A 230,686-nucleotide genomic window follows, 5' to 3' on the forward strand; every position below is an offset into this window, starting at 1 on the left:
AAAATGGACAATGCCTGTCACCAACTGGGGACAGACTATCACTCAATTATCTATTTACTTCGAGGGGCGTTTAGACGATATAATTAAAATCTAGTAATTTGGCTGACACAGATTTTTGAACGCCCCCTCCAAGAACATGGTGTTGCACTTCAAATGCTAATCTAAGAATAATTCTACTGACTTTCCCCTAGTCTATTGCTGAATAAAACAATTTAACTCCTTAACAAATTACCTCTTAATTAAGCCGGTTAAGCACGCTAGGTTAATGCTTTGCCCTAAAGCATTCATCGAAAATTCGCAGGGTAACCTGCACCTGCATTTTTGTGATACTGATTCATGAGTAAAAACTAGCATGGCAATCTTCGAGCATGCCCATAGCGAACGAACAGCAAAATTAGGAGCTAACGATGTCAATTTCTGATACTGACCAGTATGCCAACCTTAAACAGCCCGGCACCGTGATGCCTACGCAGGGTTATCAGCATGGTACAGCACAAATACCGCGCAATAATACAAGCAAGAACAGCACTGCAAATAGCTCAGCCAGTACACGCTGTCGCCCTATTACCCGTTTGGGCTTAGGCGGTGTGGCGATTGGCAATGGCTTTACCCCAACCTCTGATGAAGCAGCCCAGCACACCTTGCAGGCCGCCATTGATGCCGGCATCCGCTATTTTGACACATCACCGTGGTATGGACTGGGCTTAAGCGAGCGGCGCTTTGGCCATGCTCTGCATACCTTAAAGGCTGAGCATTACACGCTATCGACCAAGGTTGGGCGCGTCCTGACCGCAACCCATCAGATTCCGGACACCATGTGGACTGACCCAGCGCCATTTGACTATCGCTATGATTATTCGGCAAATGGGGTCAGGCGTTCCATTGAGGACAGCTTGCAGCGTTTGGGGGTTTCGCAAATTGATATTGTGTATATCCATGATCTGTCGCCAGATAATGAAAAAGACTTAGGCATGCCTTGGGAGCAACGTTTTGAAGAAGCCGTGAAAGGGGCCATGCCTGAGCTAAGCCGCATGCGTGAGGAGGGCATTATCAAGGCATGGGGCTTTGGCGTGAATAGTCCTGAACCCGTACTAAAAGCGCTGGAAGTGGCAGACCCGGACATCTTCTTGCTGGCCTGCCAGTATTCCTTACTGGATCACAGTCGGGCACTGCATGAAACCCTGCCAAAAATTGCTGAGAAAGGCGCTTCTGCGGTGATTGGTTCACCGTTGCTGGCAGGCTATCTGGGCGGGCGTGAGCGCTATTTGTATGACGGCACCATTCCTGAGTGGGCACCGGGCAAACGCGCACGGGTACAGCGCGTGCTGGATGAATACGGCATTGATTTACGCACAGCGTCATTGCAATTTGCTGAAGCCCATCCTGCAGTGGCTGCCATTATTCCAGGTGCACGTACTGCCGCGCAGGTGGAAGCCAATGTACAGTCACTGGGCGTTGAAATTCCGCAAAGCTTTTGGGATGAACTGAAGTCTGAAAAGCTGATTGAGATTGATGCGCCTGTACCACGATCCCGTCAAGGCAATTGATCGGCACCTAATTTGCGATCAACTGGCATTGAGTTAAAGAGGGGCAATATTGTCCCTCTTTATTTTTTGGTTGATTTATAGCTTAAGCCGCTTTAGCCATCTGATCCTGCTGGCAAGCCTGCCAAAAATAGCGGGCAATGCCTTTATGCCGCCTGCCATGTAAATCAGGGGCAATTTCTGCCACGCTAATGATTGAATAGCCCTCGTTACGCAAGGTCTTAATCCGTGCAGCAAGGTGGCAGACATTAAGTAACGCATCTGCTTCAAAACGATTTAAGCCTGTAGCTGGATTTTGTTGCAAGTACTTTAGGACATGCTGTTTTTGCGCATCTTGAGTTAGGTTAGATACATCAACAGTTTTTGGAAATTTAAGAAGTGGTTGCATTGCTATAGCTCCAGTTGGGTATGGAGCTAGTTTAGATTTAGATTTAGATTTTTTATTAGAAAAATACGGAATGATTTAAAAAGCTGGTATTTGTCGTTTATTCTTCAGCAATTTTCAAGTTTAGTTTGGCTTCTTTAAAATCTCTTGTAAAGGTATTAACTTCTATTTTTAAAATCTCGTATATAGTGGCAATAGCATCAACAAAAACCCCTGCATTGGCATCTTTAAATGGTGCGTTACAGTTCTTAGCTATATACATAAGAGTGGATAGCATTTTCAAACGAGCTTGCCTTTCCCTGCTTTTATTTCTACCCCCTTGCGGCTGTATTTTTTGTAATTTAGTTAAAGCTAGAGATTCTATAATCCCCAATGAATCTAAATGATCAATTGTTCTCTTTCGCTCGCGTGTTAACTGCATTAAAATAGATTCACAAGCTTCAGTTGTATGTAGTAATTTTTGAATTTCCTGAACAAATTTTATTAGTTTTTCTAGGTCTTTTTTTTGTTGTCCTACAGCTCGGCTTTTATTAGTTATCATTCCGCTAGAGAATAAATCATCTATTTGTTCAGTTTCAAATTTTGCCTTAGAAGCTTCTAATCCATAAAAAATAAATGTTCTATGTAAATGCGCTTGCATTAATTTTAGTTGACCTATTCCTTCAATGTTTCCGTATTCTTTTAGATAATCAGCAAAAACTTTTACTGCTTCGTCATACACCATTAAACCTTGTGAGTTTACATAAGCCTCGTCAATTGGTTCATCATTTTCTGATATTACATGTTCTAAAATATAATTAAGTACAAAAAGCTGTTTACTATTCATAATGCCCCTACAGCCTCTCCCCTAAAAATAAATATCAGGTAAATAATATTTTAGGGGTTGCTTACTTGTCGGCTGGCCTGCCTATACCTAATAAGTAAATATAACCTAGTTGTTTTATCATCAGCCATAAAAAAAGGCCTAAACCGTGAAGTTTAAGCCTTTAATCACCATATCATACCTTGCGGCACATATGGTTTTGGGTATATGGTGGGTCGTCCGCGACTCGAACGCGGGACCAACGGATTAAAAGTCCGCTGCTCTACCGACTGAGCTAACGACCCATAACACAACGCTTCGTTGTGGCGCACATTCTATCAGCTTATTGAAATATGGCAAGCGCCAATGTGGCTTTATTTCATTGTTTGGTCATAAAAAAACCGCCGAATGCATTACACACGGCGGTTTGCTGGGTTTTTAGGCAATTTGGGCTTAAAAACGATACTTGGATGCCTGAATATTGGCATGAATATCAGGTGTTACGACACAGTACTGCTTTTCACCCGGCAACCACGCTAGGATGGTTTCATCCGTTTTGCTTGGATCAAACGCCTGAGTTTTTAAAGTATTTTTCTGGTATTTAAAGGTTCCCGTGGTTTCCATTTGCTTCTGGATACGCAGAAACACGGGTACTGCGTAAGCAGGCATATTTTGCTGGAAGAAACTGAGCAGTTCGGCATAATCACTTTCTGTGATGCTATCACCTTCATGCGGGGTAATGGCACACATACCAGCGCGGCCATTGGTGTTTGGAATTTCCACGCCATACACCACGGCTTCACTGATTTTTGGATGCTCTGCCACCAGATTTTCAACTTCAGTGGTAGACACGTTTTCACCTTTCCAGCGGAAGGTATCGCCCAGGCGGTCAACAAACTGGGCATGACGGTAGCCAATATCCCGTACCAGATCACCCGTATTAAAATAGCGATCGCCTTTTTTAAAGACATTTTCAAACACCACGGATTTGTTTTTTTCTGGGTCAGTGTAGCCATCAAACGGTGCACGTTTGGTAATCTTGCCAATCAGCAGACCGGTTTCGCCAGTTTTAACCTTGATAAACCGGCCTTTGCTGTCCTTAATGGGTTGGTTCTTTTCCTTGTCAAATTGAACAATGGCATAAGGGGTAGGAGAGAAGCCAACCGTATTGTCAAAGTTGAAAATATTGCTAAAGCCCACGTTGCCTTCACTGGAGGCATACAGCTCCATCACTTCCTCTACACCAAAGCGCTGCTTGAATTTGTTCCAAATGGTGGGACGCATACCGTTGCCAATCATTTTGGTCACACGGTGGTCTTTATCCATAGAGGTGGCTGGGGTTTCCAGCAGATAACGACACAGCTCACCCACATAACCAATGGCTGAAGCATCAAAGCGCTGCACATCTGCCCAGAATTCACGGGCAGAAAACTTGCGTCGAATGGCCAGCGCCGAACCACCGGCCAGTACCGCTGCCCAGCACACCACCATGGCCGTTGCATGATAAAACGGCAGGGTCACATACATGACGTCGTGCTGGTTTAAATCCATGATATGGCCATACGTCCCGTAAGCACGCATCCAGCGACCGTGGGTGAAAATCACTGCTTTTGGCAGGCCAGTCGTGCCTGAGGTATAAATATAGAACAGGCCGTCGGCAAAATACACGCTATTGGTGGTTGGCGGGTTAAAGCTGGGGTATTGCTGGATAATACTGGCCAGATTCTGGTAGCCTGCGGGTGCAGTGCCAGCGTCTTTTAAGGTATCCTGATCTGCAAACCAGTACACTTCCTGCTTGTTCACATCCAGATTTTCCAGCACTTCATGCAGGGAAGACTGCACTTCTGCACCGACCACAATCGCGCGGGGCTGTACCAGATTAATACTGTGGCACAGTACTTTGCCTGTTTGCGCCGTGTTGACCAGCGCGGCAGTCACACCAATTTTGGCCAGTGCAACCACTGTGGCCAGCAGTTCGGGGCGGTTTTCAACGAACACGGCAACCACATCGCCTTTTTGCAGACCCTTGGACAAAAAGAAATGCGAAATCTGGTTAATCCATTCATTGAACTGCACATAATTCAGCTCAGTTTCTTTATATAAAATGGCTTTGCCATACGGGTTTTGCCGAACGGTTTTTTCAAATGCCCAGCCCAGACCCATTGGTTTGCTGGCCCGGGTATCATTGGCCAGGATCAGGCCATTCAGCACATGAGGCAGTTTTTTGAGTAAACGCGGGACCCGCTTTGCCACTTCGCTTAAGGTAATAACATCTTTCTGATTAGACTGGCTCATGGATAGCGATCCTTTATTTTAAGTCGGTACAGGGTTTTAAATTGGCAGCGCTTGTTGCCGGGTTGCCACAACAGGCCAGCAAATCGTACATGGGTAACAAAAATATGCCCGATTATCCGTTAAATCTGGCGCGGGTCAAGAGCCCATTACGACGAATTATCAGACTGTTTTAGCACATGGCTCACCATGTACTGGGTCATTTGCTGTTTTAGGGCACGTGACAGGGCATTATTCAGTTCAATGGCCACTGTGGCTGCAAAGAGTGGGCGCAGCTGATCAACCAGCGTAGTGGCCTGATTCAGCTCAAGCGGTGGCGCAGAAGGTACTTGGGGGAAAACAATAGACAGGCCAATTTCTGCAACAGAAATGGCGGCAGTGTCCAGATTCTTGCGCAGGTTTACCACAATATCTAAAAGCTGGCGAAAGCTGAATTGATAGTCAATCAGGGTGGTGGCCAGTTGCAGCAGACCCGCATGGCTGATTTTAACCAAACCATCTGGCGCTGGCTCAAGCACACCCACTTCAAATGCATACTGGATGTCCTGCGAGGTGGGTGCCGTACTAAAACGGCTGGACAGCGCATCAAGGGTTAAATACACTGGTTGTTCTTCAGTCCAGATGTTGGCAACGGCGGTATTCAGGCCAATTAGCTGGTTTAAATTATGGCCCTGTTCATGGGCATGCAGGATTTCGCTGATATTGGCAATCGAATAGCCACGGTTCAGGAGTTGCTGGATCATGCGCAGGCGAATCAGATGATCTTCGCCGTAGATGGCAATGCGTCCGCGCTTAACTGGCGCAGGCAAGATGCCTTTTTCCTGATAGGCGCGGATATTGCGGATGCTGGCAAGGGTTAGCTCAGCCAGTTGAGTAATGGTGTACTCAGAACTGGCTGGCGTATCACTGTCCGGGAAGTGTTTGCCCATGACGGTGCATGCTTACGAAGAAGCACCCTGCTTTTTCGGTGGACGCCCCCGTGGACGACGTGGTCGGGCTGGTTTTTCCTTGTCAGCCTTGGAGTCAGCGTCAGCACTGTCCGACTGTTCATCAGCTGCCAATTGGTGAGACGGGTCAGTTGATGTGTCATCGGATGGCGTGGCAGTTTCAGCATTGGCTGCAACCACGGCTTGCAGATTGGCTTCGGATTCACCCACAGGTAGTACAGCCTGCTGGTCTTGCTCAGCCGATGCATTCACCTCGGTGGTCACCACCGGATTGGCCTGGATTACTTCAACTGACGGGTTATCGTGAGTTACCTGCTCAGGCTGGGTTTCAGCAGTGCTGCCATCAACAGGCTCAACTACTGGTGTTTCAGTCGCTCCTGATTGTTCAGCGGCAGCTTGCTCATCAGCGGTAGCCTGTGACTCGTTTATCGAGCTGGTTTCAGGCACTACAGTACCAGCCTGTGCTGCTTCAGCCGCCATTCTGCGCCGCATGCGCGGGTCATTGGCTGCACGCTGCTTGGGTGCAGGAGGCGTTGTCGGTAACAACTCTACTGGCTCCTGTGGTTCTACAGGTGCAGTAGGCTGCTGGACTGGCGCTGGCTGTTCTACCGGGCTAGCCACTTGATGACGCTGTTGCAGGGCTTGCAGGAATGCAGCAATCACATTGCCATCTTCCAGCAAAGCCTGAGCGGCATCACCCAGCACAGCACGGATAAATTCACCCGTAGTGCCCTGTACCGGCAGTGACTGAAGCTGCTGTGCACTGCTACTGGCCACTTCGTCTACCTGAGCGGTGATTAAGGCTGGGTCAACTGCAAATTGCAGCGCTGGCTCTTCCAGGCCCAATTCACGACGACGACGACGCTCACGCGGGTCATTTAACGCGCGCTGAGGTTCGGCTGTGGTGACAGCATCTGCGCCTGGCAGGTTACTGGCAGGATCTTCACCAACATCAACGGCATGATTGGGCGCGGCTTCATTCACTACCGGCTCAGGCTGATCGAGACTAATCAGGCTGGACTGGTGAGAATCCACATTGATGACCAGTGCTTCTACCATCTGTACCTGAGTTTCATGCTCAACTGCCAGCAAACGTGGCGCTTGGTCAGCATGATTTGCCTCAGTTGCAGGCTGCGTTACAGTTTCAGTGTGTGCAGCATGCACGCTACGGGTTTCAACCACACTGGTTACAGGCTGCTCAACAGCGTCGGTCAGTACGCTTTGATCACGGTGACGCGGGCCACGGCCAGGACGGTTGCTGGCCTGACGGTCACGACGTGGAACAGCCGCTTCTTGGCTATCGGTTCTTTCCGGACGGTCCTGACGCTCTGTGCGCTCCTGTCTGTCCTGATTGGGCTGCTGGCGACGACCACGGCCACGTGCTTGTGGAGCTGCGTTGTTGTCTTCAGCGATTTGAGCAACGTCTACGCTTTCAACTACCTCGCGTTCACGAGGACTATGCTCACGTTCACGCTGCTGATCGCGCTTGCGGTTATTGTTGCGCTGGCGACCATTGCCTGTGTTACCACGACCATTATTGTCATTACTGACCGCATGGCTTGCCGCTGTACTGGTGTCCTGTCCTACAGCACCCTTGCTGTATACATTTACTACTTCGGGTTTTTCTTCTTTAGCCGGTGCCACCTTGTTCAGGCTGCCATAAACACCCTTGCTGACTGCACCTTCATTGACCAGTTGTTCAATGGCCGAGGCTGCATCTTTGGCACTTACCGCATCCTGAGTTTTGGCCTGCTTGGTAACAAACAGGTTTTCCAGCCAGGCACAGGCACGGTTGTCTGCCTTGGCGGCTGGAGCAGGCTGACTGGTTGGTGCTTTTGCGGTAGGCTCTGCATGGCGGGGTTTTTCAGTAACCACGGCAGGTTCAATGGCCGCAGGTTGCTGTTGCCAGTCTGTGGCTTCATAGCCCAGTTCTGATTCGCTGGCGCGGGTGGCTTCGGTGCGCTCATAGCTGGCCGGGCCAAAACCATCACGGTTGTACTGGATATGGTAGTGCGGCGTTTCCAGATGCGGGTGTGGCAATACGGTAATGCGTACCTGACTGTTTTGTTCCAGATACACAATGGCATTGCGTTTTTCATTGAGCAGGAACGCTGCAATTTCAACCGGTACTTCAATTTGCACTTCACCCTGACGTTCACGCAGGGCAATTTCCTCAATCGAGCGCATAATTGACAAGGACAGCGAACGCAAGTCACGCACCATGCCTGTGCCATGACAGCGCGGGCACACATAACCTGTGGCTTCTTCCAGCGACGGACGCAAGCGCTGGCGGCTCATTTCCATCAGGCCAAACCGTGATAACTGGCCAAACTGAATGCGCGCGCGGTCGCTTTGAGTGGCTTCACGCAGCTTGTTTTCTACCAGACGCTGGTTGCGGTCTTTGGTCATGTCAATGAAGTCAATGACAATCAGGCCACCAATATCACGCAGGCGTAACTGGCGGGCAATTTCTTCAGCGGCTTCAATATTGGTATTAAGGGCAGTGTCTTCAACATCATGGCCGCGGGTGGCTTTGGCCGAGTTGATGTCAATGGATACCAGCGCTTCGGTCTGGTCAATCACAATCGAACCACCGGAAGGCAGTTTAACTTCACGCTGATAAGCCGTTTCAATCTGGCTTTCAATGCCAAAACGGGCAAACAATGGTTCGCTGGCGGTATATTTTTTCAGCTTGTCGATCTGGTGCGGCATCACCTGCTGTACAAAATGATAGGCTTCATTGAAGGCCTGTTCATTGTCAATCAGGATTTCGCTGATATCATCACGCAGGTAATCACGCACGGCACGGGTGACCACACCAGCTTCCTGATGCACCAGAACAGGTGATGGACTATTGCTGGCAGTATTCTGGATTTGTTGCCACAGGGTGAGCAGGTGTTGCAGGTCAAGCTGTAGCTCTTCCGGTGTGCGGCCAATTCCGGCAGTGCGTACAATCACACTCATGCCACGCGGAATATTCAGGGTAGCCAGAATTTCCTTCATTTCTTCACGCACAGAACCGGCGATCTGGCGGCTGATACCACCCCCTTTGGGGTTATTGGGCATTAATACCAGATAGCGGCCAGCCAGTGAAATAAAGGTAGACAGGGCAGCACCCTTGTTGCCGCGTTCTTCTTTTTCAACCTGAACCAGTAACTCAGTGCCCTCACTAATCAGGTCACGAATATTGTGGGTAGAGCGGGCATCGGCCTGCAGATAGCTGTTGGCAATCTCGCGCATGGACAAAAAGCCCTGACGGTTTGCGCCATATTCAACAAACACGGCTTCCAGGGAAGGCTCTACGCGGGTGACATGACCCTTATAGATGTTGGATTTCTTTTGTTCGCGGGTGCGGTTTTCAAGGTCAAAATCGTATAGACGATTACCAGTGATGAGTGCAACGCGAATTTCTTCAGCATGCGTTGCATTGATCAGCATACGTTTCATGGGTGTGACACCTAATAGTGACACACACACACAGATCGGTTCGCCATATAATCGCGCGAACGGCGAGCTTTTTAGTACCTATCGGCTATTGGGTGTCAACGGGACAAACCGCATTGACCAATAGGGACTAATTCCTTTTAATTAAAGGTCAAAGTCTTGCTTTAACACCGGATAGCGGTGCCTCGTCCAATCAAATGGATTGGCGCTACCTGTAGTTTGGCTAAAATCGCAAAGCGCTTACCGTAACCAAATCAAGTCATTCCTTAAGACTGCATCACCATGTTCACTATGGTGTCTGCCGCAACTACGGATCACGTAATATGGCGCAAGGCAGTTTGCATGACACGGTAAACTGTTTTGTCTTCTGATTTTAAAACACCAAAAACAGCGGATTGCGACCTGTTATGTGTGCATCAGTTTTCATTTAAACCTGCATAAAGGCAGGGTTCATTTAAACTTGTCAGCCAGATTGGTTTGTATTTGATAAAACCCATACAGGCTGACAAGATTTGCCGATATACTTAACCCTCGGCGAGGATGTATTCCTTAAGGTCGTGCTGCGCATTATCTAGGGATAACCATTTGGCATTTACAATCAGGGTGCAATTGGCACAACTGAACCGGTAAAGCAATGGGCAAACACCACCGTGCGCTGACTATATCAGACCTTTTCGTTTAAGCATACGGGAAGTCAGGATTTTTTCAGGCTTGTTTGTTATTTTTTCTCACAGGCCCGCATGGCTAAATATGTGCCTTGCAGCAGCAAGCAGGTTGAGCTTTTTTTAAAGGCAATCCAACTGTTGCAAGACAGGCCGTGAATTCACATTTTTTTTATAAATACAGGTTAGGTATGGCTGAACAAAGCTGGCAGCAGGTAAGTTGGTTTGAGGTTGATGAGCACCAGGATGGCCAGCGCATTGATAATTATTTGTTTAGCCGTTTAAAGGGTGTGCCCAAAAGCCGTATTTATCGCTTGATTCGTGAGGGTGAAGTGCGGGTGAATAAGGGTCGTGTAAAGGCTGAAACCCGCCTGAAAACCGGAGACCAGATCCGGGTGGCGCCCATTCGCCGGGTAACTGCTGATGAGCAGGTTCAGGTCAAGGTGGGCGATGAGCTGGCGCAAAGTCTGGCAAACCGGATTATATTTGAGGATGAAGGACTGATTGTACTGGACAAGCCGGCCGGAATTGCGGTGCATGGCGGCAGTGGCGTGGCCTTTGGGGTGATTGAGGCGTTGCGGCAGGCACTGGGCAAACCGTATCTGGAACTGGTACACCGCATTGACCGGGATACTTCCGGCCTGCTGATGATCAGTAAAAAACGCAGTACCTTAAAGCTATTACAGGATTACCTGCGCACTGGAAAAATTCGCAAAACTTATCAGGCACTGGTGAAGGGTAATGTGTTGCTGGACAGTCAGATGATTGATGCACCATTGCTACGCTATGAGCTGGCCAATGGTGAGCGCCGGGTACGGGTGTCTAAAGAAGGTAAGCCCAGCCAAACCCTGTGGCAGGTGGCAGAACGCTTTAAGCAGGCCACGCTGGTGAATGCCAGTCCATTAACCGGACGCACCCATCAAATCCGGGTGCATGGGCTGTTTATTGGCCATCCGCTGGTGGGCGATGACAAATATGGCCATGATGTCTTATGGCAGGGTACACCGGTGCGCCGCCTGTGTCTGCATGCTGCCCAGCTTGAAATTCCAGGTTATTCAATTATTAAGGCAGAGTTACCAGCAGATATAAAAAATTTGATCCAGCAGTTGCGTTTTTAGGTTTAGGTCGGCATAGTCGGGAAGAATTAGACTTTAGTCAAAATGGAGCTACAGAAAATTTGATTACTTCATTTGGTTCATTTGACTTAATTATTTTTGACTGGGATGGCACGCTGTTTGATTCGGTCTCGCCCATTATCGACCTGTTTCTGGATGCTAAAAAAGAACAGCCGGAAAGTACACAGGGCGAAGCCTTAAAGGAAAGTGGCATGGTGCCGGTACTGGATCAGATCATTACCGCTGACCATGCCGTGCAAGTCAATGACTTAAAAATGCTACTGAATCTTGAAGGCTTTACTACTTTTCGCAAGCCGGCCACGCTCTATGCAGGCATTGCAGAATTACTGGAACAGTTGTGGTCCTCAGGCCAGAAAATGGCAGTGGTTGCGGGCCGAGCCCAGGCTGAAGTGCTGGCAGAAATGCGTACACTAAACATTGACCATTATTTTTTTTCTGTTGTGGGTTCTGATCAGGGGCCGGTCAAGCCCAATCCAGCCATAATTCATGCCATTTTGGCGCTGGCAGAATGTGTACCCAACCGCGCACTGATGATAGGCGATTCTGCCATGGACATGGAAATGGCCACACTGGCACGGATTTCCATGCTGGGCACAGCGTATGTGACCCGTGATCATGAAGAATACTGCCTCAAGCGGCTGGAACCCTGGCAACCACTGGCCATTGCAGAATCAGTGGATGAGCTTAGCCAGTTTCTGCTGGGCCACTAATCACAAGTAGTCCTTTAAATATTGTTCTGGAACATTAATGACGGCTTTATCCCAATTACCTTTTGAACTGGTTATTTTCGACTGGGATGGCACGCTGTTCGATTCGGTCTCGCAAATTGTGCAAAGCCTGCAATGGGCGGCGCAGCAATACCAGATTGACCTGACTGCCGATGCAGCCCGGAATATTATTGGTTTGGGGCTTCCGGAAGTCATGCAAACCCTGTTCCCGGAACATGAAGCATTACACCCGCATATTCAGGCTGAATATTCACGGCATTATGTAGCCAACTCCAGCACGCAACGCTGGTTTGGTGGTGTAGATGAGCTATTAACCCAGCTCGAGCAACATGGGATTTTGCTGGCAGTGGCCACCGGAAAAAATCGCATTGGGCTGGATCGGGTCTTGGCACAAACCCAAAGCCACCACCGTTTTATTGCCACGCGGTGCGCCAATGAAGCCCGTTCCAAGCCGCATCCGCTGATGCTGGAGCAATTGCTGCAAGAAACAGGCATTCCGCTTGAGCGAGCAGTGATGGTGGGGGATACCACCTACGATATGCAAATGGCACAAAGTATTGGTATGCCACGCATTGGCGTCAGCTACGGCGTGCATTCCGAAGCTGAGCTGGCTACCTATCAGCCACTGGCAATTGTGCATTCAGTGGCTGAGCTGGCGCAGGTATTAATGCCTTAAGGTTTGGGTTTCATTTAACTTTTTATCAAAGCATCTTAATTAAAAACGCATTAGCCATTCGGTAAGGCCAGATTGGATTTCACCATGTCGCCCAGACCCTGTTTAATCAGGTAATGCTCCAGCCAGCTTTTAATCACGGGCGCGCTATCCATCTTAAGCACTTCGTGCAATAAACTCTTGGCATCGGCAAGCGGCACATGGCTTAAGGTCTTGCGAATCCGCAAAATATTGCTTGAGCTCATCGATAGCACATTAAAGCCCATGGCCATCATCAAAATGGCAGTCGTGGGTTCACCGGCCATTTCACCACAAATACTAATTGGCTTGTTTAAGTGATGGGCTTCACGTACCAGAAAATTCAGTGCCCGTAACACGGCCGGATGATAGCTGGAGTACAGCCCGGCCACGCGTGGATTATTGCGGTCAACCGCCAGTAAATACTGGGTGAGATCGTTAGAACCTACCGAGAAAAAGTCCACCAGTTCTGCCAGATCACGCATTTGCAGCAGGATACTCGGCACTTCAATCATCACACCCACCTTGGGCATGGCAATTTTAACCTGTTCTTCTTCCTGTACTTCAGCCAGCGAGCGGTATAGCAGGTACAGCGCTTCTTCCACTTCAGTCACACTGGTGACCATGGGCAGCAAAATATGCAGATTATTCAGGCCAATACTGGCTTTTAGCATGGCCCGAATCTGTGAGGAAAAAATCTCCGGGTGATCCAGGGTAAAGCGAATGCCACGCCAGCCCAGCGCCGAGTTTTCTTCTTTAATACTAAAATAGGGCAGGTCTTTGTCCGCACCAATATCCAGCGTGCGCATCACCACCGGTTTATTGGCAAAATGGCTGAGCTGCTGGCGATAAATAATGCGCTGTTCTTCTTCACCGGGAAAACGCTCGCGCAGCATAAACGGAATTTCACTGCGGTACAGGCCAACACCTTGCGCCCCACGCTGCACGCCGCGCACCACATCAATCATCAGGCCGGTATTGACATATAGGGTTACCGGATGGCCATCGGGTGTAATGGTTTCGCGGTTTTCATAGCTTTTTAAATCTTTGGCGGCCTGTTGTTCTTCTTTTTGAATTTCCTTGTAACGCTGGCGCAGGCGACGGATCGGATGCACAAAAATGCGGCCCTGATGTGCATCGACAATCATCTCGGCATCATCCAGTGCAGTAACGGGTAACTCGGTTACGCCCACCACCGTCGGAATACCCAGCGCACGGGCGACAATCACCATATGTGAGTTGGCAGCCCCTTCTGTGGTTACAATGGCAGCAATATGATTAAGCGGCATTTCCACCAGTGCTGCCGTGGTAATTTCCTCGCCAATCAAAATGCTGTCTTCGTTAAATTCGCGGTGCTGATCATCGGCAGTTTGCAGGCGTGCCAGAATGCGGCGGCCCAGATCGCGAATGTCAGACACCCGTTCACGCAGGTATTCATCTTCCATTTGGGCAAAATGTGCGGTATGGCTTTCAATCACCTTGCGCACTGCACCTTGCGCCCAGTTACCGCCACGAATCAGCGCATTGATTTCTGCGGGCAGGGCATTGTCATCCAGCATGCGCAAATACACGCTGAACAAGGCCCGCTCTTCTGCCATCAGCGATTCCTGCATTTTGGCATCCAGCTCGCGAATATCCTGCCGTACAGCAATAATTGCCTGTTTTACCAGCTCCAGTTCTTCGGTAATGTCCTCAGCCTGACGATCTGGCACAGCATCAAGATCCGCAGGAGGATAAAATACCACGGCACGACCAATGGCAACGCCGCCCGCACCGGGCACGCCCTGAAACATTTTTGAGGACTTGGCCAGACTGGGCTTACGGAAAACATCAACCTGACCCACGGCATGCGCATGCGCAATGGCACCAGATAACTGGGCGCATAGTGTCACCAAAAACGACTCGGCAGCTTCGCTATAAGCACGGCGCTCACGGTTTTGCACCACCATCACACCCATCACCTTGCGGCGATACATGATAGGCACGCCCAAAAATGACTTGTACAGGTCTTCGCCGGTTTCCGGTAAGTAATAAAAGCGGGGATGGCTGGCAGCATCTTCAAGGTTGACAATTTCTTCGCGCTGGCCGACCAGACCCACCAGGCCCTCACCGGTTGCCAGTGACACCACGCCTACCGATTCAATATTCAGGCCCTTGGACGCCATCAGCACGTAACGCTGATTGCGCTCATCCAGCAGGTACACCGAGCAGACTTCCGAACCCATGGCCTCAGCAACCTGTTCCACCATCACTTCCAGTGCTTCATGCAGGCTGGCAGCCGCATCGACCTCCTGGACGATACGTCTTAATGTTTCCAGCTGCATTGCCGACATGCTTATTCTCCATATTTGTGCACTGGCTTGTTAGTACTATATCTTAATGATAAACAATGTGAATGATTAAACAGATTTAAAGGTTGCCTGTTTTAACAAGCAGGAGCTAATTTAAAGCTCCTTGCTTCTCAATGGATTAAGCGCTTTTCCCGGCAGGCGACGGCACAGTTCAATCATGGCCTTGCGATAGACATCACGCTTGAAAGCCACCACCTGTGTGAGCGGATACCAGTAACTCACCCATGTCCACTGGTCAAATTCTGCCGGGGCGCAGGCATCCAGCCGGATCAGTTGCTGCGGGGCCTTAAGCTGCAACAAAAACCACTTTTGTTTTTGGCCAATACAGACAGGATTACTATCCTGCCGGACATAGCGATGTGGCAAACGATAGCGCAACCAACCCCGGGTTTGCGCCAGTATTTGGACATGATCGGGAAGTAGTCCGACTTCTTCCCAAAGCTCACGATAAACGGCCTGTTCGGGGGTTTCACCAAACTGAATGCCACCCTGAGGGAACTGCCATGCATTGTGGCCAATTCGCTTGGCCCACAACACCTGTCCATCTTCGTTTGCCAATATGATCCCGACATTGGGTCGGAAACCTTCGGAGTCGATCATTTGGCGTACCTTAATTTTGTTAAATGCATTTCCTTGATTGTTGGGATTTGGCCTTCACACAAATCATCACATGAGAAATCAAAGAATAAGCAATGAAATTTGCTATGATCTTACCGAATTTCTGGCCTATAGCGGTGAGAGATTTACATTTTTTTGTGAGCAAATTATCAAAAGTAGGGGTTGGGGGATGAAGCTGGCGTTATTTGATCTGGATCATACATTGCTGAACATTGATTCGGATCATGCATGGGGCGAATTTCTGATTCATAAGCAACTGGTGGATGAAGCCCAGCACCGTGCCCGTAATGATCAGTTTTATCAGGATTATCAGGCTGGTACGCTGGATGCAGTGGCTTATAATGAGTTTGTCTTTGAATTCTTAAGCCGCCATGACATGGACTATTTAAAAACCATTCATGCTGAATTTATGCAGCAGGTGATTTTGCCTGCCATGCGGCCCAAGGGAATGGAAGCCATTTCACGACATCAGCAGGCTGGCCATCAGATTGTAATCATTACTGCCACCAATAGCTTTGTGACCCGTCCCATTGCAGATGCTTTTGGCGTGATTGACCTGATTGCAAGCCAGCCTGAAATCTGTGATAACCGCTATACAGGACGTTTGCAGGGTGAGCCGTGTTTTCAGGCGGGCAAACTGCATCACCTTAAGCAATGGCTGGCTGAGCGTGGTGCAGACATTGAAGAAAGCTGGGGCTATTCTGATTCGTTTAATGACCGATTTTTGCTGGAGTTTGTGGATCATCCAGTGGCTGTCAATCCGGATGCCCGTTTGCACGCACACGCGCTGGCGCATGCGTGGCCAGTGGAAGACTGGTCGATTGCACTAACTGCCTGAACGGATATTGGTAAGCTACCTTTATTTTAAAGCTTTATGCACTTGTCACAAAATGGTCATCTTTAGCCATTAAAATGAGTGCATAAAATAAAAATACTGGTTAATAACAACCTGCAACAGCGCCAATAATAATAAGAGCCGTTAAGCAATAACTGAAAATAATAAGCTAAAACAACAATCAGGGAGTGAAGCATTTTTTATGCTGGAACAACAACGAGAAATTAACTTATTAAAACTAAAACGTGAAGTCCCCGTCATGCCATTTTACTGGGTACTCATTCCTTTAGTCTGCATGCTGCTGGCTTATCTGGTGTGCGATGCTTTCTGGACTGGCTGGTTTTTAATTCCATTTATGTTTTTTATGGCCAGTGCTAACCTGTACGCAGAATCAATTCGCCGCCAGCGCTGCCTTGCCCGGATTGCTACCATACGACTAGATCCCCTATTCTGGCAGCGCTTTGGCCAGCTTTATCCGGATGTGGGCTTGCGTGAGCGACGCTTGATTGAACAAGGCTTTAAAGATTACCTGAGTTTGCATGGCATGAGCCGTAATCCCTATGCCATGCCTTCCCATGCCGTGGATGCGCTATGGCATGTCATGCTGGAGTTTCCGGTGCCGTACCAGCAGTTATGCCGTCAAGCGATAGGACGTGTGTTGAACCATCGGCCTTATGATAGCAACAGTCAAAATAACCAGAATGAGCAGCTACAGCAATTGTGCGAAGCATGGCGCTATAGCTGTATGTTAAATGGGTTAGATCCACGCACAACCACCATGCTGCCCCGGCTGTTTGCCATCGATAGTGCGCTCAACTGGCCGGATGGACAGATTTATACGGTAGAAAGCATGCAGCAGCAGTATCGGCAGTATCTCAAAAACCAGTCTGATTCATCCAGTAGTGATGGTTGCAGCTCATGCAGTAGCTGCGGTGGTGATTAAGTATAGAATAAGATCACAGTGCTGAGGTTAAATTGCTTGAGCACAATGCAATCAAGGCGGCGGCGGCTCGCGACTGGGTGCGTGCTGGATGCGTCACCATTCCGAGTTCACGGCGTAAAACCAGCGGGACAGGTAATGCCACCAGCTCATGATTAATCAGGGTGCTGGGTAATACCGACCAGCCAAGGCCAATCGACACCAGCATGCGGATGGATTCCAGCGGATTGGTGCTCATGTTGGCCTGTGGCTTTAAGCCAAGCTGTTCAAATGCTTGCAGGGTAATCTGACTGGTATAGGTGTGAGCAGCAGGAAGTAGACAAGGATAACTCACCAGATCTTCCAGCTTTAAATCTTGCTGTTGGGCCAGTGTATGAAATGGCGCCACCACAAATTGCAGTGCATCCTGCCAGAGTGGCTGGTAATTCAGCCGGGCATCAAATTGCGGCGGCAGGGTTAAAAATGCCAGTTCCAGCTCGCCACTCAGCACCGCCTGATGGGCTTGTTCCGAATCAACAAAATGTACATCCAGTTGCACGTCGGGATATTGCTGCACATACTGCTTTAACATGGACGGTAAATGATGCAGGCCAATATGATGGCTGGTGCCAAGCCGCAAAATGCCGCCAATCTGGCTTTGTGCATGGCTTAATGCATGCTTGATATCCTCATATTCCAGCAGCCAGTGCTTTACGCGCGGCAGCAATTCATGGGCGGCTTGTGTGGGCTGAATACCCCGGCCAGCCGGTTCAAACAGCCGCACGTTCAATTCTTCTTCCAGACTTTTTAAGCGCTTGGTGATGGCAGGCTGGGTTAGAAACAGCTTCTCGGCGGCTAAGGATACCGAGCCGGTTTGCATCACGGCTAGAAAAGCATCAAAGTTGGAAAGGTTCATGATGATTTATATTGTTTTTTTTAGACGAACATATAGGTTCTTGTGGTCATTAGTTGCTGATTTTCTCTCCTCTACTTCGAAAAAATCATCGTATTTTTTTACTAAGTCACTTAATTTTTTATAACCATAGTTTCTGGGGTCAAAATCGGTTTGCAGTAATTTCCATTGGGAACCAAATGCTGCCACTGTGATCCAATCTGAGTCCTGATTATCAAAAATCTGTTTAATTTTATCTAAGGGTAAGTTTTGCTCTGTCACTTTTGACGAGAGTACAGAAGTAGTTGGAGGAGTTGCTATTGTTTGTTCAGATTTTACTGTTTGATTAACAGGTTGTTCAACAATCTCCTCATCTCTTAAATTTTCAACATAAATGAATTGGCTACAAGCATTTCTAAATGAAGCAGGAGTTTGTTTTTTGCCAAAACCGTAAACTGTTGCGCCTTGTTCTTTAATACGGATTGCCAAAGCGGTAAAGTCGCTATCACTGGATACAATGCAAAAACCATCAAAACGGTCTGTATAAAGTAAATCCATTGCATCAATAAACATAAAACCATCAGTCGCATTTTTACCAGTTGTATAAGTAAATTGCTGCATGGGTTTGATAGCAAGTTCATTAATACACTGTTTCCAAGCACTGCCTACTTGGTCAGTAAAATTACCATAAATGCGTTTTACGGTAGCTTCACCAAACTTGGTAATTTCATCAAGAATATTTTTAATGTCCTTAGCTGAGGCATTATCCGCATCAATGAGTACAGCAAGTTTAGAAATTTTTTCTTCAGAAATATTAAATACAGTTTTTTTCATAATTATCTCAATGGGCAAATTTATGGATACTATAATAAGATTAAGTAAATAAAAATATATTCCAAAAAGTTTGTTAAATGATAAAAATGATAAATTAGTGTTATTTAAAAAACATCTTATAATGATCCTATAGCAATTCTTACCCAGCATTGGCGAGGCAAATAACATGGCCGGAAAAACACTTTACGACAAATTGTGGGATGACCATTTGGTCAAGCAGCGCGACGATGGTTCATGCCTCATTTACATTGACCGCCAGCTATTGCACGAAGTCACCAGTCCGCAGGCATTTGAAGGCCTGCAATTGGCTGGCCGCAAGCCATGGCGTCTGGATGCCAACATTGCTACACCCGATCACAACGTGCCGACTGATAAGGCCGAACGTTCTGAAGGTATTGCCGGCATCAAGGATGACACCTCGCGCATTCAGGTGAAAACGCTGGATGAAAATTGCAAGGCTTTCGATATTGTTGAATTTGACATCAATGATGTACGTCAGGGCATTGTGCATGTGGTTGGCCCGGAGCAGGGTTTAACCTTACCGGGCATGACGGTGGTGTGTGGTGATTCGCATACCGCCACGCACGGTGCATTTGGCTGTCTGGCGCATGGTATTGGCACCTCTGAAGTGGAACACGTACTGGCCACCCAGTGCCTGATCCAGAAGAAATCCAAAAACATGCTGATCCGTGTTGATGGCGTGCTGGGCGCTGGCGTGACCCCTAAAGATGTGGTATTGGCCATTATTGCCAAGATTGGCACGGCGGGTGGCACAGGTTATGCGATTGAGTTTGGCGGTCAGGTTTTCCGTGATATGTCCATCGAAGGCCGCATGACCGTCTGTAATATGGCCATTGAAGCCGGCGCGCGCGTGGGCATGGTGGCTGTAGATGACAAAACCATCGCCTATGTGAAAGACAAGCCGCATGCACCCAAGGCCGAGCAGTGGGATCAGGCGGTTGATTACTGGAGCACCCTGCATTCTGATGATGATGCGGTGTTTGATGCCGTGGTTGAAATTGACGGCGCCAGCATTGAGCCACAAGTATCGTGGGGCACGTCACCTGAAATGGTAATTCCTGTGACCCAGCCAGTGCCGACATTGGCGCAGGCCAAGGATGAGGTTCAGCGTAATGACTGGACGCGTGCTTACCAGTACATGGGTTTAACCGCAGGTCAGGCCTTGAGTGATATTCCGCTGGATCGGGTATTTATTGGTTCTTGCACCAATTCACGCATTGAAGATTTGCGTGCTGCGGCTGAAGTTATTAAGGGCCGCAAAGTAGCTTCAAGCATTAAACAGGCGATGGTCGTTCCCGGTTCGGGTTTGGTGAAGCAACAAGCCGAAGCCGAAGGGCTGGATAAGGTATTTGTGGAAGCGGGCTTTCAGTGGCGCGAGCCGGGTTGCTCGATGTGTCTGGCCATGAATGCCGACAAGCTGCAACCAGGTGAGCATTGTGCATCTACCTCAAACCGTAATTTTGAGGGCCGTCAGGGCAATGGCGGGCGTACCCATCTGGTCAGCCCAGCAATGGCAGCCGCAGCCGCACTGGCTGGTCATTTTGTTGATGTCCGTCATTTCTAAAGGCACTTTATTTCTAAAAACCCCTAAATCCCCTTGTTTAAGGGGACTTAAAATTCTGAAGATTTTTTAGGAAACAGACATGAAACCCTATACCGTTGAACAAGGTCTGGTTGCGCCATTGGATCGTGCCAATGTCGATACCGACCTGATTATTCCCAAGCAGTTTTTGAAATCCATCAAGCGCACTGGCTTTGGGGCCAACCTGTTTGATGAATTGCGTTATCTGGATGAAGGCTATCTGGGTCAGGACAACAGCAAGCGTCCCAAAAACCCTGATTTTGTGCTTAATCAGCCACGCTATCAGGGGGCTAGCATTTTGTTGACCCGTGCCAATTTTGGCTGTGGTTCCAGCCGTGAACATGCCCCGTGGGCGCTGGAAGAATATGGCTTTAGAACCGTTATTGCGCCAAGCTTTGCTGATATTTTCTTTAATAACTGCTTTAAAAACGGCATGCTGCCGGTTATTTTGCCGGAAGACATCGTTGACCAGCTGTTTAATGAATGTCAGGCACAAGAAGGCTACCAGCTCACCGTAGATCTGCCTGCTCAGGTAGTCCGCACGTCTAATGGTCAGGAATTTGCCTTTAGCATTGATGAATTCCGCAAGCATTGCCTGATTAATGGTCTGGATGACATTGGTTTGACATTACAGGACAGTGCGGTGATTTCCGAGTTTGAGAGCAAGGCACAGCAATCGCGTCCCTGGGTTTTTAATAGCCTGCGCCCTTAAGACCGGTAGATTGGAAGTGCGCAATAAGGCAATCTAAGGTATAGTTGGCCGGTTTATAGTTTTGGTATTAAGTATTCACCAGACACTATTTTGGTTCGTGTACATTGGGGTACACCCATTGATGGAGCACTTGGTTGCCATGTACAAAGCGGGTTTAACAGGTTTTGCAGTAGGGCTATTGTGTGCCAGTCTGGCCGGATGCCAGCTGGCGCCAAAATCAACAAAAACATCAGGTATGGCACCGCAGCCGCGCCTTTCCACGGCCAAGGTTAAGGTGCTGGAAAGTCCGCTACTCAAAGGGCTGGTGAGCTTGCACTGTTCTGGTGTAGCTGGCTGTGAATTTGCCAAGCTCAACAATATTGTGGTGATCAATGAAGTCACCCGGCAGCCAACTGATGATGCAATTCATGCCTCGATTGTGCGGTTTGAAGACAACAGCCTGAATACCGGGCATCCCAACCGCTACTTTATTGCCATGCGTCCGGGACGTAATGAAATCAAGGTGCGGTTTTATCCGGTCACGCCCGACCGTGCTGAAAACTTTGTCCTGATTCATAATTTTCGCGCAGACCGCAATTATCGCCTGAACATGTTCCGGCAGCGTAGCGCAGATGCCGCTTCCAGCTTGCTGAGTGCTGCAACGCCAGATCCGCTATGTGTTGACTTGCTTGAAAATGACAAGGTATTGCGCCGCTTTTGCCGCCCGTTTGATCCGGCAACCGGAATGGGTGAATTTCTGGAGCAACGGGTAGGCAATTAAGGGCAATTTATATGCGTGCATGGCTAAACCTGAATCCGTTAAAAGGAATGAGGCAAAGGCCTGATTCCTGATTTTTACATAGATTTTTATACAGGCGTTTTATATCAATCCGTGGTTCTGACACATTGGCAGGCTGCTGGATATATCGCTAATAAATTGATGAGTGGAATAAGACAATGTCAAAACAGATTTTAATTTTGGCGGGTGATGGAATTGGCCCGGAAATCATGTCAGCAGCGGAACGTGTGCTCGGTGTGGTGAATGAAAAGTTCAATCTGGGCTTAAGCTGGGAGCATGGCCTGCTGGGTGGCTGTGCCATTGATGCGCATGGCGTACCGCTACCCGATGTTACCCTGAAAGCTGCAAAAAAAGCCGATGCAGTATTATTAGGCGCAGTGGGCGGGCCAAAGTGGGACACCATTGAACGCTCGATTCGTCCAGAACGTGGCTTGCTCAAAATTCGTAGTGAGCTGAACCTGTTTGCCAACTTGCGTCCGGCCATCCTGTATCCGCAACTGGCCGATGCATCCAGCCTAAAGCCCGAAATTGTGGCAGGTCTGGATATCCTGATTGTCCGTGAACTGACTGGTGGTATTTACTTTGGCCAGCCGCGTGGCATTCGTACACTGGAAAACGGTGAAAAGCAGGGCTACAACACCGATGTATATTCAGAATCTGAAATCAAACGCATTGCCAAAGTTGCTTTTGACATGGCTGGTCTGCGTGGTGGCAAGGTCTGTTCGGTAGACAAAGCCAACGTGCTGGAAGTCACTGAGTTGTGGAAGCAAACCGTGACTGAACTCGCGGCCAGCGAGTATCCCAATATCCAGTTATCGCACATGTATGTGGATAACGCCGCCATGCAACTGGTACGTGCGCCCAAGCAGTTTGATGTGATTGTAACTGGTAACCTGTTTGGCGATATTTTGTCAGATGAAGCCGCCATGCTCACTGGTTCAATTGGTATGCTGCCGTCTGCTTCGCTGGATGAAAATGGCAAGGGCATGTATGAGCCATGTCATGGTTCAGCGCCGGATATTGCAGGCAAGAATATCGCCAATCCACTGGCCACCATTTTGTCTGTGGCCATGATGCTGCGCTATACCTTCCGTGAAGAAACCGCAGCCAAAGCCATTGAAGATGCAGTAGGCAAGGTACTGGATCAGGGTTTGCGTACTGGTGACATCATGAGTGATGGCATGACGCAGGTGGGTACGCAAGCCATGGGTGAAGCCGTAGTAAACGCACTGGCCTAATCTTAGTTGGTACATGAAAAAGCTGATAGAAATATCAGCTTTTTTTATGCCTGCGTTTTGGTAGGAGTTTTTGAATATGATGTCAACGCTTTAAAGGAATTTGCTTTACCTAAAAATACATTTTGAAAATAAATCGGCATGTCATTCTCTGGACTGGCTTGCTAGGGTAATAACAACATTAAATGAGCAAACCCCTCACGGAGAATATCATGGCAAAGATTGCATTTCTGGTGCATAACTATTTTGAACAGGTGGAACTGACTGGCCCGCGTGAAATTCTGGAAGACCGTGGTCATAGCACAGTGCTGATTGCTGCGGAAGACCAGACCCTGCAAGGCATGGAAAGTGACGTGAATAAAAAGGATGAGTTTCAGGCCGATTTATTGCTCAAAGATGCCAACTATATGGATTATGATGCGCTGGTACTGCCAGGCGGTACAGTCAATGCGGACAAGATACGGGTAAATCCAATGGCACAAAAAATGGTTAAGGATTTTTTAGATGCCGACCGTCTGGTGGCAGCCATTTGCCATGCACCATGGTTGCTGGTTTCCAGTGACGTGGTAGCAGGCAAGGATATTACCGCTTACGAATCACTGAAAGATGACCTGACCAATGCAGGAGCCAACTATCAGGATGAACCCGTGGTGCGTGATGGCGATATTATCACCAGCCGCAAGCCGGATGATATTCCCGCGTTTGCACAGGCCATTGATGAGTTTTTTATCAAGCATGACTCCAAGTAACCAAAGCAGCTACAATCTGCTAAGGCCACTTAAAGCGTTGCTGATAATTTAAAACGGCTGGGTTATCGTTACCAGCCTGAATTGATGGCTTAAACCTGATCCGTTTCGCTATTGTCGCTACCAAACAGCGACCGGCGCTGTTCACGGGGAATCGCTGGGCACTGGCTGGAAATCTGGTACAGCACGTTACCAAGGCTTGGCAAATGCGTGCCCACTACCGATTTACCAGACGTCAGCAATGACACACTAATGTCACGTGCCGGGTCAGCCCAGCACAAAATATTGGAAAAGCCAATATGCCCAAAGGCCTGTCCGGTCATGGGGCCAAACAAGCCAACCGGATTACTGCCCAGCATTGGGCCAAGGGCATAACGCATTGGTGCCAGCAGCGTACGATCCAGACTGGTGCCGGAAGTGGGTAGGGTAGCCCGGAACACCGTACGCGGCGATAAAATCTGCTTACCATTATAGCTACCGCCACTGAGCAGCATTTCAAAGAAACGGCCAGCCTGTTCCGCGCTAGTGTAAATATTGCCAGCCGGGCAAATGGTTTCCATAAAGCGCGGGTCATTGGTCACGTCCACCGCCAGTTGCAAGCCACTACCCAGCACGCGATTCAGGTATTTATCTGTACCAAGGCCCGGATGCAGGCCAGTGGCGTAATTCATGGCGACCTGATCGCGCATTTCGGGTTTTAAGCCGTAGTTAAAATAATGCAGGCCCATGGGCTGTTCAATTTGCTCATGCAGGAAAGTGCGCAAATCCTGTCCAGTCACCCGTTCAATAATTTCGCCCAGAATATAGCCAGCCGTAACCGCATGATAGGCTAGCCGTGAACCCGCAGCCGATACGGGCGCTGCCTTGTATAGCCGCTGCATGATTTCATCATGGTTAAACAACAGCTCTGGCGTCACATCGCCTTCGATCTTGGGAATGCCGCCACGGTGCGCCAGCAAATGAAAAATTGTGGCACGGCGTTTACCATTCATGCCGTATTCGGGAATGTAATAACTGACCGGATCAAGCAGGTTAATGGCGCCCTGTTCATCCAGCAAATGAATCAGCATGGCCGTGACAATCTTGGAAGCCGAAAACAGGCACACGGGTGTGTCCGGATTGGCAACTTTTGCATCAACAGCCAGTCCTTCGGCAGAGTTGCCGTGCACATGACCCAGTGAGCGGTTCAGGATAATTTGCCCCTGTCGGCGCAGACAAAATGTGATGAGCGGATAGTTGCCGGTTTTATACAGTGACTCAATACTGTGCCAGATTTTATTTACCTGTTTTGTGGTCATGCCACCTGCTTCAGCGGGCTGTTCATCCTGCTGGCGGATAATGGCCGATAGGTTTTTTGGAACATGGCAGGTATTGGTAGACAGTAGTTTCACGTTCAACTCATCGCGTGCTGGCAATATTGCCGTTGAGTGTGCCAATGACCGGGCAAAAAGTCAGTGTCCAAAATGACAGGGTTTTGAAAACAATTTTGCAATCATGCAGCATTTACTTTAAAATATGCGACTGCTGTAGTGATGCACGGCATTCATTGAAGGTGATTGCGCAAGTAAGGCGCCTTTTGTGAAATTTTCGCATCTTTTATTGAAGCATCTCGGAGAGTTCTCATGGCTTTAAACAACGCAGACCGCGCTGATATCATAGAAAAATTTGCCCGCGCAGAAAATGACACAGGTTCACCAGAAGTTCAGGTTGCCCTGCTGACTGCACAAATCAATGACCTGCAAGGTCACTTTAAAGCGCACAAGCATGACCATCACAGCCGTCGTGGTTTGATCCGCAAAGTAAACCAGCGCCGTAAATTGCTGGACTACTTAAAAGGCAAAGACAGCGACCGTTATCAATCGCTGATTGGTGCACTGGGTCTACGTCGCTAAGACGAGCCAGATGATCAACTGTTCAAGCCGCTATAATTTAATGGTTATGGGCAATCGGTCGTATCTAATGAATAACTTTCATTAGAATTGGGGAAGGGGCGATTATTCGCTCCTTCTTTGTATGTTCACTGTACGGCGTAAAGCGGCTTCTAACGCCTGTTATTCAAACGATAAATAAAAAATCATTATAGATAACAGTCGTTAGGGGCCTTGCGCCACCAAAAAATGTATTAAGGAAAAATTATAGATGTCGATGTTTAATATTGTTCGTAAAGAATTTCAATATGGCCAGCATACCGTAGTGCTGGAAACAGGCCGCATTGCGCGTCAGGCCAATACTGTATTCATCACCATGGGTGGTGTAAGTGTACTGGTTGCCGTGGTTGCACAGCCAACTGCCAAAGCAGGTCAGGATTTCTTCCCACTGACTGTAAACTACCAAGAGAAGCAATATGCGGCTGGCCGCATTCCGGGTGGTTATGGCAAGCGCGAAGGCCGTGCGTCTGAAGCTGAAACCCTGATTTCCCGCCTGATTGACCGTCCGATTCGTCCACTGTTTCCGGAAGGTTACTACAACGAAATTCAGGTCACTGCATCAGTAGTTTCTTCTGACAAAACCATGCATGCTGATATTGCTGCCATGCTGGGAACTTCTGCGGCACTGGCCATTGCCGGTACACCGTTTAAAGGCCCGATTGGTGCAGCCCGTGTGGGTTTCATCAATGGCGAATACATCCTGAACCCATCCATTGCGCAGCTTGATGCCAGTGAGCTGGATCTGGTGGTTGCTGGTACTGACAAGGCGGTACTGATGGTGGAATCAGAAGCCAAAGAGCTGTCTGAAGACCAGATGCTGGGCGCCGTATTGTTTGGCCATGATGAAATGCAGGTTGCTATTGCTGCCATTAATGATTTCGCAGCGCAAGTGGGTGCTCAGCCAAGTAACTGGACTGCGCCAGCGGTTAATACTGAACTGAAAGACCAGTTAAAAGCCCGTTTTGAAGCGCAGGTTTCTGAAGCCTATACCTTAACCGTTAAGCATGAACGCTACACTGCACTGGATGCCCTCAAGGCAGCAGCACTGGCTGAGTTTGCGCCAGAAGGTTCTCAAGATAGCTTAAGTGATGAAGTGGCTAACCTGTTTGAAGACCTGAAATACCGTACCGTGCGTGACAATATCCTGTCTGGCAAGCCACGTATTGATGGCCGTGATACCAAAACCGTGCGCGCGCTGGATGTACAGGTAGGCGTACTGCCGCGTACCCATGGTTCTGCATTGTTTACCCGTGGTGAAACACAGGCACTGGTAACGGCTACTTTAGGTAATACCCGTGATGCGCTGATGGTTGATACCCTGGCTGGTACCAAAACCGACAACTTCATGCTGCATTACAACTTCCCGGCGTATTCCGTGGGTGAAACTGGCCGTGAATCCGGCCCGAAACGCCGCGAAATTGGCCATGGTCGTTTGGCGCGCCGTGGTGTGCAGGCCGTGTTGCCAGCGCCTGACCGTTTCCCGTATGTATTGCGTATTGTGTCTGACATTACCGAGTCCAATGGTTCATCTTCCATGGCTTCTGTATGTGGTGCCAGCCTTGCGTTAATGGATGCCGGTGTACCTTTAAAAGCTCCGGTTGCTGGTATTGCCATGGGCCTGGTGAAGGAAGGCGAGCGCTTTGCTGTATTGTCCGATATTCTGGGTGATGAAGATCACCTGGGCGACATGGACTTTAAAGTAGCCGGTTCTGCCAATGGCATTACCGCACTGCAAATGGACATCAAGATTGAAGGCATCACTGAAGAAATCATGGAAGTGGCACTGAATCAGGCCTATTCCGGACGTATTCATATCCTGAATGCCATGAATCAGGTACTCAACCGTGCCCGTCCAGAAATCAACATGCATGCCCCAACCTATGCTGTTATCCAGATTAATCCAGATAAAATCCGTGATGTGATTGGTAAGGGTGGCGCAACCATTCGTGCCCTGACCGAAGAAACCGGTGCATCTGTTGATATCGAAGACAACGGTACCGTGCGTGTATTTGGTGAAAGCAAGGCTGCGACTCAGGCCGCTATTGCCAAGATTCAGGCGCTGACTGCCGAAGTTGAGCCAGGTACGGTTTACACAGGTACCGTGGTGCGCATCGTGGAATTTGGTGCATTTGTGAACATTCTGCCGGGTACTGATGGCCTGCTGCATATTTCACAAATTTCCAATGAGCGTATTGCCAATGTGGCTGATGTACTGACCGAAGGCCAGAAAGTTCAGGTTCAGGTTCAGGACGTTGACCAGCGTGGCCGCATCAAGCTGTCCATGAAAGACATTCCACAGGCATAACAACAGGTCGTCTGATCTGTCATTGCTGGAATTGCTTTAAAAAGTCCGCTTCGGTGGGCTTTTTTATTGGTCGGTCACTCAACAATATAATTGTACCTTGATTAATCTTCGTGCTATCTTTTGCAGGTTATTAGGACAAAAACAAGATTGAGGACCGCATAAATGTCTACTGCCCGTAGAATTCGCCAAGGCATGGTGACAGCTGCAACCGCTGCTTTTTTACTTTCAGGTTGCTCTCAGATTATCAAAGGCGGGGCCAATATTGCCCTTGGCTTTGCCGAAAGACATATTGTTCCACCGATTATTGCCATGGATGACGCCGATATGGCTTGCGCCAGCGGCAATGCCACCACACCGCTGATCATGTCAACCAAGGCCATGGGTGCTGATCCTGCCAAGATTGGGGTTTTACTCTATACTTCAGCCGGGGTATGTGCCGAAAACAATGCATTGAATGCTGAGCTGCGCTACATGCGTGCTGCCAAGGCCAACCAGATTGAAGAAGCCAAGGATGCACGGATTGAGCAAAAACGCTGGGCCGAAACCGCAGCGCGCCGCCAATATGCCTCTTACTTGTTATTTGCCGAACACTACGAAGCCAAATATAAAATCAAGCTGGGTGATCAATGCCCCAGCATGAAAACCGATCTGGACAAAACCGTCTATCTGATGGGCATGGTCAGTGGCCTGCAGGCAGTGACCAACGACATTAACGCCGGTGGTGCGGTTAACGTCCCGAAAGATATTGCGGCCATTGTTGAACGTGGCATGAACTGCATTAACAATGAACAGTTCTGGGGCGCCCCCAATGCCATCCGTGCAACCATCTGGACACTGTTACCGGGTGCTGGCGATGGCAAGCCTGATCCGTGGCAAGTGATGAAAGAATCGTCTGCCATTGGTGAGCGTGGTGGTGTTCGCCTGCCACATGCCTTGTATGTCATTGCAGCACAGGCAACCGGTGATAAGGACAAAATTCGTGACGCCCTGCGCACCTATGGTCGTTCTATTGAGGAAGGTAAACCCGTTAATGAAAATTATCGTCTGGTTGATGCGATTGCCCGGCAGATGATCCAGAACGCTTCTGACCGTTACTGGACTGAAAATACTGGCATGCGTACACCGGAAGATGGCTATAACCATTTCTGGGATGAAAGTGCAGCCGATGATTCTGGCCTGTCACTGGATAATCTGCTGGATGATTCAGCAGATACCAGCACTGCACCAGCTGCTGATACAACTGCGCCATCAGCCGATACCTCATCAACTGACAACACGACAGACAGTGCTGTACCGGCTACTGATGACGGCATGCCAGCCAGTGACACAGTGCCTGACACCAGTAATAATGCTGACCTGGCGCCAGATGCTACTCAAGCACCAGCCAATTAAAACGCGATAGCAAAAACCGCCCGAATTCAATCCGGGCGGTTTTTTTATGGCAGGAGCACTGATCTATAATGTGGCCCAAACAACTGCCTTCGCTGCTACCCATCATCTTGGGCATTGGTCTGGTCTGTGGCTTGCTACAACTGGACATGAACACGTTTATTTATCAGCGTGACGTGATGACGGGTGAACCGTGGCGCTGGTGGACTGCGCACTGGGTACATGTGGGCTGGCGGCATTATGCACTGAACATGCTGGCATTTTTAAGCCTGCCGTTTATCTTTCCGCAGCTTCAGCGCCAGACATTATTACTTGGTCTTCTGGTATTACCGCCTCTTCTGAGTGCAGGGCTATATGAGCTGCTACCAGCAGTACAAGCCTATGCCGGTTTATCTGGCATTTTGCATGGCATCTTTGTAGTGGCTGCAATTGAAAGCCTGTTTATACAGCGCGAACGCAAGTTTGCCATACTGGTATTGGTGTGTATTGCTCTAAAAATTGGTGTTGAAAAATGGATGGGCTACAGCGAAACTGCCCAGTTCATTCAGGCACCTGTACTGATTGAATCGCACCAGATTGGGGTGTTAACAGGTATTATTTTTATTTTGCTTAAAACAGTAATTTGTTATTTAAAACATAAAAATAGTTTAACTAAACTGTAGATGGGCTTAATTTTCTGGCAAAAAAAGTGATGAATTTGGCTTTTTGTATCGAATTCCGATCAAATTGATCAAATTTAATTAAAAAAATGTTCGTAATGTCATAGTCGAGTACAAGTTAAATGGTGCATCATACTGACAAAATGCGTTTCAGGAACGATTTTCTGTCATACAAAACGACAAAAAATGTATCGTGATTTCGCCGTGAGGGTGAGAGGACTAACTCTCGTAAGATTTATCGTACAATAAGGGCAGAATGCCTATGCAATCCAATCCTACGCCAGGAGCCAAATCTGGCTTTTTAAACCGTACATGGTCGGAATGGTTTTCAACCCTTCCGATTTTTCTCATATTGGTATTAACACTCATTATTGGCACTGGCGAGATGATTCACGGCCAGCTCCTGCGTGTGGGTGAGCATCTATATGGGGATCCTGCCACTGGAGTTCAGTACTCATTCTTACGTGCAGATCCTGTAGCACCAAAATGTGAACGTCATCCTGACATTGAAGCGCAGGTTCAACAGCAGATGGCTGGTGGCGGTGCGGCCAGTGATGATGAATTTGCCGACCTGTTTGGGCCACAAGACCCGGCGCAGGTACGCCAGTCATTACTGGCAGCGCAACAGGTCTGTGAAGAAAAATATCAGTTTTATGAAAATACCCAGAAATACATTGATGCGCATCCTGGCGTAAAAGTATTCCGTGCCATTGAAACCGGTTTTTTTGCCATTTTCCATTTTGGTACTGAAAACCGCAATTTGTTCCTGGTCATTATGGTAGTGATTGCAGCGCTCACTGCGACCTTGAACAAGCACCATATTGGCTTGCGTCCTGCCGTAACCCGGATGGACTATCTGGTGCATGATGCAGCAATGCTGCTGGCCAACGGCTTTCTGTCCTATTCTGTGATTAGCTACATCCAGTCTCTGGCTAATTCCGGGGTTGCGGTTGATCCCAATGCACTGATCATTAATTACCTGTGGGCTACATTATTTATTGCAACCACCTTGATCAGTCTGTTCCGCCTGATTAAGCCACAAACACCCAAGCAGCAAGGTGGCAGTTTTGGTCTGGCCCTGATGGCTGTACCGTTATATGCCTGGATGGCAATCATTACCGGCATTGCCTTTATTTTCTTTATGGATTATTCGGTTGGGCAGGCCATTTACTTAGGCTTCTTAACCGATTACGTAGCAATTTTCCTGGCATTGGGTTTATTCATCTGGGTAGGTATGCTGTTAACCCAGACCCGGGTTATGGATCTGTTCCTGAATATTTTACGTCCATGGAATTTCTCGCCTGAAACCTTAACCTGGTTAATTCTGATTGGGGCTTCTATCCCTACCGCTTATACCGGTGCATCAGGTATTTTTGTGGTGGCAGCCGGTGCGCTGATCTATAAGGAAGTCTGGAACTCTGGAGCGCGTCGCCAGTATGCGCTGGCCGTTTCTGCCATGTCTGGTACACTAGGTATGGTGATCCGTCCATGTTTGCTGGTGGTGTTAATTGCCATGCTGGACAGTAAGCATGTCACGTCGGATGAACTGTTTGATCATGGCATTTACGTGTTCTGGTTTATTTCACTGTTCTTCCTGACCGTTTCACTGTTTTTTGCCGAGTCAAAATTCCGTATCAACTCCCCAACCGTTGCAATTCCAGGCATGGTTCGCGCGCTTGGTCCTGTGATTCCTTATGTCATCATTACTGCGGCTGTGGTGCTGTTCTATCGGTATGTACTCAATACCGAGATGAATGAGTTTACCGCGCCAATGATTCTGCCGCTGATTTTGCTGGCCATCGTCCTGTTTGACAAAATACGCCGTGAGCCAAGTTCGGCTGCCATGGCTTATGGCCAAACTGCTGATGACCATGAAAAAATGGTTCAGGAGCATCAGAAAACGTCACCATTCCTGCGTACGCATGACGCGCATGGGATTGAGCGCCGTTCTGGCTTTGAGGCTGCCATTCGTTTTGCAACTTCCGAAACGGTCGGTCACATTGGAGCCTTGATTATTCTGATGGCACTCTCTGCCAGTGTGGGTGGTCTGGTCGAAAAAACCGAGATTGTTCACCTGCTGCCAACCCATCTGAATAATATTTACATTTCCCTGCTGTTTATTGCCCTGTTGCTGGCGGGCATTGGTATGACGACCGATCCGTTTGGTGCAGTCATTCTGGTGGCAGCATCCATTGCACCAGTAGCGTATGCCAATGGCATTAATCCAATTCACTTCTGGATGATCTGTCTGGTAGCGTTTGAGCTGGGTTATGTTACACCGCCTGTGGCGCTTAACCACTTGCTCACGCGGCTCTCGGTGGGGGATGAAGAGGTCATGGCGGCTGATGCAGAAGCCAGGGCCAAGTACACGAAGTTCTACTATCGCTATGAGCGCTGGCTGCTACCGATTATGGTACTGTTCCCAGCCCTGATGATGGTGACCTTCGCGCCTTATATCTTCAAGATGTTTGGCTGGTACTAATTCATCCTCTATGTAATAAGTTTAAAAAAACGGCATCTTTAAGATGCCGTTTTTTTATGGCGTGATTTTATCGTGTGGCTTTATGCTGCCGTTTTGGTATCAGGACAGGTTAGCGTTAAAGTTTTTAGACTTAACATTTTCAGCTTTAGGGCAAGCGAATCAACTGGGAAAAACGTGGCATACATAAAATCAGCGCCAGTAAAATAATGCTCATGCCAATAATGCTTAATGAATCTGGGTATTCCTGCCATAAAACAGCAGCCCAGATGCCCGCAAAAATAATTGCCAGATAATTGGCTGGCCCAATTTGGCCGGCAGGCGCATAACTATAGGCTTTGGATAGGCAAATCTGGCTAAGCGTGGCTAGTATGCCAGCACCGCATAGCAACAGGATTTCATGCACGCTATACGTGCGCCATAGCCAGAACATTGGAATCGCAGACAGCAGCGTTCCAAACAGGCAAAAATAAAACACAATCCGGGTGGCAGGTTCAGTATCGGTTAGGGCACGTACCGTCACAAAGGCCATGGCAGCCAGAAAGCTGGACACCAGCCCAATGCCAGATAAGACATTAAACATGCCTGTATCAGGTTTGGCCACCAGCACAACGCCCACCAATCCCAAGCTGGCTGCTATTGCCATCATGGCTGTAATTTTTTCCTTTAAGAACAACCAGGCTACCAGTGGAATAAACACAGGGGATGAATAGGTAAACACCATGGCATTACTCAGCTTTAAATGAGCAATGGCGTAGAAAAAGCCATACATGGCAATTAAGCCAACAATGGCACGCCAGGCATGCATCCAAAAGCGCTCTGTTTTTAAGGAGTATTGACTGCGTGTTAACAGAATGGGCGTAAGGACTAAAAGCCCGGTTGCATTGCGGAAAAACACAATAGTTGGGTTGTCAACGGTGTGCGAGGCGAGACGAATCAGCACGCCCATGCTGGCAAATAAAAACGCGGACACCGACAGCAGTAACAAGCCTGTCATCACTGAACGCGACAAGGCAGGAGAAATAGAAATGGGAGAGGAAGTCAAAACCAATGCCTGTAGCCTGTATACGCAGCAGTATAAGAGCAAAGCATCTGGGGTTTAACACTACAAAGCCGATAAACTAAAAAATCGGCAAAATAAAAATCCTGCCTGACCAAGCCCTGGAATGCAAGGCTTGGTCAGGCAGGAATCAGAAATGCCTTAAAGGAAAATTATAAAACACAACCTTAAGCGTTTGATTTATCCAGCTGGGCCTGTAGGTCAGCCAGATATTTCTCTTTTAGTTCAACCAGCTTGTCAGAATCTTTAAGCTGTTGTTCCTGTAATGCCTTACGCTCAGTTAACTGGGCTTGCTGATCCTGTAAACGGCTAATTTCTTCACGCGCTAATGTTGCATCCTGTGGTACAGGCGCAGTCAGCAGATTAGTGTCAATGATAGAGTTGCCGGCAGGTTGCTGATTCTGGCTGGTTTCATTAGTAGAAGGCGCCAGTGGTGCTTCATTATTACGGTCAATATCAGTGGTACTTTTTTGGGTATCCTGATTAATGGAAGAACCAGGCTGCGGGTCTTTCTGGTCTCTGTCCAGGCTTTTACCATTGATCGCGTAAGAGGCAATGTAATACAAAATAAACAGTAAAATGACAACGCCCAGCATAATCATCCAACGCTTACTTTTTGGTGTTTGTTCTGGATCTTGCATGTGTGTTCTCCAATGTTCTGTTCTCTAATCACTTGAATCTTTAATGATTTGAGTCTAGCGAAGCGGTTTGAACTGCACTACACCCACTTCATCAGCTTTTGATGGTGAATTTGTAACTGTGTTTTCCAGCTGATCAATACTGGTGGGACGACGCTCGCTGGCACCACATTCCACACATTCAATCCATTCATCATCAGGCGTGGTCAGCAGCACCACACGATCCAGAGCATTGCATTTTGTACATTTTGCCCCGGCAATGAAACGTTTTTTGGGTGTCATACCGATTCTCAAAAATAGGTTGTCAACAAAACGGGTCTATTACAATGCAGGTCACGATGCAGAAACAGAATCTGGCTGATGGCTTTCAGCAGATTGCGCATCCCAGCCATTATGCCGTAATAAGGCATCCAGTTGGGGTTCGCGACCACGAAAGTTTTTAAACGCCGTTAGTGCATCTACACTGCCGCCCACTGCAAGGATAGCATTACGGAAGGCTTTGCCTGTTTCCGCATTAAACAGCCCTTCCTTTTCAAAGCGGTCAAAGGCATCACTGGCCAGTACTTCAGCCCATTTATAGGAATAATAGCCTGCAGCATAGCCACCTGCAAAAATATGGCTAAAGCTATGCTGGAAACGGTTATAAGGCACAGTTGGCAAAACGGCCACCTGCTGGCGCACTTCATCCAGAATATGCTGAATCTGCGTAGTATCCGGTGCAGGGACTGTGCTATGAATATTCAAATCAAACAGGGCAAATTCCACTTGCCGCAAGGTTTGCATACCAGTCTGGAAATAGCGTGCAGCCAGCAAGGCATTCAGTAGTTCGCTGGGCAGGGTTTCATCACGTTCAAAATGACGGCTAATCAGGCTTAAGGCTTCTTCATCCCACGTCCAGAATTCCATAAACTGGCTGGGTAGCTCTACCGCATCCCACGCCACGCCATGGGTTCCTGCTACGTGGATGACCTCAGCCTCAGTTAGCAAGTGGTGCATGCCATGACCAAACTCATGGAACAGGGTGACCAGTTCATCGTGGGTAAGCAGGGCGGGCTTGTTACCCACGGGCGGGGTAAAATTTCCCACCATAAAGGCAATGGGAAGCTGAATGGCATTACGGATCTTCATGCGTGAACGGAAACCACTCATCCAGGCACCGCCGCGTTTGCCACTGCGAGCAAACAGGTCAAAGTAAAACCCGGCAATTACTTGACCATGTTCACTCACTTCATAGTAATGCACATTGGAGTGCCATACAGGCGCCTGCTTTTCCTCAATCTGAATACCGTACAGGCGCTCAACAATTTTAAACAGCCCGGCAATGACCACAGGTGCGGGAAAGTAAGGCTTAAGTTCTTCCTGTGACAGCTTATATTCACGCAGCTTGATTTTTTCAGCCAGATACGCCATATCCCACGGTGCAACCTGATCAATACCATGGGCACTGGCTTCCTGCTGAAGTTGTGCAAGCTCGGTTTGTGCGGGTGCACGGGCTTTATCAGCCAGATCCAGCAAGAACTGTTTTACTTCATCGACTGAGGGTGCCATTTTGCTGGCCAGCGAATATTCAGCATAGTCCTTAAAACCCAGAAGCGCTGCCATTTCCTGCCGCAATTGCAGGATTTCCTGCATCAGTTCACTATTATCAAAGTGAGGATCACCCAGCTCTGAAGCACGGGTTACATAGGCACGGTAAACGGTTTCACGCAGATCGCGGTCGTCGGCGTAGGTCATAATGGCGAGATATACTGGAAAATCCAGCGTAGCCAGTGCGCCGGTTTGTTCACGCTGCTCGGCCAGTTGTTTGAGTAACCCAATACTGCTTTCGGGCAGGCCTTGTAATTGTGCATCACTAAGCGGCATGCTCCAGGCCTGCGTGGCATCCAGCACATGATTGGAAAAGGTAGAAGACAGGTCAGACAACCGCGCTGAAATTTTGCCATAACGGATTTTGGCTTCGCCTTCCAGTGCAACACCAGTCAGCTTGAAATCACGGATAGCCAGATTAATGGCAGCTTGCTGGGCAGGATTTAAGCTGGAAAAAGCAGGTGATGCCTGTACCATTTGATAGGCCTGATAAAGACCCTGATGCTGGCCAAGCTGGGTATAGTAATCACTTAAAGTCGGCAAAATATCCTGATAAACCTGCCGAATCTCAGCATTATTTTTAACTGCATTTAAATGGGACAACACGCCCCAGTGCTGCTGAAGCGCATTCTCAGCATGATCCAGTTCAAAAATCAGTTCAAGCGCGTGTTGGGCGTCTTGGAGCTGTTCCGGAAATTGCTCAATTTGTTGTTGCGCTTGTTGTAGCGCACTTTCAACATTTTGTTTTAGTTCATCCACCCCGAGCTGGCTAAAGTCCGGTAAGCCAATGCTGGCCAAAGGCAGGCTGGAAACAGCAGTATTCATCATCAATCATCTTGTTATCTAAAAACATAGACTAGATGTAAGGGCAATTGATAATTTATGCAAGCCACAATTGTTAATGAATCATCTGCAAAACCTGTCTTGTACAGCAATCGCTGTGATCCCCTTGGCAAGGGAAACGACAAGGATTTTACAAAACACCGAATTAACGGACTGGTCATTCAGCATTAGCGTTCAGGATTTGGCGTCAGCAGTGCTTCAATCAGTTTCTGATGGCGCTTGGACTGCTGGCTAATGGTCAGGCGGCAGGAATGAATAATGCTTTCAATATCATGCAGCGCACGATCAAACACATCATTAATCACCAGATAATCAAAATTGATATATTGCTGCATGTCAGTAATCGCACCGGCCAGACGTTGCTCAATCACTTCCAAGCTATCCTGCGCACGGGCAGACAGGCGTTCACGTAAATCATACTGTGAGGGCGGCATAATAAAAATCTGCTTGCTGTCCGGAAACAGGCGACGCACCTGTTCAGCCCCTTGCCAGTCAATTTCAAGCAGCACATCATGACCAGCTTCCAGTTGTTTTTTCACCTCGGCCTGACTGGTGCCATAGTAGTTGCCGAACACCTCGGCATACTCAATAAAACCCCCTTCATTCACCAGCCCTAAAAAGCTGTCTACCGTGGTAAAATGATAATGAATTCCGTTTAGCTCACCGGGACGCTGCTGGCGTGTGGTGTGTGACACCGACACATGAATATCACTCACCCGGTCCAGCAGCGCCTTAACCAGAGACGTTTTGCCTGTGCCGGATGCCGCAGCAACCACAAACAATAAACCAGACATAAGCGCTTTCCTGTATGATGAGCAATATGGGCTAGTTTAGCGAAAATCTGGCGGCCAATATAGTATGGCAACCCAGATGACGCTGGAAACCAGCGCCAAACCAATATTTTTGGATAAAAACAGTCAGTCGCCCATAATCTGGCTTAAACTTGCAGTCTGGCCAATCCGCCTTATTTAGAACGGTTATAGTGCATCAGTAAAGGTATAACATGGACATTTTATTAGCCAATCCCCGTGGTTTTTGCGCTGGCGTTGATCGTGCCATTGCCATTGTTAACCGTGCACTGGAACTGTTCGAGCCACCCATTTATGTACGCCATGAAGTCGTGCATAACAAGTTTGTGGTCGATGATCTGCGCAACCGGGGTGCAGTTTTTGTTGAGGAACTGGATCAGGTGCCGGATGATGCCATTGTGATTTTTAGTGCGCATGGTGTGTCCAAGGCAGTCCAGGCAGAAGCCAGCCGCCGTGGCCTGAAAGTGTTTGATGCGACCTGTCCGCTGGTAACCAAAGTGCATATTGAAGTCACTCGCTATGCCCGGGACGGTATCGACGCCATTTTAATTGGGCATCAGGGCCATCCTGAAGTGGAAGGCACCATGGGGCAATATGATAAAAGTGCTGGTGGCACTATTTATCTGGTTGAAGATGAACAGGATGTTGCCCGCCTTGAAGTCCGTGATCCTGAGCGCATTGCTTTTGTGACCCAGACCACATTGTCGCTGGATGATACCGCGCGTGTAATTGATGCCTTGCGTGCCCGCTTTCCCAATATTCAAGGGCCGCGCAAAGACGATATTTGCTATGCCACCCAGAACCGTCAGGATGCAGTCCGTGATCTTGCTAATCGCTGTGATGTGGTGCTGGTGGTAGGTTCACCCAACTCATCCAATTCAAATCGCCTGCGTGAACTGGCAGAACGCATGGGCAAGAAGGCTTACCTGATTGATAATGCAGATCAGCTCAATCCAGAATGGTTTTTCAATGACTGTAAAATTGGTGTCACAGCTGGCGCATCAGCACCTGAAGTATTGATTGGCCAAGTGATTCAACGTTTGCAATCCTGGGGCGCTACATTGCCACAGGAGCTGGCAGGCCGTGAGGAAAATATTGTATTCACCTTACCCCGTGAATTAAGGATAACCACCCATCAAGTTGACTGATTTCACATTTTTAAAAATATAAAAGATAAAAATAGCTAGAACTTGTAACTCATCATGCTTTTGGAGGCGTCAGTCGCCTGCTGCTTGTGTTATGACCTTGACCTGCATAATCTAGATGATAGAGAAGTGTTTGGGACGAACCTGAACAAGCTAGGGTGATGGGTATGCAAAGTCGTCGGGGCTTTACGCTGGTTGAGTTGATGGTCACGATTGCAGTAGTTGCCATCTTGGCCATGATTGCTGCGCCTTCTTTTACAGTAATAATAGCCAGACAACAATTGAATAAGGCAGTTAGAGATTTAGGCACCACACTGTCAGAAGCTAGAAGCCAAGCGATTTTGCTTAGGAAGGATGTCACTTTAACTTTAAATAGTGCTGCCATGAATACAAAAGATAACTTTTATTGGCAGCCTTACTCAGATTATTCAACTGATGATGTAAATATGAGAGCTAAAAATAATAAATTGACTAGTACGACGACAACTTTAACTTTTACTTACACAGGTGCAGTGAAAAATACGACTACTGATACTGATTTCGTTGTTTGTAATCCAATAGCTAGAGTTAGCAAAACACTAAGTGTAAGTCGCTCAGGTATTCAAATTTATAAAGCAGACGGAACCTGTTCATGATGAATAAATTTCAGAAGGGTGTTGGCTTAATAGAGGTATTAGTAGCTATGTTGATACTTTCTATTGGTATTTTAGGGTTTGTAGCATTACAGGCGCGAGCCACAGCAGCCACTACTGAAGCATTAAAACGTTCAGAGGCTTTATTAGTACTACAGGGTTTAGCAGAAAGAATACGTTTAAACTCTCAAGGTAATTATTTAGCGAGTGCGGCTAACAAAAATTGTATTACTAACATTTGCAATGCTAATGATCAGGCTCAAGATGATCTGTACTTTTTTAATAAAGAAGCAACCACTAAAAATATGAAGGTTTCCACTATTGAATGCCCTCAGACATCCACTGAACAACCAAGAACCTGTCTAATCGCGGCTTGGGATAAAACAGAACCGAATAAAGGCGCTATGCCAACCGATACTACTCAAAATATACCTTGTTTAGTTGCCGACGGTAGCAAATATCAAGATGGGGCCACTTGTTTGCTTATGGAGGTATATTGATGAGTTATTTCAATACTACCCATACTAAAGCTAAGCAGACAGGATTTACGCTAGTTGAGTTGATGGTATCTATCGTTTTAGGATTGCTTTTGGTTGCAGCTGCAGTGCAATTGTTTATAAATGGACAAATTGCATATAAAGTGCAGCAGGCCGGTGCAGCAGTACAGGATAGTGGAATTTTTGGGTTCTCTTATATTAGCCAAAGTATACGTCTTGCTAATTATGGCAACATTGGAGCAATGAATGATGAGACATTATTTGGTGGTATCGTTTTAAGCGGTGCAGTTGCAAGTACAACTCCAGCACGGGATGGTAATTTAAAAGGTTTGAAAGTAAATAGCGCAGTAATTAGTGGTGACAATTACTTAACTACCAATGCCCTGCAGGATAGTGCTTATGGAGATAAAAGCGACCAGTTAGTTATTATGTATCAAGCACCCCGTGATATGCAAAACTGCAAAGGAGAAAATGTTACTGGCCCAGTTAGAACTGTCACCACCTATACACCCGGTCAATATGTGATTGAAAGATATTACATTAAAACTACTGGAACACTCACTGCACCAGATGCTGCACTATATTGTGATTCAGCCATATTTACAGATAACGAAACCACTAGGAAAAGCACTGGGATAGCCATAAGTGATTATGGTAGTGGGGGAGTAATGATAATTAATCATGTGGATATGATGCGTATTCAGCTTATAACTAGAACTACAAGTGGTACTCAAACAATGCCTATAAACACATATCGAAGTCTTTCCATACAAGATAAGGACGACACCACTACGCCTAAAAAACTTAAGACATCCCGGCCAGCTATAGTAGGAATTAATTTAGGTTTATTAATTCGTTCAACTGATAAAGCAGGTAATGCTGATGGGGCCAAAACCTATACAATTCTAGATAAGTCAGTCACAGCCCCTGACGATGGTTATTTGCGTAAGGCTTACATTACTACGATTGCGCTTCGTAATGGGGGTATCAACGGTGAGGTAATCGTCAATGACTAGCACCCGAGTTTCACAAACTGGAGCAACGCTTATTACCGTGCTAGTGATGCTCCTCCTAATTACCATTGTAGGGACTTACGCTATGAGTCAGGGTTTGATGAATTTAAAGATTGCTACCAATAGTCAAATACAGAAAATTTTAATGCAAAGTTCTGATGTTGCTTTAAACAGTCTTGAGAAAAATTTTGCTTTGAACCAAAACGTGCGGCTCGATGCGACTCCTATAGGTCAGATTCTGCTACCAGGAAATGAAGACTGGGAGTTACAGTTTTGCTTTAAACCTTCAGAACTAAATGCCACTAAAACACTAACCAATGCCAGTTTTTTTGATTTAACTGATTATCGAATTATACAGCGTAAAGATAATACAGCAACTGGAGTTAGTGATGCTCAATCAGGTGATAAGACCAAAGGATATTGTGATATTGATACAATGTTTGCTATTGGACGTAAGGCTGTAGTAACACAAATAGCATTATCACAACCTGACGACTTGGCTGGAACTACTAAGAAATATCAATTATCTGCCAAAAAAATTGATTTAAAGCAAGGTAATACTGAAGTAAAACGCGTTAAAGTGACTGTGACATCACTATCTCCCAGTTTGGCCGCAGGTGTAAATGATGATCAAATCAAGACTTGCTTAAGTGACCGAATGATGGATGCCACGGCGATTAATAATCTAAAAGATGCTACTACAAAAGTGGCAGTAGAAACGGTAGATCAGTGTTTACGTAATCTTGGGGTGCCTGTTAATAGCCAGGTGAGTGAGTATGTAGTGAATGTGGATGACTCCAGTAGTAATCTCTAAATCATGGTTAGGAACGTAGTTAAGGACAAAGATCATGAAAACATTTAAGTTAAATATGATAACACGGACAATATGGTTACCATTCTTACTAATTCCTACAGCTACAACTTTGCATGCTAGCGATTTAGAAATTTATAAGGCCAGTACCGGTGGAACAGCAACTATCATGTTGATGCTGGATACATCAGGGAGTATGGGCTATGGAGATGGTTATCAAACTAGATCCTATAGTGGTTCTATGAGTATTGAAACTGACTATGGAGTTTGTACGGATTCTACAGGTTATAATACTGTTGCCAATAACCCGGTAGACAGTGGTACTTCACCTTCTTATAAAAGATATTTCTGTCCAGTCACTGTCTCTGCGGCAAGTGCCAAGGTTAAAGATCCCACTACAGGATGCGAACCACAAAAAAATTCAACTGGCACTGTGACAGGGTATCGCTGTTATGATCGCCTGACACGCCTTAAGGATGCCTTATTTAAATTAATGGATGATTCAACCATCAAAACTGATACAGCAATAGGATTGGGTAACTTTTCAGCTCAGGGAGATGGTAGAAGAGGTCAGATTCTGGTTCCTGCAAAACCACTTAACACTCTAGGTCAGCGTACAGCTATCAAAACCCAAGCTGCTCTTTTATCTGCTAATAATGGTACTCCTTCAGCACATGCTTATGCAGAGGCAGCTGCCTATTTACTAGGTAATGCCACAGCAACATTTACCAGATCTACTAACGCGCCCAGAATTGTATATCGTACTTATACTTCTGGACGTCTTAATACTCGATATTATAATGCCTGTAGTACTCCAGCTGCTTCGGTAACTTATGCTTCCAATGGTTCTGCTTATCAGGATTGTGCTTCTTATGGTGGCGATACGACCACTAATCCAAATAGCAGTGCTACTAAATATGGTAATGACAATAATTATGATTACTATACTGTTTCTGGAAGTTTACCTTATGCTTCTAATATCAGTGATGTAAATAGTGGGATGCCTTATGCTTACACTGACTCAACGATTGTTAATAGTTCAAATAAATATATTTCTCCGTTATCACAAACAGATAAGAGTTGTAATGGACAAGGAATTTATTTTTTAACGGACGGTTTTCCTAATTCATCTTCTCCTAGCGCAGCTTCTACAATTATGAAAAGCTCATTAGGAAGTGCGGGAAGTGGTTTTAGTTGTACAGTAACTACTTCACAATTTCCTAACCCTAAAAATAGTGACGGTACGGATGATACAACAGGCGCTTGGCAATGTATTGCAAGTTTTGCCAAAACGTTAAATGATACTGCCAATAACTCCTTTGGTCAGCCTATTAAAACAGCAGTGGTCGGATTTGGTTCTGATCTAGCTGGTGTACCTAAAAATGCTGACGGAACTTATAATTGTAATGCTGCATCTAATAATGATGCTAGAAATGCATGTAATTGGGGTAATAAAGGTAGCGGTTATGGTGAAGGCGGTTTTTATCTGGGCAGTAATTCCGAAGATGTAGTTAGTAGTATTAAGCAGTTTGTATCGGAGGTAACCCCACCATTTAAAGCGTCCAGTATTGGAACAATTTCTATCCCACGTGATCCATTGGATGCGACAAAATCCATGAATACGGGTTTCTTTCCAATGATCCAACCTACCACAGATACCAGTCGCCGTACATGGCTGGGTAATCTAAAAAAATACTATGTATTAAATGGTGCCCTTAAGGATAGCGTATCCACCACTGGAGGAAATAGTTTATATAACAGCGACCAAAGCATTAATTCTGCCGCTAAAGATATTTGGTCTATTCAGTCAGGTGGAGACCATAGTTTAATCACCAGTGGTGGGGCTTTAAACAAAATTCCTGTGCCATCTAGCTTAAGCGTGACAGGTGAGCCCAGTAATTCTACCAGTGAGCGGCGTGTATTCATTATTGATAATAGTGTCCTTAAGCGTGTAAGCAGAGAAAGCTTGGCAGTAGATTATCCCTCTACAAGTACCAATCCAGCGCCACTAACCAGTACAACTACGACTAGTATTGCACAGCGTTATGCCTTATTAAATTATCTGGGATACAAAACTACATATCCACCAGCAGCAGATGCTACTTTAAATACAGCAGACCTCGCTACATTGGCGCCCGTACCGGCTAATCCTTACCGCTTTTTGGGCGGAGTTGTGCATTCATCACCATTAGTGGTGACCAAGCAAGCTAAAGTATATTCGACAGTATCAGGCGGCCAAATTACTGAAAGTGCCACCAGAGATAAAACAGAGTATGTGGTATATGGTTCTATGGATGGCGGCTTGCATATTGTTGATGCTGCTAGTGGCCTTGAGCAATCGGTTTTTGTACCAAGGGAAATACTTGATAATCAACCTGAAACGCTAGCAAGTACTGAAGCAACAGGTACTATTCCGACTGGTTTGAATTCGGCATTAGCTTATGGGGTCGATGCGCCTTGGGTAGCTGATAACACATTTAAAGCCACTAGTACTAAATCCAGTGGTACCACTACAACCACATACACAGCATTAACTATGAATGTGTATGGCGGTTTACGGATGGGCGGTAGTGCTCTGTACGGCTTAAATATTTCAACACCTACTAGTCCTACATTGCTGTTTAGAATTACACCTTCGACTAGTGGCTTTAGTCGTATGGGCCAAATCTGGAATAAACCAGTTGTCGCTTATGTGCGTTACAATAAGGTTAGAACTAAGGTACTGATTTTTGGTGGGGGATATGATGAAGCTTATGAAACTACTTATAAGACTTCTAATCCTACAGGTAGTACAACCACCAAAGGCAATGCTGTATATATAGTAAAAGCTGATGATGGAACCCTGCTTTGGTCTGGAAGTTCTGATTCAACAGCAGGTAAGAATTTGCAAAATAGCAATATGAAGTACAGTATTGTAGGTCAACCTGCAGTACGTGATTATAATGCAGATGGTTTAGTCGATGCGATCTGGGTAGCGGATTTGGGTGGTCAGGTTTTCCGGATTGATTTAAATAATGCGATTCAGAATACATCTACCTTTTCCGCAGTACGAATAGCTACTCTGGCACAACTTAACAGTAATCTGCGTTTTTATGAGCGGCCTGCTACTGCTGTCTTTGAAGAAGGCCAGAATCGCTTTATTTTGGTAAGCGTAGGTTCTGGTAACCGTAGTTTTCCTCTGCAAAAAGACGCTACTATTAATAAGGTTTATGGCTTGATTGATATGGATGCTACAGCAGATAATCTTGAATCTTCTGACAAAAGTGCTAGTAACACCAACGGTTTTACACAATCCGCTATTATTACAGAGAGTGATTTAGTTACTACAGGCGTACTAGGAAAGTCTAACACTAAGCAAAACTCTACAACTGATGTTGAGTCATTAAAGAACTATGTGAAAGGTTCAGGGACACAGAAAAAAGGCTGGGCATTTAGCTTAAAAGGTGTTAACACCTCAACTGAAACGGGTACAGCAACAGATGGTTATGCAAAAGCTTTCGAAGAGCCACAACTGCTCAGTGCTAACTTATATTTTAGTATTTTTGATCCAAATGCAACTTTAAGTGGTGCTGCAACTAATAGCTGTACAGGTGGGGTAAGAGGGCTGAGTACTATTTATCGGATGTGCATGCCTTATGGGGATTGTGCTGCCTATTCTGCTAAAGACAGCATCGGTATCATTGGTATACCTATTGGCCCTGTAGGAGACGATCCAAGAATCACTCGAATTGTTACCCCTGATCCTACAGATAGTGAGTCTTGTATTGGTAACTGTAGTACAGGCCCTAATACTCAGTTAACCGGAGGAACCGGGTTTAAATATACACAAGGTCGCTCTATCCGCCCTATACGCTGGTATGAGTGGTAAATATGAGTAACACTGATAAAAGAGGCTTTACTCTAATCGAAGTTATGGTTGTAGTAGTTATTGTTGCAATTTTAGCTGCGATTGCCATACCTAGTTATGAGCGCTACGCCATTCGTGCTGCACAGTCGCAGGCAAAAGCAGACATGCTTGCCATCGCTGGACAACTAGAGAATTATCGAGGCAAACAACTAAGCTTTACTAAATTTGTACTTAGTAGTAAGTATAATGCAAGTAATGGTGTTTTTTATCTGCCTTATGATGCAAATTCCGATACATATAAATATCAAATCACTTTAGTTGATAGCAAGCTTCCTGTAGGCGGGACTAGAGTCGCATTAGATAATGATAACGCAGCAGGTCGAGGATGGGTGATGATAGCAGCACCTAATCAAAGCTCTAGTGCTTTACTTAAGCGTGCTAACTACTTTATGTTAACTTCTACGGGTATACGTTGTATGACACCTGAATCAACTCCCACAAAGACTTATAGCCTAAATAAAAACTCTACAGGTTGTGAAGATGGCAAAGGATGGTAAAATGAACAGAGTAGCATTTGGTTTCACACTTATAGAAGTGATGATAGTCGTTGCTATTATAGGAGTAATATCAGCTATTGCTTATCCTAGCTATAAACAACATGTAATTCGTGGTAAGCGGTTAGACGCTCAAAGTGAAATGCTCCAGATTGCACAAATGATGGAAAGTTATAAACTGCGTAAAGGTACATTTGCTAACGCAACAGTAAATGATATATACGGTAGTACAGAAACTCCAAAACAGGGTACTGCTTTATATGGTTTGGCTTTTACTCCTAGTCCAACCACAGCTAATTCATGGACTTTAGTAGCCACTCCAAAAAATGGTCAGACAAATGATGGTGCTCTGATTTTGACGGATACGGGTGCTCAATGTTGGTATAAAGGCGCAGACGTACCCCGGTTGACCACTACTACAAATCCTGATGGTAGCCCTAGATTACCAGACACATGTTATAAATGGACCGACCGATAAATATTTTCCTTTGATTGATTAAAAATCTTTCTATTTAAGCGTTAATCAAGTAAAATACCGCCCTCTTGAAAGGGGTCCAAGGGTTGTCCGGTGGTCGGGCAAAATGAAGATCCGTAAGAATCATAAAGGTGTATCATGGTTGTAATTCGTTTAGCCCGTGGCGGTGCAAAAAAGCGTCCATTCTATCAGATCGTTGTCACTGATAGCCGCAATGCCCGTGATGGTCGTTTCATTGAGCGTATTGGTTTTTATAACCCGACTGCGCAAGGTAATGCTGAAAAAATTCGTTTGAATACTGAGCGTTATAATCACTGGGTTGGTACTGGTGCACAACCTTCTGACCGCGTTGCTGCAATTGCTGCGCAAAGCGCCAAAGCGCAACCTGCTGTCTAATTGATTGTAGACTGTTAACCCGTGAATACCCTGATGCAACCGCCTGCTGATCGCATTCAGATTGGACAGCTGCGCGCTGCCTATGGTATTCAGGGCTGGCTGTGGGTGTATTCCAATACAGATCCCATGGCCAACCTGTTTAATTATTTGCCCTGGTGGATTGAAACGCCCACAGGGTGGAAAACAGTTGACGTCAAGCGCTGGCGTACTCAGGGCAAAGGCCTGGTGGTGTTATTAAAAGACATTGCAGACCGTAATGCGGCTGAGCAGCTGTCAGGCGTTAATATCTGGATTTCCAAATCGCAATTGCCAAAAGCTGGTCTGGATGAATACTACTGGGCTGATCTGGTAGGTCTTACCGTACTTGGCGTTAATGACGCAGGCGAGCCGGTTAATCTGGGTCAGATTGCTGAATTGTTTGAAACTGGCGCCAATGATGTGATGGTAGTACGCGCCACCGCAGACAGTATTGATGCTGATGAGCGCATGATTCCGTGGCATGCGGATGTGGTACAGGATATTGATCTGGACGCACGGCAAATGCGGGTAAACTGGGGTGCCGATTACTAGGCATTACTGACCTGATTCAGCTGTTCAGATAATGTTTTTAATCGCTCAAAGGTAATGTTGCGATGTGGCTTGCAGTCATTACGTTGTTTCCTGATATGTTTCATGCCATTACTGAATCTGGTATTACCGGGCGTGCCATTAAGCGAAATCAGGTTCAGTTTTGCTGCATTAATCCACGGGATTTTACGACAGATAACTATCATCGTGTGGATGATCGTCCTTTTGGTGGCGGGCCGGGCATGGTGATGCTGGCTGAGCCTTTGGAAAAAGCGATACTACATGCCAAGGCATTGGCTGTAAGCGCAGGTTATTCCAAAGTTCCAGTGGTGTATATGTCGCCACAGGGAACCACGCTGAATGAAGCAGGGGTTAAGCAGCTGGTTGAACATGATGGCCTGATTGTATTGTGTGGCCGTTATGAAGGCATTGATGAGCGCATTATTGAGCAGTATGTCGATCAGGAATGGTCAATTGGCGATTATGTGCTGACCGGGGGCGAGCTACCGGCCATGGTAATGCTGGACAGTATGATCCGGCGGTTGCCTGATGTGATGTCGGATCAGCAGTCGGCGGAACAGGACTCTTTTGTGGACGGCTTGCTGGATTGCCCGCATTATACCAAGCCTGATGTATTTAATGGTGTTGCTGTGCCGGCCGTGTTAAAAACGGGTCATCATTTAAATATTGAAAAATGGCGGTTTTTGCAGCGCTATCAGCGTACCAAAACACGTCGGCCGGAATTGCTTGCCAGTGTTCAACTCACACGGCAGCAGAAGAAATGGCTAAAAGATGATGTGGACACTGCTTTATCTGATAGTGTTAAAAAGTCGTAAGATTTTGTCTTGTAACGAGATGAAGTCCTTGCGCAGCAATACTGCTCGCACTTTATCGCTTTAGAAAAACCTGATTTTTCTCTTGTGGCGCTGCATCAGCAATGCTTGACTAATGTAGTGTTAGGCTTAATCCACAAGAAAATCCTAGATTTTCTTCTTGCAACGAGATGAAGCGATGCTTCACTTTATCTCGTTTCATCCCCAGCCGAGGATTAATCGGTTATTTGTAAAGCGCCTTTGATCCATAGTGATATGGTTTTAAAGGTAAACCATAACGGGAGATATGCGCTTTAGCCTCTGTCCCCAGTGCGTCAGACCTGCTTTTTTAATTCAGGTTGACCACATTGTTAGGAGTATCCACCATGAGTGGCAAGCATCCTTTAGTTCAAGCTGTTGAAAATGCTCAGTTGAAATCCGATATCCCTGCTTTTGCACCCGGTGACACTGTTGTTGTTCAGGTTAAGGTAAAAGAAGGTGACCGTGAGCGTTTACAGGCGTTTGAAGGCGTAGTTATTGCGATTAAAAACCGCGGTTTAAACTCTGCATTCACTGTGCGTAAAATTTCTAGCGGTGTTGGTGTTGAGCGTGTATTCCAGACTCATTCTCCAATTGTTGCCAACATTGAAGTGAAACGTCGTGGTGATGTACGCCGTGCCAAGCTGTACTACCTGCGTGACCGTTCAGGTAAATCTGCACGTATCCGTGAGAAGTTACCAGCGCGCAAAGCAACTGCTTAATCTGCATTTGTTTCGCATAAAAAACGCACCCATCTATTTGGTGCGTTTTTTTATGCCTTAAAAACTTTATTTATGGGTTTAACCCGGCTGCTGTTAATGGTTTGGTTTATTGCAATAGCTCGTTAATATTAGTGCCTTGATCCCTAAAATGCTCATAGGTCACGGCGCGCTGGCGCTCGGCGTCATCACTGAACTGGCGTTCACGCAGGGCAGTAATGGCTCGCTGTTTGTCTTCTGGGGCTTGATTGCTGGCTAAAATGGTCTGGCGCTGATTGAGATAATCCTGTACCCGGCTTTGCCAGTTGGCACGTGATTGATCAAGCTGTTCCAGCCGTTCCGCTGCTTCGTGTCCAACCAGTTGTTCACGCATTTGCTGCAATTCAGCCTTGCTACCATTTTTTTGCCTGATTTGCTGGGTTAATGCCCGTAAGTCTTGCAGCTTGCTCATGTCTTCCAGATTCTTTTGCAGCGTTGGTGGCAATTGTGCAAAGCGCTGCTTGAGCTGCTGGGCTTTTTGTGCTGCGTTCAGTGATTTATTATCCAGAATGCTTAGACGATCAATGGTGTACTGGTTGTAAGTCATCTCATCGCCAAACAGGGCATTGAGTTCTGCTGGATTAAAATACTGCTGACGCAGTTGAGTGAGTTGATCCAGTACCCGCTGTAAATGATCAGGGTCTGTATTGGCACCGCTGTTTTGCAGTTTACCTTCAGCTTCACGGTATTTAAGGTAGCGCTGCCACAGGTCAGTGGCTTGTGCTGCGGCGCTGGCTGGCAAATTGTGCTGGATATGTTGCTTGACCTGCTGATCAATGCTGCCAAGCGATTTTTCACCAATCTGGGTGAGGAAATATTCAAAACAGCGCCGGATGTTGACATTCAGTATCAATTGGCCTGCCGGGTTTGCTTCTAGCGCACAGTCAATTTCCGTATCCTGTAATGAAGCAGATAAGCCTTCTGCGGCTTCAGTCGGATTACTGCTGGCCTCATTCGCTATCGGATCAGACCCGGCCTTAGCCTGAAGCATGCTATTGGACAAATTTGTGGCAGAGTTAGCTGAAGTCACAGTGGATGAATTGTCCGGTTTTAGCCACAGGATCAGGCAGATAACCGCAATTGCCAGCACAACCACCAGCAAAGAAGCAAGAAAGTATTTTTTTTTCATTTGCAGATTTTAATAAACAGGAAATTTAATCAGTAAACCTGATGCAGGTTTGCAAATCCATTAAGGCTAGACGAACAGACCATGAGCCAACCGGATAGGTAATAAATGAAACACGCCATGACATGCTGAAACAACAGGATGAAAGCATGTCATGGGTGCAGGGCAGGTTATAGGCCTGCCAGTTTCAGACGGTTGGCGTGCTGGCGATACAGTTCAACCGGATCAGGACTGAACAGGCCACGTAAACCGAGAATCTGGTTTACTTCATCCAGATGGTTGTGTGCATAGTCATCACGGATGACCTTGCCAAAGTGCGCACTACAGGTGCCAACCAGGCCATCGTTATCTGTAAAGCCAAAAGCCAGTCCTGCAAGGCCAACAACGATGGTATCCGGGTCCAGCACATTGGTCACGGTCTTGTTACCTGTCCACGAATAGTTATAAATGCCATTGGTGACTGCTGTGCCCTGACCACATTCGGTGCTGGGAATGCCATTCGGGAAGCGCTTGTTAAAGGCCAGTGAACCTTCGGTGCTCAGGCTTTTGAGCGAAGCATTCATGTCGGTGGGCAGGTTTGGCTTGCCCTGTGCCCAGTTCATGACTGGCATCAGCGTGGCTTCAACAAAGGCCGAAACCACTTGTGCGCCAACGCCTGTGGAGAGCAGTAAATCAGCAACCTTGGAGCCTTTATTCACCCCGGCAACCGTGGTTACTGAAGCAATCTTCGATGGCATAACCCCTGCTGCATACCGGGTGGTTGGGCCGCCATGACTATGGCCAATCAGGTTGACTTTTTTAGCACCAGTAATTGCCAGTACTTCTTCAACCTGTTTGACCAGTTGTTCGCCGCGAACTTCAGTGCTATTGAGTGGGGAAACCTGCGTGGCATAGACTGTTGCACCGTTACTGGCCAGATCAGGCAGTACCTGATAGAAATAATCCAGGCCAAACTCAGGCACACCCAGCCGGGTAAAGCCAAACATACCGTGGTTGAATACAATGGGATATTTGGTTTTAGCGTAGGTGGCCTTGGAGTTGGTAGGCGTGGTCTGTATCGCGGCAAAGGCAGAGCTGCTACCCAGCAGGGTTAGGCCCACCAGACCGGTGATTAGTTTACTTTTCAGCATCATTGCCGTTCCTCATTATTAAAATTGTCCTGAGAACCTTACTAGTTTTACTTAAGGTTGGTTAAATAATATGCTTTTTAAAAATGAGGACGAACTGTGGAGGATGACTGGCACGACATAATGGGAACGTTGTCGCATTTTTGATCAGTTTGTTTAATTATTAGGCAGTATGAAATTTAATCTTCTGTTTCACGCGGACGCTGCCACGGGAGTGGACGGTCAATGGCTTCGGGAACATCGCCACTTTGTGAGCGTAAATTAAGATGAATGGCGGCTTGTGCCATCAGGTTGGCAGAAACCGGTGCTGTGATAAAGGCCAGCAGGCTAATCAGGATTTCAGCCATACCAAAACGGCCAAAGGTAATGGACAGCAACATTGAGGCAATCAATACACCACCCAAGCCTAATGTAGATGATTTGGTGGGTGCATGCAGGCGCATAAACAGGTCGGGCAGCCGAAACAGGCCAACAGCCCCAATCACCAGAAAAAGCGAGGCAGTCAATACACAAATAATGGCAAGAATTTCCAATAGGCTATTCATGGAGCACTCCTGATTTGTCCGGTTTTAATCAATGGCAGGCTAGGCACTAAAAAGCCATTCCTTAAAAACCTAATCAATAATATGGCCTGTGGTGAAATAGCGTGCCAGTGCCGCAGTGGAAACAAAGCCCAGCATGGCAACCAGCAGTGCTGCCTCAAAATAAATAAAGCTGTGCCAGTACATGCCCAGAATCACAATCAGTGCCGTGGCATTTAAAAACAGGGTATCCAGTGCCAGCAGGCGATCTACCACTGAAGGGCCAATCAGCAGGCGCCAGGTGCAGAGGGCAATCGCAAAGCTGACAGCACCCATACTGATTTGCAGGGCAAGGTTTAGCCAGTCAATCATCATGCGCGGTGTCCTTGCTTTGGGGTTGATCGAGTTTTGGTGCTGGTTCATTGTTGAAATGATCGGGCCAATCACTGGGCTGGGCATAAAATAGCTTGATTAGGGGCTGCTCGTAACGTTGCTTGATTTCTTCAATGACTGCATTGGGATCATCGGTGCTTAAGGCATGCACCAGAATGTTATTTTCCCCATCTTCCAGTCCTGCTGAGACGGTTCCCGGCGTGGTGGTAATGATCAGCGCCAGCAGGGTATTAACCTTGGGGTGATTGGTATCAAGCGGCACCCGAATCCATTTGGGATGCAGCTTGTGTAAAGGCCCAAGTACTTGTCCGGCCACCCGGATATTGGCCACCAGAATATCCCACAGCACTACAAAAAATAGCCGGATGGCCGTGGGCCAGTGTACAGATTGGGCAGGCTGGATAAAGTACTGGCTAAGTTTGGGGAAAATAATGGCCACCAGCACAGCCAGCAACACATGCGCTGCTTCCACACTATGCATGAGCATTAGCCAGCTTACGCCCAGAATCAAGGATAAAAACGGATGCGGAAACAGGCGCTGAAAGCGGTCAATCCAGATGGACTCAGGGTGCATGTGCAGACCTCGCTGGTTTGAGTTCAGCGCTAACCTGCTTGGGCAGTTCAGGTACAGTAGACGGCGTTGCTGGTTCAGCCCCGGCAGTTGGTTCAGCAGGCAATGGTGTAGCCGGATTGTCCGTAACCGTGGGAGGTGGATTTTCAATCACTTTAGCCTGATCCACAAGTGCCGGGTCTTCAATCATGTCTTCCTGCTCCAGATTATCGGTCACTGCCGTGGACTGGGTATTTTTAATATAGGGCAGGTAGGATGAATCAAAGGGACGGCGGCTAATGGGCTGGTTGCTGGCATCATATTGCAGCACTGCTTTTTGGTAGGCAGACGCATTTCGGAGTTGTATGGCGCTGGCGCTGGTGTACTGGCGCACAGGTGAAGCAAACACCATCAGCAATAACAACATGGCCAGCAGGCTAAAAAAAGCCAGTGGCAGGCGATGCGGAATCACCCGTTCGGGTTGCAGGTATTGTGACTGAATGAGTTCATTGGGGGGTTCTACCCGCCAGAAAACAGTAATACCCATGCGAACCAGCGTTATCAGGCTAATAAAACTAACCAGCAGTACTGTTAAAAAGATCCAGAACGTGCCGGGCAACTCGGCTGCACTGCGCAGTAGCATAACCTTGCCCAAAAAACCGCTAAAAGGCGGCAGGCCAGCAATCATCATCATGATCACCATACTGCAAATCCCCAGCAAGACCGGTTGCTGCACGGCAATGGCCGGATGCAGCGTATCTTCTACGGCGCTACGCTGGTAGCTGATCCATTCCACCAGCAAGTAAAACGCCGCTACCACTAGCGTGCTATGAATCAAATAAAACAGGGCGGCTGACCACGCGGCCACACTGGGCAGGGCAATGCCAATGAGAATGGTGCCCACCGAGGATAGCAGCATATAGCTCACCAGCCGGCGCATGCTATGGGCAGCCAGTGCGCCAATAACACCAATCAGGCTGGACAGCAAGGCAATGGGTAATAGCCAGCTCATCAGTTGTTGATTGGCATTGACCGTTGCTGCCGCAAAGATGGTGCCATTAACCCGCAGGATACTGTACACCCCAACCTTGGTCATAATGGCAAACAGTGCCATAACCGGCGGTGAAGCAGCGGCATAGGTATTGGGTAACCAGAATGATAACGGCACAATGGCTGCCTTGATGGCAAATACCACCAGTAAAATCATGCCAGCAGCTTGTGCCAGAGCAAACTGGTCACTTTCCAGTGTGGGAAGCAAACGTGCCACATCAGCCATGTTCAGGCTACCCACATTGCCATACACCATGGCAAGGCCAATCAGGAAAATGGCAGAGGCTGTCAGGTTAAGCACCACATAATGCACGCCCATGCGAAAACGGATGCGGCCCTGTCCATGCAGCAGCAACACATAGGATGCCAGCAGCAGGATTTCAAAAAATACAAACAGGTTGAACAGATCACCCGTTAAAAAGGCACCACACAGACCCATGAGCTGAAACTGGAACATGGCATGAAAGTAGCGGCCTTTCTGATCCCAGCCCCCAGTGGCATACCACAACACTGGCAAGGCCAGGGCATAGGTCAGCATGATCATCAGGGCAGACAGGCGATCCAGCACCAGTGCAATGCCAAAGGGGGCAGCCCATTCGCCCAGATAGTAGCTTTTAATCACACCCTGATCAGCCTGCACCAGCAGGTTAATGGCCAGTATAAAACCCAGCAGGGTTGCTGCCAGACCCACAATGCGGCTGGTACGCAGGCGATGTTTGTGCTTGTTGGAATCAAGGCTGGGATAGCCCACCAGAATCAGGCTAAACGCTGCAAACGCCGGCAGTAAAATGGAAAAAATCGGCGTATGCAACTGCCAGAAATCCAGTAGGGCCGCAAACATCAGGACACATCCTTCACTTGGCGTTGAATGGTATGCGGTGCCTGTTCCGGAATGGCAGCATCCACATGGTCACTGCCACTTTCATGGCGGCTGCGCAAGGCCAGTTGCACCACAAAGGCAGTGGTGGCAAATCCAATCACAATGGCTGTGAGCACTAGCGCCTGAGGCAACGGATCGGTACTTTGCGTGGTATTCACCAAAATAGGTGCGGCGTTGGTCTTGAGGCGGCCCATGCTAAAAATGAATACATTTACCGCATAGCCCAGCAGCGACAGTCCCAGAATTACTGGAAAGGTGCGACCACGCAATAACAGATAAATGCCTGAGGCGGTAACCACCCCAATGCCGGTTGCCAGCAGGAATTCCATACTAATCATGATGATTTTTCCTCTGCCATAGGCTTTGCAGGATTATTTTTGTCAGGCGTATTTTTTCATACTGATTTTCTAGCGGCGGATTTTGCATGGCTGCTCCTTATCGCTGTTTTTCGGGCAAAACAGGCCCAGACATGCTGGAGTGACGCGAATCACCCAGCACCGAAATCAGCAGCAGGGTTGCACCAACCACAGTAAAAAATACGCCGATATCAAACAGCATGGCCGAGGCTATTGGCAATTTGCCCAGAATGGGAACGTCGATATAAAAATAGGCACTGGTTAAAAACGGTTTGTTCCAAAACAAGGCACCCACACCAGTGAAGCCAGCCAGCGTCAGACCACCACCAATCCAGCATTCATACAAACGGCCATCCCGCGCATGAATTAATTTTTCGGCCTGTTCCTGCCCAATGGCAATGTACTGGATTACCAGTGCAATGGCAGTAATCAGGCCAGAAATAAAGCCGCCACCCGGCAGGTTATGGCCGCGCAGTAAAATATAAAGACTATAGACCAGTGCAATGGGCAGCACCCATGAAGCCGCCATACGTAGCATCAGCGGCGAAGGGTTAAAGCGCAAGGTTAAGCCGGGCGTAGCAATCGCACCGTGCGCACGCATGCCATCCATCATGACCAGCGCACCGATTGCAGCAATGGCCAGTACGCAAATTTCACCAAAGGTATCAAAGCCGCGAAAATCCACCAGAATCACATTCACCACATTGCTGCCGCCCCCTTTGGGCAAGGCTTCCTGCATAAAAAACCACGAAATGGACTGATGATCACGGGTCATAATCAGCCACGCCAGCCATGCAATTCCAGCGCCACCCAGCAAGGCTATGACCACATCGCGCCAGTGCCGGGTACGGCTTGATTCATACGGCGAGAGCTGTGGCAACAGGGATAGCCCCATCAGCAGCAGCACGGTTGTCACCACATCCACCGACAACTGGGTGAGCGCCAGATCAGGTGCCGATAAGGCAATAAAACAAACACTCACCACCAGGCCAACCGCACCCACCAGCAGCACCGCCTTGATGCGTTCATGATGAAAATACAGCAGCATCAGGCAGGCAATAATCAGCAGCACCCACAGGATAATGGCAGGCCATGCGGCATGATTCAGCAGGCGGCCGCCCGTAGCCAGATTCTGGCCCCATAAGGGCACCAGCGCCATTGTCATTGTTGCAATAATAACCAGCATCAGGTAACGCTGTAACGAGCCATTTTCCAGATAACTGGTAAAGCGGCGCGCTATCTGCACGCTATTTTCCAGCAATTGATCCAGCAGGTTTTCACCAGTAAAACGGCCAAACCACTGATCGGTGCTGATTTTCAAAATTTGCTGGTTTCGTGCCAGCAGCAAATACAGCCCAGTACCCCCAATCAGGGCAATCAGGCTCATAATCAGCGGCAAATTAACACCATGCCATAGTTTCAGATGGACGGGCTGGCTGGGCACATAACCCAGTATGGCATTGCTGCCCAGTTGCACAATATTTTGCACCAGCAAGGCAGGCAAAATCCCGACCAGCACGCAAATACAGCACAAGAGGATGATCGGCGCACGCATACCCAGCGGCGGTTCATGTGCCTGCTGGTTGGCAATTTTCTGATTTAAGGCGCCCCCAAAAAAAGTATTGTGTACAAAACGTACCGAATAGGCCACGGCAAACAGGCTGGCCAGCGTCGCCAGCATGGGCACCAGTAACAGCCAGGTACTGCCTGTTAAGGCCACAGTTTCGGTCAGGAACATTTCTTTGGACAAAAAACCATTGGTGAGTGGCACACCGGCCATCGCTGCTGCTGCAATCATGGATAATGTGGCGGTAAATGGCATCAAGACCCACAGCCCGCCCAGCTTGCGCAAATTGCGGGTACCAGCTTCATGGTCAATCACCCCGGCAATCATAAACAGCGCTGCTTTAAACGAGGCATGATTGAGTACATGAAAAATAGCCGCCGCAATGGCCAGCGGTGAACCCAGGCCCAGCAGGCAAACAATTAAACCCAAGTGACTAATGGTGGAATAGGCCAGCAGACCTTTTAAGTCATGCTGAAAAATGGCCAGAAATGCGGCAAAACAAAATGTCAGCAAGCCAACCGTGGTAACAATTCCGTGAAACCATAATGACCCGGCAAAAATGGGGAACAGCCGCATGAGCAGGAAAATACCCGCCTTGACCATGGTGGCAGAATGCAAATAACCTGACACGGGCGTGGGTGCAGCCATGGCATTGGGCAGCCAGCTATGAAAGGGAAACTGCGCACTTTTAGTAAAGGCACCCAGTAAAATCAGCAGCAGGGCAGGCATAAAATAGGGACTGGCCTGTAATTGCTGACGCATGCCAAGCAGCGCATCCAGTTCATACGTGCCGCCAATATAACCCAGCAGCATGAATCCACCCAGAATGGCCAAGCCGCCAAGTCCGGTAATGGTGAGCGCCATGAGTGCGCCTTTTTGCGCAGCTTCATAGTTTTGCCAGTAACCCACCAGCAGGAACGAAGAAATACTGGTAAGTTCCCAGAAAATTAGCAAAATCAGTAAATTATTGGATAACACAATACCCAGCATGGCTGACATAAACAGCATGAGCAGGCTGTATAATTTACCTAAGGAGTTTTTACGGTTAAGGTAATACCAGGCGTAAATAAAAATTAGTGTGCCAATCCCGGAAATCAGCAGGCCAAAAATCAGTGCCAGCCCATCCAGCCGAAAGCTCAGGTTCAGCCCAATTTCCGGCAGCCATTGCCAGTGCTGTAGTAGCGGCTGTTGCAACCCATGCGTGAGGGCAAGTGTCAGCAGGCTGATAAAACACAGCAAACTAATACTACAGGCGGCAATGCAGCTATACAGTCTGTCAATGCGTGCCAGCCACCAGGTTAATGAGGTACCCAACATCAGTGGCAGCAGGACAATCAGTAGCAACACATCAAATTTCCATTTTTAGCAAAAGTGAATATTCCTTAACAGTACCGGTCAAGCAATGTCATCAAGAAGGTCATTAAAATTGCAGCCTGCTACATATAATTCATATGAATCCGTACAGATAGCAGAATGTTTAAATAAAGCTTTTATAATAAAAAGCCATTACTGCCGCTAATATAGATACAAGCAAGGCTGCTGATTGATAATGAAACAAATTTAAAAATCAGCCGTAAAACTGAACAATTTAAAGTATACGGAATAAAAGTTAATTCACACTTAAGCGTTACAGAGGCAGGACAAAAATAGCAAAAATTGCATTATTTTTCTGTGAGTTGTTGCTCAAGTGCAGCACGCAATAGATCAAGTTCCCTGATTTTTTTAATGTCATTCCAGAGCAGCGCAGCTTCAGTATAGCCTTGGGTTAGCATGCCCAGCCATTGCTTATAGCGTCCCACCAGCCCCTGTTCGGTTTTGCTGGCAGCCTCTAGAAAATACAGTTGTAATTGTACCAGTTGAGGCCAGCTAAATTGTCGAGTATCGTCCCTATGGCGCACGCGGTTAACCAGATCAGGCCGGGTGACTGCACCGCGCCCCAGCATTAAATCCGCGCAACCGGAAATCTCCAGACAGCGCTCGGCATGTTCCAGCGTCCAGATTTCACCATTGGCAATGACAGGTATTTTAATGGCCTGCTGAATGGCAGGAAGTTTTTCCCAATAAGCAGGCGGCTTATAGCCATCAGACTTGGTGCGGGCATGTACGGTGAGCCAGCTTGCCCCAGCACTCTCAATAGCCATAGCATTATCCAGTGTATGGTTTTCATCTAGATAACCCAGTCGCATTTTGGCCGACACTGGAATATGTGCAGGTACGGCATCGCGCACGGCTTTCACCAGTGAATGAATGACTTCTGGCTCATCCAGCAGCACCGCACCACCGCGATGACGATTCACAGTTTTGGCGGGGCAACCAAAATTCAGGTCTATCGCAGGTGCCCCCAGCTCAGCCACGCGTGCGGCATTTTGCGCCAGACGGTTGGCATCATTACCCAGAAACTGAACATGCACGGGCGTGCCACTTTTGGTTTTACCGCCATTGTGCAGCTCTGGGCAAAAGTTATAAAACACATGCTCGGGCAACAGGCTGTCGGTGACACGGATAAATTCGGTCACGCACCAGTCGTAATGACCCACCGAGGTGAGCAAGTCCCGCATCAACGGATCAGTTAAGCCTTCCATTGGCGCCAGAACCAGTTTCATAAATATGCTCAGATTTAGAGAAGGGAATAGGATAAAAGTCAGGCGCTTTATAGCGGATTTTTGGGGTGTTGGCGAGGATTAATATACTTTTATAATGCATAAAAATTTAAAATTACATAATATTTATAGATCGAAATCAAAAAGAAGAAGTCATGAATAAGTATTACCCTCCAGTATTTAATGAGACCCAGTTCCACTGTATACATTGCGGTGTATTTTCTAAACAGGTTTGGAGTGATATATACTTTCGAACAATACACAGTTTTGTTATTTCGCCTATTAGGACGTGTGTTTGCGTCCACTGTAATGAATATAGTTATTGGTATGAACAGAAAATGATTATTCCTGCTGAGGCACCTGTAGCACCAGCACACATAGATATGCCAGAAAGTATTTTGCGTGAATATAATGAAGCACGTTCCATTTTTGTAAAATCACCTAGAGCAACAGCAGCTTTATTACGGCTAGCAATTCAAAAGTTAATGATAGAGTTAGGAGAACAGGGAGAAAATATTAATAATGATATTAAATCTTTGGTGTCTAAAGGATTACCAGCTCAAGTTCAGCAAGCATTTGATTATTGTCGCGTAGTGGGAAATAATGCAGTTCATCCAGGAGAAATTAATTTAAATGACACACCTGAAATGGCTCAACATCTCTTTGAGATGATTAATTTTATTATTGAAGACCGGATTACGCGGCCAAAACAAATAGCAGCGCTTTATGACAAGTTACCGGAAGGAGCACGTAAGGCAATTGAAAAACGCGACAGCTAGATACTGATAAAAACCTTAAAACGCCACAATCTTTTGATCACTTGGTTTGTTTTTATCTTCTCTAAGTTGTTCCTTACGTAGCGCATTTAACAGTGGCATTAAATAATGCACATTCAGGCCTTTTTGCGCGCGGGTGCAGGCCACATACAGCAAGCGTAATTCTTCCACGCTCACCTGCGGCTCATCCTTGTGAATCTTAAAGTTATAATCATCTTCAATCTGCACATGATGCCATTCCAGTCCCTTGGCCTTATGCGCCGTAGAAATCACATAATCAGCTTCGTTAATCGGGCTGATCTTGGCCAGCGCACGCTTTAACGGTTCGGTGCCATGTTCATCCACCAGCCGTACCAGCGGCTTGATGTCACTGCCATCATTGGTTTCACAGTATTCATGCACTTCATGCCACGAGCTAAACCACGACAGTTCCGGCACATCAAACACCTTACGGCCCTGCTTGAGCGCGCTGGCTGCATCGACAAAACGGGCAATCCGGTCATGATCAGCCTGTAGTGCCACCTTATTGCCCTGTACCAGACCGGACAGTAATAATTCCATGGCGCGTGCATTGGTACGGCATAAAATGGCATCCCGCTTTTTGGGAAACGGCTGCGTGTCTACCACAGATTTCAAATCATCACGGCCATGTAGCGGCACGTCTTCGCCCAGTTTGCGCAAAAACACATTTGCCAATTCGGCAATCGATTCACCAAAGCGAAAGGATTGTGTCAGACGGGAAGACGGCAATGGCAACTGCTGCATGGCATTCACTGCACCACGCCACGCATAAATCTGCTGGTGGGCATCACCCACATAAATTACCTGTGCGTTTTGCTTGAGCAAAATACCCAGCATTAGCGGGTCGGCATCCTGTGCTTCATCAAACAAAATATAATCGCTATGAATCACCGGGCTGGACAGTGCCCAGCGTTTTAAATAAATATCGTGGCCAATCCCGGCATTGTGACGCGGGTCAATGGATTCCAGCCAGCGCCGCTCCACAAACGGATACAGGTGCTGTTGCAGGGCAGTGGCATCGTCCTCATGCATCCATTCCGGCATCATCACATGACGCGGCGCCGGATACTGGGCATTGGTGGAGCAAAACTGGCTAACCGCATTACTAATCAAATTGGCTTGCCGACTGGCCGTTAAGGTAAAGTTTTCATAGCTGCCACTCAGCAGGCGGCGAATAGTGACAGGTTCAAGCTGGTATTCACGGGCCAGAATGCTGGGGCTTAAACGTGGCAAGCGCAGTTTGTCGGTAATGCCACGATCCACATGCCGAAAGGCCAGCGAGTGAAAGGTACGGCAGTCCACACCGCGATGAAATTTTTGCCGCGCCTGATCGGCAATGCCCTTGTTAAAGGCCAGATACAGCCCGCGACGCTGTGGCATGGCATCGCTAATTAGTTTTAAGGTGGTGGTTTTCCCTGTTCCCGCGTAGGCCATAATCTTGAAGGATTCCCCCAAACGGGCATGGTCAATGGCGGTACTTTGTTCACGCGTGGCAAGCACTTCCTGACCGGCGGGGGGTTGTGATTGGGTCACAGGATTCCTTAACTTAACAAGATTCAACAGCAAGACAGAAACATACTGACAGGACAGTGCAATAGCACCACCAGCGCAATATGACGCCAGATGCCTGTCGTAAAGAAAAATGAATGATCCTTATGCTACCTGAAAACGGCTGTCATGGCAAAAAAGTAGCCGTTCTGGCTGATGGGAAAATGCCTAAGATGAGCGCATTGGCCGGGCTTTTCTTGATTTTCTGAAGCAGAATTGTTTTACTTTTCTAAAGGTTGTATTGCTTAGGCTGATTTACTTATTTTCAGGTATTTGTACTAACTATTTTTTTAAATTGTCTGGTAGGGCATTGCCTATGTTATACAGCTCATTTTAATATGGCCGAAATACCCTGTTAACATGATTTTAATGTTTAAGAGCATGTACTAAAGTAATCCTTATAACAACATGAACTTGTCGAGAGATAGCCATGGAAAATTTTGCCCAAACGCCACAGCTCAATATGCTGGAGCTGGATGCCAAAGCCCGTTATAGATATTTTATCCAGAAAATTATTGCCAAACGTGAAGTGTGGGGCCTGTATCACGATGGATGGGCCATGTCGGGCACTGTGGGTGGCAAAATGGCCTTGCCCCTGTGGCCGGACGCCAAATACGCACGGCTGTGCAATACCCGTAACTGGGCCAAACACCAGGTACAGGCCATGAGCCTGAAAACCTTTGTAGAGGAATTGATTCCCTTGCTCATTGAAAAACAGTGCATGGCTTCGGTGTTTTTAACCCCGGACTGGAACAGTGTACTGGTAGAACCTGAGCGTTTGCTGGCAGATATTAAAAGTTATGTGTATGCCTGCTTTCAGGAAGAAAAAAATCATTTGCCTGAGCAAGTATCCGCAAGTCAGGCTAAACAGGACTTGCCTGCAATGGCCAGTACGTCTATTCAGTAATTATTAATGTAAAATCCTGTAGAAAAATAAAACCCTCCGTATGGGGAGGGTTTTACCTGATCTTATGCCTGCTTCAGCGTCTTAACCTAGAATCATACCACCATCCTTACGGGTAACCACGACAGTGGCAGAGCGTGGACGACTGGTGGTATTGGCTGCATTGGTTTGTGTGGCTGGCCAATGGCTACCAAAGCTGGCCGGGTTATTGTAGTCCGGTTTGCTGTCTTCACCCGGATGCTGCACATTCAGGAAAATGGCCTTGCAGTCCGGAGTCATGGCAATTCCGGTAATTTCACATTCCTTGGGGCCAACCAGAAAACGCTTTAAGCTGTTTTCACTGGCATTTTTGCCTTTAATGGTGGTTTGCTGGCCAGAGGTATTGCTCAGGGCTTGCGCGCTGGCTGCTCCCCCATCACCCACCTGACCTGGCAGCGCAGCCAGCATCATGCAGTTGGTGACGTCAGTATACTGGCCGTCATCGGTTTGAATCCACAACACGCCACGGTTATCAAACCACATGCCATCCGGGCTGGAGAAGTCATTGGCATCAGTCAGGCCAGACAGGTTAATGTTGCTGGCTGCATCTGCCTGCGCACCAAACAGGTAAATATCCCAAGTAAAGGTAGTGCCATCATGGCGATTGTTGGCTTCCTTAAAGCGGATAATATGACCGTTATTGTTACCAGTTGAGGTTTTGCCATCTTTGGCATCATTATACTGACGCGGGTTCATGGCATCAACCGGATACTTGCTACCACGGTCACTGTTATTGGTCAGCGTGACATACACTTCGCCATTTTTCGGGTTCACGGCACACCATTCCGGGCGATCCATCTTGGTAGCACCTACCACATCGCCGGCTAAACGGGTATGGACCAATACATCTGCCTGACTGGCAAACGCATAGACGGTGTTGTTACTGGTTAGGCCATTTTTGCCATAACTTAGCTCAATCCATTGACCCTTACCATCGTCGCTAAACTTGGCAACATACAGTGTGCCTTCGTTCAGGTATTTGTCACCTGCCGCATAGCCACCGTTAATGTCTGCATTACTCCACGGTGCCTTGGATACGAACTTGTAAATGTATTCGCCTCTGGAGTCATCACCCATATAGAAGGTTAGGGGCTGTCCTTCAACGGCTGGGCTAACCCGGCAGTCTTCGTGGGCAAAACGACCAAGCGCGGTACGTTTGCGCGGTGCAGCGGTAGAAAACGGATCAATTTCTACAATCCAGCCAAAGGTATTAGGGCCATTGCGATAATCCTGCTCGGCACTGTCAGCCGTCACAGATGCATTCCAGCGGTCAAACAAATCCTGCTGGCTGCTGCCGGTAACCGTTTCCCACTGATAACGTGAACCGGAGCCTTGTTTTAAGCCGTAGCGATTGAGCGCTATAATTTCTTTAGCAGTGCGCTTGAGGTCATCGGCTGCGTTACGGGCAAAATAACCGATGTAGTTTTCTTCACAGGTTAAATAGGTGCCCCAGGGGGTATAACCGTTACCACAGTTGTTATGGGTGCCACGGGTTTTATTGCCATTACTGGAAAACCGGGTTTTAACCAGCTCAGCGCCTTTTACCGGGCCGCCAAATTCCATTTCAGTGGTAGCAGTAATACGGCGGTTAAATACCGAATCCTTAACCATACTCACCTGACTGGTTTTTTCGTCCTTCTTGACTTCAACCACAGACACGCCATGTGCGTTGAATTCCTTGATTACTTCATCTTCAACGGTGCGCTTGCCAGTCACCACAGTGGCCCCTGTGGGATGCAGGTAATTAGGGTTGATATATTCATGGTTTAGCACCAGTAAACCGCGTGCAGACTGGTTGCTATCCCACTTATTGTTGCTACCAACGCCAAAGAAATGCATACCATCATGGCAATCGCCAGAACGCATGGTATAAGACGCGCCACTTTCACGGCTACTGTCCTGCCAGGCGGAAATTTGGGAACTTAACGGATCACCCAGCGCATACAATACCGTGGCTTCATAACCTTCTGGCACGGTAATCAGGTCATTCTTGTTTTTATCAACTGCTTTAAAGCTTAATGTTTCCGGGCGTTGTGGCGTTTCCGGTTTTGGTGTCGTGGTTGGTGGCGTTGTAGCGCTATTATTGTCGTTGTCATCGCTGCCACAGCCCACCAGAGAAGCCGCCATAAACACAGCAGCAGCGCCACTGGTGGTTTTTAAAACCTGACGGCGGCTCAGCTGATTATTCATTAAACGGCTGTTTAAAATACTTTCAAAATGAGGATTGTCTGAGGTATTGCAATCAATTTCGCGTTCTTCGGTATAGGGGCTTAGCTGAGTCATTGTCAGTCCTGGCAAATCGCAAGTCAAAAAAAAGGAACGCCTGCATATTGCAGGCTGTTGATGACAGAAACTTGACAGGCAGTTGACCAGTTGATGACAGTTTAAATAAGTACTCCAAATGCATAAAAACAATCACTTAAGCAATGCATAAAGCACAAGGCCTGAGCTGGCAAAATTTAGGAATGAGTGCGCTGCTTTTCTAGAAAACGGCCAAAGAACAAACCAGTTTCAAATAAAATCCACATGGGAATTGCCAGCATGGCCATACTTAAGGCATCGGGCGGTGTAATAAACATCGACACAAAAAAACAGCCCACAATAATATAGCGTCGCTTGGCCACCAGCGTTTCTACCGACACGATTCCCGCCAGAATCAAGAGCAAGGTCGCTACCGGCACTTCAAAGGTGAGGCCAAATACCAAAAATAGCTTGAGGCAAAAACCCAGATAACTGTTGATGTCTGTCATGGGTGCCACGGTTTCAGGCGCCGCATGAATAAAAAAGGTCAGCACCGCAGGCAGGGTAATAAAGTACGCAAAAGCAATTCCCACATAAAATAGCACAATACTGGACAGCAATAGCGGAATAGCAATTCGTTTTTCCCGGCTATATAGCCCCGGTGCCACAAACTGCCAGATCTGGTGCAGGATATACGGCATGGCAATCATGAGCGCAATAAAGAAATTCAGCTTGAATGGCGCCATGAAGGTTGCAGTCACATCAGTGGCAATCATGGTGGCATTGGCAGGAAGCTGGGCACGCAAAGGCCGTGATAATCCCTCATAAAGCCGATTGGCAAACGGCAGCATGACAAAAAATAGCACCAGAACAATACCCAGAATTCGCATGAGCCGGGTACGCAGTTCCATCAAATGCGAGGTTAATGGCATTTGTGCGAACTGTTCCTGTTCGTCTTGTTGTGATCCCACTGGTTCTGGGGGCGTGCTGAGTAAATTCATAAGGCCGCCTCGGTATTATTTAATGCAGAACTGGATAGATGATCAGGCTCAGGCGCACCCGACCGGGTATCAGCATGTTGAGACATTTCTTGTGAGTGAGCATTGGATTGGGAGCTGGCCGATAACTGATGCGGTTGCAGCAAAGCCAGCCTGAGCAAGTGTCCAGTGGTATAAGGCACGCCCATTACTGTGATGAAAGACAGCGTAATGGGCAAATAAACACTGGCTATTGCTGGCACAGCAGAGGATTGAGAAGTCTGGTTAAGCTCAGCCAGTTCGTCTGACATCTGATCAAGCTGGGCCTGCATTTGTGCTTCAATATCTTTAATGCGGGCCAGTTCCTGCTGCATGTGCTCACGCAGCTCTGCCAGTTGCAGTTCTTTTTCAATATCCTGTTGCAGGTTACTCACCAGATGGCGCAAACGCGCATACCAGCGGCCGGCAGTACGTACAGCTGTGGGCAGTTTTTCCGGCCCTAAAATAACCAGCGCAATAATGCCAAACAGCAATAATTCGCTAAAACCAATATTTAGCATACATTAGATTCAGTATAAGTCAGGTTTGTTGTATCCAGCGCGTCAATTAGCAAAGAATAAACTAGCTTTTGTCCTGGGAAACAACATGCTCGGAAGCTTTGCCATTTACAACGCGTTCATCATGTAGACGAGCCGCTTCTGCTTTTCTGGCATCTTCATCCTTTACAGAATCCTTAAAGTCTTTCACTGCACCGCCTAAATCCTTGCCCAGATTTTTAAGTTTGGACGTGCCAAACAGTAAAATTACTACGATGGCAAACAGCACAATATGCCAGATTGATAAACCAGCCATTGCCAGCTCCTTGATATGTTATCGTTCATTGACTTATGACAAAATTAGCACGATTTAATGACAAGAATGTGAATATTTATTAAGGATACGCCCGCTTAAACTGACCTTGTAGCATTCTTTTGCCTAAATTTTTCTGGGTGATCCATGTTGCAGGAATAACCCATGTTTATTATCAATAGTCAGAAATTACGGCTAAAAAAGTAGGGCTAAAACGGGGTGAATTCGATAGCCCTACAGTCGGTTAGAACAGCACTGCTTTAAAACAGGTCATGGCAAATGTTGACTACGAAGAACTACGTGCTGCTTTTTCATCAAGGCCAGACAGCCCCATGCGACGCGCCAGTTCGTCCAGAACGCGTTTGGGTGCCAGGTCAAAATAGCCCAGCATCACAATGCTGTGAAACCACAAATCGGCCGTTTCATAAATCAGCTCATCCTGGTATTCCTGTGCATTCAGGTGAATAGCACAGTCCTTGGCGGCCAGAATGGTTTCTATACTTTCTTCGCCCAGTTTTTCCAGAATCTTGTTTAACCCTTTGCCATACAGGCTTGCCACATACGATTTATCCTCGCTGGCCTGCTTGCGTTGCTGCATCACGCCTGCCAGATGCGCCAGCACATCCACACTTTCGCGCTGAATTAGTTGCTGTTCGGTGGCTATAGCATGGCTGTGTGATGAATCATGCTGCGATTTACTGCCACCATAAATGGCTTGTGGATCTTTTTGCACAGCATCCACCACCTGCCAGCCTTGCGGCGTGAGTACCCGGTAAAAACAGGATTCACGGCCAGTATGACAGGCAATGCCGCCATGCTGGGTGATCTGCAATACGATCACATCGCCATCACAATCCAGGCGGATTTCATGTACTTCCTGATAATGCCCGGATTCTTCGCCCTTATGCCACAGCTTGTTGCGCGAACGGGAAAAATAAACCCCGCGATTGTTATCATGGGTGAGTTGTAGTGCTTCCCGGTTCATCCAGGCGACCATGAGAACACGGCCCGTCTGATGGTCTTGAGCAATTGCCGGAATTAAACCGTTTTGGTCAAATTTTACATCATCTAGCCAGTTATTCATGGAATACTCTTTATAAAATCAAACAGGTGGAGTGGGGATTATAGTGGAATTTACTTCGCTTGTACCTGCCCATGCAATAGGTTCTAATCACACGTAAAATCAGCATAATTTACTTCAATGAACATACGAAAATATTATCTTAAAAAGAAAAAACTGGCTGCTGAAAACAAATTCGGCAGCCAGCCTGAATATCAAATTATTGCAATATTAAGCAATTAAAAATTGGCAAAACGCACACCAAAAGAAGCATAACCATATTTACGGTCTAAGCGTGATGCAGTGACTGAGTTATACAGGAAGGGAATAGTGCCAACAAAGTTATTTTTAAATAGCTGACTGGCCACAAACAGACTGGTGTAATTGTTGAGCTTATAGGACAAGTCCAACCCCAGTGTATGATTGCTCTTAATGGCCGAATTGCCATAAGTGCTTACCCGGTCATCAATATCCTGACGCATCAGGTACTGAAACTGGTAGCCCAGCAGGCTATTGAACTTTTTATAGCTCCAGTTCCATGAGCCACCGATACTGAAAAAACCAGCGTCGTAGCTGAGGTCTTTGTCCATATCCAGCCCGTAGTTAGAGGCTTGATCTGTAAAGCTGGCTTCTTCAAGGGTTGTACCATTATTGGTACAAGGTGCTACTAGTTGGCCATTGAGCTGGTTATTTGAGTTCACCTGAATATTAAAATTGCAGTTACCGCCAATATTAAGATTAGCATTTAAGCTATCAACGTCAACTTTGCTGTACCCAAGGCTGACAAACCCATTGAGCTTATTCTGGCGATCCAGACGGCGGGCAAACAGTAAATCCACTTGCGCCTGAATGTCATTTAGGTCATTGACATTAAGTTTACTAAAACGCTGGTTATTAACAATGGTGGTAGATGTCTTGCTGAGTTCATCAGCTTGGTTGCCCCATAAAGACAGGCGAATGGCAACTTCATCACCAGGTTTAAGCGTGAGCAAAGGCGTATATTGAACTGCAGCCAACCAGCTATCAATCCGGTTTTTATCCTGACCATATTCAATGTTGCGGTTCCAGTAACCTGCCTCGGCAATCCACTGCGGATGAAAGGCATAATTTACAAGCAAATGCCCGCCATTATAGTCCCCGGCATTATCTCCCACCGCGCCTTCACTTTCCCGGATATTAAAAATATCCACGGTGTCATTCACAATATCAAAACTGGCTTCTATTGACAGCGGAGAGGCTGTATTGGCGGGCAAAGGCTGTAGAAACACATCATTGGGGGCAGCAATGACGGCTTGAGTGAACGTCAGCAGACACGCAGTGCCAACGGCATTAAGACAAAAACGTTGAATGGACATAGCAGGATCTACCCATCGTAAATAATATAAAAATAAATGGCGCATCTATAAGCATAACCCAGTGCGCATCAAGCCAAATTCAGAATAAGGCTTGGATCAAAATTTGAAAAATTGGTGCAAACCGATGACCCAAACAAATAGAGTTACCCGAAGGTAACTCTAAAAGTAAATAGTACTAGTCTTGCAGCGTATTATTTAACATTGATTACAGCGTCAACACCCTGACCATTGAGTACAATCGGATTGCTGATAGAGTTGTCAACGTTAATGCTGATACTACGGGCAGCCTTGGCAGCTTCGCCAGTCCCTGTACCTACACGTACAGTAGTGTTCAGGGTTTTACCCAGCGCCACTTTAAGGCTAACCACCTTGCCAGAAGTTGGACGATAGTTGGCAATCTGGGCAGCAGTGGCACCAGAAGCAGAAGCTACTTTGTTCAGGAAAGTATCAATCGGCAGGCTTACAGCACCATTGCTTACTGCCAATGGATCAGCTGCTTTATTGGCTACAGTGGTTCCTGTCACATTTAATGCACCACTTAAACGGAATGAATAGCTTGCATTTAATGGAACGGCTGCAGCAGTTAAAGCGCCATTATTATTAAAAGTCAGCGATACATTATTAACAATCAGGTCTAGCTGATTGGTGCCAATGGTATAGCTTAAGCCAATGCGAGCTTCTGAGAAGTTATCCTGAAATGGCGAACCAACTTTATTCAATTTAACTTGAACATTATTAAGAGGACCATTTACGGATAATTCATTGCCTGAGCTAACAGAACGTTCAATCTCACCAATATTATAAGCTGTGCCACCATTTAAGCTGATGCTATCAAGTTGCAGATAATTTCTATACAGCTCAGCTTGCTGTAGGTCTGCTACCACGGTTGCTGGGATTCTGTTTTCTTCTGGCAAAGAGTTATTGACTGCTACAAGTGCTGTTGCAATACCATTCGGGTTGTTGATGACCGCATTACCCAGAGCACGCAATGCATTAACGTCTACGCCAGGCGCTGTGAGAGCGTCAGCCAGTGGGCGAATCAGGTTGCTGGCTGCAGGTGAAGTAGCCGTTTCCTGAATAGCTGCCAGTTGAGACCCTAATGTTGCCTTGATACTGTCAGCAGTGGCATTTGGAATTGCCACATAAGTGAGTTTATTAACGTCTGCTACTTTGTCAGCAATGGTTGCCGCTGCAACAGCTGCAGTATTTGTAGCTAATTGACGTAATTCATTACCTGTAAACGGCAAGCTGGAAGGATTGGCTTCGGCAGCTTTTTGTACCGCACCAGCTACCGCGCTTTCCGCAAGGGCTGGACTGCTTAAGTCAACAGTACCGGTTGATGTGGTAATGCTGGCAGATAATGCAGCTGCCGCCGCCGCTGCAGCCTGAGCTGCAGTCATAGTACCATTGCTACTGGCGCTTAACTGCAACAGGGTTTTTTGAATCTGGTCAGCAAACTGCTGTACTACCACGGTTTGTTTAAGTAGCGCTGCATTGCCCATTGGATCAGTGGTTAATAAATTGGTGCCGGACAGGCCCAGTTTAGCTGCCAGATCAGAAGCATTACCTCCTGATGCTGCAATCAGCGTGGTCAACGGTGAAGCAATGTTTAATGCACCTGGTACTGCACGTGGCGTTTTCAACACGCCTTCAAATGGCAGTCCAGTACCAATATCGACACCGCCAGTTACGGTTAGCGCAGTTGAAATATTGTTGCAAGCTGCCGGATATGTAAAGCTACCGACCTTGTCAGTTTTAACGGAAGGAGAGTTTGGGCAATTATCAAATGTAACCGTTGCACCATCCAGATAAAAGTCAACGGCTTTACCCTGTGCGACAGGCTGGTTAGAGGGTGGCAAACTATCATTGCTGCTACCACCGCAACCTGCGAGCAAGGCAGTGGCCACTGCAATAGTGAGTGTTGTAAATGTGGTTTTAAAGATAATATTCATTTGCTTATTCTTCCTTTGGCAAAAAATGGAGGGTTATTAAACTGATAATTCAACCATTAATAAAGGTTTTTTCCAGAAAAATAACTGTTGTCGTAGACTTAAAATGAATTTCTTATAGCAAAAAACCAGTGCCTGAGCAATGAAAAAAGGATATTTCTCCTTTATTAGTTCAATCCTTCTTGTAAATATTATTAAATAAACTTAAAACTGCTTCATGCTGGCTGGTGAAAATACAACCATTTTCTCGTTAATGTTGCCTTTTTCAATTAATTCCAGAAATTCATCTCCCAGGCGCTGGCTTTCTGCCACAGGCTGCTGCCAGTACTTTTTACGTTCACTATCGTTAGTGGCAAAACGGGCAAAATCACTACGGTCCGGTAGCCTGCCCAGTGGTAGAGAGGCCAAATATTCAGGAGATGGGGAAAGCAGCACAGTACGCTGATGATTCTGGGCATTTGCCTTGCGCCAGCTTAAACTTTTATCAAACCAGCCGGGAATAATCCTGTCGGTAAAATGTGGATAAAGCACCAGACGTTTGGGTTGATAAGGCAAGTCCAGATGATAGTCCAGTAGCCCACCGTCACGGTAACTGTCTTTAGGCGCCAGTGGGATATCTGTTACCGCACTCATCACGGCAGGAATGGCCGCAGAAGCCATCAGCAAATGCATAGCATTATCGGCATTAAGGGGGAGGTGATGGGTAAAAAATTCCTGATTGTCATTGAGCGGCAGCGGATTGTGCTGTGGATGGGCATACGCAAAACCACGCTGCATGAACAGACGGTTGGCACGTCTGGACAGCATGTTGCTGCCAAATACCCCGGCTAATGCAAGTCCAAGCGGAATGACATGGTCACTGGCAAAAATATGCCGACTTTTTACCACCACAATCACCAGTTGCATCCACGGATGATTGATCAGGTTTTCCATGTTGTCATCAATCAGTTGTTGCAACATCTCGTGGCAGCGTTGGGTGACTTCCGGGACTTTATCTTTTTTGGAAAACTACATGTTGGTGTAAAGCTCGGCCAACCGTTTTGCTCCTTCCTTACCACCGTGTGCAGCAATGGCCGCAAAGCGCCAACTGCCAATAGACGCGCCAAAGCAAGTGCGCTTGCTATTGCCATAAACAGGCGCACGCAACAGAAAATCTGCAAAAATCGCCTGATCCAGTCCACATAGCCCAATACCTTTAGGGCCACCTGCCGCCCCGGGAATAATGTCAATATCCTGTGGCTGTAAACCATTCTGGCGAATATGGGTGAAGGCTTCATGTCCCGCACGAATGGTAAGTGCAGAAGTTTTATGATGGATATACGCAAAAACAGTTTCGGCTAGCAGATGAGCAAGCAGGTATTGTGCAAAAAGCATTGATTAGGCACAACCTTAATTTAAGACTGCTTCTGTTATATTAAACTATTCATTAATTTTAAAATTAACTAAATGATAAATATTAATTTTATGAAATAGAGAGTGAGCAGGTGTACCGGATAAAACCAGTAACCCCAAGTTGTTACTGGAAAAATATTAAAGCTGATTTTTTGTTGTAATAATAGGGTACCCAACGCTGGCGCGATTGCTGCACTCACCAGCAGTAATCCATCTTGCAGATTAAAGTGCGCGTCCGATAACCTGAGCAGCATATCTAGTGTGGGCAGGGACATATTGCATAGCGCACTAAGCAGCATGGCCAACATCACAAAACTCCGGCCATATATCAAACCTGCTAAACACACAGCAGGCAGCAAGGCCCCCAAGGCACCATACATGAGCCACGGGTTAAGCAGGATTGCTATACAGGAGAAGCTGATTGCTGATAACACGCCCGCCCTTGATTGATACTGTAGGCTCAAGCAAATCAGTAAACCCAGCAGCAGGGTCGGTAAAATATTGAGGGTGTCTGCATCAGGCCGCAACAACCGATAGGGCAATTCCGAGATAACCGCAAAAACGCTCAGACGTACCAGATAGGGAAAGTGGTAGAAGACAGGTGTGTTGACAGGCAGACGCCGTATATTGGCAGCCATGGCCAGACAAAATAATGGAAAAGCAAACCGGCCAATAATGATAAAGGCATCCATGCTGGGAAAAATAAAGCGCAAATGATCAATTACCATGCTGAGCATGGCAATCCATTTCACCAGATCCTGAGCCTTAGCGCGTTGTTGCATGCAAAATTCAATCTATAGAAAATCCAATAAAATCTAAACAGGGTTATTAAAGCTTTTATAGCAAAAAGCATGACCATTAAAATACTGGCTGTGATCCCGTTTATCAAAGCTGATTGGCAACTCATCAATGAGCAGCTTATTTTAAAATGGGATAAATGCTCGCAATCAGTAAAATTCCCATACTGATATTAAACCATTTTAGATAGGCTGGGCGGTTCAGGACCTGCTTTAGTAGTACCCCAAACAAAGCCCAGCAGGCAATACAGGGCAGGTTAATGAGGGCAAACACAATCGAAATCCACCACATACTGGCAACCGGATGCAGTGTGCTGCTATAGATAATCATGGCTGATAGCGCCATCATCCAGGCTTTGGGGTTAACCCACTGAAACAGGGCAGCTTGCAAAAAGGTTAGGGGGCGATGGGTTGCCACTTCATGGCTATCTACGGGTTGACTGCGGGCAATCTGAATAGCCAGATACACCAGATAGAGTGCCGAAATGATTTTAAGCACAAGATGCAAGGTTGGGTATTGTTGTAAAACGGCAGCAATGCCAAGCCCAGTGGCCATGCATAGGATAAAAAAACCGGCACAAATGCCCAGCATATGGGGAATCGTTCGCTTAAAGCCAAAATTAACGCCAGAACTCAGCAGCATAATATTATTCGGGCCGGGAGTAATAGAACTAACCAACGCAAATAAGACTAAGCCAGTTAAGGTTTCAAGCGTAAATAGGCTCAACATGATACTCAATCAACAGGGGTAAAAATGAGCCTGTTGAGATTCAGCGAAAAATAGAAATGATATGAATCAGGCAATCAAACGCCATAGCACCACAACACCCGCCAAAATCAGGAGTATCACGGCCACTGGCCAGGGTAATTGGGTAGCCGTTACCAGCAAGGTTAAAAAACCGCTGGCGGCAATCCAGTCACGGCGGCGGGTTTGCTGGATGTCCAGGCGCATTTGCTGTAGCTCACGCCACTGGCGGTCCTGCCATGCCCCTTGCTGGCGCAGGTTATGCAGACTATCAATCAGCAAGGCGGGCAAATCCGTTGCGCCCATCAGCATGTCAGGAATTTGCTGGCCCAGTTCCTTAAGGCTATTCATGGGGTTAACATTTTGCTTGACCCACTCGGTTAAAATCGGCTTGGCCAGTTTCCAGATATCCAGTTGTGGATACAGGTCGCGTCCCAGCCCTTCCACATGCACCAGTGTTTTGAGCAGTAGCATGAGTTGCGGCGGAATTTCCAGATGATGGCGACGGGCAATATCCATCACCTGCACCAAAATACCGGCAAAATCCAGTTGGTCCATGGGCTTGGAAATCATGGGACCGACAGTGCGGCGCATTTCACGTGCCAGGGTATTTTGATCCGTACCTGCCGGAATCCAGCCTGCCTGATGCACAATCTGAATGAGTTGCTCAAAGTTGTTGTTCATCACTGCCAGCAGCAGGCGTGCCACCGTCATCTGGTCGCTTTTGGACAACTCGCCCACAATGGCGCAGTCCAGCGCAATAAAGCGTGGATTTTGCGGGTTGAGCGTTTCAACAAACACGTTACCCGGATGCATGTCAGCGTGGAAAAAGTTGTCGCGAAACACCTGAGTAAAAAAGATGGTTAGGCCTTTTTCGCCCAGCTGTGCACGATCCATGCCCAGCCGTTCAAAGGTTTCAATATCGGAAACCGGCACACCGCTAATGCGCTCGGCCACCATCACATCCTTAGTGGCCGTGTAGACTTCCGGCACATACATCATGCTGGACCCCATAAAATTATGGCGCATCTGCATGGTGTTGGCGGCTTCCAGACTTAAATCCAGCTCATTTAAAATCACCTGTCGATAGTCACTGATCACCTGCACCAGATGCAGGGCACGCGCAGCTTCAAGGCGTGCTTCCAACCAGTGACCCAGCCAGTTGAGGATTTCAAAATCCTTGATAATTTGCGGACGAATGGCCGGGCGGACAATTTTAACAATCACTTCACGGCCATCATGCAAGGCTGCTGTATGCACTTGTGCAATTGAAGCAGCAGCCAGCGGCGCATCATCAAAGCGGGCAAACAGGGTTTCAATCTTGGCATTGAGCGATGTTTCGACCTGCTGCCGGGCAATATCGGTGGCAAATGGCGTGACCCGATCCTGAAGTTGTACCAGTTGAATTAATAGTTCAGGTGGAATTAGGTCGCGGCGGGTAGACAGCAATTGCCCCAGCTTGACAAACAGGGGGCCCATTTCTTCCAGCGCATGTTTCAGGCGCAACGGATCCTTGCTGGCCCGGCTGGTCCATGCCGCCGGGTGTAGCTTGATGAGCTGAACCAGTGGACGTGCCTTGGCCGGAAGTTCTTCCTCCGGGATCAGGGTATCCAGCCGATGATGCGCGGCCAGTCGCCAGAGTTCAAGCAAGCGGGAAAAATGCGGAATCATTGGCTGTCGTCCTAAAGTTTTTACTGTTGCTGCTGTTCTTGCTGTTGCCGGGTTTGCTGCGCTAAGGATAGCGATGCGGCGGATGGTGTAGTGGCCTGTTCAGGCTTTGCTGGCATATCCAGCTTAGCTTGCAATTGTTGATCAACTTTTCGTTGCAGCTGCTGAAGTTTGGCTTGGGCACGTTCAATATCCTGACGCAAATTACGAACATTGTTTTTAAACTGGTCCATTTGCCAGCGGGCTACAAACAACTGGCTGTCTTCTATAATTGCTTCACTGCCATGGCTGGCCACACTGGATGCCATGCGGCTAAACACCTGACGGGTCTGGCTGATGGCATTACCCAGCTGTCCGGCAGGAATTGCACCAATCCACGGACTTAAGCGGCTGGCCAGATCAGGCTGCGCCTGTGCCAGAATATGTTGCAACTGTTGCAACAAACTCATGTCACCTTGCAGCGGAATATTGCCGGTTGCACCTGCCTGAGCACTCATTAATTTGCCTAGTTCAACCAGATTGGCCACATGCAGTGTGGTGGAGGCCTGTTCTGGGGCCCGTAATGGACACTGTACAAGAGCATGCACCGGATCATAGGGCCGTTGTTCAAAAATACTGGTTTTACGCTCGGGCATGCCCAGTGCTGTGGGGTTTAGCCGGACCTTGTCCTGATCAAACCAGACATCTATCGACAGTTGCGGCGAATCAATCACCACGCGCAGCAGTTTACCAGCCAATCCGTTAAGTTGCTGGCGGGTGGCTGCATCAAGGTCAATCCACTGGTTAAACAGGGTTTCTACGGTGCCAAGTGCAAGTACAGCAAGCATGATGATTTCCTTAAAACAAGGTCAGCCTGGGATGCATTGAGGGCATATTAAGGCTTTAAAGAAATGAATGAGCATGATGGTGTCTTAAGGTTCTTAAGGGTTGTTAAGGAGAGGAATTAGCGTGAGCCATGGTACGGCGCAATTCTTCATCACAGGTTGTATTTTTTACCCTTGAGCACCTGCGGCATAAATGCCGCAAGATTTACACTCAGGCTATCCATAGCTATTATTTAAAGCCGCGATGCAGCGCCACAATACCACCAGTCATGTTGTGATAATCGCAGCTCTGGAAGCCTGCATTTTCCATCATTTGCTTTAAGGTGCGCTGGTCAGGGTGCATACGGATGGATTCGGCCAGATAACGATAGCTTTCAGAATCATTGGCTACCAGTTTGCCCATGACTGGCAGTGCGGTAAAAGAATATAGGTCATACAGGCGTGATAATGGCTCAAATACTGGCTTGGAAAATTCCAGAATCAGCAAGCGGCCACCCGGCTTGAGTACCCGATGCATGGCACGCAGCGCAGCGTCTTTGTCGGTCACATTGCGCAGGCCAAAACTAATGGTCACCAGATCAAAGCTTTCATCATTAAACGGTTCAAGCGTTTCGGCATTGGCCAGTACAAAATCCACATTGGTACAGCCTTTGTCAATCAGGCGGTCACGGCCCACATTGAGCATGGATTCATTGATATCAGACAACACTACATGACCCTGTGGCCCCACTTCGCGACTAAAGGCCAGCGCCAGATCGCCTGTACCACCTGCAATGTCCAGCACCTGCTGACCACGGCGTACACCGGACAGATTGATGGCAAAGCGCTTCCACAAGCGATGAATCCCGAATGACATCAAATCATTCATCAGGTCGTATTTGGCTGCAACTGAATGGAACACCTCAGCCACCTTCTGCTGCTTTTCTTCCACATCCACGGTCTTGTAGCCAAAATGGGTAGTTGATCCCAGATTGCGGTGGTCAGCACCCTTGGGCAGGCTTTGCTGCTGACCTTGTGGAGTGCCTTGCGGTAAGGGCTGGCTTAAAAAAGGAGAGTTGGCATTGGCGGCATTAGTGCTGTCTTGCGGGTTTTGCGCCGGTGTATTTTGCGCGGCAGGGTTGTTGTTATTGGGATTATTAAGGTTATTATGGGTGCTATTGTTGCTGTCAGACATGGGTGAAACTCCCTAATAAGCTGGTAAATGCGGTAAAACAAACATAAACAATGCTGCCGATCATGCCAGATTTTAGATTGTGTTGCTGGCCTAAACTGCAAAAAAATACATTAATTTAATGACTAAAGTGAACAGGTTTCATAATTTAAGCAGGGCTCGACATCATCACATTGCCCACTTTAATCATCCGGCGTTGATCATCCAGAGCGCCTGTTGCATGGTAAAGGCTGAGATGGCTACCAGTGATTGCCATGCGTTCAGGCAAATGGATAGGGGTCACCTGCATGAACCTTGGCAATAATTTCACGTTCCTTGGCAGTAAAGGTATTCACAAAATCCTGTGCTGATTGAAGTGGCTTCATGGCTTCAAAGCCTTCTTCCACAAAATCATACATGGGACCCACCTTGTATTTATAGGCCAGTCCTTTTGCCATCTTAAAGGCCGTTTTGACCATGCGCGAGCGTACGTATTTATCCAGACTGATGCCCAGCTCATCCAGCAGTGCCATTTGGCGCAAGCGGGGTTCGCGCTGATCCAGCTTAAGGTAGGCGCGGCGCATGATGTCATCATTGAGGGGCATGGTGGGCGCGTAGGTGTTGAGCAGTTCAACGGCTAGGCCCTGATCCAGCCGGATGGCCAATACAGCCAGTTCTACCCCGGAAAAACCGGTGCGGATGGCGGAGTCCGGAATAATTTTTTCAACCATGCCAGCATTATTGATTAGCCGGGCAATCTGCGAAGCCAGTACATCAAAATCGGGGCCACCATACAGGCGGTTTAAAAAATACTGGGTCATTAAATGGTGTTCTGGCACTGCAAAAAAATCATGGTGAGTTTTTTTCATGCGTTCTTTTTGCCAGGTTTGTACATCATTCAAACGCTTGGCCAGTATCGGGTCCTGATGAAAATCCATTGCATGAAAAACTTCGAGTTGCTGTTGCAGTGCATCAAACTTGGACATAAAAAATCATGACATTAAAATAACCTGGTGGCGAAGCATAACCGATTTTTATAAGCACGGAATCATCCGGACGTGCCAAAATTGTGCATCAAGCCTGTGCAAACTGACAATTTTGGCCAAAAGGCATGGGGTGTCCTTGATAAATACGCTGCAATACCTGCGTTTCACCCGTAATAAACTGCTCAAAAAAAATGTTACTGTGATCAGTACTTCGAATAGCTGCAAATGCATCGACCAGATAATCATACAAAAAGTTGAATTCACGCCGGTAAGCCGTGCGCCGCGCCAGCCGGAAAGCGCTTTGGGTGAAAAAACTATGACCATAATGTTGCAAGGCCTGACTCAATTGCCGCAACAATACCAGTTGCTTTAAGCGGGCATTATATTGTTGCAGTGCCAGCATGGCGTGATGGACGCTGTTATCATCAACGATAGTGATGCCTTGATCGAGCAGATATTGAGCAACTTGTTCATCCAGTTTTAAGGTCAGGTAAGCCAGCCGGAATGCAGAAATAGCAGCGCTAAGCACACCTTCAGGCAAAAAGCGGTCCAGCTTGATTTTTTCTTTTAGTGCTTTTTCCAGTTGCTTTGCTAACTCATTCAAGTCATGCATATTATAGAGGCGATCTAATAAAAAACTGGCAAGACGCTGATATTGAAGCTGACTGAATAAAGGCTGATGCATGCGTTGCATACGCTGCTTTTGCCACTGCTGCACAGCATCTAATTGTTGCGCCAGCACAGGCTGATTATAAAATGCAAGCTGTGTAAATTGTTCAAACTGCTTGGATAAAGTGACAATAGCTGACATAAAACCAGTAAAGAAAACGACATAATGCCAGCATACTCAACTTTTAGCATTTTAATGTAAAAAAAGGATAAAGCCATGCCAGAAAAAACGCCCATGTCGCCCGCTGGTCAAAAACAGGCTGTTCAGAGACGGACAGTACGCAAGCCAGCAATTCATAAGCCAACAGTGGATCATTACAAAGCGCCAGAAAAATTAGACCAGTCGCAATCAACCAGCAGCAAACCGGCTGTACCTGCACTCACGCACATTGAGCCGGATGCATTAAATCTGGCCTTGTTAAAAGCCCAGTTGCAGTTACGCGCCAGTAGTCAGAATGTTAAGCAACCTCAACCCGGCAAAAGCCTGCTGATTCTGGTGGGCGGTATTGAGCTGGCTGGCAAAGGCGAAGCTGTCATCCAGTTACGGGAATGGATGGACCCGCGTTATCTAAAGGTCAAGGCCAGCTTGTCCAAACCTTTGGCCAGTAACCAGCCGTTCTGGCAGGATTATGCAGATGCCATTCCCGCATGCGGGCAAATTGCCGTGCTGTTTGGTAACTGGTATGGCGACCTGCTGTACAGTGGGCTGCATGAAAGCCGTTTTAATATGCGTCAGTTTCAGCAGGCTGTGCTGCAAATGCGTGAGTTTGAGCAGGATCTGGCGGCCAATGGCGTGACTGTAATCAAGTGCTGGTTTGATATTTCATGGAATTGCCTGCAACAGCGCCTAAATAAGCTGGATGCCAGTGCCCGGCAATGGCAGCAACTGCATGGACTGGACTGGCGCGACCAAACCCAGTACCGCAAGATTCAGCGCCTGCGCAAACAGTTTACCGAGGACTGGTTCATTATTCAGGGTGAAAACGCTCAGCAGCGCGATCTGGAGTTTGGCCATTTGGTTTTGGATGGCCTAAATACGAGCCTGAATACGAACCTGCCGTTGCAACAGGCTCAGCCAAATTGGCAACAAGCCAGTATTCCCACCGTGTTATTAAAACCTGCAACCGACAAGCTGGAAAAACAGCAATATAACGTGGAGCTGGCACAACTCCAGCAGCAGGCGGCGCAATTGCTACGCCAGTATATGCGGCATTCATCCGTGGTGATTGTGTTTGAAGGGATGGATGCAGCAGGTAAGGGCGGTGCGATCAAGCGGATAGTCGCGCCCCTGGACCCGCGCGAGTATGAAATTCATAGCATTGCCGCGCCGGATTCTTTCGAAAAACGCCATCCGTACTTATGGCGCTTCTGGACACGCCTGCCTAGACCGGGCGGCATGACTATTTTTGATCGCTCCTGGTATGGCCGCGTGCTGGTTGAACGGATAGAAAGTTTTGCCAGTAACGCTGAGTGGCAGCGCGCTTATGATGAAATCAATCACTTTGAGCAACAGCTCAGTGATCGCGGAATTCTGGTGATTAAATTCTGGTTGGGCATTAGTGAAAAAGAACAGCTCAAGCGCTTTCAGGCCCGTGAGGAGAATCCGCACAAGCAATATAAAATTACTGATGAAGATTGGCGCAACCGCAAAAAATGGCAGCAATATCTGGAAGCCGCAGCCGATATGCTCAGCCGTACCCATACCGAACACGCGCCGTGGCGTATCATTGCCACCAATGATAAAAAAACCGCACGCATTGAAGTATTGCGCCATATGGCAGATCAGCTTGAGGCAAGGTTAAAAACAGTAGGCAAATCACCTCGGAAACCAAGGCCAGCTATTCAGCAGCCTGATCCGGCAAACGCTAGCCAGACATTGATAGCTCATCAGCTGGAAGAATGAAGGAGTTCCCAGCTTAAACCAAAGCGCGCCAGATACTTTTTAACCCGGTCGCTGTCGTTGGTGGTGCTGCGCTGCTCGCGTGATACCGCAAACAGCTGGCGTCCGGCTTCAGCCATGGTTTTGCTGTTTTGGCAAACCTGAATCACGCCAAGCAGTTGAATTTTATCAAATTCATCAATTTGCATAAGTTGTTCGTTGCTTAAGAATTGGGCTAAAAGGGTCGCATCTGTGGATAACTTCTGGTTTTTCCACAATGCATTGTCCCCAAGTGCAGGGTCTGTTACATCAGTTTTCCACAGTTGTTTAAGCCGCTCAATTTCCTGCGTAACATCAGGCAGGCTAATACGGGAGCTATTGGCCAGCGTTGCCATACGGGTGACACTGGCAGTTAAATCCCGGAAATTGCCTTGCCAGATGGCTTGTTCCGATTTTGCAAATTGCAAATAGGCATCCAGTGCGTCGCGGTTAAAGCGTAACTGGCGCTGGTGCAGGTTGGCAAAGCGTTGCAGTTCAAACTGCACATTGGGTGCAATATCCTCGCTACGGTCTTTAAGCGCAGGCAAAAAGAATGTCCAGGTATTTAGGCGCGCCCATAAATCTTCACGAAAACGTCCTGCTTTAACTTCTTGGCGCAAATCGCAATTGGTGCCTGCAATGAGCTGGAAATCGGCCTGAATTTCCTTGTCACTGCCGACGGGAAAAAAGATTTTATCTTCCAATGCCTTGAGCAGCATGGCCTGTTCATCGGCACCGAGTTCGCCAATTTCATCCAAAAACAAAATGCCTCCATCGGCACTTTTCAGTAATCCCTGCCGTGCGCTGGCTGCCCCGGTAAATGCGCCTTTAACATGACCAAACAACGCTGACATTGCACTATCGCCGCGCAGGGTGGCACAATTGACATCGACAAAACGGCCATTTAAATGAAATTTTTCTTTTTTTAGCTGGTAAATCTGCTTGGCCAGATGCGATTTGCCCACGCCCGTGGCACCCATAATTAAAATCGGTGCACTGGAGCGGGTGGCCACCCGTTCTACCTGTTCAATGAGCTGGTTAAAGGCGGCATTGTGTGTGGCAATATTGGCTTTGAGCTGCTGCCAGTTGGCATTTTGCTCATTTTCAAAGCGCTGGTTTAAGGCATCATATTTGGATAAATCCAGATCAATAATGCGGTACTGGCCCTGTGCAGTTTTATATTCATTGGGCGAGCTTTGAATCAGCTTGGCTGGCAAATAACCGGCTTCAATCAGTAAATACCAGCAAATTTGCGCCACATGCGTGCCTGTGGTGATATGCAGCAAATACTCATAGTTTTCAGTATCAAAGTGATAGTTTTTGACAAAGTCATACAGCGCGCCATAAACATCGGCAAAATCCCACGGATCACGCACACTCACCTTGGCGCCAGTCACCTGTGTCTGCGGTGAAAGCTGCGCCATATCCTCGCTTAAAAAATTCACCAGATTGCGGTGCTGGCGATCATGCAGCAGTACAAGTTCATCAATCACTAGGTCATCATGCATGAGCAAACTCATGGTTGGCCGCCAGCGCTGCCAGCGATCATCCTTTTTGCCCTGATCCAGCGTTGCGCCGACAAAGCCAATCACCACGGTTTTTTTGTGCGTCATTCCAGTCTGGTAATAGTGAGGTGTTGGCTGAATTCTAGCGATAAAACCAGCCAATAAACATGCGCAGCCTGCTTTTTATTCAGGCGTAACCACCACGCTGACAAGCATTGCCCCACGCCAGTGATAAACCCGCTAAAATGCCCCCAGTTTTTGCGCTATTTTGCGATGTCTATTTTGGGATGCACTGCCATGACCGATATGCTCACGTTTACCTTTTTGGGAACCTCTTCCGGCGTGCCGACCAAAACCCGCAATGTGTCTGGTCTAGCGCTACAAACGTCTTTAAGCAAAAAATGGTTTCTGATTGACGCTGGCGAAGCCACCCAGCATCGCTTGCAGCATACCGGCCTGTCACCGCACGACATGGCAGTGGTGTGTATTACCCATGCGCATGGCGACCATTGCTATGGCCTGCCGGGCTTGCTGGCCAGTGCCAGCATGGGCAAGCACACCGAGCCCTTAATTCTGATTGCCCCACAACACGTGCTGGACTGGTTTAGTGCCACCGTTAAGCTGACCGACCTGCATTTGTCTTATGAGGTAATTTTGCGTGACAGCCGTAGCCTGCTGGAACAACCAGTTGAATTGATGGACGGGATCTGGGTACAGGCTTATGCGCTGGTACATCGGGTGGAATGTTATGCCTATGCCTTTACCGTACAGCACCATCGTCGCAAGTTAAATACCACGGCGTTGCAACAACTGGGCCTACCTGCTGGACGTGACTGGAAAGCTTTGCAGCATGGGCAGGATGTAGAATTTAACGGACAAATTCTGCATAGCCATGATTTTGTGCAAAACCAGACCACGCAGGTTAAAGCAGTGATTGCTGGCGATAACGCGCAACCCGATGTGCTAACGCAGGCCTGCCAGAATGCCGATGTGCTAGTACATGAAGCCACCTATTTGCAGGCAGTGCTGGACAAGGTTGGGCCGGGGCCAATGCACAGCTCGGCAAAACTGGTGGCGGAATTTGCCGGATTGGTAAGCTTTCCCAATCTGGTGCTCACGCATTTTAGTCCGCGCCATCATGGCGAAGCGGAGCAGGCAAAAATTTTACAGGAAGTGAAAGACCATTATCGCAGCACAGTATTTTTAGCTGACGATTTTAAACGCTATCGCCTGAGTGACACGGGTGTATTGCAAGAAGTTGCCGAATCAGCAGAACAGAAAAAAGCGTAACCAATACCAAGCGCTAAAGATCCGGCGAAAAATCAATATCCAGATGCTTTAACAGTTTGCCCAGCAGGCGAAAAGGCCAGCTAATCACCTGAAATAAAAATTCAAGGGGTAGGTCAATGAGGTCTAGCCAGTCGTGATTGCGCTTCGTATTACTGTTGCGTCGCTGAGTGCGCTGTCGTCGTGAAGTAGCAGGTTTAATCCAGTAAGCCAATATAATGCAAACTGCAAAGGCCAGTAGAAAAATCCAGTTCCAGTCATCACTAAAAAACCGGATGACACAAAAGATGCCTGTAATGAATAAAATTATTGCCAGTAGATAACGGATAAAAACCATAGAAATGATCTCAAATTTATAGGAATCATTGAATTTTTCTTGTGCTTTAACTTGGCAGCTTTTAGTAGCAAAGCCAGTAAAATAAATTATAGATTAAAAGATACATTCATAGATTTAATTCTATAATTTCAAGAAATTTAAGTTAACATTTTTTAAAACCTAAATTTTTTTATAAATTATTTATTTGATTTTAAATGATTTTATTTTTAGTTTAAAAGAAAAATTAAAGCTGGCATAGGCTGTGCAATATATACATTAGAAATTGCTAGCAGCATAGAAAATTCCTGCTAGGCCATTAATAACCAGCATTTATTTTAAAATAGGGTAAGACCATGAACACAGCCATTGAGTCATCCATTAATCATTCAGCCCAGTCTTCCGTAGGGTTGTCAGCGCAACCGCACGCTGCTTCCCGGGCCTATAACGTGATCCAAACTGAAAAAACCGTTCCGGTAAAAATGTGGACGCAAGGTGTGAACGTGGATGAAAAGTCCAAGGATCAATTGCTAAAAACTGCACAAATGCCGTTTATTTATAAATGGATGGCAGTGATGCCGGATGTGCATGTGGGGATTGGAGCCACCATTGGAAGTGTCATTCCAACCAAGGGTGCCATTATTCCAGCAGCGGTGGGCGTGGATATTGGTTGCGGGATGATGGCAGTAAAAACCAGCCTGACTGCATCTGATTTGCCAGATAACCTGCATGCGCTACGGACAGAACTGGAGCGTTTGATTCCGCACGGGATGAGCCCAAAAAATCGTGGTCGTGACCGGGGATCATGGGAAAATGCACCAGACCGGGTGGATCAGGCATGGCGTGAGCTGGCGGCGGATTTTGAGCTGATTTGTGCCAAGCACCCACGCCTGAAAAACACCAATAACCGTAAGCATCTGGGAACGCTGGGAACCGGAAACCATTTTGTGGAAGTATGTCTGGATGAATATCAGGGTGTGTGGATTATGCTGCACTCCGGTTCGCGCGGTGTGGGAAATGCCATTGGTAGCCATTTCATTGAGCTGGCGCGTAAAGACATGCAAAAGCACTTTATCAACCTGCCCGATAAAGACCTAGCCTATCTGGTGGAAGGTACCGAGCATTTTGATGATTACTGGTTTGCCGTGGGCTGGGCGCAGCGTTTTGCCCTGAAAAACCGGGAACTGATGATGGAATCTGCCATTAAGGCACTGGCCACCATTATTCCAAAACCGTTTAATGCCAAGGTGGAAGCGGTGAATTGTCACCATAATTATGTGGACCGCGAAACCCACTATGGTGAAGAAGTGCTGGTAACCCGTAAGGGCGCGGTGCGTGCGCGATTGGGTGAATACGGGATTATTCCGGGTTCGATGGGCGCCAAGTCGTTTATTGTTCGCGGTCTTGGTAATCAGGAATCGTTTTGTTCCTGCTCGCATGGCGCTGGCCGACTGATGAGCCGTACTGAAGCCAAAAAACGCTTTACCGTGCAGGATCAGATTGCGCAAACCGAAGGCGTGGAGTGCCGAAAGGACACAGCAGTGATTGATGAAATTCCATCGGCTTATAAACCGATTGAGGATGTGATGAAGGCACAAAGCGATCTGGTAGAGGTGGTCTATACCTTGCGGCAGGTGGTGTGTGTGAAGGGTTGATGGTTCGACACTTCCTTAAGGCTACTGAAAGTTGGTTTCTGAGTTTGTGGTTCGGCAGGCTCACCAACCACCGAAGGACACTAACTATCGAAGGACGCCAGTCCGCTCTCTGAACTTGCCGAAGGGTAGTGCCCGGTTTGTGGTGGTCCGGTGCCTGAGCTTGTCGAAGGCCGGACAACACACTATTGTTTAACTTACTAATAAAAATGCCGAATTCAATCTATGAACGCTTATATGTACATACTGAGATGTGCTGATGATAGTTACTATGTGGGCAGTACGACAAATCTGGAAGCTCGCCTTTATCAGCATCAACTGGGTGAAGGGTCAAATCATACCAAGAAGCATTTGCCAGTAACCTTAGTGTATTGTGAGGAATTTGAGCGGATTGATGCGGCATTTGCACGAGAGAAGCAGGTGCAAAAGTGGCGACGGCAAAAGAAGGAAGCACTTATCAATCATGAATTTGAGAAGTTGCCAGAGCTTTCGGCGTCTAGGGCTTCGACAAGCTCAGCCACCGGTTCCGCATGCTTAGCCATCGGTTCCGCATGCTCAACTCCTGAATCAACACAAGTTTAAGCACTGCCTCTCAATGGTTGGTGTCCTTCGGTGGTTGGTGAGCCTGCCGAACCACAAGCTTAGGAGCCACCCTTCGACAGGGGTAGGGGACGTGTCGAACGATAAGTTCAGCCAGCGCCTAACAAGCTTAGTTAGCAACGCATTGCAGAATATTTGAGGAAAACTAAAATGAAACTCGCAGAAGCATTATTACTGCGCAGCGACCAGCAAAAAAAGCTGGCATCACTGAAACAGCGTATCAACGCCAATGTGTTAGTGCAGGAAGGTGATAGCCCAGCAGAAGACCCGAATGAGCTGATGCAGCAGGTATTTGCCTTAACGCATGAAACTCAAGGGCTGATTTTGCAGATTCACCGTACCAATGCGCAGGCAAAACTGAGCGATGGACGCCTGCTGCTGGAACTGTTGATGCAGCGTGATGAACTGGCAGAGCGGCATAAAATTATCACCGGGGCCATTGCCAGTACACACCGTGAGCCGGATCGCTATAGCGCGCGTGAAATCAAATGGCAAAAAGTGATACCAGTCGCTAGCCTGCAAAAACAGGCTGATGATATTAGCGCCAAACTGCGTGATTTAAATATTCGCATTCAGGCCGCCAACTGGCAGATTGATGTGATTTAACCCATTATTTAAAGAATTTTGCGCATTGCCATGATGATGCGCAATACCGTTTAGAACATACTGGGCGAGTGCAAGACCCCCGTAATTCCCGTCTGAGGGGTTGAACAAATATCAGAGGGCTATGGCGCGCGGTGAGCTCGTGCACAACTTTGTACATGGCAAGCTCAGCACCATGCACGACTTAAGCCTTTGCCTAACCCGCAAAGTCACTTGTTACCCGGCACTACCATGCACTGACAGTATGTTCTTTTATTTAAAAGTTATAAATCAAAGTAATTAGAGAAAACCAATGACAACAATCATCGATATTGATGGTTCACAAGGGGAAGGGGGCGGCCAGATTTTGCGTACTGCACTATCGCTGTCCATGATTACTGGTAAGCCTTTTCGGCTGGCCAATATCCGCGCTGGGCGCAAAAAGCCCGGCTTAATGCGTCAGCATCTGGTGTGTGTACAGGCGGCCCAGCGCATTAGCAATGCCAGCGTGCAGGGCGATGAACTACATAGCCAACAGCTTGAATTTTTTCCGCAAGCCATTCAGGCCGGGCATTATGACTTTAATATTGGCACGGCAGGCAGCACCATGCTGGTGTTGCAAACCCTGCTGCCTGCCCTGTTGCTTCAGGATAAGCCCAGCCGGATTAGTATTCAGGGGGGCACGCACAATCCCATGGCACCCACAGCAGATTTTATCCAGCAATGCTTTTTACCGACAATTTCCAAAATTGGCATTAACGTTGAGTTTGAAGTAGAGCAAGCCGGATTTTTTCCAATTGGTGGCGGCAAGGTCACTGCCACCATCCAGCCCTGGCAAAACCGGCAAAGCCTGGATTTAATCAAGCGTGGTGAAGTAGAGGCAATTAAGGCCTATGCCGGTGTGCTCAATTTAACCGATGATATTGCCAAACGCGAACTGGCCGTGCTGCAAGACCAGTTGTCGCTTAGTCACAGCCAGCAGGTTTATTTAAAAGGCATCAGTCAGGGCAACACGGCGTATGTTGCTGTACACACTGAGCAGCATTGCCAGCTATTTACTGCACTGGGCGAGATGCGCAAAAGTGCTGAACGGGTTGCACATGATCTCGCGCGCGGGGTGAAAAATTACCTGAAAAGTCATGCGGTCGTGGATGAGCATTTGGCGGATCAGTTGTTATTACCGCTGGCCTTGGGCAAGGGTGGCACATTTACCGCACAGTGCATCAGCGAGCATACCCGCACGCAAGCTGCCATGATTCAAAAATTTCTGGATTGTGAGATTAAATTCGCGACCACAATAGATGGCACAGACCTGATTACTGTGACTACTCGTCATTAAATCTAAAGCGCTAAAAAGATAATTCATGCTATATTTTTAGCGCAATCATAATCGATTGAATAAAGAAATTTTGTGATAAAAATCTTGCCATAAAAACTGTAGATCAAAAAAACTACAGCAAGAAAGTTTTGGGGAATACATGAACGTAAATCATCTGCTGGTGGCACTGGTGGCTGCACTGGTGTTTATTGTGGGCGGTACGTGGCTTTATACCAGCATATCCAACGAGCAGCACCGTGCCAAGCTGGCCGCAGCGCACGCTGCCATGCAGGATCATTCGCCGGTTTATAGCACTGTTCAGGTTAAGATGCAGGGCCAGGGCAGGGAAATTACCTTAAAAGGTGTGTTTGAGTCGGTTGATGCTGAACACTGCTTTAATGAGCAGCAGAAAAGTTCTTCTTTAATAGGTAACTATCAGCAACGCTGCAATAGTGAGCTAAGCTGTCAGTCCGTTAAGCTGTCATCCTGCAGCACCTTTGTAGAAGCAAACTATAAGGATATGCTGAATAAAAAACCAGCATCTACACGCTATGTGCATTTACAAAATGCTCAGAACCCGAAAGAGCGCGGTGTACTGGTATTTTGGGGCTTAAGCAGCAGTGAAGCTGATGATTTTTGTACCCATATGACCAAGCAACGTGTGCCGGAGCAGATTGAAATGGCCTGTATTTAAGAATTACTGGGATGATCAATTCAAAGCCTTGTTTTTAATTTATTTCAATAAGTTCTTTTAAACAATGAAATATTTTCTATTTGCGCTATTTGGCGTGGTGTTCTGCTTTATCTGGTTTCGGGACGATTTTTCCTCACAACCAGCTATGCAGGAAGAAAAAATTGACATGATGGTTCCTGAACTTGCTCTTAAGCCAGAGCAACCTTCAGGGCAAAAAGTCTATTTAAAGTTCTCAAAAGGCTTTACGGGTGATAATCGACATTTTAATTTTAAGGCTGTTTTTGAATATAATAATATGACCCAGTGTGATCAGGCATTAAGCAAGCAAAAAGCATTGCCTGCACCAAGCTATTTTATTTGCGGGCCGAATGATCTGTGCCCATCTGTTAAAGATACAAACTACGAGTGCAGCTATTATGTGGATGAACAGTATAAGCGCATGCTCAATAAACAGTTTAGTGGAGCACACTTTTTACATATAAAAAATACGATAGCCGCTGAAACCGGGGTATGGGTATTTTGGGGATTATCCGATGATGAGGCAAAGCAATATTGTGCGTTTTTAATCCAGCAGGAAACGCCAAAAGCGTTAATTAATCATTGTTTTTAAACATGATAAATAAAAAAATAGCAAGCTGACCAGCTTGGAGTTGGATTAAAGCTGATCAGCCATTGAGCTATCTTTAAGTTAACTCGTTACATCATCTTCCACTAAGAAACCGCCACTCTGGTGCGCCCAGAGCCGTGCATAAATCCCATTTTTGGCCAGCAGTTCCTGATGAGTGCCCTGTTCCACAATTTGACCCTGATCCATCACAATCAGCCGGTCCATGGCCGCAATAGTAGATAACCGATGGGCAATGGCAATCACGGTTTTGCCTTGCATCAGCTTGTACAGGCTATGCTGAATGGCGGCTTCCACTTCCGAATCCAGTGCGCTAGTGGCTTCATCCAGCAGCAAAATGGGTGCATCTTTCAACATAACCCGTGCAATGGCAATGCGCTGGCGTTGACCACCCGACAGTTTAACGCCGCGCTCACCCACATGCGCATCAAACCCAGTGCGGCCATTGGGGTCAGTCAGCTGGGCAATAAACTCATCCGCTTCAGCTTGCTGGGCAGCCGCAATCAGTTCGGCTTCGCTGGCATCTGGCTTGCCATACAGGATATTTTCACGCACTGAACGATGCAGTAGCGAAGTATCCTGCGTGACCATGCCAATCTGGGCGCGCAAGCTGTCTTGGGTAACCTGCGCAATATCCTGCCCATCAATGAGAATACGACCCTGTTGCGGCTCATAGAAATGCAGCAGCAGATTAATCAGGGTCGATTTACCCGCGCCGGAACGACCCACCAGTCCAATTTTTTCACCTGCCTGAATATCCAGATTCAGGTGAGATAAAATGGGTTTGTCAGGGCTGTAGGCAAAGCTGACGTTATCAAACTGCACCCGGCTGTGCGTCACTTTTAAGGTGGTAGCATGGGGTTTGTCTTCAATTAGTTGCGGTTTGGTCAGGGTGTTAATACCATCCTGTACGGTGCCAATATTTTCAAACAGGGATGAAATCTCCCACATGATCCACTGGGCAAAACCATTTAAGCGCAAGGCCATGGCTGTGGTTGCTGCCACCGCCCCAATGCCCAGCGCTGAATTTGACCACAACCACAGCGCCACACCGGAAGTTGATAAAATCAAAAATGCATTGAGGCACTGGTTGGTGAGTTGCAGCCAGGTGACCAGCCGCATTTGCGTGTGAACCGTTACCAGAAAATCATCCATGGATTCACGGGCATAATCTGCCTCACGTCCGGCATGCGAAAACAGCTTCACGGTTTGAATGTTGGTGTAGGCATCAGTCACCCGGCCCACCATATTGGAGCGGGCATTGGCCTGTGACTTGGCAATGGCACCCAGACGCGGCAAGAAATAATACATGCTCAGGCTATAGGCAGTGAGCCAGATAAAAAATGGCACCAGCATCCATAGGCTAAATGAACCCATCACCAGACTTAAGGTAACAAAATACACCAGCATAAAGGCCAGAATATCAGCAGCCAGCATCCACACGTCCCGCACCGCCAGCGAGGTTTGCATCACTTTGGTGGCAATCCGCCCGGCAAAGTCATCGCTAAAAAAACCAAGGCTTTGACTTAACACCTGGCGGTGAAAGTTCCAGCGCAGCCGCATGGGAAAGGTGCCCAGCAGGCCCTGATGCTTGATCAGCGATTGCAGGCCCACCAGCAAAATACTGCCCACAATTATGGCAGCCAGTATGCCCAGACGCATGCCTTCTTTTTGCCATAGCAGGGCAGGCTCAACATGGCTGAGCCAGTCCACCATTTTGCCCATCATGGCAAACAGCATGGCTTCAAAAATGCCAATAATCGCAGTCAGAACAGTAAGACTAATAATCAGCCCGCGTGTGCCTTTGGTGGCCTGCCAGATAAAGGCAAAAAACTGTTGCGGTAACAGCGGTGGTGGTGCATCAGGGTAAGGATGAATCCGCTTTTCAAACCAGCTAAACATGAAATGTCCTTGAAATTGTGTAACGCGATAAGCCTGAAATCAAGATAGCGAATAACGCCAGTCGGCTCATGCCGTGTTAACTGATCAATGCAGCATTAATGAATGAAAGACCTGCACAACATTCTTGTTATTACGAGAGTGCAGAGAGAGTTTAATGATAAACCCTGTTTTAAATGATTATAGTCTTTAATAACCCATCAGGTTTAACAGAAAACCTAAAATTACAATGTATGAAAACGGGCTAATCACAACCAGTCACTGCGACTGTAATTATGATTTGCCCGCTTGCGGTTAATACGCAGGCTTACTGTTTTTTTTGCTGCTGTTGCATTTGCTTGGCCAGTTTATAGCTGTCTTCCACATGGGTCAGGGCAATTTTTTTGAGGATTTGGTAACCCAGTGTGGCTGCCACAATCTGCCCACCTAATGGTACAAACTTGGTCACCTGCTTGGTCAGGATTTTCCCGGCGAAACCGCTAAGGCTCTTGCGCGCCACGGCACGGGTAGTGACCAGACCCGCAAACTGAATACCACGCTTACGCAATGCATTCCAGTGAACCTGACGGGTTTTGGGGTCATACACGGCAATTTGTTCTGGTTCCAGCCCAAACTTGGCATTGATTTGCGGCAGCAATACGCTGAGCACGCTGGTATCAATCACTACATCCAGAAAAGGCACTGGAACTACGGCAGCCCCGGCAGAAATCCAGGCGCGTTTCTTGACCAGATCAATACATTCACGGCGAATCAGTTCCAGATCCAGTGTTGGACTAATCAGGTGCTCATCGGCATTTTTGGCAGTTGTCATTTTTTCTCCACGGTGGTTAGAAAAACAGTTATTAAAAATATAAAAAGGCTGATCATCTGGTGTGCAAAGCCCGGCTTTAAGCAAAGCTCAGCTTATATAACATCCGGTATAAACCAGCCAAATAAATGGATGCACTAAACGCTTGCTCATAAAGTGCCACAAAACCAGTGGCTTGAATTAAGGATTCGTTTAGTGTTCCTGATAATCTTTGTAAATGTTCAAAGGCAATGCTAAATGCGCCTGAAAAAATGGTAATTATGAAACAGCAGCGCCAGTGTTTTTAGCGTATTCCAGAGCAACAAAACCAGCGCAAATGAGTTAAGATAAGGCGCAGCAAACAGGGAAGGTTGCAACAATGCCAAGGCCGTATTGCTGTTTGTTATTTGATCCATTTTCATTCAAGGCGGTGTCCTGATTAGCCATGCTTAACATTACCCAAAGTCAGCGCATTGATCTGCTGTTTGCAGCCATGCAGGACTTTTTTGCCGCGCATCCGGTGGGGGTGCTTGAGGCACAGCAGGTGATTGTGCCGTCGCACGGGGTTGGGGTATGGCTGCGTTATCAACTGGCCAGCCAGCAGGGCATTAGCGCGCGCTTAAATACTGACTTTTTTGGGACATATCAGTGGACGCTGTATCGGCGTGTATTGGGCAACCATATTCCGCGCAGTGCGCCGTTTGCGCGGCAAGTGATTCAATGGAAGCTGTTTGCCTATTTTCTGGCAGTGCTCAAGCAGCCTGAGCAATATGAACAGGCACAGCAGGTATTAAAGCCTTTATTTGAGCGGCTGCAACATCATTCAGCAAATCCGGCCAAGAACCAGCAGCGCCTGTTGTGGAAAATGGCTGAACACATTGCGCAGGTATTTGCCAATTATGTGCTGTATCGGCCTGACTGGCTGGTACACTGGGGCAAAGGCCAGTTACTGGATATGATTCCGGTGATTCAGAATATGGATGCCAAAACCCCGGAATGGCTACTGCAACGCTACAGCGACATGGAATTGTGGCAGCAGTTTTTATGGCAAACCCTGTTTAGTGAAGACTTTGAAAAGCACCAGAATATCCGGCGCAATTTCTGGCAGATACTGGATCAGAATCCGGCCAAGCGCAAGGTGCTGCCTAAAAGCCTGACCGTGTTTACCGTGCTGCAATTGCCGCCGTCCGAGTTTACTTTTCTCAAGGAACTGGCGCGCTATATTGATATCCAGTTTTTGCATTACAACCCCTCGCAGGAATACTGGGCAGATAGCGTTGATCCGTTATGGCTCAAGCAATTTGAACTTAAAAATCCCAAGGCAGCCGCCCTGTTTGATAGCCGTCATCCGCTCTTGACACGTATGGGCAAGCAGGCGCGTGATATTTTTGCACTGCTGGCTGAATTGTCCGGCAATGATGTCAGCCATCAGGGCGAATGGCTGGATCTGTTTCCGGCTTATTTTCCCAATACCCTGCTGGGACAAATCCAGCATGACGTGCTGCATCTGGTGCAACCGCAAAAACATGGTTTTAAATTGCAGGCACAGGATGATTCCATTCAGGTACATGCCTGCCATTCGCCATTGCGCCAGCTGGAAGTGCTGCGTGAACAACTGATGGGCTGGCTCAGTGCGGACAAGACCCGCAAGCCGGCAGACATTGTGGTATTTGTGCCCAACCTCAATGAAATTGCGCCGCTGGTACGCACGGTGTTTTCTGCGCAAAGCGGCATGTTTTTACCCGTGCATATTACCGGGGTGGCACAGGCAGATGCCGAACAGTTATGGCAAGCCATTACCGGACGTTATTATTTGCTGGATGGGCGTTTTAGTGTTGAGGATTTGCTGGACTGGCTGGGTCTGGAAGCGGTACAGGAGTTGTATGCCTTAAACCGTGAAGACGTACAGCGTCTGGGTGAGCTATTAGCAGATGCCGGTTTTCGGCGTGGTTTTGATGGCGCACACTTGCGTGAAACACTGGCAGATGGCGACCATGACACCCGCTTTACCCTGGAGTTTGCCTTAAACCGCCTGATGCTGGGTATTGCCATGCCAGTGCAGGCTGTCCATGCAGGCGTGCTGGCCTACGAGGGCGTTGGGCGACAGGATTTTGAGCTACTGGCCAAGTTATCCCGGATTTATCAGGATTTGGACATCCGGCGCCACTGGCTTAAAACCCACAATAAATCACAGCATCAAAGTCTACAGGACTGGCTCAGCCTGCTGCGTGAAGAACTCAGCAGTGACTTTGATCATACCACTGGCACAATTGGCGGCAAGGGGGTGGCCTGTGCGCTGGATGAACTGCAGCACAGTCTGGATTTAACCCAAAGCTCGCAGCTCAACCTGCCATTCCGTTTTGTGCTGGATGAGGTGGGGCAAATTCTGGAACAGGCACCACCCGGTTCGGTGCCAACCGGAAAAATTACCTTTAGCCGACTAGGCACGTTGCGTCCGCTGCCGTATAAACTGGTGGTGATGCTTAATCTGGACAGTGGCCTGTTTCCTGCACGCGACACCAAAAACACTTTTGATTTGATGAGCGTAATGCCTGCACAGCGCGGTGACCGTTCGCGCCTGATTGATGAGCAGGGCGCTTTTCTGGATGGCCTGCTGCTGGCGCAGGAAGCCTGCTGGCTATTTTACAATGGATTTGACGTGAGCGATACCCAGCCGCGCCAGCCGTCCGGCACCTTGCAGGAACTGATTGAATTTATCCGTGACATGCTGGAAACACCGGACATGCTGTATGCACACATCGTGCATTATCATACGCTGGAACCGTTTGAGCTAATGAATTTTCAGGCTCGAACAACTGATCCAGATGTTACTTCTGGTGAGGGGAAAAACCAGTTCAGTCATACCAAGCCGCGCAGTTATCAGGGCACCTGGTCAACGGTGGCCGCCAACCTGCAACAGCAATTCCCGGCGGTCAAGTGGCTGGATCAGGACTTGATTCATGAGTCGCAGGGATTACTGTCGCTAGAGCGTATTATTCGCCAGTTGTGCCGTCCGGCCAGCCATTTTTTAAGCCAGAGCCGCGTGCAGCAAATTGCCCGGCAGGACTTGCCCGCCATTTTTGAGCCCCTAAGCCTGAACAAGCTGGATGAATATCATATTCGCGCATTACATCAGCAGCAGCCGGATCAACTGGCACAGGGACACTTGCAGGCCATTTTGCCCGTCGGCAGTGCGGCCATGGCCTACTGGAAAAAAAGTCAGTTGGAAGCCGCCCGTAACCGGCAGCGCCTGCGCCGTTATGGCGAGCAGGAAACACCACTCACCGAACGGGTGTTAATGCTTGAACCATGGCAGTTGCTGGTACAGGTGCCAGCGGATGAACAATGTCAGCTCTGGTTAAGCCAGTATCCTTATAAACAAAAAGGCCAGCGCCAGTTGCGTTACTGGCTGGAACATCTGGCCTGGCATATCCAGCGCAACACGCAAGCAACCGATGTGCAACAGGGCATTGGCCAGCGCATCATTGTGCTCAGTGATAGCACGCTGATTTATCAACCTATCACCGCTATTGACGCCAGTGCGCAGTTGCTCAAATGGCTGAATGTCTGGCAACAGGCCAGTTGTGCGCCGTGGGTGTTGCCACCCAATCTGGTGCTGCATGCATCCGGGGTGCATTATGATGCCGAACAGCAGCACGCCAGCATTAAAAATCTGGATGGCCTGTGCAAGACATGGCTGGAGGGCAACAGTTTCTGGCCAGTGCAGGAACAGGAAGATTGCGCCCAGCACCGTGACTGGCAACTGATTTTGCGTGGACAGGATGCGGGGCAGCTATTTGCTGAGTTTATGCAGCAGCATGCGATTGTGCTGTATCAACCGATTAAACAGTTCAGTCAGGTGCTTAATCAATGATCGTGACCATTAGGGGATTTAATTCAGGCTGTGCATGCCATGAATAGTCAGGTTCAGCCGCAGGCAATCATTCCGCCAACCCCGGCCATTGACCTTGGTCTCAATGGGATTCACCTGATTGAAGCCTCGGCAGGCACTGGCAAAACCTGGACACTCTCCACCCTGATGGTGCGTTTTATTGTTGAAGGCGAATACCTGACCCGCCAGATTATTGCCACGACGTTTACCCGTGCTGCTGCTGCCGAGCTAAAACTGCGTATCCGCAAGCGGTTTGAGGATTTTCGCAGTCTGTTTCACCGGGCCATTGAAAATCATGCTGAAGTATTACAACACATGCAGGCTGAGCAGGACTGGCTGGCCGTGTATTTGCTACAAAAGCTGGATGTCGGGCAGCTCAACCATGCCAGAAACCGTCTGCAACTGGCACTGGACAGTTTTGATGAGCTGTTTGTGGGCACGCTGGACAGTTTTTGCCAGAAATTGCTGAATGAATTTGCCTTTGATAGCGGCCAGCATGAAATCCTGCAAATCAGTGAACAGGAAGCCGAAGCCTGCTATCAGGTGATGCACGATGCCTTGCGCCAGTGGCGTAGCCGTCAGCCTGCGCGCATCATTGAACTATTGGTGCTCACCGACCAGCTCAAAGACGTGGAAGACTATCGCGGTAGCATTACCACCGTGCTGAACTTTTTATCCGCACAATTGCAGCCGGTGGAAATGCCAGTGATCGACTGGCAATTATTTGAGCAGACCGAGCAGCAATTAAAACAATGTGACTGGTCAACCCTGACTGCATTTTTACAGCCCGATGGCGAATACCACAGTAAGCTGGTGAAGAATCGCGCTTTTAGCAATAATGCGCAGGTCTTTCCGGGAATTTTAGCGGCATTGCAGAACAACCTGCTGGATTATTTGTGCCAGCTCAATGCCGACAGTGCTGAATATCGCTGGCTGGAAGGCTTTGCCAAGATTGATGGCCAGTTTAAAAAGGCCGATGACGCCCTTAAGCAGCAATTTATCAGCCTGCCTGCCTGTCAGCTGCTGATGCAGGTTCAGCACTGTATGCTGCATTTGCAGGATAGTCTGGAACAAATTTCCCAGCATACGCATTATTTTGTCAGCCAGATGGTGCGCCAGCAACTGCCGCAGATTTTAAGCGAACGCGGCGAAACCACCTTTTCCCAGCAAATGCGCGTGCTGGCCGATGTGCTGCAACAGGATGCCAGCCAAAGTCTGGCGCAGCATATCCAGCACCGTTATCCGGTGGCACTGGTGGATGAGTTTCAGGACACCAATTTTGATCAGGATCGCGTGATTGCATATATCTGGCGGCAGCCTGTGCAATCCATGAATCAGCCTGCTAAATCTCCTGTAGTGCTTGAACAAGATTCTGGCCGTCTTGCAGCGCAGAATGCCTTAGGACCGGGCAGTGCTTTGCTTAATCCTCGCCTGCTCGAGCAAAGCTCTCGCCTTGCGAGCGGACAGGACAGTGTCCAGTTTAATCCGCGCTCATGCCTCGTGTTAGTCGGTGATCCCAAGCAGGCCATTTATGGTTTTCGTGGCGGGGACATGCTCACCTATCAGCGCGCCAAAACGCAGGTCATACAGCATGGCGGGCAGCAACATTTTTTACGCTTTAACCATCGTTCCATTGCGCCATTGGTGTCAGCGGTAGACCGCCTGTTTCAGTTTAATCCCGAGTTTGGCGAGCAGGTACAATATCAGCCCGTCGAAGCCGGTGGCCGCAATCACACTGAGCTGCGTGATGGCGATGACATCAATCATGTGCCCTTGCGCCTATTGTGTGTTGAAGACCAAAAAACCGAGTTTGAACAGGTGGCGTGGCAAATCATTCATTTGCTGCAAGCAAGCCATAGCGGGCAAGTGCAAATTAAGCATCATGACCAGTTTGAGCCCATTAGCCCCAGCCATATTGCGGTGCTATGCCGTTCCAACAGCCAACTGGATAAGGTTCAGGCCGTGTTACAACAGGCTAAAGTGCCGGTATGGCGTGGTTCACGCTTAAGTATTTTCCAGACCACGCTGGCCGAAGACATTGTGGCGCTCATGCAGGTGATGCTGGCGCCGTACCATGAAGGCCGTTTGCGACGTGCACTGGCCGGTAGCCTGATTGGTAAAACCTTAAAGGCACTGGTGCAACTCGAGCAGCAGCCCGATGAGCTGGCACGCTTGCAGGGCCTGTTTTTTAGTCTGGGTGAACGCTGGTACCGGGCTGGATTTCTGGCAGCCTGGCAGCAGCTGAGTGAAGCCTTTGACATCTGGCCGCAATTGTCGCGGCAGCCCAATGCCGAACGGCTGGTGGTAAATTTGCGCCATTTGATTGAAGTGATTCACCAGCAAAGTGAAAAAATTCAGGGCCAGCATCACTTGCTGGCGTGGCTGATGCGCCAGATGAGCCAGCCGGGTCAGCGCGAATGGGAGCTGGAGCGCAGGCTGTCCGGCGAGCAGGGCGTACAGCTGATGACCATTCATAAATCCAAGGGGCTTGAGTTTCCCATTGTGTTTGTGGCAGGGCTTGATCCGGCAAAGGGTGGACAAAAATCCAGCATTATTTTTTATGAAGAGAACCAGCAGCGCATGTTATCGTTTTCCAGCCGTAATGCTGCCCAGCTGGAAGCCCATCAGCAACGTGAACAGGCCGAACTGCGCCGCCTGATTTATGTGGCGCTCACCCGTGCCAGCATGCGCCTGTATGTGATTGCACCACCTGCACCGGGCAAGGATGGCAAAACCAAAGACGCCACAATCAAGGGCGCACTGTATCACTGGCTACCTGTCGCACGCGAGGGCTGGAGCGACCCCAATACCTTGGTACAGGATGGCCTCTTTGAATGTCCGCAATTTATTTATAAACAGCTGAGCAGCCATGTAGATATTGATGCACGGCCAGTGCCCAGCCACCGGGTGTATGCCTGGGGCCTGACCAGTTTTAGCCAGTTGTCACGCCATCAAAAAATGCTGCCCATCTTAGTGGAACAATCGGGTCATCAACCATTAAGTGACATGGTTGCTACTCCTGCGGATGACATTTTGTTGCATACCGATGAGCCATTAACTGCCCCGCAAAAGGCACAAAAAACCAATCAGCGCGCCAGCATAGTAACAGGAAAAACAACCCTGCAAGCTGAGCCTAAGCCAGACAAAGGACTTGCTGCAAAACAGCCTGAAACTAAAGAAATTGAAACAGCACTGTCTCCAATAAAAGTAACTCAACCAGAAGCACTGCCATCAATACTACTGACATCAGAAGTAATCTCAGTATCAGAAACCGAACTGGATGAACCTGTGCTGCCATTGTGTTTTAGCTTCCCGCGCGGTGCCAATGCCGGCGATTGCCTGCATCATATTCTGGAGCAGCTTAATCCCAAACATAAAGAATACTGGCCGCAGGTGTTTGAAAAACAGTTGCAGAACTTTGCCATTAATGCCCAGCTGGAGCGCTATGGACAACCTGTGGTTGACCTTGAGCACATGGCAGGCTGGTTTACCGATATCCTGCAGGCGCAATTGCCAGAAGGTGCCACGCTGGCCAGTCTGGACAGCCAGATTCATGAGTTTGAGTTTCACCTGTCGGTTGCGGACAAACTGGTGGACACCCGGGCCATTGGGCAGTTACTGGCCCAGCATCAAGTACCGGTAGCGCCACTCAATAGCGTAATGAATGCACGTTACCTGCATGGTTTTATTGACCTGGTGTATGTGCATCAGGATAAATATTACATTGCCGATTATAAGAGCAATTATCTGGGTGACCAGTATAGTGATTACCAGCCTGCAGCACTGCGTGACAACATGAGTAACTCCAGCTACTGGTTGCAGGCGGCACTATACCAGCTGGCCTTGCATCGGTTCCTGAAGCTGCGTTTGCCAGATTATCAGCCTGCACAGCATCTGGGTGGCTCTGTGTATTTGTATTTGCGTGGCATGCAGCAGGGTTCTGACCAGAACGGCATCCTGCACTGGCAGGCAAGCGAGGACTTGCTTAATCAACTGGATCATTTGCTAGGGCAGCATGATCCGTGGCAATAATTAAGCTGCCTGATGGCAAATGGGCAAATATTAAAAGGCTTGTCGTATTTTTAAAAAGCGATAAAACAGGCAGACAAAGCTGTGGATAACTCTGTTGATAACCCTGTGGGTAAGTTTGTGGATAAACCTGTTGATAACCTTGCGGATAAGTCTGTTGATAATATTCAGACAGCTGATGAGTCTGTAGAAGGCACCTGGTATGCTGCTTTGGCAACCCAGTTAACCCATCTGTATGCTGGGCTTACTAACCTTAAAAAAGATCAATTAAAACAGCTTATTATTAATGTTGGGCAGGCACTGGACAATGGCCATACCTGTTTGCTGCTAACACCAGAACACCTAAACTCTGTACAGTTACAGCATCCTTTGATTGTGGATGAAAAACAGGCCACAACTCAACCAGCACCGCTAGTCAGGGCGGAGGATTATCTATACTTTTATCGACAGTGGCAACAGGAATATCGGCTGGCTGAACAATTAACACGCATTTTAACAGCTGTTCGGCCAGTAACTGTACAGTTTGAAGCCAGTGAAACGGCTAATGCCCGCCAGCAACAAGCCATTACTCTGGCCGCCAGGCATTCCTTTAGCCTGATTACTGGCGGGCCAGGCACCGGCAAGACCTATACCCTGGTGAGGATTGTTAAGGCCCTGCAACAGGCCCAGCCGGATTTGCGTATTGCACTGGCAGCTCCCACGGGCAAAGCCGCACAGCGCATGCAAAGTGTGCTGGATATTGCTTTTGCTGAATCCGGCATTCAAAGCAGCCAGATTCAAACTGCCCAGACCGTGCATCGGCTACTGGGACTGGGCAGCAGCGGCAAGCCCCGTTATCACCAGCGCGCCCCGTTGCCGTATGACCTGATTGTACTGGACGAAGGCTCCATGCTGGATCTGGCGCTGGGCAGTTTGCTGTTTGATGCCATTGCACCCGGCACCCGGCTGATTATTTTGGGTGATGCCGACCAGCTGGCTGCGGTGGATGCCGGGGCAGTACTGGCTGACCTGCAGCAAGCCCCGGCCTTGCAGGATCACCAGATTCATTTGCTGGAAAGTAAGCGCTTTAATGCCACGCAAGGCATTGGCCAACTGGCATCAGCAATTTTGGCGCAGGATATCAAGACGTTCTGGCACACCTTTCACAAGCCTGAAAACCAGTCCATTTTAAAACACATTAATCCTGAACCTTTAAGCGACCAGCAACTGTTTGACCAGTTATGGCAGGGCTTTTTACCCTATGTTGACGCGCTGCAAAACGGACAATCGGTGCAACAATTGTTTGCGGTATTTGATCAGTACCGGATTTTAACAGCCATGCGCTCAGGCCGACTTGGGGTAAAGCGCATCAATCAGGAAATGTCACGTCGGCTGCAACTGGCACTTACCCAGACGGTTGGCTTTAGTGAATGGTTTACTGGCCGCCCGGTAATGATGAGCCGCAACGATTATGGCCTGCAACTGTCCAATGGTGATATTGGCCTATGTCTGGCGGATCATAGTGGCAAGTGGCAGGTGCATTTTGCGCATTTAAGCCAGCCTATTGCAGTTACCCGGTTGCCATTGCATGACATCAGCACTGCGTTTGCCATGACCGTGCATAAATCTCAGGGTTCAGAGTTTAACCGGGTGGCTGTCGTACTGGAAAATGCTGCACAAAATCTGTTAAGCCGCGAACTGCTGTACACTGCTGTGACCCGTGCCAAGCAACAGGTTGACTTGTGGAGTGAACCGGCTGCTGCCGAACAGGCGTTACACAACAGGCTGGTTCGTCACACAGGATTACAGCGACAAGTGCAAAAACACATAATTGCACTCAACTGTGAACAAAAGTAGACATCATTGTGAGCAAATGCTCACACTAGATACATCTTTTAACCTCTGTAGACTGATCAGTCTATTTGCGATGATGGCAGCACGATAAGTTGCTGGCAAGGAGCGCTGGTAAAGCACCATAACGATCAGAATATGGTTGGGAAACCTGCAAGCTTAAAGGAACTAAGTCAATAATAAAGAAACCGTTTTATACAGCCGCATAAGCCCGGAAGGTGAAATTAAGCCTGTGGGCTTTTCTTTTTTTCTGTATTTCAATATAAAACAATCAGGCTTTGCGCCATAACCATTCATTTCGCCGATAAAATTTACAAACCATCAAACACTGCATGCATTTTTGCAACACGCCCAGCAAGATCAATAAGTTATTTTAAGTTGAAAATTAACTCATGCATAAAAAGGTGTTAGCCATGAATATTTTTGAAGCCCTGCGCCAAAGTCACGAAGTGCAACGTCAATTGGGCGCACAATTATTACAAACTCACGGGGCCAGTGAAGAACGCGATGAAATTTTCAAGCAATACAAAATTGAGCTGGAAGCGCATGAAACTGCGGAAGAGCGCTATTTTTACGTACCTTTGCTCATGGATGATAATGGCGTAGATTTAACCCGGCATGCCTTATCCGAGCACCATAAAATTGATGAATACATTGAAGAGCTGGAGCAGGCTGACCAGACCACCTCATCGTGGATGGCCACCGCCAAAAAACTGGTTGAGCAGGTGCATCATCATTTATCAGAAGAAGAACACCGTTTTTTCCAGATGTCGGGCAAGATTCTAACTGAACAGCAAAAACAGGAACTGGCTGAACAATATTTTGCAGAATTTGAGCGCCAGAAAGAAAAATACGCGGCAGCCTAAGCCTCAGTTAGAGCTATCACAACAGGACAGTTTCCTTAAAGCCGCTAAAGTTTTGGGAAACTTGTCGTTTTTATTTGTCTATTCCAGCCAGTATTTATATCAGACCCTACCAGCGAGCCTGTCATGTCCTACTATCCCTATACGCCTGATGTTGAAGTCAAAGCCAGTGACGAAGATGAGCTGATTAATAAAATCGTAGAATCCATGGCGCGGGTTAACACCCGTGCTTTTGACCATCACCGCCATGCCACCCGTGACGCGCATGCCAAAAGCCATGGCATTGTGATTGGCCATCTGGAGGTGTATGACAATCTGCCGGAACATCTGGCACAGGGCTTGTTTGCCAAGGCTGGCCGTTATCCAGTAGTGATTCGCCTATCCAGTGCCTTTGGCCATATCAAGGATGACCGCATTCCCACAGCGTATGGTATGGCAGTCAAGGTCATTGGCGTCGAAGGCGAAAAAATTCTGCCAGAGCATCAAAACGATGTAACACAGGATTTTTTAATGGTGAATCATCCAGTGATTCCATTTGGTCATGTAAAAGCCTACTGGAAAATGCAGCACATGGCCGAAAAATATGATGAGTCACCCGACCTGGTAAAGCAAATTGGTGATTCACTGGCCAAACCAGTCAGTACGGTGGCAGGCTTGCTGGCACACACCAATTCACCATTAAAGAAACTCGGCACGCCGCCTGTGCATATTCTGGGACAAACATTTTATAGTATGGCTGCCATTCGTTATGGTCGCTATATTGCCAAGATTAGTGCTGCACCGTTGTCGCCAGAAGTTGCTGCGCTGGTTGGGCAAAGTGTGGATATTACTGACCGGCCTTCCGGCATGCGTGATCTGGTGGTAGATTTCTTTAGCCGTTCAGGCGCGGAATACGAATTGCGCGCGCAATTATGTACCAATCCGGCAGATATGCCGATTGAAGATGCTTCAATTGAATGGGATGAAAATAAGTCACCGTATCAGCCAATTGGCAAAGTTGTGATTCCCCCGCAGGATGCCTATAGTCCGGCGCGCCGTGTGTATGGTGATGATGTATTGTCATTTAATCCATGGCACTGCCTCAAAGAACATCAGCCGCTGGGTTCTATCAATCGGGTGCGTATCCCCGCTTATGCACGTTCCAGCATGTTCCGCCATGAAATGAATGTGCAGCCGCGTAAAGAGCCAAGAGATATTGGCGAAGTGCCGGATTAGTTTTTAATATTTCTTTTAAAGAATTATTTATTTCATGGTGGATAAGCTTTTTATTTATTGAAAAGAGTGAAATTATATGCATCGATATTAAACTAATAAAAGGAATATAAATGAACAGATTTAGAGTTTATATTTTTCTGGTGAGTTCATTTCCAATGTTTTGCGAAGCTGTTCCACTGGCAAGCGCCACAATACAACAACCAAGACAAGTCCAAGTTTTTGAAAATCTGGCACGCCAGGCTATTTACCAAGGCAACATTCAAAAAGCTGTTTCTTATTATCGGGATGCTCTTACTGCTCATATATTGTCTGAGAGTGATGATGAAGAGCAATTTATGAAACTTTTTAATCAATATGGAGAGACTTATGCAAGGATTGGTGTATTTAGTCTTAAAGAGCAATGGATTAATGATGAAAATTTATTGAAGCTGTTAGCAAACAAAGCTTTAAACGATAAGAATTATGCTTTAGCCCAAATGGTGCACGGATTGATGCTATTTTATGGTGAAAAAAGATTTGCAAGTGAAAAAGAAGATATTCATTATTCAATGTTACGTGTCAATCCTATAAAACCAAATTGCCATTCCACTAATAATAATTTAAATAAATCATTTACAGAGCCAACTAAAGAAAAATGTGAAACACAGAGAAATTTTTATCAAAAAATTCAAAAGCATATTACTCCAGAGCTTATAGAATATCGGAAATTTGAAATTAATTTTTATAATAAAGTGATAGGTCTATGACTATATTTATTGGCAAAATAAAAAGCCCCATCAAACTGACAGGGCCTTTTTTAGAACTAAACTAAAATAACTTAGTACAGCACACGTACGCGAATGGTGCCGTCTACAGTTTGTAGGGCTTCCAGCGCTGCTTCAGACGCGCCTGCATCGACGTCCATCACCAGATAACCCACATCACCTTTGGTCATTAGGCTTTGCGCCGCAATGTTAATGTGTTGCGCAGCAAACAACTGGTTTACTGCTGACAAAACACCGGGAACGTTTTTATGGATGTGCAGCAGGCGATGCGTACCTTCCTGTTGTGGAATCGCCACTTCAGGGAAATTCACCGCAGTAATGGTTGCACCGGCATCGGAATACCGTACAAATTTTTCAGCCACTTCCAGACCAATGTTGGCCTGTGCTTCTTGTGTAGAACCACCAATGTGCGGCGTCAGAATGACATTGTCAAAGGCACGCAGCGGCGACAGGAATTCTTCATCGTTGGCTTTGGGCTCTTTGGGGAATACATCAATGGCAGCGCCATTTAAGTGGCCAGACTGAATGGCAGCGGCCAGATCATCAATTTCCACACAGGTACCACGGGCGGCATTGATAAAAATGGCGCCTTTTTTCATTTGCGCAAACTGTTCGGCACGCATCATGTTTTTGGTTGATGGCAGCTCAGGCACATGCAGGGACACCACATCAGACTGTGCCAGCAGTTCTTCCATGCTGCCCACCTGACGCGCATTACCCAAAGGTAATTTAGTAATCACGTCAAAGTAAATGACTTTCATTCCAAGGCTTTCAGCCAGTACGGAAAGCTGGGTGCCAATCGAGCCATAGCCCACAATCCCTAAGGTTTTGCCACGTGCTTCATAGGAGCCTTCGGCAGATTTTGACCAGCCACCGCGATGCACCAGTGCATTTTTTTCTGGAATGCCACGCAATAACAGAATCAACTGGCCCAGCACAAGTTCGGCCACCGAGCGGGTATTGGAATACGGTGCATTAAATACCGGAATACCGCGTACCAGCGCTGCATCCAGATTCACCTGATTGGTGCCAATACAAAAACAGCCAATGGCAATGAGTTTATTGGCCGCTTCCAGCACTTTTTCGGTAATCTGAGTACGCGAGCGAATACCGATAAAATGCGCATCCTTGATGGCTTCAATCAAAGCATCTTCATCAAGCGCTGTTTTACGGTAATCAATGTTGCTGTAACCAGCCGCATGGAGAACATCGAGGGCGTTCTGGTGTACGCCTTCAAGCAGCAGAAAACGAATTTTATCTTTTTGCAGGGAAAGTTGTTGGCTCATGCCGGCTCCACAAAACCAAAAAAGTGTAAAGGCCAAAAATCAAGCCGTATATGATAGCATATTGCAATAAAGTCTGCTTTTTTTCTTAAGGGTCGTTTGACATGAATGCGCCGCTTGCCTTATCTGCCGAAAAACTGGAATCGTTACTGCAACAATTATCTGCCATTGTGGGCGAGCAACGGGTCAAAACCGACCACGATAGCCGCATGACCTGGGGCAAGGACTGGACCAAGCATTTTGAGCCAAACCCTGCGGTGATTGTATTTCCAGCGACAACGGAGGAAGTGCAGGCCGTGGTTAAGCTGGCCAATCAGCACCAGATTGCTATTACTCCGAGCGGCGGACGTACCGGTTTGTCAGCGGGTGCTGTGGCCACCAATGGCGAAATTGTGATTAGTCTTGACCGCATGAACAAGGTAGTGGAATTCTTGCCCGCCGATCGTATGGTGCGCGTGCAGGCTGGAATTGTCACCGAGCAGTTGCAGCAATATGCCGAAGAGCAAGGGCTGTATTATCCAGTGGATTTTGCCTCGGCTGGTTCCAGCCAGTTGGGTGGCAACATTGGCACCAATGCAGGCGGCATTAAGGTGATTCAATACGGCATGACCCGCGAATGGGTGCTGGGCTTAACGGTAGTGACGGGTAAGGGCGATATTTTGCGCCTAAATAAAGGCATGATTAAAAATGCCACCGGCTATGCCTTGCAGCACCTGTTTATTGGCGCTGAAGGTACACTTGGCATTGTCACTGAAGCAGAAATCAAGCTGACACGCCAGCCACAGGACTTAAAAGTGCTGGTATTGGGAGTGCCTGATTTTGAGTCCGTAATGCCGATTTTGCATGCATTTCAGCAACGAATTGACCTGACAGCGTTTGAGTTTTTTGGCGAAGTGGCACTGCAAAAAGTGCTGGATGCCGGTCATGTGGGCAAGCCGTTTGACACCCCCTGTCCGTTTTATGTGTTGCTGGAATTTGAAGGGCGTTTTGATGCGGTGGTTGACGATGCCATGAGCATTTTTGAGCACTGTATGGAGCAGGGCTGGGTACTGGATGGGGTAATGAGCCAGACGCAGGCACAAGCCCAAAACCTGTGGCGCTTGCGTGAAGATATTTCGGAAACTATTGCCCCATTTACCCCATACAAGAATGACATTTCTGTGCTGATTACCCATGTACCCGCGTTTATCAAAGAAATTGACGCTATTGTGGCAGCCAATTACCCGGATTTTGAAATCTGCTGGTTTGGCCATATTGGTGACGGCAACCTGCACTTAAATATTTTAAAACCCGCTAACCTGACCAAGGATGAATTCTTCGATCAGTGCAAAGTAGTGAATACTCAGGTATTTGAAACCGTGAAAAAATATAATGGTTCCATTTCTGCTGAGCATGGTGTAGGTATGACCAAAAAGGATTATCTGGAATATACCCGCGATGCCGTGGAGATTGGTTATTTGCGTGAGCTGAAAAAAGTGTTTGATCCTAATGGCATTATGAATCCGGGCAAGATTTTTGATTTATAAAGCACAGGGTGATGATTCACAAAAAGCGTGGCTTCGGCTACGCTTTTTTATTGGGTGATATTTGAGCTTTAAAATATTAATAAAAATCGAGTGAAAGAGAAATGTCTAACGCCTTAGCTTATATTCGCCCCTGAAACGTAAGACCAAGACATCAGGAAGATGGCGAAATATTTTTTTATGTTGATGCGTTGGTTAATAAAGATGATGAGATTGCGTTAGGTTTAATGTATATCTGTGATCGCAAGCTATTTGGGGCAGGTTATAGAAAATTAGTGGGTAATTATTTTGAAAGCATGGGCAACGCTAGTGGGCTCATGATTTACCCATTTGCAAAATCTTCTGGTATTGTTCCAAACTTAAATTTTCCAGGTGATATTGATTTATTAATTATTCCTTATAAAGATCATCAGCTTATTGTTTTCAAGACATGAGCAATTGAGCTAAAAATTATTAGAGCAAAATTTACCAAGCAGGAAAAGTCACCTAATGATTTTGGTTTTTCTCAGTCTATATTCAATTCAAAATCCATATTCAAAACCTTTACCACAATTTCAGATTCTGAATCCGTTGCAATGCAGCGGCCAGCAACAAGGGCTGAATCAAAGTCATCACCAGTGGCAGATATAAATAGACATCACTGTGCATATACTGCCCCTGAATCGACGACTGAAAAAAGCCCATAGCAATCAGTGTACTAATAATGACCGAATAGACCAGTACAGCAAGCGCCGTTCCCGGAAAACGTCCAATAAACACCACCAGAAGCAGCGTGGCTGAAATATAGATATAAGGATCAGGCAAATACAGAAAGCCAAACAGTGCAATAAGTAATGCCAGCAAAATGCACATCAGAAAGCTAAAAGACTGGTTAATCTGAATAAAATCATCCCAGCCATAATTAACTAAAAGCAGGCCAACCGGAATAATTGAAATCGCACCAACCACACTGCCGGTAAACAGCACCAATGCGCCCTGTGCATAGGGCATCAGACCGTATAAGCTCAGAATAAATGCACTAATTGATGTGCTGGCAGCCACAGGAACAAGGACCAGCCCAAACATTTTCAGCAGGGCTAGTGGATCTTCGATACATTGGCGCAGTGGAATAAAGCGACGCAAACAGTAGGCCACCAGACCGATTTCCAGCAGATTACCGGGAATAAAGGCCAGGCTCATGCTAATCGGATCCTGCATTACCAGATTGGCGCAAATATTGCCAAGCGCGGCCAGAATCAGAAAAATATACCAGTCACGATAGGCAAAGACTTGTAAGAACATCACCATGATGGCATTGGCATACCAGATAGCAGCAATGCTGCCCGGCTGTCTTGACATGTAAATACAGTAAAGTGCAGCAGTAAAATACAGCAGGAAAGCCAGCAATAAGATGCCAAAGCGCCGGCCTTGCAGCTGAATCATTTGATTCTCATGATGGGTTAATAGCATGATAGTGATGAGCCAGCGCCGAAGACGAATAAATTACAAATTGTATAAACAATAGAACTAAATAGGCCTTGAGCCAAAACAGGCATATTTTCAAAAACATGCTGTAGTGTAACACAAAGCCTTCTGCCGGGTATTTTAGCACCTAACCCCTAAATAGGGTTTTTATGTAGTCTTTTGTAGAGCTTTAAGGGAAAAGCTAGCCCAAACTCAATAAGAAAACATGGCTTAACTTCTTATCTTAAATATTCCACTTAAAAAATTCATAACTTTAATGAGGGACTAATTAATAGTCATCAAATTCCTGCACAAGCCCGGCTTCAATTTTCTGTAGCACATCCAGTGGGATTTCACGAATTTCAAACAACGGATTTTTTAATAGGGCATTAAAGCTATACAGGGCATCAGTATCCCAATCGTTGATCCGGATTTGCTGGCTTTTTGCGTTGTAGCTAATATTGGGGTGACTGGTAGTCAGGGCATGTAACAGGGCTGTGTACTGGACAGGTCTTCCAGAGCGCCAGTGAACTCTAGGGGCGAACCCTGTTCATCGAAAATAAATTCCAGTTGGTTCTTAAGCTGTTCAGGACTGGTTGCATAAATAAGTCCGATAAAAAACTCATCGTAAGTCTTATATCATTCCTGCTGCTTGACCGACCAGAGTACATAAAATACTGGTGCTTGCTCAAAACTAATTAATTGATAGCTTTGCATGCCTGCACGTTGAACAAACTCAAAGGTGTCATCATCACTTAATCCTATAGGTAGGTTATCTCTGCTAACCTCATAACCTGTTGCAATGTGTTTGCCGCAGCATTCAAATATAAAGGCATCCAAGGTTTTCAATTTTTCTTCACCGGCATTAAACAGGGCTTCAACTTCATACAGGGCAAAGTTGCGGGCAGCCTCAATTTCAAGCTGTTTATACATTTGCTCAGCCTGTGTCTTGTCATGAAAGACATTGGCAATCCGGTTACCGGCCACATAAAATACTTCATCCTTATAGCCAAAGCACTTGGCGCGAATCACATACGTACTCATCCCATTTTCCTTGATTGTCTTTTGCAACTTGTCATTTATAAGTTGGTTAGTTGGTAAACTAAGTGATTTTTTTATAAATAAGTAACATGAAAACAAGAGATTAGCGTCATATTTTGTCGTAAAAGGCAGATGTGCAACTGAGGCAGTAAAAACATGGCACTTAAAAGCCACCACTTGAGAATAAATCAATTAAAAAACACACAAGCAGGAACACAAAAAGCCGCAATGATGCGGCTTTGGGCGTTTTTTAAACTTAGCGGGCGCGGTACGTAATGCGTCCCTTGGTTAGGTCATAAGGGGTCATTTCAACCTTGACCTGATCACCAGTCAGAATGCGGATATAGTGTTTGCGCATTTTACCGGAAATGTGAGCAATCACTTCGTGACCATTTTCCAGACGAACACGGAACATGGTGTTTGGCAATGTCTCGGTGACAACGCCTTCAAACTCAATGAGTTCTTCTTTGTTGGCCATAGCCTACCTGATACGAAAAGATAAGGCGCAAATTATAGACAGTTTTGGCCAAGAAAACAATCCATTCTGGTGGCTGCGCGTCCACTCATTTGGCGAATAATTGCAGGGCAGTGCCTCGACAATACGTTTCATTTCTGGTTCTATGGCATTAAACTAGGCTGTCAATTCAGCCAATAACCTGACAGAATGGTTTGGTTAAATAGTGGCAACTTAAGGCAAATGAGAGCGTAGATATGGCGGGACAACTGACAGATGCTTCAATTATTTTGCGCTTGGGTTATCAGGCCATGCGCCGGGCCAATATGCCGGTGGAACAAATTCTGGGGCGTGCCGGGGTTGCCCTGAATCAGGTGGATGCCCGCAAGCGCACGCCGTTAAGTGCACAGGTGGCCTTCTGGCAGGCTGCTGAAGAAGTCACAGGCGACCCGGATGTTGGCCTGCATCTGGGCGAACATTTGCCATTGTACCGCGGGCAGGTAATTGAATACCTGTTTATGAGTAGCGGTACCTTTGGCGAGGGGCTTAAGCGGGCACTGGCCTATCAGCGCCTGATTAGTGATGCGCTCAATGCCCAGCTGGTGGTCGACAGCAAAAGCTGTTATCTGACCAATGGCCGCATTGAATACTCGGATACCAAGGTCCAGCGTCATTTTAGCGAATGCGTGGTTTCCGGGGCATTGCGCTTTTTCAATTTCGTGACCGAAGGCCGTTTTCAGGTGACTTGTCTGGATTTTAATTACAACCACGGTGCCAGTGAAGCCGAATATCGCCGGGTATTTAACTGTCCAGTACGTTTGGGACAAACCGAAACCCGCCTGTATTTTGAGCCAGCCATTCTGGATTATCCATTGTGGCAGTCTGAACCTGAGCTGTTACGTTTACATGAGCAACTGGCACTGGAAAAGCTTCAGGAGCTGGCACGTTATGACCTTGTGGGTGAGGTGCGCCGTGCCATTGGTTCTACGCTGGAAAGTGGCGAAACTACATTGGAAACTGTCGCTGCCCAATTAAATATCACACCACGCCGCCTGCGTACCCAACTGAGTGAAGCCAATACCTGTTTTCAGCAAATCCTGTCGGACTATCGCTGCCGGCTGGCCAAACGTCTGCTGTCGCAAACCAATGAAAGTGTAGAGCGGATCGTGTATTTAACCGGGTTTTCCGAGCCTAGCACCTTTTACCGGGCTTTTAAGCGCTGGACCAATGAAACGCCGGTGGAGTATCGCAAGCGTAAACAGCAATAAAGCCCAAGCATCAAGAAGGTTTTATCGTGATTAATACAATAATGTAAGCCGGGCCTAAGCTGGCAGGTTTAACCAGACTGGGCCAAGATCGACTGAGGGCAGGTTAAATTCTGTCGGATAATAAGCCTGAATAAAATACAGGCCATCAGGAGGCGCAGTAATGCCGGCCTGATTACGATCCTGTACTTCCAGCAAATAATCCATCCATTCCGGTTCATGCTCACCTGTGCCAATTTCCAGCAGCGTGCCCACGATATTTCGCACCATGTGATGCAAAAATCCATCGGCCTGGATATCCAGAATCAAAAATGCGCCATGCCGGAATAAACGGGCATGGGTGACCTGACGCACCGGCTGGTTAGACTGGCAAGCTGCTGCCCGAAAACTGGTGAAATTATGGGTGCCCACCAGCTTGTCCACAGCCTTGATCATGTTATCCACATTTAAATCCTGATAAACATGAGTTACTTGGCCATAAAGCGAAGCAGGCCGGAAACGGTGTTGATACATAATATAGCGGTAACGGCGTGCACAGGCCTTGAAGCGGGCATGAAAATCATTACCCATGGGCTGAATCCAGCGCAGGGCAATATCCTTGGGCAGCAGGGTGTTGGCACCCATAATCCAGCCACGTTCCGGGCGAATTGCACTGGTATCAAAATGGGCAATCATGTTACTGGCATGCACCCCGGCATCGGTACGCCCGGCAGCATGTACCTCTACCTTATGGTTGGCAATTTTGCTTAAGGCATTTTCAAGGGTAAGCTGCACACTGGCAACGCCGGCCTGTTGAGTTTGCCAGCCACGGTAATGCTGACCATTAAACTCAATTCCAATAGCATAGCGTTGCATAAGATCCCCGCAAAAAAATTATAATCAACTGAGGCGCTGTTGCCACTGCTGCTGGCGTTGCTCAAAACTAAGCGGCTGACACAAGAGCCACGCCAGACGGGCATAGCTGGCCGCCAGTGACAAATTGCCTGCGGATAATACACCAAATTGTGCCAGCCAATGCCCGGCAGCATAGCTAAAATTCACGCCGCCAAACGCCACTTGAGTACTGAGTACAACAAGAATCCGGTCAAGCTGTGCCTGTTGTAATACTGCTTCAATGGCTGCATGTTGTGGCAGATTACCTGCACCAAACGCCAGAATAATCAAAGCCTGTGGTTTGCTACTTAGCAGATCCTGGAGCTGCCGCGCCAGTATTTCAGGGCTTAAAGGAAGCGCGTAATACACGGCAATATTCAGGCTGGACAGGGCTTCAAGCGCCAATGGACGCTGCTCAGGCGCTGGACGTGATGGCACTGACATACCAGCAAATGCAGGAGTGCTGCTGGTATGAATTTTTTGCACGGTGTGGGCAGGCCAGATATGTCCATCAAAAGCTACCCAGCAGTTGCTATCCGCTAACGAAGAACTATGACAAAGCTGCTGATAGGCTGTGGCTAAATTGTTTAGCGCATCACTACGTGGATTGATTGCCTCACCATGAGATTCCAATAGGGGAAACTGGCTACCGGTAAGGACTAGCTGGACAGGCTGGGCAACTACAGCAGGAATAAACTCGGCTAAAAAGGCAGCGGTATAGGCCAGCGTATCGGTGCCATGCACAATCAGGATTTTGCCAAAACCCTGTTGCACCAGTTGCTGAATTTGTTGCAGTAAATCCTGCCAGTCCTGCGGTTGAAGCTGGCTGCTATCGCGGATCTGCTGGCTAGCCACAAAATATTGCAGTACCGGGTAATCCTCCTGCAAGAGCTGTTGCAGCCGGGGTAGAAAAATCTCAGCAGGCAGCGGTGCTAAGGGCTGGCCTATACAGCCAAAAGTGCCACCCATGTAGAGCAGTGCGATTGGGGAAAGCAGTGTGTTCATGAATGTCCTTAGCCTGCAAATCATTGTTTCCAGCCACATGATTTAACGGTTAAGGTTAAATCAGCAGAATAAGCCAGATTTTAATAAAAATATTTTTCTAATATTAATAACAAAAAAGGCAACTTTAGTCATTTTAACCAAAGCTGCCTTTGAAGTGCAGGAGAGCAATTAAATCATGACGCCAGTTTTTGCATTAAATGCTGTGCTTGGGCCTGTTGTTGGGGATTGCCCTGATTGATCACTTCACCCAGCAGTTCACGGGCACTGGCACGTTCACCCAGATTAATATAGCTTTCAGCCAGTTCAAGGTTGGTCTGCTGGACGTCCAGGTTAACCAGAAATGGAAATTCCTTGGCCAGAAAATCTTCTGGACTGGCAGAAGTATCGGCAGGCGTGACTGATACAGTAGCAGTGGACGTTGGCGTGGTTGAGGTGCCAATGTTGAAGTCCTGATCGTCAAAACCATCAGCCCAGTTGGTATCCGTAACTTCCAGATTTTCCAGATTCACCTGTGGCGTTATAGGTGCTTTTGCCGCTTCTTTTGGCTGATCCAGTTCAAGGTTAAAGCGGGTTGGCGCTGGTTCGGGCACCTTTACTTCTTCCAGAACAAAAGAATCATTCAGGTCAAATTCCAGATCAATCGGCGCATCTTCCGGTACGGCTTTGGCTTCAACAGGATTAAAATCAACTGACTTGGCTTGTGGCTGTACCTGAAGTTTACTGTCAAACTCATCCAGATTCAGGTCAAAAGTGGCTGGTTCAGTCTTGGCAGCAGGTTCCTGAGTAAAACCAAACTCAGCTTCCAGTTCAGCCAGTGACTGGTCGGCAGCCGAAGAAGGGACTTCCACTTCCTGCGGCATGGCAGGAGCAGAATTTGCATCAAATTCAATAACATTATTTTCAGCAGTGGCAGGTTTGCTACTTTCAAAATTAAAGCTTAAATCATCAACCGGTGTAAATTCTTCGGCAGGTTTTGGCTGCAACAGCATGCGCATTTTTTCAGCGTGCTGGGTAGTTTCTGGCTGATTAAACGCTGTAACAATACTAAATTGCTGTTCAAAACCATCAATTTCATTTTGCAAAGCATAAACTTCAAGCAGTTTTACGTGAAGATCAACACGCTCTGGGTTCTTGCCAATGGCGTCCTTAAGCAGACCAACCGCCTGAGTATAGCGGTCACGCTCGATATAACTTTGTACTTCCTGCAGCACATCAGTTTTTACCGCCTGAGCTACAGGCCGGGCAACGGGTACAGGTGCTTCGGTGGCAACCGGTGCCGCTGGGCGAGCAGCAGGCTGTTCTTTTGCAGCAGCCGGGGCAGGGCGCTTGGTGACGGGGCGCTTGGCTTTGCCACGGGCAACAGGCTTTTTGGCAGATTTGCCCATCAAGACCTTGGCTGCAATTGCACCAATGGCCACCACGGCTACAGCAATGACGATCCAGATCGGGAAACCCCCGCCACTGTCGCCTTCTGCGGCGCGTGCCATGTTGGGCGCAAACCCAAACAGGCCCATACTGGCAAAAGCAACAATAGGGAGAATGGCATTGGCTACCTTTTTGGGAGGCAGGGCTTGCAAGGGCTGTTTTTGCGCAGGCAGTTTTTTAGCCTGATTGCGCGTTTTCAGCTGATGTTCCAGTTCGGCGAGTTTAGCGTTTAGCATGGCGATCTTCTTATCGTTTAGCGCGAGTTGAGCGTCCAGCTCACTCACTTCATGTTGCATTAAAACTGTTTTACGACGTTCTTGACCAATTTTCAAGACTATTTCGCGCGGCAGCGGTTGAAAACCTACATTTTGACCAGTCGTACTGTTTCCTTGAGCACTTCCTTGCACATTTGGTGCCACAAGGGTTAGCTCGGCTTTAGGCAGGCGGCCACTACGATTGATTGGCGTACTGCTGGAGGCTGCTGGCGTTTTAGGCGCAGGCTTGAATGGCGGGGTTGTTTGCGGCGTAGCAACCAGTGCGGTGTTTTGTTCACGCTCTGGCAGGATCAGGGTTGCACCACGCTTGAGCTGGTTCGGGTTGCCGGCAATAAAAGCATCCTGATTCAGGTTGCGTATCTGCTGCATAATCTGGTCTACAGGCTGCTTGAGCTGTGGTTCCAGTTGCTTGGCAATTTTCCACAAGGATTCATTTTTCTTGACCACATGGCGCGGCTGATTTTTTCTGGACGCAGTAGACACTTCAACTTCTTTGGGCACGGACACAGATTTACTGGTAGCTGGCGGCTGGGCTTTCATGTCAGGCGGCTGGGCATTTGCCACGTTTAGCCTGCGCTCGGTACTGGGCAGCGGGCGTTCATTACGACTGGCTGGCACGTCAATGGTAGGCATGCTGGAAGTTGCCAGTGATACTGGAGGCGTGCTGCTGGCCTGAGCTTGTATCTGTACCTGATTTTGAGCTTGTGTGTTTAAGTTAATCACTTTCTTGTTTTTATCAGCCGGATCAATCATGGCACTCACCCGTTGCAGGCGTGTATTCTGGCCATTTTTAACCCGCAGTACAAAGTCAACAAACGGTTCATTCACCGGCTGGCGGCCACGAATGACAATGACACCACGGTCACTGGAAATGGCTTGAACATTAAAGCTTAATGTTCCGTTATAGGAACCTGATTTCACCCCAAGGTCAGCCAGTTCCTGAGAGGTGGCCATGCCTACGGAAAGATCCTGCACTCTCACTGCACCAAGATCCGATAATGCAACTTCGGCATAGAATGGTTCACCCAGCGCAGACTTGACCTGAACCGGTTGGATAATCAGGGCATGCGCGAGGGACGGCGCAAGCACGGAAGCAGGCACCAGTGAGAAAGAAAACAGGGGTAATAATCCGGTGCTTAAGCTGGCAAAAAGACGCTTACGCAAGACCATACTAAAATTCCATTATGCTAGTGAATGATCTTTTTCCGTAGGAAAATGAAGACAATAAATGGGTTGAATAACAAGATGATTTGTAACATAAATGGGCAAGCGACTCAATCAGAGATTGCTTGCCCTTGTATGATGCAGGCCGTATTAGATCAGGCAGACTGATGTTCAATCAACAGGCGTAACATCCGGCGCAGTGGCTCGGCAGCGCCCCATAACAACTGGTCACCCACGGTAAATGCACCCAGATACTGATTACCCATGTTCAGCTTGCGCATACGGCCAACCGGAACACTAAGTGTGCCAGTAACGGCAACCGGAGTCAGGTCAGTCATGCTGGCTTCACGGGTGTTGGGCACCACTTTAACCCAGTCATTGGATTCACGGATCATGGCTTCAATTTCATCCATGGGCACATCCTGTTTTAGCTTGATGGTGAGTGCCTGAGAGTGACAACGCATCGCGCCAATGCGCACACACAAGCCATCAATTGGAATGATGTCCTGACCTTGCAGGCCCAGAATCTTGTTGGACTCTGACTGGCCTTTCCATTCTTCCTTGGACTGGCCATTGTCCAGCTGCTTGTCAATATAAGGAATCAAGGAACCTGCCAGTGGTACACCAAAGTTGGCTTTGGGGAAACCATCGCCACGTTGCAGTTCGGCCACCTGACGGTCAATATCCAGAATGGCACTGGCCGGATTGTCCAATAAATCCTTAACGCCATCACGCAGGTAGCCCATGCCGCCAATCAGCTCACGCATGTTTTGCGCACCAGCACCAGACGCCGCCTGATAAGTCATGGCAGTCATCCACTCCACCAGATTGTTCTGGTACAGCGCACCCACAGCCATCAGCATCAGAGATACGGTGCAGTTACCGCCTACATAATTCTTGATGCCTTTGCTTAAGCCATCTTTAATGACATTGAGGTTCACCGGATCCAGCACAATAATGGCGTCATCCTGCATGCGCAGAGTACTGGCAGCGTCAATCCAGTAGCCTTTCCAGCCCTCATTGCGCAGCTTGGGGAAAACGTCACTGGTGTAATCGCCACCCTGACAGGTCACAATTACATCCATTTGCTTCAGGGCGCTAATATCAGTGGCATTCAGCAGGGCAGGCGCGGTTTTATTGCCATACGTTGGCGCATCGCCGCCTGCATTACTGGTTGAAAAATAGTATGGCTCAAAATGCGCAAAGTCATTTTCCTCAACCATACGTTGCATCAGCACAGAACCTACCATGCCGCGCCAACCAACCAAACCCACTTTCATATCATTACGCCTCAAGTCGCATGTCGTGTACAAAGTAGCCGAGTTTAACAAAACTACGACCTGCCTGCACGTTTAGCATGCAATAAACCATAAAAACTTCAAATTTTCAGGGCTACTAAATATCCTGCAAAAAATCCTAGAATTAAGGCATGATTAAGAATGAACAATATTGACTGTTAAAACATGCCGGAATTCATTTTAAATAGCCTGGAAGTGCTGGCTTTGATCGTGGTATTTGCAACAGCATGGTCGCTGATTCCCCGTGATGAGTGGTGGATTCGCGATCTTGATTTTCCACGCCTGCAAATCCTGGCACTGGGCCTGACCGATTTTCTAGTATTGCTGGTGCTGCCTACGCCATGGGATGCATGGCGCGCCGGAATCCTGTTATTACTGGCCGCTGCACTGGCTTACCAGATCAAGATGGTGATTCCTTATACCAGGGTTTGGCCCAAGCAGGTTAAACAGGTCACTATCCCGCATCCGGATCAGCAGATCTGCATGCTGGTATCCAATGTGCTAACCCCCAACCGCAAGCATTATTTGCTGATTGAACAAATCCGCAAGCATCAGCCGGATCTGGTGCTAACGCTGGAAACTGACAAGGTCTGGGAACAGGCGCTAACCAGCATTGAGCCAGATTATCCGCATGTGGTGCGTATTCCGCTGGAGAACCTGTATGGCATGCACTTGTACAGCCGTTTGCCGCTTGAGGAAACACAAGTCAAGTTTTTACTGAGCAAGGAAATTCCCTCTATTCATACCACAGTGACCTTGCGCTCTGGCAAAAAGGTCAAGCTGTATTGTCTGCATCCCAAGCCACCCAGCCCAACCGAAGCCTATGAATCAACCCTGCGTGATGCCGAGTTGCTGACAGTAGGCCGCCACATTGCCTCTGAAGACCAGACCTGCATTGTGATGGGTGATTTAAATGATGTGGCCTGGTCACGCACTACACAGTTATTTCAGCGCATTAGTGGCTTGCTTGATCCCCGGGTTGGCCGCCAGTTTGTCAATACCTTTCATGCCAGCTATCCCTTGCTGCGCTGGTCACTGGATCACGTGTTTCACAGTACCGATTTTGCCCTGATTACCATGCAACGGCTGCCCAATGTTGGCTCGGATCACTTTCCGGTCTTAACGCGCTTACAATACACGCCATCGGCTCAGGCTGAACAGCAACCCTTGGACGTTGAGGCCAGTGACCATGAAGAAGCCAGTGAAAAAATCAAGGAAGGCATCGATAAAGCCGAAAAGGTAGTGACAGATAAAATCGTTATTGGGCAATAATGTGTCAATAAGTGACATTCTGTAAGCAATTACTTACATTAAGTGCCGAGTTTAGCGTCTATGTTGCCCAGTGGAAAATTTATAAGATAGCTTCATCAGCGCAGGATATGGCACGGAACAGGCCAGCTAAGGATTAGATACTCTGAAAAGGGTAATGCTGAACGGAAAAGACAGTATCACGGAGCGGATACGGGACAGGGAAAGCAGGTTACAATAACACACGAGAGCACAGCCGCAAGCATTAACCCGAGCAGGCAGGACGCCACGCTCGGGTTTGTGTTATCTGGTTATCAAGAATTTATCATCATACAGCGCAATTAAACTTAAAAATACAATATACGCTCAGTCATCATTTACCTTAAGCCAATGACTTCCTGATATAACGCCAGAGTCTGATCAGTCATTTGGGATAACTGAAAATCCTGTACTGGTGCAGGCGGCATTGGCGTAGCCAGCAACTGGTGAATCTTTTTAAACAACGCTTCGGCATTTTCAGGTTCCACCAGCCCGGCGGGATAACAGCGATTGAGGATTTCTGCCACCCCGCCACGGTTCCAGCCCACTACTGCCGTACCCAGTGCCAGTGCTTCCAGCGTGGTGCGACCAAACGTTTCCGGCTGGGTGGAAAGCGACAGTACCAGGTCACTGGCCGCCAGCCATTCACGAATATCACTGCGGTGGCCAACAAAGGTCACATACTCTTGCAAATCCATATCCACAACACGCTGCTGTAGCTCATCCAGATAGCCTTGTTTTTTTTCATCGGCGCCACCAACCACCACCCCATGCACATTAAATTCCTGTTTTAACTCGCTAATCAGGTTGAGTAGGTATTCATGGCCTTTTAGCCGGGTAATACGGCCAGGAAGGGTGATCAGGGTTTTGTTTTCCAGTTGCGGAAAAAGCTGATACAGCGTGTTCCACCATGCGGCCGAAGGCTGGTAAGCATAGGGAAATTCTTTGAGATTGATACCGCGATAAATACGCACGATGCTGGATTTAGGACAGTGCGGATAATGCTGGTGAATATAGTCCACCACGCTGTCGGATACAGCGATGACACGTTCTGCTTTGGTCATAATGGCACTGTAAGCATTGACTGAATACATACCATGTACTGTACTAATCAAATGCGGACGGTTTTTTTGGGGAATTTTGCGCAAAGCAAAATAGGTAATCCATGCAGGCACTCGCGAGCGCACATGTACAATGTCCGGTTGCTCTTGCAAAATCAGCCGACGTAATGGCCTGACTTTAAACAGACTGCTCAAAGATTTTTTATGAATAGCCAATTGCAGATGACGGGTGCCTTCCTGCTGCAGTTGTGGTACCAGTCTACCCCCGTTGGACACCACCACAGATTCATGTCCTTTGGCAACTAATGCGCGTCCAATTTCCAGTGTGCCGCGTTCTACACCGCCACTGTTCAGTTCAGGAAGAAGTTGCATAACTTTCATGGTAGTGCTCATGGGCTGCAACCAAGGTTGGGAGCCGTTGCTAATTCAGAAGTGCTGTAGTTCAGTGTTTAAAATATTAGGCGGTTTTTTGGTACTGTCAAAAACAGTTTGGTAAATGCGTTTAAGTACCCATTGATCCCGCATTTATCGAATAAAGCAGATGCCTAGTAAATTCTGACATATCCTTCAGGACGGGTTTTAAAGCGACGGTGAAACCACATGTACTGGGTGGGGGCCAGGTTTAATTGCTGTTCCATGAGCTGGTTGCTGGTGGTGGCATCAGCCACTTCATCGCTGGTTGGATAGTTTTGCAGGGCTGGCGTAATGTTCAGGTGATAATGCGGTTTACGGTCATCCTGACGGTAAAAATGCAGGGACATTACAGCCGCATTGGTCATCTTGATCAGGCGGCGCTGTGCCGTTACCGTGGCTGCCGGAATGCCATAAAAAGGTGCCATCACACCCTGCTTGAGTCCAAAGTCCTGATCCGGTGAATACCATACGATCTTTTTGTCTTTAAGCCGACGCACCAGCAGGCGAATATTGTCGTGATCAATTTGTTGCTCATAAATGGTATGGCGCGAGCGATAAATCAGCCAGTCCAGCATGGGATTATTTTGCGGACGGTACACCACATCCGGTGTGAAATAATAGCTGCACAGCAAGCCACCGGCATCCAGCAGGGTAGAGTGCAGGCCTAGTAGTAAAATGCCACGTTGTTCTGCCTGCGCCTGTTGCAAGTGTTCAAGCCCGCTAATGCTCACCTTGCCATTAAAGCGCTTGGGGTTGTACCACGCAGTCAGGCTTTCAAAAATGCCAATGCCCATGTTTTCAAATACATCTTGGCCCATGCGCTGGTATTCAGGTTCAGACAGGCCCGGATAACAAACCCGCAGGTTGGTAAGTGTAGTTTTGCGTCTGGATTTCAGGGCTTTCCAGAGCAACTGGCCAATGGCACGGCCAAGACTGCGTTGCACCAGCCACGGTGCATAGGCCCAGGGCAACAGCAAGAAAATGCCCAGCCAGATGCCCCAGTATTTTGGGGCAAGAAACGCAGTTGAGAATTGAGGTTGTGCAGAATGGGGATGTGATGAACTCATGAACAATGGGCAGTTTTCTTCCAGTCTGCCAATTGTGCCGGGGTCGCTGTGGCTAAATCAATGGATAATGCTAGCTCGGAACCGGACTTTTTAAGCTGGCGACCCGGAATTTGCATGTTTTTGGCCAGTTGTGCCAGAGTTTGCTGCATGCTGGCTTCATCGTATTTGGTCTGGCTGTGCTGAAGCACATAGGCATAGTCACCGCGCTTATGGATAAGCAGGCCAATAAAGCGCTCATTATTTTGATTTAATACCAGATAACCCGAGGCGCCAAGCTGGGAGCGTACCAGTTTAACAGCGCCCTGTGCTTGTGCCTGGATTTGTGCATTATAGAGCTGGGCATACAGCTGGCCAATCTGGGTGCTTAAGCCGGAAATATCCTGTGCATTATTTTGTGAATTGACACCGGGCAGCTTGGGGTTGTTGTTCAGGTTGATGGCATCAATCCGGTAAAAGCGGCCAATCTGGTCAGTAATGCTTAAACTGTTGCCTTCGGGCGTGCAGCTATCCTGTAGGGTCAGCTTGCCTGCCAGTACGGCTGAATTGAGATCCAGATTGTAGGTTTGTGCTGGGGCGTAATACACCTGATTGGTCTGAGTGAGTGGCTTGTTGGGCTGAATTTTTGCCGCATGACCATGCCCAAAATGACTACAGCCACTCATGGCCATAGACAGGCCAGCCATCACCCATAAGGTTTTGATTGGTGTTTTTTTCATACCCAGCATTGTCTTACTCTCCTTGACTGGCGGCCTCAAGCTCGGTCCAGCGCTCCAGTTTGTCCATCAGTTCTTGTTCTATCCCGGCCAGCCGTGTAGCGGCCTGGGTTGCTGCCTGTGCATCGGTGGTAAACCAGCTACCATCGGCCAGCTTTGCAGACAGTTGTTGCTGTTCAGCCTCCAGCGCAGCAATTGCATCCGGCAAGGCTTCCAGTTCCCGTTGATCTTTATAACTCAATTTTACTTTTTTGGATACGACAGGCTGATGATCTGCCTTGGCTTTTTGTCCTGAGTTTTGAGTAATCTTCTGGGTTGCTTTTTGTTCTTTAAATGAATCGCGGCTAGTGGCCTGTACATTCTGGTATTTGGACTGCTGGGCTTTTTGTGTTAAGTAATCCTGATAACCGCCAATATATTCCTCAATGCCGCCCTTGCTATCAAACACCCAGGTTGAAGTCACCACCTGATCGACAAAAGCCCGGTCATGGCTAATTAACAGCAGGGTGCCAGGATAACTGCCTAGCATCTCTTCCAGCAACTCCAGCGTCACCATGTCAAGGTCATTGGTTGGCTCATCCAGCACCAGCAGGTTGGAAGGCTTTAACAGCAAGCGGGCTAACAGCAAACGATTGCGCTCACCACCGGATAAGGCCTTCACCGGTGTTCTGGCGCGTTGCGGGGAAAATAAAAAGTCCTGCAAGTAGCTGAGGATATGGCGTCTTGCCCCGTTAAGCTCGATAAAGTCACTACCGGCACTCACGTTTTCCTGTACGGTTTTTTCCAGATCCAGCTGATTGCGTAACTGGTCAAAATACGCTACATCTAGCTGTGAACCGACCTGAACTGTACCGCCGTGTTCCTGTTCACCCAGCAAGGCACGAATCAACGTGGTTTTACCTACGCCGTTATCGCCAATCAGGCCAATCCGGTCGCCGCGCATTACCAGTGCAGAGAAGTCCTTGACCAGCACATTGTCACCAAACTGCAGGGATAAATGCTCAATATCAAACACCAGCTTGCCGGATTTTTTGGCATCCTGAATGTTTAGCGTCACATTACCCTGCTGGCTGCGACGCGCCTTGAATTCTTCACGCAGGGCTTTTAATTCACGCACCCGGCCTTCATTGCGGGTGCGGCGTGCCTTGATGCCCTGACGAATCCACACTTCTTCTTCAGCCAGTTTCTTGTCAAAATTGGCGTTTTGCTTTTCTTCGGCTTCCAGTTGCTGGGCCTTAAGCTCAAGGTAGCGTGCATAGTTGCCCTCGAAACTGCGCAGGATACCGCGATCCAGCTCAACAATACGGGTGGCCACATGATCCACAAACGCGCGGTCATGCGAAATGAAGAGCAGGGTTAAATTAGGCCAGTCCAGCAGAAATTGCTCCAGCCACTCAATACTTTCAACATCCAGATGGTTGGTTGGTTCATCCAGCAGCAGCACATCCGGCTCAGTGAGTAGTGCCCGTGCCAGCAGCACCCGGCGTTTACGGCCACCGGACAGGTCAGATAAGTCTGCATGACCATCCAGATTCATTTTGGCCAGAATGGTATCGACCTGACGTTCCAGCGCCCAGCCATCCAGCGCATCCAGCTTGTGCTGCAATTCACCCATGTGATCACAGGCCTGCATGTCACCAGCTACACAGGCATCGCTGGCCGCATGATAATCAATCAATACCTGTGCCGCTTCACCCGCACCACCCGCGACAATATCAGCCACACGGCCAGTGCTCATGGGTACATCCTGTTCCAGCATGGCAATGCGCAAATTATTTTGCTTGCTGACTTCGCCGCTGTCTGCCATTAAGCTACCATTGATCAGCTTGAGCAGGGTGGATTTACCCTCACCATTGCGGCCAATCAGACACACACGCTCACCGCGCTCAAGGGCAAAGCTTGCGCCATCCAGCAGGGCAGGGCCGCCAAAGGCCAGATGAATGTCGCGTAAGCTAATAAGTGCCATAAACAAGGGTTTCCATAGATGAGGAGAGCAAGACCGTGGACGAACAGTTACGCCAGCTGGAAAGCACATTTTCCGCACGGATTGAGGATTTGCAAGTTAAAATTGCATTTCAGGATGATTTTATTGAGTCTTTAAACCAGATGGTGGCCAGTCAGCAGCAAACCATTCTGGATTTGCAAAAACAGATGCAGTTGCTGTACCAGCGGGTGGAATCTTACCAGAATGGTGAAAGTGGTGTCGCGCCATTTGACCCTTTACAGGAAATTCCACCGCATTATTAATGGTGCAGCATTTATTGGCTCCTTAGAATAGACCGGATACAAGAGTAAGTATATTCAGTGTAGAGCCTTGGAAAAATGCTCATAATGATTTTATGAAACGATTTAATTGAAGATTTTCAAAATGAACCGCTCAAAATATCTTACTCTGATAAGTATTGTTCTACTGATCTTTGTATTTTTAATTTATATAAAATTAAGTGAAACAAAGATATTTATTTATAAATCGAATGTATTAAATAGTCGAGATGTGATCTTTAACTTTAAAGAGAATACAGTATCATCAGGTGACATAGATTTTTATCTATCCACCTGTAATTATACGGCTTATTGCATTACCTTGAATGGAAAAGCTTTATTTGTTATAGATGATAAAAAGTTAGCCAAAGGACAAAAATGGAGATTTGATAATACAGAATTTTATGTTCAAGATATTTTAAATGAATATTATCTGATCCATTGCAAAAATAATGCAGAGAATTACTTTTTTTTGTTTAAAAAGCGACAAGGAGTCATAGCTTATAAGCCTTATAAAGGATCTTGGCATTTTGTCCGAGGAAAATATGGGATGTTGGCTTATTAAAGCGGAAGTTAAAATAATGATTTATTTGCTATGGTTATTCATCTTGTTCTTAATAATGAAATGTATTTGGAATGCTTTGGTTCCTATTTGGTCGAAATATTTTGATAAAAATAATACATCACAGCATGTATCAATGGGATTAGGGTTGGATTTAATGTTATTGGCTGGTATTTTAGTATTTAATATTGCTATTGTATTATTAAGTTGGCCATTAAACTTTTTTGAAAGATATAGTTTTTTCATTCTACTAATTACTTTGATTTTATCCTATGCTTTGGCGATTTTTTTTGCTTGGATAATTAGAATTATTCATAAGATTCAATAATTTTAATAGATTACATTAATTTCCACCGCATAATAAAGGATAGATAAGTGCGGTGGATGACCAGAGGGGTTTTATTACTTGTATTGAAACAAGTATACTGAACAAATTACTCGTCAAACTGCCTAAAATTTGGTTCGCGTTTTTCCTTAAATGCTGCCACTGCTTCATGCAACGCTGCAGACTGCGCGCGTTCAATAAATAGCTCTCCTTCGGCATTAATTTGTTGCAGCACCTGAGGTGTATGGCCGCGTAACAGTTGCTTGCTCATTTTCAGGCTGGCAATCGGCAACTGGGTGAGGCGGCTAGCCTTGGCAAATGCATACTCGTAGACATGGTCATCTTCAACAATATGGTTAACCAGTCCCGCTGACAAGGCACTTTGGGCATTAAAAGGCTCACACAGTAGCAGCATTTCCGCTGCTTTTAAATAGCCAGCACGCTGCGGCAGTAATAGGGTAGACGCCCCTTCTGGCACCAGCCCCAGAGTTAAAAATGGCAACTGGAAACGTGCCTTGGCGTCAGTATAGACAAGGTCTGCATGCAGCAGCAGGGTTGAACCAATGCCAATGGCCACACCTTTAATGGCAATCACCAGCGGCTTGCTAAAGTTGGCAGCAGCACGCAACACCGCAAATGCAGGTGCTTCGGTATTTTTAGGTGGATTGTCAATAAAATCCTGCAAGTCATTACCGGCACAAAAATCCTGTTCACCCCGTAACAGGACCACACGCACCGCACTGGACTGGTCAGCTTCATTGAGTGCCTGAGCCAGTGCCAGATAAAAGCCCCCAAAAAACGCATTCTTGCGTTCAGGACGATTAAGGATCAGTTCTAAAATGCCATTATCATGCAATTGGGCATTCAGGTTGGCATGCGGATTGGTTACGCAGTTCAGCATCGTTATTGTTCCTGATAAATGTACTGCCTGATCATAAAACCGGGTGGCATAAAGTACGAGTAAAAAATATGGTTGCTGCGTTGATTATTTTTGTAGAAATGACTGTCGTATTAATCATTTCCACATCAATAATTTTTGGGTAGCTATTTTATAACGCTAAACTGCAAGCTGATAAGCACTTGGCACGGTAACAAAAGTTGCCAAGGTATGATTCTGATAGTTATCCGTGATCAGCAGACAGGAAACTTGCCTTTATATCGTGGCTTAGGCACTCTACGCTAAATAACCCATATAATGGTAGTGAGACATTAGATCTCTTGCATAAGTCTGGTTTCGACAAGCTCAACCAACGCTGCCTGAGCCTGTCGAAGGCGAGTTGGTACAACTTATGAAAGAAGTCTATTAAAGCATGAGGAATAAATAAAATGAGTACAGCGGCTTACTGGATTATTGGCTTTATTGTACTGTTTATTCTGGGATCTATTATGGGCCTGCGGGTAAGCCCGCGCGAAAAGGCACTCGGTGAAATGCGTGACCGCGCACGTAAAATGGGGCTGCATCCGCGCCTGATGCCTGCACCGGCATGGATTCATCATACCGCACCTTCGGGACGTGAAGGCGGCATGGTGGCGTTTTACAGTATTTTGCTGCCGGAAGCCCGCTTGCCCCTAATGCAGGCACTGGTTAACGGCCAAAAACTGCAAGTGAAAACCGGGAACACGCAATTTGATGGACAATCCCTCGATTTAAAGGGAATATACGCGCTAGAAATGCAAGCCAACTGTGCAGGCCTGTATTGGAATGAAGAAAGCGATTTGCATGGCGAACAGCTTGAAAAAATGAAGAATACCCTTATGTCCTTTGCACAGCAGGCTTAAATGCAGCAAGCTACCCTTAATTTTTGAGAAAACCGAAGCACTATGCCAACAGCGCCACGCTCTACCACAAAAACAACTACCAGAAGCCGTAAGGCAGCCAGCAGTACTGCCCTGCCTGATGATGCTCAGGACATCAGTACGGCTAAAAAGGCACGTGCACTGGTTATTGTAGAGTCACCTGCCAAAGCCAAAACCATTAATAAATATCTGGGTAAGGATTATATTGTTAAATCCAGCGTGGGCCATGTGCGTGACCTGCCGACCAGTGGCGGCGGCAAAACCGCAACGGCGGCCAAGGGCCAGACCAAAACCAAGCTGACGGCAGCAGAAAAAGAAGCCAAAGCCCAGCAGGCACTGGTCAATCGCATGGGTGTTGATCCGGAACATGGCTGGAAGGCGCACTATGAGGTGTTGCCCGGCAAGGAAAATGTCGTTAGTGAGCTGAAAAAACTGGCATCGCAAGTCGATGAAGTGTATCTGGCAACGGACTTGGATAGAGAAGGGGAAGCCATTGCCTGGCACTTGCAGCAGGTGATTGGTGGCAAACCCGAGCGCTATCGCCGCGTGGTGTTTAATGAAATTACCAAAAATGCCATTCAGGATGCTTTTAAAACGCCGGGCCGCCTTGATGTGGACAAGGTGAATGCACAGCAGGCACGCCGCTTTTTAGACCGTGTGGTGGGCTTTATGGTGTCGCCACTGCTCTGGGAAAAAATTGCCCGTGGCCTGTCGGCTGGCCGGGTGCAGTCGGTTGCGGTAAAGCTAGTGGTAGAGCGCGAGCGTGAAATTCGCGCATTTATCCCGGAAGAATACTGGCAGATTTTTGCCGATACGCTGAGCCAGAAAGCCAAGCAAAGCGATGAAATCCGTCTGGAAGCAGTCAAGCAAAACGGTAAGACCCTGAAACTGCAAAACAAGGCACAAACTGATGCTGTGCTGGCCGTGCTCAAAGATGCGGCTTATAAAATTACCGCGCGGGAAGACAAGCCAACCAAGGTCAATCCCAGTGCGCCGTATATTACATCCACCCTGCAACAGGCTGCCAGTACCCGGCTTGGTTTTTCAGTCAAGAAAACCATGACACTGGCGCAGCGTCTGTATGAAGGTGGTTTTATTACCTACATGCGTACCGATTCGACGTTTTTAAGTACCGATGCGGTCAACATGGTGCGTCATCATATTGAACACGAATATGGTGATAAGTACCTGCCTGCCAAGCCAAACCGCTATGGCAACAAGGCTGGGGCACAGGAAGCCCATGAAGCCATTCGCCCTTCCAATGTAGGATTAAAGGGCGACCAGCTCACCACCATGGAGCGTGATGCACAGCGCCTGTATGACCTGATCTGGCGCCAGTTTGTCTCCTGCCAGATGACCCCAGCAGAATATTTGTCGTCCACCATTACGGTAGAAGCCAATGGTGTCGAGCTAAAAGCGCGTGGCCGTACACTGGTATTTGACGGATTTACCCGCGTACGTGGTGCCAACAAGCAGGATGATGACGTACTGCTGCCCAGCGTGAAAGTGGGTGAGGAGCTTAAGCTGGTTAAGCTTGATCCTAGCCAGCACTTTACCAAGCCACCAGCGCGTTTTACCGAAGCTTCACTGGTGAAAGAGCTTGAGAAAAAAGGTATTGGCCGGCCCTCGACCTATGCGGCCATTATTTCTACCATTCAGGATCGTGGCTACGTCAAGCTTGAAAACAAGCGCCTGTATGCTGAAAAAATGGGTGATATTGTCACTGACCGCTTAAATGAAAACTTTAGCAACCTGATGGATTATGCCTTTACCGCAGATCTGGAAGGCCAGCTGGATAAAGTGGCCACTGGCGAGCGTGACTGGAAAAACCTGCTGGACAGTTTTTATAGCGATTTTACCGCCAAGCTTGCGCATGCCAAGGCACAAGAAGGCATGCGGCCTAACCAGCCCGTGGAAGTGCCTGATGTGCACTGCAAGGAATGCGACCGTGCCATGCAGATTCGCACTGGCTCTACCGGGGTATTTTTAGGCTGTTCCGGCTATAACCTGCCGCCCAAGGAGCGCTGTAAAGGCACATTAAACCTGACTCCAGTGGAATCACTGGCAGCCATTACCGATGATGACAGTGCCGAAACGGCCGACCTGATGGCCAAAAGACGCTGTCCGAAATGTGATACGGCTATGGATAGCTATTTTATTGATGGCGGGCGCAAGCTGCATGTCTGTGGTAACAATCCGGATTGCGAAGGCTATCTGGTGGAAGAAGGCAGTTTTAAAATCAAGGGCTATGATGGCCCAACTATTCCCTGTGAAAAATGTAATGGTGAAATGCAGTTAAAAACCGGGCGTTTTGGGCCGTACTTTGCCTGCAATAGCTGTGACAACACCCGCAAGGTGCTGAAAAACGGCGAGGCCGCACCACCGCGTGAAGATCCCATTCAAATGCCGCATTTGCGCTCCACCAAGCATGATGATTTCTTTATCCTGCGTGATGGCGCAGCAGGCCTGTTTCTGGCGGCCAGCAAGTTTCCCAAGGTGCGTGAAACCCGCGCGCCAACCATTGCTGAGTTGCGTAGTGTCAAAGACCAGCTTGCCGCCAAGTATCAGTATCTGCTCAAAGCCCCTGATACTGACCCGGATGGCAACCCGGCGATTGTGCGCTGGAGCCGTAAAAACAGTGCCCAGTATATTTCTTCGGAAAAAGACGGCAAGCAAACCAAATGGACCATGATTTTTAAAGATGGCAAATGGGTTGAGGGTTAGCTCCCCTGAGTACAGGGCAAATGGGTTGGTAATCTAAATGACGTAATAGCGAGGAAATATGCATGCGTACTGATCAGCAAGTCTATGATCTATTCTTGAACTATGCCCAGGCAGATTCTGCTGTGCGTCTGGTTACATTAGAAGGTTCACGCGCCAATCCAGCTATTAGTAAGGATCAGTATCAGGATTTTGATATTTCCTATTTTGTGTCTGATCTCAAGTCCTATCAGACAAGTGACCAATGGCTAGAAGTATTTGGCTCGCGCTTAATCATACAAAAACCAGAAGCAATGGAATTATTTCCGGCTGAACTGGATGGCTGGTTTTCCTATTTAATGATTTTTACTGATGGCATCAAAGTCGATTTAACCCTGATTCCAATTTACGATATTGAGCAGTATTTTAGTGGCAGTGATGGGCTGGTTAAAATCCTACTGGATAAAGACCAGCGCATGAGTAAACCAATCATTCCATCTGACCAGCAATACTGGATTCAGCCACCTAGTGCGCGTGAGTTTGATGATTGCTGTAATGAGTTCTGGATGCTGGCGACTTACGTGGTCAAAGGTTTGGCGCGACAGGAAATCCTGTTTGCGAATGATCATTTATATGAAATTATGCGGCCTAATTTATTGCGGATGATGGCTTGGCGGATTGGCGCGCAACGTGGTTATCATTTTAGTCTGGGCAAAAACTATAAATTTATTGATAAATATCTGCCTGCTGAGGACTGGAAAAAATTATTGTCAACTTACACACAAAGTGAATACAAGCAACTCTGGCAATCTCTAAATACCTGTCTTGGGTTATTTAGAAAGTATTCTGATGCGGTGGCAAGGCATTTTAATTATCAATATCCTGATTATGATGTTGCAATCACAAGTTATATAAATAACTTTTTTGAAAGTTATATTAAAAACAAACTATTTGATTGAAATATTTTACCTAACCCAGCCAATTTCTTTAGCGGTCTTTGACCCAATTACGGTTTGCGCCAGATTTTTGGGAATCACTGCCTTGCTTTCATTAATGACTAATCGCCCACCCATCAACTCAGCTTTGGCTTGAGGAAATAATGGCTGCTGCTGTGGGTTACCATAGCCATCGGGAAAGGCTGGCATGTTATTGGCAACATCATATTTGTCGGTTGCGCCCAGCGTATGTAGCAGCTCATGGCTTAAAATCACCAGATTTTGCTGGCTATAGCTGGCGTCGCCAAACAGATTAACCCGACCCACACGGCCTTTTTGCAATGCCGTAGAATGGCTTAAACTGCGATGCTGTTTGGGATCAAAATACAGTAAATACAACTGGATTTGTGGGTGGACACTAAAATCCTGTTCATGCCGCCAGGCAAAATAGCGCAGCTTTAAACTCCACAGCATGATGTCAAGAATACCCCCATTCACTGGTGGGGCAGGCGGCAATTGGCTAATGGATTTACCCAGCACAATATTAATTGGGCGATATAAGGGAATGCCATAACGCTTGGCTTCGCTATTTAAAAAATCAGTAGCTTCTGCAAAGTCAGCCGCAGTGATATGTTGAATATACTGTTCAACCTGCGGATTGTTTTCCACATTGACGGGATACACTGCCACATAAAAGCTGTTTTTCCAGTTCAGGTCGGCTTTATCCTGTAGCGATTGAATCATCACCACGGCCAGAATAATCAATAAAATAAAGACCCGGATTTTTTTCCACATAAGCTGTCCTGTGGCTAAGCTTTAATCAAGCGGTTTAACGCAGCCAGCCTTTGCGCTTGATATAAATGAGTGGCAACAATGCCGCTGCAACCGTCAGAATCATGGAGTAAATAAAGCCATATTTCCACGACAGTTCCGGCATCACTGAAAAATTCATGCCATAAAATGTGCCCACCAAGGTTGGAGGGAGGAACACCGCAGTGATGATGGTAAAAATCTTGACGATCTGGTTTTGCTTAATATTCAGAATATTGGTAACTGCGTTTTGCAGGTAACGCACTTTTTCATGTTCAAAATAGGCATGTTCCTTGACCCCTGTCACGTCTGCCGCCAGTTCATTCACCAGCTCTTCAAGCTCAGGGTGGATAAGGCTATCGACTTCGCCACTTAGGTAACGCACCGCCCGTGCCAGTGAAAGCTGTGATTCCAGACAACGCGAAATCAGCTCTTCTTTTTCATTCAGGCGGCGCATGATCTTCAGTAGATCTTTGACACCCAATTCGCGGCCATCGGCACTGTAACCTTCTGAAATCTCAAAAATGTGTTCAGAGAGACACTCTAAGGCATCGGTAATATGGTCAAGGCTATTATCCGCCATGTCATTTGCTGCCCGAAGCAGCACCCTCAGCACGGCACGTGGATTTTGATGGTTACGTGATTTCTTACGAAGGCGTGCAATCACTTGATTAAACGGTTGAAAATCCGCATTGTGGCTTAAGGTCGCAACCCAGTGCTCGCCCAAAATAAAGTGTATCCGCCCAAACTGTGGTGTTCCGTCTTCGGTCAACCTGAGCAGGTCGGTACGCAAATACAGTAAATCATCCGTTTCCATCACGCTATTGCGCTGGACAGCCACCTCTATACCAAAATGCGAGCGTAAAATTGTGGCTTCATCTATTGTGGGCGCTGTAATCTCAAGCCAGATAATCTGGCCGTCATCCTGTGCGTCAGGCAAGCCCTGAATCATTTTTAATTCTTGTGCAGTCTTGATCAGGCAGTTAATCATAAAAAAACTCGGTTGCTTTGGCTTTTCACGCTATCAATAGATTGATTTATAGGGTGTATCTAGAAAATTACGTAGCAAAGTTCCAGTAATGGACAAATACCATGATGCCAACAATCAGGAGATAGAGCACCAATACGGCAAGCAGGACTTCATTTTCCATGCTGATTTTATGATTGTTTTTTTTCATGTTAAACACTGGGCAGGAAGGTTAAAGACAATAATAGCGATAAAAAAATAACTTAAGCCAGACCAGTTGCCCGGCTTAAGCCATTATCATTCAGGCCAGTTTAGCGAATGGCATCGCCCCAGGCTGGCACAATGGTTTGCATTAGCGGTTTGAGTAATTTCATGGAGGTGGCAATAATTTGCCCATTGTTCAGGCTGTCTGTGCCGCCTTTTGCATCCACAACAACGCCGCCCGCTTCTTTGACAATTAGCTCACCCGCCGCCAGATCCCATGGCTTTAAGCCCAGTTCAAAGTAAGCATCAAAACGCCCGGCAGCCACGTAGGCCAGATCCAGCGCGGCAGAACCACCACGACGGATTTGTGCACCAGCCTTGGTTACGGCCAGCAGGGTATTAAAGTGCTGTTCGGCATACGACACCACTTCGCCATTGCGCATAGTGGCATACGGATAGCCCACCGCTAGAAAGGTGTCTTGTAGGGTGTCTTTGGGGGTCATACGAATACGGCGCTGGGTACCACTGACATCACGCAGCAGGGCGCCCTGACCACGGCTGGCTGAAAACATTTCATCTTTAACGGGGTCGTAAATCACACCATGCTGGGTCACGCCCTTGTGTTGCACGGCAATTGAGACGCAAAAGTGTGGGTAACCCTGAATAAAGTTAACGGTGCCATCTAAAGGATCAATGATCCAGCACCAGTCGGCATCGTTGCCCTGACCTTCTTGCAGGCCAAATTCTTCACCCAGAAAGCTGTGCTTGGGATAGCTTTTTTTTAGGGTAGCAATGGTGAGTTCTTCAATATAGCGATCCAAACGGGTAACCGGACCATCAATACCCTTGCTTTGAATTTGCAAGTCCAGCTTATGGCGATTTTGATGCGCTTTTAAAATTTCACTGCCAACTGTTTGAGCCGCGCGCGCAGCCATCACCACCATAGGTTCCATGATTCACCCATTTGAATTAATTAAAGACGTCAAAGAATATAGAACAAGTCTAGTCGGCTATTTTAGCAAACTTATACTAACTCGTGTGGATTATTGTATTTTGCGTTGGCCAGGGACTGGTTTGTAGAGCAAGGCTGCTTTTGTAAACATAACTTGAAGCCAAACCGTTTTGCTAAAAAATGATAGGGCATGAATAGTTACAGCAACGCATAAAAAGCAGGACAGCAATTGATTCGCTAAAACGGTTAAATGAACCAACATACCTTTAATAAGAAATGGCTTATTAAGCCTATGGGATAAATCACACATGACTCAAAATGTGAATGAAAGCATGCATCAACCTATCAACCAGACCATGCAGGCTATTGAAATTAGTCATCCGGGTGGACCGGAGGTTTTACAGCGCACCACACGTGAGGTTCCTGTGCCCAAGGCGGATGAAGTGCTGATTGAAATTGCCGCTGCCGGGATTAACGGGCCTGATGTGATGCAGCGCAAGGGCTTGTATAATCCGCCAGCCGGGGTCACTGATATTCCCGGACTGGAAATTGCAGGCAGAATCGTGGTGCTGGGCAGTGACGTTGCACAAATCAGCAGTTATCAGGTGGGGGATTTGGTATGTGCCTTGATTGCTGGTGGTGGCTATGCTGAATATGCCGTTGCACCCGTGCGCAATGTGATGCCAGTGCCTACGGGGCTAAGCCTGATTGAAGCAGCTAGTGTGCCGGAAACCTTTATGACCGTATGGGCGCATCTTTTCATGCGGGCTGGGTTTAGTGCAGGCAAGTCCATTTTGATTCATGGTGGTACATCAGGCATTGGCACTACCGCCACCATGCTATGTCGTGCCTTGGGTGCCACTCAGATTTTTACCACCGTGGGCAGTGCCACGCAGCAGCAAGCCAGCCTTGAACTGGGTGCAACTGTGGCGATTAATTACCGGGATGACGATTTTGTTGAGCAGGTGAAACGGCATACAAATGACCAAGGGGTAGACTTTGTTGTGGATATTATTGCCGGAGATTATGTGCCACGTAATTATCAGGCAGCAGCCATGAATGGCATAATCGTACAAATTGGTGTGGCGCAGGGCAGGGTAAAGGAAATGGATTTATTTCCAATGCTGGCCAAACGGCTGACTCATCTAGGGGCTACCTTGCGCTCACAAACGGTGGAACAGAAATCAGAGATTTTCCGCCAATTGCAGGAGCGGGTATGGCCGCTGTTTGCCGCAGGCCAGATCAAACCTCAACTATTTAAAACCTATGCCTTGCAGGATGCACATCTGGCGCATGCGCAATTGGCCGAGGGTGGTCATATTGGCAAACTGGTGCTAATCAATGAAAACTTTAAAGCATAAGTGAAGAGGTGATTTTTTATTTGATCAATCAAAAACTTTTAAAAATTAAACTGGCTGGTCTTTCTAAGGCTTAGATAAAAAAAGCTGACAATGAAAAAGGCACTCAATTGATAAAGTGCCTTTTTTTATTGCGATACGCTTAAACGCCATGTGAGCAGTTACGCATGAGAAGCTATATAGTTCCTGCAAGTGTTTGCATAAAGCGCTGCACATCACGAGTAATGCCATCGCCATTGAGACCACATTCTGCCAGCATTTGCGGGTGCGTGGCCTGATGCAAAAATGCATCCGGCAGACCCAGGTTCAGCACAGGTTTAAGAAGATGTTGGGCTTGCAGGCTTTCATTGACCGCACTACCAGCACCACCCATGATGGCATGTTCCTCAATGGTGATAAAAGCATTCACCTGAGCAGACAAACGTGCCAGTAACTGCTGATCCAGCGGCTTGATAAAGCGCATATTGACCACAGTTACCCCAAGCTGCGGACTGGCCAGTTGTTCAGCGGCTTGCAGCGCTGGCGTTACCATGCTGCCAAAGGCCAGCAAGGCAATCTGCTGGCTGGCATCCAGATAGTGCTGTGCCACAATTTCAGCCTTGCCAATTTCCAGTGTGGTAAATTCGCTCGCAATCTGGCTGCCCGGCCCTGTGCCGCGTGGATAGCGTACGGCAGCTGGTCCCGGATACTGATAGGCCGTATGCAGCATCTGGCGGCATTCGTTTTCATCCTTGGGTGCCATCAGGATCAAGTGCGGAATGGTGCGCATGTAGGCATAGTCATAAGCGCCCGCATGAGTGGGGCCATCTTCACCCACCAGCCCGGCACGATCAATGCCAAAGGTCACATCCAGATTTTGCAGCGCCACATCATGAATCAGCTGGTCATAGCCGCGTTGCAAAAAGGTGGAATAAATAGCCACCACCGGCTTTAGGCCTTCACAGGCCATGCCTGCTGCCAGCGTGACTGCATGTTGTTCGGCAATGGCCACATCAAAAAAGCGCTCAGGATATTGGCTGGCAAACTGTACCATGCCCGAACCTTCACACATGGCTGGGGTAATGGCCAGCAAGCGGTCATCCAGCGCCGCCTGATCGCACAGGAACTGGCCAAACACGTCGGCATATTTTTGCGGTTTTGGCAGTTGTTGCGGTGCCTTGACAGGGCTTGTGGCCTGACTGGTAATTTTGGTGATGGCATGATAGCCAATTGGGTCTGCCTCAGCCGGAAGAAAGCCCTTACCCTTGGTGGTATAGACATGCAGCAGGCGCGGGCCTTTACGGTCTTTAAGCAGGGCCAGAATGCGAACCAGTTCTTTAAGGTTATGGCCATCAACCGGACCAAAGTATTCAAAGCCAATTGCGCGAAATAAATTCTCGGCAGAATTATTACTGTTCACACGCGGATTAAAAGTCCAGTTGGGATGCGGCTGAATGGACACTTCGCCATTATCGGCCAGATAAACCGACTGGCCCTGTTTCCATAAGGCACCCAGATGCTTGGCAAAACCACCCACACTGCCGGAAATCGACATGTCGTTGTCATTGAGAACCACCAGTACATCAGCATTGTGCTGCACGGCATCATTCATTGCTTCAAAGGCCATACCGGCAGTCATGGCGCCATCACCCACCACGCAGGCCACCCGACGCTCATCGTTCTGGTAGCGCAATGCCAGTGCCATGCCAAGGGCAGCTGAAATGGATGTTGAGGAATGGCCAACGCCAAAGGTATCAAAGGCGGATTCTTCACGGGTTGGAAATGCGGCCAGTCCATCCTTGCTGCGAATGGTGGGCAGGGCTTCACGGCGGCCAGTGAGTACCTTGTGCGCATAAGCCTGATGACCCACATCCCAGACCAGACGGTCCTTTGGGGTATCCAGTGCGTGGTGCAGGGCAATGGTGAGTTCCACCACGCCCAGATTGGCACCAAAATGTCCGCCACTTTGGCCAGCGGCGTATAAAAGATAAAGACGTAACTCATCAGCCAGTTGCAGCAGTTGCGCGGTATCAAGCGTCTTTAACTGGCTTGGCTGGTCAATGCGATCCAGAAGCGGTGTAGCGGGACGAGCGGTTGGGATTGTGTCATACATCATGTGGCGATATACCTGCTAGCCTGGCATTCCTCAGCTGGGTTTAAGTGTCGATTGACTAAAATCGGCGTCTTGCGTCTAAGCCTGATGAGCAAAGCGAATAGGCCACATTAGGCGCAAATCGTATCATTTGCTGCATCGATGTCCTAGTATTGTTGTCAGAAATTAGCATTAATTGCCTGTTAATTTAGCAGATTTTGTCATTTAACCCGAACAATATTTTGTAGTGTTCCACTGAACTGGGCAAGTCAATCAACAATACGATGGCTGGTTTATCCGGCGCTTATTTTCGTTATACTAGTTCACTTCAATGTTTGTGGATGAAAATGTAGTGCCCATACAATTTGTTGCCACCTCTAAACTCCCGACGGTGCATGGTGAATTTGATATTTCGGTGTTTGAAGACCCGGAAACCGGCGAGGAGCATGTGGCACTATCCAAAGGCCTGCTGCACCACCAGATTGGGGTACAGGCTGATGCAGTGTTGGTGCGTTTACATTCTGAATGCCTGACCGGCGATGCCTTTGCCTCACTGCGCTGTGATTGCGGGCCGCAGTTAAATGCCACCTTAAAAATGATTGAGGATGAGGGTCGTGGGGCCTTGCTGTATTTGCGTCAGGAAGGGCGCGGTATTGGCCTGCCCAACAAGATTCGCGCCTATGCCTTGCAGGATCAGGGCCACGATACGGTAGATGCCAACCTGTTGCTTAACCTGCCCGCCGATGCCCGCACCTATGAAATGTGCAAGGTGATGCTGGATCATCTGGGGATTAGCAAAGTTAAACTGGTGACCAATAATCCGGCCAAGGTTGAAGCCTTGCAGCAACTGGGCATTAATGTCGTGCAGCGGGTGCCGCTTCAGGTGGGGAAAAATCCGTTTAATGAAGGCTATCTGGCAACCAAGCAGCAGCGGATGCGCCATTTGTTTTAACGCTTGATCAAGCCAAAGCAGCATACTGTTTGCCCATCTTTATTTAATGCAACAGGTAAATAAATAAGCGTAAAAATCCCATAATTTTTTTATGGGATTGCGGTATGATAATCAGCTCGGCTCATTACTCTTTCTTATTGACCTGGATGCTGCCATGACCCCATCGCCTCTTCAATCATCACCATTAGCCAGTGAGTCATCTTTAGCTGGTCATCCAGATATTCAGCGTGTACGTGATTTTTTGCTGGATTTACAAGCACGTATTTGTGCCGCACTGGAACAACAGGAAAGCGCTGGTGGTGGCAATGCCCGGTTTGTGCCAGATGACTGGACACGGGCAGAAGGTGGTGGCGGTCGTTCCTGTGTGTTGCAAGGTGGCACAGTGATTGAAAAGGGCGGGGTGATGTTTTCCCATATTAATATTAAAAACCTGCCTGCATCGGCCACCGCGCGCCATCCCCAGATTGCCGGGGCCAAGGCACAGGCACTGGGTGTGTCACTGGTGATCCATCCGAATAATCCATATGTGCCCACCTCGCATGCCAATGTACGGCTGTTTGTGGCCGAAAAAGAAGGGCAGGCTCCGATCTGGTGGTTTGGTGGTGGTTTTGACCTGACCCCATTTTACCCTGCCGAGGCCGATTGTGTGGCATGGCATCAGGTGGCGCATGATTTGTGCCAGCCATTTGGTGAAGACGTTTATCCGCGCTTTAAGACCTGGTGTGATGAGTATTTTTATTTAAAGCATCGGGATGAGCAGCGCGGTATAGGTGGCCTGTTTTATGATGATCTCAATACAGAATCCATGGGCTGGGATTTTGAAAAATGCTTTGCATTTATGCAGGCAGTGGGTAATGGTTATTTGCAAGCCATTGTTCCGTTGTTCCAGAAATATCAGGACAAACCCTTTGGTGAACGCGAGCGCGAATTTCAGTTGTACCGCCGGGGTCGCTATGTGGAATACAATCTGGTGTATGACCGGGGCACGCTGTTTGGTTTGCAAACGGGCGGGCGCATTGAGTCGATTCTGGTGAGTTTGCCGAATTTGGCTGGCTGGTCGTACCGACAGGAATGGGATGAAGGGACGCCCGAAGCGCGGCTAACTGAATATTTTTTAAAGCCACGAGATTGGTTAAATTAGTAGGATAAAACGGTTAGAAACGCTCCACTATCCAATTTGGATAGTGGAGCGTTTATTGTAACTAAAACTTCATTGTACCATTTAATATTAGATTTTTTGCCACGTTAAGTTGTCCTAAATTATCGGATGCCTCAAAATTAATATTAACGTTGTTGAAAGTAGCGGTGCGTGCGTTGGCATCAATGGTTAAACCATTACAAAGATTATTAGCCTGTGCACTGGGCTTAGCACCACAGGTATATTGCACATATTTTTCTGAAGTACTGGACGTAGTTTCATGAATGCTAAAAATGACGAGTGAGCTATCAAATGGCTTGCCATTATACTCATGATGGTAGGAATAAACGCTCAATGCTGAAAAATGAGTGGTGTCAATAACATGACTATACTTTGCACCTGCTATGGCATAGTAACCACCTTTTGCAATATCAATACCTTCTGTAGGGTTAAGATCAATAGTAGCTACTGGAGCCTTGTTATTCAGTGGCTTATGCACAAAATGTTGAATTGGATTTAAAGGCACTTGTCCCGTAATACTTATGCAACCTCAAGGACTGGTATTGCCAACACATGAGCCTGTGACAGGCGGCGTTGTAGTACTATTACTGTGAATCAACAGGCCATTTTTAATGGTAATAGGCTGCTGGGTACCGTAAACCGGGGTCAACACAACATTGTTGAATGGGAATTGCACAAAACTGGCATTGCGCTGGTCAAATGTTATTCCGCTACAGGCAGCATACGAGCCAACACCACACGCCCACGCATAGGTGTTGTCTTCCAGTTGAACACTTTTAACTGCTTTATTTTCGACGGTAATTTTGATGTTCTGGGTTTTGTCGGCATTAAAGAAGGTATAGATATCAGGTGACGAAATGGCCACTGAACTGGCTTTACTAAAGCTGCAAAAATCTTGCGGTGCATTTTTAAAGCCCAGTTTGTCATCGGCTCCATTTGACTCACAGGGTGTACTATTTGCAGCCGCCTTTTCGCCATAAAATCCGCCAAAATCTGAAGTTTCAGCACTGTATTTGCCGTTATTGTCTTTAAACAGGGTGACGTAGCCCTTGTCTGTGACCAGCACATGGTTCGTTCCGTTGTTTAGTACATTCGGGCCACACACTTCTGTCACCATGGCCGTATTGCCACTTGCGATAATCTGGGCAGTTGCAGTATCCAGATTGAATACGGTAGTGCCTTTGTTCTTGTATACACCGCTATAGTCAGTAATGCTGTTTAGCGTGGTTACAGGAAGTTTTCGGCTGGCGCAAGACCGGGTATTATTGGGAGGCGTAGGCATGGCTGCTGGAATACTGGCGGTGCTTCCGGTGGCAACTACCTGATTCAGTAAGGCATTATAATTTTTAAGACTGCTGCTAGTAATAGCCGCCATTAGGGCATCCAGCATTTTGTCAAAAGCATCGCCTATCGCGAAAGTGCTGTTAAATAAATTGAATTCTTCTGGCAGCACATAATTTTTGCTAGCCAGTTGTTTGGCAATCTCATCGGTTGCCGCTTTAAGCTGGCTTTCTAGCAATACCTGATACTGTTTAAACCAGTCTGCCGGATTCTTCCTGCTAATCATGGCAATGCTAAGATCAGTCAATGGAGTAATGTTGACGTTACCCGCAGCCGTTGCATAGCTGTGCAATGCCAGATCAGCAGTTTTGGCCTGTAGCGCACACGGTAGATTGGTAGCAAGCACTTGCCCAGTCCATTGTCCCTTGTCGTTAGTACTCACCGGTGTACTAAAACCGCTATTGTTTTTACAACTTGCCGTCACGCTGGCGTTTTTAAGGGCTGCACCGGTAGCGGCTGTACCTGATAAAGTCACCATGCCGTTGGTGTTAGTGGTCGTTGGTACGCTGTCGTGATCATTGTGGCAGGCGGTGAGGCCAACAGTGCTAATTGCCGTACAAATAGCCAGTGTTTTGAGCGCTCTGCTATAGGCAGACTGGGTTTTCAGAGTTTCCATGGATTTGTCCTCGACATAATATCCACAGCATCTTTTTTAGTACCCTAAAACTCAACCCCCCATATGGGGGGTGAGTCTGTAAATAAGGCCTATTTGGCACAAAATATTACATGTTTTATTTCATGCTGTAGTGCTTGGCATTTCTAACACAGACAGCTTAACGGCTTGCCTGCTCAGCCGTGGTGGTAACCGCAGTCGTTTCATCCACTTGTTCGGTGTTGCCGGTCTGGGTGTTGACGACTTTAAACTCAATCCGGCGGTTATGGAATTTACCCTGTTCGGTTACGTTATCTGCTACTGGATTTTCCTGACCATAACCCATGGCACTGAGCTGGTTGGCAGCTACTCCCTGACTCACCAAATAATCAACGACTGCATGTGCTCGCTGCTCGGACAGGCGTTTGTTATACACTGCGTCACCTGTAGAATCGGTATAGCCTTCAATCATCAGAACAATCTCTGGTGACTGTTTCATAAGGGTTGCTGCAATATCCAAAATCGCCTTGTTGGCATCAGGAATCACGGCAGAGTCGCTGGCAAAGTTAATGATTTGCAAGTTTAAGGCACGTGCAACATCTTCGGCAGATGCTGGACTGGAAAGATTGGTCAGGGCAGACCGCGAGGCTTCAATACTACTATTTACTGACTGATCAACATCCAACGGTGAAATCGCGGCTACGCCCAGCTCAGGCGCAATACCCTTGATCTGATCGACCAGGCGGTTGATGGTAGCGGTATCTGGTGCATTGATCACCAGTTGGTTGCCGCTCCAGCTCAGGCTTGCATTGGGATAAGGTTTGACCAGATTCAGGATGGTCACCATTTTGTCCTGACCCGGCAATGTCGCGCTATAGGCAGGATTGACCAGGCTATTACAACTATACTGCGTGCCAAATACCTGATTGATGGCTGTACCAATCAGACTGTTAAGTGCTCCATCACCGACACTGGCATTACAGGCCAGCAGGTTATTACTGCTGCCTACTGTCAGGTTAATGCTCGCAGGATAACCACTACTGCTGGTTGTACTGGTTGTCGTCGTCGTTGTGGTAGTAACAGGTGGTGGTACTTCATCACGCTGGCAGGCACGCAGCAGGAGCAATGCCAGCAGCAATAAGGCCGCCAGACCTAGCCACCATGGCAACTGGTCGCGAAAGGTTTTGGCGCCAGTTTCAACTGGCATGTGATGTGCCGTTTCAATATCAGACACAGGTGCGACTGCCGGAATATCGGCTTCTGGCTTAAACAGGCCAGCCAGACCCAGGCTGCCCAGAACGGCAATCGACCAGGCTGGAATGCTACTGACAATGATGGGCAGGTAAGTTTGCAGGTAGTCCACCACATTGGCTGGTGCAATATCAGCCTGTAATGCCTGTGCACTTAAGGGGGTTGCCTGATCCAGCAGCGGGGCAATGGTTTCTACGGGCAAATTATGATGTCTTGAAAACTCTTCCAGCAACTGATGAAAGGATGCACTGGTGGCTTGCTGCGGGAATATATCAGCAAATAGCGCATTGGGATGTTCCAGCGCAAAGTCAAAGGCATGGGGCTGATAGGCAAATATTCCCAGCAGGATAGGATAAAACTGGTCCAGCAGCGCAGACTTGCTATTAAACTGATGCTGGCTGGCATCTGTAATCGGGTCAGGCTGAATGATTTGCGGGGTTACCCGTTCCCTCAGCAGGTCAATTGGATTAATCGCCATTTGTTTATTCTCCAGTAGTAGCCGGCCAGATTACAGTTGGGTTTATGGCCAGCCCTATTCTTGTCAGGTTTTTGTCAGGCGCTACAGCATTAGCGTGTATGCCAGCACTCACACAGGCAAGCGGACTAGGTTGCCAGCCAGCTTGCGCTCATGTTTTAATCATGCAATATTTTGATAAATTTATAGTTATGTGTTTTTGTTTAAATTGTGAGCTTTTCTAATCTACAGGTAAAAAGTGTAACAATAATAGTTAATTTTAATTGATACACATGGCATCAATCATTAAAGCGCTAGGATCGACTACACGGCATCCGGCAGTTTTCAAATGAATGCTGGATGCCAAAAGGCTTTAATTTTTTAAATGGCTTTATAATTTTTCAAAAATGTTTACTTGGCAGCTAATTCATCAGCGCCTGATTCACGTGGTGGCTTTGCTGATGGGCTTCTTCAATAATGCGCTGAATCAATACCTGTGCTGTTGGAATATCATGGATCAGGCCTTGCGATTGTCCAATAAACTGCATGCCGGTTTTTAAATCACCCTGTTCGGTAGCAGCCTTGAGCCGTGGCGTTGCAGCACCAAAACAGGCCAGCAAGCGCACTTTGGTTGGTTCCACCAGCAGACCTGCCATAATTTTCCATAGGGAAATATTCAGCTGTCGTGCAGCCAGCATTGCCTGCCAGGCCGCCACAAAAAAATTCATGGGCTTACGAGTCAGGCGCTGTGCGGTTGATGTTTGCATATAGCGGGCGGGCAGGCCATCAAAATTGGAGGAGTAAATGGTGGCATGCTGATCCTTGTCCAGCACTGCCTGTTTGGTGTGCTGGTGTACTGGGCTTTCAAAGCAAGTGGCAAAGCGCGAACCCATTGCAATGCCAGACGCACCCAGTGCCAGTGCTGCCAATAGCCCGCGTCCATCGGCAAAGCCGCCACAGGCAATCACCGGAACTTTTACTGCATCCACCAGCGCTGGCACCAACACCAGCGAAGTCACATCACCACCATGTGCCGCAGCTTCATGCCCGGTTGCCATAATGGCATCTGCACCCTGCGCTTCGGCAGCCAGTGCGTGTTTGGCTGTAGTGACTGTTGCAATGACCTTGCCGCCGTAGGCATGGCAGCGTTCAATCAGCCAGTCGCCTTTGCCCAGTGAAAAGTTAATGACTGGCACTTGCAACTCCAGCGCCACTTCCGCATTTTCCTTGGCACCGGGCATCAGCAAGGTACAGCCCACGCCAAATGGCTTGTCGGTCAGGCTGCGAATTTTCAGGATAGCCGCGCGGGTTTCCTCAGGGCTTAAAGGCCCCAGTGCCAGCACGCCCAAACCCCCGGCATTGCTCACAGCAGCCACCAGTTCTGGGGTGGAAATCCAGCTCATGCCTGATAAAACAAGCGGATAGTCGATACCCAATAAGGTGGTCAAACGGGTTTGCATGCTAAATTTCCTAAAATACCAACAACCTAAATTATCAACAATTGCTACCGGCCAAAAATAAAAAGCACTACAGTCACGGTATAATTAAAACTATTATAGCCAATTTAGCCTAGAGAAAAATCATGTCACGTGTTGCCCGTTACCATGCTGACCGTACCAACCAGAAACTGTATTTTGCACGACTGGCCTGCCAGCAAGCGGAGCAAACCGATAAAGTACAACAGGCACAGGGTGCACGCGAGTCAGCCGTGTTCCATTTGCAGGGGGCGGTGCTGGCCTTTTTGCAGGAACTGGCGCGCTATTACCGGTTGGACGACCCACGCCCAAGCTTAAAAAGCATTAAGGAAAAAATGGCTGCGCGTGAGCAGGTATCCCCAGAAATCAGTATTCTGGAGCAATTATCGCAGCAGGGCTTTCTGGCCGAACTCAACCGTGCTTATGCCTTTTGCCAGTATGCCCCGGAACCCCCGGCACCTGCTCCCGAAGAAGAAAGCTCGTCCATGCTGATCATCAAGGTGACACAAAGCCCGCAGGCCTGGTTACCGGATGTGCAAATCCTGCGGGAATGGCATCGTGAGTTATTGCAACTCATTGAAGGTTTTCGTGATGAAATGGTAGAGTTTTAGGCAGTTTTTTATAAAAAAGCTGCTTTAGCCCTTGAAAAAAGCTGTCATTGGTCGCATTTTAAATACCGTAAAAGATGTCAAATTTGTTTTCAGGGTTGTCATTATTTAACATCAAACTGATTGCCTAAAGCCAATTTGATAGCGTTTCGCACCAGCGCGATAGATGATCGCGACTGTAGTATTGGTGGAGAAGACAATGGCTTCAATTGAAAAAATTAAAGAATTACTGAAATCAACCGAAACCGTGCTGGAACTGGTGCAACAGGCCAACGGTGAACTGGTGCTGCGTCCTTCCGGTAGCGACAGTGAACCACTGGTAAGCATCAAGTTTTCTGATCAGGTTCAGGCGGTGCTGGGCGACAATGCACAGGCCTTGGGTCAGCATATGATTCAGTCGGCCATCTACATGATGATGGAGCAGCAGTCTGCACGCTGGCATGCCGAAGTGTTTGATGTTGAACCTGCCCATTATAGTTAAGGTGGTGGAGCTAATGTGCTAATGCTATGGTCTATTGGTTTGGCGAATTTTTGCAAGCCATCCAGTATTAGCTAGCGTTTGATTCAGTGGCTGTTTAACCAGCTTATGTATAGTTAAACCAAAAAGAGCGCAACAATTAAAGTTGCGCTCTTTTTATGTGCATTTAAGCAAGTTTTTGATTAATGGGCAGTTTTGGGCGCGGTTTCCCGTTCATCAAAACCCATTTGCACCAGAATATGATGGGTCATATTGCTGGCCATTTCAGACTTGGCATAATACACGCGGCCAATATTTTCCTGCTCCAGTACCCGCGCTTCCTCAATACTTTCAGCACACAGCATGATTTCAATGCCGGGATTAAGCTGGCGCGCAATTTCGGCCATACGCCGCACGTATAAGATATCCATGGGGGATACCACCAGCATTCGTGCATGCATGATGTGCGCCTGAATCAGTACGGCAGGCTCGGTGGCATTCCCTGATACGGCAGCAATGCCCTTATTACGCAGATTTTCAACAATTTCACGGTTTTCCTCAGCAATCACCACGCGGATATTTTGTTCCTGTAATGACTTGGCAATGCGGCGGCCTACTTCGCCATAACCGACCATCACCACCTGATTTTTCAGGTAGGACTGATCCACTTCATCCGGCAGCATGGCCAGCGGGTCGGCACTGCGCTCCAGCAGCCGAGCCAGATGCGAACGTTCCCGAATCCAGCGCTGTACCGGTTCAATGGCAGTAAACATGAATGAGTTTAAGGTAATGGAAATGAGCGCCCCGGCCAGAATCAGGTTTTGCGCTTCCGGCGTAATCAGCTTTAAGGATAAGCCCAGCGTCGCCAGAATAAAGGAAAACTCGCCAATTTGCGCCAGACTGGCACCTACAGTGAGTGCCGTATTGAGCGGATAGCGGAAAAACAGCACCAGTGCCATGGCAGCCAGCGTTTTACCCAGCATGATAATGGCAACCACGCCCAGAATTTGTAAGGGCTGCTCCACAATAATGCTGGGATTAAACAGCATGCCCACCGATACAAAAAACAGGATGGAAAAAATTTCACGCAGTGGCAGGGTTTCTTCTTCTGCACGATGGCTAAAGTCGGATTCCTTGACCACCATTCCGGCAAAGAAAGCGCCCAGTGCCATCGACACGCCAAACAGCACATACGAGCCATAGGCAATGGTTACGGCTGATGCCACGACCGTTAGGGTAAATAGCTCACGCGAGCCAATCCGTGCCACCAGCAGCATGATTTTGGGAATTAGCCGCTTGCCAACAATCAGCATAAAGGCAATAAATGCCGATACTTTTAGCAGGGTTAAAAATAGCGTGAACCAGATATTCTGGTCGGTAGCTGCATGACCATCCTGTACGGGCGCTTCACCACCCAGCAGGGTAGCAGTTGCAGGGAGTAAAACCAGCACCAGCACCATGACCAGATCTTCAACCAGCAGCCAGCCCACCGCAATCTTACCATTCACTGATTCCAGCAGGCCCCGGTCGCCCAGTGCACGCAGCAGCACCACCGTACTGGCACACGACAAACTCAGGCCAAACACCAGTGCCGCGCCAAGGCTCCAGCCCCACCACATGGTCAGGCCAATGCCCATCAGGGTTGCCACTGCAATTTGCAGCATGGCACCCGGCAGGGCAATCCGGCGTACCGCCAGCAAATCTGATAGGGAAAAGTGCATGCCGACGCCAAACATCAGGAACATCACGCCCAGCTCGGCAAGCTGATTGGCCAGCGCCAGATCGCCCACTACACCGGGCGTGTTGGGGCTAATGATAATTCCGGCAATCAGGTAGCCAATCAAAGGGGGCAGGCGTAAACGTGCGGCCAGATAGCCAAACACCAGCGCCGTGCCAAAACCCACGGCCAGTAAAATAATCAGATCAACTTCATGCGGCACCAGTTTCTCCCAAAAAAGACAGTCAGTAAAATGGCTTAAACCTATTATAGAAATAGCAATAAATCGAAATAACAGCGCTAACAGTCAGCGCTATTTTAGGATAGTAATCAATAGATGCAAAAATTGTGGCAAGACAGCAAAAATTACCTGAAAAAATGTAAAAAAAAACGGCTCAATATTGAACCGTTTTTTATCGCTAAAACCAGATTATTTGATTTTAGCTTCTTTGAAAATCACGTGCTGACGAATTTTCGGATCAAATTTTTTGATCTCCATTTTCTCAGGCATAGTACGTTTGTTTTTGGTGGTAGTGTAAAAGTAACCAGTACCAGCAGTAGACACGAGACGAATCTTATCGCGCATGACCAGGGCTCCTTAGATCTTTTGACCTTGAGCACGCAGGTCAGCAACAACCTTCTCAATGCCCAATTTATCGATAATACGCATACCTTTAGTGGTTAGGCGTAGGCGTACAAAACGCTTTTCGCTTTCTAACCAGAAACGGTGGTGATGCAGGTTCGGCTCGAACCGGCGTTTGGTTTTGTTGTTGGCGTGCGAGACGTTGTTGCCAACGACTGGACGCTTGCCGGTAACTTGGCAAACCTTAGACATGGTGAACTCCATTGATTAGGCCACAATGTTAACGGCCTTTCATATCAAAAAAGTGGTTGATTAAATTCAAGGGGCGTTTTATATCAAAAAAACGCCCCGAACACAAGTCAAATGCCTATAAAAAGCGCTTTTAATTGTACTTGCCTAACCAGATGCTATTTTAGCGCAACATGGTCTTGAGCAGGACTTTATGGATTGGCTTGCCAAACGGCGGCAAAATCATTTTAAACGCGTAAAAGCGTGGTTTAACCATTACTGAACGCGCATGGCTCATGTTATAAAAGCCTTCCTGTCCATGATATTTGCCCATGCCGGATGCCCCAACACCACCAAACGGCAGGTCATCCTGTGCCACGTGGGTCAGTACCTGATTGATGCCAAAATGGCCAGAGTGGGTGCGGCGCGCCATGTATTCGGCACGGTCGGCATCATAGTCAAAATAGTACAGCGCTAATGGACGCTGGCGGGCATTGATATAGCTAATGGTTTCATCAATATCATCATATTCAATAATGGGCAGCACCGGCCCAAAAATTTCCTGCTGGCACAGTTCCATATCGGTAGTGACATTGGCAACCAGCGTAGGGGCAATCTTGCGCACGCTGCTCAGGTCTTCGTTAGCCGGATTGAACTCAAAAAATTCAGCGCCCAGTTCGCGTGCATTGTCCAGATAGCCCTGAATGCGATTATACTGCTTGTCATTAATGATGCTGGTGTAATCGGGGTTATTGCGCAGGGTTGGATACATGCTGGTGGCAAAATGGCGCATGTGAGCCACAAACTCACGGGTACGGCCACGTGGCAGGAAAACATAATCCGGTGCTACGCAGGTTTGGCCTGCATTCCAGAATTTGCCGGCAGAAATGCGCTCGGCAGCATCTTTAAGCGACATGGACGGATGTACAATAGCAGGTGATTTGCCGCCCAGTTCCAAAATTACAGGCACCAGATTTTCAGCAGCAGCAGCCATCACGGTTTTGCCGACAGGAATAGAACCGGTAAACACAATCTGGTCAAACGGCAAGCGGCAGAAGGCATCGGAAATAGCACCGCCACCATTGATGACGGTGACCAGATCATTGGGGAACACTTCAGCCAGCGCGCGCTCCAGTACCTTGCCAAAGCTTTTGGAGGAGCTGGAGATTTTCAGCATGGCATGGTTACCGGCAGCCAGCGCACAAATCAGTGGGCCAACCGCCAATAGCAGCGGATAATTCCATGGTGCCATAATACCAATCACGCCCAGCGGCTGGTATTGTACCCATGCCTTGGCAGGTTGATGCAGGGCAGACACATGACGCTTGGAGGGTTTCATCCAGCTGGTCAGGTGCTTGCTGTAATAGGTACACTGCTCAAGGCAGGTCATGATTTCGCCAATTTTAGTTTCATGGATGGAGCGATTGCCAAAATCTTCGGAAATGGCGCTGGCAATTTCGTCCTGATACTTCACCAAGGTGCGGCGCAGGCGGGCAATACGCTCAATGCGCTCGTGCGCTGAAGGCACCGGATTTTGTGAGTAGGCAGTTTTCTGGGCTGCCAGTGCATCATGCATGCGTTGAATTTCAGGTGGCAATGTGCTTTGTACGCTGACAGGAGATGACAAGCTATTCATAATAGGACATGAGGCCAGATTTTATTTAAGATAAGTTGATTTTTAGAGTAATTGCTCTAAAGTGTCAATAGGTTTTTGATGAACCGTCAGGTTTAAAGGTTATTCAATTGCAATCAGGATGAGCTATTTTGAAGCCATTAAAGACACGAGACCGGATTTTACAGATCAGCTTGGCGCTGTTTAACGAACGCGGTGAACGTGTAGTAACCACCAATCATATTGCTGCTGAAATGGGCATTAGCCCCGGCAATCTGTACTATCATTTCAGGAATAAAACCGAGATTATCAAGGAGCTGATGGATACCTATCAGGCTGAAACCATTGAGCTGCTGAGTGTGCCGGATGACCGCCCACTCACTGTTGCTGACAAGATCCAGTATTTTCAGTCTTTAAGCCAGCAGTTGTGGAAGTACCGGTTTTTGCACCGCGATATTCATCACCTGATGGATTCCAATGATGATTTCAAGCAGATGTATCCAAACTTTGCTGGTCAGATCATGAAAAAGGGCAAGCAGATTTATCAGGGCTTCGTGGATGCCGGGCTGATGAAAATTGAGCCGTCTGAAATTGAGGCATTGATTATCAATATCTGGATTGTGCTCACCAACTGGACCAACTTTTTATATATGTCGGGTCATATTTCGCATGCCGGTGTGATGGATGAGCGCTGGATCTGGCAGGGTTTGCGCCAGATGGTGTTTCTGGAAGGCCCGTACCTGATTGGCGATAGCCGCCAGGCCTATGACACCCTGCTGGCCAATATTGGCAAATCCGAGCTGTTTGAAAGCCTGTCCGCACAAGGTACGCATCAGCAAGCTGCCAGTGAGTGATAAACGGGCAAGCACGGTTAAATAAAAGCCTTTGGGCATCACAGTAAAGCAATAAATGGCAGCAACGCAATAATAGGGACAACTTGCAGGGCTGAATAAAAATATTTAAGCCCTGCCTAAAAGCAGCTAGAATGCCTGCTCTTTTTGTTTGCTTGAATTGACTAAAAACACAAGATGGGATTTTTGACATGACCACGGCCAATACCGCGCGCCTTTTGATTACTTGTGCTGACCGCTCTGGGATTGTGCAGGCTGTATCCGGGTTTTTGTATCATCAGGGTGCTAATATTACGGCGCTGGATCAGTACGCCACTGAAGCACAGGGCGGCACTTACTTTATGCGGGTTGAGTTTGAAGTCAACCAGCTGGCTGCCCGCCGTGACAGTTTGAGTCAGGCTTTTGCTGACACCGTTGCTGGCCGTTATGACATGATCTGGCAACTCACGGCAGTGAGTGACATCAAGAAAGTCGGTATTCTGGTGTCCAAGTATGACCATGCCATGCTGGAACTGCTGTGGCGGCATGCGCGTGGTCTGTTGCCCTGCGAAATTACCCATGTGGTGAGCAACCATGAAGACCTGCGCGATGCGGTGGAAGGCTTTGGCATTCCGTTTACGGTGATTAAGGTGACCAAGGACACCAAGGCTGAAGCTGAAGCCCAAATCCACGAAATCATGGCAGGTAATGACCTGCTGGTGCTGGCGCGTTACATGCAGATTTTAAGCAGTGATTTTGTGGAAAAATGGCCGATGAAGGTGATTAACATTCACCATTCTTTCCTGCCGGCTTTTGTCGGTGCAGATCCATACCGGCAGGCTTATGACAAGGGCGTCAAGCTGATTGGTGCCACGGCGCATTATGTGACGGCAGAGCTGGATCAGGGGCCAATTATTGAGCAGGATGTAGAACGCGTGAGCCATCGGTATAGTGTGGCTGATTTACGCGAGCTGGGCGAAGATGTGGAGCGCAATGTGCTGGCGCGTGCAGTGCGCTGGCATCTGGAAGACCGTGTAATTGTGCATGGTAACAAGACGATTGTGTTTGATTAAGAAAGTATAGGCCTCGCCGCAATGGCGGGGCTTTTAGTAGAAGTTTTATATTAAAAATAATAAGTACTATAAGGTAAACAATATGATCAAAAAGATAGTGTGCTTTAGCGGTGCATTTACTGTTCTGTTATACAATACGGCTGTTTTTGCTTTTAATCACAATAGCCTAAAAATAGATCAGGCACATCTTGAGCAAACACTATCAGAAAAGCCATTTTCTGAAATTTATCAAGATGCAGTAGCTGGCAAAAAAGAAGCAGCCTTTCAATTGGCGCAGCATTATCGCAGTGGTGAGGGAGTACCGCAAAGTGATAAAGAAGCACTAAAGTGGCTCACCCGGGCTGCTGAGCAGAATAATCCATTAGCCCAGCTGGAGCTTGGCATTCGATTGTTTACTGGGAAAGGAGTAACCCAAAATCTAACAGAAGGCTTTAGCTGGACAAGTCAAGCAGCAGAACTGAATGAGCCTAATGCCCAGTTTATACTTGGTACTGCCTATGTTGAGGGGTTAGGGACAACCCAGGATTTATCAAAGGCTTATCAATGGCTAAATAAAGCCAGTAAACAAAATCAGCTAGATGCTCAGGTGTTACTCGCCAAACTCTACATGGCTGGCCTCGGTACTCCAAAAGATTCCAAAAAAGCTCTAGATTTATTATTAAAAGCAGCTGAACTGGAAAATGCAGAAGCTCAAGCACTATTAGGGGTGGGTTATCTGACTGGGAAGGAAATAGAGCAAAGCTATTCAAAGGCAATATACTGGCTGGAGTTAGCAGCGGAGCAGGATGATCCAATAGCCCAGTTAACGCTAGGTGGCATGTATCTGTACGGGTTGGGTGTTAATAAAAATGTAAGTCAAGGCTTGGCTCTCATAAATGCAGCAGCGCTAGAAAGTCCTGAGGCTCAATATCTCTTGGGTACTACCTATAGGGAGGGCATTGACGTAGAAAAAAATGAGCAGTTGGCCCGTAACTGGTTGCTACGAGCAGCACAGGCTGATTATGCCAAAGCCCAGCTTAAGCTGGGTTTAATGCTCATTAAGGGTGATGGCGGTTATAAAAATAATATGGAAGGTTTTTCATGGGTTTTAAAAGCTGCAGAGCAAGATGATGCCAAAGCGCAATATGCACTTGCTTATCTATATTATACCGGTAGTGGGACTAGTATAAATCTTGTGGAATCAAAACGCTGGCTATAAGAATCTGCAGAGAACGGCCACCCCAAAGCACAATTGATTATAAAAAAATATGGTGGTTTTAAAAGTTCGCTTCCAATGCTTGATGATAAAAATTTTTAGTAATACTTGGCTATTGAACCAAATGTTGGCCCTATCATTAATTCTCTAAAACCATGTATGGTTTTCTTATCCAGCCCTTGCAATATTCACGCTGCTATGCCTAATTTATAGGCAAAGGATTGCATTTAAATTCAAGTCGCACTGAATCACCAAGGAAAGGAAAATGTCAGAGATCAAACGCCTGCATGTGGGCAAATGCTACTGCGAAGTCACCATTTATAAGGATGTGGTATATCTGGCCGGACAAGTGCCGCGTCGCTGTACCAGTGAACAGTCCAGCGATATTGCCACACAGGCACAGGATGTATTTAGCCAGATTGATGCGCTGCTGGTTGAGGCTGGTTCAGATAAGCACCGGATTTTGTCCTGCCAGATTTTTCTGGCAGATATGGCGGATTATGTTGGTTTTAATCAGGCATGGCGTGAATGGGTATCACCGAGCAACCCGCCACCGCGCGCCACTGTACAGGCCCAGCTTGCCAACCCGGACTGGAAGCTGGAAATTGTCATTACCGCAGCCATTTATTAAGCCTGCTGTTTATCTAAGAATTCGCTGACTGTTTGGTCTTGGCCTGATGCAGCTCGTCTATTAGGGTGTGCATCAATTCAGTGGCATTCAGGTTGCGAATGCGTGCCACGTTGCTGCCTGCCCAGTAGGCGGCAAAATCATAATTGCCCTGCTTGCTGGCCAATGCATGAAGTTGTTTGGCCAGGTCATATATATAGGAATAACTGCTTAAGGCAGGGCGTTCCGGCTGGTCAACTTGGCTATGCCATGCACTCATCAAGCCCCTTGCAGGCCGCCCGGAAATGCTGGCAGTAATATAAGTGGTTTGATAAGCCGGGTCTTGCAGGCGCTGGCGATATACCGGATCGGCAGCAGATTCCTTACAAATCACAAAGGCTGTGCCTAACTGGGCAGCACAGGCGCCAAGCGCTAGCACCTGCTGAATATCATCACCATCCATAAGGCCGCCCGCCGCAATGATCGGCAGATGGGTATGGGTTACCAATAACCGCACCAGATCATATGTGCCAATGGCCGGGTCAATATCACGGTTGAAAATACCCCGATGGCCGCCAGCTTCCACCCCTTGTGCCACAATGCCATCTATTCCAGCGGCTTCAATGATTCTAGCTTCGGCCAGACTGGTTGCACTGGCTAGCAAAACAATCCCGGCATGTTGCAGTTGTTTGATCACATCAAGAGCAGGAATACCAAAGTGAAAGCTCACCACCGCTGGTTTTTCCTGTAGCAGCATGTCTATTACAGGCTGGTTGTCAATCAAACTGGAATTCACTGGTTTTAAGGTTCCGGGTGCTTCACCACCCAAAGCCTGAAAAAATGGCGCCATGTAATTAATCCAGGCCTGCTCAGTGGCTGGATCGCGCTGTGGCGGCTGATGGCAAAAGAAATTGCAGTTAAATGGCTTGCTGGTGAGTGCTCTGGTTTGTTGAATGGCCAGCCGGGCAGCTTCAGCTGATGCATTGGCCAAGCCCAATGAACCCAGTCCACCCGCATTACTGACTGCGGCTGCAAGTTCAGGCGTGCTGGTGCCTGCCATGGGCGCTAACAAAATGGGATGCTGAATGCCCAGTTGCTGTAGAAATTGCTGTGTCTTGATAGGGTAGGAGGGTGTGGCACGGGGATGAAAAGAATCAGGTTGATTGTTCATGGCAATTGCTCTCTAAATAAAAGGTGCCAAACAAAGCATTAACCTGTTTTAACATGGGATTTAGGGCAGCATAAGCGTAATTTAATGATATTCATTATTTATGCGGTAAATAATTGATAGGATTAAATTGGCTGGGCAATCAGCCTGAAATGTAACTTACACAGGTATTTAACCTAAGCATGAATTCAGCCTAAGCATTAGTTTAATCTGTAACAGCATGGCCCTAAAAAGTTACTGCGCCGCCTGTAATTTGGGGCGGGCGCGCTCAAGGGCGGCCAGTAAGGCAGGTTTAAATTCACCCGCTTTAAACTGTACTAGACCCGAATGTGCTGCACAAAAATTTTGGGTGTCCTGCCATTGATCAGCCAGTTGTTGCACCCACTCACAATAAATCTCGGCTGCATTCGCTTCCGGTTTTAAGGCCCAGCGTGTGGCTGGACTAATAAAAATTTCTGGCAGGAATTTTTCAAGTAATCCGCCCTGTGGCGGCGCGGCAAAGGTGTCATCAACATGCAGGCTTTTGCTGACAGGATGATAGGCCAGTAATGAACCGGCATGGACGCCGGGCTTGGCTGAAATGTAGTCAATGCCTTGTGTCAGTGAAAACTCAAGCTCGGGATAGCGCGCAGCAACGGCCTCACTTTCTACCCGATCCGGGGACCACGCTAACTGGGGCAGTTTTTGTTGATGACGCAGTGAACCATACAGGGTGGCCTGTGGAAAGTCGCGTGCCATGGCTTCACAGTGCAGGGTATGAAACGGATGCAGGTTTAAAATCGCTTCAACCGCCTGTCCCTGATGGGTGAGCGCCATGACCTGCTCGCGGACGCTGCCACTGAGTTCATAACTGTCCAGAAAAATAAAACGGTCTTTCGCCAGTTGTACCAGTGAACAGTGCGTTCCCACATCAATCAGGCCACCAATCCTGAGTGCGCCACGAATATTCCAGAAGCCTTGTCCAAGATTGATGATGGTGTGTGCCATGGTGCGTTACCTGCCTGTTTACTGAAAAATAAAAATGAAACCAAAACCGCGCTTGGTGTTTAAGGTTGATGTGCCAATAGCCAAACAGCGAATTTTATATCTAATCCCTTAATTTGCCGATAAAAACAGAATTGTTGAATAAGAGTATCAGTGACAAGTGGTGAGATTATGTAAGTAGTCCCAGACAAGCTAAGTGAAAGTTAGGCGTATTAGCTATGTCATGTTTCATCGAATAATATAACCATTGCATGTCATCAGTAATTTTCTAAAAAATACTTGTCTGCTTCATTGAACTGTATAGGTTCTTATACAAAAACAGCCCATAACTTTTTGAAGGGTCTTTAAAATCAGGACAGCACCCCGATGTTATTGATAAATGAAAATTTGAATTTTTGAGGTAGATCAATGGATAAAAACTATTATGAAATACTGGGCCTGCAACGTGGCGCCAGTACTGATGACATCAAAAAAAGCTATCGCAAGCTGGTGCGCAAGTATCACCCGGATGTCAGCAAAGAAGCTGATGCCGCCGACAAGATGCAGCAGATTAACCTAGCTTATGAAACCTTAACAGATGACAGCAAGCGTAGCGAATATGACCAGATGCTGGACAATCCCTATGGCTTTGCAGGTGGTCATACTGGTAATGCGGGTAACCCCTATCAAAATCAGTACCAGTATTATCGTGGACACGAAGGCGCTGGCCAGCAGTTTACTGAAGAAGACCTGCGTCGTGCATTTGGCGGTGGTTTTAGTGGTGGCGGTTTTGGTGCGGGTAGCGGCGGCGCAGGTTTTGGCGGCTTTGAAGACCTGTTTGGCCAGTTTGGTGCCGGTTTTGGTGGAGGGCGTGCTGGTGCTCAGGGTCACCAGCAACAAGGCAGCTATCAAAATTATCGCGGTGAAGACCAGCATGCCAGCATTGAGGTGGATGTGCGGGTGGCGTATGAAGGCGCAACCCAGCAACTAACGCTGCAAATGCCAGTGATTAATGCCAATGGTCAGCAGGAGATACAGCGTAAAACCCTACAGGTCAAAATTCCCAAAGGCATGAAACCGGGCCAGCAAATCCGCTTGTCGGGGCAGGGGCAAGCTGGCTTCAATGGTGGCGCGCAGGGCGATTTATACATTGAAATTCAGTATCGTAATACCGACCAGTTGCGTTTAGAAGGCAGTGATGTGTACCTGACCGTACCTGTTAGCCCGTGGGAAGCGGCGCTGGGTGAAACCATTCAGGTGAGCACGCCAGCAGGCGCGGTGGATGTGAAGCTGCCGGAAGGTTCGCAAAGTGGACGCCAGTTGCGCCTTAAAGGCAAGGGCATTCCGGCTAAGGAACCGGGCAACCTGTATTTGATCCTGCAAGTGGTGGTGCCGCCAGCCAATACTGAAGCGGCCAAGGCAGTTTATCGGCAAATGGCAGAAAACATGGCCTTTAATCCACGGGCATAAGTCAAAACAACATCAGGCTGAAAAGAGATAGTTTGGGAGAATAACATGCGACAGTTCATTATCCGCGATATTACGCTGGATCAGGAACAACTGGATGGCACTGTAATTGATGGAAATGTGTTTTTAAGCCTCAGTGATTTTGCCCGTGCCTGTGGCCAGCCGCACGACTGGGTGATTGCGCTGGTAGAACACAGTATTCTGGAAAAAAATGACAGTACGCCAGAACACTGGCAGTTTGTGGGCGAGGAACTGGCACGCGCGCGACGGGCATGGCGCTTGCAGCGTGACTTTGATGCCAGCCTTGCTGCCGTGGCGCTGATGCTGGATTTACTGGATGAAGTCAAACAGCTACGGGCTCAAGTGGCATTGCATATCCGCTAGCAGCCTATTATTAAGCTCTAAATTAGGATATTAAGTAGCCTTTATATCCTGTGTCATCGTAATTTGACCGAACAAACGGCATAATCAATACAAACAAACATTAGATGAATGCCGTTTTGTTAGTTCCATCCCAGCAAGCCCCTGACAAGTATTCAATAAAAACAGCGCCAGCTTACAGCATTGGCTTGTTGCTCAGCCTGTACCTCGCACAGGGTTTGCCGGTTGGTTTTTTAACGCAGGCGCTGCCAGCCATTTTACGAAAGAATAATGTATCACTGGCTGCCATTGGGGGTTTTGGCCTGCTGATGGCACCGTGGGCGCTAAAGTTTTTATGGGCGCCCGTGGTGGATCGTTACTTTTCACCGCAGTGGGGACAAAGCCGTAGCTGGATTATTCCCACCCAGTTTTTAACAATTTTGTTGCTGGTGGTGATTAGTTTTCTAGAACCCGGCGCGCTGGCCAGCCCAGTTATTTTGCTGAGTTTTTTTATTGTCCTGTTTTTAATTAACCTGATGGGTGCCACGCAAGATATTGCCACCGATGGCCTTGCCGTGCGTTTGCTGCAAACCCTGCAGCAACACTGGGGCAATGCGGTGCAGGTATTGGGTTCGCGGCTGGGTTTTATTTTTGGCGGCGGTGCGGTACTGCTGTTGCTGGATTTATGGTCATGGCAAGTGGTATTTCTGCTGCTCACTGGTTTTGTAGTGCTGAACAGTTTACCCATTTTGTTGTTTCGGGAACCTGTTTGGCCGCAGCAGATCCAGGTTGATGGCGTGCAGGCAGCAGCTAAGTCGAATTTTCAGCTTAAAAAATGGCGAAAATTCTTTGCCGTTGAATTTGCCTATTTTTGGCATAACCCACAAATGCAGGCATGGTTGCTGGTATTACTGACCTTTAAGCTTGGCGATAGCTTAAGTGGTGCAATGGTCAAACCCATGATGGTGGACATGGGCTTTAGTCTGGCCAATATTGGTTTGATGGCCAGCATGCTGGGTTCGGTGGCTTCAGTGATGGGTGCCCTGCTGGCTGCATGGTTGATGAAATACATGGCGCGCAGTACAGCACTGTGGTGGTTTAATTTATTGCAAATTTTAAGCTTCTTGTTGTATGCCATATTGGCCTGGCAGTTTGAACATGGTTACATTGTGGTAGCGTGGCAGGTGTATTGTGTGAATGCCATTGAACAGTTTGCCGGGGCTATGGCGCTGGTTGCCATGCTTACCTTGATCATGGATTATTCCCGCAAGCAGCAAGCGGGTAGTGATTTTACCTTTCAGGTATCAGTGCTGGCGGTGACTGGCGGCGGTGTGCATATTGTGAGTGGGATAGTGGCGGAATACTGGGGCTATAGCATTCATTTTGGCTTTTGTGTGCTGTTGGCAGTGCTTTGTTTATGGCCTATTTTCCGGTGGCGCAAAGTAAGTATTCATTAGATCTCTTGCATAAGTCTGGTTTCGACAAGCTCAACCAACGCTGCCTGAGCCTGTCGAAGGCGAGTTGGTACAACTTATGAAAGAAGTCTATTATAAATTTGGGAATCAGGATGAGTAAATTAATGGAAGCGTCACATTGATAAATCCATCAAAAGGAATTCAATTTATAATATATTCATTCGGTCTGTTAGCAAGCTTAAGCTGGTTTTTTATTGATTTTATCTCAAGTCATTTTTGGCAAGAAAATTTTATTTATAGTTTCATCTTTTTTCTATTGCTGATCACATTTTTTTATTTTCAGATATTCAGAATAACGGGATGGAAAACGCAACTATCACCAAACTCTAGTGGAACCTTGACCATACTATTTTTTGGGAGCATTACAGTATTGATGATCTTTTTAGCGAGTTATTCAATAGCTAAAAAGACTGTGCCTTGGATATATACTCGCTTGAATGGTCAACCAGCAGAGTTAATTTTAACTGCACAAAAAATATCTTTTACAGGGAGGAAAGGTTGCCATACGTATCTATATTTTCGGGCAGATAATGAAAATAAAATTTGCATTCGTAGCAGTCAAGACAAATATCCAGATACTGAATTTAAAGCTAAACTAATTGGAAAACAAAGCAAATTAGGCTTCTTGGTGCAATCTATTGAGGTAGCAGAACAACCTTGATTAAAAGCCAGCGCGTGCGGACACATCGGCTAAAGAAAAAGACAGGAAAGGTTTTTCTGTTAATTGCCCAGCTCACCGTAATTTCACCTGTTATTATTATCTGGCTTTGGGTCGCCTTTACCAGCACAGAACCCTTTTTAATCAGTAATTACTGGCAGCAGCATTCAAAGATTCCTGTTGCGCTCGTGGCAGTACCTTTTGCATGGATAATCTTAACATTTGATATGGGAAAGATTTCAAACTATCTAGCAGAGCATACTTTTGGTATTTTTTTAATAAAAATAATGGGCTATTTAGGCATGGGTATTTTATTTAGCCTGATTTTTATGTATTTCACTTTACCGATTGCCATCACCCAGATTACTGGTGTTGAGTATCAGGAAAAGGGTATTGCACAAAGAACCTACAGTGGTGGTGGCCGGGGATGCCATTACTATCTGCATATTCGGTTAAAAGAACTCAATGGTAGTGTTTGCATAGGTCGCGAAAGCTATAATCAGCTGTCTGATCAGCCTTTTTATATAGAGGTTACGGGTAAAAAAAGTAAGGTTGGAATGATTATTAAAAAATGGAATTTTGCTGAAAATTAATAATAGACTTCTTTCATAAGTTGCACCAACTCGCCTTCGACAGGCTCAGGCAGCGTTGGTTGAGCTTGTCGAAACCAGACTTATGCAAGAGATCTAATCTTATTTAACGTATCAAATCCCATAAGCCATTAATATGCCGATATTCTCTAATTACAAGGTTTTTCTCAGGTAATGGAAGATGAAAAGCATTGAACCAGATGGCATTTAACCCTGCCTCTAGTGCAGGAATGATGTCTTTTTCCAGTGAATCACCAATCATTGTGATGTCAAATGGCTCAACAGCCAGTTTTTCTACAATAGCCTGATAAAAACGGGCAGAACTTTTTTCAATGCCCAAATTGGCCTTGCAAAAATAACCTGAAATATATTGGGATAAATGAACGCGATCAAATGCTTGCTGAATTTCTGCTTCGGATGAATCAGCAGCGCCTGTGGCAATATAAACTTTATGGTGTGCTGACAGATAGGCCAGTGTTTCTGCTGCTCCGTCAACCGCCTGAACAGTTTCCCAATAGCACATTTTGCCAGTATATTGAGGAAAATCGACCATCAGGGTATTGCCCCAGTCGAATAAATAAATAGTGCTCATGTGAATCAGGCAAAGTTTGAATAAGATCAAATCATAAGACTAAAACACCAATAAAAAAACAGCGCCGAAACGCTGTTTTTCGTTTAGCTTAAAGCCTATTTGCCATCACGGGCGGCCACGGCGGTATCGACAAAATCGGTAAACACGCCATCAACGCCCAAGTCATAAAACTTTTTATATTCGGCTTTGGGGTCGTTTTTATAATCACTGGCCAAACGGCGTGGTTCATTGCGGAAAGTAAAGGGTACTACTTCCAGCCCAATAGCATGCGCATTTTTAACCACATTGCTGGCAGGTAATAAAACACGGTCACGCTCATCCAGCTTGCCGTCATTGTTCAGGTCATCAGCCTTGCCATCATTATTGGCATCTACCGTTTTGGAGCTAATCAGGTAAGGCTTCCACGGCCCGATAATATCAGCATAGGTTTTAATTTCTGCCAAGCCGGTGGGAGTCAGCATAGCGCCATAGGTTTTGTCAGTTTTGCCAGCCACTGTCCAGTCATACGGACGCAGCGATGGCGCTTCAAACTGCATATTACCGTTGCTGTCAATGTCGTAGCCATCGATGAGCTGCACTAATCGAACATCCGTTTTGCCGTTAAGATATTTGAGGTTGCTCACTTCAAACGACTGGATAATGGCTGGCGAATCTTTTTTGCTGTAGCCGTATTTGGCTAAAATACGCAGTAGTTCATCTTCAATTTTATATTGGCCAAAAATACTGGCATGGAAAGTAGAGTGCTTGATTTCAGGGATAATGCCGACGTTTTTGCCCAGACGCTTGTTTTCGGCCTGTACGGTTTGAATCATTTCCTCAAGGGTTGGAATTGCAAACTGGCTATCGTACTGGGTGCTGCGATCCTGCGGTAATGGCTGAATGGCACGCAGGGTTTTGAGTTCCGCCAGGGTAAAATCTGAGACAAACCAGTCGTCTTTAACGTTTACACCGTCAATCATTTTGCTGGTTTTACGGCTGGCAAATTCAGGATGAGAGGCCACATTGGTGGTGCCGCCAATATTGGGTTCATGGCGGCAAACCAGTATGCCATCTTTGGTCATCACTAGATCCGGCTCAACAAAATCTGCACCCAGTTCAATGCCTTTTTTATAGCCTTCCAGCGTGTGATCCGGCAAATAACCCGCCGCGCCGCGATGGCCGTATACCAGTGCTTTTTTAGGCGTTGGGCTAATGACGCCTGTGTTGTCACTATTATCGTTGTCATCATTACAGCCAGCTAAAGCAGTGGCCAAAATAGAGCCAATCACTGCGCCCATCAATTTTTGCTTGTTCAACATAATGTTATTTCCAGATTTTGTCTTTTATGACGCCTTTTACTAAAGATATAGTGAGTAAAAGAGTTGGCGCTAGTCTGCATGAGGCTTATGACAAGCCCATGAATCTGCCATATAGGTTTGCAGGCAGGTAAAGAGTTAAGGAGCGCGCAAAGGGCAGGCTTTGCAGATGACTTGTCTGTATAAAAGCATTTATTTCAGTGAGACAAGCACCTAGAATAGCCCTCTTTCTGCCTGTAGTTCGCCAACATCATTGTGGTGAGAGACATGCACGCATTACCCAATCCTGATGCTGGCCTGTAGTCCGGCCATTTGCAGTAAATTTCCCATGAACTCGTCTACACCCGAAAGCTTCCCACAAAGCCAGGCACAAAATCAGCCAACCAATCATCTTAAGCGCAGTATGCAAACCCGTCATCTAGTGATGCTGTCGCTGGGCGGTGCCATTGGGACGGGCCTGTTTTTAAATTCAGGCGGTGTGATTGCCCAGACTGGCCCGGTGGGTGCAATGCTGGCATATTTTATTGGCGGGATTATTGCCTATCTGGTGATGCTGTGCCTTGGCGAGCTAGCGGTGCATGTGCCGGACAGTGGCGCGTTTAGTACCTATGCCACGCGGTTTATTAATCCCGCCACAGGTTACATGATTGCATGGCTATACTGGCTTACCTGGACGGCCACGCTGGGCACCGAATTCACGGCAGCGGGGATTTTAATGCAGCACTGGTTTCCGCAGGTCTCGGTGTGGATCTGGTGTGCGCTGTTTGCAGTGGTCATTTTTTTATCCAATGTGTTTTCTACCCGGGTGTTTGCTGAAACCGAGTTTTTTCTGGCCTTCATCAAGGTGGCCACGGTTTTAATTTTTATTATTCTGGGTGGCTGTGCTGTTTTTGGGTTGATGCCTGCTTTTATGAATGGCTTTCAACCAGCGCCATTGCTGCATAACCTATATGCACAGGGCTGGTTTCCCAATGGCCTGATGCCGATTTTAGTCACCATGCTGGCGGTTAATTTTGCCTTTTCCGGTATGGAGCTCATTGGTGTGGCCGCTGGTGAAACCGATAATCCAGGCAAAACCATTCCCAAAGCCATTAATGCGGCGCTATTACGCCTATTAATCTTTTTTGTGGGTACCATTTTTATTATTGCTGCACTGATTCCCTTTGAGCAGCTTGGCCTGACAGAAAGCCCGTTTGTGCTGGTGTTTGAGCGTATGGGCATTCCCTATGCTGCTGATATCATGAATTTTGTGATTATCACTGCACTGCTGTCGACGGCCAATTCCGGCTTGTATGCCGCTTCACGCATGATGTGGTCATTGTCCCAGCAAAATATGCTGCCCAAAACCTTTGGCAAGCTGACCCGGCGCGGGATTCCACTCAATGCGCTGATGTTTAGCATGATTGGCGGCTTGGCATCTCTGCTCACCAGCGTGTTTGCTGCGGAAACCATTTACACGCATTTGCTGTCGATTGCTGCGTTTACCATGGTGGTGGTATGGATGAGCGTGGCGGTGAGTCATTATCGGTTTCGCAAGCAATTTCTAGCTCAAGGGGGCCAGCTCCATGACTTAACCTACCGTGCGCCATTTTTCCCGATTGTGCCGATTGCAGCCTTTGTGCTGTGTTTTATTACCTGTCTGGGCATGGCGTTTGATCCCAGTTTGCTGGGTGGTTTAATTGGTTGCCTGCTGTTTATTGCCGGGTGTTATGCCAGCTATTACAAATGGTATGCACCAGCCTGATTGCCATGAAATCTGCTGTATCACTGGGTTTTAATCAATAAAATCAGGCTGGAATATGCAGGATCAGTTCCAGCACCAGCTTGCTGCCAATAAAGCCCACCAGCAGCAATCCAAAGCCCCATAGGGTAAAGCTAATGGCACGCTGCCCGCGCCAGCCCAGTCGCCAGTGACCAATTAACAGCGTACCAAATACCAGCCACGACAAAATGCTAAACACGGTCTTGTGCGCCAGATGCTGGGCAAAAAAGCTGTCAATGGTAAAAATCCCAAAACTCAAGGCCAGTGTCAGCAATCCAAAACCCAGCGCAATCATGTCAAACAGTAGTTTTTCCATGGTTTGCAATGGTGGCAGCAGGGCCACCCAGATGCGTTTATCGGTTTTTTGCTTGAGTTCGCGGTTTTGCGCCCACAGCAAAATGGCCTGAATACTGGCCATCCATAGCACGCAATAAGCCGCCAGCGACAGGAAAATATGCACGTCCAGCCATAACCCGCCCTGGTTTAATGACACAAATGGCCCATGCCAGATCACACTCATGAGCAGGCCAACACAAGCCACGGGCGTTGCCAGCAGGTTTAATCCTAAAATGGGCCGATAGGTACTAAACAAAAAGCTGAATGCCAGCATTAGCCAGCAGGTGAGCGAAATCAGGTTAAAAATATTGTAATTAATCCCTGCCGGGGTGATGAGCGCCGGAAACAACACTGACGCATGTAGAATCAGGCCAATGCTCAGCAATACCAGTGTCACCAGCTTGCGGGGTGGCATTTTTTGTAATAAATGAATCAGCAAATACCAGAAGGTACTGGCATACGCAGCCGTCGCAAGCAGTGCTATAATCACAGGCAGGCTAGTCATGCCATTCAACCCTGATTCTAATGGTTTGGATTTTCATTATTAACGATTCGACCATATTCAACCGTCTGGTATGTAATATCCTATAGCATCTGGAGCGGTAATTTTCTATTCTAGGCAATATTTTTTGCAAAGTTACAAGCGGAATTCGCAATGTTTGATACTTTAACCGATCGTTTGACGCAAAGCCTGCGCAATGTCACAGGCACCGGGCAGCTTAACGAAGATAACATCAAGGATACCTTGCGGGAAGTACGCATGGCACTGCTGGAAGCAGACGTGGCATTGCCGGTAACCCGTGAGTTTATTGAAAAAGTAAAAGCCGAAGCACTGGGGCAGGAAGTCTTAAAGCAATTATCGCCCGGTCAGGCGTTCGTGAAAATTGTTTACGACCAGCTTACTGAAATGATGGGCGAGGCTAATCAAAGCCTGAACCTGTCTGCCAAGCCTCCAGTAGTGATTTTGCTGGCAGGTTTGCAGGGTGCCGGTAAAACCACCACGGCAGGTAAGCTGGCCAAGTTTTTAAAAGATCGCCAAAAGAAAAAAGTAGTGACTGTTTCTGCCGACGTGTACCGTCCCGCCGCCATTGAGCAGTTACGCAGTGTGTCCAATGATGTGGGCGTGGATTTTATTCCCTCATCAAGCGACGAAAACCCGATTGACATTGCCATGCGTGCCATTGAGCAGGCCAAAATCAAGTTTGCCGACGTGCTGATTGTGGACACTGCTGGCCGCTTGCATATTGATGAATCCATGATGGATGAAATCAAGGCGCTGACGGCTGCGATTAACCCAACCGAAACCCTGTTTGTGGTCGATTCCATGACCGGACAGGATGCGGCCAATACCGCCAAGGCGTTTAATGATGCTTTGCCGTTAACCGGTGTGATCCTCACCAAAACTGACGGTGATGCGCGTGGTGGTGCCGCGCTGTCAGTGCGTGCCATTACCGGCAAGCCGATCAAGTTTTTAGGGATGGGCGAAAAGCTGGATGCTTTGGAGCCGTTCCACCCTGAGCGGATTGCCCAGCGTATTCTGGGCATGGGTGACGTGCTGTCGCTGGTAGAAGAAGTTGAACGCAAGATTGACCGCGAAAAAGCGGAAAAGATGGCGAAGAAACTGCAAAAAGGCGGTGCATTTAACCTTGAAGACATGCTGACCCAGTTTGAACAAATGAAAAACATGGGCGGTATGGCAGGCTTTTTGGACAAATTGCCGGGCATGAGCGGCAGTGGCATTCAGCAGGCGCTGGAACAGGCCAAGCCGGAAAAGGAAGTGGGCAAAATGGAAGCGATTATTCGCTCCATGACCATTAAAGAACGCCGCAACCCAGATATTATCAACCCAAGCCGTAAGCGCCGTATTGCTGCCGGTTGTGGCATGGAAATTCAGGATGTGAACCGCTTGCTCAAGCAGCACAGCCAGATGGCCAAGATGATGCGCAAGTTTTCCAGCCCCGGCGGCATTGCCAAGATGATGCGTGGCATGAAAGAGCTGCAAGGTGGCGGCGGTGGTGGTTTAGGCCCGTTGTTTGGCGGTGGTGCCGAGGGCGCAGATGGCGGGCAGGGTAGAATGCCTGGCAATATGCCATTGCCACCGGGTTTTGGTAAAAAGCGTTAAGTTTGAAGTACTGGAATTAAAAAACGGCCTTAAGGGGTCGTTTTTTAGTTAATAGTAAAGGTTCCGTCAGGATTTCTTTTTTGCCCATATTTTTTAAGGCTTTTTAAAAGTTCAAGATTTTGTATTTTTCCTTCTAGCCATTCGGGATCATCATCCCAGATTGCACCATTAAGAAGTATGGTTTCACGGACTTTATCACTTTCCCAATATTGATCTTCATACTCATGGTCGAGAAATAAAGTGAAACGGTTAATCTTTGCACCAGTAAAAATAGTACCTTCGAAGGCTACCCCAGATAGATTGGCGTTATGCAGTTGAGAGTTTGTTAAATTTGTATTGCTCATTATAGAGTCTTCTAAATCAGCAAATTGTAGGTTGCAGGAGCGAAAACTTGTATTTGTCAAATTTGTATTTCTTAAGTCTGCGTAAGTTAGATGACTATAATTAAGCTTGGTTTGTACTAGGAGTGCATTTTGAAAGTTAGCTTTTTGAAAATTAGATTGATTAAAATTTGCATAAGAGAGATCTGCATATCGAAGCTTAGTTCCTTGTAGCTGCGTCCCGCTGAAGTAAGAAAATGATAAATCTATGTGATCTAAAGTTAAGCCAGCTAAAGTTAATTCTCCAAAAGAAAAATTCATGTTGCCTGTACCTTTAAGGTTTAAACCTATTAGTTGAGGCAAAAATAATCTTAGATGATTACCATTTGCTCCAATTAGAGCTCTATTTAAGGCTGCGATAATTGGATTCTTATGAAATTGGGGTAATGAATTTTTAAATTCTTGCTCATTATAAAAACGTGCTTGTTGCTGAGTAATAATAGATTCCCAAATGGCATGAATCAGTAAAAATGCAGGTTGCATAAATTGCTCGCCATACTTACCAAACATAAAGGCTTCTAGCTGGGCAATCGCGCTAGCTTGTAAAGCTTCTGCACCTAAACGGCGGCTAATACTGTTACTGCCTTCTGGGACAAGAAAATCCTCTTGGCTGGTTGTCGTTTCTTCGATATTTTCCTGAATGTCTTTAGTCGTTTTATTTGTGGTTTTAGTGGTAGTAGTTTGCTTGATTTCGGGCAAATGAAAGCCACTCGCCCATTCACTCAGTTTTTGAAAGTCTTTTAGATTAGTATCTTTGCGGCCATTTTCAATTTGCACGCGATTATTTTTATCCCTAAATACCCAAATAATAAAAATGACAGGTGAAGTTATCACGGTAGTAATCAGTGCTGCTAAAACTGGGCTACGCGAATCTTTGATTAAAATACTTATCGTGTCGCTATCAAATTTTAGCCACTTATATAGAATGAATAAAATAACTAATGAAATAAAAGTGGCTATAGCGACTTTCAGTATACGCTGCGCAGTTTGTGATTGATGATCAAGATTGACCCCCAAATTACGCTTTTTCCATCGTTCAAAATCAACTTTTTGATATGCAATGCTAGCTTTTATAAACGCATCAACACGCTCTTTTAAGATTATTATTTTTTTAAATTCTTCATCTTCCCAGTCTGGGCCTTTATATTCTTTATCCTCATGCTTTAGATGATAGTGATGATATATGGCGTCACGATTAGACCAAGCAATAAAAGCTTTGATGTCTTTGCAAATTTCTTTTAGTTGATCGGGTACATAAAAAGCAAAAACTAATATTTCGCAAAAAAGTGCCAAGATTATTAGTCCTAAAGAAACCCAAGGATTAATCTGTTTATCTAATAAATTAAAAGTACCGTAAGATAGAGCGAGCATTATTAGGTTAATGATAATAACCCAGCGCCGTTTAACCGGATTTCTCCAAAAATCTTGAAGCCAATTTCTCATTTAATTCTTATCTCAATCCATGACCCATTATCTTTATTCAAACAAGTGCGTATAAGCTGGCTTAATGCAAATCATCCGGCGTATAGTGGTAACTCACTCTTAAAAACTTATTCTTAAAAATTCGCCATCGGCAAACACATTATGGCCAAAACCACATTCCCCTTGTGTGGTTTCCAATATCACACTGTCTGCTTTAAAACGCATTTCCACTGTGCAGCCTTCACCAGCCGCCAGCCCTTCGGTTTCACTTTCTTTCCAGACAGCTTTGCCATTTTTAATCGGACTAAGCGTAGTAAATTCGCCCATATTCGGGCCGTAATACATACTCATCATGCCCATATACAAGCCAGAAAATGAAATCTGATATTGCGTGCCTTTTTGCTTCACGCCAACGATATTCCATGCGCCATTGCCCGCATATTGCCAGTATTCACCCACTGGGCTTTTGCTTTGACTGGATGTATCCAGTTTAGCCAGTTCGGCTTTAATCAGGTTCAGGTTGTACTGCGATTTTTTATCATCCGGGTTAATCATCAGCCATGCACGGGCTTTGAGATAATCCTTTTGCTTGATATAGGTGAGTGCCACATTGTTGTCCGCCGTAGCCACTGCACCGTCAGATATGGAAAATCTGGGCTGATTGCCCTGAAACATAACCCGGCAGGCGTGGCTCCATGCGGCCTGCGTTTCAAAAAGGGTGCGCGCTTTGTTGTAGTTGCCTGCGTGATAGGCTTTTTGCCCGGCCTGTGCATAGCCTGTTATTTTCTTGCAGTCAGCAAGCTGCTGTTTTTCCTGTGCCTCTTCCGTATCTATTGCATGCGTTGGGGTCGTAGCACTTATCCCTAAAACTACAATAAATAATCCAAAAATTTGAACAGGCTGGGTTTGGATCATGGTTCTGTTTTTTTGGATTGTTGTCATTATTAGGCTCATCTTGGTCGGTTTTACATGGTTTGACTAAGCGTAATTAGCTTGAGTTTCTGTATGTTTAGGAGGGGTAGCTAATCCCTTTAAATAGTGATCAATCTACTGTTATTCAGGCTTGGCAAAAAAACGCATCAGGCCTTTTAACAGCAAATCCGGTTCCAAAATCAGCTCGGTTTTTTGCTGTAAAAAGCTGGCAAACACCGGAGCATCACCGCCAGTGAGCACAATTTTGCGCTCAGGGTTATGCGCAATAATTTTTTCAATCGCACCCAGCAAGCCCAGCAAAATACCATGATGTACAGCATCACTGGTATTGCGGCCCGGATACAGGTCACTAAACGCCTGTTCGGGAATTTTAATACCTTTGGTACCTTGAGTCAGCGAATCGCGCTGTAAATACAGGCTAGGCAATATATAACCGCCCAAGTGCCGGTTATTGTCCAGCAAGTCAATGGTCAGTGCCGTGCCGCAGCCGACAATGCAGTACTGATTTTGCTGTCCGTCCTGCGCATTGCCAGCGAGGGCCAGCACCTGTAGCCAGCGGTCAATGCCCAGTTGTTTGGGATTATCATAGCCCGTGATCAGGCCCTGATGCTGCGCCTGCACGCTGGCAAAACGCACGGGAATATTCAGGCGTGACAAAATCTGCTGCACGCGCTGGTTAGAGGCTTTATCCAGCACTGAAGAGATACCAATTTCATGCGGGCTAAACTGGGCAAAGCGATCCACCAGCCCCAATAGCAAATCCGCTGGTGATTGCAGGTGCAGCTCGGCACCATTGGCCTGCATTTCCCCGTGTGAGGTGAGCCAGTATTTAAGCCGGGTGTTACCAATATCAAGCCAGAGCTGACGCATTGAAGCCATTCCCTTGTTAATAAGATACAGAAATGAGAGGGCAGAGTTAAGATATAAAAAACTTAGACCGCGCGGACTTGCCCGCTATAAATGACTTTTGTACCGTTTAAGGTATTGAGGAGCAGCGCGCCATCCGGCTGGATACCAATAATCGTACCGTGCAAATCAGTTTGCGCCGGACTATGTACCACCACCTGTTGTTGCAGCAGTGCATCAAAGGCAGCAAAGCGGGTGGGTAGCTCCAAACTACCATGGTCAAACTGCTGGCAGGCATGAATCAGTGCCAGCGTGGTTTGCACCGCCAGTTCGGCCACATCCAGCGCCTGTCCGGTAATGGCAGTTAGGTCAGTCACCGGCTGGTCAGTCACCTGTGCCTGCATCGGTTGCAGGTTGAGGCCCACGCCAATCACCACCTGATTGTCATGCAGCGGCTCAATCAGGATACCGCCCCATTTGGCGCCATTGAAGTACAGGTCATTGGGCCATTTGATTTGCAATCCGGCATGGTGCGCCAGAATCGGCATATTAACCAGCGCCAGAGCGACTTCCAGCGCCAAACGGCCACTCACCGGATGCTGAAGCGTCCAGCGTAGTGACAAATACAGGTTGCCTGTGGGCGATTGCCAGATACGTCCCGCCTGACCACGTCCGGCCTGTTGCTGGTTACTAATGACCAGAGCACTGCTGCCACTCATGGCTTTGGCCACGTCGTTGGTGGAGGTGGTGGATGGCAACCAGAGCACATGGTCAATCGTGCTTACGCCATGCAGCCTGAGGCCATAACGCAGGCTGTTGATGCGTGAATCCTGTTCATCAGGGATAGCGGGGATTGAATGGTCAGGTATAGTCATGGGCGTACTCATGCGGCTTATTGGGCTATATATATTGAGCGGTTTGCTACCAACCTATATGGGTGTGGTGAAAAAAACTAAATTAAACTGCGGCGAAAATAATTAAATAAAACTAAATAAAACCAAGGATAAAACGCATGGGTTATAGGGTGAATGACCTCGGCATTACTGTCAAGTCAGTGTGTTTTGATCAAAAATATAGCGTTTTTATCGGTTTAGGCCTGCCTATTCTTTAAAAATAATGTAAAAATGTCCGACAATGTGACAGAGTACACATGTAAACTCTGTTATATAAGCACTTAGGGGTAATGGCTATAACCTGACCATTTTTAAATTGATAACAACATAACAGGTATCATAATGGCATTTCAGGCGTCAATCAGTTTATCTGAACAAATTGCAAAGCACATTAGTGAACAAATTATTACCGGGGAGCTGGTCGAAGGGGAGCGCATTCAGGAGTTACGCATTGCCAAAGAGCTGGATGTAAGCCGTGGCTCAGTGCGTGAAGCCCTGCTAATTTTACAGCGAACCTATCTTATTGAAATTTATCCACGCCGCGGTGCCGTGGTGTCGGAAATGTCGGCGCAGCAGGTTCAAAGCCTGTTTGACACCAGCATGATGATTCTGGGCGCACTGGTGCAGCGAACCAGTGAGCGCTGGCGCCAGCATGACAGTGAGCAAATGAACACACTGATGCAGCAGCTGGATGAACAGGTGCGGCTGGGCGATATTGAAAAATTTTATGACCATGTGTTTTTATTCCTGCATACCTGCAACGACATTGTGGCCAACCCCTACCTGACCGATATTTTTGAAAACCTGTTGCCATCATTGCGCCGCAGTTATTTTTTAACCTTAAATACTTCACGGCGCGAGTTGCAGGAAGCCTTTGTATTGTTCCGTCCAGTAATTGATGCCATCCTGATCCGTAAAGGCGAGCAGGCAGCGTTATTTATGGAAGATTTTTGCCGCCACCTGCGCAATCTGGTGCTGGACTCACTGGCCCGCATGAAGCAGATTGAACTGGCGTGGGCACAGCGTTCACGGCGCTAGTTATGGATTCTAAGACTTATCACCAGCGCGCTATAGAAAGATGCGGTAAACAAAGTAATGCGATTTTAAGATATGCGGTTAATTAGTTTAAAGCTGGCGGGATTCAAGTCATTTGTGGATAGCACCACACTGGTGTTTCCCGACAACCGGACAGCGGTGGTTGGCCCTAATGGCTGTGGCAAGTCCAATGTGATTGATGCCATTCGCTGGGTGATGGGGGAATCCTCGGCGCGGCAGTTGCGTGGCGGTGCCATGACTGACGTGATTTTTGCCGGAACCGCACAGCGCAAACCTGTCGGGCAGGCCAGTGTCGAGCTGCGCTTTGAAAATACACTGGGCAAGCTGGGTGGTGAATACAATGCCTACAGCGAGCTGTCGGTGCGGCGTCAGGTCAACCGCGATGGCCGCTCGGATTATTTTTTAAATGGCACACGCTGCCGCCGCCGGGATATTACCGATATTTTTCTGGGCACTGGCTTAGGCCCGCGTTCCTACGCGATTATTGAACAGGGCATGATCAACCGCTTGGTCGATGCCAAGCCCGAGGAAATGCGGGTATTTATTGAGGAAGCTGCCGGGGTGTCGCGCTATCAGGCACGTCGCCGCGAAACCCTGCAACATCTGGAGCATACCCGCCAGAACCTAAGCCGTCTGGAAGATATTAATGATGAGTTGCAAAGCCAGATGCGCAGCCTCAAGCGACAAAGCCAAGCCGCGATTAAATACCACGAGCTGGAACAGCAGCAGCTGGACTTAAAAATCAAGGTATGGTCAGCGCATTATCGGCAGGCCGAACAAAACCAGCAGCGTTATACTGAACAGCTCACCCAACTGGGTGAACAATACCGCGAGTTACGCAGCCATCGCAATCAGGCCGAAGCCGACTGGGAAAGCGGCAGCCAGCAATTATCCGGGTTACTGGCGCGGGCTGAACCGATTCAGCAGGCGTGGCAGCAGGCTGAGCGTGAAGTGAGCCAGCTTGCCGCAAAAGTGCAGCAATATCAGCTGGATCAGCAGCAGCGCGAAACCCAGATTCAGCAGTGGCAGGACAACCTGAAAACCCTCACCAGCCAGATTGCACAGGATCAGGAACGACTTGTGACATTAGAGCAGCAACTGGAATCAGGTCAGCAGCAATTTCTCGATACAGAGATACAGCTTCAGCAAAAACTGGCGCATTTACAGCACATCGAACAGCAGTATCAGCAGGTGGAAGCCGACTGGCAAACTAGCCAGCAGCAGGCCCAGCAATTTACTCAGCAACAACAGCGTTTGCAGCAGCAAATTGACAGCACCGCACGCGCCCAGTTACGGCTGGAGCAACAAATCCAGCAGGCCAGTGCCCAACTGGAACAACTCAAACGCAGTGCGCAACAGACTGAACTGGATGATGTACTGGTTGAACTGGATGAGGCACAACTGGAAAAAACCCGGCTGGAGCAGCAACAGCAGCAGGTACAGGCAGCACTAAGCCAGTATCAGCAGCAACTGGATCAAGTCCGGCAGGCGCTCAAGCAGCAACAAGCTGAATTCCAGCAGCATGAAACCGAGCTACAGGCTATTCAAAAATTACAGGCCACTCAAAAGCTACAGGCTACTCAAAAGCTTCAGGCCAATAAAGCAGGCCAGTCCAAAAATGAAAAGAATGCAAAAGCTGGAAAAAATCATCAAGAAAATCACCATAAAGAACATCAGAATAAGGAAATTCAGACTGAAAATTTCAGCGCTGTTGCTACGGTACAACTGTTGCAACAATTACAGCTTCAGCCGCAAGCGCAGCCGCATTTGCCCTTAATTGAAAAATTTCTGGCCGACTGGCTGACTGCCGATTTGCAGGACAGCTTTGCGAACACCGCTACTACAGCGCGGGCTTATCTGGTAAATCCTAAATCATTGGATAATTCATCTTTAAACACTTGCCTCCAACATGAACACGTCATTCCTTTAGCGCATTGGATTATAAGTCCGCTGCTCAGTTGCTGGCAGGCTGTTGGTATAGTGCCGGATTATTCAATTGCCTTACATTTACAACCGCAGCTCAATAGTTACCAAAGCCTGCTCAGTCTGGACGGTTTCTGGCTGGGACAAAACTGGCACATCAACCTGAATATTGATGAACAGGCCGCCCGCCAGCAAGGGATTTTACAGCAGCAATTGCGCCAGCAGGAACTTCAGCAAATCCTGCATCAGTTGCAGCAACACATTGAGCCATTAGCGTGTCAACAGCAGCAACTGTTACAACAGATCACCTTGCAGCAGGACAGTCTAAAACCAGTTGAGCAAAAGCTGGCACAGGCCAACCAGGCGCAGCGCCAGCTTGAATTGCAACGGGCCCGTCTGGAAAGTAGCTTGCAAGCCGGACAGCAGCAAATGGCACAACTAGTGCGCCAACTGGAAGAATTGCAGCACAGCCAGCAGGATGATCAGGAGCAAGTGACCGAATGGCAAATGGAACTGGCCAGCCTGAATCTGCGCTTGAATCAGTTAAACCCGCGCCTGCAAGCCCAGCAGGATAGCCGCAACCAGTTGCAGCAGGCCGTGCAGGATGCGCGCATTGCCCATCAGGTCACCCAGCAGCAACATCAGCAGTTACAAGCCACACAGCACAGCTTAACGGTACAGTTGCAGGCAACCCGGCAATCCTTGCAGCGTGCCGAGCCGCAACAACAGCAAATTCAGGGACAACTGGTGCAACTGGAACAGGCAGTAGTACAGGCGCAACAATTGCATCCCACCCAACTGCAACAACTGGAACAGGCACAGGATCAAGCAGCACAGGCGCATGCCAGCTGGAGCACCTGGCAGCAGCAACTGGAATTCCGGCAGCAGGAACAGCAGCGTCTAAGCCAGTTGCGCCAGCAGGGTCAAAACCATGAAGACCAGCTACGCGATAGTCTTGAGCAAACCCGGCTGCACTGGCAGGACTGCAAAAACAGGATGGAACAGGCACTGGAACAGCTTACTGCCTTGCAGATAGCGGCTGAATCGCATCCTGACAATGAATCCATGACTCATAAACCCATCCAACCGGAACAAGTGGATATCAGCCAGCTGGCCGACTGGCAGCAGCAACTGGAAAAAGTACAGCAGCAAATCCAGAAGCTGGGCCATTTGAATCTGGCAGCGCCCGAAGCCTTGCAGGATGTCACGCAGCGCCATGAAGAACTGGCACATCAGATGCATGACCTGCAACAGGCAGTCGAGCAACTGGAACAGGCCATGAAAAGCATTGATCAGGAAACCCGCACCCTGTTTATGAGCACCTTTGATCAGGTGAATGCCGAGCTGAAAATCCTATTTCCCAAAGTATTTGGTGGCGGTGAAGCTTCCTTAAGCCTTGAGGATGACTGGCAATCCGGGGTAAAACTGATGGCACGGCCACCGGGCAAGCGTAACAGTAGTCTGGCTTTATTGTCCGGTGGTGAAAAAGCCCTGACAGCACTGGCGCTGGTGTTTGCCATTTTCAGGTTAAACCCGGCGCCCTTTTGCGTACTGGATGAAGTGGACGCCCCGCTGGATGACGCCAATGTGCAGCGGTTTTGTCATTTGGTAAAAGAGCTATCACAACAGGTGCAATTCATTTACATTACTCATAATAAACTTGCTATGACCATGGCAACGGATTTGTTGGGTGTAACCATGCCGGAACCCGGCGCGTCGCGTCTGGTGGCAGTAAATATTGAGCAAGCTGCAACATATAGTGCAACTTCGGAGTAGTACTCATGGATTTTTTAACCATTGTTGGTTATATCTTGGCTGCCCTGGCAATTGCCCTGGGCCTGTATTTAATGCTTAGAAAAAATACAACCAGTGAAAATACAACAACGGCAACTGAACAAGCGGCAACAGAACAAGTAATGCTGGATGACGCTGACAGCAACATCACCACTGCGCATGAGAACGGACGTATTCCGGTTGTTCCGCGCCATGTGCGTGACCAGATTAGGCAAGCCCCATCGCTTGCCACAGCAACTACGACTGCAAATAGCCCAGCCCAGCCCAGTACAAATCATGCTCAAGTAAATAGCAAAACGATTGCTGAAGATGATTTAGACAAAAATAATTTTGATAAAAACGACTTTAATGACACTGATTTTGATGAAAGCGATTTCGATAAAAAAGATTTTAATCAAAGCAACTTCAATAAAGACAACGACCTACTGGCTGATGCTCCGGCCATCAAGGCAGATCGTACAGCAGATTCACTGGACGACACATTAAATGATGACCATGCAGATCAGGGTCGAAATAATGAAGCAACCAGCAGCCCAATAACCACGCAACAGGCTCAGGTACAGACACAAGCTCAGGTACAGGCGCTGGCAGAAAGCAGCAAGCCTGATCAGGACCCGGTTGAAGATACCTTTGATCAGGCGCTGGCCCAGCTTGAAGCTGCCACCTCAGCCGATGATTCCATTATTGACGATGAGCTTGAGGATACAACTGCATCTTCCAAACACATCGGCAAGTCTGATACTGAACAACTCAATGCGGCGAAAGACACCTTAGCTACTGCTGATGTCGAGGAATGGCAGGGTGAAAGTGCACTGCTGGATGCGCATCTTGAAGATCAGGAGCGCCGTGACGATGAAAGTGCACTGGCACAGGCCGAGCATATTGTGGCACTGTATGTGATGCCCACTGCATCGCGTGCGCTGTCTGGCGAACGAACTATTCAGCTATTACGCCAGTTTGGCCTGCGTTATGGTGAAATGGCATTGTTCCACCGCTTTGCCGATTCTGATGGCACTGGCCCGCTGATGTTTAGCGTATTGCGTTATACCAGCGAAGGCCCATCCGGCTTTGATCTGGAAACCCTGCCAAGCGAACAGGTGGAAGGTCTGGCATTTTTCCTGGCGCTGCCCAGCAAGCATGCGGTGGCAGGCTATGACACCATGGTGAGCATTTCCACCCTGCTGGCGCGTGAAATTCATGGGCAGGTTTATGATGAACACATGAATCAGCTTAGCCCGCAGTTGCGCGAGCATTACCGGCATTTTGTACTGGAATACCGCACGCCGGCCTAAGCAGATTGGGAGAGCCAGACTGGTTTATTCAGGCTGATTTTCTAGTCATCGATCTTGCCATTGTTGCGCTGCAATGATGGCATTTTTGTTTTACCATGTCCTATTTAAACGTTAGCCCTTTTGACCACTGGTTTTTTGATATGATGCAGCCACCAACCGATTCCCAGCACCTGACTCAAGCTATGAATCAGTCCACGATTCGGCGTATGCGAGAACTGATTAGCATACTGGCCAAGCATAACCATGCCTATTATGTAATGGATGCGCCCAGTATCAGTGATGCAGAGTATGACCAGCTGTTTCACCAGTTGAAGGCACTTGAACAAGAACATCCTGAGCTGATCCAGCCGGATTCACCCACACAAAAAGTGGGCGGTGAGGCTTTGTCCAAGTTTCAAAGCGTGCAGCACACGGTGCCCATGCTGTCACTAGGCAACGTGTTTAATGAAGAAGACCTGCAAGCCTTTGACCAGCGGGTGCGTGAGCGCCTGCCCAACCAGCCTTATGAATATGAAGTTGAACTCAAGTTTGATGGATTAGCAGTATCGTTGTGGTATGAGCAGGGCCGTTTTGTGCGTGGCGTCACCCGCGGTGATGGTGAAACCGGTGAGGACATTACCCATACGGTAAGCACCATTCGCAACCTGCCGAAAGTGCTTCACATTGAGCCGGGGCAAAGTGTACCTGAGTTTCTGGAAGTGCGTGGCGAAGTGGTCATGCCCAAGAGTGGCTTTTTAAAACTCAATCGTGATGCTGAGGCACGTGGTGAAAAAACCTTTGCCAATCCGCGTAATGCCGCTGCGGGAAGTCTGCGCCAGTTAAATCCTGAGATTGCTGCTGCCCGGCCACTGGCGTTTTATGCTTATGGGATTGCCCAGTGTAGGCCGCATCATGGTTTTGCCACCCAGTCTGACAGCATGCAATGGCTAACCCGGTTGGGCTTTGAAATTGGCGAGCAGCATTTTGTGGCAGCCAGTGTGCAGGAAGTGCAGCAGGCCTATGAACAAATCCAGCAGCAGCGCGCTGACTTGTCGGTTGAAATTGATGGCATGGTGATCAAGGTGAATGCCTTAAGCCAGCAAAAGCAGCTTGGCTTTTTAAGTCGTGAACCACGCTGGGCGACTGCCTACAAGTTTCCGGCACTAGCTGCGCTGACCACCGTTGAAAACATTGAATGGCAAATTGGCCGCATCGGCACGCTCACACCGGTAGCTCGTTTAAAACCGGTGTATGTTGGCGGTGTAACGGTGAGCAATGTGACCCTGCACAATATTGGTGAAATTCATCGGCTGGATGTGCGTATTGGCGATACCGTGAGCGTGTATCGCACTGGCGATGTGATTCCCAAGGTAGAGCGGGTCTGGCCAGAGTTTCGCCCAGTTGATGCTGTACCCGTAGAATTACCAGCCTGTTGTCCGGTGTGTGATTCTCCGGTGGTAATGCCGGAAGGGGAGGCGCTGGCGCGTTGCAGTGGCGGTCTGTATTGCCCAGCGCAGCGTATGGAAGCCATTCGTCACTTTGTTTCGCGCAAGGCCATGGACATTGAAGGTCTTGGCGAGCGCTGGGTGGAATCGCTACTGGAAAAAGGCCTGATTAACAATGTGGCGGATATTTACCAGTTGCATGCGCATCAGGACGTACTGCTTGGTTTAGAGAAAATGGGTGAAAAATCCCTGCAAAACCTGCTGGGTGCCATTGAAGCCAGCAAGGAAACTACCCTCAGCCGTTTTATTTATGCCTTGGGAATTCGCGGCGTAGGGGAAACCACGGCACGCATGCTGGCCGATAATTTCCAGACGCTGGATAACCTGAAATTTGCCGATCTGGATGCACTAAAAAAAGCCCCCGAGGTCGGTGAAATTACCGCTGAATGGATTCATGATTTTTTCCATGCTGCGCACAACATGGAAGTGATCGACCGGTTGCTGGCAGCTGGGGTGCACTGGCCATTACCTGCGCCACGTACCCGTCAGCCTTTAACTGGTGAAAGCTGGGTACTCACCGGAACCCTGACCCAGTTTACCCGCGAAGAAGCCACCCAGCATTTACAGGCACTTGGCGCACGGGTGAGTGGCAGTATTTCAGCCAAAACCCGCGCACTAGTGGCTGGCGAAAAAGCCGGCAGCAAACTGGACAAGGCGCAAAAGCTCGGTGTGCGCATTTTAACGGAAACTGAATTTGTTGAGCTGATGCAAAGTTATGGGCAGGATATTTAAATAAAATTCCTCAAAATTATCTAAATATTTATTTACAAAGTATATACATTTAGGTTGGTTGTAGTAGTTAAATTTATGGTTAAAACACTATGGATAAATCTGGTAGAAACACTGGTACTAAAGGATTTCATGGTTACAAAAATGGCCGGATAAATTGTAAATTCTGGATGTATTAATATTGTAATTGGATATAATCTCGCCAATTAGTAAGCCCTTGCTGAACTGTAGAACGAACTGGTAAATCCATTGGTTTGTCTACGCATCAGCAGGGGTTTTTCTATTGGCTAGGCGTGTAGGAGCACTACCGATTAGCCGGGCAACTGGTCTTTTTTCATGGTGGTGACACGCAATTATGTTACTGTTTAGAACTGCTGGCGTTGATAATACAACTCTCCTGAGCGCGCAACGGGTTTCAACCCGCCTGAACTTTTTTGCGCTGGGTTTTGGTACAGCGGCATGGGCGCCCCTGGTTCCGTTTGCCCAGCAGCGTCTGCATCTCAATCATGCGGATTTTGGCCTGCTGTTATTGTGTGCCGGGATTGGCTCCATGGTGGCCATGCCTGCCACTGGGGCACTGGTTCAGCGTGTTGGTTGCCGCGTGCTGATTGGCTTTGCCTTGCTGTTATTGCTGGCTGTATTGCCGGGGCTAACCATCTGGAACACCTCGCTGATGATGGCGATTTCGCTGTTCCTGTTTGGCGTGGCCGCAGGCAGTTTTGGTGTTGCTCTTAATCTTCAGGCGGTTATTGTTGAAAAAAATAGCCTGCGTTCATTAATGTCCAGCTTTCATGGCATGTGTAGTCTGGGTGGGCTGGCCGGGGTAATGACCGTTACCTGTTTACTGGCAGCAGGCGTATCGCCATTGGTTAGCGCCGTTGCCATTAGCATGCTGTTATTAGCCATTAGTATCTTGGCAGTGCCCGCCTGTCTGGCAGAAATTGAAAAGGAAGAAGCTACAGAAGAGTCTGCGCCCGAGCAGAAAAAAACTGGCTGGAAACTGCCTAACCGGGTCATCCTGATGATTGGCATCATGTGCTTTATTGCCTTTTTGTCCGAAGGCGCAGCCATGGACTGGAGCGGCATTTACCTGACTTCTAAATATCAGGTCAGCACTGCTTACGCAGGTCTGGCGTATACCTTTTTTGCCATTACCATGACGCTGGGTCGTTTTTCTGGTCGCTATTTGCTGAAATCCCTGGGTGAGAAAAATATTGTGTCCTATAGTGCCGCCTGTGCTGCGCTGGGTCTGGTGGTTGTCGTGACTGCACCGCACTGGTTTGTGGTACTGCTGGGTTATGCACTGGTGGGTTTTGGCTGTTCCAATATTGTTCCGGTAATGTTTTCCCGGGTTGGCCGCCAGTCGCTTATGCCCAAGGCTGCTGCATTATCCTGTGTTTCGACCATTGCCTATACCGGTTCCCTGACTGGCCCGGCGTTAATTGGTATTGTCGGGCAGGTCACCAGTTTGACGATTGTATTTACCATCGTTGCGGCCATGCTGCTGGTCATTGCGTTTTTTAACAAGTTTACCCGGGTTGATCCGGTTTCAAACCACGCATAACTTAGCTCTCAAAAATTAAAACGGGACAAACCAGTTTGCTACCCTAGCTGCTGGTTTGCCCCGTATTTTTAAGCATCTCAAAGCCATGTTGTCTAGATTATGGAACTAGCAGAAGCTAAGGCTGCTTTGCTTTCCTATAACAACTGATACGCCGTATTAACTGCCCGCATGGGCTGCTTAAAATTTTCCAGTTGATGGTTTTTGCGCAAGTCACTTAAAAACTGGTTGCGCCAGTCATTAATATCAAAGGTGGTTAAACCCTGCATCAATTGCTGGTAGCGTTCCAGACGTTCCTGGAGGGGCATTTCTACCGCAATTTTTAAGGCATTAACCATATCCTGTGTATCGGTAGGGTCAACAATCAGCGCCTGCTGCATTTGTTCAGCTGCACCGGCATATTTAGACAAAATCAGCACGCCGGGATTTTCCGGGTCTTGCGCGGCAATATATTCCTTGGCCACCAGATTCATACCATCGCGCAGGGAACTAATCCAGCAAATATCAGTCAGACGGTATAGCCCCATCAGGGTTTCATGCGGCACCACTTCATTAGTGCAGTCAATCGGCAGCCAGTCATGCTGGGCAAAGGTGTCATTAATTTTTTCTACGGTTTGATTGACCTGCCGGAACAGGCGCTGATAGGCCAGAATATCCATGCGGCAAGGGCAGGCAATTTGCAACTCGGTGATACGCCGGTGATATTGCGGATACTGCTGCAAAAACTCGGCAAAGGCATCAAAGCGTTCCAGAATTCCCTTGGAGTAATCAATACGATCTACGCCAATAATGGTTTTCTGGTTTTTTAGCGCTTTGAGATCAAATACATCTTGTCGGTCACTGGCATGTTTTTTTGCCACCTGCTGAATCTGGGCAGGGTTAATGCCAATGGGATAGCACTTAATGGTGGTAATGCGTTGCTGGTAGCTCACCAGTGAATGCTGGATTTTTTGCGCCTTTAGCAAGGTGGTGCACGCCTGCATACACAGGGTCTGGTCATAATCGGTTTGCAGGCCTACCAGATCGTAATGGCACAGATCCTGAACCAGACGCTCAGCCGTTGGAATACATTTCCAGATGGAAAGTGGGGCAAACGGAATATGCAGGAAAAAGCCAATCTTGTTGTTCAGTCCCAATTCACGGCAATAGCGCGCTACGCTAAAGAAATGGTAGTCATGTACCCAGATCACATCATCTGGTTGGGCAATGGCTTTAAGCTGCTGGGCAAATAGCGCATTGACTTCTTGATAGGTTTCAAACTCGGCCTGATTATATTCAATTAGATCCTGCCGTTCATGCATAGCTGGCCATAAGGTGTTGTTGGCAAACCCGCAATAATACTGGTCATACTGCTGTTGGGTTAATGGGCAGGTCAGGTATTCAATTTTGCCATCTATAATTTTTCCAAACTGCGGTTTTGCTGCTGTTTGGCCTGCTTGGTTATTGTCGCTAACAATATCGCCATTCCAGCCCAGCCAGGTACCACCCGTTTCCGTGAGCGCATCCTGTAGCGCTACTGCCAAGCCACCAGCCGCGGGTTTGTCAGGATTGGGCAGGCTCACCCGGTTGGACAATACAATTAGTTTGGACATGTTTCTTCTCCATATTGTTCCCGTGTGCAACTGCTCACTGCCTTATTGGCAGCACGGCAAGGCAAAAACTGGTGAAACTGAGCTAAAAACGCTGCAACCGCAGTAGTATCTTTGAGACGATATTGGGCATCAGTAGGCCCGGTTCCTACCTTGATGCTCATCCCCTGTTGCGCATTGACTGCCTTAAAACCGGATTCATCGGTAATATCATCACCAATAAATATCGGTGTGATGGGATCAAGTCCAAAATGTGCCAGAATAGTCTGGATGGCATGACCCTTATCTGCCTGTATTGGCAAGATTTCCACCACACATTTGCCATGATTCAGCTTCATTTGCGGATAACTGGCCACTAACTGCTTCATAATGTCATGCGCAACTGGCTCCAGTTCAGGGCACTGGCGATAGTGCAGGGCAAAAGAATACTGTTTATCTTCCAACAGCAATCGGGGATATTCTGTACAGGCATGCTGGAGTGCCTGTTTTAAGCGGTCAAAATCAATACTGCTTAAGTCCGGACTTAGACGGGTGCCACTGTCCAGTACAATATCCAGACCGTGCAAACCTGCAATCGGCAACGTCAGTGATTGAAATAGCTGCTGTGCGATCGGAATCTGTCGGCCAGTTACTGCAATTACCGGCACCTGACAGCGCTGGATGCCTGCAATAGTCGCCAGCATAACATCAGGGATAAAGCTTTGTTCAGGGTCATCACAAAAATCAGCCAGCGTGCCATCAATGTCCAGAAACAGGCAATAGGTGTGAGAGCTTGCCTGAAGCTGCTGGATTAGCTCGACTGGGTCATTAAAACAGGTTTGGTTAAAAGCAGGGTTTTGATTTGCAGGTACCTGATCCAGCGCCAGATGATGAATGGCATCTTGGGGTGAATCTTCAAAATTTTGATTTTCAGCGGTTTGCTCATTAATTGGTTGGCTGGTCATTCTGGTACCCTCGGCTAGGCCTTTTTTTAGCACCAAAATTCATGGTTTGGCCGAAATTTATTATTTGCACTACATAATATTAAGTTTTTACACATAAATTTTTCACAATATTACGTATAAGGTTGCTTGGATTAATTTCCCAGTTTTTGTAATTAAAATAATAAGCTGATATTTATGCTTTTTTTGGTTCTTATATTGTTGGGAATAATGGTTTGTCCTTTAGTGGATCTGTTTAAGATTTACCTTTAATGACCCGATATTACCCTTAACTCGAATATCCATATACTTGGTACTGTGTTTAAGCTTTTTTTGTAAAAGCAGCATATGAACTAGTGCACCCAACTTAAACCATTTGCCCTAAAATGTAGCTTTAAAACAAGGCGTTATGACATCAAAAAATAGTGCAAATGCGTATGCTTCTCATTTTTAATTGTTGAAAATCATAAACTTACTCAATTATCCGCTTTGAAAAAATTATAGCCTGCGTCATAATGATTCCAGTTTTGAGGAGAAACATCATGCGCGGCGATACCGAAGTCATTAATTACCTGAATATGCTGATTGGCGGCGAACTTGCTGCGCGTGACCAGTACCTGATTCATTCCCGGATGTATGAAGACTGGGGCCTGCATAAATTGTATGAACGGCTGGATCATGAATCCCAGGAAGAAGGCGGCCATGCCGATGCACTGATTCGCCGGGTACTGTTTCTGGATGGCACGCCGGATATGTCACGGGATAGCCTGAATATTGGCACCGATGTGATTTCCTGCCTTGAAGCCGACCTTGCGCTGGAGTACAAGGTGCGTAAGGATCTGGCCAAAGGCGTACAATTGTGTGAAGCCAAGGGCGATTATGTCAGCCGTGATATGCTGCGTGCGCAAATGGCCGACACTGAGGAAGACCATACCTACTGGCTGGAAAAACAACTGGGCCTGATCAAGAAAATTGGTTTGCCGAATTATTTACAGTCGCAGATGGGTGTATAAGTCAATTTGATCGTTAAATGACTTTAATTTATAAAAAAGCCCAGTTTAATTAGACTGGGCTTTTTAGTTCAATATCAAGAATTATTTCATGCTGGTATCGCGCTTTTGCTGACGCAGAAACCCACCACGGCGCGCAGGCAATGGGTTTTCCACCTGACGCTCAGCGCGACGCTTGGCCATGCCATACAGCCCAGTACCAACCCGTGGCTTAAGCTCGACAGTTTTTACCAGATTATCAATGTCATGCTTGTCCAGTTCCACCCAGCGCCCAGTACGCAACTCGCGCGGTAGAATCACCGAACCGTAGCGGGTACGCAGCAGACGGCTAACCTTTAGTCCCTGTGATTCAAACAGGCGACGTACTTCGCGGTTGCGGCCTTCTTTAACCACCACCTGATACCACCGGTTAATGCCCTCACCACCAATTTCACTAAACGATTCAAACTTGGCCGGGCCATCTTCCAGCTCAACACCGGCCAGCAGGTTTTTACGCGCCTCAGCAGTAACTTCACCCATCACACGCACTGCATACTCACGCTCCACTTCATTGGACGGATGCATCAGGCGGTTAGCCAGTTCGCCATCATTGGTAAACAGCAGCAGACCAGTACTGTTAATGTCCAGACGGCCCACCATCACCCAGCGGTCATTGGCAATTTGCGGCAGATGTTCAAACACCGTCGGGCGGCCTTCGGGATCATTGCGTGAACAGATTTCACCTTCAGGCTTGTAATACACCAGCACACGGCGGCGCACTTCATCTTCCAGCTGGAACTGAACCTTGCGGCCATCAATACGAAGCTCGTCACCCGGTTCAATGCGCTCACCCACCTGGGCAATGCGGCCATTGACGCTGACACGTCCGGCAGCAATGACTTCTTCCATATAGCGGCGTGACCCCAGACCAATTCTGGCCAGTACTTTTTGTAACTTTTCACTCATAGCAAACACAACCTTAATAAAAAAATCGCTTTAACCACGCTGGTGCATCTGTCTGGGCCTGTCACGATAAACTATCGTTAAAGGTATCCAGTACTTCCTTGACATCTTCTAGCGGTGGTAAAGCTTTTAATGACACGAGGCCAAAAGCATTTAAAAAATGTTTCGTGGTGACCAACAGGGCAGGCCGCCCCGGGATCTCACGAAAACCGGATTCGGTAATCCACTGACGGTCAAACAATGTTCTTAAAATCTGACTGTTCACGGATACACCACGAATATGTTCAATATCAGCACGGGTCACGGGCTGATGGTAGGCAATCACGGCCAGTGTTTCGAGCAGGGCGCTGGACAACCGCACCGGACGCTCGGGCCAGACTTTGGCAATCAGGCTGCTGTAATGCTCACGCACCTGAAAGCGATAACCCTGGGCCGTTTCAATTAGTTCAATGGCACGGTTGTTCTGGCGTGCAGCCAGCAGTTCCAGCCACTGTTTGATCTGTGCAGCACTAATACTGTCATCAAAGGCCTGCCTGAGCTGGGCGATATTAACCGGCCCTTCACTGGCAAAAATCAGGGCTTCCAGCCGCAGCAGGGCATCATCAATAATATTGACTGGATGATGCACGCCAGGCTGCAACAATGCTGGATGAGTGGGGTCGGTATCAGGCAGCATGGCTTCGCCGTCCTGTAACTGCCAGTGGCTGCTCAATCCCACAGCCACGGATTTCAAGCTCGCCTTGCCGCACCAGTTCCAGCACCGCCATAAAGGTCACCACAATGCCCATGTGACCTTGCGCCGGATTAATCAGCTGGTAAAACGACATCACCTCACCCTGCATGGCCATCTGACGGATAAAATCAATGCGTTCTTCCAGTTGTACGGGTTCTACTTCCACCTGATGGCTTTGCAGGCGCGGGCGCTTGAGCAGCAAGGTCATGGCCTGATGCAACAGGCTGGCATCAAATTGCTCATCATCCTGTGTGTAAATGGCAGCCACTGTGCTATTGGCATCAAACACATCGCGTTCCAGAATCTGGCAGGCACTCAGCCACAGGGCACCCTGCTTCACCTTGGCATAGTTTTGCAGGCGACTGAGCAAATCCTGACGCGGGTCATCTTCAGGTTTGGCAATCTGCGGTTTGGGTAACAGCAAACGTGACTTGATATCGGCCAACGACGCCGCCATCACCATATAATCAGCGGCCAGTTCAATATTGAGCGCTTTCATGCCCTGAATATAATGCAGGTACTGGGTAGCAATGGGCGCAATGTCCAGCGTTACCAGATTCAGGCCATTTTTATGAACAAGATAAAGTAAGAAATCCAGCGGCCCTTCGAAGTATTCCAGCAAAATCTGGAATGCCTCAGGCGGGATATACAGGTCATCCGGGATTTGGGAAAACCACTCATCATACATACGGGCAACCGTAGGCTGAGCAGGTTCACCAGCAATTTGTTGTTGGTTCATATAATTAGGCCACGCGAATTTATACAAAAGGCATGAAAAATAGTTACCATCATCTGAGCAATAACAGTGCGCAGAGCTGTCTACTTCACAAAATAATAAGCGCTACAAAAAAACTGTATTAAGCTTTTTCCAGTGAAAGTCAACAGGCGCGTTTAAATAGCACTTTCTATGCCAACTTCTTATATTTACAAAAATTGACAGTTTTGCGCTCGTAATGAGAGGATTGTACAGCAAAGCAACCGTTTAAGTGTGAACGATCAGTCAGTTTGCAAATTATCTTATTCTTTGAAAAATAACCTTCAGCCTGCTGGTAAAATCATTTTAGACAGGCTGAATGAGACGTATACAACCAGACAGAACAGTTTATTTAAAATTTTAATTATGCGAATGCGCTCACATTTCCCATGCCTTCACGTACTACAACCGGGTAATCACCTGACAAATCAATGATACTGGTCACGCCACGGCTACACACGCCCCCATCAATAAACAGCTCAATTTGCTTGCCCAGTTGCATTTCAATGTCGTAGGGGTCGTCAAATGGCAGGTCTTGTCCCGGTAAAATCAGGGTGCTGGTGAGCAGCGGTTCATTCAGTTCTTCGAGCAATGCCTGACAAATCAGGTTGGTTGGAATACGAATACCAATGGTTTTTTTCTTGGGATGCAACAGACGACGGGGCACTTCGCTGGTGGCTGGTAGAATAAAAGTACAAATACTGGGGGTGTTGGCCTTCAATAAACGGTAGGTACTGTTATCTACCTTGGCATAAGTGGCAATATCGGACAAATCCCGACACAAAATGGCATATTGGTGCTGCGCGGGTAAGCGACGGATTTGCCCAATTTTTTCCATTGCCGCCTTGTCACCGATATGACAGCCAATCGCATAACAGGCATCAGTAGGATAAACCGCCACATCACCGGCACGGATGCGGTCAACGGCCTGCTGAATCAGGCGTGGCTGCGGATTATCCGGATGAATACGTAAATGCAGCATGTTCATGTTCCTTGTTGTTCAATTAAAACACGCCCATGAAGTGGTGTGTTACCACCTTAGACTATGCTTATATTTAATCTAGGCTATTTTGATTGATTTCACTTTAAAAAATGTAAAATTAATGACGAATTTCTAAAGGATGGATAATCAGTATTATTAGATCTCTTGCATAAGTCTGGTTTCGACAAGCTCAACCGACGCTGCCTGAGCCTGTCGAAGGCGAGTTGGTACAACTTATGAAAGAAGTCTATTGCTGCATAAGCTACTCTGCGTTGATCAGCGTATAAAGAGGTCTACCATTCTCTGACGTCGAAGTAAGGCATTTTAGTGCTTGACCAAGCTGCATTGGGCTTTTGCTGCTGACAGGGAATAATAGTCAATCCTTTCTGTTATACTGGTGCAAGGTGGCATTAGACAATTTGGTTCTGCTATCCTGCCGCAAGCTGCTTAAACTGGCAGCATCAGTCCACTGGTCAGGCATTTGGGTGCCTGTCCTATGAAAATTTAGCAATAGCGTGTAAAATTATATCTTATTCTTTGACAGCGCTCTTACAACTTTGTAGAATTGCCGCCCTGTATGTGTTAGCAAATCATGTCAGCAAATCATTTTTCATCAAACGACAGCGCATCAAAGCACGTGTCATCAAGCGCGTCCCAGTTACCGTCTCGGATCGAGCCGTTTAAGTGGGCAGAGCAAGGCTATAACTGGGCCGGTCAGGTTCCATTAAGCCGTTTTGCACGTATTGCCAGTGAAGCAACTGTACCTGCGGGTCAGCCTGATACTGACGAGCTTATGGTAAACGTTGATTGTCGCCTGTATATGGATGACTATCAGCGTGTTGCATGGCTTGATGGGACACTGTCTGCCACAGTGCCGATGACATGCCAGCGTTGTCTGGAACCTGTTGAGGTTCCGGTGGCAACTCAGGTTCATCTGGCACTGCTGACCGATGAGAAACAGGCTTCACGCCTGGATGAGGATGCTGATTTTGTCATTCTCAGTGAAGAGCAGGTGGTTCATGGCGTAGATGACGTCCAGACCATTGACCTGATCGAATTGCTGGAAGACGAACTCTTATTGTCGGTGCCGATTTCACCACGCCATGACGCGTGTGAAAACCAGCATCAACCTGTGGTAGAGGATGAGCCAGAGCAGATCAAGCGTGATAATCCGTTTGAAGCACTGGCTAGTCTTAAAGGTAAACTGGATTCTTAACATTTTTAAGTCTCCGGCCCAGATTAAAGTTATTGCCTGATCTATTTGATCAATTGTTAAGGAGCCTCTCATGGCCGTTCAGCAAAACCGTAAAAGCCGTGCTCGCCGTGACATGCGCCGTTCGCACGATGCACTTATCGCCAACACTGTATCAGTTGATAAAACAACTGGTGAATCCCATCTGCGTCACCATGTGACCAAAGATGGTTTCTATCGTGGCCGTCAACTGTTTGCCACACCAGCAACAGAAGAATAATTGATTTAGGGTGCGCACTTTATGCCACCGTTGATCAACCGAGTGGGAGCTTAGGCTCCCATTTTTATTGACTTTTTATTGATGTTGACTTCAAGTCCTGATTTGGCTAACTACTGAATCGGGATAACAAGACAAGAGGTCTTAAGGAATCTTGCACATGACAGCGTCCATCAGTCTCCCGAAGCTTCAGGGACATACCGCATTTGTTTTTCCGGGGCAAGGCTCACAAAAGGCAGGCATGCTCGCTGAACTGGCCGAGCAGTTTAGCCTGATCCGGCACACTTTTGATGAAAGCAGTAATGCACTCGGTTTCGATGTCTGGCAGATCGCCCAGAGTGGCGAGCAACTGGATCAGACTGCCTATACCCAACCGGTATTGCTCACCGCCAGCATTGCGATTTGGCGTGTATGGCAGGAACTGGGCGGTGTCAAACCTGCTGTCCTGGCAGGTCATTCGCTGGGTGAATATAGCGCGCTGGTGGCAGCAGGCAGCTTGAGTCTTAGTGATGCCGTCAAGCTGGTGCATTTGCGCGGCCAGCTCATGCAGAATGCAGTGGCTGAAGGACAGGGCGCTATGGCTGCCTTGCTCGGCAAAACTGATGCCGAAGTAGAAGCCTTATGTGCACTGGTGAGCCAGCAAACGGGACAAGTGGTGGAAGCCGCCAATTACAATGCAGCCGGGCAGGTGGTTATTGCTGGCACGAAAGATGCGGTAATGCAAGCCATTGCACAGGCCAAAGAACAAGGCGCCAAGGCCATTGTGTTACCGGTGAGTGTACCTTCACACTGCGCGCTTATGCAGCCTGCGGCCGAAAAACTGGCTGAGGCACTGGCCAACACCTGCTTTAATGCACCGCTTATTCCGGTCGTACAGAATGTCAATGCCCAGATTGAAGCAGATGTCGACAGTATCAAAACTGCGCTCATTCAGCAATTGTATCGTCCGGTACGTTGGACGCAAAGTATGCAGATGCTGGCCAGTCTGGGCACTGAATATGTGGTGGAGTGTGGCGCAGGCAACGTGCTGGCCAATCTGGCCAAGCGCCTGCCCAGTGTAAAGGCGGCCTATGCCACCGATACGCGCACCCGGCTGGAAGATGCCTTGAGTGCGATTTCTCTGGCAGAAGGAAAACTGGCATGAGTACAGAAAATATAAACGGTAAAAAAGTGGCCTTGGTTACTGGCGCAACGCGTGGCATCGGTGCCGCGATTGCAAAGCAACTGATTCAGGATGGCCTGTTTGTGGTGGGAACCGCAACCACCACAGAAGGTGCTGCGCGGATTAGTGAGCAACTGGCGGGTCAGGGCGCGGGCATGCTGCTGGATGTGCGTGACAGTGCTGCCATTGACCAGTTAATCACGCAAATTGAAGCAGAATTCGGTTCGGTTGCTGTACTGGTCAACAATGCAGGCATTACCCGTGACAATTTGCTGCTGCGCATGAGCCATGATGACTGGAGCGATATTTTATCCATCCATTTGGGTGCTGTATTCCAGCTCTCCAAGCGTGTCCTGCGTGGCATGACCAAAATGCGCTTTGGCCGTATTGTCAGCGTTAGCTCGGTGGTGGCGCAAATGGGCAATGGCGGACAAGCCAACTATGCAGCCGCAAAGGCAGGCATGGAAGGTTTTAGCCGTAGTCTGGCCCGTGAAATGGGTAGCCGTAATATCACGGTCAACTGTGTGGCACCGGGTTTTATTGCCACCGACATGACAGAAGAACTCAGTGCAGAGGCCAAAGCCAAAATGCTGGCACAAATTGCAGTCAACCGTTTGGGTGCTCCAGAAGACATTGCCCATGCGGTAAGTTTTCTGGTCAGTGAAAATTCTGGTTACATAACTGGTACGGTTTTGCCGGTCAATGGCGGCTTATACATGCACTAAAAACCATTTTGGTTCTTTGTAATTGCGCGAGTTTAGTCTAAACTAGGCCGGTACATTTAATAACGCCACATGCATGAGGAGAATTCCTGTGAGCGATATCGAACAACGCATTAAAAAAGCTGTGGCTGAACAGCTCGGTATGCGTGCTGAAGACATCAAGAATGAAGCATCTTTTATGGACGATCTGGGTGCAGATTCATTGGACTTGGTAGAGCTGGTGATGTCATTTGAAAATGACTTCGGCATTACAATTCCTGATGAAGATTCCAATGCCATTACCACCGTTCAATCTGCCATTGATTATGTCAGTGCCAAGGTGGGCGAAGCCTGATCTACTGTAACAGGCTTGCATTAAAACCGCGCCAGTCGCGGTTTTTTGTTGACTGTATTTTGCCGCTTAATTCAAAGCAGACAAGAACATCGGTTGTTTTTCATTCTTTATGGCACAACTGATATTTTATTACCTGGTCTTTATGATGATGTAAATTTTGTAAAGCGCATTAAAACAACACTCTAATGACTACAACGTGACTTACACACACGATCAAATAAAAACTTCTAGGCTAGAAACTCATCAATTTTCTGAGACAGGCACACTAACCAGAATCATGGGAATTGTGCACAACAAGATGGAGAATAAACTATGGGTATTTTTAATTTTACCAAAGGCATTGGTGAAAAACTGACGGGTCATAAACAACAGCCCGCGCCTGCCGCCAATCCAAACACCACGCATCAGGCTGCACCATCTGCTGCACCTGCCGCCCCACATCAGGCCACACCGCGTCCGGCTGCGCCTGCTGAGCCTAATCCTCAGGTGATTGCCAATTTACTGTTAAACCGTATTAATGGCTTAGGATTGGGTATTGATGGTTTAAAAGTTCATTATGAAGGCAACACTGATACCGCCGAGATTAGTGGCACTGCCAAGACGCAGGCTGACCGTGAAAAGGTTATTCTGGCTGCAGGCAATGTGGATCATGTGGCCAAAGTCGTTGACCATATTCTGGTCAGTACGCCAGCGCCAGAGAGCAAGTTTTATACCGTAAAATCCGGTGATACACTGTCAAAAATTTCTCAGCAAGTATATGGCGATTCTGGTAAATACCAGAAAATCTTTGAAGCCAACCAGCCGCTGCTCAGCAGCCCCGACAAGATCTATCCGGGACAGGTACTGCGGATTCCTGCCTGATTGGCTACTAACTGGTAGCCACCTTTATAAAAAGTCCTGAATCATCAGGACTTTTTAATTATGAGGCTTAGGTTGAACAGACACCTGTTAGACTATCTGGCACGCCTGCACTATTGAAACCTATAATCCCTAAGCCATAAACAATCCTAAACTAAGCCAAACCCAGACTGCGCCAGATCCGTGGGTTCATTAGGCGCATGGTACGTTGTAAAATATGCTGCGCTTGCTGGCGGGTCAAGCGTTCATCATTCTGGGTTAATAACTGAAGCATGATGACGGCTTGGCGTTTAAGTGCTGTACTTGAAGTGTACTGGATTAATCGGCCCAGCATTAGCGGAATTTGGGCACGATGTAGGCCACTGGTGCTGTTTTCTAAGTGTTGAATCAATCGCCAGGCTGCTTTGTTAGCCAGTTTCTCACCAATAATTTCATTGATGACCCGTAACACGTCGGGTTGCTGATAACGGGTGTAATTCCTCTCAATACTACTAACCAAGTGCTGCTGCTGAGCCAGCCCAAGATTTAGCCAGTTATTGGACAAAAATACATATAGATCAAATGTATTTTTAGATTCAGTGGCTAGGGGATGAGCCAGTAACTCAAAAACAGCTTGAATAAGCTGGTTAAAATAAACGGGCTGGGTGTAATACTGAAATTCCAGTTGCTCTAATAACTGGGTAAATGCTTCTTGCTGCTGCAAGATAAACAGGTGAGAAAGTTGATGAAGCTGCTGCTCAAAACAATAAGAAGTTTCCATGATCAATGCAATCCGGTGATTGCGATAAGTGTGGAAATGACAGTTTAGCAAAATCAGCAATGAAGAAAAATTAAACAGCCTGCATTTTTAACTGCTGCTGTGTAAGCGCCCAGTCCACATGCACCTGTACCACTTCATCATGCTGGCTTTGTTGTAGCGCTGCAATAATCTGCGGGTCAAAGTCTGCATTACCCAAGCCAATCGCCACATTACGCATAAAACCCTGATAACCCGTGCGCCGGATAGCACTACCTTCGGTTTTGCTTAAAAATTCCTGCTCAGTCCATTGCCAGAGTTCCAGCAAGGTGGCCTGATTCAGGTGATGTCGTGCCTTGAAGTCATCTTCTCCGGAAAGCTGGGCAAAGCCATTCCATGGACAAATCAGCTGGCAATCATCGCAGCCAAATACCCGGTTGCCAATTGGCTTTCTAAATTCTTCGGGAATAATGCCCTGATACTCAATGGTCAGGTAGGCAATACATTTACGGGCATCCAGCCGGTAGGGGGCCACAATGGCCTTAGTCGGACAAATATCAAGGCAAGCCGAACAACTGCCGCAATGTGCAGTGGCAGGCTCATCAAAAGGTAAATCAAGGCTGGTAAACAGCTCGCCCAGAAAAAAGAATGAACCGGCTTTCTTGTTAATGAGCAGGGTATGCTTGCCTGTCCAGCCAAGGCCGCTTTTTTCAGCCAGCGCTTTTTCAAAAATGGGGGCAGAGTCGGCAAAAGGCCGCGATTCAAATGGGCCGACTTTTTCTTCAATGACACGTGCCAGTTGCTTGAGTCGGCCACGCAGCACTTTATGATAGTCGCGACCACGCGCATAGCGCGCAATAATGGCTTGGTTGGGTTCATGCGGTACATAGCGGTGTGGCGGTGCTTCAGCCAGATAATCCATACGCACACAAATAATGCTGCGGGTATCTGGCACCAGCAGGGCAGGATTGGCACGTTTATCCAGATTGGTAGCGAGATAATCCATATCGGCATGAAAGCCATCGGCAAGGTATTGCTGCAAATGTGGAATCTGGTCTTGCGTGTCTGGCCGTGCAATCCCGCAATCCGAAAAACCAAGCTGGCGCGCCTGTGCCTTGATCCACTCTTTTAACGCCTGTGGGTTTTGCCGTAATGTTTCATCCAGCACAGGAATAGTGGCCTTTTTGCTAGCCATGACAGCCCATCCATTGGTAATGGCAGAAGCAATGACAAGCGGCCTGAAAAAATGTCATGATCAAAATATTTAAAACCAATTAGCACAATGAACAGTAGCACAATGAAAAGGAGAGCTGCGCATGCGTCCAGAGGTGTTTAACCGTGAACAGGTGCAGGCTTGGGAGCAACGCTGGTTTGCTGCCGGAAACAGCAGCTATGGTCTCATGCAGCAGGCTGCATGGCAAATGATGCCGCATATTGTGCAATCTATCGACAGCCTAAAACAAGATCAGGTAGTTCAACATCAAACAAGCATTGGCGTGTATTGTGGGGCCGGCAACAATGGTGGCGATGGCTGGCTATTGGCAGCCTACTTAAAGCGGGCTGGATATGGCATCTGGGTGTATGAGGTAGAGCCGCCTATTACGGATATTGCCAAGCAGGCCAAAGCCTATGCGGTAGCACAACAAGTCAGGATTTTTTATGCCCTAAGTCAGCTCCCCCTTGCTGATATACACATTGATGCGTTGTTTGGTATTGGCTTAAATCGCAAGGTTAGTGGTGCATACCAGCTTGCCATTGAGCAGTTTAATCAGGGCAGTGGCTACAAGGTGGCGCTGGATATTCCCAGTGGTCTTGATGCCAATAGTGGCGCTGTGCTGGGCATAACCTGTGATGTGGATTTAAGCCTAAGTGTACTAGGCTTAAAGGTAGGCCTGCTTACCGGACAGGGGCCAGCCTATGCTGGCAAGGTCATTAACTTGCCACTGATTCCGCCAGATGATCAATTGCAGGTACTGGCGCGGCTGGATCAGCAAGTCCCGCAGTTGCCTAAGCGCCGCAAAACGGGTCATAAGGGAACTTATGGGCATGTGCTGATTATTGGTGGCGATGAAAACATGGGCGGTGCAGCGATTATGGCTGCTGAGGCTGCACTGGCTGGTGGCGCCGGTAAAGTGACCTTGCTGACTCATGAAAAACATCATAACGCTGCGCTTAGCCGTTGTCCCAATGTCATGACACTAGCCATGCCAGCGCAGGCACAAATTACAGCGGAATTTGCAGCGCAGGTAAGCCAATCTATCGACTGTATTGTGATTGGCATGGGATTGGGCCGGCATAATTGGGGAAAAGCCATCTGGCAGGCATTTTTACCTGTGCTTGAACAAGCTGAAGCAGTGCAACGTGTGGTTATTGATGCGGATGCACTGTGGCATTTATCAGCGGGGCATCTGGCCGATGAGCAGGCAATAAAAACTGGGTTACATCAGCACTGGTATTGTACGCCGCATTCTGGCGAGGCAGCCCGCCTGCTGGGAACAACGGTGCATACGGTAGAGCAGGACCGTATTGCAGCGATTTATGCCTTAAAGGAAAAATTTGATGGCAACTGGCTGTTAAAGGGCGCTGGCAGTTTAAGCCTTGATGGGCAGGGCTTAAGTATTTGCGGCTTGGGTAATCCCGGAATGGCTACGGCAGGTATGGGCGACATTCTGGGGGGCATGGCAGGTGGATTACTGGCACAGTTACCCGATTTGCCACTGCATGAGATTGTGGCCCTGCATGCAGCAGCCGGAGATATTCTGGCAAAACAGGGCGAACGTGGCTTGCAGGCGACTGATATGCTGCAAGTCATTAGGCAGGTGGTGAATTAACAGTAGCTAGAGTATCTATGGGCGTATGGTTAAGATTTGAGTTACTGTGCCAATCGGGCCATGCTGATCATGCAAAATAGTACAGTTTACTCCCAGCCCATTATTGCCAAAAGATACACTGGTATCAAACCCCAGCCATTCTCCGGTGGGCATGGAAAACAGGTGTACGGTGACATCCAGGTTGGGAAAAGCGATTTCATGGGGGTTGGCACGTACTGTCATGCCATTGGGAATATCGAACAGGCAAGCGGCTTGCGCCAGCGCACTAACTTGTTCATCCTCTAGCACAGGCTGTTTTGCCTTTCCCCAATATGCTGCACGCCCGGGTTGATGCTGGACACGGCGTATTTCTATACTTTTAATAAAATCACCAGCCCAGATCGTGCTGGGTTCCCAGATTGGCATTTGATCCAGAGGGGGAATAGGGAGTAGAGATGTGCCCGCAAGATTATGAGTATTATGTGGTTTAATTAACCAGGCTCTTGCGCGTAGTGCAGGTCGTTGATTGTGATAAACCGTGCCTTCAATCAGTTCAATTGTACGGCCAGAACGTAGCGTTTGTATTTCTATGGAAATAGGTTCAAGCGGAAGAGTTCCTAAAATATCAAAAGACAATCGTCCAATGACAAAGCCATGAGCTCGCTTGGTGCAATCACATTCCAGCATATGCGTGAGCAGTCCAACCACAGGGGCAATATGTTGCTCCTTGACATTCCATGCACCACCCGTATGCGCAGTGGGTAAAAAAGTAGTTTCATCTAAACGTTTAAAATAAGCCATGGTTCTATATCACTCATTATCACTTTTTAAAATTATAGTTGTGGAATATGATGATGACAGGATTCTAAAAGGCTTATCTATAGTCTGATCGGGCCATGACCAAAAAAGTTTCAGTCGTAATTTATGAGGGCTGTTGGGCCACCGGAATCTTCTCTGTTGTGGATTTTTTCCGAATTGTCGCTTTACTGGAAAAACAGTTGGGCCTGCCACCACGTTACAAGGTGAGATTACTATCAGTAAATGGGATGCCAATACAGGCAGCCGGGGGACATCTCATTCATCCAGATGGAAGTCTATATGATGAAACAAATGCTCAATTACTGGTAATTCCTGCAATTGAGGGAACTTATCTGAATGACCAGTTTATACCAGAACCTGGAATTATTGCTTGGTTACAGGCAGGAAGGTCACGAGGGGCTCATGTACTGGCCTTAACCACAGGTGCGTGTTTTCTGGCCGCAGCAGGACTGGCCACACAATGCTTGGTCACTACGCATTGGGCTTATATGCGCTGGTTAACCCAACGCTACCCTAATGTACAATTTGTAGCAAACAGGAATTTCCTGCAATCAGAAGGGATATGGTCTACAGGCTCTTTGGATGGTAGTTTTGATGCATTACTGACCATGCTGGCACAAGAGTGTGGTGACCATTTTGCGCAATGGTGTGCTACCTACCTGTTGATCTCTGATCCCAGCCGCATGAATCCGATTTTACCGACTTACCGTAATCATTGTGATGAAAAAATTTTAAGGGTACAGGAGTGGATAGAATCCCGCTATGCGCAGGCCATAACTATTGAGCAGATGGGGGAGGAGGTTGGGTTGGCACCCCGTACCTTAAAGCGACGATTCCAGCAGGCGCTTCAGCTTTCACCTAATCTTTATGTACAAAAAGTAAGAATTGATAAAGCCAAAAAATTATTGTTAACCACGACTATGGCAGTGAATGAAATTGCCTATTCGGTAGGCTATGCAAATACCAGCTTCTTTATACGGTTATTTAAACTACATACCAGCCAAACACCAGCACAATGGCGCAAAATTGGGATGATGGCACAAACTTAACGCCGCCTCACCCCACGGCTTCGACCACGTGCCATACCACTGCCAATCAGGTTCATCACAGCCAGCCGGTTAAGGCTGCCCGATGTGTGTGCATGGCAAATGGCACAAGCCAGCGCATCAGCAGCATCAGCTTGCGGCTTGATACTCAGGCTTAGCAAGCGCATTACCATCATTTGCACTTGTTCCTTGTCAGCCGCGCCATAACCCACGACTGATTGCTTGATCTGGCGTGCGGTATATTCAGCCACACTTAAATCCTGATTCACCAATGCAGTAATTGCTGCACCACGCGCTTGTCCCAACTTTAGTGCAGAATCCGGGTTTTGTGCCATAAACACTTGCTCGACGGCAGCTTCAGTAGGTTTATAAAAATCCACGATCCGGCTAATACCGTCAAAAATCCGTTTGAGGCGTTCCGGCATGTCCATGGTTTCAGTACGAATGGTGCCTGCATCTACAAACAGCAGCTTGGAGCCTTCTTTTTCGACAATGCCATAACCTGTCAGGCGCGAGCCCGGGTCAATCCCGATAATTAATGGCATGACGATCCTTTAAAAAACTTAATTCGCCCTTATTTTTACACAGATTGCTGAAGAATTGCTGCACTAATCTGCTAAGGTTTGCAATAAAGCGCACCCCAGTTGTTTCTATATTGGAAGAAAAACATGTTAAACCCTATATTAATTTTACTTGCTGGCATTGTGCTTGAGGTTCTGGCCTGGATTGGCGCTGCCCAGTTCGTCAGTGGCTGGTGGATTTTCTTCTGGACAGTTATTGCCTTTGTATGGGGCTTAAGTATTTTGCGCAGCAGTGTTGGTGGCATCATGCCGCAATTGCAGCAAATGCAAATGACAGGTCAGCTCAGTGGTGAACCCCAGGTACAGCAAAGTCTGCCCAAGGCACTGGCTGGATTTTTATTGCTGCTACCGGGCCTGGTTAGTGATGTACTGGCCCTGTTGATTTTGATTCCAGCCGTACAAAACATCGTGCGCAAGGCCTTAACCAATATCATGATGAAGCGCCAGAATGCCATGATGCAAAACATGATGAAGGGCATGGGTGGCATGAGCACAGGTGGTTTTGGAGGTAGTAATACCAGTGGACAGCCGGATATGATGGCCGAGCTGATGCGCCGTATGCAGGAAATGCAGGGACAGGGCGCATCTTCTGGTAAGTCGCAGTCTGGTCAGGCACATCGTCCTACTGTGATTGACGGTGAAGCCCGTCATGTAAACCCGGATGTGAAAAAAATAAAGCCTGCCAATGATTAATCAGCAGGCCAAAACTTAAAAAATAACGTAAGTCAGTCTTTTAACCTTCAGGGCAAGGATGCCGGATGGTGTAGCGCTTTAATTATTCTTCAGCATCTGCATTTGGATCATAAATCAAAATAGCCTTGCCTTCGGTTTCAATCATGCCCTGTTCCTCAAGGGACTTGAGCACGCGCCCAACCATTTCCCGAGAGCAACCCACCAGACGGCCAATCTCCTGACGGGTAATACGAATCTGGCGGCCATTGGGCAAAATCATGGCTTCAGGTTGTGCGGCTAGATCCAGCAGACAGCGTGCAATGCGGCCAGTCACATCGATGAAGGCCAAATCGGTGACCTTGCGCGTGGTATTGCGCAGGCGACGTACTAACTGGGCAAACACCGCATAGCTTAAGTCAGGATAAATCTTGGCCAGTTCATGAAAAGTTTCATAGCTGATTTCTGCAATTTCACACATGGCACGGGTGCGAACTTCAGCAGAGCGCTGGGACTTTTCTTCAAACAGGCCCATTTCACCAAAGAAGTCACCGGCGTTCAAATACGCCACCACAATTTCACGTTCCTCATCTTCTTCAATGATGATGGAAACAGAGCCTTTTAAGATTAAATAAAGCGAAGAAGATTCGGCACCCGCCTGCACAATCGTGGTGCGGTTTGGATAGCGCCGGATTTGTGCATGTTTCAGCAGCATTTTCAGCGAGGCTGGCAGCTGCATGGGTGAAAAGACATCGGTGCTTAACGAAGAGTTGGAAGACGCATACATATTTTAAATTCCCAAAAGTTGACGCCTCAAACCATTACCGTCATGCAGTGTTGACTAAAAAGTTGATTTGCTGGCACCAATACTGAATATCATCCATGCAGTATTTATGCTAGGGTAGAGGCAAGCCCTAACTTTAAAACCTTTACGCAGGAGTTGCAATGCACGCCAGTGTCCGTTGGCTTGAAAATGTTGCTTTTGAAGCCAAATCTGCTAGTGGTCATCCCATTATTATGGATGGCTCACCCGAATATGGTGGTGAAAACCGTGGCGCACGTCCCATGGAGCTTATCTTAATGGGTCTTGGTGGCTGTGCCTCGTTTGATATTGTAACCATTCTCAAAAAAGCGCGTCAGGATATTACCGATGTGCGTTGTGAATTGCAGGCAGAGCGGGCAGATAGCATTCCGGCAGTGTTTACCAAGATTCACCTACACTTTGTGGTATCCGGACGCAAGGTAAAGCCGAATCAGGTTGAAAAAGCCGTGCATTTGTCTGCAGAAAAATATTGTTCTGCCAGCAAAATGCTGATGGATGGTGGTGTTGAAATTACCCATGACTTTGAAGTCATCGAAGCTGAGTAATTTTTCACAGTTTTAGCTGATAGCGTGTATAGACAAACCTGTCTGGTTTGTGGTTTTACTGCCTGATGCCATAAAAGTAATAAATTCGTGTATTCATTTAAAGGCTGCCTGTGATCAAGCAGCCTTTTATTTTTAATTATTAAAAACTTTTAAAAACGGCGTGGAATACGCTGACCTTGAGCATGCGGCATATCTGCACGTTTTAACGCGCCATGCAGCCACAATTCTCCTTGTTGCACGGCATCCTTTAGCAAAATACCTTGAGCTAGCCGCCCGGCAATATAACTGGCCAGACTGCAACCAGAGCCATGAAATTCGGCTTCCAGCCGTTGCCAGCGTGATTCTGCTACGCATTCGCCGTTCACATAGAGCCAATGCCGGATTCGGTGCGGTTCATGTTCGTGTGCGCCTTTCACTAACAATGCGTTGGCTCCCAGATCAAACATGACTTTGACTGCCTCAGCAATCTGGTTTTGGCCCGTTAACGCGCGTAGCTCCACGGTATTGGGGGTGATCAGGCTGGCTTTAGGAATCAGGTTCTTAAAGGCATTAACCAGTGTTGCTATATCACCCAGGCTGCCACCACTATTGGCTACCAGTACTGGATCAAGCACATATGGGATATTTGGCTTGTCCTGTAAAAATTCAGCCAGCATGGCAATATTATCAGTGGTTCCCAGCATACCGGATTTAAAGGCTTTAACAGGCAGGTCGTTATATACGGCATTGGCTTGCTGCAATAATAAATCGCTAGACGTGGCTTCAAAGCCATAAACCTGCTGTGAATCCTGTACCGTAATGGCCGTGCAGGCAATTGCTGCATGCGCGCCACTTTGACCAATGGCTTCAATATCGGCTTGCAAGCCTGCGCCACCAGAAGGATCAAGGCCGGAAAAACATAAAACGGTAGGGCGCATTTGAAGCTGACTCATGTTAGATCGTCCAGTTTTTCAGAATACCATTTCCGCTATTTTTTTTAGGGAAATAGCATCATCATTAAGATGGTTTTTATTTTATAGTGCTAAAACAGGAAATAGCTGTGTTAAATACAAATTTCTATAGAGAGGTTTATTGGATTGAGTGAGTGCGCCCAAAACTGGCCGATTAAAGCCATTTTACTGGATCTGGATGGCACATTAACTGATCCCAAGATTGGGATTACTTCATGCATCCGACATGCCTTAGACGGCTTGAATATTGCAGAAGTACCTGACGATCTGGACTGGTGCATTGGGCCACCTCTGATTAGTTCATTTGAAACCCTAATCAATAGCAATGATGCCACGCGACTAAATCAGGCAATGCGGTTGTACCGTGAGCGGTTTTCTACCATTGGAATGTATGAAAACAGCATGTACCCTGAGATTACGCAGGGATTGCAGCAGCTACAACAGGCAGGCTTTCAGCTTTATCTGGCAACATCCAAGCCGCAGGTTTATGCAAAGCAGATCCTGGAGCATTTTCAGCTTGATCAGTTTTTTAATGAAATTTATGGCAGCGAACTTACTGGCGAGCGTAACGATTAAACAGAACTCATTGAGTATATTCTGGCTCAGGAAAAATTAGCGCCTGAGCAGTGTGTGATGGTGGGTGACCGTAAATACGATATTATCGGGGCGAAGAATAATGGAATTTGCAGTATAGCCATTACTTATGGCTATGGTAGTCAGGCAGAGCTGGCTGTGGCCTCTCCAGATTATATGTTTGACCAGTTCAATGGGCTGGTCGATTTTTTAACTTCCGATATTGGCTGCTGATATGCTTTGGGAAGAATTTAAAATGTATGAAGACTATAAGAATATATTAAATGGATATAGAGGAGAATTTGATATGTACTGGTCAGATTTTGGGATAATCAGTGCGATCAGCATTTTAAAAGATTTTAATAGTCGGGATTGGCAGCTACTAATAAATAACATTCAGTTTCAATCTGAAAACTGGCAGGTGGCCTGTGTGGAAACACTTAGTGAAATTGAGTATTCAGAGTTTATTTTTCATATAATTGAAATTTTATTAAACACGGATAAAAGACGGATTAAAATTGCTCTCCTTGATACAGTAAATTCCTGGTTAACCCAAAAGTCAACTCTTCCTGAAGAATTTTTAGGAATGCTAAAAGTCAGAATTAATACTATGCATGATTTTGATAAGTTAGAACAAATACTGATAGCAAACTTAAATGTCAAACTGTAGTAAAAGACTTTTTATATAATGTGTAAATATGAACCTCATACTCACATGTGATGATATTTTGTCTAATGAGAATGTCCCATTAAATACCTTTATAAATATAGAGGCATTTTTAGTGATTACTCGTGACTGTTTTTTAGCTCCTGCTCAGAATTTTAGTGAATATAACCGCTTTATTCAGGTTTGTTATCCCCGATTAGAATATATATTGGATGAGCTGGTTTGAGGATGGGTAGGGGGCCCAGCAACTTATAATGATAAAGTACTTATATCGGGTGTACTGACTATAGGTCCCACTAGATCATATCCATTTAGTTTGACAGATATCAGTAGTCTTCATTTATTCAGGGAAAACGAAAATTTCATTATTCTTGAACAAACACATTAAAACCCCGGTTTCACTACAACTAAAATAATAATAGCAATTAACGCCACTGTAGGCACTTCATTAAAGAAACGCCAGAATACATGGGTCTTGTAGTGCGGATTTCCAATCAGTTTTTTACGGTAATGCCCACACAGCAAATGGTAAATCACTAAAAATAGTACTAGTGCAATCTTGATATAAAACCACAATGCATCATGATAATGCCGGTAAGGATCACCAATACTCACCAGAAAATGGCCAGTAATTAAGGTGCCCAGCATGGCTGGCCACATAATACCGCGATACAGCTTACGCTCCATCACTTCAAAGCGCTGGTGGCTAACCGTATCATCACTCATGGCATGGTAAACAAACAGGCGCGGCAAATAGAACAATGCGGCAAACCAGCAAATAATTGCAATGATGTGTAGCGCCTTGACCCACAAAAAGCTTTGCGGCATTACCAGTGTTTCCAGAGCCATATCAATCTTCCCAGCGCTTGAGAATCAGGCTGGCATTGGTTCCGCCAAAACCAAAGCTATTACTCATCACAGTATTGAGTTTGGCTGGACGTGCCTGCTGCACAATGTCAAATTCTGCTGCTTCTGGATCAAGCTCAGCAATATTAATGGATGGTGCAATAAATTGTTCCTGCATCATCAGCAGACAGTAAATTGCTTCTTGCACACCGGCTGCACCCAGACTATGCCCAGTCATGGATTTGGTGGAACTAATGGCCGGGCAATGTTCGCCAAACACTTCCTTGATCGCTTTAAGCTCGGCAGTATCGCCAATGGGTGTGCTGGTGCCATGCGTATTGATATAATCAATTTTCTCAACACCATGCTGGCGCGCTTCATCCAGCGCCATACGCATGCAGCGCACTGCACCTTCGCCACTGGGGGCTACCATGTCATAGCCATCGCTGCTGGCTCCATAGCCCACCAGTTCTGCCAGAATCCGGGCACCACGTTTCTGGGCATGTTCCAGCGACTCAACCACCACCACACCGCCGCCACCCGCAATCACAAATCCGTCACGATCTACCGAATACGGGCGCGATGCCGTTTCGGGCTGGTCATTAAAATGGGTACTCATAGCCCCCATGCCATCAAATAAAATGGACTGGGTCCAGTGATCTTCCTCACCACCGCCAGCCAGCATCAAATCCTGTTTACCCAGTTGAATCAGCTGAGCGGCATAGCCAATAGCATCGGCAGAAGTGGCACAGGCCGAGGAAATACTGTGGCTAACCCCTTGCAGTTTTAAACCCAGACCAATAGCTGCCGTAATGGTATTACTCATATTACGGGGCACTAATGTTGCACCGAGCTTGCGCGCGCCCTTTTCACGCAACACATCCGCCGCTTCAACAATAGTTGCTGTGGACGCACCACCCGTACCGGCAATGACGCCATAACGCGGATTTTGTCCCACATCTTCAGGCTTAAGCCCTGCATCTTCAATCGCTGCCAGCGCTGATAGATATGCAAAAGCCGAAGCATCGCCCATAAAGCGTTTGAGCTTGCGGTCAATTTTAGTGAAGTCAGCCACAGCCGAGGCACTGACCTGACTTCGCATGCCCAGCTCGGCATACTTTTCATTAAAACGTGTACCGGAAATACCGTGTTTGAGAGAATGCGTAACCGTTTGACGATCATTTCCTAAGCAAGAATAAATACCTAATCCAGTGATGACAACACGAGTCATATTTCTAATCCCAAGGGTAAATGATAGAAGTCAACGCGCAGGGCAGTGAGCGGTAGTACATTAGTGTACAGGTACACGCGGGCTATCATACAAAAACCTGTGCGATAAACCAAAAGTGTTTATAAAGCACAAGCATTTGCATAGTAACGGCACTGTAATAACACAGCAATAACGTATCTTGCACAGAATACGACACAAACACTATGGCGCAGGGTTGCGATGCAAATAAACTCCTTGTTATTGTGGTTTCAATCAAAACAAGTGTTTAGAAAGTACTTGGTTTAAAACCACTGCAACGAGGAAATGCATTATGACTGTTTCAGTTAATAGTGCGCAGACCAAACAATCTTCGCCTGATTTTAAAGATGGCTTTGCGCAAAATTTACCAACATCAATGGCCAAGGCTTCACCTGATCTGTTCGACAGCCTGCGTGCACGCAGCAAAAGTTTATCAGATATGGGACAAAACTTATTAAAGCAACTGGCTAAAAATTCAGTTAGCCGTTTAACCGAAATTCCTGAAGCAAATAGTGTGATTAATATGACTACCGATAACCAAACTCCAAGTAATAGTTCTTCTACCCTTAAAGCACCCAACCGTGCCAACCAGTTATTCCGCCAGCAATTGCCCGGCATTACCAAACAAGTTCTGGGCAAGCGCTTTAATACCGTAAATAAACTGGCCAATCTGGTTATGCCAGCAGGCAGTTTTGACAAGGTCTCTGACCAGATTCTGGAATTGCTGGCTGATTTTGCATCTACCGTTAGTGCTAGTGATCATATTATTGATGAGGCCGGTGTAAAAACCCTGGCAGAGCTACAGGACGATACCGCGCGCTCTGGTCGTCTGGCTCGCGCCTTAAATGAAAAAAACCGTTATATCGGTATGGCTCAAGGCGCTATTAGCGGTGCAACAGGTGTAGCTGGCGCGGCGGCTGATATTCCACTATCCATGATTCTGGCTTTGCGTACAGTGTATTTAACTGGCCGTGCCTATGGTTTTGAGTTAAACCAGCCTGAAGATCGTGCCATGATTTTTGAGGCACTGTCCAATGCTGACCTAAGCCTGATTACCGAAAAACAGGCCATTCTCATTGGCCTCAATAGTGTTAGCGGTATGCTGGGAACAGGCAACATTCAGGGCTTACAAGCCATGTTGGGATCAACCAATGATTTCGAGCCATTGTTCAAATTATTGTCTGACTCCAATGGTCAGTTAAAATGGCGCATTAGTGCTGCCTTGCTGGATAAAGTAACCCCAGTCATTGGTGGCGCAGTTGGTGCAATTTATACCAGTCGCCTGCTCAAAGAAGTGAGTGAGAGTGCCAAACAGGTATTTGAGCATGCGCGCCAGCAAAGTGCTGGTCAGGGAATTAGCCAGAATACCAGTCAGCAAGCAGTCAGCCAGCAGCCTTTAAAAATTGAAGACAAACTGCCGAATCCTGAAACGCCAGCCAGTCAGGAAGAGCAAGCTGCACAAAAAGAAGCTCAGGAAGCACTGCTGCACAATCAGGATATTGCCAAAGTAGAAGTGAGCACCCGCAGCGAACATGATGCCCAGCAGGTGGATGAAGCCACCAAGGATGAGCAGATCCATGACCAGTTAAGTGCGCTGGCTGATGCAATGATTGACGATAATGCTGATAACCAAGCCAGTCAGGGTGATGATTCTAGTCAGGACAGCAAAGGCCCTAATGCGTCAGCACAGGAAGGCGATTCTGATGCCTCTGCTGAAGACAGCACAGCACAGGATACAGCACCTAAGAAAACTACCCGCACCAGCAAGGCCAAATCAGCTGCTGATACTGATGAAAGCACTGCCAAGGCAAGCACAGCGCAAGATACTAACAGCAAGGCAGACGGCAAAGCTGATTCTGCCAAGCCGGCGCGTCGTTCTACCCGTAAAACGGGTAACTCGGCAGCCAGCAGTACAGCAACAGCTGACAATGTGCAGGCCAGTGCCAATACTAAACACTAAGTTAGATGTAACAGGACATTATTGCTAGTCATGGTACATTAATTCCTAGCGTATCTCAGGCTTAATCTCCAAGACGCCCGATTCACTACTACCTGAATCGGGCGTCTTTTTTATACCTGTTCTTACAGCCTAATTTGCCTCTGTTTTTATCATCCGGAGGGGCTTGATCTAGTGCAAAAAGCCCCCATTTTATGGGCTTGCTCAGGGATGTTCAAAGGAAGACTGGCCAGGAAGCCAGAGAGGATGGGCGGGAAATCCTATAGTGATGAAATCTTGACCCTCACCCGCTTATCCTCTACAATTTGATGCCCTCAAAAAGGGGTAAAGCCTTTTTGGGGTTTTTTGTTTACGGGAGAGAGTGCCTTATGGCAACAACGAATCAATTGATCCGCAAGGGTCGCAGCACTTTGGTTGAAAAGTCCAAAGTTCCTGCACTGAAAGCGTGTCCACAGCGCCGTGGCGTTTGTACACGTGTTTATACCACTACCCCTAAAAAGCCAAACTCTGCAATGCGCAAAGTTTGCCGTGTACGTTTGACTTCAGGCTTTGAAGTATCAAGCTACATCGGTGGTGAAGGCCATAACCTGCAAGAGCACAGCGTGGTGTTAATCCGTGGCGGTCGTGTTAAAGACCTGCCAGGTGTACGTTATCACACCGTTCGTGGTTCTTTAGACTGTGCCGGTGTTAAAAACCGTAGCCAGAGTCGTTCTAAGTACGGTGCAAAACGTCCTAAGAAATAAGACTTCTGTCTTAAAAAATTAACACCGTTTATGCTTGAGACTCACAGGAGTTTTTAGCCTAGCGGCGTTGAAAAGTAAGGCCAGCGTACAGTACAGATGACACTCGTACAATCTGCTGGATCACCCTGAAGTGTCATAAAAGGTTGTTATCATGCCAAGACGTCGCGTCGTCGCCGCCCGTGAAATTCTGCCGGATCCAAAATTCGGTAGCCAAACCATCGCCAAGTTCATGAACCATGTCATGCAAGATGGTAAAAAATCTGTTGCTGAAGGAATCGTTTACGGTGCCCTTGAGCGTGTACAGGAAAAAGCAAAAGTTGAACCTGTTGAGTTTTTCGAAACTACGCTAGAAAAAGTTCGCCCAATGGTTGAAGTTAAGGCTCGCCGTGTTGGTGGTGCTACTTATCAGGTGCCTATGGAAGTACGCCCCTCCCGTCGTACCGCCCTGGCTATGCGCTGGTTGGTAGATGCTGCTGTTAAGCGTTCCGAAAAAACCATGGCACTGCGTCTGGCTGGCGAATTGCTGGACGCTGCTGAAGGTAAAGGCGCTGCCATCAAGAAGCGTGAAGATGTGCATCGCATGGCAGAAGCCAACAAAGCCTTCTCGCACTACCGCTTCTAAGCGGGCAAAACAGGTCGTTGTTGAACAAACAATCAGGAGAAGAATGATGCGTATTGCTGCCCGTTTTAATATTGCGCTCCTAGCGAGCGGGGGATTTGCCGGCATTTAAGGCAAACGCACTTCTTTTTAGTCGCATTAAACGCATTCACTTTACTGACTGGTTTAATGCGTCCTGTTTTGACACAAATTTTAGGAAAGCAAGCAATCATGGCTCGTACTACCCCCCTAGAACACTATCGTAACATTGGTATTTCTGCGCACATTGATGCCGGTAAAACAACGACTACCGAGCGTGTTTTATATTACACTGGCGTAAGCCACAAGATTGGTGAAGTGCACGAAGGTGCAGCGACCATGGACTGGATGGAACAAGAGCAGGAACGTGGTATTACCATTACTTCCGCTGCGACCACCTGTTTCTGGTCTGGTATGGCAAACAACTTTGCCAAACACCGTATCAACATTATTGATACCCCAGGACACGTTGATTTTACCATTGAAGTAGAGCGCTCCATGCGCGTACTGGATGGTGCGTGTATGGTTTACTGTGCCGTAGGTGGTGTTCAGCCTCAGTCAGAAACCGTATGGCGTCAGGCGAATAAATATAAAGTGCCACGTATTGCATTCGTGAACAAGATGGACCGTACCGGTGCCAACTTCTTCCGTGCTGTTGAGCAAATGAAAACCCGTCTGGGTGCAAATCCTGTACCTATCGCTATTCCTGTTGGTGCTGAAGAAGCATTTGAAGGGATTGTTGATCTGGTTAAGATGAAAGCAATCATCTGGGATGAAGCGTCTCAGGGCATGAAATTCGAATACGGTGATATCCCGGCTCATCTGGTGGATACCGCAAACGAATGGCGTGAGAAAATGGTTGAGTCAGCCGCTGAAGCGTCTGAAGAGCTGATGAATGAATATCTGGAAAACGGTGACTTATCCGAAGAACAGATTCATGAAGCGCTGCGTATCCGTACCATCAACTGTGAAATCCAGCCAATGCTGTGTGGCTCTGCATTTAAGAATAAAGGCGTTCAGGCGATGCTTGATGCAGTTATTCGTTACTTGCCAGCTCCAAACGACGTTGAAGCCATTAAGGGTATCCTTGATGACAAAGATGAAACCGTTGGTGAGCGTATTGCTTCTGATGACGAGCCATTTGCTGCACTTGCATTCAAGATCATGAATGACAAGTTCGTCGGTAGCTTAACCTTCATCCGCGTTTATTCTGGTGTATTAAAAGCAGGTTCTGCGGTATGGAACCCGGTTAAAGCCAAGAAAGAGCGCGTTGGCCGTATCGTACTGATGCATGCCAATGACCGTGAAGACGTTGAAGAAATCCGCGCTGGTGATATCGCAGCGGTTGCTGGTCTAAAAGACGTAACCACTGGTGATACCCTGTGTGATGAAAACAATGTCATTACCCTTGAGCGTATGCAGTTCCCGAATCCGGTAATTTCTCTGGCTGTTGAGCCAAAGACTAAAGCCGACCAGGAAAAAATGGGTATTGCGCTGGGTCGCCTGGCCAAAGAAGATCCTTCATTCCGTGTTCACACTGATGAAGAATCTGGCCAAACCATTATCGCCGGTATGGGTGAGCTTCACCTTGAGATTCTGGTTGACCGCATGAAGCGTGAGTTTGGCGTTGAAGCAAACATTGGTAAGCCAATGGTTGCCTATCGTGAAACTATCCGCAAAGTGGTTGAGCAGGAAGGCAAGTTTGTACGCCAGACTGGTGGTCGTGGTAAATTCGGTCATGTATTCCTGCGTCTGGAGCCATTAGGTGATGAGCGCGAAACCGACTACGAATTTGCTGAAGAAGTGGTGGGCGGTACTGTACCAAAAGAATTCTTTGGTGCGGTTGACAAGGGTATTCAGGAACGCATGAAGAATGGCGTACTGGCTGGTTACCCGGTTGTTGGCGTAAGAGCTGTACTGTTCGACGGTTCTTACCATGATGTGGATTCTGACGAATTGTCGTTCAAGATGGCGGGCTCCATGGCTTTCCGTCAGGGCTTCATGAAAGCTGATCCTATCCTGCTTGAGCCAATCATGAAGGTTGAAGTAGAAACACCGGAAGACTACATGGGTGATATCATGGGCGACCTGAACCGTCGTCGTGGTGTGATTCAGGGTATGGATGATCTGCCAGGCGGTACCAAGCAGATTCGTGTTGAAGTACCATTGTCCGAGATGTTTGGTTATGCAACTTCCATGCGCTCCATGTCGCAGGGTCGTGCAACCTACTCTATGGAATTTGTGAAATATGCTGAAACCCCACGTAACGTGGCTGAAGGCATCATTGCTAAGTTCCAGAATGGTGGTAAGGCTGGCGACGACGAATAAGTCGTTGCAGCAATAATTTAAAACTAAACTAAAAACCTACCAGTCCACTGTTCATGTGAGTGACAGTGGGCTGATTGATGAGGAATGACATCATGGCAAAGGCCAAGTTTGAACGTAACAAGCCGCACGTAAACGTCGGCACCATTGGTCACGTTGACCATGGCAAAACCACACTGACTGCGGCAATCAGCCTAAACTGTGCCAAAGCATACGGTGGCGATGTAAAAGCACTGTCTGAAATTGACTCTGCGCCAGAAGAAAAAGCGCGTGGTATTACCATTAACACTGCACACGTTGAATACGATTCTCCAACCCGTCACTATGCACACGTTGACTGCCCAGGCCACGCTGACTATGTTAAAAACATGATCACCGGTGCTGCCCAGATGGATGGCGCAATCCTGGTATGTTCTGCAACTGACGGCCCAATGCCACAGACCCGCGAACACATCCTGCTGTCCCGTCAGGTTGGTGTACCGTACATCGTGGTATTTTTGAACAAGTGCGACATCGTTGATGACGAAGAGCTGATCGAACTGGTTGAAATGGAAGTTCGTGACCTGCTGTCCAAATATGACTTCCCAGGTGATGACACCCCAATCATCCGTGGTTCTGCACTGCAAGCCCTGAACGGTGAAGATGGCCAGTATGGTGTTCCAGCTGTTCTGAAACTGGTTGAAACCCTGGACTCTTACATTCCTGAGCCAGAGCGTGCCATTGACAAAGCCTTCCTGCTGCCAATCGAAGATGTATTCTCGATCTCTGGTCGCGGTACTGTAGTAACTGGCCGTGTTGAATCAGGCATCATCAAGGTTGGTGAAGAAGTTGAAATCGTAGGTATCAAAGATACCGTGAAGACAACCGTAACCGGCGTTGAAATGTTCCGTAAACTGCTGGACGAAGGTCGTGCAGGCGAGAACTGTGGTGTACTGCTACGTGGTACCAAGCGTGAAGACGTACAGCGTGGTCAGGTACTGGCCAAGCCAGGTTCCATCAAGCCACACAGCAAGTTTGAAGCTGAAGTGTACGTACTGTCCAAGGATGAAGGTGGTCGTCACACCCCATTCCTAAATGGCTACCGTCCTCAGTTCTATTTCCGTACCACTGACGTAACTGGTGCCATCCAGTTGCCAGAAGGCGTGGAAATGGTTATGCCAGGTGACAACGTACAGATGACTGTTGAGCTGATCCACCCGATCGCTATGGATCAGGGTCTGCGCTTTGCAATCCGTGAAGGCGGCCGTACTGTAGGCGCCGGTGTTGTGGCTAAAGTAACTAACTAATTTTTAGTTTTTTGCTTCAAAAAAAGACGTCTTTAATGGCGTCTTTTTTTATGTCTATTAAAATGCAAATATTCAGTGCCTGATTAGCATAAAAAATAGCCATTTCGTGATAGTTTTTGCATTTTGAGTGAACACTTGTCCCTAATTGACAAAAGGCTGGCCTATTTTGCACTACAGTAAAGTCGCTTGGTTTTTTATGATCAGGGTATAGGCAGTGTCGTCTTTCGACGTCAGCAAGAGGAAAATAACATGAACGCCACCGTGACTAGCCCAACAGTTAATACGCAAGTTGCTTCAAATAACTCAATTAAGGCGAATGCCATCAAGGCCAGCTTCCCGGTACGTCGTATGGACTTTGAATTTAATCAGGTTCCTGAGTACTGGATGAATGGCTCTGCAGGCCTAACCCATTTTATGACTGCCTTGTCTGCCTTGTTTCCGGATGGCGAGAAGTTCTTTGTGGACAGCACCCGTGCGGTGCGTAATGATCCCAAGCTGGCTGATCCCTACATGCAAAAGGAAATCTCGGCCTTTATCGGTCAGGAGGCCATGCACTCCAAAGAGCACGTTGGGTTTAATCAGTCTGCCAATTTTTATGGCCATGATGTTAAAGGTCTGGAAAAGAAAACCAATACGGTAATCCAGACTTTCCGTAAAGGTTTTTTGAAAGTTGCCAAGCCTTTTGGTATTACACAGGAAATGATCGACCTGACTGCAACCACAGCGCTGGAACATTTTACGGCGACTATTGCTTCCCAGTTACTGCGCAATGAAGAAATTCAGATCAAAATGACCGACGAAACCATGTACCGTCTGTGGATGTGGCATGCTGTTGAGGAAAATGAACACAAAGCTGTCGTGTATGATGTGTTTGAAACCCTGTATGGCCGTGGCCCGAAAGCCTATGTCCTGCGTAATACGGCGCTGGTTGTTGCGATGGCTGCCTTATTCTGTACCCAGTCTTATTTTGTATACAGCTTGCTGAAAAATGATAACAAGCTCAATGCTAAAGAATTGGGCAGTATTTTCAAATATGGCTACAGCTTAAAGCATGGCATTATCACTGGCATGATTCCAGAACTGGTTGATTATTTCCGTCCTGGTTTCCATCCCAATGACCATGACACCAATGCGCTGTTGGCTCGCTGGAAAGAAAAGCTGGGTTTTAATACTCATTAAAACCTAAGGGTTGCACGTTTACTCACTTGTTGTGCTTTATAGCGGCTAATCATAGCCGCTTTTTTATTTAATAAAATTTAACAACAGTCATTGAAATTTAAATTAAGGTAAATAATAAAACACCTTTAGCGGCATAGTTTGTTTGTCCCTAAGTGATAAAAGCCTGTCCTGTTTAGCACTAATTTTTATATCTAAATCTTTTATGATCAGAAATATAGTTGCAAAAAGGCCACTATTTGGGTCCTATGCAAACAGGAGGGAATATCATGAATGCCAAAGTATCTCCACAGCCTAATATCTCCGCAGCGCAAGGTGATGTAGTCAAAGCCAGCTTCCCGGTACGTCGTATGGATTTTGAGTTTCAGCAGGTGCCACGCTACTGGGCAGACCATGATGCAGGCCTAACCCATTTTATGACTGCCTTGTCTGCCTTGTTTCCGGATGGCGAGAAGTTCTTTGTGGATAGTACCCGTGCAGTACGTAACGATCCCAAGCTGGCTGATCCCTACATGCAAAAGGAAATCTCGGCCTTTATCGGTCAGGAAGCCATGCACTCCAAAGAACATCTGGCTTTTAATGCCGCAGCGCAGGCCTATGGCTATGACGTGCGCAGGCTGGAAAACATGACCGGTGCTTTGATCAAAAATACTACTCGTGTGGTCGGCAAGCTACTCAAGCCCTTTGGTTTTACACAGGAAATGATTGGTTTAACTGGAACCTGTGCGCTGGAACATTTTACCGCGACCATTGCTGCTGAATTGCTGCGTAACCCTGAAGTTCAGGCCATGTTTAAAGACCAAACCATGTACCGCTTGTGGATGTGGCATGCGGTTGAGGAAAATGAACACAAAGCCGTGGTGTTTGATGTATATGCCACCCTGTATGGTCGTGGCCCAAAAGCCTACAGTATGCGTGTTGCAGCCATGGTGCTGGCCATGGTATTTATTTTTATCACCCAATCCTATTTTACCGCGCGCCTGATGAAACAGGATAAAAAACTAACCTGGAAAGACACCAGATACATGATCAAATTCATGTATGGCCGCAAGGGTTTTATGACCCGGCAGATTCCTGAATTGCTGGCATTTTTCCGGCCAAATTTTCATCCCAATGATTTTGACACTGATGCATTACTAGCTCAGTGGAAACAAAAACTAGGCTTTGTCAGTGCTTAAATAGACTTTGAAATCAAGGTTGTATTTATAGCTTAGGTAACTTAAACCAGATAAATTCATCCAGTCAATTGCGGTCTACCAGACCGCTTTTTTTATGGGATATAAACGTGCCTGTTATAGGGTAAAACACTGGGTTTCCAGTAATTGCTTCACTATAATCATGCTTTAAATTCTGGCGCATCATTATGTCCGCTTTACTTCGTGCAATGACACTGGCTGATGTTCCGGCAGTCTATGCCATTGAACAGCAGGTGCAAACCCATCCGTGGAGCCAGCAGTTATTTATGGACAGTATTGCCGCAGGTCATCACTGTACAGTGCTGGAACAGCAGGATAGGGAACGAAGCCAGATTGTCGGGTTTTGTATTTTACAGCCAGTGCTGGATGAAGCCAATTTGTTGCTTATGGCCATTGCCCAAGCCAGCCAGAAACAGGGTTTGGGCTATCAATTGCTTGAGCAATCGATTGATGGACTGGTGAAGGCGCGTGCTAGCCAAGGCTGCAATATGATTTTCCTGGAAGTGCGGCAAAGTAATCAGGCGGCGATTGCCCTATATGAAAAACTGGGATTTGCCCAGATCGACCTGCGCAAGAATTATTATCCAACCAGTACTGGCAAGGAACATGCGGTCATTATGGCACTGACCCTGAGTATGAATTTTGCTCAATAAACAACTTGGAAAAACAGCAGGGCAGCTTGGTCAACTCATAAAAAGACACAAGCGCGGTTAATAGATCTGGATCATCTGATTAATAGGACCTAAGGACTTGCTGAGTTCCTCAATTTCCTGGTCACTTAAATGATCAGGCAGACAGGTCCATTGGCCATTCATTAGCACTTCCAGCGCTGCAAATTGTGCTTTGTACTTCATTTTGGGAGCGCTGGGCACCCAGTAACCTAGATACACATAGGGCAACTGGTTGCGTTTGGCCCATTCAATTTGTTGTAAAATGGCAAAAGTCCCCAGACTACGTTGCGGCAAATCGGGATCAAAAAAAGTATAAACCGCCGAAATGCCATCATCCAGATGGTCACAGGTGGCAACCGCCATCAGTTGGTCACCCAGCCACATTTCCAGAAAAAAGCTGTTGGTGCAGCTATCGACCAGAAATTTTTCAAACTGTTCACGGCTTGGTGGATACATATCGCCATCAGCATGGCGTAGCCGGATATAGCGTTCATAGAGCTGGTAATGCACATCTGTGGCATGGTAGGTCGCACGGGTTTCCAGCCTTAAGTCTTTATTGCGCTTTAAGGCTTTTTGCTGGCTGCTATTGATTTTAAATGAATTTACACGAATACGGGCAGACAGGCACTGGCGGCAATGATTGCATTCCGGACGGTAGACAAAATCGCCACTACGCCGAAATCCCTGGCGTGATAATTCAGAGAGCGTCACAGTATCAATCCGCTTGACCGGATCCAGAAATACCATACGCGCGGCCCGCCCTTCAATGTAACTACACTGATGCGGCGGTGTAATGTAGTACTGAATGTCCTTCATGGTGGACTAATATAAACGGCCCTTTATCTGGTTAACATAATCCGATATGGCTTAGTGAATCAAGTCCAAAAACGCATCAGTTGTTAATATATATTGAGTGGGAAATGCCCGCGCTGTAAATGCTTGCCAGTTGGGTGGTACCTGCATGATGACAGTTTTAAGCTGCTGTAAGAAGTCACGGCGCGGCAGGGTAGTAGCACCCAAGCTCAGCAGGTGATCATTGGGCAGCTGACAATCAACCCAGGCAAAATCTGAGGCAGCACACAATTTCATCAAAAAGCAAAATGCCATTTTGGAGACATCAGTCTGGCGGCTAAACATGGATTCACCAAAAAATGCCCGGCCAATTTGCACGCCATATAAACCACCCACCAGCTGCGTACCTTCCCAGACCTCTACACTGTGTGCCAGTCCAGCCTCGTGCAAATCCGTATAGCCTGCAATAATGCCTTCGGTAATCCACGTTTCCTGTGCATAGGCACGCGGTTCGGCACAGGCGCGCACTACCTGCTCAAATGCATGGCTAAGGGTAATGGTATAGCGGTCTTTTTTGAGCTGGCGAAGCAGGGATTTGCTGGGCTGAAACTGCTTTGGGTAAATAATGCAGCGTGGGTCAGGACTCCACCAGCAAATCGGGTCATCCTTGGAAAACCACGGAAAAATACCGTGGCAGTAGGCTTCCAGCAAAGTGGAAGGCGACAGGTCTGCACCAATGCCAACAATGCCCTCACCTTGTGGATCAACCTGTTCGGGATTAGGGAACTGAAACTGGCTGACAGGCAATCTCATACGTGGAATCCTGTGCAATGAAAGCTCCATAGTAAGGGATTTTAACCACTAACCACTGTTCAAAATAACAATTTGCCCATAAAAAAACCGTGCCTATTTTGAAACAGACACGGTTTTGGCGCTTACTCAGATTAAATCAATAACAGCTTATATCTTAGGGGCTTCCAGCTCATCTTCGGTATGGGTTTCCAGCGCATCCAGATACTTTTCTGCATCCAGTGCCGCCATACAGCCTGACCCTGCTGATGTAATGGCCTGACGGTAGATATGATCGGCCACGTCACCGGCAGCAAACACACCCGGAATATTGGTTGCTGTGGCATTGCCCTGTGTACCACTTTGTACCTTGATATAGCCGTTTTCAAGATGCAGCTGGCCTTCAAACAAACCAGTGTTGGGCTTATGGCCAATGGCAATAAACACGCCCTGTACATCCACGGTTTGTTGCCCATTGCCAGCAGTAGATTGCAGGCGAACCGCATTCACGCCGCTGTCGTTACCCAGAATTTCATCAATCTGGTTGTTCCACAGGATTTTGATTTTGCCTTCTTTTTCCTTGATGAACAGCTGGTCCTGCAAAATCTTTTCCGAACGAACCTTGTCACGACGGTGTACCAGTGTGACATGACTGGCAATGTTGGCCAGATACAAGGCTTCTTCCACCGCCGTGTTGCCACCACCCACCACCATTACTGGCTGGTTTTTATAGAAGAAACCGTCACAGGTTGCACAGGCACTCACGCCACGGCCCATGTATTCTTCTTCAGACGGCAAGCCAAGGTATTGTGCCGTAGCACCGGTGGCAATAATCAGCGCATCACAGGTATATTCGCCGTCATCACCCACCAGACGGAAAGGGCGCTGCTGCAAATCCACTTCATTGATATGGTCATACACCAGTTCAGTGCCAAAGCGCTCGGCATGTGCCTGCATGCGTTCCATCAATGCCGGGCCGGTTAAACCATGCGGGTCACCGGGCCAGTTATCCACTTCAGTTGTCGTGGTGAGCTGTCCACCTTGTTGCAGGCCGGTAATGATCACTGGCTTTAGGTTGGCGCGCGCTGCATACACAGCGGCACTATAGCCTGCTGGGCCAGAACCCAATATCAGTAGACGAATGTGCCGGGAACTCATGGTTATTCCTTTTTTCAGATGTTTTTACGGTTACTCAGAATTATACGGTAGATCATTGCAAATGCCAGAAAGGAATCACAAGAAAATACATATCATCATAATCGGTTTTCCCGTTTTGGCACACTGGCATGACCCGATCAGTTGCAGTGCAATAAAGGGGCTATTTACATCCATCCGCTAGACGCCACAGCCAGAACAGGTCAAACTTGGGCGTTATACTGGCTTTTCGGTATGATGCCTTTTGGCACACTGTTTTGATAACATGCCTTGATAAAAAGTAGTGCGCAGGGGCGCATGATGAGCGCATGGTAATTATGGCTAATTGTAGCTGATACTTGGTGGTAGGACATTAATGAACCCAGCAGCGGGCGCATATGCGCAGCGAATTTTACTGACAGTATTTCTGGCATCGTTTGGTATCTATTTGCTGATAGCAACCATCACTTATACCCCGTTTGATCCGGGCTGGACGCATGTGTCCAGTGACACGCTCACGGTGAGTAATGCCAGTGGGGTAGCGGGTGCATGGATTGCCGATTTGCTGTATGGATTTTTTGGCCGTGCAGCCTTTTTGTTGCCGGTTTTTATTCTGATTGAAGCAATTCAGCTCTGGTGGCCGCACAGTTTTTTAAGCCGTCCATTCCGCTTGGCCGCCGAAGTGTTTTTGCTGATGATCATGGCGGCCCTGTTTAGCCTGCACTGGCTGGAACCAGCAGATACCCTAAGCAATGCCTCAGGTGGGATTATTGGTTATGAAATTGGCCGTAACCTGCTGGCGCTGATGGGCATGATTTTATCCACAGTCTTTCTGGTTGTACTGCTGCTGGTAATGGTAACGCTGGCTTTTGGCATTCGCTGGGACAAGACCATGGACGGGCTGGGTAAAATTCCTGGCTTATTGCAGGAACTGTTTTACCGTAATGTGCCGGAACGTGAAGCCGCTCCTGATTTAACCATTGCCGATTTTGATAACAAAAGTTTTGCCATCAAGAATACTCACCAAGCTAGCACTGCCCAAAACGCCAACACCTCTGGCCCAGATCAACTGGAACCAATAGAAACTGCTACAGAAGCTCAGACCGCTTTCAATCCATCTGCTGAACCTCAGGTGATTCAAAGCGGGGAGCGCTGGACTGCCCAGAGTGCATCTGCCACCGCAGCCACAACAATGGGAGCACTGGGGGCGGCAAGCACCGCAGCAGGGGTTGCCTCAACCAGCACGCTGGATCATCTGGCCGAACTGGTACAAAAAGCCGATGATGTGCTGGCTGAAACCAACACGCCGATTAGCCTGTCCACCAATGAGGCCACCGCGCAGGTGAAGGTGATCAATACCCAGATTGAACCCAGTTTTGCCTGGCAGGATAATGACCTGCTGGATGAGTTACTGGGCACGCCTGAAAAAATATTTGCTGCGCCAGCGCCTGATGCATTTACTGCGGCAACCACTAGTCATGCAGCTAATGGGGTTGCAGTTTCGTCGGATGCACTCGAACGTACCCTGAATATTTTTGAGCAGTCCTTGGTCGTGACGCCTGAACCTGCCAGCGCAACTGATGCAACCCATCAGTCCGCTTATGGCACGGATACCGACACAGTACAGGATGGTTTACCAGAATCTCAATTTGCTAAAAACTATGCTGGGCAGTCATTAGATTCAGCCCATAATGCTGATGCACAGCTAGAGAGTGCTTTAACTGCTGCAAGCCCGCAAGCTGTGGCTCAGCCCACAATTATTCAGCCTACCTCTTCGGCACAGCGCCCATCTACCGAAGAAGATATTGAGGCTCTTATTAAAGAATTTGGACAAAGTGAGCTTGATCAGCAGGATGCACTATCACCTTATCCGGACCCGGCTGAGACGCACGATGAATTTGATGCACCCTTAACCGATGCTGCTGGCCGTCCTATCTCGCGTGCCATGCAGGTGATCCAGCATCGTGCCACCCTGCCACCCTTGCCGGGTCTTGACTTGCTGGACTTGCCAGACCCTAGCCGCAAGGTGAGCTACACCGCCGAGCAACTGGAGCGTTTGTCCAAGTTGCTGGAAATCAAGCTACAGGAATTTAATGTCAAATCCAAAGTAGTTGAAGCCCAGCCCGGCCCGGTCGTCACCCGCTTTGAGCTGGAACTGGCTCCAGGGGTGAAGGCTTCCAAAGTCACCAATATTTCCCGCGATCTGGCACGTTCCATGTCGATGGCGTCGGTGCGAGTGGTAGAGGTGATTCCGGGCAAGCCTTACATTGGCATTGAAGTGCCGAACACCTCACGCGAAATGGTACGTCTGATTGAACTGCTGGAAACGCCGACTTATCGCGATCCGACAGGCATGATTACCATGGCAATGGGCAAGGACATTGCAGGCCGTCCGGTACTGACCGACCTTGCCAAAGCCCCGCACATGCTGGTGGCAGGGACAACCGGTTCGGGTAAATCGGTAGCGGTAAATGCCATGCTGCTGTCCATGCTACTGAAATATACCCCGCAACAGTTACGTCTGATCCTGATTGATCCCAAGCAACTTGAATTGGCTAACTATGGTGATATTCCACATTTGCTGACCCCTGTAGTAACTGACATGAAAGATGCGGTCAGCGCGCTGAACTGGTCGGTCAATGAAATGGAACGTCGCTATAAGCTGATGACCTTTTTAAAAGTGCGCAAGATTGATGAGTTCAATCGTAAGGTTAATGAGGCGATTGAACGCGGTGAAGATTTACTGGATCCGACCTGGAAACCCAATGACAGCGCTGTGCAGGACAGGGCACCGCGCCTGCAACCCTTACCATTGATTGTAATTGTGGCGGATGAATTTGCCGACATGATCATGCAGGTGGGTAAAAAAGCTGAAGAACTGATTACCCGTCTGGCTCAAAAATCACGGGCAGCGGGGATTCATCTGATGCTGGCCACCCAGCGTCCTTCGGTTGATGTCATCACAGGTTTGATTAAAGCCAATATTCCAACCCGTGTGGCCTTACGTGTCAATAGCAAGATTGATTCCCGTACCATTCTGGATGGCGGCGGCGCTGAGGATCTGCTGGGTCATGGCGACATGCTGTTTTTGGCACCGGGTAAGATTGAACCGGAGCGGGTACATGGCGCGTTCATCAGTGATGATGAAGTCAACCGGATTTGTGATGCGTGGCGTGAGCGTGGCAGCCCGGATTATGTCGATGACATTTTAACGCCGTATGATGAAGAAGGCGGCTCCAGCCGTGGTTTTGAATCCGAGGATGGCGGTGGCGCTGACCGTGACCCGATGTATGATCAAGCCGTGCAGTTTGTACTGGAAACCCGCAAGTGTTCAGCTTCGGCTTTGCAGCGCAAGTTTAGTCTTGGCTATAACCGTGCTGCGCGCCTGATTGATAATATGGAAGACGCGGGCATCATTAGTCCAATGGGGCCAAGTGGCAAGCGCGATATTCTGGTTTGATAAATCAGGTGTAATGAGTTAGGCCCGATGGATGAGATAGCTTACCCAGAGCAACTGATCTATTGGCTTTTAGCTGATCAGCAGCGTATGCAGATTTTGCAAATCGCTGCTGATTTTTGCCGAAAAAACCATTTAAATGATTGGTGCCTAGCGGCAGGTTTTGTTAGAAATCTGGTCTGGGATCATCTGCATAATTACACTGATGCAACTGCACTGAATGATATTGACCTGATCTATTTTAATTCTGCAAACACTCTTGAGGACATTGACCTAAAGTTTGAGCAGGAATTAAAGCAATTAATGGATATCAATTGGTCAGTCAAAAATCAGGCTCGCATGCATACGCGTAATCATGATTTGCCTTATAAAAATATTGCTGAGGCCATGAGCTACTGGCCCGAAGTAGAAACGGCTGTGGGTGTTTATCTATCAGAAAATGAAATTAGAGTCGTTGCGCCATTTGGCTTAAAATCCTTATTTGAGGGAACAATCAGCTTGAATCCAAAACGACCAAAGCCGGAAATTTTTTATCAAAGAATTCAGCAAAAAAGATGGCTGGAAAAATGGCCTGAGTTACAGATAAGAAAAATGATAATAAGGCGAGGGTATAAAAATGAATAAAGAACAAATCTGGATATTTATATCTTATGGGTGGACTGAAATTGGTTTATCTGAGAAGGAAATAGATGATTTATTTGGCAGAATGAATATTAATCCTAATAATTTAAATGAAGTAAGAAAAGCAATTTTTTGGGAATACTGCGGTGCATTTGCAGTGTATACACTCTGGTCTTTTTTAACGGCAGGAATCATATTGCCTGATTGGGGCTTTAAAGAAAAATACATCATATCAAAAGTGTCTAACTGGCTACGAAAGCCAGTCATATTTTCATTATTTAATCCGCTTTGGCTATTAGGCTATCTATTCGCTTGTCTAATCGCTTTAAGTGGATGGCTAAAAATATTAAAAAGAATTCAAAAATTATAATTCTACTCTTTTACCTCAACCGGCTTACTGTGCTCCACATCAACATTTAATAAATCACGGGTTTTAAAATAGGTCAGTGCTGCCACCAGCAAAGTAATTGTGCCGCCCAGAATGGTGGCTGGAATTACGGTTAAATAACGCGCGGCCACGCCGGATTCAAAAGCGCCCAGTTCATTGCTGGATGACACAAACATACCATTCACTGCTGCCACACGACCCCGCAGGTTTTCCGGTGGAAAGATCTGTAAAATGGTTTGGCGAACAACCACGCTAATACTGTCAAAGGCACCGGTTAGTGCTAATGCCAATAGCGACAGCCACATGGTGGTAGAAAAGGCAAATACCAGCGTAAAAACCCCAAAGCCAGCAACGGCCAGCAACATATTGCGCCAAGCATGCTGAGTGGGCGGATACTTGGCCAGAAGCACCATCATCAACAATGCGCCAACCGACGGTGCAGCACGCAGCAGTCCAAGCCCTTCAGCGCCGACCTTTAAAATATCATCGGCATAAATGGGCAGCAGGGCAACCACACCGCCAAACAGTACCGACACCAGATCCAGTGAAATCGACCAGAAAATAATCTTGGTTTTAAAAATAAAGCGGAAGCCTTCGCTTAGGCTCAGCAGCACACTGTCATGTTCAATTGGTGGAAAGCTGCGGCGTTTAAGCAAAGCCAGCAGCACACTACACATCAGTAATAGACCCGTTACCAGATATAAAGTGGAATGCAAGCCCAAATAACCCAGCAACAAACCGCCTGTGACTGGCCCCAGCACCACTGCACTTTGCCAGCCAATAGTTGTCCAGGTAGCCGCATTGGGGTAAAGGTTGCGTGGTACCAGAAAAGGCTTGAGGGATGTCACGGCTGGACTATAAAAACCACGAATAGTTCCCATCAAAAATATAATGCCATATACCCCCAGCGAGAGTTGCTGTGCAGTTAAATGACCGTGCTCGTGACTACTAAACAATGCTGATAATATCAGTGGCAAAGGCAGCGACAGCACCATACAAATTTGCATAATAATCTGGCGATTATAACGGTCAGCAAAATAGCCACCCCACAATGACAGCGCAATAAAGGGAATAGCCTCAGCCAGCCCAATAAAACCCAGTACCAGCGGATCACGGGTAAGGTGATAGAGCGCGTAGGCCACAATGACTTCCTGCATCAGGATAGCCAGCGTCAGGCAAAACTGATTAATCGTTACAATGGAAAAATCACGATGACGCAGGGCAGCAAAAGCGTCGTGTGGTGCAGCAGGCGAAGTAGACATTATTGGACGTGGGTACAAAAGCAATTCTGGCGTCTATCATAAAAATTAAGCCAGACTTAAGATAGCGGTTTTTTTGGGTAATTCTGTTTAATACCAAGATTAAGAATCAGCAGTACCACATTAGCCGTAAAATAAGAATTTCTGGATGAAAAGCCATGCTTTTTTTTTAGGCAAAAATCAATTACACTATGCGCCCCCTACCTGCAAGCCGTCTGTAATGGTGCAACGTGCTGAACAGGTGTCCAAAGAGGCTATCATGAAAGTTAAGATGAAAACTCGCCGTGGTGCAGCAAAACGCTTTAAAGCGACTGCAAATGGCTTTAAGCGCAAGCAAGCATTCAAGCGTCACATTTTGACCAAGAAATCTCCTAAGCGTATTCGTCAGTTGCGCGGCTGTGTAATGGTTCACGTGAGTGACGTTGCATCAGTTCGTCGTATGTGCCCATACATCTAAGGAGAAATTAAATGGCTCGTGTAAAACGTGGTGTAGTGGCTCATCGTCGTCACAAAAAAATTCTTGCCCGTGCTAAAGGCTACTATGGTGCGCGTTCGCGTGTTTACCGCGTAGCGTTCCAGGCGGTAATCAAAGCAGGTCAATATGCTTACCGTGACCGTCGCCAGAAAAAACGCCAATTCCGCGCACTGTGGATTGCCCGTATTAACGCTGGTGCCCGTCAGAATGGTCTGTCATACAGCCGCCTGATTTCCGGCCTGAAAAAAGCGCAAGTGACCATCGACCGTCGTGTGCTGGCTGATATTGCCATGCATGACAGCGTTGCATTTGCTGCAATTGCATCTCTGGCAAAACAGAATCTGGCGGCTTAATCCGTTAATCTGTACTGCTTAAGTGCAAAAAAGCCGCCTTTCAGAGGCGGTTTTTTTATGGTTGATTTAATAATGACTCTAATAACTCGACAATTATTTATCCTTACTCAATAACGCATAGGCAAATAAAGCAACGACGCCAATGAGCACTGCAATAAACCCCCATGCCACAATCATTTTAGCGATTGCATAAATCAATAAAGCTACTAGTAATAACGCCAGAATAGCAATCAATAAAGTTACAAGAGGATGTTGCTCTTTTTTTGCGTCCATTGGTGCTGATAGTGGGTCAAGTGAATCTGCTTCCTGTTCATCAGTATGAGTATTAGCTTGAATAAGCCTTGGGTCAGTAATGATATACGCGTCGGGGTAGTCATCAAATTTTGTCTGACCCGCATTGTTGGTTGCCATGCAAATCAGATTTTTAAAATTCAGTTCAAATAAATTCATCCAGTGGCGAAATTCAGGTTCTCTTTCATAGAGCTTTTCATTCCATTCACTGGCTTCATTTTTACAGTTTAAGTCGGAGTGCATATAGCCCTTAAGCTGTATCATGGCATTGAGTAGCTTGGATGGATAGGCGCTGTGGTTTGAACCAGCCAGCAAAGGAAAAGACTCAAAATCGTAGGCATGTTCTCTATAGCGTGCGCCATAGCATTCAATAGAAGTAATATCCAGACTGACTTTTTGCCCATAACTGCGGTCAAACAGCATGGTTTTATAGTTCTGATAAATTTGTTGCCAGCTGGCAGTTGAAAGTGGATGCAAGACTGGAATTTGTTCCGTCTTAATATCTAGTTGCCAATAATAGTCATTGTCAAAGTCTGCAAAAAGGCTGGAGTCTGGTATCCATGACCGATTCAAGTCATCATCAAATACTGCTTTTTCCTCAGCTATTATCCAAACATTAGGCTGTTGTGGATGATGTGCCACAATGACAAATTCATCAGTCCGGATGAATAAATTTTCGATCTCAACTGGTGTTTTAAAAAAATCGTAAAAAGCATGAAGGCTAAGCTGCTGTACACCATGTTGTTGGAGATAACTGAGCCAATAACTAAAAGAATGACTAAGTAATTGCTTGGTGATGCCGCAACGGAAAGTAGGCAAACTGTCCTGAAAAATTTGATGTCGATACCACTTTTCCAAGTTGTCAGGGTTTTTTAAATAAGTATTGCCATAACTAACTAGCGCCAATTGACGCATCCATAGTGTACTTTTCATCTATAAATCCTGCATTTCATTGTTTTAAAGTTTGTATTCTTGGTTTTGGTATAATAGGCAAAGCATTGTAAGGGAAAAGGTATGATTATGGTCAATATTATCAAGCGCGGTGGTTTTCGCGAGCAGGCCGCCCGGCAATTAAAATATAAAAATTCGGTGAATCAACGTGCCGATATAACTGCACAAAAGGCCTATCAGCCTGCACATCACACTGATAAAGCAGCGCAGGACACTACCACGCCGCCTGATTCAGTTCCGGTAGATAATATGGATGACGTATCCAGTCATTCTTCCACTGAACACAATGCAACCCATCAAAGCATCCATAAAAATACCTAAGCTGTCGAAAAATCTTACCAATTGCCAAGCCCTTCAATTCAAAGGCATCACTATCTCGCCCAAAAAACTGTTAAAATAATCGGCTAACTTAAGTCATCACTGACTTATTTTTTATATTAAATTGATCAGAGAACCCCCATGTCACAAGAAAGCATGTCACTGGACAACCTGAAAGACGATGCACTGGCAGCCATTGGTGCCGCCCAGGACTTGAATCAACTTGACCAAGCGCGCGTTCAATTTACAGGCAAAAAAAGTCAGTTGGCAGAGTTTTCCAAGGGGTTAGGCGCATTAGACCCCGAGCAAAAAAAAGTGCAGGGTGCAGCGATTCATGCCGTGCGTGAAGCCATTAATGCCGCGTTAAACAGCAAGCAGGTTGAGCTACAACAGGCAGCACTGAATGCCAAGCTGGCCAGCGAAACCATAGATGTCAGTTTGCCGGGGCGTGGTCAGGCTATTGGCAGCATTCATCCGGTGACGCAGGTGCAGGAACGCATTAGCAACTTTTTTACCCGCGCCGGTTTTGTGATAGAGCGCGGGCCGGAAGTCGAAGATGATTATCATAACTTTGAGGCACTGAATATTCCGGGCCACCATCCGGCACGTGCCATGCACGATACTTTTTATTTTGATGCCCATCATTTGCTGCGTACGCATACCAGTTCGGTGCAGATTCGCACGATGGAAACCCAAGGTCTGCCGATCCGCATTATTTGCCCGGGTCGTGTGTATCGATGCGATTCCGACCAGACCCATTCACCGATGTTTCATCAGATTGAAGGTTTGGTGATTACTAGAGACACCAGTTTTGCCGAGCTTAAAGGCCTGATTATTAACCTGCTGAATGAGTTCTTTGAAAAAGAGTTGCAGGTGCGTTTCCGTCCGTCCTACTTTCCATTTACTGAACCCAGTGCCGAAGTGGACATTATGGATGAGCGCGGACGCTGGCTGGAAGTCATGGGTTGCGGCATGGTACATCCGAATGTGCTTAAAAGCTGTGGCATTAACCCGGAAGAATACAAGGGCTTTGCCTTTGGCCTCGGCGTTGAGCGCTTTGCCATGCTGCGTTATGACGTCAAAGACTTACGCCTGTTTTTCCAGAATGATCTGCGCTTTTTAAGCCAGTTTGCTTAAACCTCTCCCGGTCTCTTCTTACGAAGGAGAAGGATTCTCCCCTTTGTAAGGGGGAGCTAAAGGTGTTAGAAGCTATTCACACAGAATTTAAGAAAAGAATTTAGGAATTTGCGGTTATGAAAATTAGTGAAAACTGGTTACGGTCATGGGTTAATCCAGCCGTTGACAGCGATGTACTGGCCCATCAGCTCACCATGGCTGGTCTGGAAGTGGATGACAGCAGCACAGTTGCCAAGCCTTTTACTGGCGTTGTCGTGGGTGAAGTGCTGACGGTTGAGCAGCATCCCGATGCAGACCGTCTACGCGTGACCACCGTTAATATTGGTTCTGGCGAGCCGTTGCAAATTGTGTGTGGGGCACCGAATGTGGCTGTTGGTCTAAAGGTGCCTGTTGCAATCATTGGTGCAGTGCTTCCCGGCGACTTTAAGATTAAGAAAGGCAAGCTGCGTGGCGTAGAGTCGCATGGCATGTTGTGTGGCGCATCTGAAATTGATCTGGAAGATAGTGTTGATGGCTTGCTGGTACTGCCACAGGATGCACCTATAGGGGTCAATATCCGTGATTATCTGCAACTTGATGACCGTGTCATTGAAATCAGCATTACTCCCAATCGTGGTGATTGTTTCAGCATAAAAGGAATTGCACGTGAGCTAGGGGTAATTAATAACCTACCAGTCACGCCAGTTGAAATTCAGCCAGTCACCGCAACCATTGCCGACAAAAAGCAGGTTCAACTGCACAGTGCAGGCTGCCCTCGCTATGCTGGGCGTGTGATTAAAAACATTAATGCACAGGCCAAAACGCCGCAGTGGATGGTAGATGCGCTAAGCCGTTCCGGTATCCGTGTGCATAGTGTGCTGGTTGATATTACCAACTATGTGCTGCTGGAACAGGGCCAGCCGCTGCATGCTTTTGACCTCAGCAAAATTGAAGGGGATATTCAGGTTCGTCAGGCCAGGCCGCAGGAAAAGCTCAAGCTGCTCAATGAACAGGATATTGAGCTGGCTGATGATGTGCTGGTGATCAGTGATGATCATAAAGTGCTGGCAATGGCTGGCATTATGGGTGGACTAGACAGTAGCGTAACAGATAGTACCACTGACATTTTTCTGGAAAGTGCGTTCTTTGATCCTTTGGCTATTGCAGGGCGTGCCCGCCGTTATGGCATGCATACCGATGCCTCACAGCGTTATGAGCGTGGCGTTGATTTTGAACTGGCGATGCCTGCCATTGAGCGTGCGACCCAGCTGATTTTGCAACTGGCTGGTGGTGAAGCTGGTGAAGTGGTGCTGGTAGAGCAACTGGAAGCCTTGCCCAAGCGCTTGCCAATTGCCCTAAGCCTGGCGCAAGTCAACCAGTTACTGGGCTATAACGTGGCTGCCGATTTTGTAGAGCAAACCTTAAGCCGTCTGGGAATGCAGGTGAACGATAATGGCAATATTGACAGCAAGGGCTGGGAAATTATTCCGCCGTCCTACCGCTTTGACATTGCCATCAAGGAAGACCTGATTGAAGAGGTTGCCCGCATTTATGGCTATGACAATATTCAGACCAAAATGCCAGTGCTTGAAATTGAACTTAAGCCTGCGCAGGATCGCTTAAGTATTCAGCAGTTGCGCCAGACGTTAGTGAGTCTGGGTTATCAGGAAGCTATTAGCTTTAGTTTTGCTGATGAAAAACTGGAAAAGCAGTTAAATCCTGAGGTAAAACTGCTGAAGCTGGCCAACCCAATTTCCAGTGAACTGGGCGCTATGCGCAGTACCTTATTGTCCAGCCTGATTCCATCGGTGCAATACAACCTGAACCGCCAGCAAAGCCGGGTGCGCCTGTTTGAAACGGGCCTGCGCTTTGATTATGAACAGGCCACAGGAATTCAGGATTTAAAACAAATTCCAACACTGGCGATGATTGCCACGGGTACTGCCATTCCTGAGCAGTGGCATGCCAAAGCCCAGCCCATGGATTTTTATGATTTAAAGGGTGAGGTCGAACGAGTTTTGGCATCTGCACAGCTAACTGCTGAGTTTAAACCCGGCTCACTTCCGTGGTTACATCCGGGACAAAGTGCCAATATCGTGGTGCAAGGACAAGTCATCGGTTATTTAGGCCGTTTACATCCTGCCTTGGAAGATCAGCTTTATCTGGGCAAAACCTGGGTCTGTGAAATTGATCTGGATGTGCTTTTGCAACCTTATGTATCTAATTTTACAGAATTATCACGTTTTCCTACGGTTCGACGTGATATAGCTATTTTAATCAGTGCTAATATTACTATTGACCAAATTCAGCATACGATTCAATTAGCTGCAGGTGAATGGTTAATCCAAAGCTGGTTATTTGATGTGTACACCGGACAGGGCATTGATGCAGGGCAACGTTCACTGGCGTTTGCACTGCTGTGGCAACATCCGGAGCGCACATTGGAAGATGCTGAAATTAAGGAGGGAATGCAGCGTGTTATTGATGCGTTGCAAGATACGTATAAGGCGACTTTGAGGGCATCATGACTGCACTAACAAAAGCCGAAATGGCCGATCATTTAAGTGAAAAAACCGGTCTTAATCGCCGGGAAGCCAAACAATTGGTAGAGCTATTTTTTGATGAGATCAGTCAGGCACTTATTGCAGGCGATCAGGTAAAGCTCTCAGGGTTTGGGAATTTTGAACTGCGCGACAAGCGTCAGCGTCCAGGCCGCAATCCTAAGACTGGAGAGGAAATTCCCATTACTGCACGCCGTGTAGTCACGTTCCGTGCTGGCCAGAAGTTTCGTCAGCGGGTAGAGCAAGAACAATACGACGAATAATGTTGTGTTGTGACAAGATGATAATCGTAGAAGAGCAGCTAAAGGCTGCTTTTTTATTGCCGAGTTTTTAGAAATAAAGCGATTAAAAATCAAATAAAAGATAGCTAAGCGAATGAATAAATAATAAAAAAGAGAGCTAAAAAGCTCTCTTTTTTTGAAACTGTAACTATTACTGAGCAGCAGCTGGAGCTGTAGTAGTAGCAGCAGCGTCGGTAGCAGCTGGAGTAGCAGCAGCGTCAGTAGTTGCTGGAGCAGCAGCAGTGTTAGCACTGTCAGCAGCAGCGTTAGCAGCGTCGTTAGCGGCATCAGCAGCGTTGTTAGCAGCGTCAGCAGCAGCAGCGGTAGCGTCAGCAGTAGCGTCGGCAGTAGTAGCAGCAGCAGCGTCGGTAGCAGCAGTAGCAGCATCAGCAGCGGCAGCAGAAGCTTGAGCAGCAGAGTCTTGGGCTTCAGCAGCGTGTTCGTCAGCTTTTTTTGAACAACCAACGAAAGCTAAAGAAGCAGCAATAGCAGCAGCGATTGCGATTTTTTTGATTTGCATGGCATCACTCTCACAAAAGAAATAAGGTTTTCGAAAACCACAAATTAATCTGTTTCTTGCTTATTGCTATCCGTTGCCTTACGGTGAGGACACAGCGCAAGGGTCAGATTAAATGGTGCAGCAATCCTAGCACTGGTTTTTGGAAAAAACTACTCCCTTTTTGATTATTTTTATTAAAATTAATCACTTTGTTTTGCATTGATGAAGATAAGCCGACTGGCATTCTGGTGTTCTGCAGCCTTCAATGCATTCATCATTTGCATTAAAATATCTTCAAGTGCAATTTCCTGTTCAAGTGGCACAGGGCAAACGCCATATTGAATACCAAATTCTGGCTGCTGTATTTGCATTTCATCTTTGACTAAACCCAATGCCTTAACCACATGGCCAGTCTGTGTTGCGCTGGTATCACATAACAGCACAGCCAGATGATGCCGGTCCAGTTGTACCAGTACATCACATTTGCGCAAGCGATTTTTATAATTGGTAAATAATTGCCGTATGGCTTCTTTTTGATGACGTGAGCCTGCTTTCACCCGAA

Annotated in this window: 199 protein-coding genes, 1 tRNA gene and 6 pseudogenes (1 of these 206 cut by a window edge); 105 read left to right on the forward strand and 101 right to left on the reverse strand. The window is 47.5% G+C overall.

Annotated features, from left to right (window positions below; translation table 11 throughout):
* Positions 1-407 precede the first annotated feature (407 nt).
* Positions 408-1,547 carry an aldo/keto reductase gene (locus E2B99_RS03970; RefSeq protein ID WP_134243685.1) on the forward strand — a complete coding sequence of 380 codons (1,140 nt, stop codon included), beginning with the start codon at positions 408-410 and terminating at the stop codon, positions 1,545-1,547.
* A gap of 82 nt (positions 1,548-1,629) precedes the next feature.
* Here the strand turns inward: E2B99_RS03970 and E2B99_RS03975 are convergent, their stop codons facing one another.
* The 6 genes from E2B99_RS03975 to E2B99_RS04000 all read right to left on the reverse strand — a co-directional run bounded on the left by E2B99_RS03975 (position 1,630) and on the right by E2B99_RS04000 (position 9,417).
* Positions 1,630-1,932 (reverse strand): helix-turn-helix domain-containing protein, encoded by a 303-nt coding sequence (locus tag E2B99_RS03975; RefSeq protein ID WP_134243686.1) that lies wholly within the window; start codon positions 1,930-1,932, stop codon positions 1,630-1,632.
* Between the two features lie 97 nt (positions 1,933-2,029).
* Positions 2,030-2,755, reverse strand: a complete 726-nt coding sequence (locus tag E2B99_RS03980; protein WP_134243687.1) for a hypothetical protein — start codon at positions 2,753-2,755, stop codon at positions 2,030-2,032.
* A 205-nt stretch (positions 2,756-2,960) separates the two neighbouring features.
* Positions 2,961-3,036, reverse strand: a tRNA-Lys gene (locus tag E2B99_RS03985).
* A gap of 148 nt (positions 3,037-3,184) precedes the next feature.
* Positions 3,185-5,026, reverse strand: coding sequence for a long-chain-acyl-CoA synthetase (locus E2B99_RS03990; protein ID WP_134243688.1), 1,842 nt, complete (start codon positions 5,024-5,026; stop codon positions 3,185-3,187).
* 146 nt (positions 5,027-5,172) lie between these two features.
* Positions 5,173-5,952, reverse strand: a complete 780-nt coding sequence (locus E2B99_RS03995; protein ID WP_134243689.1) for a MerR family transcriptional regulator — start codon at positions 5,950-5,952, stop codon at positions 5,173-5,175.
* A 12-nt stretch (positions 5,953-5,964) separates the two neighbouring features.
* On the reverse strand, positions 5,965-9,417 hold the full coding sequence (locus E2B99_RS04000) for an Rne/Rng family ribonuclease (protein ID WP_134243690.1): 3,453 nt from the start codon (positions 9,415-9,417) through the stop codon (positions 5,965-5,967).
* Positions 9,418-10,267: 850 nt separating this feature from the next.
* Between E2B99_RS04000 and E2B99_RS04005 the strand changes: the two genes are divergently transcribed.
* Genes E2B99_RS04005 through E2B99_RS04015 form a run of 3 tightly spaced genes read left to right on the forward strand, consistent with a single transcriptional unit; the run spans position 10,268 to position 12,616 of the window.
* Positions 10,268-11,194, forward strand: coding sequence for an RluA family pseudouridine synthase (locus E2B99_RS04005; RefSeq protein WP_134243691.1), 927 nt, complete (start codon positions 10,268-10,270; stop codon positions 11,192-11,194).
* A gap of 59 nt (positions 11,195-11,253) precedes the next feature.
* Positions 11,254-11,922, forward strand: a complete 669-nt coding sequence (locus E2B99_RS04010) for an HAD family hydrolase (RefSeq protein WP_134243692.1) — start codon at positions 11,254-11,256, stop codon at positions 11,920-11,922.
* A gap of 37 nt (positions 11,923-11,959) precedes the next feature.
* A complete protein-coding gene (locus E2B99_RS04015) occupies positions 11,960-12,616 on the forward strand; it encodes an HAD-IA family hydrolase (protein WP_134243693.1) in 657 nt (218 codons plus the stop codon).
* Between the two features lie 50 nt (positions 12,617-12,666).
* Here the strand turns inward: E2B99_RS04015 and ptsP are convergent, their stop codons facing one another.
* Both ptsP and E2B99_RS04025 read right to left on the reverse strand, forming a co-directional pair.
* Positions 12,667-14,964: a phosphoenolpyruvate--protein phosphotransferase gene (gene ptsP, locus E2B99_RS04020; protein ID WP_134243694.1), complete on the reverse strand. Its 2,298-nt coding sequence runs from the start codon at positions 14,962-14,964 to the stop codon at positions 12,667-12,669.
* 111 nt (positions 14,965-15,075) lie between these two features.
* Positions 15,076-15,582, reverse strand: a complete 507-nt coding sequence (locus tag E2B99_RS04025; protein ID WP_134243695.1) for an RNA pyrophosphohydrolase — start codon at positions 15,580-15,582, stop codon at positions 15,076-15,078.
* A gap of 187 nt (positions 15,583-15,769) precedes the next feature.
* On the opposite strand from E2B99_RS04025, the gene E2B99_RS04030 reads away from it, so the two are divergent.
* Positions 15,770-16,438 (forward strand): HAD family hydrolase, encoded by a 669-nt coding sequence (locus E2B99_RS04030; protein ID WP_134243696.1) that lies wholly within the window; start codon positions 15,770-15,772, stop codon positions 16,436-16,438.
* A gap of 199 nt (positions 16,439-16,637) precedes the next feature.
* Positions 16,638-17,378, forward strand: coding sequence for a hypothetical protein (locus tag E2B99_RS04035; protein ID WP_134243697.1), 741 nt, complete (start codon positions 16,638-16,640; stop codon positions 17,376-17,378).
* Between the two features lie 13 nt (positions 17,379-17,391).
* Here E2B99_RS04035 and E2B99_RS04040 read toward each other — a convergent pair whose 3' ends face one another.
* Entirely contained in the window at positions 17,392-18,270 is an 879-nt protein-coding gene (locus tag E2B99_RS04040; RefSeq protein ID WP_134243698.1) for a LysR family transcriptional regulator, read from the reverse strand.
* Positions 18,271-18,276: 6 nt separating this feature from the next.
* Positions 18,277-19,083 (reverse strand): NYN domain-containing protein, encoded by an 807-nt coding sequence (locus E2B99_RS04045; protein ID WP_134243861.1) that lies wholly within the window; start codon positions 19,081-19,083, stop codon positions 18,277-18,279.
* Positions 19,084-19,246: 163 nt separating this feature from the next.
* Here E2B99_RS04045 and leuC point away from each other — a divergent pair, with 163 nt between their 5' ends.
* The 5 genes from leuC (at position 19,247) to E2B99_RS04070 (ending at position 24,157) form a co-directional block, all read left to right on the forward strand.
* Positions 19,247-20,665 carry a 3-isopropylmalate dehydratase large subunit gene (gene leuC / locus E2B99_RS04050; protein ID WP_134243699.1) on the forward strand — a complete coding sequence of 473 codons (1,419 nt, stop codon included), beginning with the start codon at positions 19,247-19,249 and terminating at the stop codon, positions 20,663-20,665.
* Between the two features lie 79 nt (positions 20,666-20,744).
* Positions 20,745-21,395, forward strand: coding sequence for a 3-isopropylmalate dehydratase small subunit (gene leuD, locus E2B99_RS04055; protein WP_134243700.1), 651 nt, complete (start codon positions 20,745-20,747; stop codon positions 21,393-21,395).
* Between the two features lie 121 nt (positions 21,396-21,516).
* Positions 21,517-22,155 (forward strand): hypothetical protein, encoded by a 639-nt coding sequence (locus E2B99_RS04060; protein WP_134243701.1) that lies wholly within the window; start codon positions 21,517-21,519, stop codon positions 22,153-22,155.
* 176 nt (positions 22,156-22,331) lie between these two features.
* Entirely contained in the window at positions 22,332-23,411 is a 1,080-nt protein-coding gene (leuB, locus tag E2B99_RS04065; RefSeq protein ID WP_134243702.1) for a 3-isopropylmalate dehydrogenase, read from the forward strand.
* A gap of 209 nt (positions 23,412-23,620) precedes the next feature.
* A complete protein-coding gene (locus tag E2B99_RS04070) occupies positions 23,621-24,157 on the forward strand; it encodes a type 1 glutamine amidotransferase domain-containing protein (RefSeq protein WP_134243703.1) in 537 nt (178 codons plus the stop codon).
* Positions 24,158-24,246: 89 nt separating this feature from the next.
* Here the strand turns inward: E2B99_RS04070 and E2B99_RS04075 are convergent, their stop codons facing one another.
* A complete protein-coding gene (locus tag E2B99_RS04075; RefSeq protein ID WP_134243704.1) occupies positions 24,247-25,545 on the reverse strand; it encodes a serine hydrolase domain-containing protein in 1,299 nt (432 codons plus the stop codon).
* A gap of 231 nt (positions 25,546-25,776) precedes the next feature.
* Here E2B99_RS04075 and rpsO point away from each other — a divergent pair, with 231 nt between their 5' ends.
* The 5 genes from rpsO (at position 25,777) to E2B99_RS04100 (ending at position 32,917) form a co-directional block, all read left to right on the forward strand.
* A complete protein-coding gene (gene rpsO, locus E2B99_RS04080; protein WP_134243705.1) occupies positions 25,777-26,046 on the forward strand; it encodes a 30S ribosomal protein S15 in 270 nt (89 codons plus the stop codon).
* Positions 26,047-26,299: 253 nt separating this feature from the next.
* Positions 26,300-28,387 carry a polyribonucleotide nucleotidyltransferase gene (gene pnp / locus E2B99_RS04085; protein WP_205669634.1) on the forward strand — a complete coding sequence of 696 codons (2,088 nt, stop codon included), beginning with the start codon at positions 26,300-26,302 and terminating at the stop codon, positions 28,385-28,387.
* A 162-nt stretch (positions 28,388-28,549) separates the two neighbouring features.
* Positions 28,550-29,779 (forward strand): hypothetical protein, encoded by a 1,230-nt coding sequence (locus E2B99_RS04090; RefSeq protein ID WP_134243707.1) that lies wholly within the window; start codon positions 28,550-28,552, stop codon positions 29,777-29,779.
* 68 nt (positions 29,780-29,847) lie between these two features.
* Positions 29,848-30,438 (forward strand): rhombosortase, encoded by a 591-nt coding sequence (rrtA, locus tag E2B99_RS04095; RefSeq protein WP_134243708.1) that lies wholly within the window; start codon positions 29,848-29,850, stop codon positions 30,436-30,438.
* A 259-nt stretch (positions 30,439-30,697) separates the two neighbouring features.
* Positions 30,698-32,917 carry a TRAP transporter large permease subunit gene (locus E2B99_RS04100; protein ID WP_134243709.1) on the forward strand — a complete coding sequence of 740 codons (2,220 nt, stop codon included), beginning with the start codon at positions 30,698-30,700 and terminating at the stop codon, positions 32,915-32,917.
* Positions 32,918-33,062: 145 nt separating this feature from the next.
* Here the strand turns inward: E2B99_RS04100 and E2B99_RS04105 are convergent, their stop codons facing one another.
* From E2B99_RS04105 to gmk, 5 genes are all read right to left on the reverse strand, one after another.
* On the reverse strand, positions 33,063-33,911 hold the full coding sequence (locus tag E2B99_RS04105) for a DMT family transporter (RefSeq protein WP_134243862.1): 849 nt from the start codon (positions 33,909-33,911) through the stop codon (positions 33,063-33,065).
* A 230-nt stretch (positions 33,912-34,141) separates the two neighbouring features.
* Positions 34,142-34,615 carry a hypothetical protein gene (locus E2B99_RS04110; protein ID WP_134243710.1) on the reverse strand — a complete coding sequence of 158 codons (474 nt, stop codon included), beginning with the start codon at positions 34,613-34,615 and terminating at the stop codon, positions 34,142-34,144.
* Between the two features lie 54 nt (positions 34,616-34,669).
* A complete protein-coding gene (locus E2B99_RS04115; protein ID WP_134243711.1) occupies positions 34,670-34,894 on the reverse strand; it encodes a YheV family putative zinc ribbon protein in 225 nt (74 codons plus the stop codon).
* A gap of 51 nt (positions 34,895-34,945) precedes the next feature.
* Positions 34,946-37,027, reverse strand: a complete 2,082-nt coding sequence (locus E2B99_RS04120; RefSeq protein ID WP_240687724.1) for a M3 family metallopeptidase — start codon at positions 37,025-37,027, stop codon at positions 34,946-34,948.
* Positions 37,028-37,209: 182 nt separating this feature from the next.
* Positions 37,210-37,836: a guanylate kinase gene (gene gmk, locus E2B99_RS04125; RefSeq protein ID WP_134243712.1), complete on the reverse strand. Its 627-nt coding sequence runs from the start codon at positions 37,834-37,836 to the stop codon at positions 37,210-37,212.
* 209 nt (positions 37,837-38,045) lie between these two features.
* Between gmk and ispH the strand changes: the two genes are divergently transcribed.
* The 12 genes from ispH to rplS all read left to right on the forward strand — a co-directional run bounded on the left by ispH (position 38,046) and on the right by rplS (position 49,361).
* Positions 38,046-38,999, forward strand: coding sequence for a 4-hydroxy-3-methylbut-2-enyl diphosphate reductase (gene ispH, locus E2B99_RS04130; RefSeq protein ID WP_134243713.1), 954 nt, complete (start codon positions 38,046-38,048; stop codon positions 38,997-38,999).
* A gap of 164 nt (positions 39,000-39,163) precedes the next feature.
* Complete coding sequence (locus E2B99_RS04135) at positions 39,164-39,631, forward strand: pilus assembly FimT family protein (RefSeq protein WP_240687725.1); 468 nt, start codon at positions 39,164-39,166, stop codon at positions 39,629-39,631.
* Positions 39,628-40,128, forward strand: a complete 501-nt coding sequence (gene pilV, locus E2B99_RS04140) for a type IV pilus modification protein PilV (RefSeq protein WP_134243715.1) — start codon at positions 39,628-39,630, stop codon at positions 40,126-40,128. The genes E2B99_RS04135 and pilV overlap by 4 nt, the downstream gene beginning before the upstream one ends.
* Positions 40,128-41,141 carry a PilW family protein gene (locus E2B99_RS04145; RefSeq protein ID WP_134243716.1) on the forward strand — a complete coding sequence of 338 codons (1,014 nt, stop codon included), beginning with the start codon at positions 40,128-40,130 and terminating at the stop codon, positions 41,139-41,141. The genes pilV and E2B99_RS04145 overlap by 1 nt, the downstream gene beginning before the upstream one ends.
* A complete protein-coding gene (locus E2B99_RS04150; protein ID WP_134243717.1) occupies positions 41,134-41,952 on the forward strand; it encodes a pilus assembly PilX family protein in 819 nt (272 codons plus the stop codon). Before E2B99_RS04145 ends, E2B99_RS04150 begins: the two co-directional genes overlap by 8 nt.
* Before the next feature lie 34 nt (positions 41,953-41,986).
* On the forward strand, positions 41,987-45,817 hold the full coding sequence (locus E2B99_RS04155) for a pilus assembly protein (protein WP_134243718.1): 3,831 nt from the start codon (positions 41,987-41,989) through the stop codon (positions 45,815-45,817).
* Positions 45,818-45,819: 2 nt separating this feature from the next.
* Positions 45,820-46,353: a prepilin-type N-terminal cleavage/methylation domain-containing protein gene (locus E2B99_RS14980; RefSeq protein ID WP_134243719.1), complete on the forward strand. Its 534-nt coding sequence runs from the start codon at positions 45,820-45,822 to the stop codon at positions 46,351-46,353.
* Complete coding sequence (locus tag E2B99_RS04165; RefSeq protein ID WP_240687726.1) at positions 46,337-46,828, forward strand: type IV pilin protein; 492 nt, start codon at positions 46,337-46,339, stop codon at positions 46,826-46,828. The genes E2B99_RS14980 and E2B99_RS04165 overlap by 17 nt, the downstream gene beginning before the upstream one ends.
* A gap of 135 nt (positions 46,829-46,963) precedes the next feature.
* Positions 46,964-47,221, forward strand: coding sequence for a 30S ribosomal protein S16 (rpsP, locus tag E2B99_RS04170; protein WP_026472400.1), 258 nt, complete (start codon positions 46,964-46,966; stop codon positions 47,219-47,221).
* 21 nt (positions 47,222-47,242) lie between these two features.
* Positions 47,243-47,791 carry a ribosome maturation factor RimM gene (rimM, locus tag E2B99_RS04175; protein ID WP_430981443.1) on the forward strand — a complete coding sequence of 183 codons (549 nt, stop codon included), beginning with the start codon at positions 47,243-47,245 and terminating at the stop codon, positions 47,789-47,791.
* Positions 47,792-47,853: 62 nt separating this feature from the next.
* Positions 47,854-48,624: a tRNA (guanosine(37)-N1)-methyltransferase TrmD gene (gene trmD, locus E2B99_RS04180; RefSeq protein ID WP_134243721.1), complete on the forward strand. Its 771-nt coding sequence runs from the start codon at positions 47,854-47,856 to the stop codon at positions 48,622-48,624.
* Between the two features lie 362 nt (positions 48,625-48,986).
* Complete coding sequence (rplS, locus tag E2B99_RS04185; RefSeq protein WP_134243722.1) at positions 48,987-49,361, forward strand: 50S ribosomal protein L19; 375 nt, start codon at positions 48,987-48,989, stop codon at positions 49,359-49,361.
* A gap of 106 nt (positions 49,362-49,467) precedes the next feature.
* Here rplS and E2B99_RS04190 read toward each other — a convergent pair whose 3' ends face one another.
* From E2B99_RS04190 to E2B99_RS04230, 9 genes and pseudogenes are all read right to left on the reverse strand, one after another.
* On the reverse strand, positions 49,468-50,526 hold the full coding sequence (locus tag E2B99_RS04190; RefSeq protein WP_134243723.1) for a lipase secretion chaperone: 1,059 nt from the start codon (positions 50,524-50,526) through the stop codon (positions 49,468-49,470).
* 167 nt (positions 50,527-50,693) lie between these two features.
* A complete protein-coding gene (locus E2B99_RS04195) occupies positions 50,694-51,653 on the reverse strand; it encodes a lipase family alpha/beta hydrolase (RefSeq protein WP_205669635.1) in 960 nt (319 codons plus the stop codon).
* A 176-nt stretch (positions 51,654-51,829) separates the two neighbouring features.
* A complete protein-coding gene (locus E2B99_RS04200) occupies positions 51,830-52,195 on the reverse strand; it encodes a Na+/H+ antiporter subunit G (protein WP_134243724.1) in 366 nt (121 codons plus the stop codon).
* Between the two features lie 69 nt (positions 52,196-52,264).
* Positions 52,265-52,540, reverse strand: coding sequence for a K+/H+ antiporter subunit F (locus E2B99_RS04205; RefSeq protein ID WP_430981445.1), 276 nt, complete (start codon positions 52,538-52,540; stop codon positions 52,265-52,267).
* Positions 52,536-53,138 carry a Na+/H+ antiporter subunit E gene (locus E2B99_RS04210; protein ID WP_134243726.1) on the reverse strand — a complete coding sequence of 201 codons (603 nt, stop codon included), beginning with the start codon at positions 53,136-53,138 and terminating at the stop codon, positions 52,536-52,538. The genes E2B99_RS04205 and E2B99_RS04210 overlap by 5 nt, the downstream gene beginning before the upstream one ends.
* A gap of 133 nt (positions 53,139-53,271) precedes the next feature.
* Positions 53,272-55,005 (reverse strand): annotated as a pseudogene (locus E2B99_RS04215) (monovalent cation/H+ antiporter subunit D); the annotation flags it as partial.
* Positions 55,005-55,382, reverse strand: coding sequence for a Na+/H+ antiporter subunit C (locus E2B99_RS04220; RefSeq protein ID WP_134243728.1), 378 nt, complete (start codon positions 55,380-55,382; stop codon positions 55,005-55,007). The gene E2B99_RS04220 and the pseudogene E2B99_RS04215, both read right to left, overlap by 1 nt.
* Before the next feature lie 97 nt (positions 55,383-55,479).
* Positions 55,480-58,314 (reverse strand): monovalent cation/H+ antiporter subunit A, encoded by a 2,835-nt coding sequence (locus E2B99_RS04225; RefSeq protein ID WP_134243729.1) that lies wholly within the window; start codon positions 58,312-58,314, stop codon positions 55,480-55,482.
* 314 nt (positions 58,315-58,628) lie between these two features.
* Complete coding sequence (locus tag E2B99_RS04230; protein ID WP_134243730.1) at positions 58,629-59,570, reverse strand: tRNA dihydrouridine synthase; 942 nt, start codon at positions 59,568-59,570, stop codon at positions 58,629-58,631.
* A gap of 335 nt (positions 59,571-59,905) precedes the next feature.
* Between E2B99_RS04230 and E2B99_RS14710 the strand changes: the two genes are divergently transcribed.
* The gene (locus tag E2B99_RS14710) at positions 59,906-60,346 is read left to right on the forward strand and encodes a DUF4145 domain-containing protein (protein ID WP_240687727.1); all 441 of its coding nucleotides are present in this window, start codon (positions 59,906-59,908) and stop codon (positions 60,344-60,346) included.
* 15 nt (positions 60,347-60,361) lie between these two features.
* On the opposite strand, the gene E2B99_RS04240 is transcribed toward E2B99_RS14710, so the two are convergent.
* On the reverse strand, positions 60,362-61,897 hold the full coding sequence (locus E2B99_RS04240) for a UvrD-helicase domain-containing protein (RefSeq protein WP_240687728.1): 1,536 nt from the start codon (positions 61,895-61,897) through the stop codon (positions 60,362-60,364).
* A 445-nt stretch (positions 61,898-62,342) separates the two neighbouring features.
* Between E2B99_RS04240 and E2B99_RS04245 the strand changes: the two genes are divergently transcribed.
* Positions 62,343-62,819 (forward strand): DUF2750 domain-containing protein, encoded by a 477-nt coding sequence (locus E2B99_RS04245; protein WP_134243732.1) that lies wholly within the window; start codon positions 62,343-62,345, stop codon positions 62,817-62,819.
* An 81-nt stretch (positions 62,820-62,900) separates the two neighbouring features.
* On the opposite strand, the gene E2B99_RS04250 is transcribed toward E2B99_RS04245, so the two are convergent.
* The 15 genes and pseudogenes from E2B99_RS04250 to E2B99_RS04320 form a co-directional block, all read right to left on the reverse strand.
* Positions 62,901-65,138, reverse strand: a complete 2,238-nt coding sequence (locus E2B99_RS04250) for a PhoX family protein (RefSeq protein WP_134243733.1) — start codon at positions 65,136-65,138, stop codon at positions 62,901-62,903.
* Positions 65,139-65,314: 176 nt separating this feature from the next.
* Positions 65,315-66,097 carry a twin-arginine translocase subunit TatC gene (gene tatC / locus E2B99_RS04255; RefSeq protein ID WP_134243734.1) on the reverse strand — a complete coding sequence of 261 codons (783 nt, stop codon included), beginning with the start codon at positions 66,095-66,097 and terminating at the stop codon, positions 65,315-65,317.
* Positions 66,094-66,633 (reverse strand): Sec-independent protein translocase protein TatB, encoded by a 540-nt coding sequence (tatB, locus tag E2B99_RS04260; RefSeq protein ID WP_134243735.1) that lies wholly within the window; start codon positions 66,631-66,633, stop codon positions 66,094-66,096. Before tatB ends, tatC begins: the two co-directional genes overlap by 4 nt.
* A gap of 61 nt (positions 66,634-66,694) precedes the next feature.
* On the reverse strand, positions 66,695-66,925 hold the full coding sequence (tatA, locus tag E2B99_RS04265; RefSeq protein WP_026472416.1) for a Sec-independent protein translocase subunit TatA: 231 nt from the start codon (positions 66,923-66,925) through the stop codon (positions 66,695-66,697).
* A gap of 283 nt (positions 66,926-67,208) precedes the next feature.
* Complete coding sequence (hisIE, locus tag E2B99_RS04270; protein WP_134243736.1) at positions 67,209-68,006, reverse strand: bifunctional phosphoribosyl-AMP cyclohydrolase/phosphoribosyl-ATP diphosphatase HisIE; 798 nt, start codon at positions 68,004-68,006, stop codon at positions 67,209-67,211.
* 215 nt (positions 68,007-68,221) lie between these two features.
* Positions 68,222-69,337 carry a hypothetical protein gene (locus tag E2B99_RS04275; protein ID WP_240687729.1) on the reverse strand — a complete coding sequence of 372 codons (1,116 nt, stop codon included), beginning with the start codon at positions 69,335-69,337 and terminating at the stop codon, positions 68,222-68,224.
* Between the two features lie 191 nt (positions 69,338-69,528).
* The gene (locus E2B99_RS04280) at positions 69,529-71,289 is read right to left on the reverse strand and encodes a hypothetical protein (protein ID WP_134243737.1); all 1,761 of its coding nucleotides are present in this window, start codon (positions 71,287-71,289) and stop codon (positions 69,529-69,531) included.
* Positions 71,290-71,490: 201 nt separating this feature from the next.
* Positions 71,491-72,660, reverse strand: a pseudogene (locus E2B99_RS04285) (patatin-like phospholipase family protein).
* 68 nt (positions 72,661-72,728) lie between these two features.
* The gene (locus E2B99_RS04290) at positions 72,729-73,460 is read right to left on the reverse strand and encodes a TraX family protein (RefSeq protein WP_134243738.1); all 732 of its coding nucleotides are present in this window, start codon (positions 73,458-73,460) and stop codon (positions 72,729-72,731) included.
* Between the two features lie 136 nt (positions 73,461-73,596).
* Complete coding sequence (locus E2B99_RS04295; protein WP_134243739.1) at positions 73,597-74,205, reverse strand: LysE family translocator; 609 nt, start codon at positions 74,203-74,205, stop codon at positions 73,597-73,599.
* 66 nt (positions 74,206-74,271) lie between these two features.
* Entirely contained in the window at positions 74,272-75,891 is a 1,620-nt protein-coding gene (locus tag E2B99_RS04300) for an ABC1 kinase family protein (protein WP_134243740.1), read from the reverse strand.
* Between the two features lie 20 nt (positions 75,892-75,911).
* Entirely contained in the window at positions 75,912-76,715 is an 804-nt protein-coding gene (locus E2B99_RS04305) for a ubiquinone biosynthesis accessory factor UbiJ (protein ID WP_240687730.1), read from the reverse strand.
* Positions 76,716-76,941: 226 nt separating this feature from the next.
* Entirely contained in the window at positions 76,942-77,886 is a 945-nt protein-coding gene (gene ubiE / locus E2B99_RS04310) for a bifunctional demethylmenaquinone methyltransferase/2-methoxy-6-polyprenyl-1,4-benzoquinol methylase UbiE (protein ID WP_134243741.1), read from the reverse strand.
* Positions 77,887-78,143: 257 nt separating this feature from the next.
* Positions 78,144-78,848, reverse strand: coding sequence for an FFLEELY motif protein (locus E2B99_RS04315; RefSeq protein ID WP_134243742.1), 705 nt, complete (start codon positions 78,846-78,848; stop codon positions 78,144-78,146).
* Positions 78,849-78,936: 88 nt separating this feature from the next.
* Complete coding sequence (locus E2B99_RS04320; protein WP_134243743.1) at positions 78,937-79,659, reverse strand: FFLEELY motif protein; 723 nt, start codon at positions 79,657-79,659, stop codon at positions 78,937-78,939.
* Between the two features lie 75 nt (positions 79,660-79,734).
* Here E2B99_RS04320 and E2B99_RS04325 point away from each other — a divergent pair, with 75 nt between their 5' ends.
* Positions 79,735-81,420, forward strand: a complete 1,686-nt coding sequence (locus E2B99_RS04325) for a phosphate--AMP phosphotransferase (protein WP_240687731.1) — start codon at positions 79,735-79,737, stop codon at positions 81,418-81,420.
* Here the strand turns inward: E2B99_RS04325 and rtcR are convergent.
* Positions 81,405-83,048, reverse strand: coding sequence for an RNA repair transcriptional activator RtcR (gene rtcR / locus E2B99_RS04330; protein ID WP_134243744.1), 1,644 nt, complete (start codon positions 83,046-83,048; stop codon positions 81,405-81,407). The genes E2B99_RS04325 and rtcR overlap by 16 nt on opposite strands.
* A gap of 198 nt (positions 83,049-83,246) precedes the next feature.
* On the opposite strand from rtcR, the gene E2B99_RS04335 reads away from it, so the two are divergent.
* Complete coding sequence (locus E2B99_RS04335) at positions 83,247-84,230, forward strand: ribonuclease Z (RefSeq protein ID WP_134243868.1); 984 nt, start codon at positions 83,247-83,249, stop codon at positions 84,228-84,230.
* Between the two features lie 13 nt (positions 84,231-84,243).
* Here the strand turns inward: E2B99_RS04335 and E2B99_RS04340 are convergent, their stop codons facing one another.
* Positions 84,244-84,564, reverse strand: a complete 321-nt coding sequence (locus E2B99_RS04340; protein ID WP_134243745.1) for a hypothetical protein — start codon at positions 84,562-84,564, stop codon at positions 84,244-84,246.
* 458 nt (positions 84,565-85,022) lie between these two features.
* Here E2B99_RS04340 and E2B99_RS04345 point away from each other — a divergent pair, with 458 nt between their 5' ends.
* The 7 genes and pseudogenes from E2B99_RS04345 (at position 85,023) to E2B99_RS04370 (ending at position 89,996) form a co-directional block, all read left to right on the forward strand.
* Entirely contained in the window at positions 85,023-86,195 is a 1,173-nt protein-coding gene (locus E2B99_RS04345; protein WP_240687737.1) for an RtcB family protein, read from the forward strand.
* Positions 86,196-86,327: 132 nt separating this feature from the next.
* Positions 86,328-86,396, forward strand: a pseudogene (locus tag E2B99_RS15065) (hypothetical protein); the annotation flags it as partial.
* Positions 86,397-86,417: 21 nt separating this feature from the next.
* On the forward strand, positions 86,418-86,774 hold the full coding sequence (locus E2B99_RS04350) for a GIY-YIG nuclease family protein (protein WP_134243747.1): 357 nt from the start codon (positions 86,418-86,420) through the stop codon (positions 86,772-86,774).
* 168 nt (positions 86,775-86,942) lie between these two features.
* Positions 86,943-87,398 carry a DIP1984 family protein gene (locus tag E2B99_RS04355; protein WP_134243748.1) on the forward strand — a complete coding sequence of 152 codons (456 nt, stop codon included), beginning with the start codon at positions 86,943-86,945 and terminating at the stop codon, positions 87,396-87,398.
* A 289-nt stretch (positions 87,399-87,687) separates the two neighbouring features.
* The gene (rtcA, locus tag E2B99_RS04360) at positions 87,688-88,713 is read left to right on the forward strand and encodes an RNA 3'-terminal phosphate cyclase (protein ID WP_134243749.1); all 1,026 of its coding nucleotides are present in this window, start codon (positions 87,688-87,690) and stop codon (positions 88,711-88,713) included.
* 139 nt (positions 88,714-88,852) lie between these two features.
* On the forward strand, positions 88,853-89,386 hold the full coding sequence (locus E2B99_RS04365; RefSeq protein ID WP_134243750.1) for a hypothetical protein: 534 nt from the start codon (positions 88,853-88,855) through the stop codon (positions 89,384-89,386).
* Between the two features lie 166 nt (positions 89,387-89,552).
* Positions 89,553-89,996, forward strand: coding sequence for a hypothetical protein (locus E2B99_RS04370; protein ID WP_134243751.1), 444 nt, complete (start codon positions 89,553-89,555; stop codon positions 89,994-89,996).
* Positions 89,997-90,074: 78 nt separating this feature from the next.
* On the opposite strand, the gene E2B99_RS04375 is transcribed toward E2B99_RS04370, so the two are convergent.
* The 3 genes from E2B99_RS04375 to E2B99_RS14575 form a co-directional block, all read right to left on the reverse strand.
* Positions 90,075-91,913: an ABC transporter ATP-binding protein gene (locus tag E2B99_RS04375; RefSeq protein WP_134243752.1), complete on the reverse strand. Its 1,839-nt coding sequence runs from the start codon at positions 91,911-91,913 to the stop codon at positions 90,075-90,077.
* Positions 91,914-92,217: 304 nt separating this feature from the next.
* On the reverse strand, positions 92,218-92,721 hold the full coding sequence (locus E2B99_RS04380) for a hypothetical protein (protein WP_026472433.1): 504 nt from the start codon (positions 92,719-92,721) through the stop codon (positions 92,218-92,220).
* Between the two features lie 230 nt (positions 92,722-92,951).
* Positions 92,952-93,113 (reverse strand): hypothetical protein, encoded by a 162-nt coding sequence (locus tag E2B99_RS14575; RefSeq protein WP_166738984.1) that lies wholly within the window; start codon positions 93,111-93,113, stop codon positions 92,952-92,954.
* A gap of 29 nt (positions 93,114-93,142) precedes the next feature.
* Between E2B99_RS14575 and E2B99_RS04385 the strand changes: the two genes are divergently transcribed.
* From E2B99_RS04385 to E2B99_RS04410, 6 genes are all read left to right on the forward strand, one after another.
* Positions 93,143-96,571, forward strand: coding sequence for an exodeoxyribonuclease V subunit gamma (locus E2B99_RS04385; protein ID WP_134243753.1), 3,429 nt, complete (start codon positions 93,143-93,145; stop codon positions 96,569-96,571).
* Between the two features lie 39 nt (positions 96,572-96,610).
* Positions 96,611-100,621, forward strand: coding sequence for a UvrD-helicase domain-containing protein (locus tag E2B99_RS04390; protein WP_134243754.1), 4,011 nt, complete (start codon positions 96,611-96,613; stop codon positions 100,619-100,621).
* 81 nt (positions 100,622-100,702) lie between these two features.
* Positions 100,703-102,454 (forward strand): exodeoxyribonuclease V subunit alpha, encoded by a 1,752-nt coding sequence (gene recD, locus E2B99_RS04395; protein WP_166738985.1) that lies wholly within the window; start codon positions 100,703-100,705, stop codon positions 102,452-102,454.
* 407 nt (positions 102,455-102,861) lie between these two features.
* Positions 102,862-103,314 (forward strand): hemerythrin domain-containing protein, encoded by a 453-nt coding sequence (locus E2B99_RS04400; RefSeq protein WP_134243756.1) that lies wholly within the window; start codon positions 102,862-102,864, stop codon positions 103,312-103,314.
* A gap of 123 nt (positions 103,315-103,437) precedes the next feature.
* A complete protein-coding gene (locus tag E2B99_RS04405) occupies positions 103,438-104,526 on the forward strand; it encodes a catalase family protein (RefSeq protein ID WP_134243757.1) in 1,089 nt (362 codons plus the stop codon).
* 110 nt (positions 104,527-104,636) lie between these two features.
* On the forward strand, positions 104,637-105,272 hold the full coding sequence (locus tag E2B99_RS04410) for a hypothetical protein (RefSeq protein WP_134243758.1): 636 nt from the start codon (positions 104,637-104,639) through the stop codon (positions 105,270-105,272).
* A gap of 71 nt (positions 105,273-105,343) precedes the next feature.
* Here E2B99_RS04410 and serA read toward each other — a convergent pair whose 3' ends face one another.
* Entirely contained in the window at positions 105,344-106,576 is a 1,233-nt protein-coding gene (gene serA / locus E2B99_RS04415) for a phosphoglycerate dehydrogenase (protein ID WP_134243759.1), read from the reverse strand.
* A 101-nt stretch (positions 106,577-106,677) separates the two neighbouring features.
* Here serA and E2B99_RS04420 point away from each other — a divergent pair, with 101 nt between their 5' ends.
* Both E2B99_RS04420 and E2B99_RS04425 read left to right on the forward strand, forming a co-directional pair.
* Positions 106,678-108,099: an FAD-binding oxidoreductase gene (locus tag E2B99_RS04420; protein WP_134243760.1), complete on the forward strand. Its 1,422-nt coding sequence runs from the start codon at positions 106,678-106,680 to the stop codon at positions 108,097-108,099.
* A gap of 188 nt (positions 108,100-108,287) precedes the next feature.
* Complete coding sequence (locus tag E2B99_RS04425; RefSeq protein ID WP_240687732.1) at positions 108,288-108,530, forward strand: hypothetical protein; 243 nt, start codon at positions 108,288-108,290, stop codon at positions 108,528-108,530.
* A 109-nt stretch (positions 108,531-108,639) separates the two neighbouring features.
* On the opposite strand, the gene E2B99_RS04430 is transcribed toward E2B99_RS04425, so the two are convergent.
* The 3 genes and pseudogenes from E2B99_RS04430 to infA all read right to left on the reverse strand — a co-directional run bounded on the left by E2B99_RS04430 (position 108,640) and on the right by infA (position 111,058).
* Positions 108,640-109,518 carry an MASE1 domain-containing protein gene (locus E2B99_RS04430; RefSeq protein WP_166738986.1) on the reverse strand — a complete coding sequence of 293 codons (879 nt, stop codon included), beginning with the start codon at positions 109,516-109,518 and terminating at the stop codon, positions 108,640-108,642.
* Between the two features lie 310 nt (positions 109,519-109,828).
* Positions 109,829-110,583: pseudogene (locus E2B99_RS15070) on the reverse strand (hypothetical protein).
* Between the two features lie 253 nt (positions 110,584-110,836).
* Positions 110,837-111,058 (reverse strand): translation initiation factor IF-1, encoded by a 222-nt coding sequence (infA, locus tag E2B99_RS04440; RefSeq protein ID WP_026472443.1) that lies wholly within the window; start codon positions 111,056-111,058, stop codon positions 110,837-110,839.
* 233 nt (positions 111,059-111,291) lie between these two features.
* Between infA and E2B99_RS04445 the strand changes: the two genes are divergently transcribed.
* The gene (locus E2B99_RS04445; protein ID WP_026472444.1) at positions 111,292-112,302 is read left to right on the forward strand and encodes an AraC family transcriptional regulator; all 1,011 of its coding nucleotides are present in this window, start codon (positions 111,292-111,294) and stop codon (positions 112,300-112,302) included.
* Positions 112,303-112,356: 54 nt separating this feature from the next.
* Here E2B99_RS04445 and truA read toward each other — a convergent pair whose 3' ends face one another.
* The 4 genes from truA to asd form a co-directional block, all read right to left on the reverse strand.
* Positions 112,357-113,154 carry a tRNA pseudouridine(38-40) synthase TruA gene (gene truA / locus E2B99_RS04450; RefSeq protein WP_134243762.1) on the reverse strand — a complete coding sequence of 266 codons (798 nt, stop codon included), beginning with the start codon at positions 113,152-113,154 and terminating at the stop codon, positions 112,357-112,359.
* 24 nt (positions 113,155-113,178) lie between these two features.
* Positions 113,179-114,177, reverse strand: a complete 999-nt coding sequence (locus E2B99_RS04455; RefSeq protein ID WP_166738987.1) for an asparaginase domain-containing protein — start codon at positions 114,175-114,177, stop codon at positions 113,179-113,181.
* 173 nt (positions 114,178-114,350) lie between these two features.
* Positions 114,351-117,047, reverse strand: coding sequence for a FimV/HubP family polar landmark protein (locus E2B99_RS04460; RefSeq protein WP_134243764.1), 2,697 nt, complete (start codon positions 117,045-117,047; stop codon positions 114,351-114,353).
* A gap of 149 nt (positions 117,048-117,196) precedes the next feature.
* Entirely contained in the window at positions 117,197-118,321 is a 1,125-nt protein-coding gene (gene asd / locus E2B99_RS04465) for an aspartate-semialdehyde dehydrogenase (protein ID WP_134243765.1), read from the reverse strand.
* 183 nt (positions 118,322-118,504) lie between these two features.
* On the opposite strand from asd, the gene E2B99_RS04470 reads away from it, so the two are divergent.
* Complete coding sequence (locus E2B99_RS04470; protein ID WP_134243766.1) at positions 118,505-119,611, forward strand: endonuclease/exonuclease/phosphatase family protein; 1,107 nt, start codon at positions 118,505-118,507, stop codon at positions 119,609-119,611.
* Positions 119,612-119,964: 353 nt separating this feature from the next.
* On the opposite strand, the gene E2B99_RS04475 is transcribed toward E2B99_RS04470, so the two are convergent.
* The 4 genes from E2B99_RS04475 to E2B99_RS04490 all read right to left on the reverse strand — a co-directional run bounded on the left by E2B99_RS04475 (position 119,965) and on the right by E2B99_RS04490 (position 124,847).
* The gene (locus E2B99_RS04475; protein WP_134243767.1) at positions 119,965-121,068 is read right to left on the reverse strand and encodes a glycosyltransferase family 4 protein; all 1,104 of its coding nucleotides are present in this window, start codon (positions 121,066-121,068) and stop codon (positions 119,965-119,967) included.
* A 164-nt stretch (positions 121,069-121,232) separates the two neighbouring features.
* Complete coding sequence (gene lpxL, locus E2B99_RS04480) at positions 121,233-122,168, reverse strand: LpxL/LpxP family Kdo(2)-lipid IV(A) lauroyl/palmitoleoyl acyltransferase (protein ID WP_134243768.1); 936 nt, start codon at positions 122,166-122,168, stop codon at positions 121,233-121,235.
* Positions 122,165-122,893, reverse strand: a complete 729-nt coding sequence (locus tag E2B99_RS04485; protein ID WP_134243769.1) for a hypothetical protein — start codon at positions 122,891-122,893, stop codon at positions 122,165-122,167. Before E2B99_RS04485 ends, lpxL begins: the two co-directional genes overlap by 4 nt.
* Before the next feature lie 4 nt (positions 122,894-122,897).
* On the reverse strand, positions 122,898-124,847 hold the full coding sequence (locus tag E2B99_RS04490) for an ATP-binding cassette domain-containing protein (protein WP_134243770.1): 1,950 nt from the start codon (positions 124,845-124,847) through the stop codon (positions 122,898-122,900).
* A 35-nt stretch (positions 124,848-124,882) separates the two neighbouring features.
* Between E2B99_RS04490 and E2B99_RS04495 the strand changes: the two genes are divergently transcribed.
* Together E2B99_RS04495 and E2B99_RS04500 are read left to right on the forward strand one after the other, a co-directional pair.
* Positions 124,883-125,128, forward strand: coding sequence for a SlyX family protein (locus E2B99_RS04495; RefSeq protein WP_134243771.1), 246 nt, complete (start codon positions 124,883-124,885; stop codon positions 125,126-125,128).
* 121 nt (positions 125,129-125,249) lie between these two features.
* Positions 125,250-125,708, forward strand: a complete 459-nt coding sequence (locus E2B99_RS04500; RefSeq protein ID WP_134243772.1) for a hypothetical protein — start codon at positions 125,250-125,252, stop codon at positions 125,706-125,708.
* 431 nt (positions 125,709-126,139) lie between these two features.
* Here E2B99_RS04500 and E2B99_RS04505 read toward each other — a convergent pair whose 3' ends face one another.
* Positions 126,140-126,931: an enoyl-CoA hydratase-related protein gene (locus E2B99_RS04505; protein ID WP_134243773.1), complete on the reverse strand. Its 792-nt coding sequence runs from the start codon at positions 126,929-126,931 to the stop codon at positions 126,140-126,142.
* A 425-nt stretch (positions 126,932-127,356) separates the two neighbouring features.
* Here E2B99_RS04505 and E2B99_RS04510 point away from each other — a divergent pair, with 425 nt between their 5' ends.
* The 3 genes from E2B99_RS04510 (at position 127,357) to ant(6) (ending at position 131,486) form a co-directional block, all read left to right on the forward strand.
* On the forward strand, positions 127,357-127,809 hold the full coding sequence (locus E2B99_RS04510; protein ID WP_134243774.1) for an ammonium transporter: 453 nt from the start codon (positions 127,357-127,359) through the stop codon (positions 127,807-127,809).
* A 42-nt stretch (positions 127,810-127,851) separates the two neighbouring features.
* The gene (gene topA, locus E2B99_RS04515) at positions 127,852-130,551 is read left to right on the forward strand and encodes a type I DNA topoisomerase (RefSeq protein ID WP_134243775.1); all 2,700 of its coding nucleotides are present in this window, start codon (positions 127,852-127,854) and stop codon (positions 130,549-130,551) included.
* Between the two features lie 62 nt (positions 130,552-130,613).
* Entirely contained in the window at positions 130,614-131,486 is an 873-nt protein-coding gene (ant(6), locus tag E2B99_RS04520) for an aminoglycoside 6-adenylyltransferase (RefSeq protein WP_134243776.1), read from the forward strand.
* A gap of 6 nt (positions 131,487-131,492) precedes the next feature.
* On the opposite strand, the gene E2B99_RS04525 is transcribed toward ant(6), so the two are convergent.
* From E2B99_RS04525 to E2B99_RS04535, 3 genes are all read right to left on the reverse strand, one after another.
* Positions 131,493-132,257 (reverse strand): hypothetical protein, encoded by a 765-nt coding sequence (locus E2B99_RS04525; RefSeq protein ID WP_134243777.1) that lies wholly within the window; start codon positions 132,255-132,257, stop codon positions 131,493-131,495.
* A gap of 34 nt (positions 132,258-132,291) precedes the next feature.
* Positions 132,292-133,263, reverse strand: coding sequence for a CorA family divalent cation transporter (locus E2B99_RS04530; protein WP_134243778.1), 972 nt, complete (start codon positions 133,261-133,263; stop codon positions 132,292-132,294).
* A gap of 287 nt (positions 133,264-133,550) precedes the next feature.
* Positions 133,551-134,396, reverse strand: a complete 846-nt coding sequence (locus E2B99_RS04535) for an inositol monophosphatase family protein (RefSeq protein WP_134243779.1) — start codon at positions 134,394-134,396, stop codon at positions 133,551-133,553.
* A 355-nt stretch (positions 134,397-134,751) separates the two neighbouring features.
* Between E2B99_RS04535 and E2B99_RS04540 the strand changes: the two genes are divergently transcribed.
* Positions 134,752-135,756, forward strand: coding sequence for an NAD(P)H-quinone oxidoreductase (locus E2B99_RS04540; protein WP_134243869.1), 1,005 nt, complete (start codon positions 134,752-134,754; stop codon positions 135,754-135,756).
* 172 nt (positions 135,757-135,928) lie between these two features.
* Here E2B99_RS04540 and dxs read toward each other — a convergent pair whose 3' ends face one another.
* A complete protein-coding gene (gene dxs / locus E2B99_RS04545) occupies positions 135,929-137,848 on the reverse strand; it encodes a 1-deoxy-D-xylulose-5-phosphate synthase (protein ID WP_134243780.1) in 1,920 nt (639 codons plus the stop codon).
* Positions 137,849-138,176: 328 nt separating this feature from the next.
* Between dxs and ribA the strand changes: the two genes are divergently transcribed.
* Positions 138,177-138,776: a GTP cyclohydrolase II gene (gene ribA, locus E2B99_RS04550; RefSeq protein WP_205669630.1), complete on the forward strand. Its 600-nt coding sequence runs from the start codon at positions 138,177-138,179 to the stop codon at positions 138,774-138,776.
* Between the two features lie 154 nt (positions 138,777-138,930).
* Positions 138,931-139,917 carry an oxygen-dependent coproporphyrinogen oxidase gene (gene hemF, locus E2B99_RS04555; RefSeq protein WP_134243782.1) on the forward strand — a complete coding sequence of 329 codons (987 nt, stop codon included), beginning with the start codon at positions 138,931-138,933 and terminating at the stop codon, positions 139,915-139,917.
* 61 nt (positions 139,918-139,978) lie between these two features.
* On the opposite strand, the gene E2B99_RS04560 is transcribed toward hemF, so the two are convergent.
* The 4 genes from E2B99_RS04560 to E2B99_RS04575 form a co-directional block, all read right to left on the reverse strand.
* On the reverse strand, positions 139,979-140,440 hold the full coding sequence (locus tag E2B99_RS04560) for a hypothetical protein (protein ID WP_134243783.1): 462 nt from the start codon (positions 140,438-140,440) through the stop codon (positions 139,979-139,981).
* A 24-nt stretch (positions 140,441-140,464) separates the two neighbouring features.
* Positions 140,465-141,892, reverse strand: coding sequence for a hypothetical protein (locus tag E2B99_RS04565; RefSeq protein ID WP_240687733.1), 1,428 nt, complete (start codon positions 141,890-141,892; stop codon positions 140,465-140,467).
* Positions 141,893-142,049: 157 nt separating this feature from the next.
* The gene (locus tag E2B99_RS04570; protein WP_134243784.1) at positions 142,050-143,597 is read right to left on the reverse strand and encodes an OmpA family protein; all 1,548 of its coding nucleotides are present in this window, start codon (positions 143,595-143,597) and stop codon (positions 142,050-142,052) included.
* Between the two features lie 398 nt (positions 143,598-143,995).
* On the reverse strand, positions 143,996-145,033 hold the full coding sequence (locus tag E2B99_RS04575) for an NAD(P)H-dependent flavin oxidoreductase (protein WP_134243785.1): 1,038 nt from the start codon (positions 145,031-145,033) through the stop codon (positions 143,996-143,998).
* Between the two features lie 122 nt (positions 145,034-145,155).
* Here E2B99_RS04575 and E2B99_RS04580 point away from each other — a divergent pair, with 122 nt between their 5' ends.
* The gene (locus tag E2B99_RS04580; RefSeq protein WP_134243786.1) at positions 145,156-145,659 is read left to right on the forward strand and encodes a DUF6586 family protein; all 504 of its coding nucleotides are present in this window, start codon (positions 145,156-145,158) and stop codon (positions 145,657-145,659) included.
* A gap of 196 nt (positions 145,660-145,855) precedes the next feature.
* On the forward strand, positions 145,856-146,137 hold the full coding sequence (locus E2B99_RS04585; protein WP_034280446.1) for a hypothetical protein: 282 nt from the start codon (positions 145,856-145,858) through the stop codon (positions 146,135-146,137).
* A gap of 179 nt (positions 146,138-146,316) precedes the next feature.
* Here the strand turns inward: E2B99_RS04585 and E2B99_RS04590 are convergent, their stop codons facing one another.
* The 4 genes from E2B99_RS04590 to E2B99_RS04605 form a co-directional block, all read right to left on the reverse strand.
* The gene (locus tag E2B99_RS04590) at positions 146,317-148,053 is read right to left on the reverse strand and encodes a cation:proton antiporter (RefSeq protein WP_134243787.1); all 1,737 of its coding nucleotides are present in this window, start codon (positions 148,051-148,053) and stop codon (positions 146,317-146,319) included.
* Positions 148,054-148,260: 207 nt separating this feature from the next.
* A complete protein-coding gene (gene rpmG, locus E2B99_RS04595; protein ID WP_003654787.1) occupies positions 148,261-148,416 on the reverse strand; it encodes a 50S ribosomal protein L33 in 156 nt (51 codons plus the stop codon).
* A 12-nt stretch (positions 148,417-148,428) separates the two neighbouring features.
* Positions 148,429-148,665, reverse strand: a complete 237-nt coding sequence (rpmB, locus tag E2B99_RS04600) for a 50S ribosomal protein L28 (RefSeq protein ID WP_000048256.1) — start codon at positions 148,663-148,665, stop codon at positions 148,429-148,431.
* A gap of 160 nt (positions 148,666-148,825) precedes the next feature.
* Positions 148,826-150,277 (reverse strand): coniferyl aldehyde dehydrogenase, encoded by a 1,452-nt coding sequence (locus tag E2B99_RS04605; RefSeq protein WP_134243788.1) that lies wholly within the window; start codon positions 150,275-150,277, stop codon positions 148,826-148,828.
* Between the two features lie 125 nt (positions 150,278-150,402).
* Here E2B99_RS04605 and E2B99_RS04610 point away from each other — a divergent pair, with 125 nt between their 5' ends.
* The 4 genes from E2B99_RS04610 (at position 150,403) to E2B99_RS04625 (ending at position 153,982) form a co-directional block, all read left to right on the forward strand.
* Complete coding sequence (locus E2B99_RS04610) at positions 150,403-151,107, forward strand: TetR/AcrR family transcriptional regulator (protein ID WP_134243789.1); 705 nt, start codon at positions 150,403-150,405, stop codon at positions 151,105-151,107.
* 188 nt (positions 151,108-151,295) lie between these two features.
* Positions 151,296-152,156 carry a formyltetrahydrofolate deformylase gene (purU, locus tag E2B99_RS04615; protein ID WP_134243790.1) on the forward strand — a complete coding sequence of 287 codons (861 nt, stop codon included), beginning with the start codon at positions 151,296-151,298 and terminating at the stop codon, positions 152,154-152,156.
* 82 nt (positions 152,157-152,238) lie between these two features.
* Entirely contained in the window at positions 152,239-153,354 is a 1,116-nt protein-coding gene (locus E2B99_RS04620) for a tetratricopeptide repeat protein (RefSeq protein WP_134243791.1), read from the forward strand.
* 262 nt (positions 153,355-153,616) lie between these two features.
* Positions 153,617-153,982 carry a RidA family protein gene (locus E2B99_RS04625; protein WP_134243792.1) on the forward strand — a complete coding sequence of 122 codons (366 nt, stop codon included), beginning with the start codon at positions 153,617-153,619 and terminating at the stop codon, positions 153,980-153,982.
* 13 nt (positions 153,983-153,995) lie between these two features.
* Here E2B99_RS04625 and E2B99_RS04630 read toward each other — a convergent pair whose 3' ends face one another.
* Together E2B99_RS04630 and E2B99_RS04635 are read right to left on the reverse strand one after the other, a co-directional pair.
* On the reverse strand, positions 153,996-155,129 hold the full coding sequence (locus E2B99_RS04630) for an NAD(P)H-dependent flavin oxidoreductase (RefSeq protein WP_134243793.1): 1,134 nt from the start codon (positions 155,127-155,129) through the stop codon (positions 153,996-153,998).
* Positions 155,130-155,360: 231 nt separating this feature from the next.
* On the reverse strand, positions 155,361-156,113 hold the full coding sequence (locus E2B99_RS04635; RefSeq protein WP_134243794.1) for a hypothetical protein: 753 nt from the start codon (positions 156,111-156,113) through the stop codon (positions 155,361-155,363).
* Between the two features lie 405 nt (positions 156,114-156,518).
* On the opposite strand from E2B99_RS04635, the gene E2B99_RS04640 reads away from it, so the two are divergent.
* The 5 genes from E2B99_RS04640 to E2B99_RS04660 all read left to right on the forward strand — a co-directional run bounded on the left by E2B99_RS04640 (position 156,519) and on the right by E2B99_RS04660 (position 160,642).
* Positions 156,519-157,559: a DnaJ C-terminal domain-containing protein gene (locus E2B99_RS04640; protein ID WP_134243795.1), complete on the forward strand. Its 1,041-nt coding sequence runs from the start codon at positions 156,519-156,521 to the stop codon at positions 157,557-157,559.
* Positions 157,560-157,604: 45 nt separating this feature from the next.
* Positions 157,605-157,940, forward strand: coding sequence for a chaperone modulator CbpM (locus E2B99_RS04645; RefSeq protein WP_134243796.1), 336 nt, complete (start codon positions 157,605-157,607; stop codon positions 157,938-157,940).
* A gap of 116 nt (positions 157,941-158,056) precedes the next feature.
* Entirely contained in the window at positions 158,057-159,373 is a 1,317-nt protein-coding gene (locus E2B99_RS04650; protein ID WP_430981444.1) for an MFS transporter, read from the forward strand.
* 136 nt (positions 159,374-159,509) lie between these two features.
* Positions 159,510-160,052: a hypothetical protein gene (locus E2B99_RS04655; protein ID WP_134243798.1), complete on the forward strand. Its 543-nt coding sequence runs from the start codon at positions 159,510-159,512 to the stop codon at positions 160,050-160,052.
* A complete protein-coding gene (locus E2B99_RS04660; protein WP_134243799.1) occupies positions 160,049-160,642 on the forward strand; it encodes a hypothetical protein in 594 nt (197 codons plus the stop codon). The genes E2B99_RS04655 and E2B99_RS04660 overlap by 4 nt, the downstream gene beginning before the upstream one ends.
* A gap of 103 nt (positions 160,643-160,745) precedes the next feature.
* On the opposite strand, the gene E2B99_RS04665 is transcribed toward E2B99_RS04660, so the two are convergent.
* Both E2B99_RS04665 and E2B99_RS04670 read right to left on the reverse strand, forming a co-directional pair.
* Positions 160,746-161,231: an HAD family hydrolase gene (locus tag E2B99_RS04665; RefSeq protein ID WP_134243800.1), complete on the reverse strand. Its 486-nt coding sequence runs from the start codon at positions 161,229-161,231 to the stop codon at positions 160,746-160,748.
* Between the two features lie 95 nt (positions 161,232-161,326).
* Complete coding sequence (locus tag E2B99_RS04670; protein ID WP_134243801.1) at positions 161,327-162,529, reverse strand: glycerophosphodiester phosphodiesterase; 1,203 nt, start codon at positions 162,527-162,529, stop codon at positions 161,327-161,329.
* Between the two features lie 325 nt (positions 162,530-162,854).
* Here E2B99_RS04670 and E2B99_RS04675 point away from each other — a divergent pair, with 325 nt between their 5' ends.
* Positions 162,855-164,270: an amino acid permease gene (locus tag E2B99_RS04675; RefSeq protein WP_134243802.1), complete on the forward strand. Its 1,416-nt coding sequence runs from the start codon at positions 162,855-162,857 to the stop codon at positions 164,268-164,270.
* Between the two features lie 43 nt (positions 164,271-164,313).
* Here the strand turns inward: E2B99_RS04675 and E2B99_RS04680 are convergent, their stop codons facing one another.
* Positions 164,314-165,129: a cytochrome C assembly family protein gene (locus E2B99_RS04680; RefSeq protein WP_134243803.1), complete on the reverse strand. Its 816-nt coding sequence runs from the start codon at positions 165,127-165,129 to the stop codon at positions 164,314-164,316.
* Positions 165,130-165,279: 150 nt separating this feature from the next.
* On the opposite strand from E2B99_RS04680, the gene ffh reads away from it, so the two are divergent.
* On the forward strand, positions 165,280-166,746 hold the full coding sequence (ffh, locus tag E2B99_RS04685) for a signal recognition particle protein (protein WP_134243804.1): 1,467 nt from the start codon (positions 165,280-165,282) through the stop codon (positions 166,744-166,746).
* A 44-nt stretch (positions 166,747-166,790) separates the two neighbouring features.
* Here the strand turns inward: ffh and E2B99_RS04690 are convergent, their stop codons facing one another.
* From E2B99_RS04690 to E2B99_RS04705, 4 genes are all read right to left on the reverse strand, one after another.
* Positions 166,791-168,569, reverse strand: coding sequence for a pentapeptide repeat-containing protein (locus tag E2B99_RS04690; RefSeq protein ID WP_134243805.1), 1,779 nt, complete (start codon positions 168,567-168,569; stop codon positions 166,791-166,793).
* Positions 168,570-168,668: 99 nt separating this feature from the next.
* On the reverse strand, positions 168,669-169,490 hold the full coding sequence (locus E2B99_RS04695; protein ID WP_134243806.1) for a tetratricopeptide repeat protein: 822 nt from the start codon (positions 169,488-169,490) through the stop codon (positions 168,669-168,671).
* A gap of 111 nt (positions 169,491-169,601) precedes the next feature.
* On the reverse strand, positions 169,602-170,351 hold the full coding sequence (locus E2B99_RS04700; protein ID WP_134243807.1) for a type III pantothenate kinase: 750 nt from the start codon (positions 170,349-170,351) through the stop codon (positions 169,602-169,604).
* A 62-nt stretch (positions 170,352-170,413) separates the two neighbouring features.
* Entirely contained in the window at positions 170,414-171,202 is a 789-nt protein-coding gene (locus E2B99_RS04705; protein ID WP_166738988.1) for a biotin--[acetyl-CoA-carboxylase] ligase, read from the reverse strand.
* Between the two features lie 360 nt (positions 171,203-171,562).
* Between E2B99_RS04705 and E2B99_RS04710 the strand changes: the two genes are divergently transcribed.
* The 5 genes from E2B99_RS04710 to E2B99_RS04730 all read left to right on the forward strand — a co-directional run bounded on the left by E2B99_RS04710 (position 171,563) and on the right by E2B99_RS04730 (position 181,062).
* Entirely contained in the window at positions 171,563-172,258 is a 696-nt protein-coding gene (locus E2B99_RS04710) for a GntR family transcriptional regulator (protein ID WP_134243809.1), read from the forward strand.
* 72 nt (positions 172,259-172,330) lie between these two features.
* On the forward strand, positions 172,331-175,975 hold the full coding sequence (gene smc, locus E2B99_RS04715; protein WP_134243810.1) for a chromosome segregation protein SMC: 3,645 nt from the start codon (positions 172,331-172,333) through the stop codon (positions 175,973-175,975).
* Positions 175,976-175,980: 5 nt separating this feature from the next.
* Complete coding sequence (locus tag E2B99_RS04720) at positions 175,981-177,285, forward strand: cell division protein ZipA C-terminal FtsZ-binding domain-containing protein (protein WP_134243811.1); 1,305 nt, start codon at positions 175,981-175,983, stop codon at positions 177,283-177,285.
* 182 nt (positions 177,286-177,467) lie between these two features.
* Positions 177,468-179,501 (forward strand): NAD-dependent DNA ligase LigA, encoded by a 2,034-nt coding sequence (ligA, locus tag E2B99_RS04725; protein ID WP_205669637.1) that lies wholly within the window; start codon positions 177,468-177,470, stop codon positions 179,499-179,501.
* A gap of 352 nt (positions 179,502-179,853) precedes the next feature.
* Positions 179,854-181,062 carry an MFS transporter gene (locus tag E2B99_RS04730; RefSeq protein ID WP_134243812.1) on the forward strand — a complete coding sequence of 403 codons (1,209 nt, stop codon included), beginning with the start codon at positions 179,854-179,856 and terminating at the stop codon, positions 181,060-181,062.
* A gap of 134 nt (positions 181,063-181,196) precedes the next feature.
* On the opposite strand, the gene E2B99_RS04735 is transcribed toward E2B99_RS04730, so the two are convergent.
* Together E2B99_RS04735 and otsB are read right to left on the reverse strand one after the other, a co-directional pair.
* Positions 181,197-182,651 carry a trehalose-6-phosphate synthase gene (locus E2B99_RS04735; RefSeq protein WP_134243813.1) on the reverse strand — a complete coding sequence of 485 codons (1,455 nt, stop codon included), beginning with the start codon at positions 182,649-182,651 and terminating at the stop codon, positions 181,197-181,199.
* Complete coding sequence (gene otsB / locus E2B99_RS04740; RefSeq protein ID WP_134243814.1) at positions 182,639-183,592, reverse strand: trehalose-phosphatase; 954 nt, start codon at positions 183,590-183,592, stop codon at positions 182,639-182,641. The genes E2B99_RS04735 and otsB overlap by 13 nt, the downstream gene beginning before the upstream one ends.
* Positions 183,593-184,110: 518 nt before the next feature.
* Here otsB and bfr point away from each other — a divergent pair.
* Positions 184,111-184,581: a bacterioferritin gene (gene bfr, locus E2B99_RS04745; protein ID WP_134243815.1), complete on the forward strand. Its 471-nt coding sequence runs from the start codon at positions 184,111-184,113 to the stop codon at positions 184,579-184,581.
* Positions 184,582-184,677: 96 nt separating this feature from the next.
* Here bfr and rluB read toward each other — a convergent pair.
* The 4 genes and pseudogenes from rluB to E2B99_RS04765 all read right to left on the reverse strand — a co-directional run.
* A pseudogene (rluB, locus tag E2B99_RS04750) lies at positions 184,678-185,523 on the reverse strand (23S rRNA pseudouridine(2605) synthase RluB); the annotation flags it as partial.
* Positions 185,524-185,584: 61 nt separating this feature from the next.
* Positions 185,585-186,196, reverse strand: coding sequence for an SMC-Scp complex subunit ScpB (gene scpB, locus E2B99_RS04755; protein ID WP_134243872.1), 612 nt, complete (start codon positions 186,194-186,196; stop codon positions 185,585-185,587).
* Positions 186,186-186,992 carry a segregation and condensation protein A gene (locus tag E2B99_RS04760; protein ID WP_134243816.1) on the reverse strand — a complete coding sequence of 269 codons (807 nt, stop codon included), beginning with the start codon at positions 186,990-186,992 and terminating at the stop codon, positions 186,186-186,188. Before E2B99_RS04760 ends, scpB begins: the two co-directional genes overlap by 11 nt.
* Before the next feature lie 379 nt (positions 186,993-187,371).
* Positions 187,372-187,989: an L-threonylcarbamoyladenylate synthase gene (locus tag E2B99_RS04765; protein ID WP_134243817.1), complete on the reverse strand. Its 618-nt coding sequence runs from the start codon at positions 187,987-187,989 to the stop codon at positions 187,372-187,374.
* Positions 187,990-188,581: 592 nt separating this feature from the next.
* Between E2B99_RS04765 and E2B99_RS04770 the strand changes: the two genes are divergently transcribed.
* The 6 genes from E2B99_RS04770 to lysM all read left to right on the forward strand — a co-directional run bounded on the left by E2B99_RS04770 (position 188,582) and on the right by lysM (position 192,537).
* Complete coding sequence (locus E2B99_RS04770; RefSeq protein ID WP_134243818.1) at positions 188,582-189,205, forward strand: YceD family protein; 624 nt, start codon at positions 188,582-188,584, stop codon at positions 189,203-189,205.
* Positions 189,206-189,275: 70 nt separating this feature from the next.
* A complete protein-coding gene (gene rpmF, locus E2B99_RS04775; RefSeq protein WP_026472066.1) occupies positions 189,276-189,461 on the forward strand; it encodes a 50S ribosomal protein L32 in 186 nt (61 codons plus the stop codon).
* Between the two features lie 157 nt (positions 189,462-189,618).
* The gene (gene fabD, locus E2B99_RS04780; RefSeq protein ID WP_134243819.1) at positions 189,619-190,602 is read left to right on the forward strand and encodes an ACP S-malonyltransferase; all 984 of its coding nucleotides are present in this window, start codon (positions 189,619-189,621) and stop codon (positions 190,600-190,602) included.
* Positions 190,599-191,345, forward strand: coding sequence for a 3-oxoacyl-ACP reductase FabG (gene fabG / locus E2B99_RS04785; protein ID WP_134243820.1), 747 nt, complete (start codon positions 190,599-190,601; stop codon positions 191,343-191,345). The genes fabD and fabG overlap by 4 nt, the downstream gene beginning before the upstream one ends.
* Positions 191,346-191,433: 88 nt before the next feature.
* On the forward strand, positions 191,434-191,676 hold the full coding sequence (gene acpP / locus E2B99_RS04790) for an acyl carrier protein (RefSeq protein ID WP_026472069.1): 243 nt from the start codon (positions 191,434-191,436) through the stop codon (positions 191,674-191,676).
* Positions 191,677-191,988: 312 nt separating this feature from the next.
* Positions 191,989-192,537 (forward strand): peptidoglycan-binding protein LysM, encoded by a 549-nt coding sequence (gene lysM / locus E2B99_RS04795; RefSeq protein ID WP_134243821.1) that lies wholly within the window; start codon positions 191,989-191,991, stop codon positions 192,535-192,537.
* A 151-nt stretch (positions 192,538-192,688) separates the two neighbouring features.
* Here the strand turns inward: lysM and E2B99_RS04800 are convergent, their stop codons facing one another.
* Both E2B99_RS04800 and queG read right to left on the reverse strand, forming a co-directional pair.
* The gene (locus tag E2B99_RS04800; protein ID WP_134243822.1) at positions 192,689-193,294 is read right to left on the reverse strand and encodes a hypothetical protein; all 606 of its coding nucleotides are present in this window, start codon (positions 193,292-193,294) and stop codon (positions 192,689-192,691) included.
* Between the two features lie 70 nt (positions 193,295-193,364).
* Positions 193,365-194,465, reverse strand: a complete 1,101-nt coding sequence (gene queG / locus E2B99_RS04805) for a tRNA epoxyqueuosine(34) reductase QueG (protein ID WP_134243823.1) — start codon at positions 194,463-194,465, stop codon at positions 193,365-193,367.
* 121 nt (positions 194,466-194,586) lie between these two features.
* On the opposite strand from queG, the gene E2B99_RS04810 reads away from it, so the two are divergent.
* Entirely contained in the window at positions 194,587-196,101 is a 1,515-nt protein-coding gene (locus E2B99_RS04810) for an NAD(P)H-hydrate dehydratase (protein WP_134243824.1), read from the forward strand.
* A gap of 15 nt (positions 196,102-196,116) precedes the next feature.
* On the opposite strand, the gene E2B99_RS04815 is transcribed toward E2B99_RS04810, so the two are convergent.
* Positions 196,117-196,881: a thioesterase family protein gene (locus E2B99_RS04815; protein ID WP_134243825.1), complete on the reverse strand. Its 765-nt coding sequence runs from the start codon at positions 196,879-196,881 to the stop codon at positions 196,117-196,119.
* A 95-nt stretch (positions 196,882-196,976) separates the two neighbouring features.
* On the opposite strand from E2B99_RS04815, the gene E2B99_RS04820 reads away from it, so the two are divergent.
* A complete protein-coding gene (locus E2B99_RS04820) occupies positions 196,977-197,948 on the forward strand; it encodes a GlxA family transcriptional regulator (protein WP_134243826.1) in 972 nt (323 codons plus the stop codon).
* On the opposite strand, the gene ruvC is transcribed toward E2B99_RS04820, so the two are convergent.
* The gene (gene ruvC / locus E2B99_RS04825; RefSeq protein ID WP_026472074.1) at positions 197,945-198,490 is read right to left on the reverse strand and encodes a crossover junction endodeoxyribonuclease RuvC; all 546 of its coding nucleotides are present in this window, start codon (positions 198,488-198,490) and stop codon (positions 197,945-197,947) included. The two genes, E2B99_RS04820 and ruvC, sit on opposite strands and share 4 nt — an antisense overlap.
* Positions 198,491-198,613: 123 nt before the next feature.
* Between ruvC and E2B99_RS04830 the strand changes: the two genes are divergently transcribed.
* The gene (locus E2B99_RS04830; RefSeq protein WP_134243827.1) at positions 198,614-199,219 is read left to right on the forward strand and encodes an FxsA family protein; all 606 of its coding nucleotides are present in this window, start codon (positions 198,614-198,616) and stop codon (positions 199,217-199,219) included.
* A gap of 82 nt (positions 199,220-199,301) precedes the next feature.
* Here E2B99_RS04830 and crp read toward each other — a convergent pair whose 3' ends face one another.
* On the reverse strand, positions 199,302-199,982 hold the full coding sequence (gene crp / locus E2B99_RS04835; RefSeq protein ID WP_134243828.1) for a cAMP-activated global transcriptional regulator CRP: 681 nt from the start codon (positions 199,980-199,982) through the stop codon (positions 199,302-199,304).
* Between the two features lie 158 nt (positions 199,983-200,140).
* Here crp and E2B99_RS04840 point away from each other — a divergent pair, with 158 nt between their 5' ends.
* A complete protein-coding gene (locus tag E2B99_RS04840) occupies positions 200,141-200,563 on the forward strand; it encodes an OsmC family protein (RefSeq protein WP_134243829.1) in 423 nt (140 codons plus the stop codon).
* Between the two features lie 149 nt (positions 200,564-200,712).
* On the opposite strand, the gene E2B99_RS04845 is transcribed toward E2B99_RS04840, so the two are convergent.
* Complete coding sequence (locus E2B99_RS04845; protein ID WP_134243873.1) at positions 200,713-201,480, reverse strand: hydroxymethylpyrimidine/phosphomethylpyrimidine kinase; 768 nt, start codon at positions 201,478-201,480, stop codon at positions 200,713-200,715.
* A 186-nt stretch (positions 201,481-201,666) separates the two neighbouring features.
* Between E2B99_RS04845 and E2B99_RS04850 the strand changes: the two are divergent.
* Both E2B99_RS04850 and E2B99_RS04855 read left to right on the forward strand, forming a co-directional pair.
* A pseudogene (locus E2B99_RS04850) lies at positions 201,667-202,320 on the forward strand (HAD-IA family hydrolase).
* Between the two features lies 1 nt (position 202,321).
* Positions 202,322-202,756, forward strand: coding sequence for a hypothetical protein (locus E2B99_RS04855; protein WP_134243830.1), 435 nt, complete (start codon positions 202,322-202,324; stop codon positions 202,754-202,756).
* A gap of 381 nt (positions 202,757-203,137) precedes the next feature.
* Here E2B99_RS04855 and hemJ read toward each other — a convergent pair whose 3' ends face one another.
* Positions 203,138-203,581, reverse strand: a complete 444-nt coding sequence (gene hemJ, locus E2B99_RS04860; protein WP_134243874.1) for a protoporphyrinogen oxidase HemJ — start codon at positions 203,579-203,581, stop codon at positions 203,138-203,140.
* Between the two features lie 22 nt (positions 203,582-203,603).
* The gene (locus tag E2B99_RS04865; protein ID WP_134243831.1) at positions 203,604-204,830 is read right to left on the reverse strand and encodes a beta-ketoacyl-ACP synthase II; all 1,227 of its coding nucleotides are present in this window, start codon (positions 204,828-204,830) and stop codon (positions 203,604-203,606) included.
* Positions 204,831-205,140: 310 nt separating this feature from the next.
* Between E2B99_RS04865 and E2B99_RS04870 the strand changes: the two genes are divergently transcribed.
* The 8 genes from E2B99_RS04870 to rimI all read left to right on the forward strand — a co-directional run bounded on the left by E2B99_RS04870 (position 205,141) and on the right by rimI (position 214,821).
* Positions 205,141-206,808, forward strand: a complete 1,668-nt coding sequence (locus E2B99_RS04870) for an EcsC family protein (RefSeq protein ID WP_134243832.1) — start codon at positions 205,141-205,143, stop codon at positions 206,806-206,808.
* A gap of 365 nt (positions 206,809-207,173) precedes the next feature.
* On the forward strand, positions 207,174-207,548 hold the full coding sequence (rpsL, locus tag E2B99_RS04875; RefSeq protein ID WP_026472082.1) for a 30S ribosomal protein S12: 375 nt from the start codon (positions 207,174-207,176) through the stop codon (positions 207,546-207,548).
* Positions 207,549-207,699: 151 nt separating this feature from the next.
* Positions 207,700-208,170 carry a 30S ribosomal protein S7 gene (gene rpsG, locus E2B99_RS04880; RefSeq protein ID WP_026472083.1) on the forward strand — a complete coding sequence of 157 codons (471 nt, stop codon included), beginning with the start codon at positions 207,700-207,702 and terminating at the stop codon, positions 208,168-208,170.
* Positions 208,171-208,377: 207 nt separating this feature from the next.
* Positions 208,378-210,513, forward strand: coding sequence for an elongation factor G (gene fusA, locus E2B99_RS04885; protein WP_134243833.1), 2,136 nt, complete (start codon positions 208,378-208,380; stop codon positions 210,511-210,513).
* 92 nt (positions 210,514-210,605) lie between these two features.
* The gene (gene tuf / locus E2B99_RS04890) at positions 210,606-211,796 is read left to right on the forward strand and encodes an elongation factor Tu (RefSeq protein WP_134243834.1); all 1,191 of its coding nucleotides are present in this window, start codon (positions 210,606-210,608) and stop codon (positions 211,794-211,796) included.
* A 348-nt stretch (positions 211,797-212,144) separates the two neighbouring features.
* Positions 212,145-212,975 (forward strand): metal-dependent hydrolase, encoded by an 831-nt coding sequence (locus E2B99_RS04895; RefSeq protein WP_240687740.1) that lies wholly within the window; start codon positions 212,145-212,147, stop codon positions 212,973-212,975.
* A gap of 266 nt (positions 212,976-213,241) precedes the next feature.
* Complete coding sequence (locus tag E2B99_RS04900) at positions 213,242-214,150, forward strand: metal-dependent hydrolase (protein ID WP_134243836.1); 909 nt, start codon at positions 213,242-213,244, stop codon at positions 214,148-214,150.
* Positions 214,151-214,335: 185 nt separating this feature from the next.
* Positions 214,336-214,821: a ribosomal protein S18-alanine N-acetyltransferase gene (rimI, locus tag E2B99_RS04905; protein ID WP_205669631.1), complete on the forward strand. Its 486-nt coding sequence runs from the start codon at positions 214,336-214,338 to the stop codon at positions 214,819-214,821.
* Positions 214,822-214,878: 57 nt separating this feature from the next.
* Here rimI and E2B99_RS04910 read toward each other — a convergent pair whose 3' ends face one another.
* The 3 genes from E2B99_RS04910 to trxB all read right to left on the reverse strand — a co-directional run bounded on the left by E2B99_RS04910 (position 214,879) and on the right by trxB (position 217,578).
* Entirely contained in the window at positions 214,879-215,655 is a 777-nt protein-coding gene (locus E2B99_RS04910; RefSeq protein WP_134243837.1) for an arginyltransferase, read from the reverse strand.
* Positions 215,656-215,706: 51 nt separating this feature from the next.
* A complete protein-coding gene (aat, locus tag E2B99_RS04915) occupies positions 215,707-216,444 on the reverse strand; it encodes a leucyl/phenylalanyl-tRNA--protein transferase (protein WP_134243838.1) in 738 nt (245 codons plus the stop codon).
* 147 nt (positions 216,445-216,591) lie between these two features.
* Entirely contained in the window at positions 216,592-217,578 is a 987-nt protein-coding gene (trxB, locus tag E2B99_RS04920; RefSeq protein ID WP_134243839.1) for a thioredoxin-disulfide reductase, read from the reverse strand.
* Positions 217,579-217,930: 352 nt separating this feature from the next.
* Here trxB and E2B99_RS04925 point away from each other — a divergent pair, with 352 nt between their 5' ends.
* From E2B99_RS04925 to E2B99_RS04935, 3 genes are read left to right on the forward strand one after another with little or no spacing between them, the layout of a single operon-like run.
* Entirely contained in the window at positions 217,931-221,014 is a 3,084-nt protein-coding gene (locus tag E2B99_RS04925; protein WP_134243840.1) for a DNA translocase FtsK, read from the forward strand.
* Positions 221,015-221,041: 27 nt separating this feature from the next.
* Positions 221,042-221,635 (forward strand): nucleotidyltransferase family protein, encoded by a 594-nt coding sequence (locus tag E2B99_RS04930; protein WP_205669632.1) that lies wholly within the window; start codon positions 221,042-221,044, stop codon positions 221,633-221,635.
* Positions 221,628-222,002 carry a hypothetical protein gene (locus tag E2B99_RS04935; RefSeq protein WP_134243841.1) on the forward strand — a complete coding sequence of 125 codons (375 nt, stop codon included), beginning with the start codon at positions 221,628-221,630 and terminating at the stop codon, positions 222,000-222,002. The genes E2B99_RS04930 and E2B99_RS04935 overlap by 8 nt, the downstream gene beginning before the upstream one ends.
* 2 nt (positions 222,003-222,004) lie before the next feature.
* Here E2B99_RS04935 and E2B99_RS04940 read toward each other — a convergent pair whose 3' ends face one another.
* The gene (locus tag E2B99_RS04940) at positions 222,005-223,282 is read right to left on the reverse strand and encodes an MFS transporter (protein ID WP_134243842.1); all 1,278 of its coding nucleotides are present in this window, start codon (positions 223,280-223,282) and stop codon (positions 222,005-222,007) included.
* Between the two features lie 256 nt (positions 223,283-223,538).
* On the opposite strand from E2B99_RS04940, the gene rpmI reads away from it, so the two are divergent.
* On the forward strand, positions 223,539-223,736 hold the full coding sequence (gene rpmI / locus E2B99_RS04945) for a 50S ribosomal protein L35 (protein WP_134243843.1): 198 nt from the start codon (positions 223,539-223,541) through the stop codon (positions 223,734-223,736).
* An 11-nt stretch (positions 223,737-223,747) separates the two neighbouring features.
* Entirely contained in the window at positions 223,748-224,107 is a 360-nt protein-coding gene (gene rplT, locus E2B99_RS04950) for a 50S ribosomal protein L20 (RefSeq protein WP_026471796.1), read from the forward strand.
* A 93-nt stretch (positions 224,108-224,200) separates the two neighbouring features.
* Here the strand turns inward: rplT and E2B99_RS04955 are convergent, their stop codons facing one another.
* Entirely contained in the window at positions 224,201-225,331 is a 1,131-nt protein-coding gene (locus E2B99_RS04955) for a hypothetical protein (RefSeq protein WP_134243844.1), read from the reverse strand.
* An 81-nt stretch (positions 225,332-225,412) separates the two neighbouring features.
* Between E2B99_RS04955 and E2B99_RS04960 the strand changes: the two genes are divergently transcribed.
* The 4 genes from E2B99_RS04960 to E2B99_RS04975 all read left to right on the forward strand — a co-directional run bounded on the left by E2B99_RS04960 (position 225,413) and on the right by E2B99_RS04975 (position 229,607).
* Positions 225,413-225,670 (forward strand): hypothetical protein, encoded by a 258-nt coding sequence (locus E2B99_RS04960; protein ID WP_134243845.1) that lies wholly within the window; start codon positions 225,413-225,415, stop codon positions 225,668-225,670.
* Between the two features lie 153 nt (positions 225,671-225,823).
* Positions 225,824-226,804, forward strand: a complete 981-nt coding sequence (gene pheS, locus E2B99_RS04965; RefSeq protein WP_134243877.1) for a phenylalanine--tRNA ligase subunit alpha — start codon at positions 225,824-225,826, stop codon at positions 226,802-226,804.
* 116 nt (positions 226,805-226,920) lie between these two features.
* On the forward strand, positions 226,921-229,311 hold the full coding sequence (gene pheT, locus E2B99_RS04970; protein ID WP_134243846.1) for a phenylalanine--tRNA ligase subunit beta: 2,391 nt from the start codon (positions 226,921-226,923) through the stop codon (positions 229,309-229,311).
* Positions 229,308-229,607, forward strand: coding sequence for an integration host factor subunit alpha (locus E2B99_RS04975; RefSeq protein ID WP_026471800.1), 300 nt, complete (start codon positions 229,308-229,310; stop codon positions 229,605-229,607). The genes pheT and E2B99_RS04975 overlap by 4 nt, the downstream gene beginning before the upstream one ends.
* A 169-nt stretch (positions 229,608-229,776) precedes the next feature.
* Here the strand turns inward: E2B99_RS04975 and E2B99_RS04980 are convergent, their stop codons facing one another.
* Positions 229,777-230,145 (reverse strand): hypothetical protein, encoded by a 369-nt coding sequence (locus tag E2B99_RS04980; protein WP_134243847.1) that lies wholly within the window; start codon positions 230,143-230,145, stop codon positions 229,777-229,779.
* A 179-nt stretch (positions 230,146-230,324) separates the two neighbouring features.
* Positions 230,325-230,686: the 3' end of a hypothetical protein gene (locus E2B99_RS04985; protein WP_134243848.1), read on the reverse strand. The gene runs 655 nt beyond the window's last position; 362 of the gene's 1,017 nt are visible here — the last part of the coding sequence; its start codon lies off the right edge, out of view — the gene reads right to left on this strand; the stop codon is at positions 230,325-230,327.

The sequence above is a fragment of the Alkanindiges illinoisensis genome (assembly GCF_004377485.1).
Taxonomy (GTDB): domain Bacteria; phylum Pseudomonadota; class Gammaproteobacteria; order Pseudomonadales; family Moraxellaceae; genus Alkanindiges; species Alkanindiges illinoisensis_A.

What these genes read in the sequence shown, in the direction of transcription:
- E2B99_RS04730 (WP_134243812.1), top strand. Translation starts at nt 179,854, where the DNA reads ATGTTACTGTTTAGAACTGCTGGCGTTGATAATACAACTCTCCTGAGC.
- hisIE (WP_134243736.1), bottom strand. Translation starts at nt 68,006, where the DNA reads ATGAATAACTGGCTAGATGATGTAAAATTTGACCAAAACGGTTTAATT.
- E2B99_RS04070 (WP_134243703.1), top strand. Translation starts at nt 23,621, where the DNA reads ATGGCAAAGATTGCATTTCTGGTGCATAACTATTTTGAACAGGTGGAA.
- E2B99_RS04980 (WP_134243847.1), bottom strand. Translation starts at nt 230,145, where the DNA reads ATGCAAATCAAAAAAATCGCAATCGCTGCTGCTATTGCTGCTTCTTTA.
- E2B99_RS04635 (WP_134243794.1), bottom strand. Translation starts at nt 156,113, where the DNA reads ATGGCACACACCATCATCAATCTTGGACAAGGCTTCTGGAATATTCGT.
- E2B99_RS04105 (WP_134243862.1), bottom strand. Translation starts at nt 33,911, where the DNA reads ATGACAGGCTTGTTACTGCTGTCGGTGTCCGCGTTTTTATTTGCCAGC.
- E2B99_RS04340 (WP_134243745.1), bottom strand. Translation starts at nt 84,564, where the DNA reads ATGGTTTTTATCCGTTATCTACTGGCAATAATTTTATTCATTACAGGC.
- E2B99_RS04005 (WP_134243691.1), top strand. Translation starts at nt 10,268, where the DNA reads ATGGCTGAACAAAGCTGGCAGCAGGTAAGTTGGTTTGAGGTTGATGAG.
- E2B99_RS04675 (WP_134243802.1), top strand. Translation starts at nt 162,855, where the DNA reads ATGAACTCGTCTACACCCGAAAGCTTCCCACAAAGCCAGGCACAAAAT.
- E2B99_RS03970 (WP_134243685.1), top strand. Translation starts at nt 408, where the DNA reads ATGTCAATTTCTGATACTGACCAGTATGCCAACCTTAAACAGCCCGGC.
- E2B99_RS04770 (WP_134243818.1), top strand. Translation starts at nt 188,582, where the DNA reads ATGTCAGCAAATCATTTTTCATCAAACGACAGCGCATCAAAGCACGTG.
- E2B99_RS04870 (WP_134243832.1), top strand. Translation starts at nt 205,141, where the DNA reads ATGACTGTTTCAGTTAATAGTGCGCAGACCAAACAATCTTCGCCTGAT.
- hemF (WP_134243782.1), top strand. Translation starts at nt 138,931, where the DNA reads ATGACCCCATCGCCTCTTCAATCATCACCATTAGCCAGTGAGTCATCT.
- rpsP (WP_026472400.1), top strand. Translation starts at nt 46,964, where the DNA reads ATGGTTGTAATTCGTTTAGCCCGTGGCGGTGCAAAAAAGCGTCCATTC.
- E2B99_RS04690 (WP_134243805.1), bottom strand. Translation starts at nt 168,569, where the DNA reads ATGAGAAATTGGCTTCAAGATTTTTGGAGAAATCCGGTTAAACGGCGC.
- E2B99_RS04030 (WP_134243696.1), top strand. Translation starts at nt 15,770, where the DNA reads ATGAAGCTGGCGTTATTTGATCTGGATCATACATTGCTGAACATTGAT.
- fabG (WP_134243820.1), top strand. Translation starts at nt 190,599, where the DNA reads ATGAGTACAGAAAATATAAACGGTAAAAAAGTGGCCTTGGTTACTGGC.
- ligA (WP_205669637.1), top strand. Translation starts at nt 177,468, where the DNA reads ATGAATCAGTCCACGATTCGGCGTATGCGAGAACTGATTAGCATACTG.
- E2B99_RS04940 (WP_134243842.1), bottom strand. Translation starts at nt 223,282, where the DNA reads ATGTCTACTTCGCCTGCTGCACCACACGACGCTTTTGCTGCCCTGCGT.
- E2B99_RS04250 (WP_134243733.1), bottom strand. Translation starts at nt 65,138, where the DNA reads ATGACTCAGCTAAGCCCCTATACCGAAGAACGCGAAATTGATTGCAAT.
- E2B99_RS04810 (WP_134243824.1), top strand. Translation starts at nt 194,587, where the DNA reads ATGCGTCCAGAGGTGTTTAACCGTGAACAGGTGCAGGCTTGGGAGCAA.
- E2B99_RS04925 (WP_134243840.1), top strand. Translation starts at nt 217,931, where the DNA reads ATGAACCCAGCAGCGGGCGCATATGCGCAGCGAATTTTACTGACAGTA.
- ruvC (WP_026472074.1), bottom strand. Translation starts at nt 198,490, where the DNA reads ATGCCATTAATTATCGGGATTGACCCGGGCTCGCGCCTGACAGGTTAT.
- E2B99_RS04195 (WP_205669635.1), bottom strand. Translation starts at nt 51,653, where the DNA reads ATGCTGAAAAGTAAACTAATCACCGGTCTGGTGGGCCTAACCCTGCTG.
- E2B99_RS04025 (WP_134243695.1), bottom strand. Translation starts at nt 15,582, where the DNA reads ATGATCGACTCCGAAGGTTTCCGACCCAATGTCGGGATCATATTGGCA.
- E2B99_RS04735 (WP_134243813.1), bottom strand. Translation starts at nt 182,651, where the DNA reads ATGTCCAAACTAATTGTATTGTCCAACCGGGTGAGCCTGCCCAATCCT.
- E2B99_RS04505 (WP_134243773.1), bottom strand. Translation starts at nt 126,931, where the DNA reads ATGCTGAACTGCGTAACCAATCCGCATGCCAACCTGAATGCCCAATTG.
- E2B99_RS04280 (WP_134243737.1), bottom strand. Translation starts at nt 71,289, where the DNA reads ATGAATATTATCTTTAAAACCACATTTACAACACTCACTATTGCAGTG.
- E2B99_RS04695 (WP_134243806.1), bottom strand. Translation starts at nt 169,490, where the DNA reads ATGACAACAATCCAAAAAAACAGAACCATGATCCAAACCCAGCCTGTT.
- trmD (WP_134243721.1), top strand. Translation starts at nt 47,854, where the DNA reads ATGTGGCTTGCAGTCATTACGTTGTTTCCTGATATGTTTCATGCCATT.
- E2B99_RS04350 (WP_134243747.1), top strand. Translation starts at nt 86,418, where the DNA reads ATGAACGCTTATATGTACATACTGAGATGTGCTGATGATAGTTACTAT.
- rtcA (WP_134243749.1), top strand. Translation starts at nt 87,688, where the DNA reads ATGACAACAATCATCGATATTGATGGTTCACAAGGGGAAGGGGGCGGC.
- E2B99_RS04475 (WP_134243767.1), bottom strand. Translation starts at nt 121,068, where the DNA reads ATGAAAGTTATGCAACTTCTTCCTGAACTGAACAGTGGCGGTGTAGAA.
- ptsP (WP_134243694.1), bottom strand. Translation starts at nt 14,964, where the DNA reads ATGTCGGCAATGCAGCTGGAAACATTAAGACGTATCGTCCAGGAGGTC.
- E2B99_RS04370 (WP_134243751.1), top strand. Translation starts at nt 89,553, where the DNA reads ATGATGGTTCCTGAACTTGCTCTTAAGCCAGAGCAACCTTCAGGGCAA.
- leuB (WP_134243702.1), top strand. Translation starts at nt 22,332, where the DNA reads ATGTCAAAACAGATTTTAATTTTGGCGGGTGATGGAATTGGCCCGGAA.
- pilV (WP_134243715.1), top strand. Translation starts at nt 39,628, where the DNA reads ATGATGAATAAATTTCAGAAGGGTGTTGGCTTAATAGAGGTATTAGTA.
- E2B99_RS04820 (WP_134243826.1), top strand. Translation starts at nt 196,977, where the DNA reads ATGACCAAAAAAGTTTCAGTCGTAATTTATGAGGGCTGTTGGGCCACC.
- ubiE (WP_134243741.1), bottom strand. Translation starts at nt 77,886, where the DNA reads ATGTCTGACAGCAACAATAGCACCCATAATAACCTTAATAATCCCAAT.
- E2B99_RS04645 (WP_134243796.1), top strand. Translation starts at nt 157,605, where the DNA reads ATGCGACAGTTCATTATCCGCGATATTACGCTGGATCAGGAACAACTG.
- scpB (WP_134243872.1), bottom strand. Translation starts at nt 186,196, where the DNA reads ATGCTGCCTGATACCGACCCCACTCATCCAGCATTGTTGCAGCCTGGC.
- E2B99_RS04570 (WP_134243784.1), bottom strand. Translation starts at nt 143,597, where the DNA reads ATGGCGATTAATCCAATTGACCTGCTGAGGGAACGGGTAACCCCGCAA.
- aat (WP_134243838.1), bottom strand. Translation starts at nt 216,444, where the DNA reads ATGAGATTGCCTGTCAGCCAGTTTCAGTTCCCTAATCCCGAACAGGTT.
- E2B99_RS04815 (WP_134243825.1), bottom strand. Translation starts at nt 196,881, where the DNA reads ATGGCTTATTTTAAACGTTTAGATGAAACTACTTTTTTACCCACTGCG.
- E2B99_RS04150 (WP_134243717.1), top strand. Translation starts at nt 41,134, where the DNA reads ATGACTAGCACCCGAGTTTCACAAACTGGAGCAACGCTTATTACCGTG.
- E2B99_RS04605 (WP_134243788.1), bottom strand. Translation starts at nt 150,277, where the DNA reads ATGAATAGCTTGTCATCTCCTGTCAGCGTACAAAGCACATTGCCACCT.
- bfr (WP_134243815.1), top strand. Translation starts at nt 184,111, where the DNA reads ATGCGCGGCGATACCGAAGTCATTAATTACCTGAATATGCTGATTGGC.
- E2B99_RS04115 (WP_134243711.1), bottom strand. Translation starts at nt 34,894, where the DNA reads ATGACACCCAAAAAACGTTTCATTGCCGGGGCAAAATGTACAAAATGC.
- pheT (WP_134243846.1), top strand. Translation starts at nt 226,921, where the DNA reads ATGAAAATTAGTGAAAACTGGTTACGGTCATGGGTTAATCCAGCCGTT.
- serA (WP_134243759.1), bottom strand. Translation starts at nt 106,576, where the DNA reads ATGAGCCAACAACTTTCCCTGCAAAAAGATAAAATTCGTTTTCTGCTG.
- E2B99_RS04230 (WP_134243730.1), bottom strand. Translation starts at nt 59,570, where the DNA reads ATGAAACTGGTTCTGGCGCCAATGGAAGGCTTAACTGATCCGTTGATG.
- E2B99_RS04040 (WP_134243698.1), bottom strand. Translation starts at nt 18,270, where the DNA reads ATGAACCTTTCCAACTTTGATGCTTTTCTAGCCGTGATGCAAACCGGC.
- E2B99_RS04315 (WP_134243742.1), bottom strand. Translation starts at nt 78,848, where the DNA reads ATGTCCAAGTTTGATGCACTGCAACAGCAACTCGAAGTTTTTCATGCA.
- E2B99_RS04090 (WP_134243707.1), top strand. Translation starts at nt 28,550, where the DNA reads ATGTCTACTGCCCGTAGAATTCGCCAAGGCATGGTGACAGCTGCAACC.
- E2B99_RS04620 (WP_134243791.1), top strand. Translation starts at nt 152,239, where the DNA reads ATGATCAAAAAGATAGTGTGCTTTAGCGGTGCATTTACTGTTCTGTTA.
- E2B99_RS04585 (WP_034280446.1), top strand. Translation starts at nt 145,856, where the DNA reads ATGGCTTCAATTGAAAAAATTAAAGAATTACTGAAATCAACCGAAACC.
- E2B99_RS04305 (WP_240687730.1), bottom strand. Translation starts at nt 76,715, where the DNA reads ATGCTTGCTGTACTTGCACTTGGCACCGTAGAAACCCTGTTTAACCAG.
- E2B99_RS04665 (WP_134243800.1), bottom strand. Translation starts at nt 161,231, where the DNA reads ATGAGCACTATTTATTTATTCGACTGGGGCAATACCCTGATGGTCGAT.
- otsB (WP_134243814.1), bottom strand. Translation starts at nt 183,592, where the DNA reads ATGACCAGCCAACCAATTAATGAGCAAACCGCTGAAAATCAAAATTTT.
- E2B99_RS04865 (WP_134243831.1), bottom strand. Translation starts at nt 204,830, where the DNA reads ATGACTCGTGTTGTCATCACTGGATTAGGTATTTATTCTTGCTTAGGA.
- trxB (WP_134243839.1), bottom strand. Translation starts at nt 217,578, where the DNA reads ATGAGTTCCCGGCACATTCGTCTACTGATATTGGGTTCTGGCCCAGCA.
- E2B99_RS04800 (WP_134243822.1), bottom strand. Translation starts at nt 193,294, where the DNA reads ATGGAAACTTCTTATTGTTTTGAGCAGCAGCTTCATCAACTTTCTCAC.
- E2B99_RS04760 (WP_134243816.1), bottom strand. Translation starts at nt 186,992, where the DNA reads ATGAACCAACAACAAATTGCTGGTGAACCTGCTCAGCCTACGGTTGCC.
- rpmF (WP_026472066.1), top strand. Translation starts at nt 189,276, where the DNA reads ATGGCCGTTCAGCAAAACCGTAAAAGCCGTGCTCGCCGTGACATGCGC.
- pheS (WP_134243877.1), top strand. Translation starts at nt 225,824, where the DNA reads ATGTCACTGGACAACCTGAAAGACGATGCACTGGCAGCCATTGGTGCC.
- E2B99_RS04580 (WP_134243786.1), top strand. Translation starts at nt 145,156, where the DNA reads ATGTCACGTGTTGCCCGTTACCATGCTGACCGTACCAACCAGAAACTG.
- E2B99_RS04380 (WP_026472433.1), bottom strand. Translation starts at nt 92,721, where the DNA reads ATGACAACTGCCAAAAATGCCGATGAGCACCTGATTAGTCCAACACTG.
- smc (WP_134243810.1), top strand. Translation starts at nt 172,331, where the DNA reads ATGCGGTTAATTAGTTTAAAGCTGGCGGGATTCAAGTCATTTGTGGAT.
- leuC (WP_134243699.1), top strand. Translation starts at nt 19,247, where the DNA reads ATGGCCGGAAAAACACTTTACGACAAATTGTGGGATGACCATTTGGTC.
- E2B99_RS04275 (WP_240687729.1), bottom strand. Translation starts at nt 69,337, where the DNA reads ATGTCCATTCAACGTTTTTGTCTTAATGCCGTTGGCACTGCGTGTCTG.
- E2B99_RS04375 (WP_134243752.1), bottom strand. Translation starts at nt 91,913, where the DNA reads ATGTTTAGCTGGTTTGAAAAGCGGATTCATCCTTACCCTGATGCACCA.
- tuf (WP_134243834.1), top strand. Translation starts at nt 210,606, where the DNA reads ATGGCAAAGGCCAAGTTTGAACGTAACAAGCCGCACGTAAACGTCGGC.
- E2B99_RS04290 (WP_134243738.1), bottom strand. Translation starts at nt 73,460, where the DNA reads ATGCAACAACGCGCTAAGGCTCAGGATCTGGTGAAATGGATTGCCATG.
- pnp (WP_205669634.1), top strand. Translation starts at nt 26,300, where the DNA reads ATGTTTAATATTGTTCGTAAAGAATTTCAATATGGCCAGCATACCGTA.
- E2B99_RS04145 (WP_134243716.1), top strand. Translation starts at nt 40,128, where the DNA reads ATGAGTTATTTCAATACTACCCATACTAAAGCTAAGCAGACAGGATTT.
- E2B99_RS04220 (WP_134243728.1), bottom strand. Translation starts at nt 55,382, where the DNA reads ATGATTAGTATGGAATTCCTGCTGGCAACCGGCATTGGGGTGGTTACC.
- hemJ (WP_134243874.1), bottom strand. Translation starts at nt 203,581, where the DNA reads ATGCCGCAAAGCTTTTTGTGGGTCAAGGCGCTACACATCATTGCAATT.
- fusA (WP_134243833.1), top strand. Translation starts at nt 208,378, where the DNA reads ATGGCTCGTACTACCCCCCTAGAACACTATCGTAACATTGGTATTTCT.
- E2B99_RS04320 (WP_134243743.1), bottom strand. Translation starts at nt 79,659, where the DNA reads ATGTCAGCTATTGTCACTTTATCCAAGCAGTTTGAACAATTTACACAG.
- E2B99_RS04485 (WP_134243769.1), bottom strand. Translation starts at nt 122,893, where the DNA reads ATGCTGGGTATGAAAAAAACACCAATCAAAACCTTATGGGTGATGGCT.
- E2B99_RS04720 (WP_134243811.1), top strand. Translation starts at nt 175,981, where the DNA reads ATGGATTTTTTAACCATTGTTGGTTATATCTTGGCTGCCCTGGCAATT.
- E2B99_RS04710 (WP_134243809.1), top strand. Translation starts at nt 171,563, where the DNA reads ATGGCATTTCAGGCGTCAATCAGTTTATCTGAACAAATTGCAAAGCAC.
- E2B99_RS04385 (WP_134243753.1), top strand. Translation starts at nt 93,143, where the DNA reads ATGCTTAACATTACCCAAAGTCAGCGCATTGATCTGCTGTTTGCAGCC.
- E2B99_RS04460 (WP_134243764.1), bottom strand. Translation starts at nt 117,047, where the DNA reads ATGGTCTTGCGTAAGCGTCTTTTTGCCAGCTTAAGCACCGGATTATTA.
- rplS (WP_134243722.1), top strand. Translation starts at nt 48,987, where the DNA reads ATGAGTGGCAAGCATCCTTTAGTTCAAGCTGTTGAAAATGCTCAGTTG.
- E2B99_RS04245 (WP_134243732.1), top strand. Translation starts at nt 62,343, where the DNA reads ATGGAAAATTTTGCCCAAACGCCACAGCTCAATATGCTGGAGCTGGAT.
- tatB (WP_134243735.1), bottom strand. Translation starts at nt 66,633, where the DNA reads ATGCTAAATATTGGTTTTAGCGAATTATTGCTGTTTGGCATTATTGCG.
- dxs (WP_134243780.1), bottom strand. Translation starts at nt 137,848, where the DNA reads ATGATGTATGACACAATCCCAACCGCTCGTCCCGCTACACCGCTTCTG.
- E2B99_RS04765 (WP_134243817.1), bottom strand. Translation starts at nt 187,989, where the DNA reads ATGCTGCATTTACGTATTCATCCGGATAATCCGCAGCCACGCCTGATT.
- E2B99_RS03990 (WP_134243688.1), bottom strand. Translation starts at nt 5,026, where the DNA reads ATGAGCCAGTCTAATCAGAAAGATGTTATTACCTTAAGCGAAGTGGCA.
- E2B99_RS04445 (WP_026472444.1), top strand. Translation starts at nt 111,292, where the DNA reads ATGGCGGGACAACTGACAGATGCTTCAATTATTTTGCGCTTGGGTTAT.
- E2B99_RS04470 (WP_134243766.1), top strand. Translation starts at nt 118,505, where the DNA reads ATGCCGGAATTCATTTTAAATAGCCTGGAAGTGCTGGCTTTGATCGTG.
- E2B99_RS03980 (WP_134243687.1), bottom strand. Translation starts at nt 2,755, where the DNA reads ATGAATAGTAAACAGCTTTTTGTACTTAATTATATTTTAGAACATGTA.
- rtcR (WP_134243744.1), bottom strand. Translation starts at nt 83,048, where the DNA reads ATGACGCACAAAAAAACCGTGGTGATTGGCTTTGTCGGCGCAACGCTG.
- E2B99_RS04300 (WP_134243740.1), bottom strand. Translation starts at nt 75,891, where the DNA reads ATGATTCCGCATTTTTCCCGCTTGCTTGAACTCTGGCGACTGGCCGCG.
- E2B99_RS04705 (WP_166738988.1), bottom strand. Translation starts at nt 171,202, where the DNA reads ATGACTATACCTGACCATTCAATCCCCGCTATCCCTGATGAACAGGAT.
- ffh (WP_134243804.1), top strand. Translation starts at nt 165,280, where the DNA reads ATGTTTGATACTTTAACCGATCGTTTGACGCAAAGCCTGCGCAATGTC.
- E2B99_RS04190 (WP_134243723.1), bottom strand. Translation starts at nt 50,526, where the DNA reads ATGAAAAAAAAATACTTTCTTGCTTCTTTGCTGGTGGTTGTGCTGGCA.
- E2B99_RS04390 (WP_134243754.1), top strand. Translation starts at nt 96,611, where the DNA reads ATGAATAGTCAGGTTCAGCCGCAGGCAATCATTCCGCCAACCCCGGCC.
- asd (WP_134243765.1), bottom strand. Translation starts at nt 118,321, where the DNA reads ATGAAAGTGGGTTTGGTTGGTTGGCGCGGCATGGTAGGTTCTGTGCTG.
- E2B99_RS04210 (WP_134243726.1), bottom strand. Translation starts at nt 53,138, where the DNA reads ATGCACCCTGAGTCCATCTGGATTGACCGCTTTCAGCGCCTGTTTCCG.
- E2B99_RS04680 (WP_134243803.1), bottom strand. Translation starts at nt 165,129, where the DNA reads ATGACTAGCCTGCCTGTGATTATAGCACTGCTTGCGACGGCTGCGTAT.
- infA (WP_026472443.1), bottom strand. Translation starts at nt 111,058, where the DNA reads ATGGCCAACAAAGAAGAACTCATTGAGTTTGAAGGCGTTGTCACCGAG.
- lpxL (WP_134243768.1), bottom strand. Translation starts at nt 122,168, where the DNA reads ATGAGTTCATCACATCCCCATTCTGCACAACCTCAATTCTCAACTGCG.
- E2B99_RS04975 (WP_026471800.1), top strand. Translation starts at nt 229,308, where the DNA reads ATGACTGCACTAACAAAAGCCGAAATGGCCGATCATTTAAGTGAAAAA.
- E2B99_RS04565 (WP_240687733.1), bottom strand. Translation starts at nt 141,892, where the DNA reads ATGGAAACTCTGAAAACCCAGTCTGCCTATAGCAGAGCGCTCAAAACA.
- E2B99_RS04895 (WP_240687740.1), top strand. Translation starts at nt 212,145, where the DNA reads ATGGACTTTGAATTTAATCAGGTTCCTGAGTACTGGATGAATGGCTCT.
- E2B99_RS14575 (WP_166738984.1), bottom strand. Translation starts at nt 93,113, where the DNA reads ATGGATCAAATAACAAACAGCAATACGGCCTTGGCATTGTTGCAACCT.
- E2B99_RS04455 (WP_166738987.1), bottom strand. Translation starts at nt 114,177, where the DNA reads ATGAACACACTGCTTTCCCCAATCGCACTGCTCTACATGGGTGGCACT.
- E2B99_RS04420 (WP_134243760.1), top strand. Translation starts at nt 106,678, where the DNA reads ATGAATGCGCCGCTTGCCTTATCTGCCGAAAAACTGGAATCGTTACTG.
- E2B99_RS04935 (WP_134243841.1), top strand. Translation starts at nt 221,628, where the DNA reads ATGAATAAAGAACAAATCTGGATATTTATATCTTATGGGTGGACTGAA.
- E2B99_RS04630 (WP_134243793.1), bottom strand. Translation starts at nt 155,129, where the DNA reads ATGAACAATCAACCTGATTCTTTTCATCCCCGTGCCACACCCTCCTAC.
- E2B99_RS04930 (WP_205669632.1), top strand. Translation starts at nt 221,042, where the DNA reads ATGGATGAGATAGCTTACCCAGAGCAACTGATCTATTGGCTTTTAGCT.
- E2B99_RS04430 (WP_166738986.1), bottom strand. Translation starts at nt 109,518, where the DNA reads ATGATTCAGCTGCAAGGCCGGCGCTTTGGCATCTTATTGCTGGCTTTC.
- E2B99_RS04670 (WP_134243801.1), bottom strand. Translation starts at nt 162,529, where the DNA reads ATGTTGAACAAGCAAAAATTGATGGGCGCAGTGATTGGCTCTATTTTG.
- E2B99_RS04510 (WP_134243774.1), top strand. Translation starts at nt 127,357, where the DNA reads ATGAGTACAGCGGCTTACTGGATTATTGGCTTTATTGTACTGTTTATT.
- leuD (WP_134243700.1), top strand. Translation starts at nt 20,745, where the DNA reads ATGAAACCCTATACCGTTGAACAAGGTCTGGTTGCGCCATTGGATCGT.
- E2B99_RS04100 (WP_134243709.1), top strand. Translation starts at nt 30,698, where the DNA reads ATGCAATCCAATCCTACGCCAGGAGCCAAATCTGGCTTTTTAAACCGT.
- E2B99_RS04135 (WP_240687725.1), top strand. Translation starts at nt 39,164, where the DNA reads ATGCAAAGTCGTCGGGGCTTTACGCTGGTTGAGTTGATGGTCACGATT.
- E2B99_RS04955 (WP_134243844.1), bottom strand. Translation starts at nt 225,331, where the DNA reads ATGAAAAGTACACTATGGATGCGTCAATTGGCGCTAGTTAGTTATGGC.
- rpmB (WP_000048256.1), bottom strand. Translation starts at nt 148,665, where the DNA reads ATGTCTAAGGTTTGCCAAGTTACCGGCAAGCGTCCAGTCGTTGGCAAC.
- crp (WP_134243828.1), bottom strand. Translation starts at nt 199,982, where the DNA reads ATGTATGCGTCTTCCAACTCTTCGTTAAGCACCGATGTCTTTTCACCC.
- gmk (WP_134243712.1), bottom strand. Translation starts at nt 37,836, where the DNA reads ATGTCTGGTTTATTGTTTGTGGTTGCTGCGGCATCCGGCACAGGCAAA.
- E2B99_RS04855 (WP_134243830.1), top strand. Translation starts at nt 202,322, where the DNA reads ATGCTTTGGGAAGAATTTAAAATGTATGAAGACTATAAGAATATATTA.
- E2B99_RS04525 (WP_134243777.1), bottom strand. Translation starts at nt 132,257, where the DNA reads ATGTGGAAAAAAATCCGGGTCTTTATTTTATTGATTATTCTGGCCGTG.
- E2B99_RS04035 (WP_134243697.1), top strand. Translation starts at nt 16,638, where the DNA reads ATGCTGGAACAACAACGAGAAATTAACTTATTAAAACTAAAACGTGAA.
- E2B99_RS04155 (WP_134243718.1), top strand. Translation starts at nt 41,987, where the DNA reads ATGAAAACATTTAAGTTAAATATGATAACACGGACAATATGGTTACCA.
- E2B99_RS04700 (WP_134243807.1), bottom strand. Translation starts at nt 170,351, where the DNA reads ATGCGTCAGCTCTGGCTTGATATTGGTAACACCCGGCTTAAATACTGG.
- E2B99_RS04120 (WP_240687724.1), bottom strand. Translation starts at nt 37,027, where the DNA reads ATGATGAATACTGCTGTTTCCAGCCTGCCTTTGGCCAGCATTGGCTTA.
- E2B99_RS14710 (WP_240687727.1), top strand. Translation starts at nt 59,906, where the DNA reads ATGATTATTCCTGCTGAGGCACCTGTAGCACCAGCACACATAGATATG.
- tatA (WP_026472416.1), bottom strand. Translation starts at nt 66,925, where the DNA reads ATGGCTGGTTTATCAATCTGGCATATTGTGCTGTTTGCCATCGTAGTA.
- E2B99_RS04060 (WP_134243701.1), top strand. Translation starts at nt 21,517, where the DNA reads ATGGAGCACTTGGTTGCCATGTACAAAGCGGGTTTAACAGGTTTTGCA.
- E2B99_RS04575 (WP_134243785.1), bottom strand. Translation starts at nt 145,033, where the DNA reads ATGCAAACCCGTTTGACCACCTTATTGGGTATCGACTATCCGCTTGTT.
- E2B99_RS04355 (WP_134243748.1), top strand. Translation starts at nt 86,943, where the DNA reads ATGAAACTCGCAGAAGCATTATTACTGCGCAGCGACCAGCAAAAAAAG.
- E2B99_RS04900 (WP_134243836.1), top strand. Translation starts at nt 213,242, where the DNA reads ATGAATGCCAAAGTATCTCCACAGCCTAATATCTCCGCAGCGCAAGGT.
- E2B99_RS03975 (WP_134243686.1), bottom strand. Translation starts at nt 1,932, where the DNA reads ATGCAACCACTTCTTAAATTTCCAAAAACTGTTGATGTATCTAACCTA.
- E2B99_RS04540 (WP_134243869.1), top strand. Translation starts at nt 134,752, where the DNA reads ATGCAGGCTATTGAAATTAGTCATCCGGGTGGACCGGAGGTTTTACAG.
- E2B99_RS04845 (WP_134243873.1), bottom strand. Translation starts at nt 201,480, where the DNA reads ATGCGCCCTACCGTTTTATGTTTTTCCGGCCTTGATCCTTCTGGTGGC.
- E2B99_RS04325 (WP_240687731.1), top strand. Translation starts at nt 79,735, where the DNA reads ATGCCAGAAAAAACGCCCATGTCGCCCGCTGGTCAAAAACAGGCTGTT.
- rpsL (WP_026472082.1), top strand. Translation starts at nt 207,174, where the DNA reads ATGGCAACAACGAATCAATTGATCCGCAAGGGTCGCAGCACTTTGGTT.
- E2B99_RS04625 (WP_134243792.1), top strand. Translation starts at nt 153,617, where the DNA reads ATGTCAGAGATCAAACGCCTGCATGTGGGCAAATGCTACTGCGAAGTC.
- rpmI (WP_134243843.1), top strand. Translation starts at nt 223,539, where the DNA reads ATGAAAGTTAAGATGAAAACTCGCCGTGGTGCAGCAAAACGCTTTAAA.
- E2B99_RS14980 (WP_134243719.1), top strand. Translation starts at nt 45,820, where the DNA reads ATGAGTAACACTGATAAAAGAGGCTTTACTCTAATCGAAGTTATGGTT.
- E2B99_RS04530 (WP_134243778.1), bottom strand. Translation starts at nt 133,263, where the DNA reads ATGATTAACTGCCTGATCAAGACTGCACAAGAATTAAAAATGATTCAG.
- rrtA (WP_134243708.1), top strand. Translation starts at nt 29,848, where the DNA reads ATGTGGCCCAAACAACTGCCTTCGCTGCTACCCATCATCTTGGGCATT.
- E2B99_RS04410 (WP_134243758.1), top strand. Translation starts at nt 104,637, where the DNA reads ATGAACAGATTTAGAGTTTATATTTTTCTGGTGAGTTCATTTCCAATG.
- E2B99_RS04200 (WP_134243724.1), bottom strand. Translation starts at nt 52,195, where the DNA reads ATGAATAGCCTATTGGAAATTCTTGCCATTATTTGTGTATTGACTGCC.
- purU (WP_134243790.1), top strand. Translation starts at nt 151,296, where the DNA reads ATGACCACGGCCAATACCGCGCGCCTTTTGATTACTTGTGCTGACCGC.
- E2B99_RS04000 (WP_134243690.1), bottom strand. Translation starts at nt 9,417, where the DNA reads ATGAAACGTATGCTGATCAATGCAACGCATGCTGAAGAAATTCGCGTT.
- lysM (WP_134243821.1), top strand. Translation starts at nt 191,989, where the DNA reads ATGGGTATTTTTAATTTTACCAAAGGCATTGGTGAAAAACTGACGGGT.
- E2B99_RS04345 (WP_240687737.1), top strand. Translation starts at nt 85,023, where the DNA reads ATGTGGACGCAAGGTGTGAACGTGGATGAAAAGTCCAAGGATCAATTG.
- rpsO (WP_134243705.1), top strand. Translation starts at nt 25,777, where the DNA reads ATGGCTTTAAACAACGCAGACCGCGCTGATATCATAGAAAAATTTGCC.
- tatC (WP_134243734.1), bottom strand. Translation starts at nt 66,097, where the DNA reads ATGAATTTACTCAGCACGCCCCCAGAACCAGTGGGATCACAACAAGAC.
- E2B99_RS04830 (WP_134243827.1), top strand. Translation starts at nt 198,614, where the DNA reads ATGTTAAACCCTATATTAATTTTACTTGCTGGCATTGTGCTTGAGGTT.
- E2B99_RS04295 (WP_134243739.1), bottom strand. Translation starts at nt 74,205, where the DNA reads ATGTTGAGCCTATTTACGCTTGAAACCTTAACTGGCTTAGTCTTATTT.
- E2B99_RS04490 (WP_134243770.1), bottom strand. Translation starts at nt 124,847, where the DNA reads ATGGCACTTATTAGCTTACGCGACATTCATCTGGCCTTTGGCGGCCCT.
- E2B99_RS04640 (WP_134243795.1), top strand. Translation starts at nt 156,519, where the DNA reads ATGGATAAAAACTATTATGAAATACTGGGCCTGCAACGTGGCGCCAGT.
- queG (WP_134243823.1), bottom strand. Translation starts at nt 194,465, where the DNA reads ATGGCTAGCAAAAAGGCCACTATTCCTGTGCTGGATGAAACATTACGG.
- truA (WP_134243762.1), bottom strand. Translation starts at nt 113,154, where the DNA reads ATGCAACGCTATGCTATTGGAATTGAGTTTAATGGTCAGCATTACCGT.
- E2B99_RS04400 (WP_134243756.1), top strand. Translation starts at nt 102,862, where the DNA reads ATGAATATTTTTGAAGCCCTGCGCCAAAGTCACGAAGTGCAACGTCAA.
- rplT (WP_026471796.1), top strand. Translation starts at nt 223,748, where the DNA reads ATGGCTCGTGTAAAACGTGGTGTAGTGGCTCATCGTCGTCACAAAAAA.
- ispH (WP_134243713.1), top strand. Translation starts at nt 38,046, where the DNA reads ATGGACATTTTATTAGCCAATCCCCGTGGTTTTTGCGCTGGCGTTGAT.
- E2B99_RS04405 (WP_134243757.1), top strand. Translation starts at nt 103,438, where the DNA reads ATGTCCTACTATCCCTATACGCCTGATGTTGAAGTCAAAGCCAGTGAC.
- E2B99_RS04535 (WP_134243779.1), bottom strand. Translation starts at nt 134,396, where the DNA reads ATGGAACCTATGGTGGTGATGGCTGCGCGCGCGGCTCAAACAGTTGGC.
- E2B99_RS04960 (WP_134243845.1), top strand. Translation starts at nt 225,413, where the DNA reads ATGATTATGGTCAATATTATCAAGCGCGGTGGTTTTCGCGAGCAGGCC.
- E2B99_RS04165 (WP_240687726.1), top strand. Translation starts at nt 46,337, where the DNA reads ATGGCAAAGGATGGTAAAATGAACAGAGTAGCATTTGGTTTCACACTT.
- E2B99_RS04500 (WP_134243772.1), top strand. Translation starts at nt 125,250, where the DNA reads ATGAACCGCTCAAAATATCTTACTCTGATAAGTATTGTTCTACTGATC.
- E2B99_RS04335 (WP_134243868.1), top strand. Translation starts at nt 83,247, where the DNA reads ATGCTCACGTTTACCTTTTTGGGAACCTCTTCCGGCGTGCCGACCAAA.
- rimI (WP_205669631.1), top strand. Translation starts at nt 214,336, where the DNA reads ATGTCCGCTTTACTTCGTGCAATGACACTGGCTGATGTTCCGGCAGTC.
- rpsG (WP_026472083.1), top strand. Translation starts at nt 207,700, where the DNA reads ATGCCAAGACGTCGCGTCGTCGCCGCCCGTGAAATTCTGCCGGATCCA.
- rpmG (WP_003654787.1), bottom strand. Translation starts at nt 148,416, where the DNA reads ATGCGCGATAAGATTCGTCTCGTGTCTACTGCTGGTACTGGTTACTTT.
- E2B99_RS04365 (WP_134243750.1), top strand. Translation starts at nt 88,853, where the DNA reads ATGAACGTAAATCATCTGCTGGTGGCACTGGTGGCTGCACTGGTGTTT.
- E2B99_RS04110 (WP_134243710.1), bottom strand. Translation starts at nt 34,615, where the DNA reads ATGCAAGATCCAGAACAAACACCAAAAAGTAAGCGTTGGATGATTATG.
- E2B99_RS04910 (WP_134243837.1), bottom strand. Translation starts at nt 215,655, where the DNA reads ATGAAGGACATTCAGTACTACATTACACCGCCGCATCAGTGTAGTTAC.
- E2B99_RS04015 (WP_134243693.1), top strand. Translation starts at nt 11,960, where the DNA reads ATGACGGCTTTATCCCAATTACCTTTTGAACTGGTTATTTTCGACTGG.
- topA (WP_134243775.1), top strand. Translation starts at nt 127,852, where the DNA reads ATGCCAACAGCGCCACGCTCTACCACAAAAACAACTACCAGAAGCCGT.
- E2B99_RS03995 (WP_134243689.1), bottom strand. Translation starts at nt 5,952, where the DNA reads ATGGGCAAACACTTCCCGGACAGTGATACGCCAGCCAGTTCTGAGTAC.
- fabD (WP_134243819.1), top strand. Translation starts at nt 189,619, where the DNA reads ATGACAGCGTCCATCAGTCTCCCGAAGCTTCAGGGACATACCGCATTT.
- E2B99_RS04840 (WP_134243829.1), top strand. Translation starts at nt 200,141, where the DNA reads ATGCACGCCAGTGTCCGTTGGCTTGAAAATGTTGCTTTTGAAGCCAAA.